Consider the following 230,686-nt stretch of genomic DNA (forward strand, 5'->3'; position numbering starts at 1 on the left):
GATCGCCATGGATGTCGCTGCTGCCGATCTTGCCGTTGAACTGTTCGTAGCGGAACTGCGCGCCGCCCGGCTCATGCAGCTTGGCGATCAAGTGGCCGTCGGTGGCATAAGGCGGGGTGTCCGGCAGGGTCACGCCGGTCAGCGGATACAGATTGCCGAGGCTGGCGCCCGCCAGTTTCAGGCGCAGGTCGAGGGCGCCGAGATTCAGCGGATCGGTCAGGGTGCCGGCGAGTTCGACGCTGGTATCGCCGATCTTCGCCTGGGCCTGCAACGGGAACGGTTTGCTCGCATCCTGCAGCGCCAGCAGACCGCCGATCTTGCCCTGGCCGGCGAGTTTCTGGCCGTGGTACTGGCCGGTGACTTTCAGGCCGAAGGCGTAATCCTGCGGTGCGCCGCCCTTGTCCTGTGCGGTTTTCGCGGCTTTGTCACCGACGATATCGCTGAACGGAATCGGCTTGCCCAGCGGATCGATCAGCAAGTCGAGGTTGGTCCTGAGGGTCTGGTCATCCAGGGTGACGTGGCCCTTGTCGAAACCGATGGCGCCGATGTCGACCACCCAGTTCGAGGGCTCGGCGTTCGGGTCCTTGGGATCGAACTTGAAGGTCCAGTTGGCGCGACCGTCGGCCAGGCGCTGCAATTGTGCGTTCGGCTCAGTCAGGTCGATCCGCGGGATCGTCACCCGTTGCGCCAGCAAGGCCAGCGGTGAAATGCGCAGCTCGACCCGTTTGAGGGTGACCATCTGCGGCTGTTTCGACCAGTCCGGATTGCCCAGCGTCAGGTCTTCGGCCACCACATGCGGCCACGGCACCCAGGCGCGCCAGCCGCCCTCGTCGATTTCGCGCCGCCAGACCACCGACAGGTTGCCGTTGATGGCGAACGGTCGGTGCAATTCTTCCGAGACTTTGGCATTGAGCGGCGGCTTGATCCGGTTCCAGTCGAAAAACACGATGACCAACACCAGCACCGCCAGAAGCAGCACAAGGGTGGCGAAGGTCCAGGCGAAGATTTTACGGGTGCGCGTCATGCACAAAGCTCCTGAAGACGACTGCATCCATTGGCACGACGCAGCTGAAACGGCAGGCCATGATGGCCCTCATGAAATCTGTGACTGACAAACAGCCCGCAGGTTTAATCCAAAGCCCCAGCGAGGGGAAAAAACGGTTGTCATTCTGACTGATCGGTCGAATTGGCGTTACCGCCCCCGCACATTTGCGGGGCGCAAGTGGGTGGAAAATACCCACCGCAGTGCAAAACCGCCCACCTGAAACGCCCGAGCTAGAGCCTCCCAAGCGAACAATCAATTCTGTTGATTATTACCATTGTGTTTATGAACTTTTATATCGACTTATCGAGAGTAGCATTAGCTTCGTACCCACTTTATCGCCCTCCCAAGGAGCAACCCATCATGAAACGCCAACTTCTGTTCAGTCTTACCCTCTCGATGCTGGCCAGCACCGCTTTCGCTCTGCCAGCTGCCGATCAAGCGACTCCGCAAGTCAAAACCAGCCACTCGGTGTTCAGCCAGACCGTTGCTGCTGATGGCTCCGACCGCACTCCACAAGGCCAGACCCTGGCTGAAAACGGTCGTAACCGTCTGGAAGAAAAAGGCCTGGTTCAAGATGGCTATGACAAAACCCCACAAGGTCAAACCGTAGCTGAAGGCGGCCGCGATCGTCTGGAAGAGAAAGGTCTGGTTCAAGACGGTTCGGATCGCACTCCACAAGGTCAAACCCTGGCATCTGACGGCGGCGACCGTACCCCACAAGGTCAGACTCTGGCTTCTGACGGCGGCGACCGCACTCCCCAAGGCCAGACCCTGGCATCGGACGGTGGTGACCGCACTCCACAAGGTCAAACTCTGGCCGAAGGTGGTGGTGACCGTGTGATCGAACGCAACAGCGCTTTGAGCTAAGCCCATGGCGGCCTGGAAAAAAAGCCCAATCCCCGGATTGGGCTTTTGACTTTTCAGCAGCCTGTATAAAGAAGTCGCGATTTCCCGCTTTCATCCCCCCTGCCGTTCGACGCCGACAAAGCCGATTTGCTAGAGTGCGGCGCTTGTCTTGCCTAAGAACACTCCCTTGCGATGCTGCCCCGCGCCGAACAGAAACAACAGACCCGCAACGCCCTGATGGACGCTGCCCGCCACCTGATGGAAAGCGGCCGAGGATTCGGCAGCCTGAGCCTGCGTGAAGTGACGAAAACCGCCGGCATCGTGCCCACCGGTTTCTACCGGCATTTCGCCGACATGGACGAACTCGGCCTGGTGCTGGTCAGTGAAGTCGGCCAGACCTTCCGCGAAACCATCCGCCTGGTACGCCACAACGAATTTGTCATGGGCGGCATCATCGATGCGTCGGTGCGAATCTTTCTCGATGTGGTCAGCGCCAACCGTTCGCAATTCCTGTTTTTGGCCCGCGAGCAGTACGGCGGATCGTTGCCGGTGCGTCAGGCCATCGGCCGCTTGCGTGAAGACATCAGCTCCGACCTGGCGGCGGACCTGGCCCTGATGCCCAAGCTTCAGCATCTGAATCGCGATGGCCTGAGCGTGATGGCCGACCTGATCGTCAAATCGGTGTTCGCCACCCTGCCGGACATCATCGACCCGCCGGCCGAAGCCCTGCCGGAGCATCTGACGCCCCAGGCGAAGATCACCCAGCAGTTGCGCTTTATCTTCATCGGGCTGAAGCACTGGCAAGGGCTCGGCAGTACCGAGTGAGAAAGCAAAAAATCGCAGCCTTGAGCTGCGATTTTTTTTGCGCCGCAAATTGGTGCATGTAAAAAACTTCATGCACCAAAACATCTCACAATCCTGCAACATCTTGAAACATCCACTACGCTCCGACAGGGTTTTCCTACATCTCGTCCGATTGGCAAGCCCCTTGCTCTAGCCTGAGCATTGTCCACTGCTGGAAGCTTTCCGATGCTGGTGATTCATCGCAGAATCGACCCTCAACCCGTCTGGGCCGCCGAGTTGCACCTGACCTTCGAAGCCAGGAGCAAAAGCCGCTTGCGCTGTTTCAGTGCCGAAGGCGAGGACGTCGGACTGTTTCTGGAGCGCGGTCAGCCGCCGCTGTATGACGGTGAGTGCCTGCAAGCCGAAGATGGCCGGATCGTCCGGGTCTGCGCCCGCCCCGAACAATTGCTGCACGTCACCTGCGCCAATGCTTTCGAACTGACCCGCGCCGCCTATCATCTGGGCAACCGCCATGTTGCGCTGCAAGTCGGTGACGGCTGGCTGCGGCTGCTTGACGATTACGTGCTCAAGGCGATGCTCGAACAGCTCGGCGCCGCCGTGGAATCGATCGAAGCCCCGTTCCAGCCGGAACACGGCGCCTACGGTGGCGGCCATCATCATTCGCGGCACGGCGACGAAGACTTCAACTACGCGCCGAAACTCCATCAGTTCGGCGTCCGTTTGTGAACCCGGCCTGGGCGCTGCTGCGCCTGGCCAGTCCGCAATTGCCGATTGGCGGCTACAGCTATTCCCAGGGCCTGGAAATGGCGGTGGATAACGGCCGCGTCGACAGCCCGGACAGCGCCCGCCGCTGGATCAGCGATCAATTGCTGCTCAACCTCGCGCGGTTCGAGGCGCCCATGTTGCTCGCCCATTGCCAGGCCGCGGCGGACGAACACTGGGATGAATTGCGCAAGCTCTGCGAAAGCCATCGCGCCAGCCGCGAAACCCGTGAGCTGCATCTGGAGAGCCGGCAGATGGGCTACTCGTTGCAGCAATTGCTCAACGGCTTGCCCGAGCTCGATCAGCCAGCGCGGGACTTTCTCGAACATTGCGCCGAGCCGCACCTGGCCCTGTGCTGGGCCTTGGCGGCTCGCGCCTGGCAGATCAGCCCGCAGGACGCCCTCGCCGCGTGGCTGTGGAGCTGGCTGGAAAACCAGCTCGCGGTGCTGATGAAAACCTTGCCGCTGGGCCAGCAAGCCGCCCAGCGCCTGACCAGCGAACTGCTGCCGCTGCTGCAACAGGCGCAGCAGGACGCCACCCGAATCAACCCCGAACACCTCGGCAGCGCCGCGTTCGGTCTGTCCCTGGCGTGCATGGCCCATGAGCGCCAGTACAGCCGCCTGTTCCGTTCCTAGGGCCTTTTATCTGGAGAATCACATGAACACACAACCCCTGCGCGTCGGCATCGGCGGCCCGGTCGGTTCCGGCAAGACCGCGTTGACCCTGGCCCTGTGCCTGGCCCTGCGCGAGCGCTACAACCTGGCTGTAGTCACGAACGACATCTATACCCGCGAAGACGCCGACTTTCTGGTGCGCAACGAAGCGCTGGCGCCGGAACGCATCATCGGCGTGGAAACCGGTGGCTGCCCGCACACCGCCATTCGTGAGGACGCCTCGATCAACCTCGAAGCGGTGGATCAACTGAACCGCCGCTTTCCCGGGCTGGACCTGATTCTGGTGGAGTCCGGCGGCGACAACCTGTCCGCGACCTTCAGCCCGGAACTGTCCGACCTGACCATCTACGTGATCGACGTGTCGGCCGGCGACAAACTGCCGCGCAAGGGCGGGCCCGGCATTTGCAAATCCGACCTGCTGGTGATCAACAAGATCGACCTTGCGCCGCTGGTCGGCGCCTCGCTGGAGATGATGAACAGCGACACCCAACGCATGCGCAACGGCAAGCCGTTCGTGTTCAGCAACCAGAAAACCGGTCAGGGCCTGGAAGACATCATCGCCTTCATCGAACGCCAGGGCCTGCTGACCGCAGCCTGATTCACTGATCAACAAGGAAGCTTATCCATGACACTCAAACGCATTCTCGGCGCTGTCGCGCTGCTGCTGACTCCGGCCCTGGCCTTCGCCCACCCTGGCCACGGCGACTCTGGCCTGGTGGCCGGCATCAGCCACCCGATCGGCGGTCTCGACCATTTGCTGGCAATGCTGGCCGTCGGCCTGTGGGCCGCGCAGCAGCAAGGCGCCGCACGCTGGGCGCTGCCATGCACCTTTGTCGGCACCATGCTGATCGGTGGCCTGCTCGGCTTTGAAGGGCTGGAATTGCCGGCGCTGGAAAGCGGGATTGCCGCCTCGGTGCTGGCGCTGGGTCTGGCGGTGGCGCTGGCGGTGCGCCCGCCACTGGTGATGGCGGTGGCGGCGACGGCGCTGTTTGCGCTGTTCCACGGCGTGGCTCACGGCCTCGAGTTGCCGGACATGTCGAGCCCTTGGGCGTATGCCGCAGGGTTCGTGGTCGCGACGGCTGCGCTGCATGCGGCGGGTTATGCGGTCGTGCGTTTTCTGCCTCAGGCGGCCGCGCCGCTGGTTCGACTGGCCGGAGCCGCTTCGGCGGTGACGGGCGCGTGGTTGCTGGCCGGCTGAACTGCACCTCTGATCGTTCCCGCGCATGGCGCGGGAACGATCGATCGCCACTCTCTGCTACCATGTCGCGCAATCGCCCCTGCCGTGACGACGTCCGCCCATGCCCCACGCTTCCCGCTCCACCTCCCTGCCTGAACTGACCGCCCTGTTCGGCGAAGTGCAACAGCACTTTCTGAACGTGATCGTGCCCCTCTGGCAAGGACCGGGCTGGAACGCCGACATGGCGTTGCCTTACGAGGCGCTGGACGGCGCACATCAGCCGCTGCCACCGCAGCGCTATCGGGCCATGGCCTGCGCACGGCAGCTGTACCTGTTTTCCAGCCTGATCGGGGTTGTGGATAACGCCGAAATCCGCGCGGCTGCACTGTTCCGTTCCCTGCAACGGCACTTCCACGATGCCGAGCACGGCGGCTGGTTCTACAGCATCGATCCGCAGGGCAAACCGCTGGATCAGCGCAAGGACCTCTACACCCACGCCTTTATCCTGTTTGCCTGCGCCCACTACTGGGAAAAATCCCGCGAGCCCTTGGTGGAATCGACGCTCAACGCCGCGCTGGAAGTGATCGGCCGGCGCTTCGCAACGGGTGACGGCCTCTACGAAGCCTGCCTTGATCGCGACTGGATCACGCTGGAAACCGGCCCGCTGCAAAACCCGCTGATGCACTTGGCCGAGGCCTTCCTGGCCACGCTGGCCGTGCGCGAAGATCCCCAGACCCAGCAGGCGCTGAGCGAGTTATGCACAGCCATGCACAAGCGCTTCATCGAACCGCAACAGGGCGTGCTGATGGAAAAACCGCTGGGTGCTGTGGATAACTGGTTTGAGCCGGGGCATCAGTTCGAATGGTATTTCCTGCTCGAATCCTCACCGCTGCTGCGCGGGTCGAAGCTGCACGCGGCACTGGATCGTGCGTTTGCCTTCACCGAACAACAGGGCGTCGAGGCCGACACCGGTGCGGTGCTGGCCATGCTTGATCCGCAAGGACACGGGAAGGATTCGACCCAGCGCATCTGGGCCCAGGCCGAGTACCTGCGCGCCCTGACCTTGCGTCCGGGCAGTGAAAGCGCGGTGCTGCGCCAGTTGCAGGCGCTGCAACAGCGCTTCCTGCACGCCGGCGGCTGGCACGAATGCCGTGACGATCAGGGCGAGGTCAGCCGCAAGGACATGCCGTCGACCACGCCGTATCACCTGGCGACCTGCTATCGCGGCATTGCCGTCTATCTGAGCTGACAGCTGTGGCGAGGGAGCAGGCTCCCTCGCCGCAAACATCAGGCAATCCACTTCCGGTCGCCAGTGAAGCTGATGGTCAGCCAGCGCGCCGCATCCGGTTTGCCCAGCTTCGCGGAAATCTCCTCACGTAGCACGTCCAGCTGACCGACGCTCTGCAGCCGGTAGTCTGCTGGCAACACCACATGAATCTCGATAAACCGCGCCCGCCCGTGCTTCTGCACGTAGGACACGTAGTCGTCGAAACCATGCTCGGCCTTGGCCGCGTCCATCACCTGACGCACCTGATCGTCCAGCGTGTCCGGCGCAATGCCGAGCACGTCCCGCAGCGCCGGGCCGAGGATCTTGAAGGCCGGCGGCAGCATGGTCAGGGCCAGCACGATCAGGATCAGCGGGTCGACAAATTTCGCCCACTCGCCGTAACCCTGGGACTGGAGCAACAGCGCCGCGAGGAAACTGATCAGCAGGCCCACCGACAGCATCGCGTCCACCAGCCAACTGATGTTGTCGAACTGGATCAGGCTCGACTTGAGCGTGCGATTGCGGTGGCGCACATAGAAGAAGTAGGCGAACTCGACAACGGTGAACACCGCCGCGTAGATGATCACCAGCCCCAGTTCGATCTCACGACCGCCATTGATGATGCCGAACACACCGTTGAGAAACGCGTAGATCGCGATCAGCAACAGGAAACTGCCCTCGATCAGCAGCACCATCGGCTCCAGGTGCCAGAAGCCGAACTGGAAGCGCTGGTTGCTTTGCTTGGCGATCAGCTTCGCGGTGATCAGCATCAGGACTTTGATGAAGGTGGCAATCAGCGAAAAAAAGCCATCGAACAGGATGGACTGGGAACCCGAAACAAAACCGGTGACGATCCCGGCGATCGACACGGCCAACATCAGGATGGTCGATTGTTTGAGCAGCGACTGCTCACCTCGGTTACTCACTTTGACTCCTCGAAAACCTTGAAAACCGCAGGGTGCGGTGGGGTTGCTGAGGAGTGAGTCTACCTTACTGCCAGAATTTGGCCGATTTGCCCTCTTCGCCAGCAGACTGGCGAAGGGGGCAAAATCGTATCAAGCCTTGTTACGCTCGATGGCAAAACCGGCCCAGGTCTGGCTCACCGGCATCAGCTCCAGGCTGTTGATGTTGATGTGCGCCGGCGCGTTCAGCACCCAGAAGATGGTCTCGGCGATGTCCTGCGGCTGGATCGGCTCGGCACCGGCGTAGGTGGCGTCGTAACGCGCCTGATCGCCGGCGAAACGCACCAGCGAGAACTCGCTCTCGCACAGGCCCGGCTCGATGTTGCTGACGCGCACACCGGTGCCCTGCAGGTCGCAGCGCAGGTTCAGCGAGAACTGTTTGACGAAGGCCTTGGTCGCGCCATAAACGTGGCTGCCCGGGTACGGATAGTTACCGGCGATGGAGCCGAGGTTGATGATGCCGGCGCCACGACCGTGGGCGATCAGCCGAGGCAGCAACAGGCGAGTGCTGTACATCAGGCCTTTGACGTTGGTGTCGACCATGGTGTCCCAGTCGTCGAGGTCGCACTTCGGCGCAGGGTCCACGCCCAGCGCCAGCCCGGCGTTGTTGATCAGGCCACGCAGTTTGGCGAACGATGGCGGCAGGTTGGCAATCGCCTCCTCCATCGCCTTGCGATCACGCACGTCCAGCACCAGGCCATGCACTTCGGTTTGCTTCGACAGTTCGGCGCACAGCGCGTTGAGGCGTTCTTCACGACGACCGGTCAGCACCAGTTTCCAGCCGGCCTCGGCAAAACGACGGGCACAGGCTTCACCAAAACCGGAGGTCGCGCCGGTGATAAACAGGGTGTTGGACATCGTGTTCTCCTTGCTTCGGCCGCCGGGGCAGCCATTGGAATAGAAAATCAGCGGGCAGCATGCCCGGCCCTGCTTTAACCGGCAACCACCGAATCCTGCTCATTAATTGATCAATGGCCGCTACGCCATATGCGCCGTGGCCTGGAGCCATGTGCACGCACGTTATCCACAAGCCCTTCCACAGTTTCCGGGGGCAAGTGGAAAAGCGCAAAGCCGCGCCACACAAGGCTTTGCGAGCGATTCAGAAAGTTTTTTGCTTGACCCTGAACAACCAGTTGTGCCGGGCAGGGCATTTTGCACGACCGGCCGGTCATGCCCATGATTGCGCGAGGCCAGCAATTACGGCCCTCAGCCGAGTCTTTCCAGAGTTTAATCACAGACTTATCCACAGGATTAACCACAACGATCTGCACCTTTTTGTACCCCTATAAAAAGGTTGACAAACAGGCCTTCCCCTCAGCAAAAACATACTGATCAAAAAACAATCACACCTCTGCAAGCCACGGTTTAAAAGGCTTTCAGCGAGCTACACCCACGTTATTCACAGCCAGCTCCACAGCAAACGGGGACAAGTCAAAACTGTGGAAAAACAGCCATTTGCAGCGTCTATATGTCGCGCTTTGGCAGGTTGGCGATTTTGTTTTCCACAATTTCCCGAACGTGTCTGTCTTCGGTGAACAGTCGGGCGCAAAAAAGCCCCGACACTCACGCATCGGGGCTTGTGGACAACTTCAAACGATCAGTGACCGCCGAGGTAAGCGTTACGCACCTCCTCGTTCACCAGCAGTTCCTGGCCGGTTCCCGTCAGGCGGATCTCGCCATTGACCATCACGTATGCCCGGTCGGACAGCTTCAACGCATGGTTGGCGTTCTGTTCGACGAGGAAAATGGTCATGCCGGTCTTCGCCAGTTCCCGCAGGGTGGCGAAGATCTGTTTGACCACGATCGGCGCCAGCCCCAGGCTCGGCTCATCCAGCAGCAACAGCTTGGGCCGGCTCATCAACGCCCGGGCGATGGCGAGCATCTGCTGCTCGCCGCCGGACATGGTCATGGCCCGCTGATTACGGCGCTCCTCGAGCCGCGGGAACAGCTCGAACATGCGCTGCATGTCTTCCTTGGCGAACTTGTCGCCGATCGGAATGGTGCCCATCAGCAGGTTTTCCTCGACGGTCATGTCGGGGAACACCCGCCGCCCTTCCGGCGATTGCGCGATGCCGTTGGAGGCGATGTAGTGCGATGACTTGTGGGTAATGTCCACGCCCTGATACAGGATCTGCCCGCCCGCCGCCCGAGGCTGGCCGAAGATCGACATCAGCAGCGTGGATTTGCCGGCACCGTTGGAGCCGATCAGGCTGACGGTTTCCCCTTCGTTGATCTGCAGCGAAACGCCTTTGAGGGCCTGGATCGGGCCGTAGAACACGTCCAGATCCTTGAGTTCGAGGATGGGTTGCGTCATACGACTTCCTCTTCATCGGCGCCCAGGTAAGCGGCGATCACTTTCGGATCGTTACGAATGGCATCCGGTCCGCCCTCGGCGATGACGATGCCGTGGTCCAGCACCACGATGTGATCGGAAATGCTCATTACCATGCCCATGTCGTGTTCGATCAGCACCACGGTCAGATCGTGCTCGTCGCGCAGCAGCCGGATCATCGCGCTCAGCGCTTCGGTTTCCTGAGGGTTGAGGCCGGCGGCCGGTTCGTCGAGGCAGATGATCTGCGGCCGCGTGCACATGGCCCGGGCGATCTCCAGACGCCGTTGCTGGCCGTAGGAAAGCTCACCGGCCAGACGGTTGGCGCAGTCCACCAGATCCACCACTTCCAGCCAGTAGAACGCGCAGTCCAGCGCATCACTTTCGGCCTTGCGATAGCCCTTGGTGTTGAGGATGCCGGCCAGCATGTTGCGGTTGACCCACATGTGCTGGGCCACCAGCAGGTTCTCCAGCACCGACATTTCCTTGAACAGGCGAATGTTCTGGAACGTCCGGGCCAGGCCCGCGCGGTTCACCAGGTGGGTGCCGCCGAACATCTTGTAATACAGACGGCTGGCAAAGTTTTTCGGCGAGACGAAGTCGGTCGGTTTGAACGACTCGCCCAGCAGCTGGATGACGTTGGTCTGCCGGCCGCGCACGTTGAGTTCGATCTTGCCGCCGGAGGCCTTGTAGAACCCGGTCAGGCAGTTGAACACCGTGGTCTTGCCGGCGCCGTTGGGGCCGATCAGGGCGAAGATCGAGTTGCGTTTGACCTTCAGGCTGACATCGCTCAAGGCCTTGATGCCACCGAAATGCATCATCAGTTTTTCAACAGAGAGTACGACTTCACTCATGGCGCAGTCCTCTCATAGTGAATGGCACCTTTGCGTGGAGTGACCCCGGTACGGCTGATGCGGATCAGCCCGCGAGGTCGCCAGATCATCATCAACACCATCAGGATCCCGAACAGCAGCACGCGGTATTCGGCGAAGCCGCGCAGCAGTTCCGGAGCAACCGTCAGCACGAACGCTGCAATCACCACACCGATGGTCGAGCCCATGCCACCGAGCACAACGATGGCGAGGATCAGCGCCGATTCGAAGAAGGTGAACGAGGTCGGGTTGACGAAACCTTGATAGGTGGCGAAGAACACACCCGCCAGACCTGCCGTCGACGCACCGATGGTGAACGCCGAGAGCTTGACCAGCACGTGGTTGAGGCCCATCGAGCGGCAGGCGATCTCGTCTTCACGCAGGGCTTCCCAGGCGCGGCCGACCGGCATCTTCACCAGGCGATGCTTGATGTACAGCACGGCCAGTACCACCAGGAACAGCACCGCATAGATGAAGTAGTACTTCACGTCCGGGTTGTAGGCGATGCCGAAGAACTCGTGGAACGGCACCCCGCCATCCTTCGCCCGCTTGCCGAACTCCAGACCGAAGAAGGTCGGCAGTGGCGCCGGCATACCGTTCGGGCCGCCGGTCAGGGACAGCCAGTTGTTGAGCACCAGACGAATGATTTCACCGAAGCCCAGGGTCACGATCGCCAGGTAGTCGCCGTGCAGACGCAGCACCGGGAAACCGAGGATGCAACCGGCAAGGCCAGCAGTGATCGCCGCCAGTGGCAGCACGGTCCAGAAGCCCAGGCCGAGGTACTGATACCCGAGCGCCAGACCATAGGCGCCGATGGCGTAGAACGCCACGTAACCCAGGTCGAGCAGGCCGGCCAGGCCTACCACGATGTTCAGTCCCAGCCCCAGCAGCACGTAGATCAAACCAAGGATGACCACGCCCAGCAGGTAGGAGTTGGAGAAGAACGGCAACGCCACGGCGATGGCGATCATCAGCGGGATGATCCAGCGCAGGCGCGATTTGTAGTCCGGGGCCAGCACATGTACGCCGGAACCGGTGCTCTCGAATCCGTCGAGAATGCGCAGGCCTTTCGGGGTTTGCAGGAACAGACTGAGGGCAAAGCGGCCGGCCATGACGATGGCAATGATCCATGCCACGCGGGTCGGTTCGAGGTTGAAGCTGTAGCCGTCGAGTACGACGCCGACGATCGGCCCGAACACAATCAGGGCGATCAGACCGGCGAGAATCGCCTCAACCAGGCTTTTTTTGACATCAATGGATTTTGTAGTGGTTGAAGACATCGCTTACACCTTCGACACAAGAGGACGGCCCAGCAGGCCCTGAGGCCGGAAGACCAGAACAAGTACGAGCAGCGAGAAGCTGAACACGTCTTTGTAGTCGGAGTTGACCAGGCCCGAGAACAGCGACTCGGAGATCCCGAGGATGATCCCGCCGAGCATGGCGCCAGGCAGCGAACCGATCCCGCCCAGTACTGCCGCGGTAAATGCCTTGATGCCGATGATGAAGCCGGCATAGAAGTCGAAGGTGCCGTAGTTCATGGTGATCAGCACGCCGGCCAACGCCGCCATGGCCGCACCGATGATGAACACGTAAGAAATCACCCGGTCGGTGTTGATGCCGAGGATCGAAGCCATCTTGCGGTCCTGCTGGGTCGCACGGCACATGCGCCCGAGCTTGGTGTACTTGATGACGTAGGTCAGCAGGCCCATGCCGACGAATGCGGCCACCAGGATGAAGACTTTGGTGTAGGTCAGTTGCACGAAGCCGGTACCGACTTCGACACGCCATGCACCGGTCAGCAGGGTGGGAACGCCCTGTTGTTTGGCGCCTTGGGCGATCTGTGCGTAGTTCTGCAGAATCAGAGAGATGCCGATGGCGCTGATCAACGGTGCCAGTCGGGTGGAGTTGCGCAGGGGTTTGTAAGCGACTCGCTCGATGACCCAGCCATACACCGCCGTGATCACGATGGTGAATACCAGGGTGCCGAGCATCAGCAGCGGGAAGGATTCAATACCGAAGTAAGCCAGCAGAGCCAGACTGATTGCCGCCAGGTAAGCAGAAATCATGTAAACCTCGCCGTGGGCGAAGTTGATCATGCCGATGATGCCGTAGACCATTGTGTAGCCGATGGCGATCAGGCCATAGACCGACCCGAGGGTCAGGCCGTTGACCAGTTGCTGCAGGAAAATACCATCCATAACGCAATCTCACGCAGTGAGAACCTGCACACCCTGAGGCGCGCGGTTCTTCTAGGAAAAATACAGATTTACGTCGGAGCAATGTCAGACAGGAAACCGCAGCCCCCTTGTGGGAGCTGGCTTGCCAGCGATAGCGGTAGAACATTCAACAAAGTTGTCGACTGTCAGGCCGTCATCGCGGGCAAGCCCGCTCCCACAGGGAATGTGGCTTCCGGTTGATCAGGTGCCGTTATTTCTGTTTTTCCAGCTGGTGATATTTGCCGTCCTTGTCCCACTGGTAGACCACGTAGTCGGAGACCTTCAGGTCGCCTTTGGAGTCCCAGGTCTTCTCGCCCATGACGGTCTTGACCGGGTTTTTCTTCAGCCAGGCAGCGGCCTCCTCGCCCTTGTTCGACTTGGCGCCGTTGAAGGCGGCGGCCAGGGCCTGAACCGATGCATAGGCGTACAGGGTGTAGCCTTCAGGCTCGGTGCCAGCCTTGCGGAATGCATCTACCACGGTCTTGCTGTCTGGCAGCAGGCGTGGGTCGGCACCGAAGGTCATCAGCACGCCGTCGACGAATTGCGGGCCACCGGCAGTGGTCACCAGTTCGTCGGTCACGATGCCGTCATCTGACATGAACTTGACGTCTTTCAGGCCTTGTTCACGCAGTTGGCGAACCAGCGGGCCGGCTTCCGGGTGCAAGCCACCGAAGTAGACGACATCGGCGCCGGCGCCACGGATCTTGGTGACGATGGTGCTGAAGTCTTTCTCGCCACGGGTCAGGCCTTCGTACAACACTGGCTTCACGCCGCGTTTTTCCAGCTGAGCCTTGGTCGCGTCGGCCAGGCCCTGACCGTAGGTGTCCTTGTCGTGCAGCACGACGACTTTCTTGCCCTTGAGCACGTCGACGATGTAGTCGCCGGCGACGATGCCTTGCTGGTCGTCACGGCCGCACATACGGAACATGGCGCTCAGGCCGCGCTCGGTCACTTGCGGGTTGGTGGAGCCCGGCGTGATGGCGATGATGCCGGCTTCGTCGTAGATCTCGGACGCAGGAATGGTCGAGGACGAGCAGAAGTGGCCGACCACACCGGCGACTTTCTGGTTGGTGAGATCCTTGGCGACCGTCACCGCCTGTTTCGGCTCGCAAGCGTCATCGCCCTTGACCAGGACGATCTTCTCCCCGTTGACGCCGCCCGCCGCGTTGACCGCGTCGGCCGCCGCTTGTGCCCCTTTCATGTATTGCTCGCCAAATGCCGCGTTGGCGCCCGTCATCGGACCCGCCACACCGATTTTCACATCAGCTTGTGCAAACGCAGAAACACCCAGCGCAGTAGCCACTGCGAGGGCCAGAAAGCCTTTCTTGTAAAACGTCTGGGACATGAGGTGGTGCTCCAAGGTTTTTTTTAGTTGGCACTGCGACTTCACTTGAATGCTCAGAGCAAGGGCCGTGCCATCGGTTTTTTATTCTTCAAAAAGTCGCTGCTTTCTTGTTATTTCGACTGTTTCGTTCCCATTTTCATTGGGCGTGCAACCGTCTAAACCGCGGAAGGTGAAACCATTTGTTTTTTCAGGCGCAACCCGCACGCGCCATCATTGCAACCGCGGCGCCAAACGACGTGCAACCAGCCTGTAACAGCCCGCGTCACCGAACTGCACACTGCTGGTGCGGGACTGCTACAACCCGCACCATTACAGGCTAGTCGCTACATCGAAAAGCGCCGCTTCCGGCAACATATTTCAACACTCAGATGACGATCCGCAGGCACTGGCCCGCGTGATACAGCGAGAACCCGGCCTCGTACAGACAACTGCGCAAACCCACCCCTGCCAGCGGCTGCATCGGTGCGAAGGGAATCGGCAATGCCTGAGGATTTCCGTTACACAGGTAATCGGCGAAGGCCTTGCCGACCACGGTGCCGGTAGTCACCCCACGGCCGTTGTAACCGGTGACGGCCACCAGTCCCGGCGCCGGTTCGAACAGGCGCATCAAATGATCAGGGGTGAACGCGATGCGCCCGGTCCAGGTGCATTCCCACTCCACGGGTTTCAGATTGGGGAAGTAATGCTGCTGCACCCGGTCGGCCCAGGCCTTGAGGAACCAGGTCGGTTTCTGATTGCCGTTGCCGAGGCTGCCCAGCAACAAACGCCCGTCCTTGTCGCGGCGGATGCTGCTCAGCACCTGGCGGGTATCCCACGAGCCCTGCCCGCCCGGGAGAATTTCCTGGGCAGCGTCTTCGGTGAGCGGCACCGAAGCGACCTGATAGTAGTAACCGGGGAAGAAATTGCGCTTGAGTTCGGTCCAGTCGCCTTCGGTGTAGGCGTTGGAGGCGATCACCACTTGTTCGGCCAGCACCGAACCCTGCTCGGTCTGCACCGACCATTTCTGCCCTTGCCGTTCAAGACGCGCGACCGGCGAGTGATCGAACATCTGCCCGCCAAGGCTGATGACAGCGTTGGCCAGGCCGGTAACGTAGGCCATCGGATTGAGCGTACCGGCGCGCCGGTCTAGCAACGCGGCGGCAATCTTCTGCGTGCCGGTCGCCTGTTCACAGGCCTTGCCGGTCAACAGTTCGACCGGTGCACCGCGGCGTTTCCACTGTTCTTCGCGACTGCGCAGATCAGCCTCACCCTTGGCGTTGTGCGCCATGTGCAGGGTGCCTTCGCGGCGCAACTGGCAATCGATGTTGTATTTATCCACAAGGCTGAACACCAGCGCCGGCGCCGCACCGAGCATGCGGTTGAGCTGACTGCCGACCGCCTCGCCGAATCCCGCCTCGATCTCGTCCGGTGGAATCCACATCCCGGCGTTGACCAGCCCGACGTTGCGCCCGGAGCCGCCATGCCCGGCGCGATGGGCTTCGAGCACGCAGACACTTTTGCCTTTCTCCAGCAGATGCAGCGCCGCCGACAGCCCGGTAAACCCGGCGCCGATCACGCAGACATCAACCTTGACCTCGCCCCTGAGCGCCGTGTTATCCGGGCGTTGCGGCGTAAGCTTTTCCCACAGACATTCTTCGCGTAACGGCATTGCCAGACTCCAACAGAAACCTGCCAAACACACCTAAGAGATCGTTCCCACGCTCTGCGTGGGAACGCAGTCAGGGACGCTCTGCGTCCCGAAAGCGAACGCGGAGCGTTCGGTGCAGCATTCCCACGCAGAGCGTGGGAACGATCAATAGCTTTGAGAAAACTGTCAGTCGAAGGTAATGCCCTGCGCCAGCGGCAATTCCAGCGAGTAGTTCACGGTATTGGTCTGCCGACGCATGTACGCGCGCCACGCATCCGAGCCCGACTCACGACCGCCGCCCGTTTCTTTCTCACCGCCGAACGCGCCGCCGATTTCCGCGCCGCTCGGGCCGATGTTGACGTTGGCGATGCCGCAGTCGCTGCCGACCGCCGACATGAATTTCTCGGCCTCGCGCACATCGGTGGTGAAGATGCACGACGACAACCCTTGCGGCACGGCATTGTTCAGGCGCAGCGCCTCTTCGAAATCGCTGTAACCGACCACGTACAGGATCGGTGCGAAAGTCTCGCTGCACACCACGTCGCTCTGCTCCGGCATTTCAACGATGGCCGGCGACACGTAATAGGCATTCGGGAATTGATCTTCGAGCTGGCGCTTGCCGCCGAACACCCGGCCGCCCTCGCTCAGCGCCTGCTCCAGCGCGTCCTGCATGTTTTCGAAGCTGTGCTTGTCGATCAGCGGGCCGATCAGGTTACCTTCCAGCGGGTGACCGATACGGACCTTGGAGTACGCGGCTTTGAGGCGGGTGACGATTTCTTCCTTCACCGACTCATGGGCAATCAGGCGACGCAAGGTAGTGCAACGCTGACCGGCGGTGCCGACGGCGCTGAACAGGATAGCGCGCACGGCCATGTCCAGATCGGCGCTCGGGCCGAGGATCATCGCGTTGTTGCCGCCCAGTTCGAGAATGCTGCGAGCGAAGCGTGCGGCAACTTTCGGCGCCACTTCGCGGCCCATGCGGGTGCTACCGGTGGCGCTGATCAGCGCGACACGCGGGTCATCCACCAGCGCTTCGCCGGCATCGCGGCCGCCGATGATCACCTGGCTCAGGTGCGCCGGGGCATCGCTGAAGTTCTTCAGTACGCGCTCGAACAGCGCCTGACAGGCCAGCGCGGTCAGCGGGGTTTTCTCCGACGGCTTCCATACCACCGGGTTTCCGCAGACCAGCGCCAGCGTGGTGTTCCATGCCCACACCGCGACCGGGAAGTTGAACGCACTGATCACGCCGACCACGCCCAGCGGGTGCCAGGTTTCACGCATGTGGTGGCCCGGACGCTCGGAGGCGATGGTCAAGCCGTACAACTGGCGGGACAGGCCGACGGCGAAATCGCAGATGTCGATCATCTCCTGCACTTCACCGAGGCCTTCCTGGGTGATCTTGCCCGCTTCCCAGGACACCAGCTCACCGAGTTCGGTCTTGTATTCACGCAGCACTTCGCCGAACTGACGCACCAGTTCGCCACGACGCGGGGCCGGCACCTTGCGCCAATGTTCGAACGCATGATCTGCGCGACTGATGTGCTGCTCGACTTCGGCCGGGCCTTCCCAGTTCACGGCGCCGATGCGGCTGCCGTCGATGGGCGAATGCACCGGCACTTTGCCGTTCTGGTACAGGGCCGGGTTCACACCTAGACGATCAAGCAATGCGGCAACCATGGGTCACTCCTCAAGCAAAAAACTGAATGTGTGCGGGCGCGTTTTCACGACCGGGCAGACCTTTAGTTGTAGCGTCAGGAAGGCTGTGCAACAAACGACCTTTACGCGAGATATCATTCCGTTTATTCATGCTGCGCAGAAAGACAAGAAAAGGATCGCCCATGCTGAACAAACGCCACTTGCCGTCGATCACCGCGTTGCAGTGCTTCGAGGCCGTGACCCGGCACCTGAGTTTCACCCGGGCCGCCGAGGAACTGAACCTGACCCAGAGCGCCGTCAGCAAGCAGGTGGCGCAGCTCGAAGAATTGTTACAGCACTTGTTGTTTCGCCGGGTGCGCCGCCGTTTGCAGATGACCCCGGCCGGCGATCTGTATCTGGTGGAAGTCAGAAAAATCCTGACCCAGGTCGAGATGTCGACCCATTACCTGCGTTCCTACGGCGGCGAAACCGAAGTCCTGCGGGTCTCCACGCCCTCGACCTTCGGCGCTCGCTGGCTGGTGCCGCGCCTCAAGGGCTGGCGTCTGCGTCATCCGTCGATCCATCTGGACCTGTGCAACGAGCAGGAGGCCGATGACTTGCTGCAAGGGCGCAGCGACCTGGCGTTCTATTTCGGCCAGGGTTCACGCCCCGGCACCGAATGCCTGAAGCTGTTCGGCGAAGAACTGGTACCGGTCTGCGCGCCGAGTAGCCTGCCGGACATTCCGTTGACTGATCCAACGCAACTCACCGATCTGGTCCTGCTGCAGAATGCTTCGCGCCCGCAAGCGTGGCACGACTGGTTCGACAGCCAGGGCTATCAGACCGAACACAGCTACCACGGCCCGCGCTTCGAAACCTTTTATATGTGCATCCGCGCCGCGCAGGTCGGTTGCGGCGTCGCCCTGCTGCCGAGGTTTCTGGTGGAAGAGGAGTTGGCCGACGGCAAACTGGTCATTCCCTGGCAGCATGCGATGCCCAGCACCGACGCCTATTACCTGGCCTATCCGGAACACGCGGCAGAAGTGCCCAAGGTGCGGGATTTCGTGAAGTGGATGCTGGAGCAGATCGATAGTACTAATGCCGACTGACCTGAGTGAAAACGCGTTGTATTGCGCCGGCTCGGCGAATCGTCACGCAATTACAAACAGGCCATCAACAAACTTGGTTTGAGTGAGTCGCGCGCGCAGGTCGTCATCGATAACCGGATCATCAACGTCATAAAGTCGCACCCGGCGATAAGCATCGATCCGATTGATTTCCTGCCCCAGATACTCCCAAACGACTCGCGAACAAGCCGGAGCCCGATGGTCAGCGGCGGACACACCCATTTTCAGACCGTTGAGCCGTGTGATGCAGCTTTTGAAGCTTGGTATGAGAATAGTTTGGCTGATCTCGTTCGAGGTCAGTGACTCGTAGTCGATAAGAAACAGGCGATCTCTGAGGTAGTAAGCGAACCCGATGTATCGATACCTTTCAAACTCACCTTCGGCACCCGCAATCTGTAAGCACTCGTTTCGCTCATAGACGATGTCTGATCCATCTTCACAGACGTGCACCAGCGAGCACAGAATCGAGCCAGGCTCCGTCATAGCGTGATAGTACTCATAGTAGTAACCAGTGTGCGCCTTGAGCTCCGGCGAGGAGTGTTGACGCAGGTGTCCAAGCATTCTCTGCGGTGCAGTTTGTTCTTCGACTGTGCCGGGTTTCCTAGACCTCATGCCGATCAGTGTGATGAATTGCTCTGTCGGAAGGGCTATTTCAAACGCCTCGACCCCAAAAAAATCGCAGATTCTTTTCAAGTTGAAAGCTGTAGGTACACTATTCCCACACAGATACTTATTGAATTGCCCGCGATTAATTCGAATCTTCCTACAGACTTCCGCGACAGATCTGTAGTGACTGCACAGAAGTCTTAAGTTAGCTGGAAGAAACTCCCACATAAATATCCTTGAAACAGTTTTAGAAGACGCAACCATAGCAGCAACTCGCATCACTTTTAAGCAACTTGCGAAATTGCGGCCTGCGAAATATGGCTGGATATTACGAGCCCTGAAAGGTTTCAGGACTTGACCAGCTAATAAAAAACGCCAGCACTTTCAATAGCAAGGAGCTTTGAATGCTAGACATCATCAACGACTTTCTTTCGGGAAAGGTTTTGATCCCTGTAGTCCTTGGACTGGGTAGCTATTTCACCATCCGATCAAGGTTTGTCCAGTTCAGATATTTCCTGCACATGTTTACCGTTTTACAGGGCAGTTGGCGCAGCGGCAGTCGCCATCTGAGTTCGCTTCAGGCATTGACCCTCAGCCTCGCCGGGCGGGTGGGCACGGGCAACATCGTCGGGGTAGGGATTGCAGTGAGCATGGGAGGACCCGGCGCCGTGTTCTGGATGTGGATGACAGCCTTGCTCGGCATGTCGAGTAGCTTCTTCGAATGCACACTGGGCCAACTCTACAAACGTAGCGATGGGAATGGCCTGTTTCGAGGCGGCCCCTCTTGGTACATCGAGCACGGTCTGGACAAACGCTGGCTCGGAACAATTGCAGCGCTTCTACTGCTAGTGACGTTTGGATTTGCAATCAATGGTCTCGAATCGCATGCAGTCTCACATTCGCTGAAAGACGCTTTCGGTCTGGCGCCCATGTGGTCAGGACTCACAATGTCCCTGCTGCTCGGGGCAGTTTTTATGGGTGGGATAAAACGAATAGCTGCCGTAGCCGACTTGTTGGTGCCGTTGAAGGTTCTCGCTTACGTCGGCGTGACGAGTTACGTGATCGTGCTGCAGTTCGATCAGGTTCCACCAATGCTGATGACTATCATCCAAAGCGCGTTCGGTCTGGATCAGGCCTTTGGTGGATTGGTCGGCAGCGCAATAGTCATGGGTGTGAGACGCGGTGTGTTTTCCAATGAAGCGGGGCTGGGCAGCGCTCCCAATGTTGCTGCCGTGGCGAAAACCGACCATCCCGTGGCACAGGGCGTGGTGCAGGCATTCAGCGTATTCATCGACACGTTCGTGATTTGTACGTGCACGGCATTACTCATTTTGCTTTCGGGTTTCTACGCGCCTGGATTTGAGGGCGACGGTGTTGCGTTGGCACAAAACTCGTTGGCAGCCGTGGTCGGTGAATGGGGGCGAATGTTCATCAGTGTGGTGCTGGCGCTGTTCGTCTTCACGGCGATGCTCTACAACTATTACCTCGGGGAAAACAGCCTTCGGTTCATGTTTGGCGAGCCTCGAAAAACGCTGTTCTTCTACCGATCGCTGGTATTGGTTTTGGTGTTATGGGGGGCGGTAGAGGATCTTTCGACCGTGCTTGCTTTCGCCGACATCACCATGACGTTGCTGGCGCTGGTCAACCTTGTAGCCATGGCACTGCTGTTTAAAGTTTGTCTTCGGATCTTGCGAGATTACGACGAGCAGCGTCGTATCGGAATCAAGACGCCCATTTTCGACTCCAGCAAGTTTCTTGATCTTGATCTCGACCCATTGGCCTGGCCGCCGCGACCAAGAAAACTACAAACAATAAATCGCAGTTCGTCATCGGTAACCAACGAAGTAACTACATGATCAGTTTAAACAATTAAGCCGAGTGCTGAGCCATTCGACCCCGCAATGGCTCAGCAAACCAATATATAAGAACCTCATCAAATCGACTTGAAGAAGAAAAAACTCTTCTACTCATTAAGCCAAAAACAATTATCAGGACGCCCCCGATGAATCGTTATTTCCCACTTAAAGCCAATGCGACCAACAGTCCAACTTACTTGATAGATACACACTCCGCACCCGGCCAGCTGTTCGAAGATGCCTGCTTCAGAATCCGCGCTGCTGTCAGCCTTCTGGAGACCCTGACATCCGTAACCATCAAGGACATCAATGACTCAGATCTGTACCGACTGATACTTCCCGTTTATGTATTACTTCAAGATGGCGTTGACACACTCGACCAGGTTTCCTTCAAGGGAGACTTCACTCATGGCTGAGAAAGCAACCTATGCAATGCTCAGGGCAGCAATGATCAAAGCGGTTGAAACCAACCTCATCCCTAGGCATTCGCGTCTCGCAGAGTACATAAAAAGTTGGGAACGACTTGAGCTGGTCATTCAAGCCTCCCTCGATGTGTATCCCGAACAAAAAGCGGCTGCAGGAAAAAAAAAGCAAAAGCCGTCAAAAACAAAAGCAGGCCACCGAACAAAAAATCGCTAGCAATCTTCATCCAGGATATGCGCCACTAGCGCCATTGATTGATACCGCGCCAACGCGCGGCCCGCCTGGAGACCCCGTTATGAGCGAGAGTGTGTTTGCCGATCGCATCGTGCAGAACCTGCTCGACACCGACTTCTACAAACTGACGATGATGCAGGCGGTGCTGCACAACTACCCCAACGTCGAAGTCGAATGGGAGTTCCGTTGCCGTAACAGTGAGGATCTGCGCCCTTATTTGGCGGAGATCCGCTTCCAGGTCGAGCGTCTGGCCGAGTTGAGCCTGAGCGCCGATCAGTTGAGTTTCCTGGAGCGCATCTCGTTCCTCAAGCCGGATTTCCTGCGGTTCCTCGGTCTGTTCCGTTTCAACCTGCGCTACCTGCACACCGGCATCGAGAACGGCGAGTTGTTCATCCGCCTGCGCGGGCCGTGGCTGCACGTGATTCTGTTTGAAGTGCCGCTGCTGGCGATCGTCAGCGAAGTGCGCAACCGCTATCGCTACCGTGAAACGCTGCTGGAACAGGCCCGCGAACAGCTGTATCGCAAGTTCGACTGGCTGACCGCCAATGCCTCGGCCGAAGAGTTGTCGCAGCTGCAGGTCGCCGATTTCGGCACGCGCCGGCGGTTTTCCTACCGTGTGCAGGAAGAAGTGGTGAACGTGCTCAAGCACGATTTCCCCGGGCGTTTCGTCGGCACCAGCAACGTGCACCTGTCCCGCGAGCTGGACATGAAACCGCTGGGCACCATGGCCCACGAATGGATCATGGCCCACCAGCAACTCGGCCCGCGACTGATCGACAGCCAGATCGCCGCCCTCGATTGCTGGGTTCGCGAGTATCGCGGCCTGCTGGGGATCGCCCTGACCGACTGCATCACCACCGACGCGTTCCTCGGCGACTTCGATCTGTTCTTTGCCAAGCTGTTCGACGGTTTGCGCCATGATTCCGGGGATCCGGTGCAGTGGGGCGAAAAATGCATCGCCCACTATCACAAGCTCGGCATCGACCCTATGAGCAAGACGTTGGTGTTCTCCGACAGCCTGACCCTGCCCAAGTCGCTGGAGATCTTCCGGGCCCTGCGCGGCCGGATCAACGTCAGCTTCGGCATCGGCACCAACCTGACCTGTGACATTCCGGATGTCGAACCGATGAGCATCGTGCTTAAAATGACCGCCTGCAACGGCCAACCGGTGGCGAAGATCTCCGACGAGCCGGGCAAGACCCACTGCAAAGACCCGAATTTCGTCGCCTACTTGCGACACGTTTTCCAGGTTCCTGCCGTTTCCAGCCTTTCCAGCAAGGAGTGAATTCATGCAAGCCGTACAGCGTGAGATTGCTGAACAGCTCAACGTTCAGCCGCCGTTCGCCGATCACCAGGCCCTCGAAGCGGAAGTCGCCCGCCGCATCACCTTCATCCAGGATTGCCTGACCAGTTCCGGACTCAAGACCCTGGTGCTGGGCATCAGCGGCGGCGTCGATTCGCTGACTGCCGGCCTTTTGGCCCAGCGCGCCATGCGAGAGCTGCGCGAGCGCACCGGTGACGAGGCCTACAAGTTCATCGCCGTGCGCCTGCCGTACGACGTGCAGTTCGATGAACACGATGCCCAGGCCTCGGTGGACTTCATCGCCCCGGACGAGCGCCACACCGTCAACATCGGCCCGGCGGTCAAATCCCTGGCCAGCGAAGTCGCAGCCTTCGAAGGCAAGCACGCGGTGTCGATGGATTTCGTGCTCGGCAACACCAAGGCGCGGATGCGCATGGTCGCCCAGTACACCATCGCCGGCGCGGCCCATGGCTTGGTGATCGGCACCGACCACGCGGCGGAAGCGGTGATGGGATTCTTCACCAAGTTCGGTGACGGCGCCTGCGACCTGGCCCCGCTCAGCGGTCTGGTGAAAAACCAGGTCCGGGCCATCGCCCGCAGCTTCGGCGCACCGGAATCGCTGGTGGAAAAAGTGCCGACCGCGGATCTGGAGGACCTGTCGCCGGGCAAACCGGACGAGGCGTCCCACGGTGTGACCTACGCCGAAATCGACGCTTTCCTGCATGGCGAGCCGGTGCGTCAGGAGGCGTTCGACATCATCGTCAACACCTACAAAAAGACTCATCACAAGCGGGTCATGCCGTTTGCGCCTTGATTCCGAGGCATAAAAAAAGCGTCCTTCCGGACGCTTTTTTTGACCTTGTGTTGCTTACTTCAGGGTCACGGTGCCTTTCATCATCGAGATGTGGCCCGGGAACGAGCAGAAGAAGCCGTACTTCTCATCAACCTTGAGCTTGGACACGTCGAAGGTCACCGAATCGGTTTCCTTGGCGCCGATGATCTTGGTGTGAGCGATGACGCGCTCGTCACCGTCCTTGAGGTAGTTCTTGTCGATGCCGGCGGCCAGGCCGTCGGTGGCGATCGGCTGCATGTCGGCTTCTTTGCTGATCACCAGGTTATGGCCCATGACGTTCTTCGGCAGGCTGCCGGAGTGGGTCAGCTCGACGGTGAAGGTCTTGCAGCTCTTGTCGATTTCGATGGCCTTGGTGTTGAAGGACATCTGGTCGGTGGAATCAACGGTGGTTTTGCACTCGGCAGCCATCAATTGGCTGCTGGCCAGCGCCAGCAGGGATACCGCAACAACTTTGGAAAACATGGTGAATCTCCAAGGCAGGGTTAACAAAACACGAATGGTTGGAAGACTGCCTGAAATCTTCGCAAGTTCCTATGACTTGAGTCAAAAATTGTATACAACTTTCAGGCTATGACACTCATCGAAACAATCTAACAGCCAGACGTATGGCCGGGTCGTATCTTCAGGGCTCAACACTCATCTGGAGCATCCGTCATGTCCTTCAACAGCCTGTTGTGCAGTCTGCTCGCTGCTTACGCCTGTGGCGCCAGCGGCACCTGTGAAACCCCGAAACGCGAAGTCTAGCCCTTGGATCAAGGCGTGCCAGCCATTACCCTGTGACCGATTGACCCAGGAGGAAGGCATGTCTCTCACATCCGTTTGTGTATTTTGCGGTGCCAACGCCGGCACCACCCCGGCGTACACCGAAGCCGCCATTGCCCTCGGCACAGCTATTGCCGAGCGTAAGCTGACGCTGGTCTACGGCGGTGGCGCCGTCGGCCTGATGGGGATTGTCGCCGACGCCGCGCTGGCGGCCGGTGGCGAAGTGATCGGCATCATCCCGCAGAGCCTGATGGACAAGGAAATCGGTCACAAGAGCCTGACGCGTCTGGAAGTGGTCGACGGCATGCACGCGCGCAAGGCGCGGATGGCCGAACTCAGCGATGCGTTCATTGCCCTGCCAGGTGGCCTTGGCACCCTGGAGGAGCTGTTCGAAGTCTGGACCTGGGGCCAGCTCGGCTATCACGGCAAGCCACTGGGCCTGCTCGAGGTGAACGGTTTCTACAGCAAACTCACTGCATTTCTCGATCACATCGTCGGCGAAGGCTTCGTTCGCGCGCCGCACCGTGACATGCTGCAAGTGAGTGAATCGCCGCAAACGCTGCTCGAAGCCCTCGACAACTGGAAGCCCACCGTCACCCCAAAATGGGTCGACCAGAAACCCGGTTAACCGCCGGGCACCGATACAGGGCAGAATACGCGCCGCTCAACCTCACCTTCGACCCCAGAGGATCGCCCATGGCCAAACCCAATTACTCCTTCGCCAAACGTCAACGTGACCTGGCCAAGGAACAGAAGAAAGAGGAAAAGCTTCAGCGCAAGAAACAGATGGCTGAAGAAGCGGCACTGAACCCTGACGGTGAAGTGGCGACTGAAGATGATGATGTTGAGACACCGAAAGACCCGGCGCCCGACGCCTGAGCCACATCGGGCTTGATGATCGAATCAGGCTCCATTGATCCGTGACGGGGCTGGCGGCTTCACCGCCGGCCCTTACAGACCCAGCGCTTTGGCAATCGACTCGCGATAGCCCCCCGGCAGGTTAACCGGCAGTTGTGCCGGGTCGAACAGGCCAATCTTCTTGTGCTCGTGACTGATGGTCGGCTTGAACTCGCCCAGCAGCTGGCAGCGATAGGTCGAGATAAAGACATGCTTGCCCGGGATGACTTCAAACAGGTAGGAGTCCACCGGCGTCCTCACTGCCACGTTCACGTCCAGCTCTTCTGCAATTTCCCGAGCCAGACATTCCTGCGCCGTTTCACCCAACTCAATCCGTCCCCCGGGTAATTCCCATTCGTCACGCTCGTTGAGCATCAGCACAACCTTACCTTCCGGGTTTTGCAGAACACCTTTGATTGAAACCGGAAACATTGGAAATCCCTCATCAGCCGTTACAACACAGAACCATTAAGGAGCGGGCCACATTTCTGAACTCCGTTATTCCAGTGGCATCACCGTGACCCGCACCTCCGGATCATGGCTCCCTCCCCCCAGAATCACCCCGCGCAACGGCGAGACATCGGAAAAATCCCGGCCCCAGGCCAGGGTGATGTGCTCCAGTGCCGGCTGCACATTGTTTGTCGGATCAAAATCCACCCAGCCCAGCACCGGGCAAAACACCGAGACCCAGGCATGGGATGCATCGGCGCCGATCAACCGTGGCTGCCCCGGTGGCGGCTGGGTCAGCAGGTAGCCGCTGACGTAACGCGCCGCCAATCCCCGTGATCGCACACAGGCGAGCATCAGGTGCGCGAAGTCCTGACAGACCCCGCGCCGCCGCTCCAGCACCTCCACCAGAGGAGTGGCGACTTGGGTCGCTTCGGCATCAAAGGTGAATTCGCTGAAGATCTTCTGCATCAAGGCCTGCACACCCAGCATCAACGGTCTGCCGGCCGGGAAACAGCTCTCCGAGAACTCGACGAAGCTGCGTTTGAGATGCACGTAGGGCGACTGAAATCGGTAGCGACAGGCTTCCAGCAACGAGGCGGACAGCGGCTGGCTGCTGTAGGTCAGCGCATTGCGGGTCAATTCCCAGGCTGGTGACTGCTGGAAATCCACCACGGGCCGCGCCAGCACTTCGACCGTCAGCCGTGCGTTGACCTGCAATTCATCGTGGGGCCGTTCGAAGGCCAGGCGGGTCAGCGGATTGCCGAAGACATCCTGCTCGTCACGGCGAGTGGTCGGCTCCGGGCTGATCAGCAATTGCTGCTCGGTGCAGCGCTGCCAGTCGCATTCGCGCGGCCACAGATGCGCCAGTTGCTGGGCCAGGGACACCGGGCTGTCGTAGCGATAGCAGGTGTCGTGAAAGATCTGGTAATGGGCGCTCATCAGACGGACACCGTACGCTGGCTGACATCATCGACATGGGCGAAATGGCGCAGGGCCAGACGGTCCGAGACCTGACTGCTGGCGTCGGCGATCTCCTGCAGCAGATCCGCCAGACCATCGAGGGCCGAGCGCACGCTGGACTCGCCAAACAGAGGATTCTCCAGACAGCTCAGGTCGAAACGCGCCAGACGCTCGACCAGCGGCGGCAATCCTGCCTCCCTCGGCACACCGAAGTCATCATTCAGCCGCTTGAGGGTGCGGGTCACCAGCTTCAACTGGAACAGCACCGCATGGGGGTTCTGCTCATCCAGCAGCAACAGGTCGAGCACCGGAATCAACTGCGCCACCGCCAGATAACGCGAGCGATAGGTGATGCTGCTGTTGCCCAGTTCCAGCAACCACTCAAGCCCGGCCTGATCGAACGCCCCGGCGCCACGCAAGAAACCCGCGAGACTGCCGCTGAGAAATTGCAGGCGCTCGATCCGCCGGCCGATCATCAGGAAGCGCCACCCTTCGTCACGGGTCATGTCGTCGAGGGCAAACCCGGACAGCGCCGCCAGCGACATCACCAGCCGGTTGAGAAAATCCAGCAACTCGCCGAAGTCCGGTTCGTCGGTGTCCAGTTCCGCAGCCTCACGTTGCAGCTCCACCAGCGCCTGCCAGTTTTCCCGGGACAACTTACCGCGCACTTGCGAAGCCGCCCACTGCAAGCGTTGCAGGTTGGAACGCAAACTGAACGACCAGTCCTCGCCGAGCAGTGCCGCAAGCAAACGCTCTGGCAGCTCACCTTCATCCGGCAGCAGCATCAGCCGCTCGCCCAGATCCACAGCGGCCTGCAAGGCTTGCGGGTCATCGCCGTCGACGTAGCGCGCGAGCATGATCCGCAGCAGCCGCGCGCTGTCGTCGCAACGCTCGCAGTAACGGCCGAACCAGAACAGGTTTTCCACCACCCGCGACGGCAGGTACGGATCGCGTCGCACCAGATCAGGCACGCCGATATTGCGCTGGGCTTTCCACTGTTCACCGCTTGGCGGCCGATCCCCCAGCACCCAGGTGTCCTTGCTCGCACCACCGCGCTGCATCGACACCACTTCGGCATCGGCTTCGGCCGCGACCCGGGTCAGGCCACCGGGCAGCACCCGATAACCATCGTGACTGGCCACCGCGTACATGCGCATGCCGATTGCCCGGGGCTGCAGTTGCCCGTCCTCGGGCTGCCAGATCGGCGCCTGGGACAACTGGGCGAGTTCTTGCGCAACATACGCATAAGGGCGTGCCTGCATGCGCGCAGCGAGACTTTCACGCTGTTTTTCGCTCAGATCCCGGCCAAAAACCGGAGCGAAGCTTTGCGACGGGAACGCCGGTTTGATCAACAGCTCCGGCAGTTTCTCCAGGGCCTGGGCCAACACTGGCGCTTCGCCGCACCACCACGTGGCAATGGACGGCAGAATCAGCTCTTCGCCGAACAGGTACTGATTGATCTTCGGCAGGAAACCGAGCAGCCCCGGCGACTCCAGCACGCCGCTGCCCAGCGCGTTGGCCACCAGCACCCGGCCCTGACGCACCGCCTCCAGCAATCCCGGAACGCCGAGCGCCGAATCCGTGCGCAATTCCAGCGGATCGCAGAAATCATCGTCGAGCCGACGCAGGATCGCGTGCACCCGGCGCAGGCCGCTGAGGGTTTTCAGGTAGACCGTGGCATCACGTACCGTCAGGTCACCGCCCTCCACCAGCGGATAACCGAGTTGGCGGGCCAGATAAAGATGTTCGAAATAGCTCTCGTTGAAGCGCCCCGGGGTCAGCAACACCACCAGCGGCGCGTCATCGTCGCAGGGTGCCTGACGGGCCAGGGTTTCCTGCAAGGTGCGGAAGAAGCCGGCCAGATGCTGCACTTTCAGATCCCGGTACAACTCGGGGAAGGCACGGGACACGATGGTGCGGTTTTCCAGCGCATAACCGGCGCCGGATGGCGCCTGGGTACGATCCGCCGTCACCCACCAGCGCCCGTCCGGCGTGCGCGCCAGATCCACGGCATACAGATGCAGAAAGGCACCGTCCGGCGGCGCAATGCCCTGACAGGGCCAGAGAAAGTTGTTGTGGCCGAACACCAGCTCCGCCGGCAGTAAGCCTTCGCGGATCAACCGCTGCGGGCCGTACAGATCTGCCAGCACCGCATTGAGCAGCCGCGCGCGCTGGGCGATTCCGGCGGACAGCTGTTGCCACTCGTCAGCGGCGATCACGTGGGGCAGCAGATCCAGTTCCCACGGACGGTCCGCTCCCTTTGGGTCGGCATAGACGTTGTAGGTAACGCCGTTTTCCTGAATCTGCCGAGTCAGCAACGCCTGACGCTGCACCAGTTGCGCCGGGGTGCTGCGCTGCAATTGGTCGACCAGCCGCCGCCAGTGCGGGCGCACCGCTCCGCTGTCGTCGAGCAGTTCGTGATAGGTGCCCGCCGTCAGCGGGTAGCGGTCAAGCAGGTCAGGCATGGAAAGCTCGGCAGCCGGCAAGGAACGGTCAGACTAACGCAGGCACATGACGCCCGGATATACGAAAAATCCGGGGGTCGTGTACGAATCAAAAACGTCGTAAATCGAGAGTCATCGGTAGCTCGTCGGAGATTGTCAGGTTAGGTATCGGAAGTTTCCCCGGCGTGTGTCCGATGCGGAAGAACCGCGCCATACGCCGGCTCTCTGCTTCGTTGGCGTTGACCGGCAGCGTTTCGTAATTGCGCCCGCCGGGATGCGCGACGTGGTACTGGCAACCGCCCAGCGAGCGCTGCATCCAGGTATCGAGCAAGTCGAACACCAGCGGCGCATGCACCGGGATCGTCGGTTGCAGGCAATTGGCCGGTTGCCAGGCGCGGAAACGCACGCCGGCGACAAACTCGCCAACCCGTCCGGTCGGTTGCAGCGGCACCGGGATGCCATTGCAGGTCAGCAGATAGCGCTGCGGCGGCAGCCCCGCAAGCTTGACCTGCAAACGCTCCAGCGATGAGTCAACGTAGCGCACCGTGCCGCCCGCCGCGCCCTCCTCGCCCAGCACGTGCCAGGGTTCAAGGGCCTGGCGCAATTCCAGCTCGATACCGTTGACGGCGTAATCGCCGACCTTGGGAAAACGGAACTCAAGGTGCGCCGCGAACCATTCAGCGCGCAGGGGGTAACCGGCATTGTTGAGTTCGACGATGACGTCGGCGAAGTCCTGCTCGATGAAGTGCGGCAACATGAAGCGGTCGTGCAGCTCCGTACCCCAGCGCGCCAGTTTCGGCGGCGCATAGGGCTCGCGCCAGAACCGCGCCACCAGCGCTCGCAACAACAGCTGCTGCGCCAGGCTCATGCGCGCATGGGGTGGCATCTCGAAACCACGCAACTCCAGCAACCCGAGGCGCCCGGTGGCGCCGTCCGGTGAATACAGCTTGTCGATGCAGAACTCGGCGCGGTGGGTGTTGCCGGTGACGTCGATCAGCAGATTGCGCAACAGGCGATCGACCAGCCACGGCGGGCATTCCTCTCCCGGCGCCGGCATTTGTGCGAAAGCGATTTCCAGTTCATACAGCGCGTCGTTGCGCGCTTCGTCGACCCGCGGCGCCTGAGAGGTCGGGCCGATGAACAGACCGGAAAACAGGTACGACAATGAAGGATGGTTGTGCCAGTAACTGATCAGGCTACGCAGCAGGTCCGGACGGCGCAGAAACGGTGAATCGCCCGGCGTCGCGCCGCCGAGCACGAAATGGTTACCGCCGCCGGTGCCGGTGTGCCGCCCGTCGACCATGAATTTCTCGGTGGACAGTCGGGTCTGGCGCGCTTCTTCGTACAGAAACTCGGTGCGTTCGACCAACTCGTCCCACGTCGCCGACGGCTGCACGTTGACCTCAATCACGCCGGGATCCGGGGTGATGCGGAAATTGCTCAGGCGCGGATCGCTCGGCGGCTCGTAGCCTTCGAGCAACACCGGACAATGCAGCTCTTCGGCGGTGGCTTCGATGGCCGCGACCAGTTCCAGATAATCCTCGACCCGCTCCAGCGGCGGCATGAACAGGTACAACCGGCCTTCCCGGGCCTCGGCGCACAAGGCGGTGCGGGTCAGCCAGTCGGCGGACTCATCGATCTTCGGTACACGCTCGTCTGCCGGAGCCGGCTCACGGTGGTCGTTGAGCTGCGAGGTTTCGGGCAGCTCGGGGAAATCCTGGTTCGGGTCGTTCGGATGAATGAACGGATACTCCGCTGCCTTCACCCAGGGCTGCGAGCCCAGCGGCAGGCGATAGCCCAGCGGTGAATCCCCCGGCACCAGCCGACAATGTTCATCGCGCAGATACCAGCGCCCGCTCTGCCATTGATCGCCCTTGGCGGTGCGCGCCAGCGGCAACACCTGGCCGATAACCTTGTCCAGCCCCTGACTGAACACCTTGCGCAGCCGCGCACGTTCCAGTGGCTCCTCCAGACGCGAGTCTTCGGCGCTGACGTTGCTCGGCAAGGCGCCCTCGCGCCAGAGGTAATAGAAGTTGTCTTCGTAGGCCGGGAACACGAAGCGTGTCGGCAGCTTCAAGCGTTCGGCGACACTCGCCAGAAAGCGCCCGGCCAGCTCACCCGTAGCGCCGTAATCCTGCTGCTCGTCGGCAATCAGCGCGCTGTTGTGCCAGATCGGTACACCGTCGCGGCGCCAGTAGCAATTCAATGACCAGCGCGGCAGTTGCTCGCCGGGATACCACTTGCCCTGACCGAAATGCACCAGCCCCTTGGGCGCGTAATGTTTGCGCATGCGCCGGAACAGTTCGGCGGAGAGCCGGCGCTTGTCCGGACCCAGCGCGGCGGTGTTCCACTCGGCGCCGTCGGGGTCGTCGATGGACACGAAGGTGGGTTCGCCGCCCATGGTCAGGCGCACATCGCCTTCCAGCAGGTCGGCATCGATCTGCCGGCCCAGCGCCTGGATCGCCAGCCATTGCTCATCGGTGTAGGGCTTGGTGACCCGCGGCGCTTCCCAGATCCGCTCCACGGACATTTCGTGGCTGAACTCGCATTCGCAAGGCTCCACCAGCCCACTGATCGGCGCCGCCGAGGACGGATCGGGACTGCAGGCCAGCGGGATATGCCCTTCACCGGCGAACAACCCCGACGTCGCATCGAGACCGATCCAGCCGGCGCCGGGCAGATACACCTCGCACCACGCGTGCAGGTCAGTAAAGTCCACTTCGGTGCCGGACGGGCCGTCGAGGCTTTTCACGTCGGCGGTCAGTTGAATCAGGTAACCGGAGACAAAACGCGCCGCCAGCCCGAGGTTGCGCAGCAGTTGCACCAGCAGCCACGCCGAATCCCGACAGGAGCCGGAGGCGTGTTCGAGGGTGTGTTCCGGGGTCTGCACACCCGGCTCCATGCGAATCAGGTAATTGATGTCTTCGCTCAGACGCTGGTTGAGCGCCACCAGGAAATCCACGGCCGGCAGCGGCGTGCGGTCGATGGCGTCCAGATAGGCCTTGAATTTCGGCGTCAGCGGCAGGGTTTCGAGGTACGGCGCCAGTTCCTTGCGTTCATCGGCGGCGTAGGCGAAGGGGATTTTCTCGGCGTAGGGTTCGAGGAAAAAGTCGAACGGGTTGAACACCGCCATCTCGGCCAGCAGATCGACCTCGATCCGCAGTTCGGCGGTTTTCTCGGGGAACACCAGCCGTGCGAGGTAGTTGCCCTGAGGGTCCTGCTGCCAGTTGATGAAGTGCTGCTCGGGCGAGACTTTCAGTGAATAAGACAGAATCCGCGTACGGCTGTGGGCAGCCGGACGCAGACGCACGATCTGCGGGCCGAGTTCGACAGCGCGGTCGTAGCGGTAATGCGTGACGTGATGCAATGCGACATGAATCGACACGGCGTGCCTCCTGCGAGCCCAAGCGTATTCGAAAGCGCGCAAGACTTATGCCATGCAGAGGCTTGGGCGCTTTCCCGGAATGCTTAGGGCAGTACAGCACCAAAATCGGGCGATGCGGTGAAATGGTTTGGCACAGTTGCACGCAAATGTTGCGAAGAGCCCCTTCCCCTGACCCTCTCCCGTGATCGTTCCCACGCTCCTGCGTGGGAATGCAGCCCGTGACGCTCTGCGTCACTGGACGCGGAGCGTCCCTAGAGGCATTCCCACGCAGACGGCTCGACGCCTCGACGTGGGAACGATCAGCAAAACGCCAACCCGAAGGTTGGCGTTCTGTTTTGGCTCAAGTGCGTTTCAGCGCGGTACGACCGGCTTGCGTGCCGGTTTCGGCCCTTTGCCTTTCGCGGCTTCCTTGCGCTCCTTGGCGGCCTGCTGGTTGCGGGCGAATGCCGCGGCCTTGGCCTGTTCACGCTTGTCCCACGGATTGCCGCCGTCGCTGGCGCGCGGTGGCAGGCCGGTGTGCTGGGTGAGGATCTTGGTGGTCTTCTCTTTCGCGACCTTGTGGCTGCCGGCCGGCGTCGAGTTCTTGCGACGGGCACTCTGGTAGCTGTCGGTGGCCGGCTGGTGCAGCGGGATCAACTGGTTCTTGCCCGGCCCGATCAGGTCGGCGCGACCCATGCGGGTCAGCGCTTCACGCAGCATCGGCCAGCCCTTCGGGTCGTGATAACGCAGGAACGCCTTGTGCAGACGGCGCTGCTCTTCGCTCTTGACGATGGTCACGCCGTCGCTCTTGTAGGTGACCTTGCGCAGCGGGTTCTTCCCCGAGTGGTACATCGCGGTGGCGGTGGCCATCGGCGACGGATAGAACGCCTGCACCTGGTCGGCACGGAAGCCGTTGCCCTTGAGCCACAGGGCCAGGTTCATCATGTCTTCGTCGGTGGTGCCCGGGTGCGCGGCGATGAAGTACGGGATCAGGTACTGCTCTTTCCCCGCCTCCTTGGTGTACTTCTCGAACATGCGCTTGAAGCGATCGTAGGTGCCGATCCCCGGTTTCATCATCTGGTTGAGCGGACCTTCCTCGGTGTGTTCCGGGGCGATCTTCAGGTAACCACCGACGTGGTGGGTCACCAGCTCCTTGACGTATTCCGGCGACTCGACCGCAAGGTCGTAACGCAGGCCGGAGGCGATCAGGATCTTCTTCACCCCCGGCAACGCACGGGCGCTGCGGTACAGCTGAATCAGCGACGAGTGGTCGGTGTTCAGGTTCGGGCAGATGCCCGGGAACACGCAGGACGGCTTGCGGCATGCGGATTCGATTTCCGGGCTCTTGCAGGCGATGCGGTACATGTTCGCGGTCGGGCCGCCGAGGTCGGAAATGACGCCGGTGAAGCCCGGCACCTTGTCGCGGATCTCTTCGATTTCGCGAATGATCGACTCTTCGGAACGGTTCTGGATGATCCGGCCTTCGTGCTCGGTGATCGAGCAGAAGGTGCAGCCGCCGAAGCAGCCACGCATGATGTTCACCGAGAAACGGATCATGTCGTAGGCAGGGATTTTTTCCTTGCCGTACGCAGGGTGCGGAACACGTGCGTAAGGCATGCCGAACACGTAGTCCATTTCTTCAGTGGTCATCGGAATCGGCGGCGGGTTGAACCAGACGTCGATCTCGCCATGCTTCTGCACCAGCGCACGGGCGTTGCCCGGGTTGGTTTCCAGGTGCAGCACGCGGTTGGCGTGGGCGTACAGGACCGGATCGTTACGCACCTTTTCCATCGACGGCAGGCGGATCACGGTCTTGTCGCGGGTCATTTTCGGGCTGGCCAGGATCTGCACGACCTTGGCTTCCTGCGGGTCTTCAACCGGTCCCTTTTCCTGCTCGATCGCGCAAGCCTGAGTGTCCTGGGTGTTGACGTACGGGTTGATGATCTTGTCGATCTTGCCCGGACGGTCGATGCGCGTGGAATCGACTTCGTACCAGCCCGCCGGCGTGTCGCGACGGATGAACGCGGTGCCGCGCACATCGGTGATGTCTTCGATCTTGTGCCCGTAGGACAGACGCTGGGCGACTTCGACAATCGCCCGCTCGGCGTTGCCGTACAGCAGGATGTCGGCGCTGGCGTCGATCAGGATCGAGTTGCGCACGCGATCCTGCCAGTAATCGTAGTGGGCGATGCGGCGCAGGGAGGCTTCAATGCCGCCCAGCACGATCGGCACGTGCTTGTAGGCTTCCTTGCAGCGCTGGCTGTAGACCAGGCTCGCGCGGTCCGGACGTTTGCCCGCCATGCCACCCGGGGTGTAGGCGTCGTCGGAACGGATTTTCTTGTCCGCGGTGTAGCGGTTGATCATCGAATCCATGTTGCCGGCCGCGACGCCAAAGAACAGGTTCGGCTCGCCGAGCTTCATGAAGTCGTCTTTGGACTGCCAGTTGGGCTGCGCGATGATCCCGACGCGGAAGCCTTGGGACTCCAGCAGCCGGCCGATGATCGCCATGCCGAACGACGGGTGATCGACGTAGGCATCCCCCGTAACAATGATGATGTCGCAGGAATCCCAGCCAAGCTGATCCATCTCCTCCCTGCTCATGGGCAGGAACGGCGCTGGCCCGAAACATTCGGCCCAATATTTTGGATAGTCAAATAACGGCTTGGCTGCTTGCATGTCGATAACCGGTGTTGGCTTTCATTGAATTTCGCGGGCGCGGAATATAGCACAAATTTTGACCAATTCCGACGACCGTGGTCGGTTTCTCCAATTGCCGTTTCCCGCTCCCGGTGCGCTCCCGATGTGTCGCACCTTTCGGGTTCGCAGCAAAACAAGGCAATGACGCCGACAACTGAATCAGTATTCAAGGATGAAAAGACATGCCCGTAAAACCGCCTCCAAGGGGGATTACTACCGCTGAAGTAAATGCTCCGCCCTCGCGCCCGGTCAAAGACCCTCTCTTCAGGAGTGACACTGCCTCGCGATTGCCCCCGATCAACCAACCTCCCGTTCCCGACCAGAAACCGGCCAGATTGCCGACCGTCGGTGACCTGGATGCAATAACACCGGCACCGCCGTTGACTGTCAGCGAAATCCCGAATTCGGCAATACCGGTGATTCCAGTGCCGCTTTCATTGGCGGACTATCGCATCCGTCCTGGCGGCTCGCTGCCGGATCCCGACGATCAGGGTCTCATCCAGCTGAAAGGTCGACTTTTCGTCAATACCGAGGATGGCCACGTCCTGCATGTGGGCCAGGACCCTGACAACGGGTTGTTCCGCGCCAAACTGCCCGGCGAATTGAAACCTTCCGGGCCGATCCTGCTGCAGGATCCATTCAGCCTGCGCTGGTTTTCGCCCGACGACGCCGACCTGATCGGTTACCCATTGCCACAAAAACGTCTGGAAGGCTTTCGCACCCCCCTGGATTTCGCCGGTGCATCGCCAGACAGCGACGGACTGCACGGTTTTGAAGGCAAGCGATACGCGGTCATTGAAGGGCATGCCTATCAGGTCATGCGCGACATCGACGCTTCCTCTCCCGCCAGGAAGGTCTGGCGCATCGTCAATTCGAAGGATCCGGTCGCCCACGACACCGAGAACGTTTATCGCCCAAGCCGTGCCGGTGAAACCCTGGGCATTGTTCGAGACGCCGATCACGGCTGGGTTTCGAGCCGCTCCGGCCTTCTGGGTGGAATGCCCCGGACCGCCACTGCCCGAGCCAACATTGCGCATTTGCTGCAGCGGTACGAGCCCATCAGGGAAGCCTTTGCTGCGCTGCAAGCCTCGGACGCGCGCTTCAATGAACTCTGGGACGTCGCCAAACATTTGCCGGAAGGCAGCGACCTCGAAAGAGCGGAGCTGATCGGACTTGAAGTCCACACCCTCAAACATATCCGCCTTCAGACCGAGTTCGTCCAGTCACTCATCGACAACAAGGACTGGCTGGTCATGATGAAAGCCGGCGGCGTCTACAAAACCGAGCTGCATGAGCAACAGCTGGCCAGGGTCGACTATTTAAACAAACTGCTCGCCATCATGGATCGCCGGGTTTATCCCTCGGTTGCACTGATGACGGTTGATTCGCTGAAAGGCAACCTCGCTCACATGAACAAAAAACTGCGGGTCCTCGATGACCGCCAGGCCGTGATGGATCAGGTACGCAAGGTGTCCCGCAGCGCCGCATCCGAAATCGAAGAGCTCAACCGGGGAATACCCGGCGTTGATCAGATCAACTGCGCCCGATACAACCTCTGCCTGCGCCTGCTCGCCGATGACCCGAACATCCCGCCGCCGTTCGGAATGCGCAGCTACATGGCCGTCAACCTGTTTGTAGAAGAGCTGCACAACGTTTCCGGACAGTCCCGGCCAGTTGTCCTGCAATTGGCACTCGATGAAATCAGACTGGAAAAAGGCCGTTTCGAAGATCTGTTGCCGGCTTTGCCCACCACGAAGACACCCTACCTGCACGAAGCGATGTCCATACTAGGAACATTCGAGTCAAGGATCGACGCCCAGTTGAACGATATCTACGCCAGGGTCGACAGCAACACCGAATGGCCCGCACCCGATCAGGACATCGACCTGGACTTCGTGCCGCAGCAGTCCGTTCCGACTGCCACCCCGAGCGCCCCGCGCAAGATCTTCCGGACCCGCCAGCATGGGACTTATCGGGTGCTGGTAGGGGTCAGGCAAGTCGATCCGGACGGTAGCGTCACCATTGACGTTCCAGACCCGTTCAAACCGGAAGATCCGCCTCAACGCTACGAGAAAAGACAGGGCGAATGGCACCCCATGCGCTCCACGCCCCCAGCGGCCCCCACGCCCCAACTGCTAGGTCAGGCGACTCATCTGCTGGACAGGGTCGATGAATTGCTGGACGAGGGGCTGGCGATGGAAAGCCGCAAGTCCAATCCGACCAGTATTCGGGAATCACTGGACGAAAGCGCCGACGAGCTTCACGGATTGGCCAGCCGTCTGGAGAGCATCGAGGGTATTGCCAGCGATGCGCAGGCCGCCAGCGTCATCGCTCGCCTGAAAGCAGCCGGTGATTCGCTCAGTACAGCGGGACGCGACATCATGGTCCGCATGTACAAGGAGAAGGCAGTACTGGACGTGTTGCGACTGAACTACCTGCTCGAACATTCGCAGCTCAATGTCATCAAGATCGTTGCCCGCAAGCAGCTGGGCAAGGGCAAGGACAAATCATTTCTCGACGTCTATTCGATCAATGACCGCTCCGCCAATACCCCGCTATGGGAGGCCCACTTCCATTACGACCGACAGGATCGCCCGGCGCTGGATTACACGGTCAGGGGAGCACACATGAAAACACTCGCCCAGGCCGGAGCGGGCAGCGCATTTCAGCAACGCCAGGAGCAGGCGGGCCTTGCCCACCAGCCCATCTGGCGCGAATACATCAGCCCGAAAGTTGCGCAAAAGCTGTTCGACTGCGCAAGCGAACCGGCCGCCGGGACACCGGTTCGGCAATAGCCGCCAATGCGCATCACTCCGACCAAGGGAGCTGATGCAACCATGATTCAAGGATGAATAACCATGCCAGTAAAACCGCCCTCCAGGGGCAACACTACCGTAGACGTACATACACCTCCTTCACGCCGAGCAAACGAGTCGCTTCCCGGAGCCGATCCGACTCGGTTCTCCTCGCCGGTGATCCACCATCGCGAACGCCTCGGCGGGTCGGGCAAAACGCAGGCGGATATTGATCTGGATGCCATCACCCCTGCGCCGCAAGTGAACATCAGCGAAATACCTTCCACAACGCAAAACATGCCAGCGACGCGGCCCTCTCTGGAGGAATACCGGATCGCGTCTGATGTCCAGTTGCCTCAGCCCGATGCCCAGGGATTCAGGTGGTTCAAGGGACGGCAGTTTGTCGACATGCTCGACGGCAGCATCTTTCTGGTCGGCCTGGACAGCGAAAGCGGCCTGTACCGCGCCAGGCTGAGCAGTGAGCGAGTCCCGTCCGGCCCGCTGCTTCTGCAAGACCCCGACAGCAGGCTCTGGTACCCGATGGTCGATCTGGAGTCGATGACCTTCAGTCTGAGCAGCCGTCGCCTGGAAGACTTCCGTACCTCTCTGGACTTTTCTAACCAGGTGCCTGACAGCGATGGATTGCATCGTTTCGAAGGCAAGCTCTACCTGGTCATCGACAATCAGGCTTATCAGGCCATGCATGATGTGGAGGCATCCTCGCCGAACCTTCAGGTGATGCGCATCGTCCGGCCCCAGGATGCGGTGGCCCGGGACGAGCACAACCGATATGTCGCCACGCGCCCGGGCAGGTCGGAAGCTGTTTTCTATGATGAGCGGATCGGCTGGAGCGGACTGGTCGTCGGCGGCGCAGGGGGGATGTTTCCGGGACGGGGAAACACCTCAGGCAATCCGTCCGGCGCTCAACTGAACGCCGCGCTCGGCCGGTTCCTGCAAACGCATCTGGGGCGTCTTCGCAAGCTTTACCCGGCCCTTGATGAGCCGGGGCTCAGAGCCGCCATGGATTCACTGGGAAAGGATGTCGAAGGTGGACTGAAACGACTGGAGGCCGAATTAGCGACTCTGAAAGAGGATCTGGTGGCCTGGATCCAGCAAACCGCCGAGGCTTCACAGGCCCACAAGCACTGGGCAGTTCGTGTAAACGATCACATCCTGCGTTGCTGGCGCCGAGAATCAGGCACGATTCTCTGGCTGCCGGAGGGCGGAGGAGGAGCACTTCCGCCCCTGAAGGTGAGTTTTGGGCATATCGAGGTTTTGAAAATCAAAGGCATAGCCTGGCCAGGCACCGGCGATGACTTTCTGACACATTTCCCACGACTTACCCGCCTGAGCATTGTCGAATCGGGGCTCACCGCAGTTCCTGACTCGATCCGCGCGATGCCCGAACTGACCATGCTCGATCTGCACTCCAACCGGATTGTGCTGGATCAAAAAGGTGCGCAAGCACTCGGCAGCATGGTCAGGCTCAAGCAACTTGATCTGTCGGGTAACCCCCTGGGCATGACACCTGACTTCAGCAACATGTCCGAGCTGAGAAATCTCAATCTCAGCCATACAGGAATCGATCAGTGGCCAGCGGGATTACGGACTCAAACCGAAATGGACCAGATCGACCTGCGCTCCAACCGATTGCGCGAGGTCCCGCCCGAGCTGCTCGACCCAAGCGGTGAACAAGGGCTCACCCAAGTCCGGATCAATGCCGTCACACTGCTGGACGGCAATCAGTTCTCCGAGGGCTACTGGCAGCATTTCGACCGCTTCTGGGAGCTCGCCTCGAATCGATATCCCATCAACGAGATCTACACCGTCAAAGATGCCTTCATTCTTCCCAGCCCGTTGGTAAAGCGACTTCAGAACATCCACCCCCATAAAAGCATCCACGAGGCCCGAGAATTCCTGAGCGGCCTGGGGCCGGATACGGAAGCCACAATTACACGGCTCGAACGAGAGTTTCAGACCCTGGAAAGTCAGTTGAATGCCTGGTCGTTTTCCGGTGGCGGTTCCCGGCAGCGCTACGTGCGGGCAAACCAGATGCAACTCGATCCCGACAGACTGGGCGATCGTTACAGGGCGAAAACACGAATACTCGCTTGCTGGAGACGTGAAACACCGCAAAAGTACGCCGCCGATGGAACGCCCATAGGCCTGGAACTGAAACTGAACGGTTTACGCCTGGACAGCGTACCGGATCTGAACGACGTTGATTTCAGTCATGTCGGTTCACTGAAACTGAGCGGCATGAACCTGAGCGTTTCCCCGGATGGTTTCCTGGCGAGGTTTCAGCATGTCCGCTGGCTGGACATGTCGAACAACCAGTTACGCGAGCTTCCTGCCGCGATCGGACAAATGCATGCCATGACGCGGCTGTCCCTGCAAAACAATCGGATCACGCTGACGCCGGAAACAGCTCGCATACTCTCCGAACGCGTAACGCTGCGAGCATTGATGCTCAACGATAATCCACTGGGCATCACTCCGGACTTCAGCGCAATCACGGATATGCGCTCGCTGAACCTGGGCAACACCAGCATTGATACCTGGCCGCCCGGGCTATCGGCACAACCGGCGCTGGAAGACATCCTGCTGTACGACAATCGGATCACGACAATTCCGGACGCAATCATCGACCCTCCCGATGCACTGCTGCTCCAGCAGCTTCGAGTAAACAGTGTGACCGACGTGAGTGGCAACCCGCTGTCAGAAGTCTCCCTGGAGCGCATCCAGCGTTTCCGCGACCGTGTCGCTGCTCAGAGACTGGTCTCGGGTGACTTGAGTCGCTTGCTCTCGATAACTCGCGCCCAGCCGTCGCTGAATACACAAGCATTCCTGGAAAACACTCTTCTCAGAAACGCACTTCCGTCAGCGCATTCACCTTCGGACGGGCTCTTGCGCTGGACTCAAGGCATGCCTGCACAGCAGGTTGCGCTGAAACGGGAACAGTGGCAAAGATTGATCAGCCAACAGGGGGCGCAAGCTTTCTTCACCGTGTTGCAACGCCTGAACGCCGGCCCGGTCGCACACCCGGATTTGCAGCGCAGGGTCTGGAACGTTCTGGATTCGATCAGTGAAAACAGCGCTGAATCGGATCAATTGCGTCGGGATCTTTTCGATCGTGCCGGCGAACCGGCCTGCTGCGATCGAGCGGCCTTCTCCTTTGGCAATCTCGAGGTTCTGACCATGGTCTACAGCGCCCGCAAACAAGCCGGGGATCACGCGCTGGGCCCGCAACTGGTGCATTTGTCGCGCCGTCTGCTCCGTTTGCAGGAAGTCGACAGACTCGCTGCGGAAGATATTCAGCGCAGCGAAGCAATCGTCAGGGATCCGCAGGTTTCCGAGGAGGAAAAACGACCGCACGTCCTGCGTTTGCAGGAAGAGGTCGAAATCAGACTGGCCTATCGATTCGGGCTCAAGGACTCCCTTGAACTTCCGGGCCAGCCAGAAAACGTCAGTTTCATCGGGATGGGTCGCGTTACCCGCGAAATGCTGAGCGGGGTTTATAAAGCCGTGATTGACCTGGATAACTCGCCTGCGGAACGCCAGGCTCTGCTTTCACGCGAATTCTGGAAAGACTACCTGACGAGCAAGTATCGACAGCAATTCGAAGAGCAGCGCGAGCCTTATCAGGCCCGACTCGCCGAGCTGCATGAAAGCCTCGAAGCCAAACAACTGACCATGGAGCAATACCAGGCGAAAAGCGATGATCTGCAAGGACAACTGGCAATAGATGAAGCGACATTGATGCAGACCCTGACCCGTCAGGAGCTGGACCAACCCGCTGCTCCCGATGATTCGCACGTTTCGGGTTCGCAGCCAAACAAGGCAATGACGCCGACGACTGAATCAAGTATTCAAGGATGAACACCCCATGCCAGTAAAACCGCCCTCCAAGGGCAACACTACCGTAGAAGTACATACACCTCCTTCACGCCGAGCAAACGAGTCGCTTCCCGGAGCCGATCCGACTCGGTTCTCCTCGCCGGTGATCCATCATCGCGAACGCCTCGGCGGGTCGGGCAGAACGCAGGCGGATATCGATCTGGATGCCATCGCACCCGCGCCGCAAGTGAACATCAGCGAAATACCTTACACAACGCAAAACATGCCAGCGACGCGGCCCTCTCTGGAGGAATACCGGATCGCGTCTGATGTCCAGTTGCCTCAGCCCGATGCCCAGGGATTCAGGTGGTTCAAAGGACGGCAGTTTGTCGACATGCTCGACGGCAGCATCTTTCTGGTCGGCCTGGACAGCGAGAGCGGCCTGTACCGCGCCAGGCTGAGCAGTGAGCGAGTCCCGTCCGGCCCGCTGCTTCTGCAAGACCCCGACAGCAGGCTCTGGTACCCGATGCTCGATCCGGAGTCGATGACCTTCAGTCTGAGCAGCCGTCGCCTGGAAGACTTCCGTACCTCTCTGGACTTCACTGACGCGGTGGCGGATGACAACGGGATATACGCGTTCGAAGGCAAGCGTTACGTCGTCATTGAAAATCAGGCCTATCAAGTCATGCAGGATATCGATGCATCCTCTCCTCAACAGAAGGTCTGGCGCATTGTCAAACCCACGGATCCCGTGGCAAACGACGATACAAATATCTACAACGCGAGTCGGCCCGGTGAAACCCTGGCGATTTCCCGCGGCGAGGCGAACGCCTGGTTTGCAGTATCCGTGGGTCTGAAGGGAGGAATGCACCGTCGTCGGGGAGTTCAGATACCCCAGGTCCAACATGTGGGATGGGAACCCTTCGAGGCGGCTCACGCAGCAATCAACCAGTCAACCGATGTCGCCAATGCTCTCTGGGTAAAGGCTTTTGCCCTCCCCGTTGGAAGTGCCGAACGTACCTTGAGCTTTGCCGAACTTGAATTGCTCCTGTTCAAGCACACCCGACTGCATGATGACTTTGCAAAAAGGTTCATCGACCACGAGGACTGGAAGCATCAAATCAAAGAAAGATTCACCACACAGAGCTTGCAGAAAATCCGGATGGACAGAGTGGTGGCCCTGAACAGCCTCCTGCAAATAATGGATTTGCGAATCAAGCCCAGCGTACAGGCCTACAACCTCGATAGTTACAGGAAACTCATTGGGCATTACAACAGGAAGCTCAAGCTGCTCGACATCCGTCAAACGGTGGTGGATCAGATCAAACAAGTTGCACCGAGGCGATCAGTTGAACTGGACGACATGAACCGCAGCGTTCACGGAGCCGACGAGGTCAATTGCAACAAGCTGATAGCCTACCTGTACCTGTTTGCGAACAACCCCGAAAACCCTGCCGGCACAGGTATGCAATCGGCGCGGGCTGCCCGCCTGTTCAGCGAAGACCTGGAAAATGTGCCCAGGCGAGAGCAACCGCCCGCGCTGCTGTTGGCCCTCGATCAGATCAAGGCAGAGAAGATCCGTTTTGAAGCGCAAGTGGCCTCCGAGACGCCTGAAAACACTGCTCACCTCAGAGAAATCATCGCGCTGACCGATTTGTTCGAGAAGAGAATCGAGAGCACGCTGACCGAGATCTTTGCCACCTTTGACCGCAATACCGAGCTTCCCCGTCTTGATCAGGAGATCGATTTCGATTTTGTTCCTGCACAACCGGTCCATGCAGAGGCCGCGCCTCCCCCTCCTCCAAGGAAAATATTTCGAACCCGCCAGCGCGGCACCTACAAGGTACTGGTGGGAGAACAGGAAATTGCCCCCGACGGCAACGTCACCCTCAAGGTGCCTGATCCTTTCCACCCGAACAATCTGCCTCAGCGATACGAAAAACGCGAAGGTGAATGGTTGCCCGTACGCCCGCCGATTGCCGCAACGACCAGGCTACAGCTGCTTGGCGAAGCGAACCGCTTGTTGGCCGAAGTCAAAACTCATCAGGACGAAGCAAGAGCCAAGGAAACCGGAAAAACCAACCCGACGGAAATCATCGAGTTTCTGGGTACCGAGGCGGACCGACTCAACGAGCAGGCACGTTTGCTTGAACACCACAGCAAGGGAACCGAGGACCGCGAGATCACGGGGCTGGTCGGTCGTCTGCGAAACGCTGGCAATTTATTGACCGCCGAAGGACAGAAGATCCTGATACGGATGTACAAAGATCGGGACGTGCTGGACATACTGCGCCTGAACTATCTGCTGGATCACGCGGAGCTCGGCGCGACCAGGACTGTTGATCGCCAGCCGGTAGGCAAAGGCCAGAACAAATCATTTCTGGACGTTTATTCCATCACTGATCGATCCGACGGTTCACCTTTGTGGGAAGCCCATTTTCACTACGACAGGAAGAACAGCGTCGCGCTGAACTTCACGGTCAAGGGTGCCCATCTCAAAAAGCTTGATCAGGCCAGACGGGGCGCATCGTCCCAGCGCCAGGATGAGCAGGCCGGCTTGCCGCACATCCCGATCTGGCGTGAATCGTTCGACGGCAAAACGGCACGAAAAATATTTGAACTGGCGAAATAGGACCGCCCTTCTCTGACAATTCAGCCGACCTGTAGCAACGATTGTCGGAAGCATCCGTTTCAACCGGCTGATGCAGTCGGTTGAAACGCTTAGTCCTTACTCGTCATCGTCGAAGTTATAGCTACCCGGGGCAAGGTTCTCGAAACGGGTGTATTTGCCGATGAACGCCAGGCGGATGAAGCCGATCGGGCCGTTCCGCTGCTTGCCGATGATGATCTCGGCGATGCCCTTGTGCTCGGTTTCCGGGTGATACACCTCGTCCCGGTACACGAACATGATCACGTCGGCGTCCTGCTCGATCGCTCCGGATTCCCGCAAGTCGGAGTTCACCGGGCGCTTGTTGGGACGTTGTTCCAGGGAACGGTTGAGCTGCGACAGGGCGACTACCGGGCAGTTGAATTCCTTGGCCAGGGCTTTCAAGGATCGGGAGATCTCGGAAATCTCGTTGGTCCGGTTGTCGCCGCTGGAACCCGGGATCTGCATCAGCTGCAGGTAGTCGATCATGATCAGGCCGATGTCGCCGTGCTCGCGCACCAGACGCCGGGTCCGGGCGCGCATCTCCGACGGGCTGATGCCGGCGGTGTCATCGATGAACAGCTTGCGGTCGTTGAGCAGGTTGACTGCCGAGGTCAGGCGCGGCCAGTCGTCATCTTCCAACTGGCCGGAACGCACCTTGGTCTGGTCGATACGGCCGAGGGACGACAGCATACGCATGATCAGCGATTCGCCTGGCATCTCGAGGGAGTACACCAGCACGACCTTGTCGCTGCGCAACACGGCGTTTTCCACCAGGTTCATCGCGAAAGTCGTCTTACCCATCGAAGGACGGCCGGCGACGATGATCAAGTCGGCCGGTTGCAGGCCGCTGGTCTTTTCGTCGAGGTCGGTGTAGCCGGTGGACAGGCCGGTGATCGAATCGGCGGTGTTGAACAGGGTATCGATGCGGTCGATGGCCTTGGTCAACAGGTCATTCACACCTACCGGGCCGCCGGTTTTCGGCCGGGCTTCGGCAATCGCGAAGATCTGCCGCTCGGCTTCGTCGAGGATTTCCTCGGCAGTGCGACCTTCGGGATTGAAGGCGCTGTCGGCAATTTCGGTGCTGATACCGATCAACTGACGCAACGTCGCACGTTGGCGGACGATCTGCGCATAAGCCTTGATGTTGGCGACGGACGGCGTGTTTTTCGCCAGTTCGCCAAGGTAACCGAGGCCGCCGACCTGCGAAGTCTGACCTTCCTTGTCCAGTTGCTCGGCAAGGGTCACGACATCGATCGGCAAGTTCTGATCGGCCAGTTTGGCGATCGCACGGAAAATCAGACGGTGGTCATGTCGGTAGAAATCGCCGTCGGAGACTTGATCGAGCACGCGTTCCCAGGCGTTGTTGTCCAGCATCAGACCACCGAGTACAGCCTGTTCGGCCTCGATGGAATGCGGCGGCACCTTCAGCGCGGCAGTTTGCAGATCGTATTGCTCGGGAGCGGAGATTTCGTTCATGGCCACTTTTTAATCAGGAAAAGCAGGAGTGCAGAAAGACAAAGGGCACGACCTGTAAACAGGATCGTGCCCGATGTTAACCGTCTGACGGACAAGCCGCCAGTCGATCAGGGTGTTGCTTAAGCTGCTACCACGACAACGCGCACGGTGGCTTCAACTTCGGCGTGCAGGTGCACGGCCACGTCGAATTCACCCACGTTGCGGATGGTGCCGTTCGGCAGACGAACTTCGCTTTTCGCAACTTCAACGCCGGAGGCGGTCAGTGCGTCAGCGATGTCGTGAGTACCGATCGAACCGAACAGCTTGCCTTCGTCGCCAGCGGTGGCAGTGATGGTCACTTCCAGCTCGGCCAGTTGGGCAGCACGGCTTTCAGCCGATGCTTTACGGTCTGCGGCGGCTTTTTCCAGCTCAGCGCGACGCTCTTCGAACGCAGCCAGGTTGGCAGCGGTCGCAGCGGTGGCTTTGCCGAAAGGCAGCAGGTAGTTACGGCCGTAACCGGCCTTAACGTTTACTTTGTCGCCCAGGTTGCCCAGGTTGGCGATTTTTTCCAGAAGGATCAGTTGCATGTGGAAATCCTCTTAACTTTTAACCTTCACCGTTCGCGTTATCGGTGTCTTTCGACACCCGACCGCGAAAATCAATCAGGCTGTCGACAATGGCCAGAACCACGAGCAACGGATAGATCAGCTGCATGAACAGCAACAGCGTCACGTACAACCCCACCAGCCAGAAACCGGCCAGTCGCCTTTGCGCCACCAGCCCGTGAATCAGGGCCAGCCCGGCGAACACCAGCGGCACACTGCACAACGGCGTCAACATGGCCATCTGTGCACCGAGATTCGGGCCCAGAAGCATCAACGCCAGCAGCAACATCGCCGGTCCCAGCGGGATCCGGATGGCGCGAAACTCGCGACCAAAACCACCCGGGTTGTACAACAACGCCTGCCAATAACGCCCGACAATCAGGCTCAGCACGCTGACGATCTGCAACAAGGCCGCAATCAGGCCGGTCAGGACCGGTGCGATCAGCGACGCGAAACGCGCCTGCTCGTCTACCGACAATTGTTGGTAGGCATCACCGAGAAGCGCGGGCATGACCTTTACCAAGGCCTGCGCCAGCATCTCGATCTGGGGCGCGAACGCCGCCCCGAGCACCACTGAAAACACCAGCCCCATGGCTACGCTGACCAGCAGCGTACGGACCCAGGACTCGCTTGCGCGCAACACCAGCGCAAGCCCCGAAGACCCCAGCAGCACCAGAAGTGCCCGTGGGTCATCGGCATACAACCACCAGATCAATGCCGGCAGCAGTCCCAGCGACACGACGCCCAGGGCGTCGGTCAATCCGCGCCGCAGAAGCACCAGGCTCCCGGCGGCAGCACCCAACCAATACAACAACGGCAATGTTGCACACCCGGCCACTACGAGAGTGGCCTGCATACGGCCGCGCATGATGAACTCAGCTAAGGCACGCATGCATTCAATCCTTTGCTACTTGTCGACTGCCCGGTCTCAGCGGCCGTGGCTGTCGGTGTAGGCCAGCAGGGCCAGGAAGCGGGCGCGCTTGATAGCGGTGGCCAGCTGACGCTGATAACGAGCTTTGGTACCGGTGATGCGGCTTGGAACGATTTTGCCGGTCTCGGATACGTAGGCTTTCAGAGTGTTGAGATCTTTGTAATCGATCTCCTTCACGTCTTCAGCGGTGAAGCGGCAGAATTTACGACGACGGAAGAAACGTGCCATTTGATAGGCTCCTTAAAAGGTCCGTGGATTACTCGTCAGCGTTATCGCTGTTGTCGCTGTCGCTATCGCTGTCATCGCCATCGGCGCTGCCATCGTGCTCAGGACGTTCGCGACGCTCACGGCGCTCACTGCGGTTTTCTTCAGCCTTGAGCATCTCGGACTGGCCGGTAACGGCTTCGTCGCGACGGATGACCAGGTTACGGATCACAGCATCGTTGTAGCGGAAGTTGTCTTCCAGCTCGGCCAGAGCCTTGCCAGTGCACTCAACGTTCAGCATCACGTAGTGAGCCTTGTGAACATTGTTGATTGCGTAGGCCAGTTGACGACGGCCCCAGTCTTCCAGACGGTGGATTTTGCCGCCGTCTTCTTCGATCAGCTTGGTGTAACGCTCAACCATGCCGCCGACTTGCTCGCTCTGGTCAGGGTGGACCAGAAAGATGATTTCGTAATGACGCATGAATGCTCCTTACGGGTTGTAGCCTGCCGCTCAAAAACGGTCAGACAAGGAGTGAATGACACTTATGGACTTGCTGGCGCGGGGCACATGCATGCCTGCCGCCACAGCAAGGGGCGCAATTGTAGAGAAGGGACTGAAGAGGTGCAAGGCAATTGGTGATTATTTGAACAGTCACACTTTCTGCCACACCAGAAAACACTGTGGGAGCGAGCCTGCTCGCGATGGCGGCTTAACATCCAACAATGATGCTGAATGTAACTCCGCTTCGCGAGCAGGCTCGCTCCCACATTTATGACGCCGTGAGGCTTAAGCCTTTTTAGCCGCCTTGGCCTTGGCACCGCGCTGACGCTGGGCTTCGAACAGACACACACCTGTCGCAACCGACACGTTGAGACTGCTGACGCTACCGGCCATCGGCAGGTGCACCAGATAATCGCAATGTTCACGAGTCAGACGACGCATGCCTTTGCCTTCGGCACCCATGATCAGGATGGTCGGACCAGTCAGATCCTGGTCATAGATGCTGACTTCGGCCTCACCCGCCGTGCCGACAATCCACAACCCGCGCTGCTGAAGCTTTTCCAGGGTGCGCGCAAGGTTGGTCACCGCCACCAGAGGAATCACCTCCGCCGCGCCGCAAGCCACTTTACGCACCACAGGGGTCAGGGTGGCCGACTTGTCTTTTGGCACGATGACCGCCAGCGCACCGGCGGCATCCGCCGAACGCAGGCAGGCGCCGAGGTTGTGCGGGTCGGTCACGCCGTCGAGCACCAGCAACAGCGGCGCGCCTTCGGTGCGATCGAGCAGCTCGTCCAGCATCGCCTCGCCCCAGACCTGGCTCGGACTGACGTCCGCCACCACGCCCTGGTGCACGCCTTCGACCCAGGCGTCCATTTCGCGGCGCTCGGCCTGACCGATCTGGACCCGGTTTTCGTTGGCCAGCTCGATCAGCGTCTGCACCCGCGGATCGTTGCGACTCTCGGCCAGCCAGATCTGCTTGACGCGTTTAGGGTGGTGACGCAGCAACGCTTCTACCGCGTGAACGCCGTAGATTTTTTCCAACTGACTCATGACTTCGCCTTCGGTTTACGCGCCCCGCCACTTTTGGCTGGAGCGGAACCCGCTTTCGGCGGGCCTTTACGGTGTTTGCTCGGTTTGGCTGGCTTGCCGCCGGAAGCCTTGTCAGGCACCGACCGTCCGGTCTTTCCCCCGGACGCCGCTTTACCACCGTTTTTGGCGTCGGCCAGCAAGGCCTTCTTCATTTCACGGCTTTTGCGCAGTTCGGCGTTTTTCGCCACGGCATCGCTCGGACGATAAGCCTCGACGGCTTTTTCCTTGGCCGGGCGACGGCTGGCGGATTTTGCCGGAGCCTTCTCTTCCACAACCTTCGCTGCAGGAGCGGTCGTCTCGGTGCCACGCTTTTTGCGGCCGATCGGCGCGCTGATGGTTTTTTCAGCCATCTCGAAGTCGATCTTGCGCTCGTCGAGATCGACGCGCATCACCCGCACCTCAACGGTATCGCCAAGACGGAAGCTGCGACCGGTGCGCTCGCCCGCCAGGCGGTGGTGCACAGGGTCGAAGTGGTAGTAGTCACCCGGCAACGCCGTAACATGCACCAGACCTTCGACGTAAATATCGGTCAGTTCGACGAACAGCCCGAAACCGGTCACGGCAGTGATCACGCCCGGGAACGATTCGCCCACGCGGTCTTTCATGAACTCGCACTTGAGCCAGTTCACCACGTCGCGGGTCGCTTCGTCGGCACGGCGCTCGCTCATCGAGCACTGCTCGCCGAGTTGCTCCAGCGCTGCTTCGTCGTACGGATAGATGCGCGCCTTCGGAATGGTCATCGCACCGGCACGGCGAACGTGCGGGGTGTCCTGTTTCGAATGGATCACGCTGCGGATCGCCCGGTGCGTGAGCAGGTCCGGGTAACGACGGATCGGCGAGGTGAAGTGGGTATAGGCTTCGTAATTCAGGCCGAAGTGGCCTTCGTTCTGGGCGCTGTACACCGCCTGGCTCAGGGAGCGCAGCATCACGGTCTGGATCAGGTGGAAATCCGGACGATCCTTGATGCTGGCCAACAGTGCCTGATAGTCCTTCGGCGACGGACCATCCTTGCCTTTGTGCAGGGACAGGCCGAGTTCGCCGAGGAACGCGCGCAGCTTTTCCAGACGCTCCGGTGGCGGGCCGTCGTGGACGCGGTACAGCGCAGGGATTTCGTGCTTTTTCAGGAACTCAGCGGTGGCCACGTTGGCCGCCAGCATGCATTCCTCGATCAGCTTGTGCGCGTCGTTACGGGTGGTCGGACGGATTTCGGCAATCTTGCGCTCGGAACCGAAGATGATCCGGGTTTCTTGCGTTTCGAAATCGATCGCGCCACGCACATGACGGGCAGCCAGCAATACCTTGTACAGCGCGTAGAGTTGCTTGAGGTGCGGCAGGACGTCGGTGTATTCACCGCGAAGCTTGCGCCCTTCGGTCGCCTTCGGCGTTTCCAGCATCGCACTGACCTTGTTATAGGTCAGACGGGCGTGGGAATGGATCACCGCTTCATAGAAGCAGTAGTCGGTCATTTCGCCGGACTTGGAGATGGTCATCTCGCAAACCATGGCCAGACGATCGACGTGCGGGTTCAGCGAGCACAGGCCGTTGGAGAGCTGCTCCGGGAGCATCGGCACCACGCGCTCGGGGAAGTACACCGAGTTGCCGCGCACCTGGGCTTCGTTATCCAGAGCCGAACCGATCTTCACATAGCTGGAAACGTCTGCAATCGCCACGTACAACTTCCAGCCGCCGGAGAACAGGCGCAGCTTGCCTGGCTTGGCTTCGCAGTAGACCGCGTCGTCAAAGTCGCGGGCATCTTCGCCGTCAATGGTGACGAACGGCAGATGACGCAGGTCGACGCGCTTCTCTTTGTCTTTTTCTTCGACTTCCGGCTTGAGTTTGCCGGCTTCCTTCAGAACGGCTTCAGGCCAGACGTGCGGAATGTCGTAGGTGCGCAGGGCGACATCGATTTCCATGCCCGGCGCCATGTAGTTGCCGACGACTTCGATCACGTCGCCTTGCGGCTGGAAGCGCGGAGTCGGCCAGTGGGTGATTTTCACCTCGACGAACTGACCGATCTGGGCGTTGGCGTTGCGGCCCGGCGTCACAAGGACTTCCTGCTGGATCTTCGGGTTGTCCGCGACGACGAAGCCGATACCGCCTTCTTCGAAGTAGCGGCCGACGATGCTTTCGTGGGCACGGGACACCACTTCGACGATCACGCCTTCGCGACGACCGCGACGGTCCAGGCCGGAAACACGCGCCAGGGCACGGTCGCCGTCGAACACCAGACGCATTTGCGCCGGGCTCATGAACAGGTCGTCGGAGCCGTCATCCGGCACCAGGAAGCCGAAGCCGTCGCGGTGACCACTGATGCGACCGAGGATCAGGTCGAGCTTGTCGACCGGTGCATACGTGCCGCGGCGGGTATAGATCAGTTGAGCATCGCGCTCCATGGCGCGCAGGCGGCGGCGCAGGGCTTCTATCTGGTCTTCTGTGGTCAGACCAAACTCTTCGACCAGTTGCTCGCGGGCAGCAGGCGAACCTCGATCAGCAAGGTGCTGAAGGATCAGTTCGCGGCTGGGAATAGGGTTTTCATATTTTTCCGCTTCACGAGCGGCCTCGGGATCGAGGGACTGCCAATCGGCCATTAGAGAGTTTTCACCTTGTCTATATGCGGGTTAGTTTGGCATAGGCGCCATCAAACGGGAAATTTCAGACTATAAAGGCCTTTCTAAAGCCCTCTATCGACGTTCGAAAGCCGTTTTGAACACCGCTGGTAAAAAAAATCATTTTTTTTGCCGGCAGGGGTTTACAGTTAAAAAGTCGCTCCGTATAGTGCGCGCCATCGACGACGTACACACGTTGACGAGATGCCCAGGTGGTGAAATTGGTAGACACGCCAGCTTCAGGTGCTGGTGACCTTACGGTCGTGGAAGTTCGAGTCTTCTCCTGGGCACCAATTTCGAGTTTGAGACTAGATCAGTTTCAAGACTCACACAAAAACCCGCGAAAGCGGGTTTTTCGCATTCTGCGCCCCGCATTTTTCTGAAAATGATTTATTAAAATCAAATCAGGGGTTTACAGATCAAAAGGCGCTCCGTATAGTGCGCCACATCAACAGCGGCGACGCTGAAGATGAAGCCCAGATGGTGAAATTGGTAGACACGCCAGCTTCAGGTGCTGGTGACCTTACGGTCGTGGAAGTTCGAGTCTTCTTCTGGGCACCAATTCAAATTCAAGATCACGATCTTGAATCTCACAAAAACCCGCGAAAGCGGGTTTTTGCGTTTCCGGGGTTTGGAAAACCTGAATCCCAACGCCTATCAGACCCACCCCCTCCCCGCAAGGCGCACTTGAGAAACAATATCGTTTATCATTGTTGCAAGTTTTTGCAATGCGACAGTGAGGAACCCTGCGAATGATGTTTCGAAATACCCTGCGCCGCGGCTTGACCTTCACCCTGCTCGGCCTGGCACTCGCCACTCCCCTCACCCAGGCTGCCGACACGGTTTCCCTGACGCTCTACAACGGTCAACACAAGGAAGTCGGCGACGCGATCGCCAAAGCCTTCGAAGCCAAGACCGGCATTCACGTCAATGTCCGCAAGGGTAGCAGCAACCAGCTCGCCAGCCAGATCATCGAAGAAGGCGACCGCTCACCTGCCGACGTCATCTACACCGAAGAATCCCCGCCGCTGAACAACCTCGGCGAGCAAGGCCTGCTGGCCAAGGCTGACGATGCGACCCTGGCCGTTCTGCCGAAAAAATACGTCGCCGGCAACGGCACCTGGATCGGCGTCACCGCCCGGGTTCGCGTGGTGGCCTTCAACCCGAAACTGATCGACGAAAAAGATCTGCCCAAATCGGTGCTGGATTTCGCCGATCCGCAGTGGCAAGGCAAGGTCGGCTTCGTCCCGACCAGCGGCGCGTTCCAGGAACAGGCCGTGGCCATCATCAAAAAGCACGGTCGCGAAGCCGCCGAAGAATGGCTGACCGGTCTGCGTGCCTTCGGCAAGACCTACAGCAACAACATGGTCGCCCTCAAGGCTGTGGAAAACGGCGAAGTCGCCACCGTGCTGGTGAACAACTATTACTGGTTCGCCCTGCAACGGGAAAAAGGCCAGCTTGATTCGAAACTGCATTACTTCACCGGCGGCGACGTTGGCGGCCTGATCACCGTTTCCAGCGCAGCCGTGCTGAAATCCAGCAAACACCCAAAAGAAGCCCAGCAATTTCTCGCCTACATGGCCAGCGAAGAAGGCCAGCGCGTGATCACCCAGACCACCGCCGAATACCCGCTGCACAAAGGCATGGAATCGGATCGCGGCCTCAAGCCGTTCAGCGAACTGGAAGCGCCGGACGTCACGCCGGCCGATCTGGGCAACGCCGAAGAAGCGCTGGAGCTGGAACGTGAAGTTGGCCTGAACTGATGACCGCATCGTTATCCGCCCCCGCTACACGCGGGGGCTACGTGCCAAGGCGCAAGCGGCCGTCGATCTGGCTGGTGCTGCCGGTGTTGTTGCTGGTGGTCATGAGCCTGTTGCCGCTGGCCTACGTCGGGCTCAAGGCCTGGCAGGCGGGCTGGACCGAAGCGCTGCACTTGCTGTGGCGCCCCTATGTGTTCGGCCTGCTGCGCAACACGCTGGCGCTGATGGTTGGCGTGACCGTGACCTGTGGCGTGATCGGTCTGTCGCTGGCGTGGCTGCTGGAGCGCAGCAACTTGCCGGGGCGACGGCTGTGGGGCGTGATTCTTTGCCTGCCGTTCGCGGTGCCGGCATTCGTCAGCAGCTTTACCTGGGTTTCGCTCAGCGCACAGTTCGAAGGACTCGGCGGGGCGATCCTGGTGATGAGCCTGTCGAAGTACCCGCTGATCTTCCTACCGGTAGCCGCCACGCTGCGCAATCTTGATCCTTCTCTTGAGGAGTCCGCTCGCACCCTGGGACAGAATCGCTGGGGCGTGTTTTTCCGCGTCACCCTGCCGCTGCTCTGGCCTTCGCTGCTGGCCGGCTCGTTGCTGATCGCATTGCACATGCTCGTGGAGTTCGGCGCACTGTCGATCATTGGCCTGCAAACCTTCACCACTGCGATCTATCAGCAATTCGAACTGGAATTCAGCAATGCCAACGCGGCGATGCTGTCGGCAGTGTTGCTGGCGCTGTGCCTGATGCTGTTGTGGCTGGAGTTGCGGGTGCGCGGCAAGGGACGACATGTACGTACCGGCCAGGGTGCGGCGCGTCGAGCTGAACAAGTGCGACTGGGCCCTTGGGCGATTGCCGGTCAGCTGTATTGCCTGATGCTGGCGATTGTCGGCAGCGGGATTCCGCTGGGCATGCTGGCCTACTGGCTCGCCGTGGGATCGTCAGCGGCATTCCCGGTTGCGGCGATCACTGAAGCCTTGCTGTCTTCATTGGCGCTATCGCTGGGTGGCGCTGGATTGTGTCTGGTGCTGGCAGTGCCGGTCGGATTGCTGGTGGTGCGCTACAAGGGCCAACTGGCGATCTGGGCCGAACGCCTGCCCTATCTGCTGCACGCCCTGCCGGGATTGGTAATCGCGTTGACGCTGGTGTATTTCGCCCTGCATTACGTGCCGGCGCTGTACCAGACTTCCGCGCTATTGCTGATTGCGTATGCACTGCTGTTTCTGCCGCTGGCTCAGGCGCCGATCCGCACGGCGTTGAACAAGGCTGCCCCGCAACTCGAAGAAGCCGCCCGCACCCTCGGCGCCTCTTCGTTCACGGCGTTCTGCCGGGTGACCCTGCCGATCATCTTCCCGGCACTGGGCGCAGCGTTTGCGCTGGTGTTTCTGGATGCCATGAAAGAACTGACGGCTACATTGCTGCTGAGTCCGACCGGGCTCAACACATTGGCGACTGAAGTCTGGGCGCATACCGCAAATGTCGAGTTCGCAGCGGCGGCGCCTTATGCGGCGTTGTTGATTGTGGTGTCGGGATTGCCCGTCTACCTGCTGACAACCCGGATGTATTTGAGCCGATAAAAAAATCGCAGCCGAAGCTGCGATTTTTTTGCCCGCAACATCAAGCTCGGAACTGCCCCAGACTGGCCTTGAGTTGCGCCGCCAGACCATCCAGCACCTTGCCGCTGGCCGTAGTCTCGACGACCGCCTGTGCGGCCTTCTCGGCCTGGGCATGAATCGTTTCGACGCGCCCCCGCACAGCCTGCGCGCCTTGCGCCTGATGCGCCGCTGCCTGAGTCGCCAGGCCAATCGCCGCATGCACCTGCTCGACCGACGCCTGCACCGATTGCTGCAACCGCGCACTGTCACGCAGCACCAGCAAACCTTCGCTGGCCTGACGCCCGGCCTGACCGATCGCCTCGACCGCTTCACGGGCGCCCTGCTGCAGGGCCACGATGTGCGCTTGAATGTCTCCGGTGGAGCTTTGGGTCTTGCTCGCCAACGCCCGGACTTCATCCGCCACCACCGCAAACCCGCGGCCGGTCTCGCCAGCACGGGCCGCCTCAATAGCGGCGTTGAGCGCCAGCAGGTTGGTCTGCTCGGCGATGCCGTGAATCACGGTCAGCACCACTTCGATCTGTTCGCTCTGCTGCGCCAGCCGCTCGATGACTTTCGCCCCGGTGTCGACCTGCCCCGCCAGCGCCTCGATCAGGCTGCCGACCTTGGCCGAGGTGCGAGTGTTCTCGTCAGTGGCCTGACGAATATCGACCACCTGCTTCAACGCCGCCTGCATCGCATGGCTTTCCGACTGAGCCTCATCGGCCATTTGCGACAGCGCCCGCAGACTTTCGGCCACTTCATCACGCTGCATCCCGGCCGCTGCGTCGGCCCCGGCGTTGCGCAGGGTCATGGCGCCGATTTCCACACCGGTGCGCTGAGCCACATCCCCGGCCTCGCGCACGATCGGCTGCAACTTGTCCACAAAGCGGTTGACCGCCGAAGCCATGTCGCCGATTTCGTCCTTGCTGTTGATCTGCACGCGCTTGGTCAGATCACCCTCGCCTGCGGCCAGGTCATCCATGGCGGCGTTGAGCATTTTCAGGCGATTGACGACCCGATGACCGAGCACCACCGCCAGCAGCAACAGCACCCCGGCACCGACCAGCGCCAGGCCCATACCGATACGCCAGCGCAGAGTTGCTGCTGCGTCCTGTACGGTACTGGTGGTGTTGGCCTTCATTTCGGCAGCCGTGGATTGCGCCGATTGCAGGCGCGCACGCATGGCGGTGGCGCTGTCGGCAGCGGCGCCTTTGAGGCTGTCGCCAACCAGTTGATCGCTGCTGGCAATCAACGCTGTGAAGCGCTGATCGAGCGCTGCCAGATCGGTTTCGACCGAAGCAGTCGAGACACCCATCAGCACCTTGCCGATTTCCACGCCATTGGGATTGATCGAAGCTTCAAGGTAGTAGACCGACGGATCGTTCTTCGCCGCATCCAGCACTTTATCCAGCGCCCGCTCGCCCTGACCCTTTTCCAAAAGGGCCTTGTTGATCGGGTTTTCGCGGTTGAGGTAGCGAGTCAGATGCTGGCCGGTGGCGTCGTCATACACCACGAACAGCACGTTGGGATTACGCTGGGCCCGGCGGGCGAATTCGGAAAGGGTCGGTACGTCGCTGTCCCACATGGCACGGGGCGCCACGGAGGCCAGCAACTGAGCCATGTCATTGGCCGAATCCTTCAGGTCTTTTTCCAACGTCGCACGCAGCTGCGACTGCTCCTCCTTCAGACGCGAGGAAAGACCGGCGGTAAGACGCTGACGGGTACTCGAGGAGAGGTTGTCGAGACTCGACGTGACTTCGCGCCCGGCCTGCTCCAGCTCTCCGGACAACTTCTGGCTATCGGCGCCCAGGCGAGTGCCGAGATCGGCTTCCAGCGCGGTCACGGTGCTCCGCGTCAGGGCGACGGCCACCAGCACTTGCACCAAAAGAGCGATACCAAGGGTAACGAACACGGGCCGCAACAGACGGCTTTGTAACAGTGAGAGAACGGCTGACACTTTGAATCCCTCTACGTCTGACGCCATTAATTTGATGGCACTCTTGTAGACAGAATCACAGCAAAGGTCATGCCGTCCAACAGGCATAAACGACAAAGGCCCCGATGAAGGGGCCTTTGTTTTTTACATCAACGACTTATCAAGCGAACGGATGACGCAGAACGATAGTTTCGTTTCGGTCCGGCCCCGTCGAAATAATGTCGATCGGCGCGCCGATCAACTCTTCAACGCGTTTGATGTAGGCACGAGCGTTAGCCGGCAGCTCCTCCAGGGTCTTGGCACCCACGGTCGACTCGCTCCAGCCTGGCACTTCTTCGTACACAGGCTGCAGGCCCACGTAGCTGTCAGCGTCAGTCGGAGCAACGGCGTTGCCTTGTGCATCCTTGTAGCCGGTGCAGATGTTGATGGTTTCCAGACCGTCGAGTACGTCCAGCTTGGTCAGGCAGATGCCCGAGATGCTGTTCACATCGATAGCGCGACGCAGGATAACGGCGTCAAACCAGCCGCAACGACGGGCACGGCCGGTGGTAGCGCCGAATTCGTGACCTTGCTTGGCCAGGTGCGCACCGACTTCGTCGAACAGCTCGGTCGGGAATGGGCCCGAACCTACGCGAGTGGTGTAAGCCTTGGTGATGCCCAGGATGTAGTCCAGGAACATCGGACCAACGCCCGAACCGGTCGCCACGCCACCCGCGGTGGTGTTGGAGCTGGTCACGTACGGGTAGGTGCCGTGGTCGATGTCGAGCAACGAACCCTGGGCGCCTTCGAACATGATGTCTTTGCCGGCGCGACGCAGGTCGTGCAGCTCGGCAGTCACGTCCAGCATCAGCGGCTTGAGCAGCTCGGCGTATTCCTTGCACTCGGCCAGAGTCTTTTCGTACTCGATGGCAGCCTCTTTGTAGTAACCGACCAGCATGAAGTTGTGGTAGTCCACCAGCTCACGCAGCTTGTCTTCAAAGCGCGGCATGTTGAGCAGGTCGCCGACACGCAGACCGCGACGTGCAACCTTGTCTTCGTAAGCCGGGCCGATGCCGCGACCGGTCGTACCGATCTTCAGCTCGCCGCGGGCCTTTTCACGGGCCTGGTCCAGCGCCACGTGGAAGGACAGGATCAGCGGGCAGGAAGGGCTGATGCGCAGGCGCTCGCGCACCGGTACGCCTTTCTCTTCCAGCTTGGTGATCTCGCGCAGCAGGGCGTCAGGTGCAACCACCACGCCGTTGCCGATCAGGCACTGCACGCCTTCGCGCAGCACGCCCGACGGGATCAGGTGCAAGACGGTTTTTTCACCGTCGATCACCAGAGTGTGACCGGCGTTGTGGCCACCCTGGTAGCGCACTACGGCGGCAGCATGTTCGGTCAGCAGATCAACGATCTTGCCTTTGCCCTCATCACCCCATTGGGTGCCCAGGACTACGACATTCTTACCCATAACACTTGTCCTCATTCGCGCAAACTTGGTGCCGGCGTCAGCCGGCAGGAAAACTCAAGAAGCCAGTGGCGATACTTGCCAAAGCCCGTTCTGCTGGATCAATTGCCGGTCGCAGTCCGCATCACGGGCGGCGGCCAAAGGTTGTCCAGGCAACGCCTGAACGACACGCTGACCCTCACTGCGCAACTGGCAAACCTGCTGCCAGAGTGCCGCATCCGTACTGTCAGGCATCCAGATACCGCCAGACGGTAGCTCGATCTCAGCACGCCCCAGGGTCACCAGGGTTTTCAAATCGGTGGAGAAGCCCGTAGCCGGACGGGCGCGACCGAAGTCGGCGCCGATGTCGTCGTAGCGACCGCCCTGGGCGATGGACTGGCCAACACCTGGCACGAACACCGCGAACACCACACCGGTGTGGTAGTGATAACCGCGAAGCTCGCCGAGGTCGAAGTACAGCGGCAGCTCCGGGAAGCGCACCGACAGACGCTCGGCGATCGCCAGCAAATCTTCCAGCGCCGCCAGTACCGGTGCCGGCGCATTGGCCAGACGCTCGCGGGCAGCGCTCAGCACCTCACGGCCGCCGCACAGGTCGACCAGCGCACGCAGCATGCCGGACAGATCGGCCGGCAGGCCTTCGGTCAGGGTAATGACCTCGTCGATGGCCTTGCGTTGCAACGCATCGAACAACTGCTGCTCGACTTCACCCGACAGGCCAGCCGCCTGGGCCAGACCGCGATAGATGCCGACATGCCCGAGGTCCATGTGCACGTCCGGCACATCGGCCAGTTGCAACATGGCCAGCATCAGGCTGATGACTTCGACGTCGCTGCTCGGGCTGGCATCGCCGTACAACTCGGCGCCCAGCTGGATCGGGCTGCGCGAGGACGACAAGGCACGCGGCTGTGCATGCAGCACGCTGCCGGCGTAGCACAGACGGCTCGGGCCTTCGCGCCGCAGGGTGTGCGCATCGATGCGCGCCACTTGCGGCGTGATGTCGGCACGGAAACCCATCTGCCGGCCCGATTGCGGGTCGATGACCTTGAAGGTACGCAGATCCAGGTCCTGGCCCGCGCCGGTCAGCAGGGATTCCAGGTACTCGATATGGGGAGTCACGACAAACTCGTAACCCCAGCTCTGGAACAGATCCAACACCTGACGACGCGCGACTTCAATGCGCGCCGCTTCCGGTGGCAGTACTTCTTCGATGCCATCTGGCAGCAGCCAGCGGTCTACCGTTGCCATTACGCCATTCCCCTTAGATCCGGGCGGCCAGCCCGAGGGCGAGCCTTGAGTGAAGCAGAAAATGACCGGTACGTTCAAAACGCACGCGCATGGACGACGCGGCGAAAGGCCTGTTACCGGCTTCGCCCATCACTTTCCTCGAAAAACTGTCGGGCCATTCAACCCGATCCTCTGCAACAAAAACAGCAATCAAACGTGCAGACGCAAAAAAGCCGGGAATTTCCCGGCTGCCGCATCATACACACGTTTTCCCAAAGGATCACCCCGCCCGAGGTTTTAGCCGCCGGGCGGAATGATTCAGGTCAACGTCGTATCAAGGCTTGGACTTTTCCAGGTAACGGAAGAAGTCGCTGCTTGGGTCGAGGACCAGGACGTCGGATTTGTTCGCGAAGCTTTCACGGTAGGCACGCAGGCTACGGTAGAAACCGTAGAATTCCTGATCCTGGCCGTAGGCCTTGGAGTAGATCGCAGCGGCCTGGGCATCACCGTCACCGCGAATCTCTTCGGATTCACGATAGGCTTCAGCCAGCAACACACGGCGTTGACGATCGGCGTCGGCACGGATGCCTTCGGCCAGCTCGTTACCCTTGGCGCGGTGCTCGCGAGCTTCACGCTCACGCTCGGTGCTCATACGTTCGAACACGCTGCGGTTCACTTCTTTCGGCAGATCGATGGCCTTGACCCGGACATCAACCACTTCGATACCCAGCTCCTTTTCCGCCATCTTGTTCAGCGATGCGGTGATGTCAGCCATGAGTGCATCGCGCTCACCCGAGACCACTTCGTGCAGGGTGCGCTTGCCGAACTGGTCACGCAGACCCGATTCCAGACGACGGGACAGACGCTCGTCGGCGATCTGCTTGAGGCCGGAGGTTGCGGTGTAGAAGCGCTCGGCATCTTTCACGCGCCACTTGGCGTAGGCATCGACCATCACGGCTTTCTTTTCCAGCGTCAGGAAACGCTGTGTCGGCGCATCCAGCGTCATCAGACGTGCGTCGAATTTACGCACCTGGTTAACGTAAGGAACCTTCACATGCAGACCTGGCTGAACATCAGCCTGAACCACGCGACCGAATTGCAGCAACACCGCGCGCTCGGTCTGAGCGACGATGTAGAAGCAGTTCCAGCCAACCAATACCACAACAACGCCAACGATCAGGGCGATCAGCGATTTATTGCTCATCAGCGGGTCTCCCTTGTGCGCGACTGCGGCACGTCAGTGACATGCGGCGTGACGTCCGTGTTGTTGCTGGCGGCAGCCGAACCGGTGACCGGTGCATTACTGCCCGAACTGTTCTGAATCATTTTGTCCAGCGGCAGGTAAAGCAGGTTGCTCTGGCCGTTTTTGTTGCCGGTCACGAGCACCTTGCTGGTGCTGCTGAAGACTTCCTGCATGGTGTCCAGGTACAGACGCTGGCGAGTGACCTCGGGCGCCTTGCGATACTCGGCAACCAGTTTGGTGAAACGATCTGCCTCACCCTTGGCGCGCGAGACCGTTTCGTCACGGTAACCGTTGGCATCTTCAAGGATACGCTGGGCCTGACCACGGGCTTCCGGCACCACGCCGTTGGCGTAGGTTTCAGCCTGGTTGCGCGAACGCTGCTCGTCTTCACGGGCGCGGATCACGTCATCGAAGGCTTCCTGCACTTCACGCGGTGCCGCTGCGCTCTGTACGTTGACCTGGGTGACGGTGATACCGGTGCGATAGGTATCGAGGAAACGTTGCAGACGCTCCTTGATCTCGCTGGCCATCAGCTCACGACCTTCGGTCAGCACCTGGTCCATTGCAGTGGAGCCCACCACATGGCGCAGCGCACTGTCGGTCGCATGTTGCAGGCTGATTTCCGGCTGGTCGACGTTCAGCACGAAGTCCTGCAGGTTGCTGATCTTGTACTGCACGGTCAGCGGCACTTCGACGATGTTCTCGTCTTCGGTCAGCATCTGGCCCTGCTTGGTGTAGGCACGCTCACGCGTGACGTTCTCCATGTACTTCTTGTCGATCGGCGGGAAGTAGATGTTCAGGCCGGGACCGACAGTCTCGTAGTACTTGCCGAAGCGCAGCACCACGGCCTGCTCCTGCTCGTCCACGACGTACACCGCGCTGTACAGCCAGACGGCCGCCAGCACGACCAGGCCGATGCCGAGCAGGCCGCCGAAGCCACCGCTCTTGCCCGAGCCACCACCGTCATCACCGCGTTTTTTTCCACCACCGAACAACCCGTTCAGGCTTTCCTGCAGCTTTCGGAAGGCCTCGTCGAGATCCGGCGGCCCCTTGCGGTCGCCGTTGTTGCGACGCTTGCCACCCCAAGGATCCTGATTGTTCGAGTTGCCACCCGGCTCATTCCAAGCCATAGCGCTCTCCATCTGATAAAGCAAAGACGCACCCACGGCGCGCCGACCAATGCTACAGAATGCCTGCCGTTGCGGCACAACCGCTTTGTCAGGCTTTTATTGCAAAGTGTGTTGCTCGATGAACTCCGTCGGCACAACGCCTTCACGACTGACCAGTCGATTGAGCTCCGAGCGTGGCAATCGAACGGCCAGCAAGCTGACACCTTCTTCGTCGTATTCTTCTTTCTGCACCGCGCCCAACTCGAAAAACTGTGCACGCAGACGCGCAAACCGCTGAGGCAAACGCAAGGTACCCACGAACAAATCGCTGCCGAGCAATTCGGCAATGGCTTGCTCAAGCAATTCCAGACCGGTGCCATCACGGGCTGACAACCAGACCCGCTGGGGCTTGCCGTTTTCATCGCGCTGGATTTGTGGCTCAACGCCTTCAAGCAAATCGAGTTTGTTATAGACCTCGAGGATCGGCAAGTCCTGGGCACCGATCTCGCCCAGTACCACCATCACCTGCTCGATCTGCAACATGCGATCCGGTTCGGCCGCATCGATCACGTGCAACAGCAGGTCGGAGTTGCTCGACTCTTCGAGCGTAGACCGAAATGCCTCGACCAGTTTGTGCGGCAAATGGCGAATGAAACCCACGGTGTCGGCCAGGACAATCGGCCCCAGGTCGTCCAGATCCAGACGGCGCAGGGTCGGGTCGAGCGTGGCGAACAGCTGGTCAGCAGCGTACACGTCGGACTTGGTCACGTTATTGAACAGCGTGGATTTACCGGCGTTGGTATATCCCACCAGAGACACGGTAGGGATATCCGCACGCGAGCGGCCGCGACGCGACTGTTCGCGCTGGCTGCGCACTTTTTCCAGTCGGCCCTTGATCTGGCGCAGGCGTACCCGCAGCAGTCGCCGGTCGGTTTCGAGCTGGGTTTCACCCGGGCCGCGCATGCCGATACCGCCACCCTGACGCTCAAGGTGAGTCCAACCGCGGACCAGCCGGGTGCTCATGTGGTCAAGCTGGGCCAGCTCTACCTGGAGCTTGCCCTCATGGGTACGGGCGCGTTGGGCGAAAATATCGAGAATCAGACCGGTACGGTCGATCACGCGACACTCGAAAACACGTTCGAGGTTACGTTCCTGACTGGGCGTGAGGACGTGATTGAAGATCACCAGATCGGCTTCTTCGGCGTGAACCAGGTCGCGCAGTTCCTCGACCTTGCCGCTGCCAATCAGGTATTTGGCGGTTGGCCGATGACGCGGCACGTTAAAAAACGCAACGGTCTCGGCGCCAGCCGAATTTGCCAGTTCCTGAAACTCCTGCGGATCTTCGCGCGCCTCAGGGTCCTGTCCATCCAAGTGAACGAGGATGACTCGTTCACCACCACCGTGGCGCTCAAAGAACAAAGGAGACTCCTATCAGGCGTTACCTGGCTCAGCGTCACCTGCTTCGGATTCGGTTGCGCTTGGCAGACGAATTGGACGAACCGGCACGACTGTAGAGATAGCGTGTTTGTAAACCATCTGGCTGACGGTGTTCTTCAGCAGGATAACGAACTGGTCGAACGACTCGATCGTGCCTTGCAGTTTGATCCCGTTCACCAGGTAGATGGAAACCCCCACTTTCTCTTTACGTAAAGTATTCAAGTAAGGGTCTTGTAGCGAATGCCCTTTTGACATGTGCCGCACTCCTTTAAGGATTCAATATAAAAAATAGGTAAACAGATGGCTTTTGCCGCCACACCCCCAAGGATAGACGGCAATTGCAAGGACTCAGCTCAATATGGAGATCGTCCCAAGGTATTTCAAGGCGCGTGGCAGATTGTCGCAATCCAGACTGTCGAGCCAGTGTAAATCTTTCCAGCTGCGCAGCCAGGTGAACTGGCGTTTGGCCAATTGGCGCGTGGCGATGATGCCCCGCTCCTGCATCTCGGCCGACGTCAGCTTGCCATCCAGGAAGTCCCAGACCTGGCGGTAGCCTACCGCACGTATAGACGGCAACCCGGCATGCAGGTCACTTCTATTACGCAGGGCTACGACCTCGTCGATGAATCCCTGTTCCAGCATACTTGTGAATCTTTGTTTAATGCGCTCGTGCAGTACCTGGCGATTAGTTGGTGCAATCGCCAGGTTCGCGACAGTATAGGGCAATTGTTGCAGTCCCGATGCGGCCGCTTCAGCACTTTGCGCAGATTGTTGCAGGCGCAGCGAAGTCATGCTCTGACCGCTGACCCGGTAAACTTCCAGCGCACGACTCAGTCGTTGTGGATCGTTCGGATGGATGCGTGCCGCCGACTCGGGATCGATGACCGCCAGTTGCTCGTGCAGGGCTTGCCAGCCAAGGCGTGCAGCCTCTTCTTCAATCTGCGCGCGAACCTCGGGATCGGCCGCCGGCATGTCCGCCAGACCTTCGATCAAAGCCTTGTAATAGAGCATCGTGCCGCCCACCAGCAGCGGAATTTTTCCACGTGCGGTGATCTCGGCCATGGCCTCCAGCGCATCACGACGGAAATCCGCTGCCGAATAGGCTTCGGCCGGATCGAGAATGTCGATCAGTCGATGAGGGAATTCGGCCAGCAGTTCTTTGGAAGGCTTGGCGGTGCCGATGTCCATGCCGCGATAGACCAGCGCCGAATCGACGCTGATCAGCTCGCACGGCAGCACCTTGGTCAGCTCGATGGCCAGGTCGGTCTTGCCCGCAGCGGTCGGGCCCATCAGGAAAATCGCTGGAGGAAGCTGGCTCATCAACGACCGCGCAGGAACAGTTTGTCCAGATCGTCCAGGCCCAGTTGGGTCCAGGTCGGTCGGCCATGGTTGCATTGACCGCTGCGTTCAGTGTTTTCCATGTCACGCAGCAGGCCGTTCATTTCCGGCAGGGCCAGGCGGCGGTTGGCGCGGATCGCGCCGTGGCAGGCCATGGTGCCGAGCAGTTCGTTCAAATGTGCCTGGATCCGGTCGCTGGTACCGTATTCCATCAAGTCCGACAGGACATCGCCCACCAGACGGTTGGCTTCAGCCTGCTTGAGCAGGGCCGGGATCTGCCGGATGGCCAGGGTTTCCGGGCCAAGGCGCTGCAATTCAAAACCGAGGCGCTGGAACCATGCCGCATGTTCTTCGGCGCAATCGGCCTCGCGCTGACTGACCGCCAGCGATTCCGGCACCAGCAGCGGCTGGCCGCTCAGGCCTTCGCTGGCCATGGCGATCTTCAGACGCTCGTACATGATCCGCTCGTGAGCGGCGTGCATGTCCACCAAAACCAGGCCCTGGGCGTTCTCGGACAGAATATAGATGCCCTTGAGCTGCGCAAGCGCGTAGCCCAGCGGCGGAATGTCTTCCTGACCGGCCGGCAGCGCGTTGGCATTCGCTTCAGGCAGCGGCGCAAAAAACTCGCGATACGCGGCCTGAGCCTCGGCGGCCGGCACGGCGGATTGCGGACGCGGCGTGTATTGATACTGATAAGCGCCGCCAGCGCTGGCACCCGACGAGGTATTGAACGCCGGTTGCGCCTGCGGCTGCTCCAGCAACGCGTTGGCCGCCAGACGCATTTCGCCCTGCGGCCCGAATTCACCAGCTTCAAGGCCGGTCGGCCGGACAATCGCGGTGGTGACCGAACCGGCAAGCTGATCTTCCGGCCGCACATCGCCGAGGGCACGGTGCAAGGTGCCATACAGGAAGTCATGCACCATGCGTCCGTCACGGAAGCGCACTTCGTGTTTGGTCGGGTGCACGTTGACGTCGACCGCTGCCGGATCGACCTCGAAAAACAGTGCGAACGTCGGATGCCGGCCATTGAACAGCACATCGCGATAAGCCTGACGCACCGCGTGGGCCACCAGTTTGTCGCGCACCGCACGGCCGTTGACGAAGAAATACTGCAAGTCCGCCTGACTGCGGTTGAAGGTCGGCAGACCGACCCAGCCCCACAAATGCAGGCCATTGCGTTCGATCTCGATCGGCAGCGCCTGCTCGAGGAAGCCCGAACCGCAGATCGCCGCCACACGCCGGGCGCGGGCCGCATCATCGTGGGCTTCGTGCAGGCTGAGGATGGTCTTGCCGTTGTGGCGCAAATGGAAAGCCACGTCGAAACGCGCCAGCGCCAGACGCTTGATCACTTCCTGCAGGTGATCGAATTCAGTTTTTTCGGTCTTGAGAAATTTGCGCCGTGCCGGGGTGTTGAAGAACAGGTCACGGACCTCCACCGAGGTGCCGACCGGATGCGCCGCCGGCTGCACGCGGGGCGCCATGTCGCGGCCTTCGGTCTCGACCTGCCAGGCCTGATCGGCGTCGCGGGTACGCGAGGTCAGGGTCAGACGCGCCACGGAGCTGATCGAAGCCAAAGCCTCACCCCGGAAACCCAGGCTCATCACCTGTTCGAGGTCTTCCAGGTTACGGATCTTGCTGGTGGCGTGACGGGCCAGGGCCAGCGGCAGGTCATCAGCGGAAATGCCGCTGCCGTCGTCACGCACTCGCAGCAGTTTGACGCCGCCCTGCTCGACATCGACGTCGATACGCTTGGCGCCGGAGTCGAGGCTGTTTTCCAGCAGCTCCTTGATCACCGAGGCCGGGCGTTCGACTACCTCACCGGCGGCGATCTGGTTCGCCAGCCGCGGGCTGAGCAGTTCAATGCGGGCAGCGTTCAGGACCTGGTTCATTCTTTGGACGCCAGTTCGGTGCCGGGAATGGTCAGGTGCTGACCGACTTTCAGATCATCGCTTTTCAGATTGTTGGCACTACGCAGTGTGGCCGGCGAAATCTGATACCGCACGGCAATCATCGCCACGGTCTCACCCGGACCTACCCGGTGATCACGCGGTCCCTGAGCGATCTTGCCCGAATCACGCAGCCAGGCGATGTAAGTGCCCGGTGGCGGATTCTGCTGGAAGAACTGGCGCACGCCGCTGCTGATCGAGCGCGCCAGCGCCTGCTGGTGGCTCGCTGCCGAGAGTTTGCTCGCTTCGTTGGCGTTGGAGATGAAGCCGGTTTCCACCAGGATCGACGGGATGTCCGGCGATTTCAGCACCATGAATCCGGCCTGTTCCACGCGCTGCTTGTGCAGCGGGGTGACCCGGCCAATGTTGGTCAGGACCTTCTGGCCGACGTTGAGGCTGGAGGTCAGCGAGGCGGTCATCGACAGGTCGAGCAGAACGCCGGCCAGCATCCGGTCCTTGTCGTCGAGGCTGACGTTGCCGGCACCGCCGATCAGGTCGGAACGGTTTTCGCTGTCGGCCAGCCAACGGGCGGTTTCCGAGGTGGCTCCACGATCAGACAGGGCAAACACCGACGCACCGAACGCGGCCGCAGACGGCGCAGCGTCGGCGTGGATCGAGACGAACAGGTCGGCGCCCTTCTTGCGGGCAATCTCGGTACGACCGCGCAACGGGATGAAGTAGTCGCCGGTACGGGTGAGTTCGGCGCGGAAGCCTTTCATGCCGTTGACCTGACGCTGCAGCTCACGGGCGATCTGCAACACCACGTCCTTCTCACGCTGGCCGCGCGAACCCGACGCTCCAGGGTCTTCGCCACCGTGACCGGCATCGATCACCACAATGATGTCGCGCTTGCCGGCCGGGGCCGGTGGCAGCTTGATCGCAGGTTCCGCCGGTGTGACAGGCACTGCAGGAACGGTCGCGACCGACGGCGCAGGTGCAGGCGGCGGTGCGGCGTCAGCCGGGTTGTCGAACAGGTCGACCACCAGACGGTTGCCATACTGGGCGTTCGGCGCCAGCGAGAAGCTTTTCGGAGTGACCGCTTTTTTCAGGTCGATGACCACCCGCAGGTCGGTCGGCGTACGCTGGGCCGAGCGCATGGCGGTGATCGGCGTGTTGGCGGTCTGCACATTCAGCGGCGCGCCGAGGGTGGCGCCGTTGATGTCGATCACCAGACGATCCGGCGCGGTCAGCGTGAAGACGCTGTGCTGCACCGGGCCTGTCAGGTCAAACACCAGTCGCGTGTTGTCCGGCGCCCGCCACAGGCGCACGCTGTTGACCTTCGTCTCGGCCACAGCGTTGACGGTTACTGCCATCAACATCAGTCCAGCGGCAGCCACCAACGCGCGAAAGCGCATACCTAACCCCATCATTCAATTGGTTTCCAATGCCAAAGCGGCACACCAGGCCTCGCCGCGCGAGCCCTGGGATAAAATGGTCAGCGAACGTCCGCTGTCTTGCGGGCTAATGGTAATGGTCAGGTCAGGCTTTGGCAAAAAGCCTGCACCTTTATCGGGCCATTCGATCAGGCACAGGGCGTCGTCTTCGAAATAGTCGCGGATGCCGAGAAACTCCAGTTCCTCCGGATCGACCAGACGATACAGGTCGAAGTGAAACGCGCGAACGTCACCGATCTCGTAGGGCTCGACCAGGGTGAAGGTCGGACTTTTCACCGCCCCCACGTGCCCCAGACCGCGAATGATGCCCCGCGACAGCGTGGTTTTGCCCATCCCGAGATTGCCTTCGAGAAAGATCAGGCCATGGCCCTGGGTGATACGGGCGATGCGTGCGCCAAAGTCGCTCATGGCCTGTTCATCGGCCAGGTACAGGGTTACTTCAGACACGGTGCATGCTCCTCCAACAACTGACGAATGGCTGGAATCAGATCACTGGCCGCCAGCCCACGGCCGAATTTACCTTGTTGCAGACCGGCGTTGGCGTGCAGCCAGACTGCCAGACTCGCGGCGTCAAAACCGTCCATGCCCTGGGCCAGCAGTGCGCCGATCAGGCCCGCCAGCACATCGCCGAGCCCGGCAGTGGCCATCGCCGGATGGCCTTGATGACACAGCGCCAGACGACCATCGGGATGAGCGATCAGACTGCCCGCGCCTTTGAGCACCACCACCGCTGTATATTTTTTGCTCAACGCCAGCGTGGCCGCCGGACGATCAGCCTGCACTTCGGCGGTACTGATCCCCAATAAACGCGCCGCTTCCCCCGGATGCGGCGTGATCACGCAATCCCTGGGCAAACTGACAAAATCCGAGGCCAGCAGGTTCAGCGCATCCGCGTCCCATACTTGAGGCAGCGCTGCATTGGCAGCGGCCGACAACAGCGCTCGCCCCCAACTGGCCTGCCCAAGCCCCGGCCCGACCACCAGCACGGACACCTTGTCCAGCAGCCCCATCAGTTGATTGGCCGAAGAAGTGCCCAGCGCCATGGCTTCCGGTACCCGGCTCAGCGCCGCCGGCACATGTTCCGGGCGAGTCGCGACCGAGACCATCCCGGCACCACTGCGCAACGCGCTTTCGGTGCTCAGCAGGATCGCCCCGCCAAAGCCGTGATCGCCGCCGATCAGCAGCACATGGCCGAAACGCCCCTTGTGGGCAGCCGGCGCACGGGCAGCCGGACGCGGCAGGTTAATCGCGTTGAGCCGTTGAGCGACGGCAGAAATGTCACTGAAATTTTCGGCCGTGACCTGCAGGTCGTTAAACAGCAGTTCGCCGACATGATCCACCGCCTCGCCCGTGAACAGCCCGAGTTTCAGCCCGATAAAAGTCACGGTGAGGTCGGCGTGCACCGCTTCACCCAGCGCATGGCCGGTGTCGGCGCATAATCCGGAAGGGATATCGACCGCCACCACTGGCAGCCCGCTGGCATTGATCGACGCAATCGCAGCGGCATAAGGCTCACGCACCTCGCCGCTCAGGCCGGTGCCCAGCAACGCGTCAACGACGATGCCGCGCAACTCACAGGACAGATCCCATGGGGCAATCGATACACCCTCGGCCACAGCTTCGGCGTGCGCCACAGCGGCATCGCCCTTCAAACGCTGCGGCTCACCGACAGCCAGCACCTGAACCTGCCAACCCGCCCGATGGGCCAGCGCCGCCACCAGATAACCATCGCCGGCGTTGTTGCCGTGTCCGGCCAGCACCATCATTTCATTCGCGGCCGGCCATTGGCGCACCAGCGCGCGCCACGTGGCATGGGCGGCACGCTGCATCAATTCGAAGCCCGGCGTGCCGGCGGCGATCAGCCGTGCATCGAGTTCGCGCACTTGCGCGGCACGGTACAGCACGTCGGGTAATTGATCTTTAGTGTGCGGCATGCGTCTTCGGGCTCCGATGTCTGGCAGAATTATACGCACCTCAGCTCCGGTTTCTCTCGCCTCATGTCCGCCATCACCACCGATCTTCCCGCCCTCGCCCAATCCATCAAGGACTGGGGCCGCGAGTTGGGCTTCCAGCAAGTCGGCATCAGCGGTCTGGACCTGGCCGAGCATGAGCAGCACCTGCAACGCTGGCTCGAGGCCGGCTACCACGGCGAAATGGAGTACATGGGCGCCCATGGCAGCAAACGCTCGCACCCTGAAGAACTGGTGCCGGGCACCCTGCGTTTGGTGTCGCTGCGCATGGACTACCTGCCGGGCGACACACAAATGGCGCAATTGCTGGGCAAACCGGAAAAAGCCTACATCTCGCGTTACGCCTTGGGCCGCGATTATCACAAGTTGATCCGTAAACGCGTTCAACAACTGGCGGACAGGATTCAGTCCGAAATCGGCCCGTTCGGTTTCCGAGCCTTCGTCGACAGCGCCCCGGTGCTGGAAAAAGCCATCGCCGAGCAGGCCGGGCTGGGCTGGATCGGCAAAAACACTCTGGTGCTCAATCGCAAGGCCGGCAGTTATTTCTTTCTCGCTGAACTGTTCGTCGATCTGCCGTTGCCGGTGGATGAACCGCATAGCACCGAACATTGCGGCCGATGCACCGCATGCCTCGACATCTGCCCGACCAACGCTTTCGTAGGCCCGTACGTGCTGGACGCGCGACGCTGCATTTCCTACCTGACCATCGAACTGAAGAACGCCATCCCCGAAGATCTGCGACCGCTGATCGGTAACCGTGTGTTCGGCTGCGACGATTGCCAGATCTGCTGCCCGTGGAACCGCTTCGCCCGCCCGTCCGGCGAAAGCGATTTCAAGCCACGGCACAATCTGGACAACGCAGAACTGGCCGAACTGTTTATGTGGGATGAAGACAAATTCCTCAGCAGCACCGAGGGTTCGCCGCTGCGTCGGGCCGGTTACGAGCGCTGGCTGCGCAATCTGGCGGTGGGGCTGGGTAATGCGCCATCGAGCATTCCAGTGCTGGAAGCGCTCAAGGCACGGCGCGAATACCCGTCAGAGCTGGTGCGAGAACATGTGGAATGGGCTTTGAAACAGCACGCCGACCGTCAAGGCGCGTCGTTATAGACGAACTTCGGCATTTCCCAATGGAAGCGAATCGCCAACAGCCGCAGTAGAAAGCCACCGAACAACGTGATCAGAATCGCCTGCTCGCTCGGCACGTTGAGGAACAGACAGAGCATGTAGCACCACGCTGCAGCGAACGAGACACTCGCATAAAGTTCGCGGCGGAAGATCAGCGGGATGTCGTTGCAGAAGATATCGCGCAGGATGCCGCCGAACACACCCGTGATCACACCGCTGACCGAAGCCACCAGCATGCCGTGGCCCATTTCCAGGGCGGTCATGCAGCCGATCAGGGTGAATGCCACCAGACCGACCGCGTCGAGCACCAGAAACAGCGAGCGCAGGTGACGCATCCAGCGTGCGGTAAACACGGTGATCATCGCCGCAATCGTGGTCAGTACCAGATATTCCGGATGTTTGACCCAGGTCAGCGGGTAGTGCCCGAGCAACACGTCGCGCACCGAACCGCCACCCAACGCGGTGACGCAGGCAATCAGCACCACGCCGAACCAGTCCATGCCGCGACGGCCCGCAGACAGGGCGCCGGTCATGGCTTCGGCAGTAATGGCGACGAGATAGAGCATCAGCAACATGGTGGCGATCCTGGCAGGAAGGCGCGCAGTCTACTCACTTCACCGAGGCACCAAAAGAGGGCACCCCGGCGTAGGTGCCGATCTCAGAACTTGATGAAATGCTTACGGTAATGCTGCAGCTCGGCAATGGATTCGCGGATGTCGTCCAGCGCCAGGTGAGTGCTGCCTTTCTTGAAGCTGTCACGCACGTCCGGCGCCCAGCGCGCGGCCAATTCCTTGAGCGTGGACACGTCGAGGTTGCGGTAGTGGAAGTAGCTTTCCAGCGACTTCATGTGGGTATAAAGGAAGCGACGATCCTGGCAGATGCTGTTGCCACAGATCGGCGACTTGCCCTTCGGCACCCACTTTTCCAGGAAGGCGATGGTTTCGGCTTCAGCCTCGGCCATGCTCACGCGGCTTTCACGCACGCGCTGGGTCAGGCCGGAGTTGCCGTGAGTGCGGGTGTTCCACTCATCCATGCGAGCGAGGACTTCGTCGCTGTGGTGGATGGCGATCACCGGGCCTTCGGCCAGGGTGTTCAGGTCACTGTCGGTAACGATGGTGGCCATTTCGATGATCACGTCGTTTTCCGGATCGAGACCGGTCATTTCCAGGTCGATCCAGATCAGATTCTGCGGGTTTTGCATATTTCGGCTCCTGAGCAATGCTGCGCAGTTTAGCCTAGGCAGCCTGCCGGGCGTGCTAAACTCGCGGCCGTTTTACCTAATCGCTGCATTCTTCAGACGGAACACCCATGGCCAAACGCCAACTCAATCGTCGTCAAAACTGGCGCATCGAAAAGATTCAGGGCGAGCGCGCCGCCCGCGCCGCCAAACGCGAGTCCTCGGCTGTCGAGGCGCTCGAAGGCGGCGACCTCGGCCCGGAACAGCACGGCCTGGTGATCGCCCACTTCGGTGTGCAGGTCGAGGTCGAGGCCGTTGACGGTGAGCTGGCCGGCCAGGTCTTCCGCTGCCACCTGCGGGCCAACCTGCCGGCGCTGGTGACGGGCGACCGGGTCGTATGGCGCGCCGGCAACCAGGGCATCGGCGTGATCGTCGCGCAACTGCCGCGCACCACCGAGCTGTGCCGTCCGGACAGCCGTGGCCAGCTCAAGCCGGTGGCCGCCAACGTCGACATGATCGTCATCGTCTTCGCCCCGCTGCCCGAACCCCATGCCAACCTGATCGACCGTTATCTGGTCGCCGCCGAACACGCCGGCATCCGCCCGCTACTGCTGCTGAACAAATTCGACCTGATCGACGAGCAGAACGCCCCGGCGCTGAATGCCCTGCTGGCGGTCTACCGCACGCTGGGTTATCCGGTGCTGGAAGTCTCGGCGCACCACGGCAACGGTATGGAGCAATTGCAAAAGCAGCTCGACGGACGCATCAGCGTGTTCGTCGGCCAGTCCGGTGTCGGCAAGTCGTCGCTGGTCAACAGTCTGCTGCCGGAAGTCGAAACCCGCGTCGGCCCGCTGTCCGAGCTGTCCGGCCAGGGCACGCACACCACAACCACCGCGCGCCTGTTCCACTTCCCCGGTGGCGGTGAGCTGATCGACTCCCCGGGCATCCGCGAATTCGGCCTCGGCCACGTCAGCCGCGCCGACGTCGAAGCCGGTTTCATCGAGTTCAACGACCTGCTCGGCACCTGCCGCTTCCGCGACTGCAAGCACGATCGCGAACCGGGATGCGCACTGCTCAAGGCGCTGGAAGACGGCCGCGTGCAGCAGCAGCGAATGAACAGCTACCGCTCGATCATCGCCAGCCTGCCGGAAAACGGTTACTAGACTTTCAAGTAACCAGACACAAAAAAGCCGCGATCATCTCGCGGCTTTTTTGTGGGTCACTGTTTCGGCGCGGGGGCCGGTGCAGGCGCCGGTGCTGGTGCCGCTGCGCCCGGCTCGGTCGGTTTCGGCAGCGGGTCGTCGAACAGGTTCAGCCGTTCGCGCAACTCGTGGGCCGGTACCGGTTGCTGATCCGCCGGCAAGGCGTTCGGGTCGACCGGGGTGGCCGGCGCGGCGCCGTTCTGGCCTTGATCTGCCGGTTTCGACGGGTCGGCACCTTGCGCACCTTCGATGGCTGCCTGGGCTTTCTTGGTCAGTACCACGATGTCGATGCGGCGGTTGACCGGGTTGAACGGGTTCTCCTTGTCGAACAGTGCCGACGAGGCGTAACCCACCACACGCGCCACTTGCGAGTCCGGATAACTGCCCGCCACCAGCGCACGCCGGGCGGCGTTGGCACGGTTGGCCGAAAGCTCCCAGTTGCCGAAGTCGCCATTGCCTACATAAGGCTTGGCATCGGTGTGGCCGCTGATACTGATCTTGTTCGGCACCGCTTTGATCGTGTCGGCCATGGCCAGCAGGATGTCTTCGAAGTACGGCTTCAGCCGTGCGGAACCTGAGTCGAACATCGGCCGGTTCTCGGCGTCCATGATCTGGATGCGCAAGCCGTTCGGCGTGATCTCGAAGAGGATCTGGTCCTTGAACTTCTGCAGTTGCGGGTTCTCGTCGACCTTGTTCTGCAGTTCTTGCAGCAGCAGTTCCAGGCGTTCCTTCTCGACCTGTTCGGCCATGCCTTCAACCTGTTCGGTGTCGACCGTGACCTTGTCCGGTTGCGGTTGCGACTTCACTTCAGGGTTGAGGGTGTTTTCCGGCGCCAGGGTCGGCGTACCGCCCAGGTCGATGATGTACGGCGTGCCGCTCTCGGAGAAACCGACCGGGTCCTTGAAGTAACCGGCGATGGCGATCTTCTGTTCCGGGGTCGCGGTGGACAGCAGCCACAACACCAGGAAGAACGCCATCATCGCCGTCGCGAAGTCGGCGAAGGCGATCTTCCACGCCCCGCCGTGATGCCCGCCGGCGATGCGCTTGACGCGCTTGATGATTATCGGCTGGTTATTTTCCATGACTTAGCGACCGCGAACGGCTTGTTCCAGCTCGGCAAAGCTTGGACGGTGAGCCGGGTACAGAACCTTGCGACCGAACTCGACAGCCAGCGATGGCGGCATGCCGGAAGCCGAAGCCACCAGCGAGGCCTTGATGGCTTCGTAAACGTTCAGCTCTTCCTTGGCATCGTGGGCCAGGGAGTGCGCCAGCGGGCCGAAGAAACCGTACGCCGCGAGAATACCGAAGAAGGTACCCACGAGTGCCGCACCTACGTGCAGACCGATGGATTTCTGATCGCCTTCACCCAGGGAGGCCATGGTCACCACGATACCCAGTACCGCCGCAACGATACCGAAACCCGGCATGGCGTCGGCAATGCCGTTCACCGCGTGGGACGGATGCTCGAGGTCTTCCTTCAGGCTGTACAGTTCCATGTCGAACAGGCCTTCCAGCTCGTGGGGAGCCATGTTGCCGGACGACATGATGCGCAGGTAGTCGCAGATGAACGCGGTCATGCGCTCGTCTTTCAGTACCGCCGGGTACTTGGCGAAGATCGGGCTCGCGGCGGCATCTTCGATGTCGCCCTCGATGGCCATCATGCCTTCGCGGCGGCTCTTGTTGAGGATCTCGTAGATCAGGCCCAGCACTTCCAGATAGAACGTGTGGCTGAAACGCGAACTGAACATGCTCAGGGATTTCTTGAGCACGTGCATCGTCATGTAGCCGGGGTTGGCCTGGAGGAATGCACCGAGTGCAGCACCACCGATGATCATCACCTCGAAGGGCTGGATCAGGGCGGCAATCTTGCCGTGGGAGAGCACGTATCCGCCGAGCACGCTCGCGAATACGACGATGATGCCGATAATTTTAGCCATAGGTAGAAAGGTACTTGTTTAAGTCGGGTTCAAGGTCATATTCGGAAGTTAAAAAATCTCTTCTTCTACTTATCGGCAAAACTGCGCCAGACTATAGCCAGTTCAGGCGAAAAGCCAATTTAGCCCATGCCGGGCGCGTCTACAGTCAGTGAAGATCTCGTCCAGACATGGCTAATGAAACGAACGTCCCACACGTGAAACCGACCACACTCGATGGTTGGGTGAAGCTGCTCGACAGCGTTCGCCTGCCGGTGCCGCAAGACGCCCATGACCGGGTCTGCCGGGCGATTCGCGATGACCGCAGCTCGTTGCGCGACATCGCCGACCTGATGCAGGACAGCCCGGCGCTGGCCCTGAGCATCATCCGCGAAGCCAACCGCCACACCCACGGCAACATGAGCGCGCCGGCGGAAAACCTCGAAGTGGCGATCAATCGCCTCGGCCTTGGCCGTACCGAAGAACTGCTGGCTCGCCTGCCCGCCGAACCTGCCGCGCAAATTCCCCAAGCCTTGCGCCAATTGCAGATGATCAGCCAGCACGCCACGCAACAGGCCAACGGTTTTTTCGCCAGTCGCCTGGCGCGACTGTGGCAGGACATTCATTGGGGCAGCCTGTTGTTTCTGTCGCCGCTGTGGCCATTGGCGCTGACCTTTCCCAAATTGCTTGAAGAGTGGGAAGTACGGGTTATCCACAAGGGCGAATCAGCGCGAGTCGTGGAAAAGCAGCTGTTCGGTGTGCGCCTGCTGAAAATCGGCGAAGCGCTGGTCGAAGCTTGGCGTCTGCCGGTCTGGGTGCAGCAAGGTTATCGGCTGCTGCTGACCGAGCAGCGCGAACTGGTCAAAGTCCTGCGCATTGCCCGCGACGTCGATCATCCGCTGCGCCAGCAAAATCGCCTCGACGACGACCCGACCCTGCGTCGCTGGCTCAATCAACCGGCCAATACCGTACTGCTGGCCAACGGTCTGGCACTCTCGGCGCAACAGGCCTGGGACAGTCCGCACAGTGAGCGCTGGCAGTACCTGACCAGCCTCTACCTGCAAATCTCGATGGACGAGGTACAACAACAGTTGCACCAGCAGGCCGCCGTCAGCGCTCGTCATCATTTCATGCCCGACCTCTGGCACCCGGCGGTTTCGCTGCTGTGGCCGTGGGGCACCCGTCGCCTGCCCGCCGGAATGCTGCCGGCTGCGGCGCCGTCCGCTGACGACCTGAGCCAGTGGCGCCGGCAATGCGCCGAGCTGCTGGCCGTGCCAAGCCGCTTCACCAACGCCATGAGCCTGACCGTCGCCGCCCGCGATGCGCTGGTCGCCAGTGGCATGCGCCGGGTGATGATCCTGATGGCCGACCGCAGCCACGCCAATCTGCGCGTCCATCAAACCTCGGGGTTGCCGAAGGAAGCCGCTGCGCTGAATTTCGTCGTCAGCCAGAGTTCGGTGCTGCAACGCTTGCTCACGCAGCAGGCGCAAGTGCGGATCACCCCGGACAACAACGCCCAGTTTTCCGCCCTGCTGCCGCCCTCGCTGCGCGCGCTGTTTCGTGGCGAACACCTGTTCCTGCGCTCGCTGGTGAACAACGGCCGGGTGATCATGATCGTGGTCGCCGACCAGGGTGGCGGGCCGTTCGCCGACATCACTGTGCAGGCTTTCGGCAAAACCGCGCAGTGCATCGAGAAAGCCCTGCACAGTTTTAGCCAGCGCGGCCAATGACAGCTACAATCCTTCCCCTTTGTGCTCTGGAGACCTCACATGTCTGATTTCTCTGGCCTGGCCCTGGTGATCGAGCCGAGCGACCTGCTGCCGCGCCTCGAATCCCGCGATCTGATTCTGGTGGATCTGACCAGTGCCGCCCGCTACGCCGAGGGACACATTCCCGGCGCACGTTTTGTTGATCCGAAACGCACCCAGCTGGGTCAGGCGCCGGCTCCGGGCCTGTTGCCGAGCAAAGAAAAACTCGAAGAACTGTTCGGTGAGCTGGGTCATCGCAAAGATGCGGTCTACGTGGTCTATGACGACGAAGGCGGCGGCTGGGCCGGGCGCTTCATCTGGCTGCTCGACGTGATCGGCCACGACAAGTATCACTACCTCGACGGCGGACTGCCGGCGTGGCTGGCGGAAGGTTCGCCGATGTCGATCCAGATTCCTCCGGCGGCGGGTGGCCCGGTTGCCCTGACCCTGCACGAGGAACCGACCGCCACCCGCGAATACCTGCAAAGCCGTCTCGGCGCCGCCGACCTGGCAATCTGGGACGCTCGCGGGCCGCTGGAGTATTCCGGCGAGAAGGTCCTGGCAGCCAAGGGCGGGCACATCCCCGGCGCGGTCAATTTCGAATGGACGGCGGGCATGGATCAGGCGCGCCAGTTGCGCATCCGCACCGACATGCCGCAGATCCTGGAAAGCCTCGGGATCACCAAAGACAAAGAAATCATTACCCACTGCCAGACCCATCACCGGTCCGGTTTCACTTATCTGGTGGCCAAGGCCCTCGGTTATCCGCGGGTCAAGGGCTACGCCGGTTCCTGGGGCGAATGGGGCAACCACCCCGACACCCCCGTCGAGCTTTAAGGATTTTTAAGGACAGTCATGAAAGAGCGTTTGTTTATCATCAGCCAGTACCTGCTGCCTCATCACCTGCTGTCGCGCCTGGCCGGCTGCGTCGCAGAGTGCCGCGTGCGCTGGTTCAAGAATGCCTTCACCACCTGGTTCGCCAAGCGTTATCAAGTGGACATGTCGCAGGCACTGGTTGAAGACGTCACCGCTTACGAGCACTTCAACGCCTTCTTCACCCGTGCCCTGAAAGACGGCGCACGTCCGCTGGACCAGACCCCGGGCGCGATCCTCAGCCCGGCCGACGGTGCGATCAGCCAGCTCGGCCCGATCGAACACGGCCGCATCTTCCAGGCCAAGGGCCACAGCTTCAGCGTGCTGGAACTGCTGGGCGGCGATGCGGCGAATGCGGCGCCGTTCATGGGCGGTGAATTCGCGACTGTTTACCTGTCGCCGAAGGACTACCACCGCGTGCACATGCCGCTGGCCGGCACCCTGCGCGAAATGGTCTACATTCCGGGCCGGATCTTCTCGGTCAACCAGACCACCGCGGAAAACGTTCCGGAACTGTTCGCCCGTAACGAGCGCGTAGCGTGCATCTTCGACACCGAGCGCGGGCCAATGGCCGTGGTGCTGGTGGGCGCGATGATCGTGGCATCGATCGAAACCGTGTGGGCCGGTCTGGTCACGCCGCCGAAGCGCGAACTGAAAACCTTCCGTTACGACGAAGCCGCCCGTGCGCCGATCCATCTGGAAAAAGGTGCGGAACTGGGGCGCTTCAAACTGGGTTCGACCGCGATCGTGCTGTTCGGGCCGGATCAGGTGAAGTGGGTTGAAGAACTGAAGGCCGGCTCGCCGGTACAGATGGGTCAGGCCTTGGCAATGTCGAACGCCTGAACCGGTTGATCCGCCCTTTCGCACGTCTGCGAAGGGGCGGATTCGACCTGGGTGGCGCCGTTACTCTATCTGCCCACGGAAGCCGATCGGCCCTTCGTTGGCGTAGGTATTGGTGCCACTGAGGTTTTTCCCGCCGTCACTCGACGTGACGCTCAACGCGATAACGTTCTGGTTATCCCGCCCGCCGATCACCCACTTGCCACCTGGATGCCAGGGGGCATCGTTGCCACCCCACTGATTCTCGACGTTGTACTGGTTCTGGCCAGTGCGCTGAGCCTTGAAGCCAATAGGGCCTTCACCGGCGTAGGTCATGGTGCCGGTAAAGGTTTTGCCACCGTCGCCGGACTTGATCTCGATCGCGACGACGTTCTGGTTGTCCCGCGCGCCCAGCACCCAGGTTCCACCCGGATGCCAAGGTGCCGAACTACCGCCCCATTGATTTGCCACTGCGTATTTAGACATGAACCTCATCTCCTTGAAGTTTCGGGAGACCTGCCCCGACGTTGACGGCAGGCCGTGCAACCGTGCGTTTCCGATCGCACGTCTGAGAGACTAGTAGCGCCTGCGGGAATGGCACCAGGCCAGTAGACCAACGGTAAAAAACCCTGACAAACACCTGCGAAACAGACCACAACTGCTAGAGTTTTGGGCATTGCCCTATTCGCCGCCGGAGCTTGTCACGGCATGAGTGAGCCACGATCCCGACCACCACTGAGCGCCCCGACGCCCACGCAGTTGCGCCTGTCCTTCTGTGAAGCCACCCCGCGCGACCTCAAACGCTGGATCGCCGACCTGCCCAAGGCCAACATCGGCGAAACCGCGCGCCTGCTGTATCAAGGCCTCAACGAACTCAATCAACTGCTGACCCCCAGCGACAACCGCTTGCATTTGCTTGAGCTGTTGCGGCCTGAGGTGTATTTCGTCTGCCAGCACCTGGAACGGCATTTTCTGCATCAGGCGATCATGCTCGATGAGCGCTCACGCAAGATCAGCAATCTGTGCCAGGCCCTGCAAAGTCAGCTGGCCATCGGTTACAAACACATCATTCTGCGGATCGCGCCCAAGTACTCCCGGGATCGCGCAGCCCTGGTGAGCGAAGCGTTGCAGCGGGCGGCCCACGCGCTGAAAGGGCAACTGGTTCGCGCCACGCAGTTGTACAGCCCGGCGCCGGAACAGCTGTGGTTCGAACTGCATCAATTGTTTCGCTGCGCCTGCGAGCTGCAACTTCAGCATCGCCGGGTACGCGACGACCTCGCCAGTCTGACCGGCGAGTTGAGTGTCGAACAGACCTACCTCGCGGCCCTGTTGCTGGGCAGTGCCCGCTGCAATCAGTTGCGACAGAATCAGATCGCGCGCCTGGCCCAAGTAATGGAACCGTGGAGCGCGTGGCTGAAACTGCAGCCCGCCAATCCGGGCGCGGGCTTGTTCGCGGTCTCGGCAGACATCGACGCCGGCCCGCGTTACCGCTCGCAGTTTCGCAGCGAGCAACAGGCAGGGTTGCTCGGTTTTGATCCGCAACCGCTGGTGAATGCCATCGAGGCGCACCTTCAGCATCAGGACACAACGACGCCGCTGCCCGTGCCGGCCGGCCTGACCCTCGACACCCTGCAACACCTGCACGCGGCCTGGGGCGAAACCGCCGAGCGCAGCTTTCAGCGCACCGTCGGCCAGGGCAACCTGACCGTGTGCGTCGGCATGAGCGCCCTGCACTTCTACCTCGGCGGCGAACGCACTTTCAGCGAATTGCTCAAGCACCCCGGCGCCCGTGCGGCGAATTTCAGCCGCGCGGTGGTTCAGGGGGAAAAGGACAGCTGGAGCCAGGCGTTCGATGCCGCGCCACAGGGTACGTCCGAGGAATTGCTGCCCTACGAGGAAATCCGCTACGAACCGCTGGCCGACGACGAAAGCGGCACCGACAGCCCGCCGCATTATCCGACCTATGCCTTGCCCGTCATCAACCACAGCCCCGGCGGTTATTGCCTGGCCTGGCCAAAAGAAGTACCTGCCGAATTGCAGGCCGGGGAAATGGTCGGGATTCAGGACAGCCTCAATCAGGGCTGGAGCATTGCCGTGGTGCGCTGGATCCGCCAGGTGCGCGGCGCCGGTACGCAAATGGGCATCGAACTGGTGGCGCCCCACGCTCAGCCCTGCGGCTTGCAGCTGGTGCGCACCCGGGATGATCACAGCCATTACCTGCGAGGGTTGTTATTGCCGGAAATCAGTGCGATCGACTTGCCGGCGACGTTACTGGCGCCACGGCTGCCGTTTCAGGAAGGCAATAAAGTGCTGATCAATACCCAGGGTGAAGAGCATCGCGCCGGGCTGGACCGGCGGGTGGCAAGCACTCACAGTTTCAATCAGTTTGCCTATCGCTCGCTGGAGGCCGCGCAGAATGGCGGGAGCGAGGAGGATTTCGACTCGTTGTGGAAATCCCTTTGAGTGGAATCGGATAATCCTGGGCGCCCCTTTCGCGAGCAAGCCCGCTCCCACATTTGAAATGCATTCCACTGTGGGAGCGGGCTTGCTCGTGAAGGGGCCAGCTCAGGCGACAGAGCTTTCAGAGCTGTCCGTCGCGATCGCGGAAGCCCAGCAGGTACAGCACGCCATCCAACCCCAGGGTCGAGATCGCCTGCTTCGCCGACTGCTTGACCAGCGGCTTGGCGCGGAACGCCACGCCCAGACCGGCAATCGCCAGCATCGGCAGGTCGTTGGCGCCGTCGCCCACGGCGATGGTCTGCTCCAGACGCAAACCTTCTTTTTCAGCCAGCTGCTTCAGCAGATCGGCCTTGCGCTGGGCATCGACGATCGGCTCGATTGCCACGCCGGTGCACTTGCCGTCGACCACTTCCAGTTCGTTGGCGAACACGTAGTCGATACCGAGTTTGGCCTGCAATTGCTTGGCGAAGTAGGTGAAGCCGCCCGACAGAATCGCGGTCTTGTAGCCCAGGCGCTTGAGTTCGGCAAACAGGGTTTCGGCGCCCTCGGTCAGGCGCAGCGAGGCGCCGATCGAATCGAGCACACTGACATCCAGGCCCTTGAGCAGTGCCAGACGCTCTTTGAAGCTGGCGCGAAAATCCAGCTCGCCGGCCATTGCCCGCTCGGTGATTTGCGAAACCTGGTCGCCGACGCCGGCGGCTTTGGCCAGTTCGTCGATGACTTCGGCTTCGATCAGGGTCGAGTCCATGTCGAACACCGCCAGACGACGGTTGCGACGGAACAGCGAATCTTCCTGGAAGGCGATGTCGACGTTCAGCTCCTGAGCCACGCTGAGGAACTCGGCGCGCAGGGCCTGCGGATCGGCCGCTTCGCCTCGTACGGAGAACTCGATGCAGCCCTTGCCCTTGTCAGCCGGGGTGTCCAGCGGCATGCGACCCGACAGACGGTCGATATGGTCGATGTTCAGGCCGTATTTGGCGGTGATCGAGCTCACAGCCTGCAACTGGCCGGCGGTGACCTTGCGGGTCAGCAGGGTAACGATGTGGCGCTTCTTGCCCTGATTGCCCACCCATTGCTGGTAATCCTCTTCGGACACCGGGGTGAAACGCACCTGCTGGTCGAGCTCATAACCCTTGAACAGGATGTCCTTGAGCACCGACTTGCCTTGCTCGGAGTCGGGAATTTCCACGAGGATGCCGAACGACAGCATGTCGTGGATCACCGCCTGACCGATGTCGAGGATATTCACACCACCCTGGGCCAGAACACCGGTAATGGCCGCCGTCAGACCCGGACGGTCGACTCCCGTGATGTTAATCAGGACGATTTCGCGCAACGCGCACCCCCGCAACTGGAAAAAAAACGCATTCTACCCACTTTCAGTGACCATCGGGCACCGCCAGCGCTTTGCCGGTCTAGGGCCTGTCGCTATACTGCGCGTCAACTTCACGGACAAAAGAGCCGAGCTCAGTGAACCGGCCCACGCCAGTTAAAACCGATAACTTCTTTCTGCTGATCTTCCGTGCACTGCGCCACCGCCGTGTACCGATTGCATTGCGCATTGCCAGCCATAACGTGATCCTGGTCGCCCTGGCCCTGGTGATCTATGCCTGCGTGATGGGCCTGCAGTTCAAGCAGGCCATGCACGAGCAGGCCGATGCGCTGGGCGAAAGCCTGACTACGCAGACCGCCACCTCTGCCACCGAACTGCTGGTGTCCAACGACATCCTCAGCCTCAACGTGCTGCTCAACAACCTGACCAAGAACAAACTGGTGGCCCACGCCGCCATCTACAGTGTGGACAACCGCATCCTCGCCGAGTCCGGTCAGCGGCCCAAGCACGGCCTGCTGGGCGAAGCCGAGGGCATGTACGAGAGCAAGATCACCTTCCAGGACGTGACCGCCGGACAACTGCGCATCAGCCTGGACATGGATCAGTTCCAGCAGCCGATGACCATCAGCCTGCAAAGCATGGGCATCCTGAGTGCAATCCTGCTGGCACTGTCCCTGGCCCTGAGCCTGCGTCTGGGCCGGCACATCTCCACGCCGCTGCTGCAATTGCGCGTGTGGCTGCGCCGGATCGACGAATACACGCCGGGTATCGAGCGTCAGGACGAGATCGGCGATCTTGCCCGCCAGTTGCACGCCAACTACGCCCCGGAGCCGGCCGAACCGGAGCCGGAACCGGAACCCGAGTTCGAGGACGACGAGCCGGAATTCGAAGTGCGCAACCTGCGTGATCCGAGTTTCGACGAAAGCCGCCCGATGGCTGCGCAGAAGCCTGCGCCACGCCATGTGGTCAGCACCGTTGAAGACGACGATGACGAAGACCCGTTCGCCGATCTGCGTGACGAATCGCTGAGCGATACCGCGCAACCGGCCGTGCGCCGACCGACCCCGAGCGTGCCGCAACACACGGCGGTGCTGGCGGTGCAATTGGGCTCGCAGGAACAACTGCGCCGCTTGCCGCGGGCACGACTGGAAGAGTTGCAGGATCGCTATCGCGACTGTCTGGAGCAGGCTGCTTCGTTGTACCAGGGCGAAATCGAAACCCTGAACGACGGCAGCACCCTGATGCTGTTCCACACTGAAGACAGCGGCGACGATTACCTGACCAACGCCATCTGCTGCGGCGAGCTGCTGCGGGCGCTGGGCCACCAGTTGCAGATCGAAGTCGCCGACAGCGGCATCACCCTGCAATTGCAGTTGGGCTTGACGCTGGGTGACGAACTGTTCGGCCTGAGCCAGATCGACCTGTTGCTGACCGATTCCGCCCAGGACGCCCTGGCCCTGTCGCAACACAGCCGCAACCTGCTGCTGGTGGAGCGCAAGATCGGTGACGACGCGCTGATTCGCCAGCGCGCACGAATCCGGCCGATTGCCAGCCCTGAGGGGGCTTGCTGCGTGGAGCGGTTGATGGAGCCTTATCCGTCGATGCTTGAGCGGCAACTGGCGCGGATGCATGAGCGCCGGGCCTGAGGCCTTGCCCTTGATGCGAAGAAGCCCGCAGATGAGTGATTGTCTGCGGGCTTTTTTGTGCGTGGCGTTTTCGTGATTGCGCCAGGCTTTGGAGCCCCCTCACCCTAGCCCTCTCCCAGAGGTAGAGGGGACTGATAGGAGAATATTGGGTATCTACACCGACCTGAACGTGCCGTGCCGAATCCACAATCGTAAGACCGCACTGCGCCAAATCCATAATCGCCAAGATCTTTCAGGTCGATGGATAACGCCAGACACCTCGGTCGGCCCCCTCTCCCTCCGGGAGAGGGCGGGGGTGAGGGGCCTTTGACTTTTCACAGCTCTAGACACAACAAAGCCCGCACAAGGCGGGCTCTGTTCTGACTCGTTCCAGCCTTAGAAGCGAAACACTTCCATATCCGTACGAATCGGCGAAGCCATCGGTATCTTCGGCTGTTTCTCGGCTTCCGCCGCCGGCGCTGCCGGTTTCGGTGCCGACTTGCGTGGCGCCTCGGCGACCGGTGGCTGATTGGCCAACGGTTTGAGCGCTACCGACAGTTGCTCGGCCAGACGCTGCAACAACACGCCCTGCGCCTGCACCTGCGCGGCGGTGGTACCGGCATGTTGCTCCTGCAGATGGACGATGCGGTTGTCACGCACCTGGCCACGGCGGTCGATCAGGCGCCATTGCGCGTCCAGAATCGCCGGTTGCTTGGCACCGGAATCCAGACGAGTGATGGTCAACAGCACCTGCACATCCGGGGTGAAGCCCAGGGTCGCTGGCGCCAGCACCACGCGCTGACTGTCCAGATGCCCGGCAACCTGACGCAACAGCAACTGATCGATGTCCGATGAAAGGCTACCGGCCCAGCGACCATCGGTCGAGGCCTGCAGGCTGCCGTCCGGCTGACGCTGCAACAGGGTTTCCCGTTGCAGGTAATCGGCAACGATCACAGGGCCCAGCAAAACTGCCATGCCCGCGCTTTGCGCAGGCTGGGCCGGACTTCCGCTGTCCAGCTGATACAGCGACACCGGCTGGTGAACGCTGCAACCCGCCAGACCAAGAACGCCGGCGAGCAGGAAAATAAGGGGGCGCAGAGAAGTCATCATCCCGTCCAGGTGGCCGCCACAAGGCTGACCACAGTGAAAATACTCAATAAATATGAATAACGCTCGGCCACGCCGGCGCTTGGAAAGGCCATATCATCCGTGAATATGCGTTCCGACTCCAGCGCCAAAGCGCCGATCTACGGGTTAAATCGTAGATCGGAGCGTCTAGGACGCCTAATTGAGGTTTTCGACGAGCAGCGCATCCACTCGCTGGAAGCCACGTGGCAGTTTGTTACCACGGCGACCACGCTCACCTTTGTAGTGCTCGAGGTCATCGGCCTTCAGCGACAAGGTGCGTTTTCCGGCCTGCAGCACCAAGGTGGCGCCTTCCGGAAGAACGGCGATGTCCGTGACATATTCTTCGCGACTGGCCACACGCTCACCGGAAATACCGATGATCTTGTTGCCTTTGCCCTTCCCTAATTGTGGCAGATCGCTGATCTTGAAGATCAGCAGGCGACCCTCGGTCGTCACCGAGGCCAGCCAGTTGTGTTCGCGATCGGCAACCGGACGCGGCGCGATCACCTTGGCGTTGTTCGGCAGGCTCAACAGGGCCTTGCCGGCCTTGTTCTTGGCCTGCAGGTCTTCACCTTTCACCACAAAACCGTAACCGGCGTCGGAGGCGATCACGTACAGCGAGTCCTCCTCAGGCATCAGCACACACTCGAACGTTGCGCCCGGCGGCGGCGTCAGACGGCCGGTCAACGGCTCACCCTGGCCCCGTGCCGATGGCAGGGTGTGGGTGGCCAGCGAGTAACTGCGGCCCGTGGAGTCGATGACCACGGCCGACTGGTTCGAACGCCCCGCCGCCGAAGTCTTGAAGCCGTCGCCGGCCTTGTACGACAGGCCGGTGGCGTCGATATCGTGGCCCTTCGCCGAACGGATCCAGCCTTTTTCCGACAGCACGACGGTGACTTTCTCGTTCGGCAGCAGATCGTGCTCGGTCAGCGCCTTGGCTTCGGCGCGCTCGACGATTGGCGACCGACGGTCATCGCCGTAGGTTTCGGCATCTTTCAACAGTTCGCTGCGCACAAGTTTCTTCAACTTGGCTTCGCTGCCCAGCAGGGCTTGCAGCTTGGCCTGTTCCTTGAGCAGTTCGTCCTGCTCGTCGCGCAGCTTCATCTCTTCCAGTCGCGCCAACTGACGCAGACGGGTGTCGAGGATGTAGTCGGCCTGGATTTCGCTGAGGGCAAAACGCTCGATCAGTTTGGCTTTCGGATGCTCCTCGGTACGGATGATGTGGATCACTTCATCCAGGTTGAGGTAGGCAATCAGCAAACCGTCCAACAGGTGCAGGCGACGCTCGACCTTGTCGAGGCGAAATTGCAAGCGGCGACGCACGGTCAGCACGCGGAATTCCAGCCACTCCACCAGCAACGCACGGAGGTTTTTCAGCTGCGGCTTGCCGTCCAGACCGATGATGTTGACGTTGACCCGGTAGGTCGACTCCAGCTCGGTGCTGGCGAACAGGTGCTGCATCAGCGCTTCGTGATCGACACGGCTGTTGACCGGGATGATCACGATGCGGCACGGGTTTTCGTGGTCGGATTCATCACGCAGGTCGGCGATCTGCGGGGCTTTCGATGGTTTGGCCTGCATCAGCGCGGCGATCTGTTCCAGCACCTTGGCCCCGGAGACCTGGTGCGGCAGCGCGGTGACGATGATGTCGCCGTCCTCGACGTGGTAAACGGCGCGCATGCGCACCGAGCCCTTGCCGGTTTCGTACATTTTCAGCAGGTCGGCGCGCGGGGTGATGATTTCCGCTTCGGTCGGGTAGTCCGGGCCCTGAATGTGTTCGCAGAGCTGTTCGACCGTGGCTTTCGGCTCATCGAGCAGGCGCACGCAGGCGGTGGCGACTTCGCGCAGGTTGTGCGGCGGCACGTCGGTGGCCATGCCCACGGCGATCCCGGTGGTGCCGTTGAGCAGGATGTTCGGCAAACGTGCCGGCAACACCAGCGGTTCCTGCAGGGTGCCGTCGAAGTTCGGGCCCCAGTCTGCGGTGCCCTGCCCCAGCTCGCTGAGCAGCACTTCGGAGTAACGCGACAGCCGCGCCTCGGTGTAACGCATGGCGGCGAAGGACTTCGGATCGTCCGGCGCACCCCAGTTGCCCTGGCCGTCCACCAGCGTGTAGCGATAGCTGAACGGCTGGGCCATCAGCACCATCGCTTCGTAGCACGCCGAGTCGCCGTGCGGGTGGAACTTGCCGAGCACGTCGCCGACGGTACGCGCCGACTTCTTGTGCTTGGAATCGGCGTCCAGCCCCAGCTCGCTCATGGCGTAGACGATACGCCGCTGTACCGGTTTCAGGCCGTCGCCGATATGCGGCAGGGCGCGGTCCATGATTACGTACATGGAGTAGTTGAGGTAGGCATTTTCGGTGAAGTCAGCCAGCGAGCGGCGTTCTACACCGTCCAGGCTGAGATCAAGGGAGTCGCTCATGCGGGCCTCATCGGTTCGTTGTCTGGCGCAGCAGCATGGTGCCACCGCGCTGGGTAAATTCAAGTTTGTTCAGGGCGCTCATGCCGAGCAGCACCTGATCGCCATGCAGGCCGGGCGCCACCAGTGCGCGGACATCCCGCAACACGATGTCGCCCAGTTGCAGGCGGTCGATACGGGTGCGATAGCCCTGGCTGAGGCCATTGGCCGTGCTCAGCGTCACACCGAAACCTTCTTCCAGCCTGAGGTCTTTCGCCACCTCGGCAGGGATTGCCACATCGGTCGCGCCGGTGTCGAGCATGAACTCCACCGGCCGACCGTTGATCAGGCCGCTGGCGACAAAATGTCCCTGGGCGTTGCCGATCAATTTCACTTCGATAAAGCCGTTGCCCTGCTGCGAAGCCACTTCCACATTGGGATTACGCTGGCGTTCTTCCCACTGGCTGAAAAACCGCGTGGCCAGAAACAGCGCCGCGCACCACGCCAGAATCATCAGCACCCGACCGGCGCGCTTGCCCGGCGGTTGCTGGCTCACGGCTTGGCGCTCCAGCCACCCTCAGGCGCGGCGAAACGCCAGATGATCGGGCGAACCTCGCCGTCGGCGCGAGGGCCGAAATTGTTGTCGACGCCGATCCAGGCGCCTTGAGCATCGACCACCAGCGCCTCTTCCAGGCCGAAGTTCTGTGAATAACGCCGATTGGCCTGCAACAGCTCGGCCGCATACGACCAGCAGAGCTCGACCCTGGCCGTCTGCGCATCGCGACGACAGATCTGGTACGCGTTGCGCTCAAGGGTAAACAGCTTGCCGTTGAACAGGGAGATATCGGAAAAATCCCGATTGACCGGACGGGCTTTCGGGAACTGCGGCGGTTGCATTTCCATGCCGCCTTCACTGAGCAGCACGCAGCGACCGTCACAATCCCACACCGTCTGCTGGCGTTTGATCAGCAACAAACCGCGACTTTGCCGCTCGGCAGCCAGCCACATCTGATCGCCCGCCGGGTTGATCGCCAGCCCTTCGAATAACGCGTTGAATTGCAGCAGCATGCCGCTGGCCCGCGCCTCGCGAACCATCATCGGCGAGATTTTCAGCCACGACGACGGCCCCTGCGGCGGCACTTGCAGCACGGCCGCGTGGGCCTCGCTGACGATGTAGCGGTTGCCTGCGCTGTCACAGCTGATGCCTTCGAAATCCAGATCCCCGCCCCGAATGAACGACGCCGCCCAGGTGCGCGAACTGATGCCCCACGGCAAGCCGCTGTCCGGCACTTTCGGCGGATCGATGCGTACGGCCGTAGCCTGCCAGACCCGGTCGCGGATATCGAGACGGTAGATCTGATCATCGTCGCGGTCCGAAACGGTCCACAGGTCATTGCCGCACAAGGCCAGCCCCGACAGGTTGCCGCCGCGCATGCCTTCGACCGGGTGTTCGGCGAGCACGCGCAATTCTTGCACAGGCTCTGCCGACACCGTCATCGAACCCAGCAGCAACGCACCCGCCAAGGCCCAGCCAAACCGCATCAGGCCAGAACCTCGGCGAGGTTGCCCTTGGATTCGAGCCAGGTCTTGCGGTCGCCGGCACGTTTCTTCGCCAGCAGCATGTCCATCATTTCCGAGGTCTGGGCGAAGTCGTCCCCGAGGGTCAACTGCACCAGGCGCCGGGTGTTCGGGTCCATGGTGGTTTCGCGCAGTTGCGGCGGGTTCATTTCACCCAGGCCTTTGAATCGGGTGACCTGCGGCTTGCCGCGCTTCTTCTCAGCCACCAGACGGTCGAGGATCCCGTCGCGCTCGGCTTCGTCGAGGGCGTAGTAGATTTCTTTACCCAGATCGATGCGGTACAGCGGCGGCATTGCCACGTAGACATGACCGGCATCCACCAGTGGGCGGAAATGCTGGACGAACAAGGCGCAGAGCAAGGTTGCGATGTGCAGACCGTCGGAGTCGGCGTCGGCGAGGATGCAGATCTTGCCGTAGCGCAGCTGGCTCATGTCCTCGGCGCCCGGATCGACACCGATGGCCACGGCGATGTTGTGCACTTCCTGGCTGGCCAGCACTTCGCTGCCGTCGACTTCCCAGGTGTTGAGGATCTTGCCGCGCAACGGCAGGATCGCCTGGAATTCCTTGTCTCGCGCCTGCTTGGCCGAACCGCCGGCGGAATCACCTTCCACCAGGAACAGCTCGGAACGCATCGGGTCCTGCCCGGCGCAATCGGCCAGTTTGCCCGGCAATGCCGGGCCCTGGGTGATGCGCTTGCGTTCGACTTTCTTGCTGGCTTTCAGGCGCCGGCCAGCGTTGCTGATCGCCAGTTCCGCCAGGGCCAGACCGGTTTCCGGGTTGGCGTTGAGCCACAGGCTGAACGCATCCTTGACCACGCCGGAGACAAACGCCGCCGCTTCACGGGACGACAGACGTTCCTTGGTCTGACCGGAGAATTGCGGTTCCTGCATCTTCATCGACAGAACGAAAGCGATGCGCTCCCAAACGTCTTCCGGTGCCAGCTTCACGCCGCGCGGCAGCAGGCTGCGGAATTCGCAGAACTCGCGCATCGCGTCGAGCAGACCCTGACGCAGACCGTTGACGTGGGTACCGCCCTGCTCCGTCGGGATCAGGTTGACGTAGCTTTCGGTGACCGAAGTGCCGCCTTCCGGCAGCCAAAGCAGGGCCCACTCGACCGCTTCCTTGGTGCCGGCCAGGTTGCCGCAGAACGGCGCATCCGGCAGACGCTCGAATTCGCTGACCGCATCCACCAGATAGGAGCGCAAGCCATCCTCGTAATGCCACTCGACCTTTTCGCCGGTGCCTTTGTCTTCGAAACTGATCAGCAGCCCTGGGCACAGAACGGCCTTGGCCTTGAGCACATGCTTGAGGCGGCTGATGGAGAATTTCGGCGAGTCGAAGTATTTCGGGTCCGGCGCGAAGTACACGCTGGTCCCGGTATTGCGCTTGCCGACGGTGCCGATCACTTGCAGATCGGTGGCCTTGAAGCCGTCGGCAAAGGTCATTTCATATTCGTTGCCGTCACGCTTGACCCGCACCCGCACCTGGGTCGACAAGGCGTTTACCACGGAAATACCCACCCCGTGCAGACCGCCGGAGAACTGGTAGTTCTTGTTGGAAAACTTGCCGCCCGCATGGAGCTTGGTGAGGATCAGTTCAACGCCCGAAACACCCTCTTCCGGGTGGATGTCAACCGGCATGCCACGGCCGTCGTCGCAGACTTCCAGCGAGTGGTCGGCGTGGAGGATGACCTGGATCGATTTGGCGTGGCCGGCCAGGGCTTCGTCGACACTGTTGTCGATGACTTCCTGGGCGAGGTGGTTCGGCCGACTGGTGTCGGTGTACATGCCGGGGCGCTTGCGCACCGGGTCGAGGCCCGAGAGGACTTCGATGGCGTCGGCGTTATAGGAGCTAGCGCTGGGAGTGGCCATAGGGTCTCGTCGTCAGTGATTCAATGAAAATGGGGCAAGACTTCACAGTGCGGTGAAATCGATTGCCTGATAGGTATCGGCGCCAATCCCGGCAAAGCCGAGCAATGCCGGCAATCGTGTAACAAATCCCTGGAAACTGTGGTCGCCGCCGGCCTGAATGCGCAAGGCACAGGCCCGGTAATACTGCTGGGCAAGGCGATAATCCAGCGTTTCATCCCCGGTCTGCAACCATACCTGATATCGCTGCGGATCCTGCGGCGCCGGCACTTCCAGCTCGGCCAGGGCCGTCACGTGGTCGTGGGTCAGCTCCCAGGTTTCGTCGGTGTACAGGTTTTTCTGGGTGCCCAGGTGTCCGTCGAACATCCGGTGCGGGCTGACGGCCGGGTTGACCAGCAGGGCTTTCAGGCCATGGCGCTCGGCCAGGTGAGTCGCATAGTAGCCGCCGAGCGAGCTTCCCACCAGCAATGGCCGGCCGAGTTCGGCGATTGCCTGTTCCAGCTGACCGATGGCTTCGCGTGGGTGGTGATGCAGCGCCGGCACACGCAGTTGGTCGCTCAAACCCAGCCGCTCCATCACCTCGACCAGCTGACAGGCCTTTTTCGAGGCCGGCGCGCTGTTGAAACCATGGATATAGAGAATCGAACCGGACATTTGAGCTCCCTGGGCGTCGGCTGAAGAAAGCGGAGTTTACAGGGAGTCAGGGGATGTTGGGCCAGCACCCGAGGAAATCAGCGCTGCATCCGTCAATCAGTAACCGTTGGAGCCGTAATCCACCTGAAAATCAAAACCGGTGACACGCTCCACGCCGGTCTCCAGCCGCCCATCCGGCAACAAGCGCAACCAGCGATACCCCGGTGCCTGCTCGCCGACCTTGAAATCTTCACTGCCTGGCTCGAACTGAATGCAGGTCGACGGCGAGGCAATCAGCCTTACGCCGTTGCGTTCGCGGTCGATTTCCTGATGGACATGTCCCCACAGTACGGCGCGGGCCTGCGGGAAACGGTCGAGCACGTCGAAAAACGCTTCCGGATTGCGCAAGCCGATCGGCTCCATCCAGGCGCAACCGATCGACACAGGATGATGGTGAAAGCACACCAGATGATGGCGATCCGGCGCTTCACTCAGGGAGCGGGCGAGCAATTGCAGTTGGTCATCCTGCAAATACCCCGGCACCGATCCGGGCACCGCCGAATCGAGCAGGGTCACACGCCAGTTGCCGACATCCACCACAGACTCCAGCAATGCACTCTTCACCGTCGCCTGCGCCATGATTTGCGGTTCGTCGTGGTTGCCGGGGATCCAGCGGGCGGGGGCATCGAGCTGTGCCGTCATTTGGCGAAACAGCTGATAGGACTCCAGCGTACCGTCCTGGGACAGGTCGCCGCTGGCCACGATCAGGTCGATCCGCGGTTGCTGCTCGAGCACCAGCTCGATGACTTTTTGCAGACTCTCACGGGTGTTCATGCCCAGCAGCGTTCCTTCCGCCTCGGCGAACAGATGGCTGTCAGAGAGTTGCACCAGCAACGCCGTGTCGGCGGTGGTCAAAGTCGATACGCTCGGCAAGGCGTTCTCCCCCGGGATCGCGGGACTGGATAGGTGCGGCAATTATGCGGGGGGACACCACAAAGAGAAACCGGCGAACCGGACGCAGTTCACAACTTGCGCTGGTTATCGGACTGCCGCGTATTCGTGTCCGCACGCCAGACAATGACTCAGCCATTCACCCAGGAACAGATTGAGCTGGGCTTTTTCGTCCGGCTGGTGCATGGCCGCATTCGGGTAAGGATAGACGCCGCGAAAGCGTCGCGCATGCTCGGCACTGATCACCTCGGCCATACGCGCGTCGTGATAGACCTGCACCTCCAGTTGCGGCACCGGCAGCCATGGCAGGCTGTGTTCCTGACGCACCTGCAGAGTCGTGGTGTACGGACAGGCCTGCAGCACTTCCAGAGTCAGCACGCCGAGCATCTGGTCGCCCTGGGTTACCGCGATGCGCCGCGCTTCGGGGTCGCTGCGCATGTCCGGCAAGAGTCGCATCAGGCGCGCGTAGTTCGCCTCGCAGGCGGCTTGCAGCCCTGCGAGGTCGACGCGGTAGCGATCGCGCAACTTGTTTACGACCATAGCCCCCTCACTTCGGCGCGATTGAGCGCCAGCCACTGCAAGGCGATGATGCTCGCCGCATTGGCAATCCGTCCGTCACGTACGGCCTGCAAGGCATCTTCAAAGGCCCAGACCGTGACGCGAATATCTTCGGCTTCTTCCTCCAGCCCATGCAGGCCGCCTGCGCCTTCGGTGCTGCAACGCCCCAGATACAGATGCACAAATTCGTTGCTGCCGCCCGGCGATGGAAAGTATTTGGTCATCGGCCACAGGGCTTTGATGTCCAGCCCAGCTTCCTCCTGCGCCTCGCGGTGAGCAACTTCTTCCGGCTGTTCGTCCTTGTCGATCAGACCGGCGACCAGTTCCACCAGCCACGGGTTGTCCGCCTTGCCCAGAGCCCCGACGCGAAACTGCTCGATCAGCACCACTTCATCGCGCTGCGGATCGTAGGGCAGCATGCACACCGCATCGTGGCGCACGAACACTTCACGATTGATTTCGCGGCTCATGCCACCGGCGAACAGTTCGTGGCGCAAGTGCAGACGGTCGAGCTTGTAGAAGCCCTTGTAGCACTGCTCGCGTCGCACGATATCGACGGCGGTCGGAATGGCTTTGGCAAAATCGGTCATGAGCATCCTCTTTACTGCAAATCCAATACGAGGCGCCTTACCTGCGACCTCGACTTCGCGCCATCCTAACGCGCCGGTGACGTTTGATGCAGCCCCTTTGCTGTCAGCGGGATGGACGGTGGAGGCGAAACCCACTCTAATTAGCTTAGTGGCGAACTGACCGCTTCGTTGAGAGTCGAAGCGGTAACTTTTTGCCTTCCCCTGCTTCAGAAAGGACGCCCATGTCGCTTTTCAAAATTGCCTCCGTGGCCGCCATCGCCCTGACCCTGGGCGCCTGCGCCAGCCTGTTCCAGCCCAACCTGCGCACGCCGCTGGAAACCACCCGCGACGCCTCGGAAACGCTGAAACCCGGTTGTTCCAACCAGGACTGTCCGTTGGTAAACATCGATACGTTGCGCTTCCCGGCAGAACCGGCGCTGGACGGCATCATCGAAAAACGCCTGCTGCAAATGACCCGCACCGCACCGAACGCCCCGGTGGCGCCGACGCTGGCAGCGTATCGCGAGCAGTTCCTGGCCAACGCCGGCCCGCGCAACAGCAGCTATTTGCAGGCGAAAGTACGCGAGCAGCATGACGGTCTGGTGATCATCGAAACCTCGAGCTATTTGGACACCGGCGGTGCCCACGGTACGCCGGGACGCGGTTTCATCAACTATTCGCGTCAGCAACACAAGGTGCTGACCTTGGCGGACATGCTGCTGCCGGGTCAGGAAGAGGCATTTTGGAAAGCGGCGCAAGTGGCGCACAACAGCTGGCTGATCAGCACCAAGCTCGATCAGGAACCGGAATTCGTGAAGAGCTGGCCGTTCGTCAAAACCCCGAACGTGGCGCTGACCTACGGCGGCGTGATCCTCAAGTACGACGTGACCACCATCGCGCCTTATGCGCTGGGCCACGTCGAACTGAAGATCCCTTACCCGCGCCTGAACGGCATTCTCAAGCCCGAGCTGTTTCCCGGCCGTAACTGAAAGCCCGGCCGAGCACCAGTTGCAGCAGCCCTGCCAGCACCAGCGCCGGCAGGGTCGCGCCGACATCCGGATACAGATTGGCCAACAAGTGATAGGTGCTGATGCCACCCAGCCAGGCCAATAGCGCCGGCCAGCGCAACGCGGCCGATGCCACCTGAGCACTGCGCTTGCGCAGGATGAAGTGATCCACCAGCACCACGCCGAACAGCGGTGCGAACACCGAGCCGATCAGCAACAGGAAGTTCTGGTACTGCGCCAACGGCGCGAGCAAGGCGATCAGGGTGCAGATCACCCCGATGGCCAGCGCCAGATGCTCGACTTTCAGACGCAACAGAATCCCACTGGAAACCGCTGCCGAGTGAATGTCGGCGAAAGCGTTCTCCGACTCGTCCAGCAGAATCAGCAACAGCGGAATCCCCAGACCGGCGCCGGCCAGTGCCAGCAGCAGCGCGTTGACTTCACCGCTCGGCGCGAATGCCAGCGTGTAGGCCACGCCGAGGCTCATCAGCCAGAAGTTGCCGATGAAGAAACCGATCGCCGTACCACCGAACACGTTCTTCGCCTTCTTGCCGAAACGCGAGTAGTCGGCAATCAGCGGCAGCCACGACAGCGGCATCGCGATGGCGATGTCGAAGCCCACGGCGAGCGGCATCGAGCCATCCCCGGCCTGTGCCCACAAGGCGGCGAGGTCAGCCTTGGCGAACAGGTTCCAGGTCAGCCAGATGCACGCGGCCAGAATCAGCCAGATGCCCCACTTGCGCAGAATCTTGCGCACGAACGTCAACGGCCCGCTGACCGCGAGCAATGTCGCCAATGCGCCGAAGCACAGCGTCCACAGCATCGGACTGGCCCAAAGCGAACCTTCGCTGAACGCACGGGTGCCGAGCAGGCTGGCCGCATCGCGCATGACGATGATTTCGAACGAACCCCAACCGATCAGTTGCAGCAGGTTGAGCAGCGCCGGCAGGCTCGCGCCTTTGCTGCCGAGGCTGAGTTTCAGCGCAGCCATCGACGACAGGCCGGTGTCGCTGCCGATCACGCCGACGGCAGCCAGCAACAGGACGCCGACCAGGGTGCCGAGGAAAATCGCCAGCAGCGATCCCGACAGGCCCAGCCCCGGCGCCAGCAACGCGCCGGTCTGCAACACCATCAGGCCGATGCCGAGGGAAAACCACAGGGAAAACAGATCGCGACCGCCGAACACACGCTGGTTGGCGGGCACGGCGAGGTCGGGGGAATAAGTACCGGGTTGAATGCTCAAGGACGTTTCTCACAGAGAAGCAGAAAAAAAGCTGCAAGCTGCAAGCTACAAGTCAGAAGCGATATGCGGACTGCTTCTCCTCTTGTAGCTTGTAGCTTGCCGCTCGTGGCTAGACTTTCTTGTACAGCTGACTGCCTTCCTTCTTGAACCGCTCGGCCTGTTCCGCCAGGCCCCGGGCGACGTCCACGTCGACCGCGTCGATCCGCTGGTTGGCCGCGTATTCGCGGACTTCCTGAGTGATCTTCATCGAGCAGAATTTCGGCCCGCACATCGAACAGAAATGCGCGACCTTCGCCGAATCCTTCGGCAGGGTTTCATCGTGATACGAACGGGCGGTGTCCGGGTCCAGACCGAGGTTGAACTGGTCTTCCCAGCGGAATTCGAAACGCGCCTTGCTCAAGGCGTTGTCGCGGATCTGCGCGCCCGGGTGCCCCTTGGCCAAATCCGCCGCATGGGCCGCGATCTTGTAGGTGATGATCCCGGTCTTCACGTCATCCTTGTTTGGCAGGCCCAAGTGTTCCTTCGGCGTCACGTAGCAGAGCATCGCGCAACCGAACCAGCCGATCATCGCCGCACCGATACCGGAGGTGATGTGGTCGTAGCCCGGCGCAATGTCGGTGGTCAGCGGGCCGAGGGTGTAGAACGGCGCCTCGTCGCAGCACTCCAGCTGCTTGTCCATGTTCTCCTTGATCAACTGCATCGGCACGTGGCCGGGGCCTTCGATCATGCATTGCACGTCGTGCTTCCAGGCGATCTTGGTCAGCTCGCCGAGGGTTTCCAGTTCGCCGAATTGCGCTTCGTCGTTGGCGTCGGCAATCGAGCCCGGACGCAGACCGTCGCCCAGCGAGAAGCTGACGTCGTAGGCCTTCATGATTTCGCAGATTTCGTCGAAGTGGGTGTAGAGGAAGTTCTCTTTGTGGTGCGCCAGGCACCACTTGGCCATGATCGAACCGCCACGGGACACAATGCCGGTCACACGTTTGGCGGTCAGCGGCACGTAGCGCAGCAACACGCCGGCGTGGATGGTGAAGTAGTCGACGCCCTGCTCCGCCTGCTCGATCAGCGTGTCGCGGAACAGCTCCCAGGTCAGGTCTTCGGCGACGCCATTCACTTTTTCCAGCGCCTGATAAATCGGCACGGTGCCGATCGGAACCGGCGAGTTACGGATGATCCACTCGCGGGTTTCGTGGATGTGCTTGCCGGTGGACAAGTCCATCACCGTGTCCGAACCCCAGCGAATGCCCCAGGTCAGTTTCGCCACTTCTTCTTCGATGGACGAACCCAGCGCGCTGTTGCCGATGTTGCCGTTGATCTTCACCAGGAAGTTGCGGCCAATGATCATCGGCTCGAGTTCGACGTGGTTGATGTTGGCCGGAATGATTGCGCGACCACGGGCAATTTCTTCGCGCACGAACTCAGGGGTGATTTCTTTCGGAATGCTCGCACCGAAGCTGTGGCCGGCGTGCTGCTGTTTCAACAGGCCGGCAGCGCGGGCTTCTTGCAGCTTCATGTTTTCGCGGATGGCGACGTATTCCATCTCGGCGGTGATGATGCCTTTGCGCGCGTAGTGCATCTGGCTGACGTTGGCCCCGGCCTTGGCGCGGCGCGGGTTGTTGACGTGGGCGAAACGCAGTTTGGTCAGCTCAGGATCGGCCAGACGCTCCTGACCGAAATTCGAGCTCAGGCCTGGCAGGCGCTCGGTGTCGCCACGGTCGTCGATCCACGCCGAACGCACGTCGCCCAGACCTTTGCGCACGTCGATCACCACGTTCGGATCGGTGTACGGGCCGGAGGTGTCGTAGACGGTGACCGGCGCGTTGATTTCGCCGCCGAAGTCGGTCGGGGTCACATCGAGGGTGATTTCGCGCATCGGCACGCGGATGTCCGGGCGGGAGCCCTGAACGTAGACTTTTTGCGAACGGGTGAACGGTTGAACCGACTGCTCGTCGACCTTGGCCGAGTCACTCAGGTTGATCGCATTTTTAGATTTTGTAGTCATCACGGGCTCTCCAGACAGCATCCAGGCAGTGGATTGTCGGAGCAGAACCTGAAAGGCACGGACGCACCAGGACTGGTGCTGTGCATCGTCGTCGAGCGTTCGATTGTCGAACAATATCCCGGACGAAGCACAAGAGGACTCGCCGGGTGACGAGAAATCTTGTTCCCTACGCAGGCGCTAACCTGATCAGGTTCAACGGGATCCGAAATTATTCGATCTCAGCCTCATAGCAAGGCACCCCGACAAGAACCCGGCCAGTCTAGACACAACCGGCAAAGAACGCCAACACCGTGGCAAACACCATGATGAATGGCGCAATTGGCAGATTGTTGCCTGCCGCCGGCGCTACTACACTCGCTACGCCATGCTGCGCCTTGACGCTGCATGGGCCGCGCCTTACCTTTGGCGCCCGGATTATTTCCATAATATTCATGCTAGGGATCGCCTCATGCTGCGCAAACTCTCACTGGCTGTCGCCGTGTCTTGTGCGTCCACCGCAACGGCCTGGGCAGCAGAAGCGCCTTTATCGACCAGGACCGATCTGGTCAGCGTTTATCAGGAAGCCGTCGACAACAACGCCGACCTGGCCGCCGCCCGCGCCCAGTACGGTGCGCAGAAAGAAGTGGTGCCCCAGGCCCGCGCCGGGCTGCTGCCGAACCTGTCGGGCGGCGCTGAAGTCGCCAATGTGCGCACCTCGATCGACCAGCCCTCGGCCATCGCCAATCGCAGCGCGCACTCCTATCAGGCGACGCTGGCGCAACCGCTGTTCCGCGCCGATCGCTGGTTCCAGTACCAGGCCGCCAAGGACGTCAATGAGCAGGCCGCGCTGCAACTCTCGGCCACCGAGCAGAACCTGATCCTGCAAACCGCCGAAAGCTACTTCAACGTGCTGCGCAGCCAGGACAACCTGGCCTCGACCAAGGCCGAGGAAGCCGCGTTCAAGCGCCAGCTCGACCAGTCCAACGAGCGCTTCGATGTGGGTCTGTCGGACAAGACCGACGTGCTGCAATCGCAAGCCAGCTACGACACCGCGCGGGCCAACCGGATCGTCGCCCAGCGTCAGGTCGATGATGCGTTCCAAGCGCTGATCACCCTGACCAACCGCCAGTACAACTCGATCCAGGGCATCGTCCACACGTTGCCGATCCTGCCGCCGGCGCCGAACGACGCCAAGGCCTGGGTCGATACCGCCGCGAAACAGAACCTCAATCTGCTGGCCAGCAACTACGCGGTCAGTTCCGCCGAACAGACCCTGAAACAGCACAAGGCCGGCCACCTACCGACCCTCGACGCGGTGGCCAAATACGAAAAAGGCGACAACGACGCCCTCGGCTTCTCCAACCCGAACGCGTTTGGTACGCCATACAGTGGCAATGTCGAGCAGAGCACCGTGGGCCTGCAACTGAACATTCCGATCTACAGTGGCGGATTGACCAGCTCCCAGGTGCGCGAGTCCTACTCACGGCTGGACCAGACCGAACAGCAGCGTGAAGGCCTGCGCCGGCAAGTGGTGGAGAACACCCGCAACCTGCACCGCGCGGTGAACACCGACGTCGAGCAGGTGCAGGCGCGCCGCCAGTCGATCATTTCCAACCAGAGCGCGGTGGAAGCCACGGAAATCGGTTACCAGGTGGGGACGCGCAACATCGTCGATGTGCTCGACGCCCAGCGTCAGCTCTACACCTCGGTGCGCAACTACAACAACACTCGCTACGACTACATCCTCGACAACCTGCGCCTGAAGCAGGCGGCGGGGACGTTGAACCCGGGTGATTTGCAGGATCTGACGCGTTATCTGAAAGCCGACTACAACCCGGACAAGGATTTCCTGCCGCCGGATCTGGCCAAGGCTGCGGAAGCCCAGCTCAAGGCCCGGCCTTAAACAAAAAACGCAGCCCCGAGGCTGCGTTTTTTTATGCGCGGTCGATCAACCTTCCCAGGCCATCGAGCAAGCGCTGCAACGCGCCCTGATTGCGGCGCATCACGCTCAGCCCGGCATCGGCCATGCGCTGTGCGTCGCGCGGCAGTTCGAACAGACGCTGCACTTCTATCGCCAGACCTTCGGCATCATCCACCTCGGCCAACGCCCCGGCGCTGCGCAGTTGCGCGGCGATGTCGAGGAAGTTGAACAGGTGAGGGCCGCTGATCACCGGTTTCGCCAGCGCTGCCGGCTCCAGCAGATTGTGCCCGCCGTTGGCTACCAGACTGCCGCCGACGAACGCGCTGTCGGCCAGGGCATAGAGAAACAGCAATTCGCCCATGGTGTCGCCGAGCAGCACCGAAGTCTGCGCATCGACGCTCGCGCCGGTCGAACGACGCACCGTGGCAAAGCCTTCACGCTGGCACAATTCGAACACCGAATTGAAACGCTCGGGGTGACGCGGCACCAGAATCAGCAGTGCATCGGGATGGTTGGCCAGCAAACGGCGATGGGCATTCAGCACCACTTCGTCTTCGCCTTCATGGGTGCTGGTGGCGATCCATACCGGCCGTTCCAGCGCCTGCCATTGGCCGCGCAGTTCAGCGGCGCGTTGCAGCAGTTGCGGGTCGACGGTCAGGTCGAACTTGATCGAGCCGGTGACTTCAACTGTCTCCGCACGCGCACCGAGATCACGGAAGCGCTGGGCTTCGGCCTCGGTCTGCACGGCGAACAGGCTCATCTCGGCGAGCATCGGCGCGGTCAGTTTGTTGAACCGGCCATAGCCTTTGGCCGAACGCTCGGACAGGCGTCCGTTGGCCAGCGCCACCGGAATCCCGCGTTTGGCGCATTGATGAATGTGGTTCGGCCACAGTTCGGTTTCCATGATCACCGCCAGTTTCGGCTGCACGCGATCCAGAAAACGCGCCGCCGCGCAGGGCAAGTCGTAAGGCAGGTAGCAATGCTGGATGCGCGGCTCGTTGGCGAACATTGCGTGAATGCGTTCCGACCCGGTCGGCGTCATGCAGGTCACGGTGATCGGCAGCTGTGGATAACGTTGCAGCAGTGCGCGGATCATCGGCGCGGCGGCGATGCTTTCGCCCACCGAGACGGCGTGAACCCAGATACCTCCGGGCTGCAAGGTCGGCAGGCCATAGGAGAAACGTTCGCCAATCCGCTTGGCATACGCCGGCGCCTTGCGCGAACGCAGCCACAGCCGAATCGCCACCAATGGCAGCCCCAGGTAAAACAGCGCGGTGTAGAGAGTTCTATTCATGGCGGCGGAGTTTATCGGCTTTTGCCGCCGATCGCCCGCAGGTGTATGGCAAATCGCTCCGCCAGCCAGCGCGCCGCCGGTCCAAGCGGTTCATCACGGCGCCAGACCAGTTCCACCACCAGCGCCGGCGGCGTCCATTCGCTGTCCAGTTCCACCATCAGGCCCTGATACGCCGAGTACTGCACCACGTGGCGCGGCAGCCAGGCCCAGCCGAGGTCACGCACCAGCCATTCGGCCATCACGTAGAAACTGTCAGCGCGCCATACCTGCGGACTGGCCGGTTCGTTGCCGGGATAAATGCTGGTCTGGGTCGACATCAACAACTGCCGATGCTGCGCCAGTTGCTGGCAGGTGACGTAAGCCTGCGCTGCCAAGGGATGGTTGACGCCGCAGACCGTGACCATTTCCACACTGCCCAGCACCCGGCGCTCCAGCGCTTCAGGGATTTCATCGTGATAGAACAGCAGCCCGAGATCGGCCCGGCGCTCCACCAGTTTGCGTGAAACCTCACCTTGGGCGGCGCTGGTCAGTTGGACTTCCAGACTGGGAAACTGCTCGGCCAGGGCGGCGAAGCTTTCCACCAGCGCCTGATAGGGCATCGCCTCATCCTGGGCCACCCGCAGCTGCGCTTCCTGCCCGCGCATCATGGCCACGGCCCGGCCGTTCAGGCGCTCGCACTGGCGTAACACTTCACGCGCCTCCTCCAGCAACGCCTCCCCCGCTTCGGTAAGACTCGGCTGACGGCCGCTGCTACGCTCGAACAGACTGACACCGAGGTCGTCCTCGAGCATGGCAATCGCGCTGCTGATCGCCGACTGCGCCTTGCGCTGCTGACGCGCCACGGCGGAAAACGAGCGCTGCTCGGCAACGCCGACAAACACCCGCAACTGCTCCAGATTCCATTGCATGCTCATCAGGCCAACCCATCTCTTAAACAGATAGGTAATGACTTTACCCCATCTGGGGAGTCACTAGAATGCCGCCTCAGAAAGCAATGCTACACACGAGGATTTGAACATGAACGCTTACGTCTACCTGGCCATCGCCATCTGTGCCGAAGTGATCGCGACCGTTTCGATGAAAGCCGTCAAAGGCTTCAGCACGCCTTTGCCGCTGCTGCTGGTCATCGTCGGTTATGGCATCGCGTTCTGGATGCTGACCCTGGTGGTACGCAGCGTGCCGGTGGGTGTGGCCTACGCGGTGTGGGCCGGCATGGGCATCGTGATGGTCAGTGTCGCGGCGCTGTTCATCTACGGGCAGAAGCTAGATATCCCGGCGATGCTCGGAATGGCGCTGATCGTGCTCGGCGTGGTGGTGATTCAACTGTTCTCGAAAACCGCCGGCCATTAACAGCAGCGACAGGCTTCAAGCCACAAGCTGCAAGCCAAGCCAAGCCAAGCCAAGCCGATTTTTCCCCTTCGGGTTGCAGCTTGCAGCTTGAAGCTTGAAACTTGCGGCTTATTTGAGCCTTGAGGTCGTTGCATGCCATCTCCAATTTCCACCGACGTGCTGATTGTCGGCGCGGGTGTCGCCGGTCTCTGGCTGAACGCGCGCCTGCGTCGCCAGGGTTTCTCGACCGTGCTGGTGGAAAGTGCCAGCCTCGGCGGCGGGCAGAGTGTGAAGTCCCAGGGCATCATCCACGGCGGCGCCAAGTACGCGCTGCACGGTGCGCTGACCGGTGCCTCGGAAGCCATCGCCGACATGCCGCGCCGCTGGCGTGAAGCCCTGGCCGGCAACGGCGAACTGGACCTGACCGGCGTGCGCCTGTTGTCCGAAGCCCATTACCTTTGGTCGCCGGGCACCCTGGCCGGCAATCTGACCAGTTTCTTCGCCAGCAAAGCGGTGCGTGGCCGGGTCGATCAGGTCAAGGGCGATCAACTGCCGCCGGCCCTGCAAGACAAACGCTTCAAGGGCAAGGTCTACCGTCTCGCCGAACTGGTGATCGACGTGCCAAGCCTGATTCAGCGTCTGGCGGATTTGTCGGGCGACGGTCTGCTCGCCGGCCACGGCATCGAGCCGTTACTGGAAAGCGGTGTGCTGGTCGGTCTGAAAGTCGATGGCCGCGAGATTCGTGCCCAGCGCATCGTCCTCAGCGCCGGTGCCGGTACCGCCGACCTGCTGACTGCTTTGGGCCTGACTCATCCGGCCATGCAACGCCGGCCGCTGCACATGATCATCGCCAAGGGCCCGGGCCTGAAGCCGCTGTACGCGCACTGCCTCGGTGGCGGCACCAAACCGCGCATCACCGTGACCACCCACCCGGCCGCTGACGGTCAGTGGGTCTGGTATCTGGGCGGCGACATTGCCGAATCCGAAGGCGTGGCCCGTGAGCCGGCCGAACAGATCGCCACCGCCCAGAAAGAACTTGGCCAGTTGTTGCCATGGATCGACCTGAGCACCGTGCAATGGGCGACCCTGCGCGTCGATCGCGCCGAACCGCTGCAAACCGGTCTTACCCGCCCGGACAACGCGTTCCTCGCCGAAGAAGGTCGCCTGCTGGTCGGCTGGCCAACCAAGCTCGCATTGGCCCCGGACTTCGCTGACCGGGTGATTGCCTCCCTGGAACGCGACGGCATCCAGCCAAGCCACGTAGCTCCGTTGCCCGAGCTGCCAAAACCACCGATGGGCGTTCCCGTCTGGGAGCAACTGCTGCCATGAGCCTGCCGACCCTGCACGATCTGCATCGCCCGCTGGGCAGCACAGGCCTGCTGGTTTCGCCGCTGGGCCTGGGCACCGTCAAACTTGGCCGCGACCAGGGCGTGAAATATCCCAACGGCTTCCAGATCCCCGACGACGACGCCGCGCGTATGTTGCTCAAGCAGGCGCGCCAGCTGGGTATCAACCTGATCGATACTGCGCCAGCCTATGGCCGCAGCGAAGAACGCCTCGGCCCGCTGCTGCGCGGCGAGCGTCAGGACTGGGTGATCGTCAGCAAGGTCGGCGAAGAATTTGTCGACGGCCAATCGACCCACGATTTCAGCGCCGCTCACACGCGGATGTCGGTGGAGCGCAGCCTGCAACGTCTTGAAACCGATTTTATCGACCTGGTGCTGGTGCACTCCGACGGCAACGATCTGGCGATTCTCAACGACAGCGAAGTCTACGCAACCCTCGCGGCACTGAAGGCCGAGGGCAAGATTCGCGGCTTCGGCTTCTCCGGCAAAACCGTCGACGGTGGCCTCAAAGCACTGGAGCAAGGCGACTGCGCGATGGTCACCTACAATCTGAACGAACAAAACGAGAAGGCGGTCATTGACTATGCTGCTGCCCACGGCAAAGCCATTCTGGTGAAGAAGGCCCTGGCCAGCGGTCACGTGTGCCTGAGTCCCGGTGTGGATCCGGTGCGCGCCAGCTTCGAATTGCTGTTCGCCCAGCCCGGCGTGGCCAGTGCCATTGTCGGGACGATCAATCCGCTGCACCTCGCCCATAACGTTGCGACCGTTGCCCAGGTCCTTCGTGGTCACTGACGCCGCCTCGCGGCCTTAAGCAGGAGCCGACATGCCGCGTACGCTCATCAGAAAGAACCCGAGCAACTTCAAGACGCTGCCGCTGTTCGTCGAAGCCACGCCGGAAGGCCTGACCTACCAGAGCGTGGGCATGCCGTTGAATTTCGCCCAGACCCTGCAGCGGCGCAAGCCGGTCAGCGTGGCCGATGCCGAGCGCTTTGCGCTGGAGCTGGCCAACCTCGGCGTCTCGGTGCGCCTGACCCTGCACTGGCAGAATCGCGATTATTGGGTGCTGGTGCGCCAGCGGCGGCAGGATCGCGGTGATGTGGTGCTCAAACTGATCTCCGGCTACGTACCGGCGCATGAACTGAATATCCCGCTGCACACGGCCATCCAGGAGATTGCCGAAGAATGCCTGCTGGAAACACCGGAAGGCTGGCTCGGCGGGCGTTTCAACGACACCTGGCTGCCGGCGCCGTACTCATCGGCGCTGCATTATCGCGAGGCCCTGCCCTTTCGCCTGACGCCGCTGTCCGGCTCGGCGCGGCCGGTGCGCTGCGCCAATCTGCAACTGCTCGAACGGCCGAGGGCTTACGTGCACTTGCCGACCGCGTCCCTGCAATTGATCTACGACTTGCGACTGGACGTGCCCAAGGAAGCCAAGAACCTCAGCCTGTTCCATGTCGATGAACGGCTGGAAGGCGATCAACTGGTCGCCCGGCTCGACCGCAAGCGCCCCGATCTGTACTTGATGCCGTTGCAGGACGGCGAACCGCTGCCTGAGTTGTATACGCTGAAGAAAGGTCAGTTGTACCCGGCGGGCACTCGCGGTCTTTATCTGGCGGAAAGTTTCGCCCGGCAGGACGGCTGGCTGGTGCGCGATGAGCGGATTCGCTGGAAAGACTGGCTGCGCCAGCAGGGTTTGACGCCGCCACCCAAGGACACGGGGCTGGCGCGCTTGCGCGGCAAGGCCAGGCAATTGCTGAAGAAGATCGTGCCGCGCAAGAAAGTGAATTCCTGAACGGCAAAAGACCGCGCCTGCGAGTAACTCCGGAGAGTCCTCGCAGGCGCGGTCTTTATGTTTGCATCACTCGGACTTGCGGATTTTTTCCACAATCGCCGTGGTCGAGCTGTTTTCCACCAGCCCCAGCACTTTAACGGTGCCGCCATAGGCTTTGACGATATCGGCGCCGACCACTTGATCGATGCCGTAATCGCCACCCTTCACCAGCACGTCCGGCTTGACCTCGCGCAGCAGGTTTTCCGGGGTGCCTTCAGCGAAGCTGATGACCCAGTCCACCGCGCCGAGACCGGCGAGAACCGCCATGCGCCGGTCAACACTGTTGATCGGCCGGCCCGGCCCTTTCAGGCGGCTGACCGAAGCATCGTCGTTGATCGCGACGATCAGCCGATCGCCCTGCGCTCGCGCCTGCTCGAGGTAGGTCACGTGGCCGGCATGCAGGATGTCGAAGCAGCCATTGGTGAACACGATCCGCTCGTTGTGCGCCCGGGCATCGGCAACTGCCAGCAGCAGTTGCTCCAGACCCAGCACGCCACGCTCGGAACCTTCTTCACGCTGAATGGCGCGACGCAGTTCCGGGGCGCTGATCGCCGCCGTACCCAGCTTGCCGACCACGATGCCCGCTGCCAGGTTGGCCAGCGCTACCGCGTGCGGCAGTTCTTCGCCAGCGGCAATCGCGGCTGCCAAGGTAGAAATCACCGTATCGCCGGCACCGGTCACGTCGAACACTTCACGGGCCCGCGCAGGCAGATGCAGGGCCGGATGATCCGGACGCAGCAGGGTCATGCCGTGTTCGCCACGGGTGACCAGCAGCGCGCCGAGATCCAGGTCATGCATCAGCGTCGCGCCCTTGGCCACCAGCTCGTGCTCATCGGCGCAACCGCCGACGATGGCTTCGAATTCGCTGAGGTTCGGGGTGATCAGGCTCGCGCCACGGTAGATCGAGAAATCCTTGCCCTTCGGGTCGGCCAGCACCGGAATGCCTTTGGCACGAGCGGCCCGGATCAGCGCCTGATGGTTTTTCAGGGCACCTTTGCCGTAGTCGGACAGCACCAGCACCTTGATGCCTTCGAGCAGATCATCGACCTGCGCGCCGAGGGCCAGGGCGTCGGTGGCGAACGGTTCTTCGAAGTCGATACGCAGCAATTGCTGGTGCCGGCTCATGACCCGCAGCTTGACGATGGTCGGCTGGTGCGCGATGCGTTGAAACAAGGCTCGCACGCCCGCACCCTTGAGGCTGTTGCTCAGGCTGTCGGCGGCTTCGTCGTCACCGGTCACACCGACCAGCGACGCCGGCGCACCCAGCGCGGCAATGTTCAAGGCAACGTTGGCGGCACCGCCCGGACGGTCTTCGATTTGCTCGACTTTAACGACAGGAACCGGCGCCTCAGGGGAAATCCGTGAGGTACCACCATGCCAGTAACGGTCGAGCATGACATCGCCGACCACCAAGACAGGGGCTTGATCGAATCGCGGCATGGACAACTTCATGGAGCAACCCACATACAAAATGAACAGGGGCGCGATATTAACACAGGGTTGGCGAAGGCTTGTGCGGTGGCTGCAACAGGATTAAACAGCTGGCTTTTTTGCTCATTTTTTAAGCAGAAAAGTTGCCAACCGCTCGCAGGCTTCGCTCAACTCGAGGGCTTGCGTGTCGATCCGGCACTCCGCCGCCAACGGCGCCTCGTAAGGGCTGTCGATACCAGTGAAATGCTGGATACGGCCCTGACGTACGGCCTGATACAAGCCTTTAGGATCACGACGCTCACACTCTTTGAGCGAAGTGCTCACATGCACTTCGATGAAGTCGCCCTCGGCAAACAGTTGCCGCGCAGCGTCTCGCTCGGCTCGAAAAGGCGAAATCGCCGCGACGATGACGATCAGCCCCGCATCAACCATCAGCCGGGCGACTTCCGCCATGCGCCGGATGTTTTCCCGGCGGCCGGCATCGTCCATGCCCAGATCACGACACAATCCGTTGCGTACGTTGTCGCCATCGAGCAGAAATGTGTGCAGCCCGAACTGATGCAAGTGCAGGTCCAGCGAATTGGCCAGGGTCGACTTGCCGGCGCCGGACAGTCCGGTCAGCCACAGGCAACGCGGCCGCTGCCCCTTGAGCGCGGCTCGCGCCTGGCGAGACAGCGCAAGGCTATAGGGGCTGATGACAGGCAGTGTCGCCAGACTGCGCAGAGCCTCATTCATAACCGAGCAACTCGTAGTCACGCTGATAGGCCCGACGCACCAGCCGACGGGTTCGCGCCGAGCAGAACTCCCGCGCCTTCAGCGGTTGGCGCTGCCGGGAGCTGTTGACGTGCGGCAACTGACACACCATCCCCAAGCGCTCGCAGACCTGTTTGAAATCCTGCTCAAGATGCTCCTGGTAACCGATGAAGTCCAGGGCCAGATGCCCCAGTGAATCGGTGAGAAAGTCGGTTTGCGCAGCAAAGTGCAGTTGCCGCGAGATCGTCTCCGGGTGCAGCCAGCGTGCGACAAAGTCATCAAAATCCCGATACTGGCGAACCATCTGCTGAGCGGCGTGATCGCGCCCGCTCAAGGTGTTGCCATGCAAAAAGGCGTAAGCCGAATAGGCGCGCTCCAGCGGGTCGCGCACAAAGGCGAACTTGTAGGCGGCGGCATATTGCTCGGGAAATTGCTCTTCGTACCAGTACAACGGCAAGTGTCCCGGACGCCAGCCGTCGAACATCGCCGCACACAAGCTGCTGCCGGCGCATTTGGGCACGTGGATAAACAGACAGTCGCGCTGCTCGAAGGCAGCGGGAAACGCCAGACTGGCCGACATCGACTTGTTCACCACTTGCCGGTCGACCACCGACAGGCGCCCCAGCAGAAAGGCCCGCTGCGGCTTGGGCAGCAATTTCCACAGATAACGTTGCAGCATGCCAGCACCCGCGCGAAGAGGATGGCCCCTTCGATTGAAGTCAGAGTTCGTTCAGGAACCTTAACAAGCGCGACGGCCGGTTTTATGCCGGTTTGGTCAAGAAGGGTAAAGGACTGGATACAAATGAATGTGGGAGCGAGCCTGCTCGCGATGACGCATGCACCTTCAACATTGATGTTGACTGTTGCACCGCTGTCGCGAGCAGGCCCGCTCTCACAGGGTTTTCCGGGGGATCAGGCGATGTCTTCGGCCGGGGCGTCGAGACCCATGGCATTGAGACGGGCGTAGTAGCCGTTCTGTGCCAGCAGGTCGTCGTGGGTGCCGCGCTCGACGATCCGGCCCTGATCCATGACCAGAATCAGGTCGGCTTTCTCGATGGTCGACAGACGGTGAGCGATCACCAGCGTGGTACGGCCCTTCATCACTTGATCCAGGGCAGCTTGAATGTGTCGCTCGGATTCGGTGTCGAGGGCCGAGGTGGCCTCGTCGAGAATCAGCAGCGGCGCGTTCTTGAGCAAGGCCCGGGCAATCGCCAGACGCTGGCGCTGGCCGCCGGAAAGCAGCACGCCGTTCTCGCCGACCTGAGTGTCCAGGCCTTCGGGCAGTTGCGAAATGAAGTCCATCGCGTAGGCATCACGCGCTGCTTTTTCGATGTCTTCGCGCGGTGCCCCTGCCAGATCGCCATAGGCGATATTGTTGGCCACGGTGTCGCTGAACAGCGTGACGTGCTGGGTGACCTGGGCAATGTGGCGACGCAGATTGAGCAGCTTGTATTGCTCGACTTCCACACCGTCGATCAGGATCTCGCCCTTGTCGTGGTGATAGAAGCGCGGGATCAGGTTGGCCAGGGTCGACTTGCCGCTGCCCGAACGCCCCACCAGCGCCACCATCTGCCCCGGCTCGACCGAGAAACTGATGTCATCGAGCACCTGACGCTCGGTGCCCGGATAGGTGAAGCTCAGGTTGCGTACATCGAGGCGACCGCTGACCGAGTCGCGCTCGACCGTGCCGGTATCGACTTCCGGCTCGACGTCCAGTTGCTCGAAAATGCTTTCGGCCCCGGCCACGCCTTTCTGGATGGTCGAACTGACTTCGGACAACTGACGGATCGGTTTGGGCAGCAGGCCCGCGAGCGTGATGTAGGCGACCATGTCACCGGCCGAGGCGTCGCCGCGAAGGTACAGCACGAGGAACATCAGGATCGCCATAGCGCTGTAGATCACCAGTTGCAGCAGCGGCGTGTAGATAGCCCCGGTGCGGGTCATGCGCAGCTGCTTGTCGGTATTGCCCTGGCTGGCATCGAGGAAGCGCTTTTCCTCGTAGGCTTCGCCGCCAAAGCTGCGTACCACGCGATAGCCCTGGATGGTTTCCGACGCCACGTGGGTCACGTCGCCCATGGCCAGCTGGATTTTCTTGCTCTGCTTGCGGAATTTCTTGCTGGCGGTGCGCACCATCACGGCGATCAGCGGCAGGATCGCAACCATCACCAGCGTCAGCTTCCAGTTCATGAACAGCAGGGAGGCGAACAGGAAGATCACCGTCATGCCTTCACGGATTACGACCTTGATCGCATCTGTTGCCGCCCCCGTGACCATTGTCACGTTGAAGGTGATGCGCGAAATCAGGTGACCGGAGTTATGCTTGTCGAAATAACGGTTGGGCAGGACCAGCAGGTTGTTGAAGAGCTGTACCCGCAGGTCATGCACCAGGCCCAGGGAAACCTTGGCCAGGAAATAGTTGCCCAGATAGGATCCCAGCCCCTGCCAGGCGGCGATCAGGATGATCAGCAGCGGTACGGCCTGCAGCAGTTGCAGGTCGCGCAGGTAAGGCACGGTGGGAAACAGCACTGCCTCGGGATTGGACAGGCCGTCGACAAAGTACTTGAGGATGTAGCCAAGCATCGGCTGGGTCGAGGCAAAAATCAGAAAACCGACGATGCTGATCAGGAACAGACTGATGTACGGCCGGACATAGCCGAGCAGGCGGAAGTAGATTTTCAAGCTCGAAGGGCTTGCGGCGGGACTGGAGTCGGTCATATCACGCGAAAGTCGATAAAAAGGACGCTGACTTTAGCACAGCTTCTTCAGGGTTCTGGCAATCGGCCAAAGGCTGTTATTGTTATGCGTCTTTTTCAGCGTCAAATAGCCATCATCGAAATGGCCGATCAACTTCAGGATTGAATCTCTCAGCATGCAACTTCGCGGCTTCAGCAGTACGTCCAATCGAATTTTCGATTTCATCAGCCTGTGGATACTTCCCGTCGGCTACTTCCTGCTCTTGTGCGCGCTGTTTTTCCTGCCGGGTCGCAGTATTCATCACAAGCTGTTTTACGGTTTGTTCAGCATTCCGACGCTGATTGCACTGTGCCTGCGCCCCAGGGAACTCAAGGAAATGCTGCGTGAGCCAGTATTCATTGCGTTGCTGCTGTTTGCCGCCTGGGCACTGCTGAGCCTTTGCTGGGGGCCGCAGGGGGAGCCGATAGGCGGCATGTTCAAACCCCCGCTGCATACCCTGATGCTGTTCGCCGGGTGTTTCCTGCTGGTTCGTTACCGCAGCGACATTCTTTCGCCATTACTGTTCGGCGCCGCGCTGGTGGCCCTGGTCGCAACGATCATTTTCCTGATTCCATTCGTGCTCCACTCTGCACCCGGCGAGCGCCTGATCGGCGGCGGCGCGTTTGACAACCCGTTGCTCAGCTCCCATCTGTTCGGATTTTTCTGCGCCTACTGGCTCAGCCTGAGCATGACCTGCAAGAATCGCCGGCTGTACTGGCTCAGCATCCCCGCGATGCTGATCATGTTCATGGCCGTGATCGGGACCGGCTCGCGCACCCCGCTGGTGGCGCTGACCATGGCGGCATTGTGGCTGAGCCTGATTTGCTGGAACCGACGCTCACTGGTGCTGCTGGGGACATTGGCGGTCGCTGGTGCAGCCGTGTCGGTGCTGTTCTCGAAGATGATCATCGAACGCGGTGACTCCTACCGTTTCGAAATCTGGCAGCAAGCCCTGGAAAAAATCGCCGAACACCCATGGATCGGCCACGGCTACAACGCAGCACTGGCGATTGACCCGGGTGTCGGTTACAACTTTCAGGAACCGCACAGTTTTGCGCTGGGCGTGCTTTATTACGTCGGCATCCTCGGCATGCTGCCCTGGCTGTTTTTTCAGGCCTGGGGGTTGCTGAGCAGTTGGCGCCAGCGCGTGCAGCCGCTGCTGATCATTGCCTCGACCTGGCTGGTGTTCGGTATCGGCGCCGGACTGACCGAGGGTGGCGGGATCATCTCGAGACCCAAGGAGCACTGGTTCCTGCTGTGGATTCCGCTGGCATTGATTGCAGCCCTGAGCATCAATCAGCGTGCCCGACGCCTTTTGACGATGCCGGTCCGGAAGCTTTCGGCATCCGCGCTGCAACAGCTGAGTACTGACGCTCAGGTGATTGAAGAGGACGGCCTGGGGCCGAAGGTGCTGCGCCTGTCCGATGGCAGCTTTCTCAAGCTGTTTCGCCGCCGCCGCTGGTATACCTCGGGCAGTTTCAATCCGTATTCCGAGCGGTTTGCCGTCAACAGCGAGCAATTGCGCCGGATGGGCATTCCCACGCCCCAGGTGCTGAACCTGTATCGCCTCGACGACGGCAGCAGTGCCGTACATTACACGCCGCTGCCAGGCCATACCCTGCGCCAGGTCTTGCAGGGAATCACCGCGCCGGCCGTGCGACAGGCGCTGGTGGAGCGTTTTGGCAAATTCATGGCCGGCCTGCATGAGCAGGGTGTGTATTTCCGCTCGCTGCATCTGGGCAATGTGCTGGTGCTGGAGGATGGCGAGTTCGGGCTGATCGATCTGGCCGACCTGCGGATCTACCCTTCACCCCTCAGCCTGTCACTGCGCCAGCGTAATCTGCGCCACATGCAACGCTACACCGTCGACAAACGCTGGCTGTTCGAGGATCACCTCGAAGCGCTGCTCCAGGGGTACGCCGTAACGGCGTCGAAATCCGCCGTAGACAATCTGCACAGGCAAGTGCTGGCCGGCAACACGCCGGCTCGGGTTCATTGATGATTCAGACCAGTCCGTTCATTGCGCCGGCCGCCTATCTGCTGGCCACCGTCACCGCCGCGTTGCTGCTGCGGGCCGTGCCGAAAATCGCACGCCATCTGCAGCATTCGGGTGAAAGCCGCTATGCCAGCATCGATGGCCTGCGCGGCTATCTGGCATTCGGTGTATTCGTGCATCACTCGATCATTACCTGGATCTTTCTGCGCACGGGCGTGTTCGAATTTCCGCCGAGCAATTTCTACTCGATGCTGGGCCAGGGCAGCGTGGCCCTGTTCTTCATGATTACCGGTTTTCTGTTCTGGAGTCGTCTGTTGGCCCAGGGCCGTCAGCACGACTGGCTGGCCTTCGGTATTTCGCGAGTGTTCCGGTTGTATCCGCTGTATCTGCCATTGATGCTGGCGGTGTTCGTCACCGTGTTCTACCTGCAGGACTGGCAACTGAAGGAGCCGGTGTCACAGCTGTTCAAACAGGGCCTGCTGTGGCTGACGTTCGATCGCCCCGACGTCAACCAGTATCCGCAAACCGGCATGCTGATCTCCAACGTCACCTGGACGCTGGCCTATGAAGTGTTTTTCTATCTGGCGCTGCCACTGGCGGCCCTGGTATTCGTCTATCGCGGCAACTGGCTGCAAGTAGTGCTGTGCCTGATCGGGATTTACGCGCTGTACCAGTTGGTCGGCTGGGAGCATTCGCTCAAGAAGCATTTCCTGGCCAGTTTTCTCGGCGGAATTGCCGCCGCCTATTGGGTCCGGCGCCCGCAGCTGGTGGCCTGGAGCCGCACGACGCTGGCCAGCGTAATTGCCCTGGTGGCGCTGGCATTGGCGTTCACCGTGTTCAACCGGGCGTTCAAAACCGCTCCGCTGTTTCTGCTGTCGCTGTTTTTTGTGATCGTGGCTTCGGGCAACACCCTGTTCGGCGCCTTGAAACCGCGCAGCATCCGCTGGCTGGGGGAGATCAGCTACAGCACTTACCTGCTCCATGGTTTCGTGCTCTGGCTGATGGTTCAGCGCCTGCCGCTGGCGCTGGACCTCGATGCCCGTGAGACCTGGGTTTACCTGCCGTTGATGGCTGCCTGCACGTGCCTGTTGATTCTGATCAGCAGCGCGACATTCCTTTACATCGAGCAACCCGGCATGAATGCGGGCAGGAACGTGGTGCAATGGATTCGCCAGCGTCAGAAAGGCAGCAAGAAACTGTCGGAAAAAGTCGCTCGCTGACCGCGAGCGACAACGACCTCAGTCCTTTTCCAGCGGCGAGAACAGCAACCGGCCCAAACCGCGCCAGGTCTTCTTGTTCCAGGCCTTGAAAGGAATCTGCGCCAGCAGCTCCCGCGCCAGTTTGCGATCGCGGTTGGCGGTTTTCAGGAACATCGAGTTGAGCGACTTGTAGCGCACTTCGTCGTACAGCGGATGATCGCTGAACAGCGCATAGGTGCGCAGAATGTTTTCGATCATGAAACGGTGGTTCTTGTAGGAATTGGTGGCGTGCTTGCGATAGCGCGCCATCACCACCTCCAGGCCATCGATGAAGTACCCGGCGCGGGTCACTTTCAGCTCGATGTACAGATCTTCAAGACGAATCGTCGGGTCGAACCCGCCCACCTTGTCCAGCGCCTCACGCCGGATCATCAGGGTCGGCGCCGGCGGATACGGCTTGCGCTCCAGGAACATGTCATCAAAATCCAGGCGCCGGAACGGCACGTCCCGGCGCTGACGCTTTTCCGGATAGAGATTGCCGTCGGCGTCCATCAGCTCGATGTTGCCGGCGCAGATGCCCACTTCCGGCTTGCCGTCCATATAGGCGACCTGGGTGGCGATCCGGTCCGGGTACATGATGTCGTCGGAGCCGAACGGTACGATCAGGCTGCCTTTGGCCCGCGCGATGGCGCCGTTGAGCGTATTGGTCAGGCCCTGGTTCTGCTGCACACGAAAATCGAAGCCGTGCTTTTCCTGCAGGGCCTTGATGCGCTCGACGCTGTCGTCCTTGGAACCGTCGTCGACCACCAGCAGCTCGATGTTCCGGTAGGTCTGATTGATGACACTGAGGATGCTTTCCTCGATGTACGGCCCGTGGTTGTAGGACGCGATGATGACGGTGACGAGGGGCTGGGCACCGCTCAGGGCACTTGTATCGCTCATGGCTGTTCCTTGCGGGCCTGCTCCAGGCCGGAGTCGATCAGGTTCAGGTATTCCTGGCGGAAGACCTCGATGTCGTGCTGTTCCTGCAAATAGCGGTAGGCCTGCTCGCCCTTGGCCTTGAGCTCGACATCCGACAGCGCGAGGTAGGTGTCCAGTGCCGCCACCAGGCTCGGCACGTCCTTGGGCGTGATCGACAGGCCACCGGCACCTTCGATCAGCGGCAGCATGGCCGGCACGTTCGAGGCGATCACCGGCAGGTGCCCGCTCATGCCTTCCAGCAAGGCCAGACCGAGGCCTTCGGCCAGCGACGGCATGGTCCAGATATCGAACGCGCGCACGTATTGCAGGGCGTTTTCCTTGAAGCCCAGCAGGTGCGCCCGGCCGCTCAGTCCCAACTGTTCGATCTCGGCGGCCAGAGGCGCCTGCAGGCGTCCGGCACCGATGATGGCCAGCTGGGTGTTCGGGTATTTGTCCTTGAGTTGGGCGAAGGCCTGCAACAGGTAAGTGTGGCCCTTGACCGACACCAGCCGCCCCAGCGCACCGATCAGGCGCACCTTCGGATCGATCCCCAGCAATTCGCGCGCACGTTCGCGGCTGTGCTGCAAACCCTCGGCCTGCTCGATGTCGATGGCATTGGTGATCGCGTAGGTGTTCTGATCAGTGAAACCGCAATCGCAGTCCAGCAGGTACTGTTTGACCGCCGGCGAAACGCCGACGAAACGCCAGTGGCGGTCGATCAGGCGCTGAGTCTGGCGACGACGGTAGAAGCGGTCGTACTCGCCGAAGCCGTGGGAAATACCGATGCACAACGGCACCTTCAACCAGCGGTTGAGCGTCAGCATCATGTTCACCGGTTTGAAGCGGTTGCAGATCACCACGTCGAACTTTTCCCGGCGGCAGAACTTGTACAGCTGCCACATCGCCCGCAGGCGCATGCCTTTGAGGGACTTGTCGGAAAACTCGAAATACACCGAACGGTCGGCACGGCTGACCGCCTCGCCCGGTCCGGGTTTACCGCGCAGGAAGGCGGCGGTCACTTCGTAACGATCGGTCGGCAGCGCCTTGACGATTTGCTCGGCAAGGTCGGCGAAATCATGGGATTTGACGTTGTAATCGGGCTGCAGCTGCAGCACCTTTGCGCGTTGACTCATACCTCTCCCCGGTGCGATCCCGTCGCGCCTGTTTCGCTCTGCTTCAGTACCCAGAACAACTCCTGGCGTCTGACCGCTTTGCGGAAAAATTCGTTCTCGCCGTAGACCGATGGACGCCGACCAGCCAGCAGTCGCTGAAACAGCCGGCGCAGGCGACGCTTGAACGGCGCCGGTGGCTGCAGGTCATGCATCATGCCCAGCGCCATGGCCTTGTCCCGCTGCAGTTCGATCGACAGCGGCAGGCACAGCGGCTGCATCGCGAGGGTCGCATCGAACGTCGGCGGCAGGGCAATGCCCTGCCCGCTGTCGCCCATCGGCCAACGGTCGTTGTCGTGCAAGTGGTTGGCGTAACCGAGCAGCGTCGGTTGGTAATCGAGACCGCGCAAGGCTTCCAGCACCGCCTCTTGGGCGCAGATATGGTCGGGATGCGGATCGAGCGTTGGGTGCGGCAGCACGATCACATCCGGGCGCGCACGCAACAGCACATCACGCAGGTCGGCCAGCAGATTGTTCCAGGTCGGCGCGCCGTCGGCATCGCCGGGCAAGGCAAACGGATTCAGCTGACGGAACAGGCGTGTGTCGCTCAGATCGGCTTCCCGCGAGCCAACGGGTTGATTCGGCGCAGCCTGCATCGCCGCCAATTGCAGGCAAAAATACCCGAGTTGCACGCAATGCTCCTGCGGCACCCCGGCCCAGCGCGGTACGGCAAGACTGTCCCAGGCACGCAAGCGGCCCTTGAGCCGCGCCGCGTCGACCTTGTTCAGTCCCATCTGTTGATAGTGTTCGGCTTCGATCTCGCCGGCGGTCAGGGTCACGATCCAGGCTTCTTTGGCCTGGCTGTACAGTCCGTAGGCGGCCAGTTCGGCATCGTCGGCGTGAGGGGCGATGACCATCACCCGCTGCTGACGGTAGTCCGGTTGCTCCAGCGCCCACAGCACCGGCTCGCCGGAGACCCGGCAAAAGCGCCCGCGCAGACGCAACTGGCCTTGCGACAGCGCCTGCGCCTGTCCACTGAGGTTCAGATAACGCAGACCGTTGACGCCGCGCTCGAACGTCTGCACATCGGGATTTGTGCCACCGGCCAGCTCGACCCGAGGGTCGAAGAAGCGTCCCAGGAAGCTGCTTTTGACCTTCACGGCGAGGATCAGCGTGGCGTCGTCCACCAGCATCACGCCCTCGTCGAGGCGCAATTGCTCACCGTTCAAATGCACTTTTGGCTGCGGAGTGAACGGCGGAAAGCTGTATTGGTAATCGTCTTTCGGCGAATAGAACAGGTGATCGGCGAACCACGCTTCGTGAGCGATCCAGCCAATCACCGCCAGCACCAGCGGCAACCACCAGGCCACCAGCACGCCGAGGATGATCAACACGATCAGTGCGATCAGCAGGCCGATGCGTTTATTGCGCCGGTGACGTTTGAGCAGTTGCTGTTTGCGGCTCATGGGCTGACTCATACGGTGAAGACCGGCACAGGATTGCACCAGCGATCCTTGTATTCACGGTCGGCGCGACCGAAGGAAAAGCGCAGCGGCTTGTTCAGTGCCCGCGCCTGCTCCCAGGCACTTTGCGTATTGAGAAAACTCAGGACGCTGCCGGGGCTGAATTCACGGGTTTCGGGGTCGACGCCGCCGTTGATGTACTCGACGCTGATCCACTCCGGGGCTTCGACGCGGTACACCAGTTGGATGGCGATCGGTGCGTCGTTGAGGAAGATCACCGAGCCGATCAACAGCTCGCGCAACAGTTCGATGACTTCGGCCATGCGTGCCGCGCCAGTGGCCGGGAAACCCCAGCGACGCTGGAACAGGTCGCAGTAGATCGCCGCCAACTCCGCACTGGAGAAGTCGCTGACCGGCCGCACCACGCCGCCCGCCTCTTCCAGCAGGCGCAGTTCACGGCGCTGGTTGTAGCGAAACTTCTTCGACAGTTCTTCGGGGGTACGGGCCATGGCCAGTTGTTCGGTCTGCAACTTGAGGCCGCTGAAGCGGTTTTCGTTGAGCGCCGACAGGTAGCGCCCACGATGGCGCAGCGGGGCCTGAGCATCGGCGGCGGCCGGCAGGATCAGCTCGGCGTTGCCCAGGTCGAACAGGCCTTTCTTGCCGTTGCGCTTGAGCACGTCCTTGGACAAGGCCAAGTCGCGGCCCCAGGTCGGGATCGCGGCTTTGATTTCGCCCTGCTGCTCCCAGGCCAGATAGCGCACCGGGATGCCGGCCAGATCCGCCAGACGCTCGACGACCATGGGATGAGTCGCGACGCTGCCGCCAAATCGCTGCCAGGCCTGTGCATAAGTTGAGGCGTCAACGGGCGACCAGCCACGTTCGCGCCAGCCTTGAAATCGGTTGAGCATCAGCCCCTCGGTGCCAGATCGGTAACTTGCGGCAAATGCCAGAAGGTGTCGCGTACGGCGCGGTCGGAGAAACGCTCGCGCAGGCGGTCGAACATCATCTCGGCGCACTGACGACGCTGCTGCTCGTCCATACCGGCCAGATGTTTCAGGCCCTGGGCCAGATGCTCGGCGTCACCCAGCGGAAACAGGATCCCGACGCCTTCGACCACTTCCTTCGCCCCGCCGCACGCCGTGGCCAGCAACGGCACGCCGGCGGCCATGGCCTCCAGCAGCACCATGCCGAACGGTTCGTGGTCGGAACTCAAGGCAAACACATCGAATGCCCGGAAATAATTACGCGCGTCCGGCACCTGGCCGAGAAACAGCACCCGATCTCCAACGCCCAGTTCACGGGCCTGCGCCTTGAGTTCATCCTCAAGACGCCCCTTGCCGAGAATCACCAGTTGGCTGTTGGCCGGCAGACCGGGCAGCGCCGCGGCAAAACCGCGCAGCAGCGTGGCCTGATCCTTGTCCGGGTGCAGACGACCGACGTTGCCGACAATGAACGCATCCGCTGACAGACCGAGGGTCTCGCGGGCTTCACGGGCCGACACCTGACTCATCTGCAACGCCGAGACATCGATGCGGTTGTAGAGGGTCTGGATGCGCGCCGCCGGCCATTTCGGCAGGCAACGGCGCATGTCGTCGCGCACTGCATCGGACACGCCGAGCAGGCTCAAACGCTTGCGGAAAATCTGCGCAAAGAGTTTGCGCGAGCCGCGTTTGTAATCGCCAAACGCGTGATGCACGCCAATCACCGGCAGCGAAGTGCCGAGCAAGGCGATGTAGATCGGCTTGAAGCGATGGGCGATGCAGAAACTGAAATTGCGTGAAGCGGCGATCTTGCGCAGATCGCCGATGGCGCCCAGCTTCAGGCCACGAATGGCCTTGGAGCTGTATTCCATGAACAACACTTCATCGGAGGCGCAGGCTGCGGCCACCTCGCTATCGGCAGCCCCGGTCAAAAAGACCGTGGTGACCCGATAACCGGTGCCCGCGAACAGGCTGGCGTACTGCCGCGCGCAGTCGAGGAACGGCCCGTCATAGCCGTGACAGAACTGCAGCACATGGCGTTCAGCCGAGCGTGTCATAAGCGTTTGCGCCTTCTTTGACCACCAGGATGTCTTCCATGATCAGGTACTGCAGATCCGAGCCGAAGAACATGTTCAGGGCATCGGTCGGCGAGCAGATCATCGGTTCACCGCGGCGGTTGAGCGAGGTGTTCAGGGACACGCCGTTGCCGGTCAGCACTTCCAGCGCCTTCATCATGTCGTAGTAGCGCGGGTTGTATTCGCGCTTGAGCACCTGGGCCCGGGACGTACCGTCTTCGTGGACGACTTCCGGCACGCGGGTCTTCCACTCTTCCGCCACTTCGAAGGTGAAGGTCATGAACGGTGCCGGGTGATCGATCTTGATCATCTGCGGCGCAACGGTGTCAAGCATCGACGGGCAGAAAGGCCTCCAGCGCTCGCGGAACTTGATCTGGTGGTTGATGCGGTCAGCCACGCCAGCCACGCTCGGGCAGCCGATGATCGAACGACCGCCCAGTGCACGCGGACCGAACTCCATGCGGCCCTGGAACCAGGCCACCGGGTTGCCATCGACCATGATTTTGGCGATCTGCTCCGGCATGTTGTCGAGCTTGCGCCAGGTCGGCTTGTTCTCGTGACGGGCGCACGCGGCGATCACGTCTTCGTTGCTGTACGACGGGCCGAGGTAGACGTGTTCCATCTTCTCGACCGGCACGCCACGGGCGTTGGACACGTAAGCTGCTGCGCCGACTGCGGTGCCGGCATCGCCGGAGGCAGGCTGTACGAACAGTTCCTTGACGTCATCACGGGCGATGATTTTCTGGTTGAGCTTGACGTTCAACGCACAGCCACCGGCATAGGCCAGTTTGCCGGTTTCCTTGAGCACGTCGCCCAGGTAGTAGTCGATCATCTGCAGCGCGATTTTTTCGAACAGCGCCTGAATGCTGGCGGCGTAATGGATGTACGGCTCGTCGGCAATATCGCCTTCGCGCTTCGGACCCAGCCACTCGATCAGCTTCGGCGAGAAGTAGTAACCCTTGCCCTTCTCTTTATAGCGACGCAGGCCGATCACGTTGGCGTAGTCGGTGTTGATCACCAGCTCGCCGTTCTCGAACGAAGCCAGGCGCGAGAAATCATATTTGCTGGCGTCACCGTACGGCGCCATGCCCATGACCTTGAACTCGCCGTCGAGCATGTCGAAACCGAGGAACTCGGTGATCGCACCGTACAGGCCGCCGAGGGAGTCCGGATCGAAGAATTCCTTGATCTTGTGGATCTTGCCGTTCTCGCCATAACCGAAGAAGGTCGTGGCGTACTCGCCCTTGCCGTCGATGCCGAGGATCGCGGTTTTCTCTTTGAAACCCGAGCAGTGGTAGGCGCTGGAAGCGTGGGCCAGGTGGTGTTCAACCGGCTCGATCTTGATTTTCTTCGGATCGAAGCCCAGTTGCTCCAGACACCAGACGATCTTGTTGCGATAGCGCTTGTAGCGACGGTTGCCCATCAGGATCGCGTCGAGTGCACGGTCCGGGGCGTACCAGTAACGCTTGGCGTACTGCCAGCGGGCCTTGCCGAAAATGCTGATCGGAGCGAACGGAATCGCGACCACGTCTACGTCGGACGGTTTGATGCCTGCCTGCTCCAGGCAGAACTTCGCCGATTCGTAGGGCATGCGGTTCTTTGCATGTTTATCGCGCACGAAGCGCTCTTCCTCAGCCGCCGCGACCAGCTTGCCGTCGATGTACAAGGCTGCTGAAGGATCATGGCTAAGGGCGCCGGACAGGCCAAGAATCGTCAATGCCACAGGGGTCTAGCCTCTTTAGTCTGCATTCAGGCGCGATGCGCCTTGAAAAATGATGTGCCCTCGCACCGGGCGAGAGACAGCTAAAGGGCGGGATTATAGCGTAAACGTGGCGGGAATGACCCTGCGCGAATTGCCCCATGTCGTTCAACCCACAGAACCCTTGTCCATGGGACTATCCACGGCTTGGTCGCCAATAAACACTGATATTCCCGTCCACCGCCTGGCGATAGATCGTGTACGGCAGGAAAGCCGTATCGAACACACCGGACAGGGTCAGGTCGAGCAGGACGACCGGTACCAGAATGCCGGTAGGATCGGGCGGCGCGTGCAGCAGGCAGAAATCATGGGCAAGCCCGCTGTAGATGCGCGGAATCGACTGACAGTAGGTCTTCTGTTTGCGCAGGCCGCGCGTGGCGCCGTCGTCGTCCTGCAACACCGTGACGGCGGTGCCGCAGCCGGACAGTGCCAGGGATAATGCGCCGATCGTGATAGCGTTTTTGATGGTCAAGATTTGCCCTCCGGGAACGTCGGGGCAAACTAGCATCGGGGTTTTGCGAGGGGCAGTTCATGGCTTCCGGAAAGGCCGTAGGACAAATCACAAGGATTTGTCGCCACATGCCTTACCCGAATTCAACTGCAGAAACGTCTTACGCGCTGGCGAAAATAATCACGCAGCGCCCGCTACATCCCTGGGCAAGCGCTGATCAATTACCTGATACAGCGCACTGCTCTCAGGCCAGTTGCGCATGAACCGCGCACGATCCCGGGCATAGGCCGGAGCGAAGCTGCTCACCGAGCCGTGCTGGCACATCGAGTCCAGATCGATCAGCGCCCAGCGGTCTTCCTGCCAGAACAGGTTATGACCCTTGAAGTCGCCATGGCTGATGCGTTCGGCGATCAACCGTGCAAACAGCTGATCCAGCGCCTGCAACTCGGCTTCCGGCGCCGCACCGCTTTCAACATACGGCGCAAAACGCTCGATGATGTCCGGTCCGGCCAGGTACTCGGTGATCAGATAAGCCTTGCTGCGCAGCCAGAGAAAGCGGGTTTCCAGCACTGCCAGCGGTTTTGGTGTGGCAATGCCGAGAAACGCCAGGCGATTGCCTTCGCGCCAGGAATGCCAGGCGCGGCTTGGACGCCAGAAGCGCTTGAGCCAATGGGCAAAATTCTTGATGTTGTAACGCTTGATCACCAGAGGACGCCCGGCAACCTCGACCTTGCCGACACTGGCCGCGCCGCCGGTCTTGTACAGATGGCCCTGATCGAGCAAGGCATCGGCCTGCTCCAGCACCGGCAGCATCGCGGCCTCTTCCTCGCGGCGAATTGCCCGCAAACCAAAAGCGCCGCGCTTGACGCTGAACAGCGTGCATTCACGACCGACCTTGATCAGGAAGTCCTTCAAGCGCCAGGCGCGCACCTTGTCGATCTGCTTTTGCAAGGCCTCCAGCGGCAGCGCGTGTTCACTGTTGCTCAGCAGGTAAAACACCAGCAATTCTTCGGTGAACGGCTCGAGCGACTTGGGCAACTGGGCGAAAAACACCCCGAGGTTTTCCAGCACTTTCTGCCGGGACAATGGCTGGCCGGCACTTTCTGCACAGATGCCGGCGCCATCGATCAGGTACAGCTGACCACCGTGGCGCAACAGGTTGTCCAGGTGCAGGTCTTCCTGCCACAAACCTTTGCCGTGTAACTGACCAATGGCACCAAGCGCTTCGGCCAGCACCGCCGATTGTTCGTCGGCCAGCACCGGCAAGGATTCGACCTTGTTCCAGGCATCGCCCAGGCTTTCGGCACCTTCGAGGAACTCGAACAGCAGCCAGCCACCCTCGCCCTCCATCAATCCATCAGCCAGCAGCAACGGCGTGGTCATGCCCTGAGCAGCGAGCAGTTTCACCCCTTCCAGCTCACGCTGAAAATGCCGCGCAGCCTTGTTGCCGACCAGTAACTTGGCCAGCACCGGACGCCCGCGCCACACACCGGCACCGACGTAACGCTGCCCCGGCAACACCCGCAACAGACTGAGCAACTGCAAATCGGCAACGCCCGCCGCATCGGCCAGCGAAACCGTGAGCGGCAGACTCGGCGTGCGCCCGGCATTTTTCAGGTCGGACAGCTGCATCAGCGGGCCTCCTTGCGACTGCGCCGCGCGGTCAGCCGCGTGACCCAGGCATCCACCAGCGAACTGCCCGTCGGCTGATCGAGATACGCCGCCAGCAACTCACGCAATTGCGCGTCACTCCACTCCGGCGCTCGGCGCAGCAGTGGTTCCAAGTCCTTGACCCGGTCACGCAGACCGAACAGCAACGGCCGGGTCTTTTCCAGGTCGATCAACTGCGCCTGATAGCCGTCGCCCTCGGCGCGCAGGAAAATGTGCTTTGGATAGAAGCAGCCGTGCACCTGACGCATGCTGTGGAGATGGCGCGCCAACAGGCCGCAAGACTTGAGAATCGCCGATTGCTGCGCGGCATCGAGGTCCGACCAGCGCTGCAACAGCGAATCGAGATCGTCCCAGCCATCCAGCGCCCGGGTCAGCAGGATCGCACGGACTTCGCCGTTGACCTTGCGCTCACCGAAGAACGCCGCCTGCAACGCCGGGATGCCGAGCTTGTTGTAACGACTGATGTTGCGAAATTCCCGGGCGAACGTCGGCTCGCCGAAGGGCGCGTGCAGGGTGCGGGTCAGGTAATTGCACTGGCGCTTGAGGTAATAGCCATGCCCCTCCAGCTCCAGACGAAACACGCTGCTCCAGCCGCCGCCATCGGTGTTGGGCTCATCCACGGCGTCGAGCTGCTTGGACCACAGCGCATCGAACGTGCCGAGACCGTGGCGTTCCAGCAGCGCACGGTCTTCAGCGGCCAGAAAATCAGTCATTCGCGTCCCTCGAAAAATCTCACCACGTGGCGAATCCGTTGCTTGTCGGCGGCATTCAGCCGGTCACGCTGGCGGTATTGCAGGTAGAAGCGCAGGCGCTGGGTGTTCGACAGGTGATACTTGGCCACCTTGTCGAGACAGGCCAGATCCTTGGTGATCCGGTACTTGAGCCAGAAACCGCGCCAGAAATCGCCGTTCGGGCAGTCGATCAGATACAACTGCGCCTGATCGTCGATCAGCAGGTTGCGCCACTTCAGATCGTTATGGGTAAAGCGGTGGTCGTGCATGACACGCGTATAACCGGCCAGTTGCCGGCTGACGCCGTCGACCCAGGCACGATCCCTGAGCTTGGGATCGTTGCGCTCGGCCAGCGCCGACAGGTCTTCGGTGCGCGGCAGTTCACGGGTGATCATCGCCCCGCGATCGTAAGCCATGCCGTTGCGCTCCAGACCCCACGCCACCACTTCGGCGGTGGGAATGCCCCACTTGGCGAAGCGCTTGAGGTTCTGCCATTCCATCTTCACCCGGGGCTTGCCCAGATAACGCCGCAGGCCCTTGCCGGCACCGCTGTAGCGCTTGACGTAATAGTTGACGCCGTTGAGCTGCACGCGAATGACTTCGGACAAGGGATCGCGGGTCAGGCGCTCGCCCTGCAGGGCAAATACCGCTTCGAGGCTACCGAAATACTGCGCAAGTTCACTGTACTCAGGCTCCAGATTCCAACCCGCCATCAGAGCGCATCCCCGTAACGTTGCTTGCGTGCGTAGAGCTTGTTGGCCTTGCCTTCGAGCCAGCTCAGCAACGGCGCTTCTTCGGCCAGGATCTGGCGCAGCGGTTGCTGGAAATAGCCTTTGAGGAAGCGCAGCTTGTCGCGGCGGGTCAGGCCGATGTCCAGTGCGGAAAAGTACAGTGCCGCCAGGTCCTTGTTGCGCCAGCGCTGGGTGATCGCCGGGCGGGTCTGGGCACGGTGCAGGTCGATCACCGAGAGTTTGAAGTCTTCCGGGGTGATCGGTTTGTCGGTGTGCAGCAGAAAGTGGCAGATGTAGCAATCGCGGTGGTTGACCCCGGCGCGGTGCATCATGCCGGTCATGCGCGCGACCTCGGCGATCAGCGCCCGCTTGAGTTTCGGCTCCGGCGGTTGCTTGACCCAGTCGATGCTGAAGTCTTCAAGACTGATGGTCGGCGCCAGCTCTTCGGTGACGATGAACGAATGCTGATCCGCCGGGTTGCTGCCCTTCTCGCCGTACGCGACGGCGGTCATGGTCGGCACGCCGACTTCCTGCAAGCGCTGGATGGCTCTCCATTCCTGGCCCGCGCCGAGTACCGGCAGCTTGGCGGTCAGCAGGTTTTTGAAGATCTCTCCCCAGCCGATACCGCGGTGAATCTTGACGAAAAAGCCATTGCCGTCGACTTCCGTTCGCAACGTCCGGCGGGCTTCCAGCTCGCGGTACACCTCGCCCTGCAAGCCCTCGACCTCGGCGAACGGGTCGCGTCCGGCCCACAGGCTCTTGAACGGTTCAGCCAGCATCAACTTCATTTAAGCGTGCTCCGCCAGAATCACATCGGCCGCGTGCTGCGGCATGCTGTAGAGGTCGGCCGTCTCGGCGAAGGCCAGACCGTTGCGGCTCCAGGCCGCCCGTGCAGCGTCGTCGTTCAACATGTCAGTCAGGTATTGCGTCAGTTGCGCCTGATCGAACGGCTCGTCCAGCACTCGCCCGGCGTCGGCCTCGGCGATGTAATGGGCATAACCGCAGACCGCGCTGACCAGCACCGGCAACCCGGCGACCAGCGCTTCAAGCAGCACCGTGCCGGTGTTTTCGTTGTACGCCGGGTGGATCAACAGGTCGGCGCCGAGCAGGAAACGCGGGATATCGCTGCGCCCCTTGAGGAACGTCACGTTGTCGCCCAGGCCCAGCGTCGCACTCTGCATCTGGAACAATTTGGGGTCATCCTGGCCGATTACAAACAGCCGGGTGCGTTTCTTCAGCTCGGCGGGCAATGCGGCCAGTGCTTTCAGGCTGCGATCGACGCCCTTGGTCTTGAATCCGGAGCCGATCTGCACCAGCAGCAGTTCGTCGTCCTTCAGATTGAATTCGGCGCGGAAACCGGCGCGAATCTGGTCGGCATCCGCAGGGCGTCGACGATCCTGGGCAATGCCCGGCGGCAGCAGGTGGAAGCGTTCCAGCGGTGTGTCGTAATGCTTGATGAACAGCGGCTGCTGCACTTCGGAAATCATCAGCACTTCGGTCTTCGCGTCTTTGGCAAACACTGCACGCTCGTATTCGGCGAAGTGGCGGTAGCGGCCCCAGCGGCGATACAGCGAATGGCGCAGGTTCTGCGCCTTGTCTTCGAAGCAGCCGTCGGCGGCGTAGTAGACGTCCAGCCCCGGCATCTTGTTGAAGCCGATCAGGCGATCCACCGGGCGCTTGGCCAGGTCCGCTTCCATCCACGCGCTGAGCTTTTCGTTGCGGCGGTGATTGAAGAACGCCTTGACCGGCGCCACCAGCACTTCGAAACCGGGCGGCACGTCGCCTTCCCAGATCAGGGTGTAGACGCGGATCTGGTGCCCGCGCTTCTGGCATTCGAGGGCGATGCGCATGAAATCGCGCTGCAAACCGCCGAACGGGAAATATTTGTACAGGACAAAAGCCAATTGCATCAGCGCAGCTCCTCAGCCATCAACAACGTGCTCAGTCGGCTGGCAACACGCTCGGGATTCAGACGCGTGAAGCACAGGGGCCACTCGCGTTTCAGGTCAAACTGACGGGCATCCTGCGCGGTCGGTTGATACGTACATTTCTTTTGCAGGCACGGCGCGCACGGGAAATCGCTGCCGAGGTGAATCTGCAGCTTGCCGTAGGCGCCGGTCAGGCCCGGATTGGTCGGGCCGAACAGGGAAATCGTCGGCACATCCAAAGCGGCGGCAAGGTGACCGAGGCCGGTGTCCACCGCGACGCAGGCCTGGGCGCCGGCCAATACCTTGCCGACCCCGGCCAGGTTCAGCTTCGGCAACACTTCGGCGTGTTTGAAACCGGCGGCGATGCGCTCGGCCCGGGCCTTCTCCAGCGGATTGCCCCACGGCAGTTTGATCCCGACGCCGAGGTAGCCGACCCGTTCGGTCAGCTCGCGCCAGTAGGCTTCCGGCCAGTGCTTGGTGTCCCAGGTGGTGCCATGCAGGAACACCACGTAGGCATTCTTGCGTGGCAACTCGACCAGACGCTCGACGTTGAGGCCGTAATCGCCCAGGCCTTTGGGCAAGTCGTAACCCAAAGCAATCGCAAACAACTGGCGCACGCGCTCGACGGCGTGCTGCCCACGGGCCACCGCCAGTTTGCGGTCATAAAAGCGCGCGGCGATCGGTTCGCGGGCCGAGCCCTTGTCGAGACCGGCCACCGGGGCTTTGACATAGCGGGTCAGCCAGGCGCTTTTCAGCAGGCCCTGAGCGTCGATCACCAGGTCATATTTGTTAGCCCGAACGGACTGCTTGAAGCGCTTCCATTCGCCGCTGGTGATGGTTTTCCAGAGATTCTTACGCCAGCGGCGGATCGCCACCGGAATCACTTTGCCTACAGCCGGGTGCCAGGTCGGAATCTCGGCGAAGCCTTCTTCCACCACCCAGTCGAACTTGATCCCGGGAATCGCCCGGGCGGCGTCGCTCAGCGCCGGCAACGCGTGAATCACGTCGCCCAGCGATGAAGTCTTGATCAGCAATACCCGCAAGTTAATGGACCTCGACCACAGAGCCCTGCAAACGCTGCAAGGCATCGTTGACCGCGTCCGGCATCAGCTGGCGCAGGCAGTTGTAATGGCCGAAACGGCAGGTGCGATCGAAGCAAGGGCTGCAATCGAGACCCAGGCGGACGATTTCCACATGCTCGGCCAGCGGCGGGGTGAAACCCGGCGAGGTCGAACCGTAGACCGCCACCAACGGGCGATTGAGCGCAGCGGCCACGTGCATCAGACCGGAATCGTTCGAGACCACCGAGTCGGCGCAGGACATCAGGTCGATGGCCTCGGCCAGCGAAGTGCCGCCACTGAGATTCACGGACTCTTCGCGCAGGCCCGGAATCAGCCGCGCGCGAATGTCTTCGCCCACCGCGTGATCGTTCTTCGAACCGAACAGCCAGACCTGCCAGCCTTCACGGATGCGCGCCTCGGCGACCTTGGCGTAATGCTCGGACGGCCAGCGTTTGGCTTCACCGAATTCGGCGCCGGGGCACAGCACCAGCACCGGGCGGTCGAGGGTCAGGCCGAACTTGGCCAATGCGGCCTCGCGGGTCACCGGATCGATCTGCAGGCTCGGGCGCGGATAAGGTTTTGGCAGCTCGGCGTTCGGCTCGTAAGCCAGCGCCATGAAACGCTCGATCATCAGCGGATAACGTTCTTTATCCAGCGTGCGCACGTCATTGAGCAGGCCGTAGCGGAATTCGCCGCGCCAGCCGGTGCGTTTCGGGATGCCGGCGAAGAACGGCACCAGCGCCGACTTCAACGAGTTCGGCAGCAGGATCGCCTGGTCGTACTGGCCGGCCAGGGATTTGCCGATCCGCCGACGGGTCGCCAGCTCCAGCGCGCCGTGGCCGAGCGGGAAGCTCAAGGCCTTGCGCACTTCGGGCATGCGTTCGAGGATCGGCCGGCTCCACTCCGGGGCCAGCACGTCGATTTCGCACTGCGGGTGGCGCTGCTTGAGACACTGAAACAGTGTCTGCGCCATCACCATGTCACCGACCCAACTGGGCCCAACGATCAGAATATTCATGTGGTTTCCATAAACGAACCGGGGAGGCTTCACGCCTCCCCGTCTCGAGAATCAGCTTAGCCCCAGCTCACGCCAGATCCGCATCACCTGCCGCCGTTCGTCCGCGAACTGATCGCCCGGTATCACCCCGGCGTCCTTCTGCAAGGCCTGCCGGTGGGCGGCGGAACGATAGGCCTTGTAGGCCTCGCGCAACAGGCTGGCGTCTTCGGCCGGCATCAGCCCTTCGTGCTCCAGCTCTTCCAGAATGCGGATATTGTCCGTCCAGCGCAGCAACGGCGGGTGGGTCTGCGACCACGCCAGGGCCGCGTATTGCACCATAAATTCAATATCGACGATACCTCCGGCGTCCTGCTTGAGGTCGAACGGCGCCGTGGCCTCGAAGGCATTCGCCCCGGTGCCGGCGGCGGTGCTCTTGCTCCCGAGGTTGTCGCGCATCTTGGCGCGCATCTCGCTCACTTCCTGTTGCAGTTTCGCCAGATCCCGAGCCTTGCCCAGCACCTGGGCCCGCACGCTCTCGAACGCCTGGCCGACATCCTGGCTGCCCACCAGCACCCGCGCCCGCACCAGGGCCTGATGTTCCCAGGTCCAGGCTTCATTTTCCTGATAGCGCGCAAACGCGCCGAGCGAACTGACCAGCAGCCCGGACGCCCCGGACGGACGCAGGCGCATGTCCACTTCGTACAGCTGGCCGGAGTTGGTCTGCGCCGTCAGCAAGTGAATGATCCGCTGGCCGAGCCGGGTGAAAAACTGCGTGCCATCGATGGGTTTCGGGCCATCGGTTTCGGCCTGCTGATCGCCATCGTGGATGAACACCAGATCCAGATCCGAACCATGCCCCAACTCGATCCCGCCGACTTTCCCATAACCGACAATGATGAAGCCGGGATCGCACAGCGTGCCATCGGTGCGCAGCGGCGTGCCGTATTTGGCCACGGTCTGGCGCCAGGCCAGGGCCAGCACTTGCTCAAGAATTGCTTCGGCCAGCCAGGTCAGGTAATCGCTGACTTTCATCAATGGCAGGCTGCCGGCGATTTCCGAGGCAGCGACCCGCAAGCGGTGCGCCAGTTTGAAATGGCGCAGGGCTTCCATCTGTTGTTCGAGGTCGTCCTCCGGGATCCGCGTCAGGCGCTCGCGCAATTCGGCAGCCAGTTCCGGTGCCAGCGGCGGCTTGAACAGCCGGCCTTCGTTGAGCAGTTCATCGAGCAGCAGCGGGAAACGGGTGATCTGCTCGGCGATCCACGGGCTGGCGGCGCACAGCGTCAGCAAACGCCGCAGCGCGCCGGGGTTTTCCGTCAGCAACACCAGATAAGCCGAACGCCGGGCCACCGCCTCGACCAGCGGCAGCACCCGCTCCAGCACCAGATCGGGATTTTCGTGCTCCACCGCCTGAGCCAGCAGGCGCGGAATAAAGGCATCGAGACGTTCGCGCCCCAGACGCTGCATCGCTCGCAACTGCGGGCTGGCACGCAGGCTCGCCAATGCCTTCAAGGCCTTGGTCGCGTCGGCGAAACCGCCCTCCTCCAACTGGCGACAGGCCGCCTCTTCGTCCTGCGCCTCTTCCCACAGCGGCAGCCATTCTCCGCCGACCACCACTTCACTCTCGGCGCCCTCGTCCTCATCGGGATCGGCGATCACTTGCGCGAAGTGCCAGGCCACCCGGCCGCGCCAGAACATCAGCTTCTCGTGGAACGCTTCCCAGTCGGCGAAACCGAGCATGAACGCGATTCGCGCCTGATCCTGAGCGCTGTCCGGGAGCATCTGGGTCTGGCGGTCGGCAATCGCCTGGATCGCGTGTTCGGTGTAACGCAGGAATTCGTAGCCTTCGCGCAGCTCGCTGATGACCGCTGGCGGCAGATAGCCCTGCCCTTCGAGCGTGCTCAACACCTTTAATAGAGGGCGCTGTTGCAGACTCAGGTCGCGACCACCGTGAATCAATTGAAAAGCCTGGGCGATGAACTCGACTTCACGGATACCGCCAGAGCCCAGCTTGATGTTGTCGGCCATGCCCTTGCGCCGCACTTCCTGCTGGATCAGCTGCTTCATGGTGCGCAGCGCTTCGATCGCCGAGAAGTCCAGATAGCGCCGGTACACGAACGGCCGCAGCATTTCCTGCAACTGCTCGCCCGCCACCTGATCGCCAGCCACCACCCGCGACTTGATCATCGCGTAGCGTTCCCAGTCGCGGCCCTGATCCTGGTAATACTGCTCCAGCGCATTGAAGCTCAGCACCAGCGCGCCGGACGAGCCGTACGGGCGCAGACGCATGTCGACACGGAACACGAAACCGTCGACGGTGATCGGGTCGAGGGCCTTGATCAGGCGCTGGCCGAGACGAATGAAGAATTCCTGGTTGTCCAGCGGGCGCTTCACGCCGACGGTTTCGCCGCCCTCGGGGTAGGCGAAGATCAGGTCGATGTCCGACGACAGGTTCAGCTCGACCGCGCCGAGCTTGCCCATGCCGAGGATGACCATTTGCTGTGGTTCGCCGCTGCGCCGGCCGGTCGGCGTGCCGAACTGCTCGCAATGGCGGCGGTACAACCATTGATAGGCCTGATCGATGCTGGCGTCGGCCATGTCCGAGAGATCGCGGCAAGTCTGCACCAGATCGGCCTGACGGTTGAGGTCGCGCCAGATGATCCGCACCTGATGCCGGGCGCGCTGACGGCGCAGGACGCGGCCCAATTCGTCTTCGGTCTGCGCGGTGGCGACCGCATCCGCCATCTGCCCGCACAACTCACCGGGAGCGAATGCCCGGTCGAGTTCGCCGGACTGCACCAGCGACAACAACATCAAAGGGTCACGAACGCTCTGTTCAATGACGAAATCGCTGGCGGCGCTGACGCGGGCGAACTGCGCCCAGCGTTCCGGCGTCCAGGACGAGAAGCCGTGATCGTCTTCCAGTTGTGCGACGGCCGCACGGAACGACTGCTCCGATCGGCTGACCAACGGCAGGAGAATGGCGGGCAGTTCGGCAAGCGCGGGCAGGGTCATGGTCTATCCTTGATCGGCGTGTAAATGGCCGCTTGTAGTGATGAATGAAAAACCGCTACGCGAAGGACTGTCGAACAAAAGTGAGAAATAGCTGAAATTTCTTTTTCTTTGGCAGCCAGCATCAAACTTTCACCTTTTTCGGATGGCTAAAGACCAACCTTAACGATTATTCTCACAACGCAGCTGGAGGCCACAAGCCTTTCATCTGTAGTTTTACTACTCGTCTATACATTCGAGAGGCTGAAATGCCGGATGATTTGTAGTAAAACTACACGCCGCCGGAACAACCTGTCGGCAATCCAAGAATTTTAAATCGTCTGCCCACAAGGCCAGTCGCAAACTCAGGCAACCGATTCTGGAAGCCTTTCCGCCCTGGAGCAAGCCATGCAAGACCTCGATCCCGTCGAAACCCAGGAATGGCTGGACGCCCTGGAATCGGTTCTCGACAAAGAAGGCGAAGACCGTGCTCACTATCTGATGACCCGTATGGGTGAACTGGCAACCCGCAGCGGTTCGCAGCTCCCTTACGCCATCACCACGCCTTACCGCAACACGATCCCCGTTACCCACGAAGCACGCATGCCTGGCGACCTGTTCATGGAACGCCGCATTCGCTCGCTGGTACGCTGGAACGCGATGGCCATGGTAATGCGTACGAACCTGAAAGATTCTGACCTGGGTGGTCACATCTCCAGCTTCGCTTCCAGTGCGACCCTGTACGACATCGGCTTCAACTACTTCTTCCAGGCCCCGACCGACGAACACGGCGGCGACCTGATCTACTTCCAGGGCCACACCTCGCCAGGCGTCTACGCCCGCGCATTCATGGAAGGCCGCATCACCGAAGACCAGATGAACAACTTCCGCCAGGAAGTCGACGGTCAGGGCCTGTCGTCCTACCCGCACCCTTGGCTGATGCCTGACTTCTGGCAGTTCCCGACCGTATCCATGGGTCTGGGCCCGATCCAGGCGATCTACCAGGCACGCTTCATGAAGTACCTGGAACACCGCGGCTTCATCCAGCCGGGCAAACAGAAAGTCTGGTGCTTCCTGGGCGACGGCGAGTGCGACGAGCCGGAATCCCTGGGCGCGATCTCCCTGGCCGGCCGCGAGAAGCTGGACAACCTGATCTTCGTCATCAACTGCAACCTGCAACGCCTCGACGGCCCGGTTCGCGGCAACGGCAAGATCATCCAGGAACTCGAAGGCGTGTTCCGCGGTGCTCAGTGGAACGTGACCAAAGTCATCTGGGGCCGTTTCTGGGACCCACTGCTGGCCAAAGACGTCAACGGCATCCTGCAACGTCGCATGGACGAAGTCATCGACGGCGAGTACCAGAACTACAAAGCCAAAGACGGCGCGTTCGTGCGTGAACACTTCTTCAACACGCCAGAACTCAAGGCGATGGTTGCTGATCTGTCCGACGACGAGATCTGGAAACTCAACCGTGGCGGCCACGACCCGTACAAGGTCTACGCGGCGTACCACGAAGCGGTCAACCACAAAGAACAACCGACCGTCATCCTGGCCAAGACCATCAAGGGTTACGGTACCGGTGCGGGCGAAGCGAAGAACACCGCGCACAACACCAAGAAAGTCGACGTCGACAGCCTGAAGCTGTTCCGCGACCGCTTCGACATCCCGGTGAAAGACGAAGAGCTGGAAAACCTGCCGTTCTTCAAGCCGGAGCCAAACAGCGCCGAAGCCCGTTACCTGGCCGAGCGTCGTGCCGCACTGGGCGGTTTCGTGCCTCAGCGTCGCGCCCAGAGCTTCAGCGTACCGACTCCGGATCTGGACACCCTCAAGGCAATCCTCGATGGTTCCGGCGACCGTGAAATTTCCACCACCATGGCGTTCGTGCGAATCCTCGCGCAACTGGTCAAGGACAAGGAAATCGGCCCGCGCATCGTTCCGATCATCCCGGACGAAGCCCGTACCTTCGGTATGGAAGGCATGTTCCGTCAGTTGGGCATCTACTCGTCCGTCGGCCAGCTCTACGAGCCAGTCGATAAAGACCAGGTGATGTTCTACAAGGAAGACCAGAAAGGTCAGATCCTTGAAGAAGGCATCAACGAAGCAGGCGCCATGAGCTCCTTCATCGCCGCCGGTACTTCGTACTCCAGCCACAACCAGCCAATGCTGCCGTTCTACATCTTCTACTCGATGTTCGGCTTCCAGCGTATCGGCGACCTGGCATGGGCCGCTGGCGACAGCCGTACCCGTGGCTTCCTGATCGGCGGCACCGCCGGCCGTACCACCCTGAACGGTGAAGGCCTGCAGCACGAAGACGGTCACAGCCACCTGCTGGCTGCCACCATCCCGAACTGCCGCACCTACGATCCGACCTACGGCTACGAGCTGGCGGTGATCATTCAGGACGGCATGAAGAAGATGACCGAAGAGCAACAGGACATCTTCTATTACATCACCGTGATGAACGAGTCCTACCAGCAGCCAGCCATGCCGGCCGGTGCCGAAGAAGGCATCAAGAAAGGCATGTACCTGCTCGAAGAAGACACCCGCGATGCGGCGCACCACGTACAGCTGATGGGCTCCGGCACCATCCTGCGTGAAGTCCGTGAAGCGGCGAAGATCCTGCGTGAAGAGTTCAACATCGGCGCCGATGTGTGGAGCGTCACCAGCTTCAACGAACTGCGTCGCGACGGCCTGGCCGTAGAGCGCAGCAACCGTCTGAAACCTGGCCAGAAGCCTAAGCGCAGCTACGTCGAAGAATGCCTGAGCGGCCGTAAGGGTCCGGTCATCGCATCGACCGACTACATGAAGCTGTTCGCCGAGCAGATCCGTCAGTGGGTACCGTCCAAGGAATTCAAAGTCCTGGGCACCGACGGTTTCGGCCGCAGCGACAGCCGCAAGAAACTGCGTCATTTCTTCGAAGTCGACCGTCATTTCGTGGTGTTGGCAGCCCTGGAAGCACTGGCTGACCGTGGTGATATCGAACCTAAAGTCGTGGCCGAGGCCATTACCAAGTTCGGCATCGACCCGGAAAAACGCAACCCACTGGACTGCTGAGGAGAAACTCTGTGAGCGAACTCATTCGCGTACCTGACATCGGCAGCGGTGAAGGTGAAGTAATCGAACTGTTTGTGAAGGTCGGCGACCGTATCGAAGCCGACCAGAGCATCCTGACTCTGGAATCGGACAAGGCCAGCATGGAAGTGCCGGCCCCGAAAGCCGGCGTCATCAAGAGCCTGAAAGTGAAGCTGGGCGATCGCCTGAAAGAAGGCGACGAACTGCTGGAGCTGGAAGTCGAGGGCGCCGCGCAAGCGGCCCCTGCTCCGGCTGCTGCGCCTGCCGCCAAGGCCGAAGCTGCGCCTGCACCGGCTGCGCCAGCCGCAGCTCCGGCTGCCGCTTCGGTTCAGCAAGTGCACGTGCCGGACATCGGTTCGTCGGGCAAGGCCCAGATCATCGAGATCCAGGTCAAGGTCGGCGACACCGTCGAGGCTGATCAGTCGCTGATCACCCTGGAATCCGACAAGGCGAGCATGGAAATCCCGTCGCCTGCCGCTGGCGTGGTCAAGGCCATCAGCGTCAAGTTGAACGACGAAGTCGGCACCGGCGACCTGATCCTGGACCTGGAAGTGGCGGGTGCTGCCGCCCCTGCTGCGGCCGCTCCGGCTCAGGCTGCTGCTCCGGCCGCTGCTGCTCCAGCACCTGCCGCCGCGCCAGCTGCACCGGTTGCCGACAGCGTTCAGGACATCCACGTTCCGGACATCGGTTCGGCCGGCAAGGCCAAGATCATCGAAGTGCTGGTCAAGGCTGGCGACAGCGTTGAAGCCGACCAGTCGCTGATCACTCTGGAATCCGACAAGGCGAGCATGGAAATCCCGTCGCCTGCCGCTGGCGTGGTGGAAAGCGTTTCCATCAAGCTGGACGACGAAGTCGGCACCGGCGATCTGATCCTCAAGCTGAAAGTCAAAGGCGCCGCCCCGGCTGCTGCCCCGGCTCCAGCTGCCGCTGCTGCTCCGAGTGCTCCGGCGCCAGCCGCTGCTCCGGCTGCCGCTGCACCTGCTGCCGCTCCGGTTGCTGCTCCAGCCAAGCCTGGTGCGAAAGTTCACGCCGGCCCTGCCGTGCGTCAACTGGCTCGCGAGTTCGGCGTCGAGCTGAGCGCTGTCGGCGCCAGCGGTCCGCACGGTCGCATCCTGAAAGAAGACGTGCAGACGTACGTCAAAGCCATGATGCAGAAGGCCAAGGAAGCACCGGCCGCTGCCGCTGGCGCAACCGGTGGCGCGGGCATTCCGCCGATTCCGGTCGTCGACTTCAGCCGTTTCGGCGAAATCGAAGAAGTGCCGATGACCCGCCTGATGCAGGTCGGCGCCGCCAACCTGCACCGCAGCTGGCTGAACGTGCCGCACGTGACGCAATTCGACTCGGCGGATATCACCGAGCTGGAAGCGTTCCGCACCGCACAGAAAGCTGTCGCAGAGAAGGCCGGCGTCAAGCTGACCATCCTGCCGCTGCTGCTCAAGTCCTGCGCACACCTGCTCAAGGAACTGCCGGACTTCAACAGCTCGCTGGCACCAAGCGGCAAGGCTATCATCCGCAAGAAATACGTGAACATCGGCTTCGCCGTCGACACCCCGGATGGCCTGCTGGTACCGGTCATCAAGAACGTCGACCAGAAGAGCCTGCTGCAACTGGCCGCCGAGGCTGCTTCCCTGGCTGAAAAAGCCCGGACCAAGAAGCTCTCGTCGGACGAGATGCAAGGCGCCTGCTTCACCATTTCCAGCCTCGGTCACATTGGCGGCACCGGCTTCACGCCGATCGTCAACGCGCCGGAAGTGGCGATCCTCGGTGTTTCCAAGGCAACCATCCAGCCAGTCTGGGACGGCAAAGCCTTCCAGCCGAAACTGATGCTGCCACTGTCGCTGTCTTACGATCACCGTGTGATCAACGGCGCCGCTGCTGCACGCTTCACCAAGCGTCTGAGCGACCTGCTGGCGGACATCCGCACCATTCTGCTGTAAAGCGTTCGGCCCTCCGGCAACGGAGGGCCGACTGCGTTCCACGTTTTCGAGCGCCACACGCTCGTACCTCAACCCCGTCAGTTTGGCGGGGCTTTTTTTTGCCTGAAATAACTGTCGCCCGAACTTTTCCCACAACTTGCGCTGATATAGGCCACGACTCGAGTCCACTTTATGTTGATATTTTTTAGCACCAGGCAACTAACCTTGGCGCACTGAAGTTACACCAACAAACCGGGAAACTTTATTAATTACCAACACTTATTCGAATGGATTCGAACATGCTTAAACCTACTGTCGGCCCGATCATTGGCCACACATCAACTAATCAGGCGCGGATATTTATTCGTGGCGGACTGCAACATAATGCGTCCGTATTTGCCGGCATTCGTTACCGGCCACTGGATTCGAAACAATGGCAACCCGCCCAGTTTGTCAAACTTGATTCAACCCGCGACATGACGGAAGTATTCGTAATCGATCATCTGAAGGCAGACACCGAATACGAATACCAGACCGGCTGGTTCAGCCCGATGAGTCCCGTCCACACCATCCACAGCGTGGCGGAGTTGCCGCTGCAATGGCCACGGGAGATTTACCGCCTGCGCACCCGCAGCAGCCAGCCTTTGCAGCCGCGCGCTTACATCCTCGGCTCCTGCCGTTACCTGCGCATGACCGCCGGCGTCCCGGTGCTCCCGCATCTGGGCGACCGGATCTTCGCGTCCATCAGCCAGTTGATCGAGGGTGCACAACCGGCAATCAGCGCAATCATGATGTGTGGCGATCAGATCTACGCCGACGACTTGAACCTGTTCGCCCCGGATCGCGACTATGACGAGTTCATTGCAAAGTATCGCGCGGCGTTTTCCCTGCCTAATATTCGACGACTGATGTCGGAGACTTCGACTTACATGATTCTTGATGATCATGAAATAGAAGATAACTGGCCGATGAACGCCAACGAGTCCGATGAAACTCTCTATCGCAATGCAATGGCGACTTACGATATTTATCAAGCGAGTCACAGTCCGATCTGTTCAACAACAACCAGCGGAACAATTGATCGCACGACACTGAAGCACTATTGGTATCAATTCACCGATGGCGATATTGAATGGTTTGTGACGGACAGTCGAACTCGCCGCAACTTGTCGAATGACAACCGGCGCATCCTCGATGAAGAACAGGAACAGGCGCTGTGCAAGTGGTTGATCAATAGCCCGGCGCGGGTCAAGTTCGTGGTCACCAGCGTCATGTTCTACCCCGACCGCAAAATGAACGGCGATGATGCCTGGGCGGGCTTCCCCGAACAGCGTCTGCGCCTGCTGGAAACCATCCGCCAGCATCGGATCAGGAACGTCGTGTTCATTTCCGGTGATGTGCATGGCTCGCTGACTGCACGCCTGACACACAGCGAAGACCCAGAGTTTGAAGTGCACACGGTCGTTTCCTCACCGCTGAGCAACAGCAAACTGCTGCCCTACGCCACCGCCGCGACCTTCACGCTCGACCAGGCGCTGGCGCAAACCGAGTCAGGCGAATACCGGCACGAACTGACCAGCGAGGTCGTCAGCCAGGACAACTTCGCGCACATGGTGGTTGAAGCCGGGCGAATCCAGGTCAACTATCACGATCGGGATGGCAGGCACCTGCAATCCATCGATATTCCGTTGCGATAAATCCAGCGGTACGAACGTTCCGGATGCCGGAAGGCTCTGGAACGGCCATTTTCACGCTTGGTAGCATTAGTTTCCGGCGGGTGCTGGAGAAATGTTCACTGCAGCCGACATATTCTTATAGCACTTGGCCTTCATGTCTCTTGTCAGTCAGTGCCGCAATGATGCAACCTTGCCGCAGGCAACAGTAAAGAGGGCGCGAGCCCGGCGCGTTCAGCAAATTTCCAAGCGAGTTCCCTTCATGAAGAGCCAACCCGATGCCGCCAGCCGTATGGTGGCCGAGGTAGTGACGCAGTTGCCTGTGCCCTCGCGGCTCGGCATGCTGCGTTTCGAGCGCTTGAATGAAGCCAGTTGGGCCATGTTGTTTCTCGATCCCAACTGTGAACGCCAGTTCGGCCAGCCCGCCGTCGAACTCTGCGCTCTGGTCGGCTCGCCCTATGCCAGCCTGATGGAACCCGAAGCGCGTTATCAACTGCACGACGCGATCCAGCAACAACTCGGCCACAGCCCGCATTATCTGGTGCGCTACACCCTGCACACCGCCGCCGGTGCGCTGAGCATTCTCGAACTCGGTGAAGCCTACAGACAGCACAACCGCCACTTGCTGCGCGGTTACCTGCTGGCGGTCGACAACGTGTTCGACGAAGCACCGACGCTGCCGTCAGTCGACCTGGAAACCCAGAATTCACGCCTGCAAATCGCCCTTGAGCTCAATCAGCGTGCCCAGCAGGAACAACTGCAGCATCTGGAGCGGGTGCGCGCCCAGCAGGACCTGATCCTGTTGCTGGCCCGCCAGCGCTACAGCAGCCAGAACTCCCTGCAGGAAGCTGCCGAGCTGATCACCCGCTGCGCCTGCGATATCTACGAAATCGACTGTGCCAGCCTGTGGAACCTCGAAGGCCAGAAGCTGGTGCCGATTTCGGCCTACCACCGCGCCACCCAGGAATACATCCTGCCGGAGGTGATCGACGTCAGCGGCTTCCCCGATTACATGGAAGCCCTGCACGGCAGCCGCGCCATAGACGCGCACAACGCGATGCGCGACCCGCGTACCCGGGAAATGGCCGAAGCCCTGCGCCCGCGCGACGTCAACGCCATGCTCGACGCCAGCATCCGCGTCGACGGCCAGGTGGTCGGCGTGTTGTGCCTGGAGCAGACCGGCGTCACCCGCGCCTGGCAGTCCGACGAAATCGCCTTTGCCGGTGAACTCGCCGACCAGTTCGCCCAGGTCATCAACAACCACAACCGCCGTACCGCCACCAGCGCCCTGCACCTGTTCCAGCGCGCGGTCGAGCAGAGTGCCAACGCCTTCTTGCTGGTCAACTGCGACGGCGTGGTCGAGTACGTCAACCCGAGCTTCACCGCGATCACCCAGTACACCACCGAGGAAGTCCACGGCCAGCGCCTGTCGGAGTTGCCAGCCCTGGAAAACTTAAGCGAGCTGCTGTTCGACGCGCCGTCGGCGCTGGCCAAGAGCAACAGCTGGCAAGGCGAATTCAAGAGCCGCCGCAAGAACCTCGAACCCTACTGGGGCCAACTGTCGATCTCCAAGGTCTACGGCGACAACCGTGAGCTGACGCATTACATCGGCATCTACGAAGACATCACCCAGACCAAGCTGGCGCAGCAGCGCATCGAGCGCCTGGCGTATACCGACAACCTGACCAACCTCGGTAACCGGCCTGCATTTATCCGCAATCTGGATGAACGCTTCGCCCGGGATAGCGATACCCCGATCAGCCTGCTGCTGGTGGACATCGACAACTTCAAGCGGATCAACGATAGCCTCGGCCACCAGACCGGCGACAAACTGTTGATCAGCCTGGCCCGGCGCCTGCGCAACAGCCTGAGCCCGAGCGGCAGTCTGGCGCGGTTCGCCAGTAACGAATTCGCGGTATTGCTCGACGACACTGACCTTGCCACCGGGCAGCAGATCGCCAACCAATTGCTGGCGACGCTGGATAAACCGATGTTCGTCGACAACCAGTTGATCAGCGTCACCGGCTCCGTGGGCCTGGCCTGCGCGCCACTGCACGGCCGCGACCCGCAGACCCTGATGCGCAACGCCGGCCTCGCTCTGCACAAGGCCAAGGCCAACGGCAAACATCAGGTGCAGGTGTTCACCGAAGCGCTGAACGCCGAGGCCAGCTATAAGCTGTTCGTCGAGAACAACCTGCGCCGCGCCCTGACCCAAAACGAGCTGGACGTGTTCTACCAGCCCAAGCTGTGCCTGCGCAGCGGTCGTCTGCTGGGCATGGAAGCGCTGCTGCGCTGGAATCACCCGGAGCGCGGCATGATCCGCCCGGACCAGTTCATCAGCGTCGCCGAAGAAACCGGTCTGATCATTCCGATCGGCAAGTGGATCGCCCGCCAGGCCTGCCGCATGGGCAAAGCGCTGACCGCTGCGGGCATGGGCAATCTGCAGGTGGCGATCAACCTGTCGCCCAAACAGTTCTCCGACCCGGATCTGGTGGCCTCGATCGCCAACATCCTCAAGGAAGAAGCGCTGCCGGCCAATCTGCTGGAGCTGGAACTGACCGAAGGCCTGCTGCTGGAAGCGACCGAAGACACGCACTTGCAGCTCGACCAGCTCAAGCGTCTGGGCCTGACCCTGGCCATGGACGACTTCGGCACCGGTTACTCGTCGCTCAGCTACCTGAAAAAATTCCCGATCGACATCATCAAGATCGATCGCAGCTTCATCCATGAAATCCCGGACAACCAGGACGACATGGAAATCACCTCCGCCGTGATCGCCATGGCCCACAACCTGAAACTCAAGGTCGTGGCCGAAGGCATCGAGACCGCCGAGCAGCTGGCGTTCCTGCGCCGGCACCGCTGCGACGTCGGCCAGGGCTACCTGTTCGACCGGCCAATTCCGGGCGGCGAGCTGATCCAGGCGCTCAAGCGCTACCCGCGCGGTCCGCTCTCTCTGTAACCCACAGGACACTATCCGCACATTTTGCCTGGTGATTAACCGGGCATCATTGGGCACACTGTGGGTCAGCTTATAGACATCCCATCCTGACTGAGAGGAACGATCATGGTTCTGCGCTCGGAAATTCTGGTGAACAAAAACGTGCTACCGACTAAAGAACAAGCTCTGCCTGGCCGCGAAACCCCAATGGCCCTGCCTGAAAAACACTTTGTTTTCACCGAAACGCCGTTGCTTGGCCCGTTCTTTCAGGACGTCGACTTCGCGATCTTCGGCCTGGGCTGCTTCTGGGGTGCCGAGCGCCGCTTCTGGCAGCGCGAAGGCGTGGTCAGCACCGTGGTCGGTTACGCCGGCGGTTACACGCCAAACCCGACCTACGAAGAAGTCTGCTCGGGCCTGACCGGCCATGCTGAAGTGGTGCTGGTGGTGTTCGACAAGGCCAAGGTCAGCTACGAAGAGCTGCTGGCGATGTTCTGGGAACTGCACAACCCGACGCAGGGCATGCGCCAGGGCAATGACATCGGCACCCAGTACCGTTCGGTGATCTACGCGACCCATCCGGAGCAACTGGAGGCGGCGTTGAAGAGCAAGGCTGTTTATCAGGCGGAATTGTCGAAGGCGGGTCTGGGTGAAATCAGCACCGAGATTGAACAGGCGCCGACCGTTTACTTCGCCGAGGCCTATCACCAGCAGTATCTGGCGAAAAATCCGGAAGGCTACTGCGGGATTGGCGGCACGGGCGTTTGCATGCCACCGAGTCTGGCGGGTAACTGACCACCTCGACTGATCGCGGCCACTGATCGTTCCCACGCTCCGCGTGGGAATGCAGCCCGGGACGCTCCGCGTCCCAATAGCGGACGCAGAGCGTCCATTGAGGCATTCCCACGCGGACGGTTCGACGCCTCGACGTGGGAACGATCATTGACGGTTGATCAGCTTTCGGCGATCAACCAGTCCATCTGCCACCCACCCTGGGTCTGCCCAAGTTTCCTGGACAGCCACGGCAGCAGCTCACGCAATTCTTCCTCCAGCCCCCACGGCGGATTGGCAATCGCCAGCCCGGAGCCGTTCAGGCTGTTCGGCGTATCCAGCGGATGCACCAGCAGCTCGACCCGCAACAACTTCGGCGCACCGGTGCCGGCCAGATCCTGATAGAAACGACGCAATGCGCGCTGATCCTTCACCGGATACCAGATCGCCGCGACGGTCTGGCGCATCCGGCCGATGGCCTCTTTCATCGACGCCGCACAACGCTGCATTTCATCGAGCTGTTCGAACGGCGGATCAATCAGCATCACCGCGCGTTTCTCCTGCACCGGCAACATCGCCCGGGCGACATGCCAGCCCTCGCCCAGATGCACTTTGACCCGACGATCACCGGCCATGTTGTCCTTGAGCAGGACGCCGTCTTCGGGGTGCTTCTCGTTGAGCATCACCCGATCCTGGGAACGAGTCAGACGCCGCGCCAGCTCCGGCGAACCCGGGTAATAACGCAACTGGCCATCCGGGTTCATCTCGTGCAGCACTTTCATGTAGTCGGCAGTCAGCGCCGGCAGATCCGGCTGATCCCACAACCGCGCGATGCCTTCCAGGTACTCGCCGGTACGGTTGGCCTGATCGCCCTGCAGGTCATACAGACCGATGCCGGCATGGCTGTCGAGATAGGCAAACGGCTGCTCCTTGCGTGACATCAGGGCGATGAGGCGGGTCAAGGTCAGGTGTTTGAACACATCGGCGTGATTGCCGGCATGGAAGGCGTGACGATAATTCATGGCTGCTCCTGCGAGGGCCGTGAAGTTTACCTTTTACCGGGCGGCAAGTCAGGGGCTCGCAGCTGAGTGGCGTGCCGCTGCACTAATGATCGTTCCCACGCTCTGCGTGGGAATGCAGCCCGTGACGCTCCGCGTCCATGGGGTATCAGCCCCAATTGCGGTGGACGCCTGGAACGCGGTGCATCCCTGGAGGCATTCCCACGTAGACGGTTTGACGCCTCGACGTGGGAACGATCGAGTCAGGACGGTATGGCGTGTAGGCGTTTGCCAATCACATCCAAGACATCACAGCCGTCACGCAGCGGAATTACGCAGAGTTGGGCGAAGTCGCTGAGGATGACCGAGTCGCACTCGACCGAGCCGCGCATGCACATGTTTTCCAGGACCTGAATCACGGCGCGGATGCGGTAGTTGGCGGCGTCCATCAGGATGTCGAGCGGGGCGTGGGTGTCGATGAACAGGGTGGGCATGTCGTTGCAGTTGCTGGTCAGCGCCATGAGGCGGTTGTCGGGGTGGGGGATGAAGGGTTCGTAGGGTGGATCTGGATGAAGCGTGCTCATTGTTTAATCCTCTGGTAGTGAAAGAGGCGCACACCGTTTCCCTCCTACAGGATTGGGTGGCAGCCATGCGCGGGGTAGGAGGACTGAGACCAGAGCACTCAGCCACGCCGAAGCGTGCCCGCGCATAACCGCCGCAAAAGATCTTACGGTCGAGCGAAGACTGCCGCAAATCGGGCAACGACGCTTATGCACTGCTCTGAAATCAGGGCTCCTACGCCCTGTCTCCACACTTGCGGAGACAACCAAAGACTATCCCCGCACCACCTCGCCCACCAGTTCACGCAAACCGCCGCAACTCGCAGGAAACGTCCGAAGCCTTTGCCCGGAAATTTCACTCTGACTCGTCCCGCAAGTAGTCCAGCAATGCCGAAGCCGACGATTCGTCCGACGCTGAAACCGCAAAAAACCTGACAACCTTGCAGCGCAAGACATCGGCGGGAAGCGCCTCGAACAACGCCGGTTGTTCCTCGCTCAACCACTGCAAGGCATTGTTGATTCGGGCATCACTACCGAATTGCGCCAGCAGCTTTTCCGGCACCGACCACCAGGGAAACTCCCGACCCGAGACCCGCGCCCTGCCCCCGATCTCGACGGCCTGACCGTTGATCAAGCCTCGCGTGAGAACCGGCAGCAATTGCCCGGCATCCACCTCGGACGACTCAAGGATCGGCAACAAAAACCGCCCATCCCAAAAGCGGAAGAACACCGCTTTCCCGTCCGGCATCAGCACCTGGGTCAAACTGCGAAAGTGCTCGACCACCGCCTCAAGCCCCGCCGAAGAAACCGCCAGCCAACCCCAGTCGCGAGACTCCGTGGTCGCCACCCAATCCAGAAACTCACTGCCCGCGTCGACGATTCCCACGTAGGGCATCACCGCATCCCACTCGGTATAGATCGTATCCGCCCAAACAGGGCTAGGTGCCGACGCAAACTTCGAGCGTTGCCAAACTTTGAACGGCTCGGCGATGCTCGCATTGCAGAAGATGGCGAAGAGTTGTTCAGCACTGTCAAGGGGGTGGGTTTGAAGCCAATTTCTAACAGAATCGTCTCTCATAAACCTATAACTGCCAGTCATTCAATTTCATTCAATCCACCCCATAAAGTTCGTAACCAATAAAAAAACAACCATCACTACGAAACTTCCAAATGCCGATAAATACACAAAGCGAATCAAACGCAACAAACCCTTCGGAAAATTCAGTAAGTCACTCCCATCCAAAGCCCCCCCCTTGATTGCCCGGGATGGCAGGAGCAGGTACGAGCCTATGCACGCCAACATGAAATAAGCACCCAAAACCCCACCACTCAGAGGCTTACGCACTGACACGCCTTGCGAATTACTGAGAAAACGAAAAATCGCCTCCTTTCTGAATAGAGCCAGATAGACCTGACCGACAACAGATATGAAAGCAAGACCAAAGAACACTCCGCCAAAAGTCAAAACGAACCAGATTTCATCAGCCTTCGTCATGTGCCGACTCCCTCATAAATGACCTCACCAACCTTTTCACCCAAAATCTCGCCACCCACTCCCCCTCCAAAAGTTCCAGCCCCGACCAGAACCAATGAGCAAAGCACCCCACCTGTTCCTGCAGTACCCAGGCCAATGCCAACGCATACAAGAGAGCCCGCGATACCACCACCGAGGCTTCCCCCAAATGCACCGGCAAATTTCGCCGTCTCGGTGAACTTCACTTTCCTGCAAGCTTCCTCCGTACCTAGCCGGCAAGTCTCCCTGACCTTTAACCCCGAAGCCGTCGCCCCCAGACCAACCCCAACCCAACCACCTAACTTGATCACCTTGCTGGCCTTACTTACGCCTTGAATATGCGTTGCGTATCCGGGAATCTCACCCGCAATACCAGCCTTGCTCCAATGGTGAACGAGACTCCGGCTGGAAATACCCAACGTTTTTTTCAGGTTTGGATGATCGGGCAAACCAGCCGTTTTACGCACTAGCGGGCTAAGACTGCCATCCAGCTGCGCCATCAACTTTTTGCGCTTGGAAAAGAAATCAGCGCCCTGAAGCTTTCCGTGTTTATCAAAGGTTTGCTTATGCAGTATCTCCAGCTCTGCCAGCGTCTTGCCAAGATTGTCCAGATGATTACTGAACATCGCCGAGCCGATCCCCACGGCCGTCGAACCCTGAGATAAAAACGACTGAATCTCACCGTGATGTCGAACCATAAACTCAGCCTCCGCATCACTCATTGGCGTCAGCGCCGCATCAACCTTCTGCGCCGCCTCCATCAACAACGCTTCTTCGCGCGTGCACTGCGTATTACGTGGATCACTCAGGACAATAAGTTGACCGGGTTTTGCGTATTGCGTGAGTTGTGGATTAAGACTGCGGAATTTATCCAGCACGGCAGGATCCGGCTGCGGGAACAACGTTGATTCAAGCGCTGCCCGAGACATTCCCTGTTCAACAATATGAAAGCCCGGCTCAACGCCGGAAGGCGTCGGCCGGGCCGAGGGCTTTGGGGAGTCGGTCAAGCTACTCGGGGGCAGAGTCGGAGTTGGGCACACACCGTCCTTGCAGCGCTCGCATTCTTCGCAGAACGGCGCGTCACCTTTAAGGCTCATGATTTGCGCGGCAGTCAGAATCGCAGCCGGGGCCGCCACCAGCTTCTCCGGTAACCCCGGCACTGTCGGCGCAGCGCTCATCGCCGCCATCGGCGCACCACCCACAACAATCGGCACGCTGCTGAAGATCCCGCCGGGGCCGATGTTGATCCACTGCCCGCCCGCCTGAATCGTCGCGCTCGCCCCGCCGTCGATCACCACTTGCTGACCGGCGCTGACGTGGAATTGAGCACTGGCGTTGATCGCCTGATTGCTCACGCGGATGTGCCGATCGCCGGTCACCGTTAGGTGATCGTCCTGCTTCACCTCGGTCTGGCGCTGGCCGTGGGTGATGCGCTGCTCATCGGCTTTCAGCTCATGTTTCGCCAGACCGGTCACGACAACGCTGCGCTGGTTATCCACCTGAACCTGTTGATCATTCAACACATGCTGCGTCCAGTTTCGCTGGGCGCGCAGGTAGATTTCCTCGGCGCCCTTGCGATCTTCGATACGCAATTCGTTGTAGCCCCCACCACCGGGACTACTCTGGCTGCGGAAAATACTGCGGGTCTTGTCGGCCGGCAGATCCAGCGGCACCGGCGTCGCTGCGTTCGGCAGGCAACCCATGACCAGCGGTTTGTCGGCGTCGGAATCGATGAACCCCACCAGCACTTCCATGCCGACCCGCGGAATCAGCACGCTGCCATAACGATCATGGGCCCAGCCGCTGGCGACCCGCAGCCAGCAGCTGGAATGCTCATTGAGCTCACCGTCGCGATCCCAGGCCAGTTGCACCTTGACCCGGCCATACTCGTCGCAATGGATTTCACTGTCTTTCGGGCCGGTGACCACGGCCGGTTGATAGCCGAGCATCCGTGGTTTTTCCGGGCCCATCGGCGGGCGGAAGAACACGTCCCACGGCGTGGCGAGAAAGGTATTACGGTAGCCCTGGAAGTCATCACCGTCGCTGGTGACCGATTCCTCCAGCACTTGCGGCTGTCGGCCATGGTGTTCGATAGCGGTCAGCAGCCAGAGGTCATTCAAGTCCTGGCGCGGATGCTCGGTCAATTGCAGGAAATGTCCACTGACCAAGGCAGATTGATCGCTGCGCCCCTCGGCCTGACGGTAGTCGGCGACATGCCGCTCAAGGGTGCGCTGGGTCAGTTGCTTGCCGGTTTCGCGCTCGGTGAACTGGCCGGGAAAGTGGTAATCCTCCAGCACCGGGCGCTGCTCGCTTTCGGCGCGACTTTGCAGCGCCAGCCGGGGTTTGGTGAAGTCGTAATCACGCCGGGTGACCACACTGGTGCGGGTTTCCACTCGAACGGTGAAGCGCTTGATCGCCGGCGCCGCCGCAGCCATGCCACTGCCCGGCAGGTACAGCGTCGGCTCGGCCAGACGGGGGAATACCGTTTGATCGTCGCCGAATACGAGTAGATGCCCATCGGGACTGTGCTGAAAATGGAAATGAATGCCGACTTCGGCACACAGCCGCTGGATGAACGCCAGATCGCTCTCGGCGTACTGCACGCAATATTCACGCGCCGGGTAATCACTGCCGAGGCGAAATTCAAAGGCATCGCGCAGGATCGCGTGATCCTTGAGGATCTGCGTCACGATCTGCGGCACGCTCTGATGCTGGAAAATTCGCTGATTGATCCGGTGACCCAAATAGGCCAGACGCGGAACAAGACTGACGTGATAGCGGGTCAGACGCTTGCCGGAATCCCCCTGCCCAACCCGATAGATCTGACCGTGGATACCGGAACCGTCTTCATCAAAACTCAGAAAAGCCTGACAGTGCAGCAGGCTTTCCAGATCCAGGTCCGGCCGCTCACTGACCAGCTCCAGGTCAAAGCGGAAGGGTTGGCTGATGGCTTCCTTGCCCGTGAACTCAAGGACTTTGAGGTCAAACTGGGCGCCTTCGACGGTCAACGTGAAACGCGGTTGATTGGCAGGCGCGAACATCCGATGTCTCTCTGCAGATTGAGGGCGGGCGATTCTGCATGAGGGGCAAGGGATGCAGGTTGGGTGACTGAAAAATCAGATTTTCCCTACTTGAAACTTCGATCTCCCCTTCAAGAATCGGCGCATTCGACTACAGACTTTTCCTTCGGAAAAATCGCAGGCAATAAAAAACGGCCCGCTTCCTGGCAGGAAGCGGGCCGTTTTCTTGTGAGCCTCAGCTCATTCCCATCACTTGTTCAGATGGAAATCCTTCTCGGCCGCTTCAAAGCGCTGAACCATGCCGGCGCTCGGCTGGCCCATCAGGCTGACCAGGTAGATCGCCAGACTGGCGAAGATGAAGCCCGGGATGATTTCGTACAGACCCAGCAGCTCGAAATGCTTCCACACGATCACGGTGATTGCGCCGACCAGGATGCCGGCCAGAGCGCCGTCACGGGTCATCTTCTTCCAGATCACCGAGATCAGCACCACAGGACCGAACGCTGCACCGAAACCAGCCCAGGCGTAGGACACCAGACCCAGCACACGGTTATCCGGGTTGGCGGCCATCGCGATGGCGATCAGTGCAACCAGCAACACCATGGCACGACCGACCCAGACCAGCTCAACCTGGGAAGCGTTTTTGCGCAGGAAAGCCTTGTAGAAGTCTTCGGTCAGGGCGCTCGAGCACACCAGCAACTGGCAGCTCAGGGTGCTCATCACGGCAGCCAGAATGGCCGACAGCAGTACACCGGCGATCCACGGGTTGAACAGCAGCTTCGCCAGTTCGATGAACACACGCTCGTGGTTCTCGGTCACTGGACCCGCGACTTCCGGGTGCGCCGAGAAGTAGGCGATACCGAAGAAGCCCACGGCCACGGTGCCGCCCAGGCACAGGATCATCCAGGTCATGGAGATGCGACGGGCGTTGGCGATCGATTTCACCGAATCAGCGGCCATGAAGCGCGCAAGGATGTGCGGCTGGCCGAAGTAGCCCAGACCCCAACCCATCAGCGAGATGATGCCGATGAAAGTGGTGCCTTTGAGCATGTCGAAGTTGCTCGGGTCCTGTGCTTCGATGGCCAGGAACGTGGTGTCGACGCCGCCGGTAGCCAGCAGCACGATGATCGGCGTCAGCAGCAGGGCGAAGATCATCAGGGTGGCTTGTACGGTATCGGTCCAGCTCACCGCGAGGAAACCGCCGACGAAGGTGTAGGCAATCGTCGCCGCAGCACCGGCCCACAACGCGGTCTCGTAGGACATACCGAAGGTGCTTTCGAACAGGCGGGCACCGGCCACGATGCCGGAAGCGCAATAAATGGTGAAGAACACCAGAATCACCACCGCCGAAATGACGCGCAGCAGACCGCTTTTGTCTTCGAAACGGCTGGAGAAGTAGTCCGGCAGGGTCAGCGCATCGCCGTTGTGCTCGGTTTGAACACGCAGACGGCCGGCGACGAACAGCCAGTTCAGGTAGGCACCGACGATCAGGCCGATGGCGATCCAGCTTTCGGACAGGCCGGACATGTAGATGGCGCCCGGCAGGCCCATCAGCAACCAGCCGCTCATGTCGGAAGCGCCGGCGGACAATGCCGTTACCACGCTGCCCAGGCTGCGGCCACCCAGAATGTAGTCAGAAAGGTTGTTGGTGGAGCGATAGGCCATGAAGCCGATCAGCACCATTGCTGCGATGTAGATCACGAACGTGATCAGGGTTGGATTGCTTGCGCTCATTACGTACGTGCCCTGGCTTTGTTTTTATGTAGCGGCGGCGGTTGCACCGTTTGCAGACTGATGCCTGACAGACGATTCGCACGGCCGCGCATTTATGACCAATGTTTCCCCAGGAAAGCCATTGGCCGGTGCGTCGGGTTTCCCCGGTTGCACCTTGGGCGCGAATCCTATGCAACAAAGCAAAACAGGTGCAACCAGTTTCTTGAGAATTAGTTGCACCCAGTCGGATTTATCCTACGGAAGTGGCTTTTTGCTCCCTTTTAACGCAGTGACAACGCTTTTCTATAAGCAAAAGCACCAAGCAAGAGCAGCACTTTCGTACCAGAAATTATTTCCTGACGAGCTGCAGAATATTCCGACAAAAAAGGGTTGCACCCGGTTGCACCTGTTTCGGCTCGCGGCTAATCTTGCCGCCAGCTGTTGTCGCGCAACTGCGGCACCTATGAGGATAAAAATATGGCTACCACCACCCTTGGGGTCAAACTTGACGACCCGACCCGCGAGCGCCTGAAGGCCGCCGCAACCTCGATTGATCGCACACCGCACTGGCTGATCAAGCAGGCAATTTTCAATTACCTGGAAAAACTCGAGGGTGGTGCAACCCTGACCGAGCTGAACGGTTTGTCCGCCAAGGACACCGACGACGCAGGTGAAGTCCACACCGATCACGCGCACCAATGCTTCCTCGAATTTGCTGAAAGCATCCTGCCGCAATCGGTGCTGCGCGCCTCGATCACCGCCGCTTACCGTCGCCCCGAGCCGGAAGTGGTGCCGATGCTGATCGAGCAGGCGCGCCTGCCGGCGCCGATGGCCGAAGCTACCAACAAACTCGCCGCAACCATCGCGGAAAAACTGCGTAACCAGAAGAGTGCCGGCGGTCGTGCAGGCATTGTTCAGGGCCTGTTGCAGGAATTTTCCCTGTCGTCCCAGGAAGGCGTGGCGCTGATGTGCCTGGCCGAAGCACTGCTGCGGATCCCGGACAAAGGCACTCGCGATGCGCTGATCCGCGACAAGATCAGCACCGGCAACTGGCAGCCGCACTTGGGCAACAGCCCGTCGTTGTTCGTCAACGCCGCAACCTGGGGCCTGCTGCTGACAGGCAAACTGGTCTCCACCCACAACGAAGCCGGCCTGACTTCTTCCCTGAGCCGCATCATCGGCAAGAGCGGCGAGCCGATGATCCGCAAGGGCGTCGACATGGCCATGCGCCTGATGGGCGAGCAGTTCGTCACCGGCGAAACCATCGCCGAGGCCCTGGCCAATGCGAGCAAGTTCGAAGCCAAGGGCTTCCGTTATTCCTACGACATGCTTGGTGAAGCGGCGCTGACCGAACACGACGCCCAGAAGTACCTGGCCTCGTACGAACAAGCCATTCACTCGATCGGCAAAGCGTCCCACGGCCGTGGGATTTATGAAGGCCCGGGCATTTCGATCAAACTGTCGGCCCTGCACCCGCGTTATAGCCGTGCCCAGTACGAGCGCGTGATGGACGAGCTGTACCCGCGCCTGCTGTCGCTGACCCTGCTGGCCAAGCAATACGACATCGGCCTGAACATCGACGCCGAAGAAGCTGACCGCCTGGAGCTGTCGCTGGATCTGCTCGAGCGCCTGTGCTTCGAGCCGCAACTGACCGGCTGGAACGGCATCGGTTTCGTGATCCAGGCCTACCAGAAGCGTTGCCCGTACGTGATCGACTACGTGATCGACCTGGCTCGCCGCAGCCGTCATCGCCTGATGATCCGTCTGGTGAAAGGCGCGTACTGGGACAGCGAAATCAAGCGTGCCCAGGTCGAAGGCCTGGAAGGCTATCCGGTCTACACCCGCAAGGTGTACACCGACGTTTCCTACATCGCCTGCGCCCGCAAACTGCTGTCGGTGCCGGAAGTCATCTACCCGCAGTTCGCCACGCACAACGCCCACACCCTGTCGGCGATTTATCACATTGCCGGTCAGAACTATTACCCGGGCCAGTACGAATTCCAATGCCTGCACGGCATGGGCGAACCGTTGTACGAGCAGGTTGTAGGCAAAGTTTCCGAAGGCAAGCTGAACCGTCCGTGCCGTGTGTACGCTCCGGTCGGCACCCACGAAACCCTGCTGGCGTACCTCGTACGTCGTCTGCTGGAAAACGGCGCCAACACCTCGTTCGTCAACCGCATCGCCGACCAGTCGATTTCGATTCAGGAACTGGTCGCCGATCCAGTTGCGCAGATCGAGCAGATGGCAACCGTGGAAGGTGGTTTCGGCCTGCCGCACCCGCGCATTCCGCTGCCGCGTGACCTGTATGGTTCCGAGCGCGCCAACTCCGCCGGCATCGACATGGCCAACGAACATCGTCTGGCCTCACTGTCCTGCGCCCTGCTGGCGACTGCGCACAACAACTGGAAAGCCGCGCCGATGCTCGGTTGCGCCTCCAGCAACGAAGCGCCGGCACCGGTGCTGAACCCGTCCGATCTGCGTGACGTGGTCGGCCACGTGCAGGAAGCCACGGTCGAAGACGTCGACAACGCCATTCAATGCGCCCTCAACGCCGCGCCGATCTGGCAGGCCACCCCGCCCGCCGAACGTGCCGCGATTCTGGAACGTGCCGCTGACTTGATGGAAGGCGAGATCCAGCCGCTGATGGGCCTGCTGGCCCGCGAAGCCGGCAAGACCTTCGCCAACGCCATCGCCGAAGTCCGCGAAGCGGTCGACTTCCTGCGTTATTACGCGGTGCAGGCACGCAACGATTTCAGCAACGACGCCCACCGCCCACTGGGCCCGGTGGTGTGCATCAGCCCGTGGAACTTCCCGCTGGCGATCTTCAGCGGTCAGGTTGCCGCCGCACTGGCCGCCGGTAACCCGGTGCTGGCCAAACCGGCCGAGCAGACTCCGCTGGTCGCCGCACAAGCCGTGCGCCTGCTGCTCGAAGCCGGGATTCCGGAAGGCGTGCTGCAACTGCTGCCGGGTCGCGGTGAAACCGTCGGCGCCGGTCTGGTGGGCGATGAGCGCGTCAAAGGCGTGATGTTCACCGGCTCCACCGAAGTCGCCCGCCTGCTGCAACGCAACATCGCCGGCCGCCTCGACAACCAGGGCCGTCCAATTCCGCTGATCGCCGAAACTGGCGGCCAGAACGCGATGATCGTCGACTCTTCGGCACTGACCGAACAGGTGGTGATCGACGTGGTGTCGTCGGCCTTCGACAGCGCCGGTCAGCGTTGCTCGGCCCTGCGCGTCCTGTGCCTGCAGGAAGATTCCGCTGATCGCGTCATCGAAATGCTCAAGGGTGCGATGGCTGAAAGCCGTCTCGGCAACCCGGAGCGCCTGTCCGTGGACATCGGTCCGGTGATCGACGCCGAAGCCAAGGCCGGTATCGAGAAGCACATCCAGGGCATGCGCGACAAAGGTCGCAACGTGTACCAGGTGGCCATCGCCGACACGGAGGAAGTCAAACGCGGCACCTTCGTCATGCCGACCCTGATCGAGCTGGAAAGCTTCGACGAGCTGCAACGCGAGATCTTCGGCCCGGTGCTGCACGTGGTGCGCTACAAGCGTAAAGAGATCGACCAGTTGATCGCCCAGATCAACGCCTCCGGTTACGGCCTGACCCTCGGCGTGCACACCCGCATCGACGAGACCATCGCCAAGGTGATCGACAACGTCAACGCCGGTAACGTCTACGTCAACCGCAACATCGTCGGTGCCGTGGTCGGCGTCCAACCGTTCGGTGGCGAAGGCCTGTCGGGTACTGGCCCGAAAGCCGGTGGCCCGCTGTACCTGTACCGTCTGTTGTCGACGCGTCCTACGGATGCCATCGAACAGTCCTTCGCTCGCGGTGACGCTGCCGTGGCGCCGGACGTTCGTCTGCGCGATGCGATGAGCAAACCGCTGACCGCCCTGAAAGCCTGGGCCGACAGCAATAAGTTCGCCGACCTGAGCACCCTGTGCGTGCAGTACGCGGCGCAGTCGCAAAGCGGTATCACCCGCGTACTGGCCGGCCCGACCGGCGAGAAGAACAGCTACGCGATCCTGCCGCGCGAGCACGTGCTGTGCCTGGCGGACATCGAAGGTGATCTGCTGACCCAACTCGCGGCGGTACTGGCGGTGGGCGGTTCGGCGGTCTGGCCGGAATCCGACACCAGCAAGGCATTGTTCGCACGCCTGCCGAAGGAAATTCAGGCGCGGATCAAACTGGTTTCCGACTGGAACAAGGACGACGTGGTGTTCGATGCGGTTCTGCATCACGGCCACTCCGACCAGTTGCGCGCAGTCTGCCAGCAGATCGCCAAGCGTGCCGGAGCCATCGTTGGGGTTCAGGGTCTGTCCCAGGGCGAGACCAACATTGCGCTGGAGCGTCTGGTGATCGAGCGCGCGTTGAGCGTCAACACCGCGGCAGCAGGCGGTAACGCCAGCCTGATGACCATCGGCTGACTCTCGCGAGATCGTTCCCACGCTCCGCGTGGGAATGCAGCCCGGGACGCTCCGCGTCCCATCGGTGTCAGACTTGAAGTTGGCAGCGCGGCTGGAACGCGGAGCGTCCCTTGAGGCATTCCCACGCAGAGCGTGGGAACGATCAGCACAGGAACATAGAAATGGGCGCCCTCACCGGCGCCCATTTTTTTGGCCTCTCCATCACCGTTATCAATCTTCCTGTTCAGGCTTTATTCGCACGCCTAGACTCGGCCCATTCCAAAAAAAGGTAGGCCGCCATGTCCGAGACGCTGCTCAGTTCCCGCAATCTGGCTTTCGAGCTGTACGAAGTCCTCGATGCCGAGGGCCTGACCCGGCGCGAGCGGTTTGCCGAGCACAACCGCGAAACCTTCGATGCCGCCATCGGTACAGCGCGCAACATTGCCGAGAAGTACTTCGCGCCGCATAACCGCAAGGGCGACGAGAACGAACCGCGCTACGAGAACGGTCAGGCGATTCTGATTCCCGAGGTGAAACCGGCGGTGGATGCCTTCCTCGAGGCTGGATTCCTCAACGCGGCGCGCAGTTTCGACGCTGGCGGCATGCAACTTCCTACACTGTTGTCCCAGGCCTGCTTCGCCCACTTCCAGTCGGCCAACGCGGCGTCGACTTCCTATCCGTTCCTGACCATGGGCGCGGCCAACCTGATCGAAAGCTTCGGCACCGAAGAGCAGAAACAGCGCTTCCTGCAACCGATGATCGACGGCCGCTTCTTCGGCACCATGGCCCTGACCGAGCCCCACGCCGGCTCGTCGCTGTCGGATATTCGTACCCGCGCCGAGCCTGCGTCCGACGGCACTTATCGCCTCAAGGGCAACAAGATCTTCATTTCCGGCGGCGATCACCCGCTCTCGGAAAACATCGTGCACATGGTGCTGGCCAAGCTGCCGGACGCGCCGGCCGGGGTGAAGGGGATTTCGCTGTTTATCGTGCCCAAGTTTCTGGTCAACGATGACGGCAGTCTGGGCAAACGTAATGACGTGTTGCTGGCCGGGCTGTTCCACAAGATGGGCTGGCGCGGCACCACGTCAACGGCGCTGAACTTCGGCGATAACGGCGAGTGCGTCGGCTATCTGGTGGGCAAGCCGCATCACGGTTTGAGCTACATGTTCCAGATGATGAACGAGGCGCGGATTGGCGTCGGCATGGGCGCGGTGATGCTTGGTTATGCCGGTTATCTGTACTCGCTGGAATACGCTCGCGAACGGCCACAAGGCCGTGTGCCTGACAGCAAGGATCCGACGACGGCGCCGGTGGCGATCATTCAGCACGCCGATGTCAGACGCATGCTGCTGACGCAGAAATCCTACGTCGAAGGTGCGTTCGATCTAGGCCTGTATGCGGCGCGATTGTTCGATGACACCACCACGCTGGAAACCGAGACCGAGCGCAAACAGGCCCATGAACTGCTGGATTTGCTGACCCCGATCGTCAAATCCTGGCCATCGGAGTTCTGCCTCAAGGCCAACGAACTGGCGATCCAGATTCTCGGCGGCCACGGTTACACCCGCGAGTACCCGGTGGAGCAGTACTACCGCGACAACCGCCTGAACCCGATCCACGAAGGCACCCACGGCATTCAGTCGCTGGACTTGCTGGGACGCAAACTGGCGCAGAACGGCGGCGCCGGACTCAAGCAACTGATCCGCCTGATCGCCGACACCGCCGAGCGCGCGGTGGCGTACGAATCGTTGACCGCACTGCGTGAGCCACTGGAGAAACTGGTGGCGCGCCTACAGACGGTGACCATCGGCCTGCTGACCGATCTGGCACAGGGCAAGGTCAACAGCAGTCTGGCGAATTCGGCGCTGTACCTGAAGGTGTTCGGGCATGCAGTGATTGGCTGGCGCTGGCTGGAGCAGGCGATTCGCGCCGAGGAAGGGTTGGCCAAAGGGAATGCGGCGGATGCCGACTTCTATAAGGGCAAGTTGCAGGCGGCGCGTTATTTCCTGACGTGGGAAGTGCCGGGGTGCCAGCATGAACTGGCGTTGCTGGAGGCGCGGGATGATACGTGTCTGGCAATGCAGGATGCGTGGTTCTGACCTCTTAATGATCGTTCCCACGCTCTGCGTGGGAATGCAGCCCGGGACGCTCCGCGTCCCTTTGAGATCGTGACGCAGAGCGTCACAGGAGGCATTCCCACGCGGAGCATGGGAACGATCGGTGCCTCGACAGGGAACGATCAGTCAGCTCAACTTGAACCCACCCATCTGCCGCGCCAGATCATCCGCCAGCCGCTGCAACATCTGACAATCCTCACGACAGGCGCGGACCTCCCCCGCCGTCGCCCGGGCCAGATCGGAAATGCCCTGCACGTTGCGGTTGATCTCCTCGGTCACCGCCGACTGTTCCTCAGTCGCCGTCGCCACCTGATGGTTCATGTCGCTGATGCGCTCGACCTGCCCGGTAATCGCAGTCAAAGACGCCCCGGTACGCTGGCTCGATTCGACTCCGGTGCCCGTCGCGGCCTGCCCGGTGCGCATCGACGACACCGCATTCTCCGCCCCCTGCTTGAGGCTGCCGATCATCTGCTGAATCTCGTCGGTAGACGCCTGAGTCCGGCGCGCCAATGTCCGCACCTCGTCGGCCACCACTGCAAAACCACGCCCCATATCGCCAGCTCGAGCAGCCTCGATGGCAGCGTTCAACGCCAGCAGGTTGGTCTGCTCGGACACCCCGCGAATCACCGCCAGCACCTGATCGATCGACGCCACCTGATGCGCCAACTCACCCACCGCGCCGGCCGCGACGCCAATTTCATCGGACATGCTTTCGATATGGCGAATCGAGCCGCCGACCACCTCTCGCGCCTGCATCGCTTCGTCGCGGGCGGTTTGCGAGGCGAGCGCGGCGTTGCCGGCGTTCTGGGCGATCTCCTGCACGGTCAGGCCCATTTCGTGGACGGCAGTGGCGACCATGTCGGTCATTTCCTGCTGGCGACCGGAGCGTTCGGCGGTGTTATCCACAACCCTGGCCACCTGGCCGACCGCGACACGCAGGCGTTCACTGGTGGTCAGCACTTCGCCGATCATCCCGCGCTGGCTGTCGAGGAAACGGTTGAAGCCCCGCGCAAGGTCGCCCAGTTCATCGGCGCGGCTGGAATCTAACCGATGGGTCAAATCTCCACCACCGCTACCGATTGCTACCAGCGCCGCTGTTACCTGACGAATCGGTCGCACCAATCCCTGAGCCAGCCAGATCACCAGCGCCAGGCAAACCAGCGCCACCGCCAGACCGATGCCGCTGCTCATCCACATCGCCCGGCGGGCTTCGGCGTAGATCTGCGACTGTGGCACTTCGGCCACCAGGGTCCAGCCGAGGTCGCGCAAAGGCAGGCTGAAGGCGAGGAAATCTTCGCCGTCGCGCTGGAAGCTGCTGTTGCTCGCCGCTTTATGGCCCATGACTGCTTGTGCTGCCGAGGTGCCGATCTGCTCGCTCAAGGTGCGCTTGCCGCTGAACTGCGCCTCGGGATGGACCTGGATCAAGCCGTCGGAACGCACGAGATAGACCTTGCCTCGCTCCCCGAAGCTGAAGTTGTGGATCAGCTCCGACAGCTCTTTCATGCTCAACCCGAGTCCCGCGACGCCGACCACTTTGCCGGCCTGCTCCACCTTCAAATCGATGAACAGCGCCAGCTCTCCGGTGGCCCCGTCGTTGTCGATGTTCAGGGTTCGCGGCTGATTGCTGTCGAGGAAAGAGTAAAACCACGCATCGGCCGGCTTGGATCGACTGAGGGTGCGATCCAGGCCTTTTTCGGTGATGTAGTGATTGGATTCAGTACCGATGATCAGCGCAGTGAACGCCTTGTGTTCGGCGCGGATGCCTTCCAGATACTGCGCAAAGCCTGCCGTTTTGCCGGAGTCTTCACCGTTGGCCAGCCAGTCGCGGACCATGGTGTTACTGGCGATGTCTTTAGCAGCGGTGAGGGGTTGAACGAGGATTCGTTCGATGTCGTTGCGCGTCGCTTCGATGCTCGACGGCAGCGCCTGTTCGACCAGATAGCTCTGGGCGAGGCGGTTGACCACCAGGGTATAAATGCCAACCACGATCAGAATGCTGACCAGCAGGGCGGTGCCCATACCGAGGATCAGCTGCCATTGAATACTGCGACGCCAGAACTGCATGGAGCACCCCCAAAGAATAAGAGGCTGAAACACTGCAACAGCCGTGCCGATTGTATACAGCGCAATCGACAATCTTATTCTTTGGTTGTGCGCAACCCATCAACCCTGATTGATGGTCTTGGCGATGGTCTCGACCGTGGCGCTGACTTGCTCTTGGTAACGCTCGAGTTCCTGCTGGTGCTGCTTCTTCATTTCAATCTGCTGCGAGCACAGATTCATCGCCGCCAGCACCAGCAGGCGGTCGCCGATCAGGGTCGGGTATTTCTTCTTGGTGTCGGCCAGTGCGGCCTTGAGCATCAACGCAGCGTCCAGCAGGGTCTGTTCTTCCCCGGCCGGTGCCTTGATCGAATAGTCCTCCCCCATGATGGAGATGACTTTTACCCCTGCTGTGCCATGGTTCATGCGCTGACAGGACCTGCGTTGACGCGATCAACCAGGGCCTGGATGCGCGCGGCGGTAGCGCCGTGCTTTTCTTCCTGTTCCATCAGGCTCAGTTGCAGGCTTTCGTTTTCATCCTTGGCCTGGGCCAGTTCCGTGGACAGGGTCTGGTTGGTTTCCGACAGGGTCTGGTTCTGTTGCACCAGGTCGCTGACGAGCTGTTCCAATTGGCTGAGGGATGCTTCCAACATTTTGATCTTCCAGGGCTTTTTCAAAGGGCGCGTACGATAAAGAAAAGTCATCGTTGACGCCAGGGTTAAACCGGCGCAAGGCCTTGATTTTCCTGGCGGCCGACCGTTCTTGCGAGTGTTAGAGACTGTGATCTGCCGATCTGGTTCCTGCACTTCGTCGCCCGACGCCCCGTGCGACAAATACGCACACCGCCTCAAGACTTTAGTCGTATGACCGATAAGTCACCCAACAGCAGTCTCAGCCCGCACGGATGCGGCCCTTCCCTGGTATCCGCCTCCATGTCCCTTCGCAATATGAACATCGCCCCCCGGGCGTTCACCGGTTTCGCCCTGATCGGCGGCCTGATGCTGATTCTCGGCGTGTTCGCCCTGAATCAGATGAGCAAGATCCGCGCAGCAGGCGAAGACATCGCCACCGCCAGCGTGCCTTCGATCAAGGCCCTCGACGAATTCACCCAGTTGACCCTGCGCCTGCGCGTGCTGTCGTATCGGTTGCTGATCAACCGAGAGCCAGACGTCCAGCAAAAAACCATCGAACTGTTCGATTTGCGCAACCGGCAGATCGCCGACGCGCAACGCGCCTACGAGCCGCTGATCGATGGCCCGCAAGAACGCGCGGCTTACGATCAGTACGTGCAGTTGCTGGCGCAGTACCGTCAACTCGAAGACCGGATGAAGACTCTGTCGCGCAACAATCAGGTCGACGAATTGCGGCAGATGCTCAACACCGATTTGCTCGCCAACTCCGAAGCGGTGAATACCGCCCTCGCACGTTTGCTGGAGATCAACACCCAACAGATCGCCGAGACCAATCAGGGCGCCACTGATCAGTATTCGATGTCGTTCAATCTGGTGGTGACCCTGCTGGTGATCGCCACCGGCCTGACCTTGCTGTTCGCCTGGCTTTTGACCAGCAGCATCACCAAGCCGATCGCCAAAGCGCTGGATGCAGCGGAAACCATCGCCGAAGGCAACCTGACCCAGCCAATCCACGTTGACGGCACCGACGAAGCCGGACGCCTGCTGGCGGCCATGGCCAAGATGCAGTCGAAGCTGCGCGACACCCTACAGCGGATTTCCGGCTCGGCCACCCAACTGGCCTCCGCCGCCGAAGAGCTGAACAGCGTCACCGACGAAAGCGCCCGTGGGCTGACCCAGCAGAACAACGAAATCGAACAGGCTGCCACCGCGGTCAACGAGATGACCAGCGCCGTGGAAGAAGTCGCGCGCAACGCGGTCAGCACCTCGGAAGCCTCGAAGAACGCCACCACCTCCGCCGGAGACGGCCGCGACCTGGTGCAGGAAACCGTCAGCGCCATCGAACGCATGAGCGCCGACGTGCAGAGCACTGCGACCCTGATCGGCGATCTGGCCAACGAATCCCGCGACATCGGCAAGGTGCTGGACGTGATCCGTGGCCTGGCTGACCAGACCAACCTGCTCGCGCTCAACGCCGCCATCGAAGCCGCCCGTGCCGGTGAAGCCGGTCGTGGTTTTGCCGTGGTGGCTGACGAAGTCCGTGCACTGGCGCACCGCACTCAGCAATCGACCAGCGAAATCGAGCGCATGATCGGCAGCATCCAGAGCGGCACCGAACACGCCGTGGATTCGATGCGCAACAGCACCGAGCGTGCAGAGTCGACCCTGAACATCGCCCGTGGCGCCGGTCTGTCGCTGGACACCATCAACACGGCCATCGTTGAAATCAACGAGCGCAACCTGGTGATCGCCAGCGCCGCTGAAGAGCAGGCGCAAGTGGCGCGGGAAGTGGATCGCAATCTGGTGAACATCCGCGATCTGTCGGTGCAATCGGCGACCGGCGCGAATCAGACCAGTGCGGCGAGTAATGAGCTGTCGCGATTGGCGCTGGATCTGAACAATATGGTTGGGCGGTTTAGCCTCTGAGATAGAAGCCCCCTTTTGATCATTCTCACATCGAGAGGTTGATCGTTCCCACGCTCCGCGTGGGAATGCAGCCCGGGACGCTCCGCGTCCCAAAAGCGGACGCAGAGCGTCCATTGAGGCATTCCCACGCGGAGCGTGGGAACGATCGCCTCCTCTGGTGCAAAAGCTTTTTGACAGCATCACATTTCAACAGGTTAGAATCGCTGGCACGCAGACTGCATGGTCAGTTTGTGCCCGTCTTTCCGCTTCTGGAGTACTGCCTTTGAATGCGACGACCATCAACAGCCTGTTCTTGATCGGCGCGTTGCTGGTAGGCGCAAGTATTCTTGTCAGCTCCCTGTCTTCCCGTCTCGGCATCCCGATTCTGGTGATCATCCTCGCGGTCGGCATGACTGCCGGGGTCGATGGCGGCGGCATCATTTTCGATAACTACCCGACGGCCTATCTGGTCGGCAACCTCGCGCTGGCGGTGATCCTGCTCGACGGCGGCTTGCGAACCCGGGTGTCCAGTTTCCGCGTGGCCCTGTGGCCGGCCTTGTCGCTGGCGACGGTCGGAGTTCTTATCACCACCGGCCTCACCGGCATGGCCGCCGCCTGGCTGTTCGACCTCAATCTGATTCAAGGCCTGCTGATCGGCGCCATCGTCGGTTCCACGGACGCCGCGGCGGTGTTCTCGCTGCTCGGTGGCAAGGGCCTGAACGAACGGGTGACCGCCAGCCTGGAAATCGAATCCGGCAGCAACGACCCGATGGCGGTGTTCCTCACCGTGACCCTGATCGACATGCTCGCCAGCGGCCAGACCGGCCTGCACTGGAGCCTGTTGACCCACCTGATCCGCGAGTTCGGCATTGGCGGTGTGATCGGTCTGGGCGGTGGCTGGCTGATGCTGCAACTGGTCAACCGGATCAATCTCGCCGCCGGCCTGTATCCGATTCTGGTGATCGCCGGCGGTCTGGTGGTGTTCGCCCTGACCAACGCCCTGCACGGCAGCGGCTTCCTCGCCGTGTACCTGTGCGGTCTGGTGATCGGCAACCGGCCGGTGCGCAGTCGTCACGGCATCCTGCACATGCTCGACGGCATGGCGTGGCTGGCGCAGATCGGCATGTTCCTGGTGCTGGGGCTGCTGGTCACGCCGCATGATCTGCTGCCGATCGCCCTGCCGGCGCTGGGTCTGGCGCTGTGGATGATTTTGTTCGCTCGGCCACTGTCGGTGCTGGTCGGCCTGCTGCCATTCAAGGCCTTCCACGGCCGCGAGAAAGCCTTCATTTCCTGGGTCGGCCTGCGTGGCGCGGTACCGATCATTCTGGCGGTGTTCCCGCTGATGGCCGGGCTGCCGAATGCGCAGCTGTACTTCAACCTCGCCTTCTTTATCGTGTTGGTGTCGCTGCTGGTGCAGGGCACGAGCCTGCCGTGGGTGGCCAAGCTGCTCAAGGTGACGGTGCCGCCGGAGCCGGCGCCGATCTCCCGCGCGGCCCTCGAAGTCCACGTCACCAGCGAGTGGGAGCTGTTCGTCTACAAGCTCGGCGCGGAAAAATGGTGCATCGGTTCGCCCCTGCGCGAACTGAAAATGCCCGAAGGCACCCGTATCGCCGCGCTGTTTCGCGGCCAGCAACTGCTCCATCCGTCGGGTAGTACGGTGCTGGAAGTCGATGATTTGCTGTGTGTTATCGGCCATGAACACAACCTTCCGGCCCTCGGAAAACTGTTCAGCCAGGCGCCGCAACGCGGCCTCGATCTGCGCTTCTTCGGCGACTTCGTACTCGAAGGAGACGCCCAGCTCAAAGCGGTTGCCGCCCTGTACGGCCTGCCCGCCGAAGGCATCGATCCGGACATGACCCTGGGCCACTTCATTGCCCAGAAAGTCGGCGGTGCGCCAATCGTTGGCGACCAGGTGGAATGGAACAACACCCACTGGACGGTTGCGGTCATGGACGGGAACAAGATCGCCAAAGTGGGCGTCAGATTCCCCGAAGGAAGTCGCCCGGGCCCCGGACTCTTCCTCTAAACTGCGTCCACTCTCACTTGCTTGACCGGTCTCTATGCCTACCCTGCGCTCCTTTTTCCTCGCGGCCCTGCTGGGCCTGAGTCTTTCCGTCGGCCCGCTGCAAGCCGCCGAACCGCCGTCCAGCGACGCCGTGCAGGCCAGCCTGGACAAGCTCACCGACAGCAAACTGCCCGAGGCCGACAAGAAGGCCCTGCAGACGGTCCTGCAAAACACGCTGAACCAGCTCAACAACCGGCGTGACTACGAGCAGAAGCTGATCGACCTCAAGCAGCAGTTGGCCACTGCGCCGAAGCAGACCATCGAGAATTCGCGCGAACTGACCCGCCTCAAGGCCAGCGCCGTGGTGCCGGTGGCGCAGCGCTTCCCCAAGGAAAACATCCAGCAGCTGGAGCAGATGCTCACCGAGCGCTCGACCCAGCAAAGCGATCTGCAAAAAGCCCTGGCCGACGCCAACAGCCTGATCATCACCGCCCAGACGCGTCCCGAGCGCGCCCAGGCCGAGATTTCCAGCAGCCAGACGCGCATCCAGCAGATCAACAACATCCTCAAGACCGGCAAGGACGCCGGCAAGACCGTCAGCGCTGAGCAGCGCGACCTGCTCAACGCCGAACTGGCGGCGCTCAATGCGCTGATCCCGCTGCGCCGTCAGGAACTGGCCGGCAACAACCAGTTGCAGGATCTGGGCAACAGTCAGCATGACCTGCTTTCGGAAAAATCCGACCGTCTGGACCGCGAGATCCAGGAACTGCAAACCCTGATCAACCAGAAGCGCTTGACCCTGTCGCAGGAAACCGTGACGCAGCAGTCGATCGAGGCCCAAAAGTCCGGCAGCAGCGCCCTGCTCGCCACGGAAAGCGCGGCCAACCTCAAGCTCTCCGACTACCTGCTCAAAAGCACCGACCGTCTCAACGAACTGACCCAGCAGAACCTGCAGACCAAGCAGCAACTGGACAGCGTGACCCAGAGCGACTCGGCCCTCGACGAGCAGATCAACGTGCTCAAGGGCAGCCTGCTGCTGTCGAAGATTCTCTATAAGCAGAAGCAAGCGCTGCCGCGCCTCAAGGTCGACCGCGATCTGGCGGACCAGATCGCCGACATTCGCCTGTACCAGTTCGAAATCAACCAACAGCGCGAACAGCTGAGCAATCCGGCGACTTACGTCGACAACCTGCTGTCCACCCAGCCGCCGGAGCAAGTCACGCCACAACTTCGCAAGAGTCTGCTGGAGCTGGCCAACACTCGCGTTGATCTGCTGGAACGACTGAGTCGCGAACTGAGCGCGATGCTCAACGAGTCGATCACCCTGCAACTGAACCAGAAGCAACTGCTGAGCACCGCGCAAAGCCTGCGCGCGACCCTCGACGAGCAGATGTTCTGGATTCCGAGCAACAAGCCGCTGGACACCGAATGGATGCGCGGCGTGCCGGAGCGCCTGAAGCGTCAGATCGACACCTTGCCGCTGGCCTCAAGCCTCAGCGAACTGACCGACGGCCTGACCCAGCGACCGCTGTTGTTCCTGCCGCTGGCGCTGCTGATCGGCGCGCTGCTGTGGCGGCGCAAGCAACTCTATTCGCGCCTGAACAAGGTTCACCAGGACATCGGCCACTTCAAGCGTGACAGCCAGTGGCACACGCCGCAGGCGATCCTGATCAATATTCTGCTGGCGATGCCGGTGGCGCTGGGCCTGGCCCTGTGCGGGCTGGCGTTGCAGATCGACGCCCGCGGGCAGAACGCGAACATGGGCGCGGCGCTGCTGCAAATGGCCCAGGCGTGGCTGGTGTTCTACACCGCCTATCGGATCCTCGCGCCGGGTGGCGTGGCCGAATTGCACTTCCGCTGGGAGAAGCCGCAGGTCGAATTCCTGCAAGGCTGGGTGCGTCGCCTCGGACTGGTGGTCATGGCGTTGGTGGCGGTGGTGGCGGTTGCCGAACTGCAACCGGCGGCACTGGCCGACGATGTGCTGGGCATGCCGGTGGTGCTGACCTGCTATGCGCTGATGGCGTGGCTGCTCAGCCGCTTGCTGATCAGCAGCCCGACCCACGAAAACGCCTCGCTGTTCCGCAAGGCCGTGGGCGTGATGTTCACCCTGCTGCCCATCGCGCTGTTCGTCGCCGTGTGCTTCGGCTACTACTACACCGCGCTGAAGCTCAGCGACCGCCTGATCAACACGTTGTACCTGCTGATGTTCTGGCTGGTGATCGAAGCCACCTTCGTCCGTGGCCTTGCGGTCGCGGCACGTCGTCTGGCTTACCAGCGCGCCCTGGCCAAACGTCAGGCAGCCAAGGAAGCCGGCGACGGCGAAGCGGTGATCGAAGAACCGACCCTGGACATCGAAAAGGTCAACGAACAGTCCCTGCGCCTGATCCGCCTCGCACTGCTCGGCGGTTTCATCGCCGCGCTGTACTGGGTCTGGGCCGACCTGATCACCGTATTCTCGTACCTCGACAACATCACCCTCTACGAATACACCAGCGGCACCGGCGCCAACATGAGCATGGTGCCGATCAGCATCGGCGACATGCTCGGCGCGCTGATCATCATCGGCATCACCTTTGCCCTCGCCCGCAACTTGCCGGGCCTGCTTGAAGTGTTCGTGCTGTCGAAACTCAATCTGGCCCAGGGCAGTGCCTACGCGACGACCACGCTGCTGTCGTACGTGATCGCCGGGGTCGGTTTCGTCTCGACCCTGTCGACCCTCGGCGTCAGCTGGGACAAGTTGCAATGGCTGGTGGCCGCGCTGTCGGTGGGCCTCGGTTTCGGCATGCAGGAGATCTTCGCGAACTTCATCTCAGGCATCATGATTCTGTTCGAACGCCCGGTGCGGATCGGCGACACCATCACCATCGGCAACCTCTCGGGTACGGTGAGCAAGATCCGCATCCGCGCCACGACCATCACCGACTTCGACCGCAAGGACATCATTGTCCCGAACAAGACGTTCATCACCGGGCAACTGATCAACTGGTCGCTGACCGACACCATCACCCGGGTGACCCTGAAACTGGGCGTCGATTACGGTTCGGATCTGGATCTGGTCAAGGAACTGCTGCTCAAGGCCGCCCGTGAAAACCCGCGCGTGCTCAAGGAACCCGAGCCGCACGTGTACTTCCTCAACTTCGGCGAAAGCACCCTGGACCACGAACTGCGCATGCATGTGCGTGATCTCGGCGACCGCAACCCGGTACTCGACGAGGTCAACCGCTTCATCAACCGCGAGTTCAAGAAGCAGCACATCAACATCTCGTTCCGCCAGATGGAGGTTTACCTGAAGAACCTACACGGCCAGGAATACAAGATGGTGCCGATCGAGCCGGAAACCAAAACCATCGTGCCGGTCAGCGACGACCAGAAACCGTTGCAGGAACCGCCGCCGGCCAAACTCGACTAACCCGGCTAATCCCAGCAGAATGCTCGGACATTCTGCTGGAGCCGGCCCTTGAAAGCCCTCGACGAACTGACCTTCGACAACCGCTTCGCCCGCCTGGGCGATGCGTTCTCGGCCCATGTGCTGCCCGAACCGATCGACAATCCTCGGCTGGTGGTGGCCAGCCCTGCGGCCCTGGCGCTGCTGGATCTCGACCCGGCGGTGGCCGACACACAGGAATTTGCCGAACTGTTCGGCGGCCACAAGCTGTGGGCCGATGCCGAGCCACGGGCGATGGTCTATTCCGGACATCAGTTCGGCGGCTACACCCCGCAACTGGGCGATGGGCGCGGACTGTTGCTGGGCGAGGTCTACAACGCAGCCGGCGAGCACTGGGACTTGCATCTGAAGGGCGCCGGGCAGACACCGTTCTCGCGCATGGGCGACGGTCGCGCGGTGCTGCGTTCGTCGATCCGCGAGTTTCTCGCCTCCGAAGCGCTGCATGCGCTGAACATTCCTTCGTCACGCGCCGCCTGCGTGATCGGCTCCGACACTCCAGTCTGGCGTGAGAAACAGGAGCGCGCCGCGATGGTGCTGCGCCTGGCGCCGAGCCACATCCGTTTCGGCCACTTCGAATACTTCTATTACACCAAGCGCCCCGAACAGCAGAAGCAACTCGGCGAACACGTGTTGGCGATGCACTACCCCGAGTGTCTGGAACAGCCGGAACCTTATCTGGCGATGTTCCGCGAAATCGTCGAGCGCAACGCCGAACTGATCGCCAAGTGGCAGGCCTACGGTTTCTGCCACGGGGTGATGAACACCGACAACATGTCGATACTCGGCATCACCTTCGACTTCGGCCCGTTCGCCTTCCTCGACGATTTCGACGCGAACTTCATCTGCAACCACTCCGACGATCAGGGCCGCTACTCCTTCAGCAATCAGGTGCCGGTCGGCCAATGGAACCTCAGCGCCCTGGCCCAGGCCCTGACGCCGTTCATCAGCGTTGAAGCCCTGCGCGAAACCCTCGGCCTGTACCTGCCACTGTTCCAGGCCCATTACCTCGACCTGATGCGCCGCCGCTTCGGCTTCACCACCGCCGAGGACGACGACCAGCAACTGTTGGAACAACTGCTGCAACTGATGCAGAACAGCGGCGTCGATTACACGCTGTTCTTCCGCCGCCTGGGCGAAGAGTCAGCCGAACAGGCCGTCGCCCGCCTGCGCGATGACTTCGTCGATATCAAGGGTTTCGATGCCTGGGGCGAGCGCTATGTCGCCCGCGTCGCACGCGATGGCGCGGCCGATCAGGAACAGCGCCGTGCGCGAATGCATGCGGTGAATCCGCTGTACATCCTGCGCAATTACCTGGCGCAGAAGGCAATCGATGCTGCCGAGCAGGGTGACTATTCAGAAGTGCGCAGATTGCATGCGGTGTTGAGCAATCCATTCGAGGAACAGTCTGGAATGGAGAGTTACGCGCAACGGCCGCCGGAGTGGGGCAAGCATTTGGAGATCAGTTGTTCCTCATGAAGCGCACGGTCTCCTGTCTTGGAGCCGTGCACCCTCCCGTCAGGCAACCTGCTAGATGACAGCGCCGCCTGAAAAAGCCGCGCGACATGCTCAGAGTGCAAATGCCACGACTCTGAACACACTGGTTTCCTTTCAGATAAACACGTCCACAGGTAGCTTGAAGTGCTCGGCCAGCCAGCGGACCTGCCGCAGATTCAACTGGCGCTTTCCACTGAGGATTTCCGAAACAACAGACTGAGTGCCCACACCCGGCAAATCGCTCTGGGTCAAACCATGCTCACGCATCAAATACCCCAGTACTTCAAAACCGGGCGGTTTAGGCGTCGGGTGATGCACGCGATCCCATTCTTCAATCCAGTCACCGATGATATCCACCAGACTCATTAAAGGATGAGACTCATCATCGCCCGTCATTTCGAGCAGCTCGTCAAGGGCTTGAACGAGCCTGTCGTAGTCGTCTTCGCTTTTCGGCTTGCGCAGCAAAGGCGAAACGAACTCCCAGTGCTCAGCGGCTTTTTTGATCAGAACACTCATGCCTTAGCCTCCTTCCATTTACCGCGGTCATATTCGCGATGATCCAACACATGTCTGATGTACAACTTTTGAGGTCGATATCTGACATAGGCGATCAACCTGAGCTTGTTACCGCCAATATCGAAAACATGAAAGTCACCCACTTTGTCGACAGCTGGAAACAAGGCCTTCAGCGCCGCAAAATCTGGCGATTTGCTTCCTTTCGCCACTTCAAACCAGTGGTCCAGTGCTGTAGCTGCGCTGGGCCATTTGGCCTTCGCTTCTCGTATTCGTTTTCCAGTGATGACATGCATGCAACATCCTTATCGCATTCTGCTATGGGGAGTTAATCACAGATCAAAATTATCGCAAGTTGCGATATCACCGAGCAGACCAACGGGTCTCGACCGGTCCATCTCAGCCTAGGCTCACAGCCAAACACTGCACGATTGAAAATATGAGCAAACGTCTCCAACTAGGAGATATCAGCTTTCCACTGGATCCCGATCATGACCGACCCACTCCTCATCCCCTGCCCCTCCTGCAACGGCCTCAACCGCATCCCCGCCGAGCGCCTCAACGACCACCCGAAGTGCGGGCGCTGCAAGTCCGAGGTGCTGTTGGACAAGCCGTTCGAACTCAAGCAAGGCGATTACGCCAGTCAGATCAAGGGCGATCTGCCGTTGCTGGTGGACGTTTGGGCGGACTGGTGCGGGCCGTGCAAGTCGTTTGCGCCGGTGTTCGAGCAGGCGGCTGCGCAGTTGGCGGGCAAGTGCCGGCTGGCCAAGCTGGACAGCGAGGCCAATCAGCAGTTGTCGGCGCAGTTGGGGATTCGTTCGATTCCGAGCCTGATTCTGTTCCGCAACGGCCGGGAAGTCGCCCGTCAGAGTGGGGCCTTCCCGTTGCCGCAGTTGATGGCCTGGCTGCGCAGCCAGGGCATCTGACAAGGTTTCAGGCGTCTTCGAGCAGGTTATGCAGTTCGACGAACTGCTGCGTCAGCTTGTGCCGTGGGTCGAGGTGGATCAGCGGCGTGTTGGCCTGATGCGATTCGCGCATGCGCACTGAACTGGCGAGGTAGACCGGCAGTACCGGCAGGCCCTCGGCGATCAGTTCGTCGAGGATTTGCTGCGGCAGGCTGGCCCGGGCCTGGAACTGGTTGACCACAATGCCTTCGACTTCCAGGCCTTCGTTGTGGTCTTCCTTCAACTCGTCGATCTCGGCGATCAGACCGTAGAGGGCCTGACGCGAGAAGCTGTCGCAGTCAAAGGGAATCAGTACCCGATCGGCGGCAATCAGTGCCGAGACCGCATAGAAATTCAGCGCCGGCGGCGTATCCAGATAGATCCGGTCGTAATCCTCCGACAACTCGTCGAGCAGCTTTCGCAGCTTGTTGATCTTGTGTTTGGCCTCGAGCTTGGGCTGCAGGTCGGCCAGTTCGGCGGTGGCGGTGATGATGTGCAGGTTGTCGAACGGCGTTTCGTAGATATCCGCCTGATTCTTTTTCGAGAACGGCCCGGAAGACAGGGTCTGCTTGAAGAAGTCGGCAATGCCCATCGGAATGTCATCTCCCGTGAGCCCGGTCAGATACTGAGTGGAATTGGCCTGGGCATCGAGGTCGACCAACAGCGTGCGATAACCCTCGCTGGCGCTCACTGCCGCCAGATTGCAGGCAATGCTGGATTTGCCCACGCCACCTTTCTGATTGAACACCACGCGCCGCATGACAAAACCTCCGTGTATCAAAGAATGACCGAGTGTAGTGGTGCCCGGTGCCGGTTCGCTACCTCGATGGACGCGGACTACAAAGTCAGGCGCAAATCTCCCAATGAATACGGCGCAAAGACACTCTTTGATTGCGGATTCGCCTGACAGACAGACACCCGACAATCTGGATAATGGCCAAGTGACAGCTCTTGCCGCGTACCATTCGGTTCATTTCGTCGTTCAAAACGTAACCAGCATTTGCTACACACTCGTCGCACCGGGATAATGCGCGCCACCCGGCGCCACGCGCCATGCCATTTCAGGCTAAATCAGCTCAGCGGCGACGTTGGCGAAACCGCGTCAACTCAGCCCGCAGGGGCGGGATAAATGTCCGTGATCAACTTCAACATCGCCCAATGGCGCGCCTGGGCTCCCGGGCTCGACAGTGTGGAAGCCTGGCAAGCCTGGAGCCGACAGCCGGTCGTGCTCGAAGGCAGTGATGCCGCACCCGATGTTTCGTTTCTGCCGGCCATGCAGCGCCGTCGTCTCAGCCGTCTGGCGCGGATGGCGTTCAGTGTCGGCTGGCCGCTGGCCGACGGTCGGGAAAATCTGCCGCTGGTGTTCGTCTCCCGGCACGGCGAAACCCCGCGCACCTTTGAAATTCTCAGTGATCTGGCCAACGAACAGCCGCTGTCGCCGACCCAGTTCAGCCTGTCGGTGCACAACGCAATCATCGGCCTGTGGTCGATCATGCGCGGCGAAACCAGCGAAATGACCGCACTCGCCGCGGCCGGCGACGGCCTCGAACACGGCATGCTCGAAGCGGCGACGTTGTTGAACGAAGGGGCCCCCGCCGTGCTGCTGGTGATCACCGAGGAACAACCGCCCGAAGCCTATTCGACGTGGATCGACGACGTACCGTTTCCCTACGCGGTCGGGCTGTTGCTCACCCCCGGTACCGACTGGCGGCTGACCCTGAACAGCGCCCCGCAAGCACGGTCAAAACCGCAGTGGCCCCACGCACTGAATCTGCTGCGAACCCTGCTCGGTCAGCAACCCCATTGCCAACATGCCTGGAAGACTCGTCTATGGACCTGGCAACGCAACCCGTGATCGGAAAAAACCGCGACGCCTATTACTGGCGTCTGCTGGCCACTGCCACCAGCTTCGCCCTGTTCGGGCTCGGTGGTCTGTGCCTGCGCCTGCTGGTATTTCCATTGCTCGGTTGCCTGCCGGGCGACGCCATTGCGCATCGCGAGCGCGCACGCCAGACCGTCAGTCGGCTGTTCTGGTTTTTCGTCCGGTTCATGGCCCGTACCGGCGTGCTGACCTACGACATCCAGGGCGCCGAACGGCTCGGCCGCCCGGGGCAGATGATCATCGCCAACCACCCTTCACTGATCGACGTAGTGTTCCTGATCGGTCTGGTGCGCGGGGCCAACTGCGTGGTGAAGAAAAGCCTGTGGGAAAACCCCTTCACCCGCGGCCCGCTGCGCAGCACCGAATACATCAGCAACGACGGCAGCATGGACATGCTCGACGCCGCCGCCGGCGCGTTGCAGAGCGGGCAGACCCTGATCATTTTTCCCGAAGGCACCCGCACCCAGCCGGGTCAGGCGCCGGCCTTTCATCGGGGCGCGGCGGCCATCGCGCTGCGCGGTGCGAAAATCCTCACCCCGGTGGTAATCAAGGTCAATCCGACCACCCTGACCAAGGCCGAGCCCTGGTATCGCATTCCCAGTCGCCGCGTGCACTTCAGTTTTCACGTCGGGGCCGATATAGACCCACAGACTTTCGCCGCGCAGGGGCCCCCGCCCCAGGCTTCGCGCAAGCTCAACGACTATTTGCACCAATTCTTTATCAAGGAGCTCGCCGAAGATGAGCGATCTAAACCGTGACATAAAAGAGCTGATCATCGACGCCTTGGGCCTCGAAGACATCAGCCCAGAGGACATCGGCGACGACCAGACGCTGTTCGGCGAAGGCTTGGGCCTGGACTCCGTCGACGCCCTGGAGCTCGGCCTGGCGATCCAGAAAAAGTACGGCATCAAGATCGACGCCGACGCCAAGGACACCCGTAACCATTTCTCCAACGTGGCGAGCCTTGCGGCGTTCGTCACGGCAAAACAGGCAGCTTGAGACCGGACCATGCAAACTCGTGACGACATTTTCAACACCCTGCGCGATGCCCTGGTCGAGCTGTTCGAACTGGACCCGGCTCGCGTGAGCCTGGAATCCAACCTGTATCAGGATCTGGAAATCGACAGCATCGACGCCGTCGACCTGATCGATCACATCAAGCGCCAGACCGGCAAGAAAATCGCCGCCGAAGAATTCAAGTCGGTGCGCACCGTCAGCGACGTGGTCGAGGCGGTCTACCGTCTGGTTCAACCGGCCGCATGAGCCGACTGATCGGCCTCGGCCTGCTGCTGGCAGGCCTGCTGTATCCCTTTGCGGTGTATTTCGGCATGGAGCATTTCGCGCCATGGCAGTTCGGCCTGCTGCTGGGCGGCCTGTGGCTGGCGCGCGCGCTGACCGGCGAACGCAAGCCCGGCAGCCTGTGGATGGCCTTTGTGGCGATCGTGTTCTGCCTGCTGCTGGCGGTGTTCGACAGCCCTTTGCTGTTGCGCTGGTACCCGGTGCTGATCAGCGGCTTCATGCTGGTGCTGTTCAGCCTGAGCCTGAAATACGGCCCGCCGATGGTCGAGCGTCTGGCGCGCCTGCGTGAACCGCAACTGCCGCCCAAGGCGATTCGTTACACCCGCCAGGTCACCGTGGCCTGGAGCGTGTTTTTCTTTTGCAACGGTTTGTGCGCCGCCCTGCTGACACTGTGGGCGCCGCTGAACTGGTGGATGTTGTACACCGGCCTGATCTCCTACGGATTGATCGGCCTGATGTTTGCCATTGAATGGCTGATACGACAACGGGTAAGAGGTCGCCCATGAACTGGATAAAACTTGAGCAGCTGTTGCTCAAGGCCCTGCCGGCGCGCGCGGTAACGAGCGCACCGGCACTCGATCACGCACAACTGCGCGAACAGGCCCTGAGCTTGGCCGCCGGTCTGCAAGCGCGTGGCGTACAACGTCTGGCGGTGCATCTGGAAGATGCCGCCGACCTGGCCGTCGCCCTGCTCGGCGCCTGGCGTGCCGGCATCAGCGTGTTGCTGCCTTCGGACCTGCAAGCGCAGACCCGTCAGCGCTGGTCGAACGACGTCGATCTGTGGCTGACCGATCAGACCGGTGACGCCCGCCTGAGCGATCTGCTGCAACCGGCACTGCCTGCTGCCGAACTGGACCTCGACCAGTGCCGCCTGAGCCTGTGCACTTCCGGCTCCAGCGGCGAGCCCAAGCGCATCGACAAATCCCTGCGGCAACTGGCCAACGAAGTCGAAGCCCTCGAACAGCTGTGGGGCGCGGATCTCGGCGAGGCCTGCATTCTTGGCAGCGTCGCCACCCAGCACATTTACGGTTTGCTGTTTCGCGTGCTGTGGCCGCTGTGCGCCGGGCGTCCGTTCCTGCGCAAGCAACTGGCTTTCCCGGAAGACCTGCAACGCGCCAGCCGCGAGCACCCGGCCTTCGCCTGGGTCGCCAGCCCGGCGCTGCTCAAACGCATGGGCGACAACCTCGACTGGCTGGCACTCAGCGCCGTGCGCCGGGTGTTTTCGTCCGGCGGCGCACTGCCGGCAGACGCCGCACAAAGCCTGCATCAGCGCCTGGGACAGTGGCCGACGGAAATCCTCGGCAGCTCGGAAACCGGCGGCATCGCCTGGCGTCAGGGTGAATCGTTGTGGCAGCCGTTTGCCGGTGTCGAGTTGAGCCAGGACAACGACGGCGCCCTGCTGATCGCTTCGCCTTATCTGCCCGCCGGGCATGTCGAACACACCGCCGATGCGGCACGCATTCAGGCCGATGGCCGCTTTGAATTGCTCGGGCGGCTCGACCGGATCGTCAAACTCGAAGAAAAACGTATTTCCCTGCCGATGCTTGAACAGGCGCTGGTGGCCCACGACTGGGTCGCCGAAGCGCGTCTGGGCGTGGTGCAGGAAAATCGCGCGTCCCTCGGCGCTCTGCTGGTGCTCAGCGAATCGGGCCTGTTTGCCCTGCGCGAACACGGTCGGCGCAGCCTGACCGAAACCCTGCGCCGTCATCTCGGCGACCACTGCGAAGCCCTGGCCCTGCCCCGCCGCTGGCGCCTGCTGCGCCAATTGCCGCTGACCTCGCAGGGCAAGTTGCCTCAGGCCGACGTCGAAGCCTTGCTGCTGGCACCACGGCCGAAAGCGCCGGAGATTCTGGAACAGGCCGAAACCGAGGGCGAATGGAACCTGCAATTGAGCGTTCCGCCGGACCTGGCCTACTTCAGCGGCCACTTCCCCAAGGCCCCGGTGCTACCCGGCGTGGTGCAGGTCGAATGGGCGCTGAACCTGGGTCGGCAACTGCTGAAGCTGCCCGGCGCGTTCGCCGGCATGGAAGTGCTGAAGTTCCAGCAACTGGTGCGCCCCGGCGATGAAGTCCAGTTGCATCTGCGCTTCGATCCGGAACGCGGCAAGTTGTATTTCGCCTACCGCAACGAAACCGCCACCTGCTCCAGCGGGCGGATTCTGCTGGGGGCTGGCGATGCATAACCCTTGCGCCGTGATCCCGGTCTACAACCACGAAACCGCTATCGGCACGGTGGTCGACGCCCTGCTCACCGAGGATCTGCCGTGCATTCTGGTGGACGATGCCAGCAGCAAATCCTGCGCGGCGGTGCTGGACGCGCTGGCCGAGCGCGAGCGGGTTTATCTGGTGCGCCTCACTGCCAATCAGGGCAAGGGCGGCGCGGTGATGACCGGTCTGCGTGAAGCGGCGCGGCTGGGTTTCAGCCATGCCTTGCAGGTCGATGCCGACGGTCAGCACGACTTGCAGGATGTCGCGCGGTTCATCGAAGAATCCCGCGCCCACCCCGAGTCACTGGTCTGTGGTTATCCGCTGTACGACGCCAGCGTGCCCAAGGGCCGTTTGTATGCGCGTTATCTGACCCACGTGATGGTGTGGATCAACACCCTGTCGCTGCAGATCCGCGACTCGATGTGCGGCTTCCGGGTGTATCCGCTGGAACCGACGCTGGGCGTGATCGACTCGGCGCGGATCGGCAAGCGCATGGATTTCGACTCGGACATTCTGGTGCGCCTGGCCTGGCGCAATCAGCCGATGCGCTGGTTGCAGACCAGCGTGCATTACCCGCTGGACGGCGTGTCGCACTTTCGCCTGTTCCACGACAACGTGCTGATCTCGAGCATGCACACGCGCCTGTTCTTCGGCATGTTGCTGCGCTTGCCCGTGATCCTCTGGCGACGGTGGCGCGCATGACCGTCGAGACCGACAAGAAGCACTGGGCCGACCGCGAAGAGCGCGGCAGTTTCCTGCTGATGAAATTCACCGCGTTCGCCGCCAAGGTCCTTGGCCGACGCCTGCTGAGCCCGTTGCTGTACGGCATCGTCCTGTACTTTTTCCTGTTCGGCCGCACCGCCCGGCGCAGTGCCTGGCAGTATCAGCAGCGCCTCGCCGACTGGAGCGGTCGCCACGAATTGCGTCCGACCCGCTGGCGGGTATTCCGCCAGTTCATGGCATTCGCCGATTCGCTGCTCGACAAGCTCGACGTGTGGAACGGCAAGCTGAAGATCGAGCAGATCGAAATCATCGACCCGGCGCTGTTGCGCAATCAGTTGCGCGGCAGTCGCGGGCAAATGCTGGTGGGCGCGCATCTGGGCAACCTCGAAGTGTGCCGGGCGCTGGCGGAGCTGGGCGAAAAGGTCACCATGAACGTGCTGGTGCACACCAAGCACGCCGAGCAATTCAATCGCCTGCTGGGCGAGGCCGGGGCGACCAACCTGCGACTGATTCAGGTCAGCGAGCTGGACCCGGTGATCATGCTGCAACTGCACGAACGGCTGGAGCGCGGCGAGTGGCTGGCGATTGCCGGCGACCGCGTGCCACTGCATGGCGGGCGCAGCGTGACCGTGGACTTTCTCGGCCACCCGGCGCCGTTCCCGCAAGGGCCGTGGCTGCTGGCCGGCCTGCTGAAATGCCCAGTCAACCTGCTGATGTGCTTGAAACAGCCGGACGGCCACTATCGCCTGACCCTCGAGCCGTTCGCCGACGCCGTGGTGTGGTCACGCCGCGAGCGCGAACAGGTCATTCATCAGTGGGCGACCCGCTATGCGCAACGCCTGAGTCACTATTGCCTCGAAGCACCGAGCCAATGGTTCAACTTTTACCCATTCTGGAAAACCGATGACAACGCCAACTCCTGAGCCGGTCACCTTCGGCGAACGCCCTTTGCGCATCGAAGACGTGCTGGCCCTGGCCAACCGTCAGGCGCCCGTGCAGTTGCAGAGCGACGCGCCTTATCGCGAACGCATCGCCAAGGGCGCGCGGTTCCTCGATTCGCTGCTGGACAAGGAAGGCGTGATCTACGGAGTGACCACCGGTTACGGCGACTCCTGCGTGGTTGCGGTGCCGTTGCATCACGTCGAGGCGCTGCCGCGTCATCTCTACACGTTCCACGGTTGCGGGCTGGGCAAACTGCTCGACGCCCAGGCCACCCGCGCGGTGCTGGCGGCGCGTCTGCAGTCGCTGTGCCACGGTGTGTCCGGGGTGCGCATCGAGTTGCTGGAACGCCTGCATGCCTTCCTTGAACACGACATTTTGCCGTTGATTCCCGAAGAGGGTTCGGTGGGTGCCAGCGGCGATCTGACACCGCTGTCTTACGTCGCCGCAACCCTGTCCGGCGAGCGTGAAGTGATGTTCCGTGGCGAACGCCGCCAGGCTGCCGATGTGCATCGCGAACTGGGCTGGACACCATTGGTGCTGCGTCCGAAAGAAGCGCTGGCGCTGATGAACGGCACCGCCGTGATGACCGGTCTGGCGTGCCTGGCTTACGCCCGCGCCGATTACCTGCTGCAACTGGCCACCCGCATCACCGCGCTGAACGTGGTGGCGCTGCAAGGCAATCCGGAACACTTCGACGAGCGCCTGTTCGCCGCCAAGCCGCATCCGGGTCAGATGCAGGTGGCCGCATGGCTGCGCAAGGATCTGGCAATCGACGCGCCGACCGCGCCGCTGCACCGCTTGCAGGATCGCTACTCACTGCGCTGCGCACCGCATGTGCTGGGCGTGCTGGCCGACAGCCTGAACTGGCTGCGCTCGTTCATCGAGACCGAACTCAACAGCGCCAACGACAACCCGATCATCGACGCCGAAGCCGAGCGCGTGCTGCACGGCGGACACTTCTACGGCGGGCATATCGCGTTCGCCATGGACAGCCTGAAAAACCTTGTGGCCAACGTCGCCGACCTGCTCGACCGCCAACTCGCGCTGCTGGTGGACGAGCGTTACAACCACGGTTTGCCGAGCAACCTGTCGGGCGCCAGCGCCGACCGCGCGATGCTCAACCACGGCTTCAAGGCTGTGCAGATCGGCGCCAGTGCCTGGACTGCCGAAGCGCTGAAAAACACCATGCCGGCCAGTGTGTTCTCGCGCTCCACCGAGTGCCACAACCAGGACAAGGTGAGCATGGGTACCATCGCCGCCCGCGACGCCATTCGTGTGCTGGAGCTGACCGAACAGGTCGCCGCCGCTACGTTGCTGGCCGCCAATCAAGGCGTGTGGCTGCGTGGTCGTGATGAAGACGCGCGTCCGCTGCCGCCATCACTGGCCGCCATGCACGAACAACTGGCCCGGGACTTCCCGCCGGTGATCGAAGACCGTGCCCTGGAAGGTGAATTGCGCCTGTGCCTGCAACGCATCGCCGAGCAACACTGGAGGCTGCATGCGTAGTGCCGGAGTGCTTCACGCCGATACGGAAATCCTCGTGCCGTTCTTTGACGTCGACACCATGCACGTCGTCTGGCACGGCCATTACGTGAAATACCTGGAAGTGGCGCGCTGTGCACTGCTCGACAAGATCGGCCACAACTACAACCAGATGGTCGACTCGGGCTATGCCTGGCCGGTGATCGACCTGCAACTGCGCTACGTGCGCGGCGCGGTATTCGGTCAGCGGCTGAACGTGCGCGCCAGTCTGGTGGAGTGGGAAAACCGCCTGAAGATCCACTATCTGATCACCGACGCCCAGACAGGCGAACGCCTGACCCGCGCCAGCTCGGTGCAGGTCGCCGTCGAGATGAGCAGCCGCGAGATGCAACTGGCCTCGCCGAAAGTCTTCACCGATGCCGTGGAAAGGATGCTGCGATGAATGTGTGGTTGAAATCCCTTGGGGCCCTGGCGCTGCTGACGCTGTCGTCGCTGGCCAACGCCTTCGACCTGCAACAGTTGAGCGAGCAACTGGCGAAACCGGACGTGATCCACGGCCAGTTCATCCAGGAAAAGCACCTGCGCGCCCTGCCCCAGCCGCTGATCAGCAAGGGCAGTTTTGTCCTTGCCAAAAACCACGGCCTGCTGTGGCTGCTGAAAACCCCGCTGCAACAGGATTACCGGATCAGCGCCAAGGGCATCGCCCGGCGTGATGCCACCGGCTGGCAACTGCTGCCGAACAAGAGCGCCGGGGCCGAGCAGAACCGCTTGTTCCTGGCGGTGCTGCAAGGCGACAGCAGCGGTCTGCAACGGGATTTCGAACTGGCCCTGAGCGGCGATGCGCAGCAATGGCAACTGACCCTTACCCCGCGCTCGGTGCTGCTCAAGCAGGTCTTCAACCAGATCAACATCAGCGGCGGCACCTTGGTGAACACCATCGAACTGCTGGAAACCCAGGGCGACAGCACCGTACTGCGCATGCAGGACAGCACTGCCGGCCAACCTCTGAGCGACGCGGAGCAACATGACTTTGCCGAGTGAACGCAGGCTGCCCTGGCTGTTCCTGATCCTGCTGCTGGCGGTTGTCGCACTGGGCGCCTGGCAGTGGCGCGACGGTGCGCCGCTGTCGGCCAACCTGATGGAACTGGTGCCCGGCACCCACCCGGACGCCCTCGAACTGCGCGCCGAACAACGCATGCAGGAACCGCTCAACCGCGACATGCTGGTGCTGGTCGGCCACGCCGATCGCCAGCAAGCCGTCGCCATGGCCCAGACCCTGGGCGAGCAATGGCAGGCCAGCGGGCTGTTCGAAAAGGTCCAGTGGAACCTGCAGGCCGATCTGCCGGCCCTGCGCACGCAACTGCTGCAAGGACGGCTGGCGATGCTCTCGGCGGATGACCGACAACTGCTGATCGAACATCCCGACGCCTTTATCCAGCAACGGGTACAGGCGCTGTTCGACCCTTTCACCGGGTTCAGTCTGGTGCCGAGCCAGGACGACTGGCTGGGCCTGACCGGACGCATCCAGAACAGCCAGCCGCAACATGGCGCGGTGCAACTGGACATCGGCAGCGGCGCCTTGATCGCCGACGCCGATGGCAAGAGCTGGGTGCTGCTGCGCGCACGCACCACCGGCAGTGCCTTCGACATGAATCAGCCGCTGCAAGTCGCCGCCCTGCTGCAACACAGCCGTGAGCAAGCGGCTCGCGCCGACGTGCAATTGCTGGCCGCCAGCGGTCTGCTGTACGCCGCCAACGGTCAGCAGCAGGCGACCCGGGAAATGACCTGGGTCGGCGGCGGCGCCACCATCGGCATCCTCTTGCTGTTGCTGCTCGCCTTCCGCCGCTGGCGGGTGCTGCTGGCGTTCATTCCGGTGCTGGTCGGCATGCTGTTCGGCGCAGTGGCCTGTGTCGCGCTGTTCGGGCACATGCATGTGATGACCCTGGTGCTCGGCTCCAGCCTGATCGGCGTGGCAGTGGATTACCCGCTGCACTACCTGTCCAAGAGCTGGAGCCTCAAGCCCTGGCACAGCTGGCCGGCGTTGCGCCTGACCCTGTCCGGCCTGACATTGAGCCTGATCACCAGCGCCATCGGTTACCTGGCACTGGCCTGGACACCTTTCCCGGCCCTGACCCAGATCGCCGTGTTCTCCGCCGCCGGTTTGCTCGGCGCCTACCTGTCGGCGGTGTGCCTGTTGCCGGCGCTGCTGAAAAACGTCGAACTGCGCCCGGCGCAATGGCCGCTGCAACTGGCCGAGCGCTTGGTGCGGTTGCGGGAAAACCTGCTCGACCACGTCAGAACGCCGGTATTGCTAGCCCTGCTGATCGCCTTCTGCGTCGGCGGTCTGCTGCAACTGGAGAGCAGGAACGACATCCGCCAGTGGGTCGGTGCGCCGCAACGCCTGACCGATGAGGCGCAGACCATCGCGCGGATTACCGGCTATCAGCCGACCAGCCAGTTCTTCCTGGTGCGCGCCGCCGATCAGCAGCAATTGCTGGAACGGCAAGCGGCCCTGAGCGAGCGGCTGGATCAACTGGTCAACCTCGACAAGTTGCAGGGTTATCTGGCGCTCAATCAACTGGTCAGCCCGCCGGCTCAACAGCAACAGGTGCGGGAAGCGCTGAGCAAGTTGCCGCAATTCTGGCAGCCGCTGCTGGAAGTCGGCGTACCGCTGGCGGCGCTGCAAACCGAACTGCAACAGTTGCAGGCGCTGCCCGCCGAAGACATCGATGCGGCGCTGGCCGGGCCGCTCGGCGAGCCCTACCGTACGCTGTGGCTCGGGCCGACCGAGGACGGCGTGGCAGCGATGGTCAGCCTGCAAGGCCTGAACAATCCGTCGCTGTTGCGGGTGCAGGCGCTGGATCTGCCCGGCGTGATGCTGGTGGACCGGCTCGGCGATCTGAACAAGGTGTTCGCCCAGACCCAGATCAGCGCTGCTGAGCTGAAACTCGCGTCCTGCGTATTGATCGTGCTGGTGCTGATGCTGCCGTTCGGTCTCGGCGGCGCGCTGCGGATCGTCGCCCTGCCGCTGCTCGCTGCGCTGTGCAGCCTCGCCAGCCTGGGCTGGCTCGGTCAGCCGCTGACCCTGTTCAGCCTGTTCGGCCTGTTGCTGGTGACGGCGATCAGCGTCGACTACGCGATCCTCATGCGCGAGCAGGTCGGCGGCGCAGCCGTCAGCCTGCTCGGCACCTTGCTCGCGGCCGCCACCACCTGGCTGTCGTTCGGCCTGCTGGCGGTGTCGAGCACCCCGGCGGTGAGCAACTTCGGTCTGTCGGTGAGCCTCGGTCTGGCGTTCAGCTTCATGCTCGCGCCGTGGGCCGGGCGTCAGGCCCATGCGGTTGCCGTCACGGAGCCTGCAGCATGATGGTGATGATTTTCTGGCTGATGGCCCTGGCACTGTTCTTCGTCGCCACCCGGGTCGGCCGGCATTTCGGGCTGATCCCGATCGTCAGTCAATTGCTGCTGGCCAGCTTCGGCCTGCCGCTGCTGATGTACTTCTGGATCGAACCCGGCTGGCAACTCAACGGCGCCGAACTGATCGCGCCGGGCTGGCTGAAAAACCTCTACAGCCTGAGCTTCGCCCTGTTGCTGGGGCACATCCTCAGTGACGTGATCGACCTGCGCCTGGACCGTCAGAGCGTGAAGATCGCCCTGCCGAGTTTCGCCGTGCCGTTCGCCTGCGGTCTGGCGACGGCGTACTGGCTGTTGCCGACGCAGCCGTGGATCAACTCGCTGGCGATCGGTCTGGTGTTCGCCATCACTGCGATCCCGGTGTTGTATCTGTACCTGCGTCACATCGACTACCCGCCCGCCGCCACTCGGCGTCTGGTGCAGACCGCGATCCTGATCGACCTGACCTGCTGGACCCTGTTCGGCCTCGCTCAGGGCAGCCTGCACCTGAGCAGTCTGTTGCTGCCGCTGGGGATGGCCTGCGTACCCGTGCTGCTGCGGGTGTTCGGCATCCGCCGTCCATTGACCTACAGCCTCGGCTTCTTTGCGCTGTTGGTGCTGGCCGAACACTACAAACTCAACGCACTGATTTTCGGCATCGGTTATCTGCTGTGCATGGCCGCGCTCAAGGTGCCATTGGTGTTGCCGCTGCCGGCGCACTGGATGAACCGCTTGCAGACGTGGGTCGCAATTCCGCTGATCCTGACTTTCGGCATCGTCCAGATCGACGTGCACAGCGCCCTTGCCAGCCTCGGTACCGTGCAATGGGCGGCGCTGCTGCTGTTGCCGGTCGCCAGCAAAATCCTGGGCAACTGGCTCGGCCTCGGCTGGGCCGGCGCGTCATTCGCAGGCGCCAGCCGCTGGCGCGAAAGCGTGCTGCTGAATATTCGCGGCTTGAGCGAAATCGTTTTTCTCAACCTGCTGTTGCAACAACAACTCATCAGCCCGGCGCTGTACTTTGCGCTGATGCTGATGGGGCTGATCGCGACGCTGTTGCCGGCCTTCATCGGCCTGCACCGGGCGTCACTGAACCCTATTGCCGTACCCAGGAGCTCACGTGCCAATCGTTGAAATGGAATCCCGTCAGGTCGTGATCATCGGCGCCGGCCCCTCCGGCGCCATCGCCGCCGCATTGCTCAACCGCAAGGGGCACGACGTGCTGGTGATCGAGCGTCAGCATTTCCCGAGGTTCTCCATCGGTGAAAGCCTGCTCTGCCATTGCCTGGATTTCGTCGAAGAGGCCGGCATGCTCGAGGCGGTGAATGCCGCCGGTTTCCAACGCAAGAACGGTGCGGCGTTCGCCTGGGGCGAGCGCTACAGCGCCTTCGATTTTGGCGACACCTTCACCGCCGGCAAGCCCACGACGCTGCAGGTGCAACGCGCCGACTTCGACAAGTTGCTGGCCGATCAGGCGGCATTGCAGGGCGCGGAAATCCGCTATGGCGACGCGATTGTCAGCGTCGATTTCGAACGTCCGCGACCGCAGTTGAATGTGCGCCGCGAAGACGCCAGCGAGTACCGCGTCGAAGCCGATTTTGTCCTCGATGCCAGCGGCTACGGCCGCGTGCTGTCACGCCTGCTCGACTTGGAAGCACCATCGAACTTCCCGGTTCGCCAGGCCGTGTTCACTCACGTCGAGGACCACATCGATCACCCCGGTTTCGATCGGGAAAAAATCCTCATCACCACCCACCCGCAGCACCGCGATATCTGGTTCTGGTCGATCCCGTTCAGCAACGGTCGCTGCTCCGTCGGCGTGGTGGCTGCCGCTGAACATTTCGCAGGTCGCGATGCCGACCTCGACGCCTGCCTGCGCGGTTTCATCGCCGAAACCCCGAGCCTGGCCAAGGTGCTGAACAACGCCGTGTGGGACACCCCGGCGCGCACTCTCGGCGGCTATGCGGCCAACGTCAAAACCCTGCACGGCCCGGGCTTTGCGCTGCTGGGTAACGCGGCGGAATTTCTCGACCCGGTTTTCTCTTCGGGCGTGACCATCGCCATGCGTTCGGCGAGCATGGCCGCCGCTGTGCTGCATCGACAGTTGCAGGGCGAAACGGTGGACTGGCAACGGGAATTCGCCGAGCCGCTGAAACGCGGGGTCGACACGTTCCGCTGCTACGTCGAAGGCTGGTACGCCGGCACCTTTCAGGACGTGATTTTCCACGAGCAAGGCTCCCCGGAAATCCGCCGCATGATCTGCTCGATCCTCGCCGGTTACGCCTGGGACGAACGCAACCCGTTCGTCAGTGAAGCGCGCCGTCGTTTGAAGACGATCTCCGAACTCTGTGCAAGGGACGACACATGAATTACCTGAGCGACAACTACGTCGAGGAAACCCGCTTCGGCTTCTGGTTCCTGCGCAGCCACACCTGGCAACACCATGTGCTGCGCGTGGCAATCAACGATCTGCGCGGACTGTTCAGCGAATCGTTGCCGGCCAATCCGGTGCTGCTGGATGCCGGCTGTGGTCAGGGCAAGTCGTTCGGTCACCTGCGCCAGACCTTCGCGCCACAGCGCCTGATCGGCGTCGATGCCGACCCGCACAGCCTGGAATTGAGTGCCGCCGAGGCGGCGCGTCAGGGCTTCGACGTCGAGCTGATCGGCAGCGACTGCGCGACCCTCAATGTGCCGGACGCCAGCGTCGATCTGCTGTTCTGTCACCAGACCTTCCATCATCTGGTGGAGCAGGAAAAAGCCCTCGCCGAGTTCTATCGGGTGCTCAAACCCGGTGGTTATCTGCTGTTCGCCGAGTCCACCGAGGCTTACATTGATACGTGGGTGATTCGCTGGCTGTTCCGGCATCCGATGCACGTGCAAAAGAGCGCGGCGCAGTACCTGGAGATGATTCGCCAGCAGGGTTTCGAGTTCGGCGAACAGAACGTTTCGTACCCGTATCTGTGGTGGAGCCGGTCGAAGGATTTCGGTCTGCTCGAACGTTTTGGATTGCACAAACCAAAACCATTCGGCCAGCGGGAAGAAACCCTGGTCAACGTGGTGGCCCGCAAACCCTTGAACGAGGCTGTCTGATGTTGCGTGTTCTGCTGCTCGCCTGCGTCTTGCTGCTCGGTGCCTGCGCCAGTCAGGCGCCGCTGCCGGCCGGCAACCCGAACCTGCCGCTGCCGATGCAACTGCATATCGAGCGGCACCTGGCCGGGCAACAGCAAGACTGGTTGCTGGTGATCCAGCGCGAAGGGCCCGGCATCCGCTGGTCGATGATGGATCCGCTGGGCATTCCCCAGGCCCGTCAGCAGTTGATCGACGGACACTGGCAGGCCGACGGCCTGCTGCCGCCCAACCCGGAAGCCCGGGAGCTGTTCGCCGCGCTGCTGTTCGCCCTGACCCCGGCGGGCGAGCTGTCGCGCAACTACCCCGACGCGCAGCAACAGGGCGGCCAACGTTCCCTGCCGGCGCGCTGGGACATCCGTTACACCCAACCCTTGAGCTTCGAATTGAACCTGCCACAAGGCCCGCACTATCGCGTAACGCCACTCGGTGAACCGACGTCATGACCGCCTACCTCAATGCCCTCGGCGTGATCTGCGCCCTGGGGCGCGACAAGCCAGCCGTGGCACGCAACCTGTTTGCCGGCGACTGCTCGGGCATGCGCCGCGAGTCCGGCTGGGTGCCGGAGCGCGAGCTGCCGGTGGCCGCCGTGCACGGCGATCTGGCGCCGATTCCCGATGCATTGGCCGACCAGCGCAGCCGCAACAACCAACTGCTGCTGGAAGCCGCGTTGCAGATTCGCGACGACATCGAGCACTCCATCCAGACTTACGGCCGCGAGCGCATCGGCGTGGTGCTCGGCACCAGCACTTCGGGCATCGACGAAGCCAGCCGAGGCCTTGCGCACTACATTCGCGACCAACAGTTCCCGGCCGATTACGACTACCGGCAACAGGAACTCGGCGCCCCGGCGAATTTCCTCGCCGACTGGCTGCAACTGAGCGGCCCGACCTATGTGATTTCCACTGCCTGCACCTCCAGCGCACGCGCGCTGATGAGCGCCCGACGCCTGCTCGATCTGGGCCTGTGCGACGCGGTGCTGTGCGGCGGTGTCGACAGCCTGTGCAAACTGACCCTCAACGGTTTCAGTGCGCTGGAAGCGGTGTCGGACGAGCGCTGCAATCCGTTTTCCGCCAACCGCAACGGCATCAACATCGGCGAAGCGGCGGTGCTGTTCGTGATGAGCAAACAGCGCGGTGCTGGGCCGGGCATCGCCCTGCTCGGCGCCGGCGCCAGCTCCGACGCGCACCACATTTCCGCACCGGAACCGACCGGCCGTGGCGCCCTGCAATCGATGCAGAAGGCGCTCGACCAAGCCCATCTGCAAGCCGGCGACATCAGTTACCTGAACCTGCACGGCACCGCGACCCAGCACAACGACGCGATGGAAAGTCTGGCCGTCGCCGCGCTGTTTCCCGAAGGCGTACCGTGTTCCTCGACCAAACCGATGACCGGCCACACCCTCGGCGCCGCCGGCGCACTGGAAGCGGCGTTCTGCTGGTTGAGCCTGAGTGCCGACAACCCCGACCACGCCTTGCCGCCGCACGTCTGGGATGGCCAGCCAGATCCCGACCTGCCAGCGCTGAAGTGGGTGACCGCAAGCGAACGCCTGGCGTCCATTGCTCCCCGCTACCTGATGAGCAACTCGTTTGCCTTCGGTGGCAATAACGTCAGCCTGATTATCGGAGATGCCCCATGAGCCACTGGCCGCTCGCCGAACTGCTGCCCCACGCTGGCGACATGATCCTGATCGACCGGATCCTGAGCTTTGACGACGAACAGATCCACACCACCCTCACCGTCCGCCCCGGCGGCCTGTTCAGCCTGCCCGACGGCAGCCTGCCGGCGTGGGTCGGCATCGAGCTGATGGCGCAAAGCGTCGCCGCGTTCGCCGGCTGCCATGCGCGGCAGAAAGGCAACCCGGTGGAGCTGGGCTTTCTGCTCGGCACACGCAAGTTCGAATGCAATGTGGCGGCCTTTCCGGTTGGCAGCGAACTGACCATCCATGGCCTGCGCTCGCTGGAAGACGACAACGGCATGGGCGTATTCGAATGCCATATCAACGCGCCCGGCATCGAGGCCAGCGCCCGGCTGAACGTGTTCCGCCCGCCCCATGCGGCGGACTATCTGGAACAAACCCGCGACGAAACCAACAAGGAGTCGAACGATGACTGAATCAATACTGGTCACCGGCTCCAGCCGTGGCATCGGCCGCGCCATCGCCCTGCGTCTGGCTCAGGCCGGGCATGACATCGTCGTGCATTGCCGCAGTGGTCTGAGCGACGCGCAGGCGGTGCAGGCTGAAATCCAGGCCCTGGGCCGCCAAGCGCGCATCCTGCAATTCGACGTGGCTGACCGCGAAACCTGTAAAGCCATCCTCGAAGCCGATGTCGAAGCCCACGGCGCCTACTACGGCGTGGTGCTCAATGCCGGCCTGACCCGCGACGGCGCCTTTCCGGCTCTGAGCGACGACGACTGGGACGTGGTGCTGCGTACCAACCTCGACGGTTTCTACAACGTCCTGCACCCGGTGATGATGCCGATGATCCGCCGCCGCGCCGCGGGTCGCATCGTGTGCATTACCTCGGTGTCGGGGCTGATCGGCAACCGTGGCCAAGTCAATTACAGCGCCTCGAAAGCGGGTGTGATCGGCGCCGCGAAAGCCTTGGCGATCGAACTGGCCAAGCGCAAGATCACGGTGAATTGCGTCGCGCCGGGCTTGATCGACACGGCGATGCTCGATGAAAACGTGCCGGTGGAAGAACTGCTGAAAATGATCCCCGCACAACGCATGGGCACGCCTGAAGAGGTGGCCGGTGCGGTGAATTTCCTGATGTCGGCGGAAGCGTCGTACATCACCCGCCAGGTGCTGGCGGTCAACGGAGGCTTGTGTTGATGAAGCGCGTCGTCGTCACCGGCATGGCCGGCATTACCTCGCTGGGCAGCGACTGGGACACCATCGCCGGCAATTTTGCCGCCAACCGCAGCGGCATCCGCCGGATGGACGAGTGGGATCGCTTCAGCGAACTCAACACCCGTCTGGCCGGGCCCATCGACGATTTCCAGGTGCCGGCGCACTGGACCCGCAAACAGCTGCGCAGCATGGGCCGTGTTTCGCGGCTGGCCGTCGGCGCGGCGGAAAAAGCGCTGGCCGACGCCGGCCTGCTCGGCGACGAGTCGATCAAGGACGGGCGCATGGGCGTGGCCTGTGGTTCGTCCACCGGCAGCACCGACGAGATCAAGGCGTTCGGCAACATGCTGCTCAACTCGGTGGCCGAAGGCCTCAACGCCAACTCCTACGTGCGGATGATGCCGCACACCACGGCGGCGAACATCAGCATCTTCTTCGGCCTCACCGGCCGCTTGATCCCGACCTCCAGCGCCTGCACCAGCGGCAGCCAGGGCATCGGTTACGCCTACGAGGCGATCAAGTTCGGACGCCTGCCGCTGATGCTCGCCGGCGGCGCCGAAGAGCTGTGCCCGACCGAAGCCATGGTGTTCGACGCGCTGTACGCCACCAGCCTGAAAAATGATGCACCGCACACCTCGCCACGCCCGTACGACAAGGGCCGCGACGGTCTGGTGATCGGCGAGGGCGGCGGCATGCTGGTGCTCGAAGAGCTGGAACACGCCCTGGCTCGCGGTGCGCACATTCACGCCGAGATCGTCGGTTTCGGCAGCAACGCCGACGGCCAGCACACCACCCGCCCCGAACAAGTCACCATGCGCCGGGCGATGGAACTGGCGCTGGAAGACGCAGGCCTTGCGCCGGACGTCATCGGCTACGTCAACGGCCACGGCACCGCCACCGAGCAGGGCGATGTCGCCGAAACCCTGGCCACCAGCAGCTTGTTCGGTGAACGCATGCCGATCAGTTCGCAAAAGAGCTTCCTGGGCCACACCCTCGGCGCCTGCGGGGCGCTGGAGTCGTGGTTCAGCATCGAGATGCTCAACCGCGACCTGTATGTGCACACGCTCAACCTCGACGAGGTCGATCCGCACTGCGGCAAGCTCGACTACCTGCGCGGCGAGTTCCGCCAGATGAGCCACGAATACGTGATGAACAACAACTTCGCTTTCGGCGGGGTCAACACCTCGCTGATTTTCCGTCGCTGGTCACAACCGAATTAATCCAGGTCAAGGAGACCTCCATGCACTTCAAGAAACTCGCTGCCACCCTGCTCATCTGCGCCATGCCGGCCGTCAGCCAGGCCCGTGACACGGCGGTCTACCTGCCGTTCGACAAGGCCGTCGCCGAAGCGACCCGCACCGGCAAGATCGACGGCAGCGTGAAGTTCTATCTGGCGGGCAACGCCCCGGCTGGCAAAGTCACCGTTGTCAGCCCCGGCGCCGTGACCAACAAAAAGACCAACGCCTTCAACAAGACCGACCAGGAAGCCTGCGAGTGGGTCGTGCAATCGGCGATCATCAGCCTGCACCAGGCCGCAAAAAACGCCGGCGCCAACGCCGTGACCAACATCGTCAGCTTCTACAAGAGCAACGAGCGCAAGGATGCGAAAACCTACGAATGCCACGCAGGCGCCATCATGGCGGGCGTAGCGTTGAAGGGCGATCTGGCGACGGTTCAGTAACGGCCGGAAACGACATAAGGGCGCCTTTCGGCGCCCTTTTCAATTCAGATCATGTGCTGGCATGCAACTTCAGCCCCAGCGCTTTCATGACTTTGAGGATCGTTCCAAACTCGGGATTTACCTCGCCTGACAGTGCGCGATAAAGACTTTCCCTTGATAGCCCCGCATCCCGTGCGACCTGGGTCATGCCACGCGCCCGAGCGATAGTGCCAAGTGCCTTGGCAATAAAAGCCGGGTCATCCCCCGCCTCTTCCATGCAGGCATCCAGATAGTTGGCCATGTCCTCTTCTGTCTTGAGGTACTCGGCTGAGTCCCAACGAGTGAATTGTTCGGTCATGGGTTTTGCTCCTGCCAGGATTCCGCGATGAGCCTGGCTTGCTTGATGTCTCGAGATTGACTGCTCTTGTCTCCACCACAAAGGAGGATGACCAGCTGACGACCTTGCTGCATGAAATAGACCCGATATCCCGGGCCATAGTCAATTCGGGCTTCGCTGATCCCTTCGCCAATGGCTTTGACATCACCGAAGTTTCCCTCAGCCATACGATCAATTCGCACCTGAATACGCATCCTGGCGCGACTATCAGCCAGCTTCACAAGCCAGCTCGAGAATGTGGAGCTTCGAAGTATCTCAGTCATGGTTGCAAGTGTAGCCGTTGAGCTACACGCACTCTACATGGACTTCTCTCTGTCCGATATACGGCGTCTACACTCGTCATACCCATGATTTGCTGCGCGTTACGTCAAGGAGACGACCATGCAAGCGAAAGCCCTGATCGCTGCCGCCCTTTTCAGCCTGCTCCCCAGCGCCAGCCACGCCACCAATCTGATGTACATGCCGTTCGAAACCGTTGTGTCGGATGCGATGCGCGCCGGGCGGCTGGATGGCAGTGTGAAGTTTTATCTGGTCGGCAACGGGCCTCAGGGCACTCAGCGGTTGTTGCGGCGCGGGGTGGTCAGCGATCTGAAGACCAACGGCTTCAACAAGAGCGATCACGACTCCTGCGAGTGGGTGTTGCAGTCGAATCTGATTGCGCTGCAGGCCGAGGCCAAGCGTGTCGGGGCGAATGCGGTGACCAACATTGTCAGCTACTACGACCAGCATGTGCGCAAGGATCTGAACACTTACGAATGTCGGGCCGGCATCTTTGTCACACGAGTGGCGTTGAAGGGTGATCTGGTGCGGCTGCCCTGATCAACCGGCTTCGACCTTGCGCGTGAGCAGTTCGACAAATGCCTTGGCCATCGGTGATTTCTGATCCTTGCGCTGCACCAGCCACACCGCCGTCACGGCCTCGGGATCGAGCAGCGGTCGATAGACCACGCCGTCGATGCGCATCCGCTGATACGACGCCGGCATCACTGACACGCCCAGACCCGCTGCCACCAGACCGATGATGGTCATGGCTTCGCCGGCTTCCTGGGCGAAGTGCGGGCTGAAACCCGCGTCTCGGGCCAGGCTTATCAACTGCGAATACAGCCCACTGCCGTAGCTGCGCGGGAAGAACACGAACGGCTCAAGTGCCAGCGCCGAGAGGAACAGTCCCTCTTCAGAGCCCTGCGCCAGCGGATGTTTGGAGCTGAGCACAGCCACCAAAGGCTCGCGCATCAGTTCGACCACGCTGAGCGAATCCGGCAACCCCAGCGGTCGCATGATGCCGACTTCGATCGATTCGTCCACCAACGCGTCGGCCACCATGGTGCTGCTCATCTCGCGCAGGTTCAGGTGCACGGCCGGAAAGCGCTGGCGAAAAGAGAAGATCGCCTGGGGAATGGTCGAGTTGAAAGGCGCCGACGAGGTGAAGCCGATCTTCAGTTCACCCAACTCGCCGAGTTGCGCGCGGCGGGCCACGTCCGCCGCTTTATCGACCTGAGCCAGCACCAGCCGCGCTTCCTCCAGAAACAGTCGCCCGGCCTCGCTGAGCTCGACCCGACGATTGGTACGCTCGAAAAGCCGCGCGCCGACTTCCTGTTCCAGCGCCTGGATCTGCTGGCTCAGCGGTGGCTGGGAGATGCCCAGCACCTGTGCGGCCCGGCCGAAGTGCAGTTCTTCGGCGACGGCGATGAAGTAGCGCAGATGACGCAATTCCATGGACACCCCATTAGGTCGTGAAAGCTATCAAACAGGTCGAACAATATATTGGATAGAAACATTAGCCAGCTATATGATTTTTTCATTGCCTGCCTGCCCGCGCCCTCCGAGGTCTGATGTGAAAACCGCCGTCGCTCCACTGGCCCATGAAGTTCCGCCCGCTGCGGCGGACGATGTGCTGACCGAACTGCAAGAGATCTACATCGAGAAAGGCACGCCCGCGTTCATGCGCACGGTACTCGCGCTGTTCAGCGGCGGCTTCGCCACCTTCGCCCTGCTGTATTGCGTGCAGCCGATGATGCCGCTGCTGTCCCACGAATATTCGATCAACGCCGCGCAGAGCAGCCTGATCCTGTCAGTGGCCACCGGCATGCTGGCGTTCGGTCTGCTGATCACTGGCCCGATTTCAGATCGGGTCGGGCGTAAACCGGTGATGGTCGCCGCGCTGTTTGCCGCGGCGCTGTGCACCATCGCCAGTTCGATGATGCCGAGCTGGCACGGCGTATTGATCATGCGCGCGCTGATCGGATTGTCATTGAGCGGTCTGGCAGCGGTGGCAATGACTTATCTCAGCGAGGAAATCCATCCGCAGCACATCGGCCTGGCGATGGGTCTGTACATCGGCGGCAACGCGATTGGCGGCATGAGCGGGCGGTTGATCACCGGTGTGCTGATCGACTTCGTCAGCTGGCACACGGCGATGATGGTGATTGGCGGCCTGGCGCTGATCGCAGCGGCGGTGTTCTGGAAAATCCTGCCGGAGTCGCGCAACTTCCGCTCCCGCTCGCTGCACCCGCGCAGCCTGCTCGACGGCTTCACCATGCACTTTCGCGATGCCGGCCTGCCATTGCTGTTCCTTGAGGCGTTTGTGCTGATGGGCGCGTTCGTCACCCTGTTCAACTACATCGGTTACCGCCTGCTGGCCGAACCGTACCACATGGATCAGGTGTTTGTGGGGCTGCTATCGGTGGTGTATCTGTCGGGCATCTACAGCTCGGCGAAAATCGGTTCGCTGGCCGACAAACTGGGCCGTCGCAAAGTGCTGTGGGCGACCATCGCCCTGATGTTCGCCGGCCTCGCCCTGACGATGTTCACACCGCTGCCGCTGGTGATCATCGGCATGCTGATCTTCACCTTCGGCTTCTTCGCCGCCCACTCGGTGGCCAGCAGCTGGATCGGCCGCCGGGCGCTCAAGGCCAAGGGCCAGGCGTCGTCGTTGTACCTGTTCAGCTATTACGCCGGCTCGAGCATCGCCGGGACGGCAGGCGGTGTGTTCTGGCACCTGGCGGGGTGGAACGGGATTGGCCTGTTTATCGGCGCGCTGTTGCTGGTGGCGCTGTTGGTGGCGTTGAAGCTGGCGAAGTTGCCGCCGCTGGGTGGCGTCAAAGCCTGATTCGCGCCCACAAAAAACGCCCGGCATAAGCCGGGCGTTTTTGTTTTCTACCCTTAGAGCTGAGCGCCGATTACTCGTGATACTGCGCCGACAACTCGTGCACCGCACGCAGGAACGCGCCAGCGTGCTCCGGATCGACTTCCGGCGTGATGCCATGGCCGAGGTTGAACACGTGGCCGCTGCCCTTGCCGTAGCTGGCGAGGATGCGCCCGACTTCGGTGCGGATCGCTTCCGGCTTGGCGTAGAGCACGGTCGGGTCCATGTTGCCTTGCAGCGCGACCTTGTCACCCACGCGGGCGCGGGCGTTGCCGATGTCGCAGGTCCAGTCCAGGCCCAATGCGTCGGCGCCAGCGTCGGCGATGCTTTCCAGCCACAGGCCGCCGTTCTTGGTGAACAGGATCACCGGCACTTTGCGACCGTCGTGCTCGCGGATCAGGCCGCTGACGATTTTCTTCATGTAGGCCAGGGAGAACTCTTGGTACGCCGCCGCGGACAGGTTGCCGCCCCAGGTATCGAAGATCTGCACCGCTTGCGCACCGGCCTGGATCTGGCCGTTGAGGTACGAAGTCACCGACTGCGCCAGCTTGTCCAGCAGCAGGTGCATGGCTTGCGGGTTGTCGTAGAGCATCGCCTTGGTCTTGCGGAAGTCTTTCGACGAGCCGCCTTCGACCATGTACGTGGCGAGGGTCCACGGGCTGCCGGAGAAACCGATCAGCGGCACGCGGCCGTTCAGTTCGCGGCGGATGGTGCTGACCGCGTCCATCACGTAGCCGAGGTCTTTGTGCGGATCCGGGATCGGCAGGGCTTCGATGTCGGCCAGGGTGCTGACGACTTTCTTGAAGCGCGGACCTTCACCGGTCTCGAAGTACAGGCCCTGGCCCATGGCATCGGGAATGGTGAGGATGTCGGAGAACAGGATCGCCGCGTCCAGTTGCGGATAGCGGTCCAGCGGTTGCAGCGTGACTTCGCAGGCGAATTCCGGATTCATGCACAGGCTCATGAAATCACCGGCCTGGGCGCGACTGGCGCGGTATTCCGGCAGGTAGCGGCCGGCCTGGCGCATCATCCACACAGGGGTGACGTCTACGGGTTGCTTGAGCAGGGCGCGGAGGAAACGGTCGTTCTTCAGGGCAGTCATGTCGGCATCCGGAAAAAAAGTGCGGGCATTTTCTCAGAGCGCGACGCAAAAGGCACGGATGCAGGTCAGCCTTTTGTCTATCGGGTCAATTTGTCGCGTATTTTTCACAGAAGATCGTTCCCACGCTCCGCGTGGTAACGCCGCCAGTGACGCTCCGCGTCACGCCTTTTGGGACGCAAAGCGTCCCGGGAGGCATTCCCACGCAGACGGTTCGACGCCTCGACGTGGGAACGATCAGAGGAAGGTTTAGACGCCCAGGTAATCCAGGATCCCTTCAGCCGCATTGCGGCCTTCGAAGATCGCCGTCACCACCAGGTCGGAACCGCGCACCATGTCGCCACCGGCGAAGATTTTCGGGTTGCTGGTCTGGTGCTTGTACTGACCCTGCTCGGGTGCAACGACGCGGCCCTGGCTGTCGGTCTGGATTTCGAACTGCTCGAACCACGGCGCCGGGCTTGGACGGAAACCGAACGCGATGACCACGGCGTCGGCCGGGATGATCTCTTCGGAGCCCGGGATCGGCTCGGGGCTGCGACGGCCACGGGCGTCCGGCTCGCCGAGACGGGTCTCGACCACTTTCACGCCTTCGACCTTGTCCTCGCCAACGATAGCGATCGGCTGACGGTTGTAGAGGAATTTCACGCCTTCTTCCTTGGCGTTCTTCACCTCTTTGCGCGAGCCGGGCATGTTTGCTTCGTCACGACGATAGGCGCAGGTCACCGATTTGGCGCCCTGGCGGATCGACGTGCGGTTGCAGTCCATCGCCGTGTCGCCGCCGCCCAGCACCACGACCTTCTTGCCTTTCATGTCGACGAAATCTTCCGGCGACTTTTCAAAGCCCAGGTTGCGGTTGACGTTGGCGATCAGGAAATCCAGTGCGTCATAAACGCCCGGCAGGTCCTCACCGGCAAAACCGCCCTTCATGTAGGTGTAGGTGCCCATGCCCATGAACACGGCATCGTATTCGGCGAGCAGCTGCTCCATGGTCACGTCCTTGCCGACCTCGGTGTTGAGGCGGAATTCGATGCCCATGCCGGTGAAGACTTCGCGGCGATTGCTCAGCACGGTCTTCTCAAGCTTGAACTCGGGGATGCCGAAGGTCAGCAGACCGCCGATTTCCGGGTTCTTGTCGAACACCACCGGGGTCACGCCGCCGCGCACCAGCACGTCGGCGCAACCCAGACCCGCCGGGCCTGCGCCGATGATCGCTACACGCTTGCCGGTCGGTTTGACCTTGGACATGTCCGGGCGCCAGCCCATGGCGAACGCGGTGTCGGTGATGTACTTCTCGACCGAACCGATGGTCACCGCGCCGAAGCCGTCGTTAAGGGTGCAGGCACCCTCACACAGACGATCCTGCGGGCACACCCGGCCGCAGACTTCCGGCAGGGTGTTGGTCTGGTGCGACAGCTCGGCGGCCTGGAGGATGTTGCCCTCGGCCACCAGCTTCAGCCAGTTCGGAATGAAGTTGTGCACCGGGCACTTCCATTCGCAGTACGGGTTGCCGCAACCCAGGCAGCGGTGGGCCTGGTCGGCCGACTGCTGGGGTTTGAACGGTTCGTAGATTTCCACGAACTCTTTCTTGCGTTGACGCAACAGTTTCTTCTTCGGATCCTTGCGCCCGACATCGATGAACTGGAAGTCGTTATTCAGACGTTCAGCCATTGTTAAAACCTCATCAAACTCTTCAGGCGCATATCACTGCGGGTTGGCACGGGTGCTGGAAAGCAACGACTTCAGGTTGGCAGCCTTCGGCTTGACCAGCCAGAAACGGCGCAAGTAGTCATCGAGGTTCTCGGCGAGTTCACGACCCCACTCGCTGTCGGTTTCCGCGACATACTCGTTCAGCACGTTCTGCAGGTGGCTGCGATAGGCTTCCATCGCCTCGCCGCTGATCCGCTGGATTTCCACCAGTTCGTGGTTGACCCGGTCAACGAAGGTGTTGTCCTGGTCGAGCACGTAGGCGAAACCGCCGGTCATGCCAGAGCCGAAGTTGTAACCGGTCTTGCCCAGAACGCAGACAAAACCACCGGTCATGTACTCACAGCAGTGATCGCCAGTGCCTTCCACGACCGTGTGGGCACCGGAGTTGCGCACGGCGAAACGCTCGCCTGCGGTGCCGGCGGCGAACAGCTTGCCACCCGTGGCGCCGTACAGGCAGGTGTTGCCGATGATGGCGCTTTCCTGAGTCTTATAAACGCTGCCCTTCGGCGGCACGATGACCAGTTTGCCGCCGGTCATGCCTTTGCCGACGTAGTCGTTGGCATCGCCTTCCAGGTACATGTTCAGACCACCGGCGTTCCACACGCCGAAGCTCTGGCCCGCCGTGCCCTTGAAGCGGAAGGTGATCGGCGCGTTGGCCATACCCTGGTTGCCGTGCTTGCGCGCGATTTCGCCGGAGATCCGCGCGCCGATCGAACGGTCGCAGTTGCAGATGTCCAGATCGAACTCGGCGCCACTGAGGTCGTTGATCGCCGACGTCGCCATCTCGACCATTTTCTCGGCCAGCAGGCCCTGGTCGAAGGGCGGGTTGCGCTCGACGCCGCAGAACTGAGGCTTGTCCGCCGGAATGTGATCGCTGCCCAGCAGCGGGGTCAGATCCAGGTGATGCTGCTTGGCGGTCTGGCCTTCGAGGATTTCCAGCAGATCGGTGCGGCCGATCAGCTCTTCGAGGGAATGCACGCCCAGCTTGGCCAGCCACTCACGGGTTTCTTCGGCGACGTAGGTGAAGAAATTCACCACCATGTCGACGGTGCCGATGTAGTGATCCTTGCGCAGCTTCTCGTTCTGGGTCGCGACGCCGGTGGCGCAGTTGTTCAGGTGGCAGATACGCAGGTATTTGCAGCCCAGCGCGATCATTGGCGCAGTACCGAAGCCGAAGCTTTCGGCACCGAGGATGGCTGCCTTGATCACGTCGAGGCCGGTCTTCAGGCCGCCGTCGGTCTGTACCCGAACCTTGCCGCGCAGGTCGTTGCCGCGCAGGGTCTGGTGGGTTTCGGCCAGGCCGAGTTCCCACGGAGCGCCAGCGTATTTGATCGAGGTCAGCGGCGAAGCACCGGTGCCACCGTCGTAGCCGGAGATGGTGATCAAGTCCGCATAGGCCTTGGCCACACCGGCAGCGATGGTGCCGACGCCTGCTTCAGCCACGAGTTTCACCGAAACCAGCGCCTTCGGGTTGACCTGTTTCAGGTCAAAGATCAACTGCGACAAGTCTTCAATCGAATAGATGTCGTGGTGCGGTGGTGGCGAAATCAGGGTCACGCCCGGCACTGCGTAACGCAGCTTGGCGATCAGCCCGTTCACTTTGCCGCCCGGCAGTTGCCCGCCCTCGCCCGGCTTGGCGCCCTGGGCGACCTTGATCTGCAGCACTTCGGCGTTGACCAGGTATTCCGGGGTCACCCCGAAACGGCCGGTCGCGACCTGCTTGATTTTCGAGCTCTTGATGGTGCCGTAGCGCGCCGGGTCTTCGCCGCCTTCGCCGGAGTTGGAACGCGCACCGAGGCGGTTCATGGCTTCGGCCAGGGCTTCGTGAGCTTCCGGCGACAGGGCGCCCAGCGAGATACCGGCGGAGTCGAAGCGCTTGAGCACCGACTCCAGCGGCTCGACTTCACTGATGTCCAGCGGGGTGTCGAGGGTCTTGACCTTGAACAGGTCGCGGATCATCGACACCGGACGGTTGTCCACCAGCGAGGTGTATTCCTTGAATTTGGCGTAGTCGCCCTGCTGCACGGCGGCTTGCAGGGTGTTGACCACGTCCGGGTTGTACGCGTGATATTCGCCACCGTGGACGAACTTCAGCAGACCGCCCTGCTGGATCGGCTTGCGCGGACTCCAGGCTTCGGTGGCCAGTGCTTTCTGTTCGGCTTCGATGTCGACGAAACGCGCACCCTTGATTCGGCTCGGCACGCCACGGAAGCTCAGCTCGCAGACTTCCTCGGAAAGACCGATCGCTTCGAACAACTGAGCACCGCGATACGACGCGATGGTCGAGATGCCCATCTTCGACAGGATCTTCAACAGACCTTTGGTGATGCCTTTGCGGTAGTTCTTGAACACCTCGTAGAGGTCGCCCAGGACTTCACCGGTACGGATCAGGTCGCCCAGCACTTCGTAGGCCAGGAACGGATAGACCGCCGAGGCGCCAAAGCCGATCAGCACCGCGAAGTGGTGCGGATCCCGTGCGGTGGCGGTTTCAACCAGGATGTTGGAGTCGCAGCGCAGGCCTTTTTCGGTCAGGCGGTGGTGCACCGCGCCGGTGGCCAGCGAAGCGTGGATCGGCAGTTTGCCCGGAGCGATATGACGGTCGCTCAGAACGATCTGGGTACGACCGGCACGCACGGCTTCTTCAGCCTGATCCGCGACGTTACGGATCGCCGCTTCGAGGCCGACGCTTTCGTCGTAGTTGAGGTCGATGATCTGCCGCTCGAAGCCCGGACGGTCGAGGTTCATCAGCGAACGCCACTTGGCCGGGGAAATGACCGGCGAGCTGAGGATCACGCGCGAAGCGTGTTCCGGCGATTCCTGGAAGATGTTGCGCTCGGCACCGAGGCAGATTTCCAGCGACATCACGATCGCTTCACGCAGCGGGTCGATCGGCGGGTTGGTCACCTGTGCGAACTGCTGACGGAAATAGTCGTACGGCGTGCGCACGCGCTGGGACAGCACGGCCATCGGCGTGTCGTCGCCCATCGAGCCGACGGCTTCGTAGCCTTGCTCGCCAAGCGGACGCAGTACCTGATCGCGCTCTTCGAACGTGACCTGATACATCTTCATGTATTGCTTGAGCTGATCGACGTCGTAGAAAGCCGAACCGTGATCGTTGTCTTCCATGGTCGCCTGGATGCGCAGGGCGTTCTTGCGCAGCCATTGCTTGTACGGATGACGGGATTTCAGACGATTGTCGATCGCGTCGGTGTCGAGGATCTGCCCGGTTTCGGTGTCCACGGCGAAGATCTGGCCCGGGCCGACACGGCCCTTGGCGAGCACGTCTTCAGGCTGGTAGTTCCAGACGCCGATTTCCGAAGCCAGGGTGATGAAACCGTTCTTGGTGGTGACCCAGCGCGCCGGGCGCAGACCGTTACGGTCGAGCAGGCACACCGCGTAGCGACCGTCGGTCATGACCACGCCGGCCGGACCGTCCCACGGCTCCATGTGCATCGAGTTGTACTCGTAGAACGCACGCAGATCCGGGTCCATGGTTTCAACGTTCTGCCACGCTGGCGGAATGATCATCCGCACGCCACGGAACAGGTCGATGCCGCCGGTGACCATCAGTTCGAGCATGTTGTCCATGCTCGAGGAGTCGGAACCGACGCGGTTGACCAGTGGGCCGAGTTCTTCCAGATCCATCAGATCGTTGGTGAACTTGGTGCGACGGGCCTGAGCCCAGTTGCGGTTGCCGGTGATGGTGTTGATCTCGCCGTTGTGGGCGAGGAAGCGGAATGGCTGAGCCAGCGGCCATTTCGGCAGGGTGTTGGTGGAGAAGCGCTGGTGGAACACGCAGATCGCGGTTTGCAGGCGCTGGTCACCCAGGTCCGGATAGAACGCGGCCAGGTCGGCCGGCATCATCAGGCCTTTATAGATGATGGTCTTGTGGGAAAAGCTGCAGATGTAGTGGTCGGTGTCGGCGGCATTGGCCACGGACGAGCGACGACGGGCGCTGAACAGCTTGACCGCCATGTCCTGATCGCTCAGGCCTTCGCCGCCGATGTACACCTGCTCGATCTGCGGCAGGCGCTCAAGGGCCAGGCGGCCGAGGACGCTGGTGTCGATCGGTACTTTGCGCCAGCCGATCAGTTGCAGGCCTTCGGCCAGGATCTCGCGGTTCATGTTCTCGCGAGCGGCTTCGGCCTTGGCCGGATCCTGATTGAAGAAGACCATGCCCACGGCGTATTGCTTGGGCAGCTCGACGCTGAAGGTTTCCTGGGCAATGGCACGCAGGAAGGCGTCGGGTTTTTGAATCAGCAGACCGCAACCGTCACCGGTCTTGCCGTCGGCATTAATCCCACCGCGGTGGGTCATGCAGGTCAGGGCCTCGATGGCCGTTTGCAAAAGGGTATGACTGGGTTCGCCCTGCATATGGGCTATCAGGCCGAAACCGCAGTTATCCTTGAATTCATCTGGTTGGTACAGACCTGCTTTCATAGACACTTTCTCACCAGGCTGCCTCTTAACGAGGCAAATTTCTTTTCAATTCAACCACTTGCTTTCCGCGCCGAACGTACGCCGGCTTTGCGGGGGCAAAAGGGTGGTCATTGTACACAGCGACACAGAGGCTCACAAATTTGACGACGAAATGTCGCAAATTCATGTCGCATTTGTGAAAGGTTTAAAGCGATCTGCTGTGCTAGTCAAAACTTTTTTAATTTTGACCGCAACGACTCAAAGACTACTGTGACGCAGACACCACAAGGCACGCGACCTGAAAGGAAGCGCGCACTTGTAGAAATTTTGAGGTGCTTGGAGAGGCGGCCTGGGTAAGGCCGCCGAATCTTCAGCGAGTTGTTGCCAGTTCCTGTTGGACGCTGGCGACAGTGCGAGGCCAAGGTTTACCAGCCTGAACCTTCGCTGGCAAGGCCTTGATGGCAGAAACGGCTGCATCACGATTGGCGAAGTTGCCGTAGGTGATCACGTAGAGAGGCTTGCCGTTGAGGACTTTCTTGAAATAACGGTACTCGCCGCCCTGCTCCTTGACGAAGTTTTGCGCGGTCGCTTCGGAGCTGGTGCCGAGGATCTGTACCACGTAGTTGCTGGTCGGCTGACCGGCGTACCAGCTGCCACCGGCGGCCTTGGCGACGGTGACCGGCTTCTCGGCAGGTTTGGCGGCGGCAACAGGCTTGGCAGGTGCCGGAGCCGGTTTGGCCACTGGAGCGGCCGGAGCAGGCTTGGCGGTAGCGACCTGGGTCGGTGCCGGGGTCGGTTTGGCCGCCGGGGCCGGAACCGGAACCGGGGTCGGCGCAGGGCCGGCCTGAACGCCCGCGGGTGGCGCGGTAGTCGTCACGGTCGGTGGCGTGTTGCTGGATCCTTCGACCGGCACACCGTCGTCGCCCTCGGTGATACCACCCGCCGCTTCAGCCAGCGGACCACGCATCACCGGCTGCGAGTTGCCGACCAGCGGCAGCGGCATCGGCTGGGTATTGCCGTTGAATTCGACGGACGGCGCGCCACCCGCCTGCGGTGTGCCCTGGCCCAATGGCAGTTGCGCCTGCTCGTTGGCCGGCGCACCGGTGGTCGGTGCCTTGTTGCGACCCGGCATCAGCCAGGCGGCAGCGACCGCGACCACAACGACGGCGGAAATCGCCAATACGTGTTTCTTCGGCATGTTGAACCCCATACTTGGACGCTTGACCGCAGAGCGGCTGGCAATCATGACTTCGATCAGAGCATCGCGAGCGACCTGGTTGATGTTGCCGGGCCAACCCTCGGAGCTTTCGTGAATATCAGAGATCTGATCCGCGGTGAAAAGTTCGACACCCCGGCCGGCGCCTTCGAGCCGCTGGTCGAGATACTCGCGGGTTTCTTCTTCGGTGTACGGCTGCAATTCGATGACGTGGAAGCGCTCTTCCTCAAGGTGCAAAGCCTCGAGCTGGGCGATCAGTGACGACTCGCCGAACAGGAACACGTGCGGGCGACCTTCCGGCGCGCCGGCGCCCAGCGCCATCAGGGCTTCAAGGGCGGACTCGTCGAGCTGCTCGGCATCATCCACCAGCAGATAGACTTCCTGACCGGTCAGCGCGAGCTGCACGACCTGATCGAGGATCGCCCCGACCTCGGCCTGCGCCACGTCCAGCGCCTGGGCGATCTGGCGCAGCACACCGGCGGCATCGCCGGCGCCACGGGCGGAAACGACGACGCTCTGCACCGATTGCTTGTTGGTGCTGGCAACCAGCGCTTGGCGCAGCAGGGTCTTGCCGCTGCCCTGCGGGCCGGTGACCACCAGCAGCAACTGGCTGTAACGCGCCAGGTGATGCAGCTGACCCAGCACCGGCTTGCGCTGGGCCGGGAAGAACTTGAAGCCCGGCACCCGCGGCGCGAAAGGGTCGTGACTTAACTGGAAATGGCCGAGGAACGCCTCGTCGGCATGCAAACTAGTCATCGGAATCTTATTAACCTTTAAGCTGAGCCAGAGCGCGGTAATCCGCTCCCAGCGTGGCCTGTAGAACCTCTTTCGGATAATCGTCGGTCACCACCGCTTCGCCCATCCGGCGCAGCAGCACCAGGCGCAAGCGACCGTCGATCACTTTTTTGTCAATTGCCATGTGTTCAAGGAAATCGGCTTCGGTCATCTCTTCCGGCGGGATCACCGGCAGACCGGCCCGCTGGAACAGGCGAATGCCGCGATCACGCTCCTGCTCGCTGATCCAGCCCAGACGCGCGGACATTTCCAGCGCCATCACGGTGCCAGCAGCGACCGCTTCGCCATGCAACCAGACACCATAGCCCATGTGGGTTTCGATGGCGTGGCCAAAGGTGTGGCCGAGGTTGAGTGTGGCCCGTACACCGGTTTCCTTCTCATCGGCGCCGACCACTGCAGCCTTGGCGGCGCAAGAGCGCTCGATGGCATAGGTCAGGGCCGTTTGATCCAGTGCACGCAGGGCGTCGACATTGTCTTCGAGCCAGGTCAGGAACGGCTCGTCGCAGATCAGGCCGTACTTGATGACTTCCGCCAGCCCTGCCGACAGCTCGCGCGCCGGCAAGGTTTTCAGGGACGCGGTATCGATCAGCACCACGTTCGGCTGATAGAACGCGCCAACCATGTTCTTGCCCAGCGGATGGTTGATCCCGGTCTTGCCGCCCACCGACGAATCGACCTGGGACAGCAGCGTGGTAGGAATCTGGATGAAATCGACGCCGCGCTGGTAGCAGGCGGCCGCGAAACCGGCCATGTCGCCGATCACGCCACCACCGAGGGCGATCACCGTGGTGCGGCGGTCATGACGGGCGGTCAGCAGGCCGTCGAAGATCAGTTGCAGGGTTTCCCAGTTCTTGAAGGCTTCGCCGTCGGGCAACACCACGGAAACCACTGAAAACTGCGCCAGGCTCCGGGTCAGACGCTCGAGATAGAGCGGCGCAACGGTCTCGTTGGAGATGATTGCCACTTGCCGCCCATGGATATGCGGGGCCAACAGATCTGGCTGGTCCAGCAGTCCCTCGCCAATGTGAATCGGGTAGCTGCGCTCGCCTAGGTCGACCTTGAGTGTCTGCATGTGTCCCCACAGTGAAGATGGAAGCAGGCGTCCTGCCCTGAATTATTGGTTGTCTGCGGCCTGTAGCGGGTATGACGCCGCTCGCACGCCATCCGCCACAACCTCGGCGGGCTGTGACAGGACGCCGAGGATAGCGCATTTCGAGCAATGCTTTAACGGGGCGGAAGCTGCGCCAGGCGGTCGAGAATATCGAGCACGACCATGCGCGGTGGCCGCTCGTCGGTTTCCACCACCAAGTCGGCGATTTCCCGATAAAGCGGATCACGGATCGCCAGCAGATCGCGCAAGGTTTTCTCCGGATTGGCAGTGCGCAACAACGGCCGGTTGCGGTCGCGAGAGGTGCGGCCGACTTGCTGTTCGACGGAGGCGTGCAGATACACCACCCGCCCGCCCTCGTGCAGGGCCTTGCGGTTGGCATCGCGCATCACCGCGCCGCCGCCGGTCGCCAGCACTACGCCGTCGAATGCGCAAAGCTCGGCGATCATCGCCTGCTCACGGTCACGAAAGCCGGGCTCGCCTTCCTTGTCGAAGATCCACGGAATATTGGCGCCCGTACGCAGTTCAATTTCCTTGTCGGAATCCTTGAACGGCAGGCGCAGCTCTTTGGCCAGTAATCGGCCGATGGTGCTTTTTCCAGCCCCCATCGGTCCTACAAGAATCAAATTTCGCACAGAATCAACGACTCACAGCAATCGCCTGGTTATTCATGATACGCGGAGTGAGAAATACCAGCAGCTCGGATTTTTTCTCCGAAACCACATCACGCCGGAAAAGGCGGCCAAGATACGGCACATCGCCAAGAAATGGCACCTTATCTACAACCTTGCTCTGAGTATTTGAGAAAACGCCCCCGATCACGATGGTTTCGCCGTCGTTCACCAGCACCTTGGCATTGACCTCGTTCTTCTTGATCGGCGGTACATCCTGCACTTTGTTCAGGTAGTCCGGTTCGTCCTTGGTGACCTTCACCTCCATGATGATGCGGTTGTCCGGGGTGATCTGCGGCGTCACTTCCAGCGACAGCGATGCCTCCTTGAAGGACACCGACGTAGCGCCGCTGGAGCTGGCTTCCTGGTACGGAATCTCGGTGCCCTTGAGGATCTTCGCGGTCTCCTTGTCGGAGGTGACCACCTTGGGCTGCGAGACGATTTCGCCGTTGCCGGTCTTCTCCATCGCGGTCAGTTCAAGGTCGAGCAAGACGTTGTCAGTGATGAACGCGATGCCGATCCCGGACGTGTTGTTGACCGTGCCCATGTCGACGAACGGCGAGTTGGTGCTGGTGCTGCCCGGCGTTCCAATGGTGGTCGACGAACCGTTGCTGACCCCGGAAGTGTTCCAGTTGCCCTTGTTCTGAATCGAACCGCCCCAGCGCACGCCCAAGCTCTTGTCGTAATCGACGTTGGCCTCGACGATCCGTGCCTCGATCATCACCTGACGCACCGGAATATCCAGCTGCGCCACAATCCGCCGCAGCTCGTCGAGGCGATCCTGGGTCTGGTAGGCAATGATGTTGTTGGTGCGCTCATCGACGGTGATAGAACCCCGCTCGTCGACCTTCGCCTCGGCGCTGGTGACAGACTGGAACAGCTTGGCGATGTCGGCGGCCTTGGCGTAGTTCACCTGCAATAGCTCACGACGCAGCGGCGCCAGTTCGGCGATCTGTTTCTGCGATTCCAGTTCCTGCCGCTCGCGCGCAGCAATTTCATCCGCCGGCGCCACCAGCAACACGTTGCCGACCTTGCGCTTGTCCAGGCCTTTGGTCTTGAGCACCAGATCCAGCGCCTGATCCCACGGCACGTTCTGCAGGCGCAAGGTAATGCCGCCCTGCACGGTATCGCTGGCCACCAGATTGAGGTTGGTGAAGTCGGCGATCAGTTGCAGCACCGAACGCACATCGATGTCCTGAAAGTTGAGCGAGAGCTTTTCGCCGTTATAGCTGTTGCGGTCGGCGTTGCGTTTTTGCAGGTCATCGACGGTCAACGGCCGGATGCTGACGGTCAGCTTGTTGTCGGTCTGGTAGGTGGAATAGTCGAAAGTACCGCTGGGTTCGACGGTGATCGTCGCTCGATCACCGCTGACCCCGGCATTGACGAACTGCACCGGGGTGGCGAAGTCCTTGACGTCGAGGCGCACCCGCAGCGGTTCTGGCAATTGGGTACGGGCGAAATTGAGGATGATCTTGCCGTCGTGCTCCTGGATGTCCGGGGCGATAGCCGGGTCGGACAAGTCGATGACCACGTTGCCCTCGCCCGCCGTACCACGCTGGAAATCCACGCCGCGAATGGCTCTGGCGGTCGGCGTAAACGTGCGGACCGGCGCTGCCGCAGGTGCTGCGCGCGGTGCACGAGCGGCCGTACGTGGGGCAGCGGCTTTACTGCCTTGCCCGACCACCACGAACACCGTATTGCCCTCGACCCGGGTGTCGTACGGTGCCAGTTGCGTCAGGCTGATGATCAGCCGTGTACGATTATTGGCCTCGACCACCGTGGCCGTGCGGGCATTGCCACTGCCCAGGTCACGGGTCTTGCTTGCCAACTGACTGGCGACACCCGGCAGATCGAGTGCGATCCGTGCCGGCGAGTCGGTGGTGTAGCCCTTGGGCTGCGGGGGCGGGCCGTCGAACGACAGCTTCAGCTCGACCCGGTCGCCCGGCAGTGCCGCGACGTCCAGCGCCTTCAGATTGGCTGCCTGTACCATCGGCGAAAGCAGCGCTATCCATAGCGAAAAACCGAGGGTGGAGAAAATCCTGTTCATTGTTCGACTTCCACTTATGAATGCTCTTTCAAAGGAATGGTGCGCGGCCGCTCAAGCCAGGCGCCCTGGCCATCGGGAACGATTTCCACCACTTCGACCTGTGAAGCGCTGATGGCGACGATGCGCCCGTCGTTGCGCCCCAGATAGTCGCCGACCTTGAGCCGATGGACGCCGCCCGCGCCTCGCAGCAGGGCGAAGGAACCGGAGGCGTTGGCAATCGTGCCGACCATTTCAAACTGCTCGATGTTGAAACCTTCGAGGTATTGCTTGACCCGGTTGGGATCGGGTTTCACGTCGCGCGAGCCATGTTTCTGCCCGGCCAGATCGACCCGCAGCTGGCGCGAAAACGGACTGCGCAGGTTGGCGGCGCTGTAGGTGAACGTCGGGTAGGAGCGGAAGGTCGGAGTCGGCTCGATCTTGCCCGGCGGACGCAGGCGCACTTCATTCATGTAGGCGTCGAGGTCGCTGAAGTCATCGCCGCCACAGCCACCGAGCACCAATAACAATGCCGACAGGGCGATAAAACGGATCGGGCTCATTTCTGCAGCCCCTTGTCGTTATAGCGGTAGGTCTTGGCGAGGATGCTCATGCGCAGCTTCGGCCCGCCTTCAGGATTGGCTGGCGCCAGCTCGAAATCGTGCAGGGTGACGATCCGTGGCAGCCCGGCCACGCCACTGACGAAGGTCGCGAGGTCGTGATAGGCCCCGGTCACGGTGATCTGGATGGGCAGCTCGATGTAGAACTGCTGGGTAACCTCAGGCAGCAGTTTGATCTCTTCGAACTCAAGGCCACTGCCCAGTCCGGTGCGGGTGATGTCTTCCAGCAACCCCGGCACTTCGGTATCACTGGGCAATTGCCGCAACAACACACCGAACGAGTTTTCCATCTCTTTCATCTGCTGGGTGTACAGCTCCAGATTGGCCGCCATGCGCGCCTTGCTCGCGAACTGCTCCTTGAGGGTGATTTCCTCCTCACGTTTGAGTTCGAGCTGGTTCTCCAGGTCACTGATGAAAAAGTTATAGCCAAGCGCCAGGACCAGCACCATCAACAGCCCGCCGGCCAGGGTTTTGACTACAGGCGGCCAGGAGCCAATGTTGCTGGTGTCCAGGTCGTTGAAATCGACATTGCGCAGGCTGTCCAGCCACTCGGACGGCTTCATTGGTCGTCCTCCTCGAGCCGGGGTCGAGTCTGGCGAACGGTCAGTTGGAAGACGTTGGCCTGATCCACCTGGCCAGCGGTGGTGGCTTTCACTTCATTGAGGTTGGGCGCATCGAACCAGTCGGAGGCGTCGAGATTGCGCATCAGGTCGGACACTCGATTGTTCGATTCCGCCGCGCCGCTGATCGACAGGGTCTTGCCGACCATTTTCACGTCGGTGAAATACACCCCGTCAGGCAAGGTGCGCGCCAGCTGATCGAAGATCCGCCCGCTGATCTGCCGGTTGCCCTGCAAGTCCTGGATGATGCGCATGCGCTCCACCAGTTGCTGGCGATGGGCCTTGAGGTCGCTGATCTGCTTGATCCTCTCGTCGACCACGGAGATCTGCTTGCCGATGTAGTCATTGCGCGCCACCTGCCGGGCAATGGCGCCGCTGATGATCTGATCAGCGATGAGCACCGCCCCCACCGAACCGACCACCACACCGATCAAGACCAGCAGGAAGCGTTTGCGCCGCTCCTCGCGTCGCTCCTCGCGCCAGGGTAAAAGGTTGATCCGCGCCATCAGTCGAAACTCCTGAGCGCGAGCCCGCAGGCAATCATCAGGGCCGGCGCATCGCTCGCCAAAGCCCCGGCGTTGACTTTGCTGCTCAAGGCCATGTCGGAAAACGGGTTGGCGACCTGGGTCGGGGTGTTCAAACGTTCTTCGATCAGCCGGTCGAGCCCGGGCACCGATGCCGTGCCGCCGGCCAGCAGAATGTGGTCGACGGCGTTGTACTGGCCGGAGGCAAAAAAGAACTGCAAGGAGCGTGACACCTGCTGCACCAGCGCCTCGCGAAACGGTTGCAATACCTCGCTGACGTAGTCGTCCGGCAAGCCCCCCTGCTTCTTGGCGAGCCCCGCCTGTTCAAGGGTCAGGCCATAACGGCGCTGGATTTCCTCGGTCAACTGCCGACCGCCGAACAGCTGTTCACGGGTGTAGATGATCCGGCCATTGTGCAGGACGCTTAGCGTGGTCATGGTGGCGCCGATGTCGACCACGGCCACCGTCAGCCGATCCTGGGACGCAGCCAGTTGCGTGGCCAGCAGGCCGAACGAGCGCTCCAGCGCATACGCCTCTACATCTACCACCCGCGCGGTCAGCCCGGCGAGAGCGAGCGCCGCTTCGCGGACTTCGACGTTTTCCTTGCGACAGGCGGCCAGCAGTACGTTGACCCGCTCGGGGTTGCGCGGCGAAACGCCTTGGACTTCGAAGTCGATGGCGACCTCGTCCAGCGGGTAGGGAATGTATTGATCGGCCTCGATCTTGAGCTGGTTTTCCAGTTCATCGTCGGACAGCCCGGCGTCCATCTCGATGACCTTGGTGATCACCGCCGAGCCGGCCACCGCCACCGCCACGGTTTTCAACCCGGTACGCGCCTTGACCAGCACCCGGGACAGGGCCTGGCCGACGCCCTCGAGTTCAGCGATGTTCTTTTCGACCACGGCACTCGCCGGCAACGGCTCTACCGCATACGCCTCGACCCGGTAGCGTTCACCCTGACGGCTCAGCTCCAGCAGCTTCACCGACGTGGAGCTGATGTCGATCCCCAGTAACGTATTGGCCTTTTTATTGAAGAGTCCTAGCACTACCAATTCCCTATGACTTTCCGTGAGTTACGGACTCTGTAATGCGCATTGCGTTCCCTCGCCCCGTCTTGACAGAAGCGCAAATGACGCCCCCTGCGGAAAAGTGCTTATAATGCCCAGCGATTTTTTCCGCCTTTTACTGCCGGCGCGGGTCGTTCTGTGTGTTACCCGGAACCCTGTCGCCCAATTCATTCTTTGCCGTGGATGTCCAAAAGCCTTGATTCGTCTGCTGAAATTTTTCGGTTGGTCCATCGTCGCCGTTTTCTGCGGACTGCTTTTAGGTCTCAGCGGCGCGTTTCTTTACCTTAGTCCGGGTTTGCCATCTGTGGAGGCGCTGAGAAGCATTCAGTTGCAGATTCCCCTGCGGGTGTACAGCAGCGACAACAAGTTGATCGCAGAATTTGGCGAAATGCGCCGCACACCGATCCGTTTCGCCGACATTCCCCCCAATTTCATCAATGCGTTACTAAGTGCTGAAGACGACAACTTCGCCAATCACTATGGCGTCGATCCGAGCAGCCTGATGCGTGCCGCGACCCAACTGGTCAAGAGCGGGCACATCCAGTCCGGCGGCAGCACCATCACCATGCAGGTGGCGAAGAACTTCTTCCTGACCAGCGAACGCAGCTTCTCGCGCAAGACCACTGAAATCCTTCTGGCGCTGCAGATCGAACGCCAGCTGACCAAGGACGAGATCCTTGAGCTGTACGTGAACAAGATCTATCTGGGCAACCGCGCCTACGGCATCGAGGCGGCGGCGCAGGTGTATTACGGCAAGTCGATCCGCGAAGTCAGCCTGGCGCAGATGGCGATGATCGCCGGCCTGCCGAAAGCCCCGTCGCGCTTCAACCCGCTGGCCAACCCGGCGCGCAGCAAGGAGCGTCGCGACTGGATCCTCGGCCGCATGTACAAGCTCGGCAAGATCACCGAAGCCGACTACACCGCCGCGATCAACGAACCGCTGAACGCCAGTTATCACGTGCCGACCCCGGAAGTGAACGCGCCGTACATCGCCGAGATGGCTCGCGCGGAAATGGTCGGCCGCTACGGCAGCGACGCCTATACCGAAGGTTTCCGCGTCACCACCACGGTGCCGAGCAACCTCCAGGAGATGGCCAACACCGCGCTGCACGAAGGCCTGATGACCTACGATCAGCGTCACGGCTACCGTGGCCCCGAGTCGCGCCTGCCGGGCAAGACCCGCGAAGCCTGGGCCACTGAACTGACCAAGCAGCGCACCATCAGCAGCCTCGAGCCGGCCATCGTCACCCAGGTCGACAAGAACGGCCTGCAAGTGCTGACCCGCACCGGCGAAGAGCACGTGGCGTGGGACACCATGAAATGGGCGCGACCGTTCCTCAATACCAACAGCATGGGTGCCGCGCCGCGCCAGCCGTCGGATGTGGCACAGATCGGCGATCTGATTCGCGTGCAGCGCCAGCCGAACAATTCGCTGAAGTTCAGCCAAATTCCACAGGCGCAGGGCGCACTGGTGTCGCTGGATCCACAGAACGGCGCGATCCGTTCGCTGGTCGGCGGCTTCGCCTTCGAGCAGAGCAACTACAACCGTGCGATGCAGGCCAAGCGTCAGCCGGGTTCGAGCTTCAAGCCGTTCGTCTACAGCGCCGCACTGGATAACGGCTACACCGCCGCCAGCCTGGTCAACGACGCGCCGATCGTGTTCGTCGACGAGTACCTGGACAAGGTCTGGCGTCCGAAGAACGACACCAACACCTTCCTCGGCCCGATCCGTCTGCGTGAGGCGCTGTACAAGTCGCGCAACCTGGTTTCGATCCGCCTGCTGCAGGCGATGGGCGTGGGCAAGACCATCGATTACATCACCCGCTTCGGCTTCAACAAGCAGGACCTGCCGCCAAACCTGTCCCTGGCGCTGGGCACCGCGACCCTGACGCCGATGGAAATTGCCACCGGCTGGAGCACCTTCGCCAACGGCGGCTACAAGATCACCCCGTACATCATCGACAAGATCGAAAGCCGCAACGGCGATACGCTGTTCGTCGCCAACCCGCCGACCGTACCGCAGGGCGGCGCGGCCACCGATGGCATCGCGGCCCCCGCTACCGAATCGTTTACCGTCAATGCAGCGCCGGTTCCGGGTGAAGCGCCGGGCAACGCCGCCGTGCCGCAAGCACCGGCAGTTGCCGAGCGCATCGTCGATGGCCGTACTACTTACATCCTCAACAGCATGTTGCAGGACGTGATCAAGCTCGGCACCGGTCGTCGTGCACTGGCCCTGGGCCGCAGCGACATCGCCGGCAAGACCGGTACCACCAACGAATCCAAGGATGCGTGGTTCTCCGGTTACAACGCCGACTACGTGACCACCGTGTGGACCGGTTTCGACCAGCCGGAAAGCCTCGGTCGCCGTGAGTTCGGCGGTACCGTGGCACTGCCGATCTGGATGAACTACATGGCCGCCGCGCTCAAGGACAAGCCACCGCATGTCCAGCCGGAGCCGGAAGGCATTCTCAGCCTGCGGGTGGATCCGGTCAGCGGTCGCGCGGCATCGCCGAGCACACCGGGCGCGTACTTCGAGCTGTTCAAGGCCGAAGACACGCCACCGTCGGTCAACGAGATCGGCAATGGCACCGTACCGGGCAGCCCGCTGCCGGCGGATGAACAGGCGCCGATCGATTTGTTCTGATCCGCAACTGCCAAAAAGCCCCGCCTTCGTGAGAAGTGCGGGGCTTTTTGTTTTCTGTCGTACTGAGAATGGCGTTTCACATCAAAGGCCGCCCTCACCCTAGCCCTCTCCCAGGGGGAGAGGGTTAGGGTGAGGGCCGCCCTTGAAGCCGGAACGCATTTTCACGACCAAAAAAAAACCCCGCTTAAAAAGCGGGGCTCTTCATGAAGCGCTACAACGACTTAGCCGTTGAACACGTCATCCACGCTTTTCAGCGGGTAGTTCTTCGGATACGGCAGGGTCGCCACACCGGTCTCGATCGCAGCCTTGGCCACGGCGTCGGAGATCACGGTGATCAGGCGCTTGTCCATTGGCTTCGGAATGATGTACTCACGACCGAATTCCAGGGAGATACCGCCGTAGGCGTCGCACACTTCCTGAGGCACCGGCAGCTTGGCCAGTTCGCGCAGGGCGTTGGCGGCAGCGATCTTCATTTCTTCGTTGATGCGCTTGGCGCGAACGTCCAGGGCACCACGGAAGATGAACGGGAAGCCCAGTACGTTGTTGACCTGGTTCGGGTAGTCCGAACGGCCGGTGGCCATGATCACGTCGTTACGGGTGGCGTGAGCCAGTTCCGGGGAGATTTCCGGATCCGGGTTGGAGCAGGCGAAAACGATCGGGTTGGCCGCCATGCGCTTGAGTTGCTCGGCGCTCAGGAGGTTCGGGCCCGACAGGCCGACGAATACGTCAGCGCCTTCGATGGCGTCGTCCAGGGTGCGCTTCTCGGTAGGGTGAGCGAACACAGCCTTGTACTGGTTCAGGTCGTCACGGCCAGCGTGGATCACGCCAGTACGGTCAACCATGAAGATGTTCTCGACCTTGGCGCCCATGCTCACCAGCAATTTCATGCAGGAGATGGCGGCTGCGCCAGCGCCCAGGCAGACGATCTTGGCGTCGGCCAGGGTTTTGCCAGCGATTTCCAGGGCGTTGATCATGCCCGCAGCGGTCACGATCGCGGTGCCGTGCTGGTCATCGTGGAATACCGGAATGTCGCACTGCTCGATCAGAGCGCGTTCGATCTCAAAGCACTCAGGCGCCTTGATGTCTTCCAGGTTGATGCCACCGAAGGTGATGGAAATGCGTTTTACGGTGTCGATGAAGGCTTGCGGGCTTTCGGAGTCGACTTCGATGTCGAAAACGTCGATGCCGGCGAAGCGCTTGAACAGCACGCCTTTACCTTCCATCACTGGCTTGGAAGCCAGTGGGCCGAGGTTACCCAAGCCCAGAATCGCGGTGCCATCGGAAATGACTGCAACCAGGTTGCCCTTGCCGGTGTACTTGTAGGCCAGTTCAGGATCGCGGGCGATCTCGCGCACTGGTTCAGCTACGCCGGGGCTGTAGGCCAGCGACAGGTCGCGGGCGGTAGCAGTGGCCTTGGTGAGCTCGACACTCAGCTTTCCTGGACGAGGATTGGCATGATATTCGAGAGCGGCAGTTTTCAGATCAGACATTTTGGCATTCCGCTTTTTACTGTTGGACAGACTGGTCAGCGAGGATACGCGCCTCGCAAAGTCCCCACAAGACTGCCCGGTCACCCCTGTCAAGCGCCCTGCCCTAAGACTTTGGGCCAAGAGCCACGGCGCACAAGGGCTAGACTGTTCACAATCGACAGAAAAAATGTCTACAATTTTTTCTTCAGCGGGACGGCTGGAGCATCGAAGGATCGGTCAACGGCAACAGCCAGCGCGCCTGACCTGATTTCAGTCCACCGCGCCGAGAACGGTCGACCACCCAGCCACGGGCCTCGATCTGCTTGCCCTTCAACGCCTGCAGAGCGGCGCTATCGAAGCGTTCCAGCAGATTGGGTGCAACGCGCAGTACAAGCTTGTCCTGCAACTCGATCCAGATTCCACCGCGATTGCGCTGAACCTTGCTCACACGACCGCTGACCAGCGCGAAACCCGAGCGCTCGATCTGCTCCGCTTTCAGTACAGGTGAACGCTTCCACAGGCCAAGCCCGGCCTGTCGCGCGCTGTGTTCGGCGGCTTGCTGGCAATCGACAAGATCGACATTCGGTGCCACTGCGACCTGGAATCCAAGGCCATCGGCGAGCATTTGCGCTTCGAGACTGGCGCCGCTGACGCTGTAGAGATGGGCGAGCGTACGCCCGTAATGGTCTTTTTCTTGCGCACCAAGGCGCAAACCGACCCGACCGCCACTGTCGGCCACCAAGGCTTCCAGGCGTTTGCGCGCCGCCACGGCAAACGGTTCGTCGCTGCGCCCCTGCTTGCCCAGCTCGGGCGTGTTGAGGCCGATCAGGCGTACGCTGCGGCCGTCACTCAGGCGCACCGTGTCGCCATCGACAACTCGCTGAACCACCACGCTCGACAGCCCCGAGGGCATCGGGCAGAACGCCTGGGCGCCGGACAGCCAAATCGCGGACACAAAAAAGGCGCCCGCAAGGGACGCCTTTTTCATCAGTCTGGAGAAGCCGATATGACTTTCCAAAATGATCAGCCTCAGGCTTTTTTGCCGACGCCGAAAGTAGCGAAACGGTCTGCGAACTTCTGCACACGGCCGCCGGTGTCCAGAGTCTTCTGCTTACCGGTGTAGAACGGGTGGCATTCGTTGCAAACGTCGATCGCCAGGGCTTTGCCGAAGGTCGAACGAGTTTCGAACTTGTTACCGCAGGAGCAGGTAACAGCGATTTCTGGGTAATTCGGGTGAATTTCGGCTTTCATGGTGTCTTCCTCAGGCTAGCGTGCCGCCACCCAACACTATTGTTGAATACCGCACGTAATTAGGCCGCGGATTCTACCAGACAATGTCAATCGCGCAAGCTGTCACTGAGACCGACCGTCTGCTAGGCTCCCGGCCCAAACACCATCCCCGCTGCTTGTTGGCTTCTTAATAGAGATCCCGCGTGCCCGACGCCATTCTGCGCCTCGCCCTGCCTTCGCCCCTGCGCCGCCTGTTCGACTATCGAGCCCCGGCCGGCGTGCTGCGTTCGCAGTTGCAACCGGGCATGCGCCTGCGGGTGCCGTTCGGTCGGCGGGAGATGATCGGGATTCTGGTAGAAGTCACTGACACCAGCGAAGTGCCGGCGGAGAAGCTCAAACCGGCGCTGGCCCTGCTCGACGCCACGGCGCCGCTGCCGCCGGCATTGTTCAAGCTGTGCCTGTGGACCGCCCAGTATTACCAGCACAGCCTCGGCGACACCCTGAGCTGGGCACTGCCGGTGCTGCTGCGTCAGGGCGAACTTGCCGAAGCCCGCCAGGAACGCTTCTGGTCCGCCGCCCCCGGCGCCAGCCTCGATGACCCGCGCATCGCCCGCGCCCCGCGCCAGCGTGAAGCCCTCGCGACTTTGGCCCAGCACCCTCACGGCGTCGCCCATCAGTTGCTGAGCAAACTGATGCTGAGCAAGGACAGCCTCGACCTGTTGCTGGCCAAGGATCTGGTGCAGGTCGAAGTGCGCCGCCACGCCCCCGGCGCGCGCCATGAACACTGGCTGGCCCAGCCCGAACTGCCGCTCAACAGCGAACAGCGCGCCGCGTATGAGGCAATTCGCGCCGGGTTCGACAGTTATCACGCGTTCCTGCTGGCCGGGGTCACCGGCAGCGGCAAGACCGAAGTCTATTTGCAACTGATCCGCGAAACCCTCGAGGCCGGGAAACAGGCGCTGGTGCTGATCCCGGAGATCAACCTCGGCCCGCAGACCCTCGCGCGGTTCGAACAACGCTTCAACGCCCGCATCGCCCTACTGCACTCGGCAGTCAACGACCGCGATCGCCTCGACGCCTGGCTCGCCGCCCGTGACGGCGAGGCCGACATTATTATCGGCACCCGTTCGGCGCTGTTCACCCCGATGAAAAATCCGGGGCTGATCATCATCGACGAAGAACACGATGGCTCCTATAAACAGCAGGAAGGTCTGCGCTACCACGCACGGGACCTGGCGCTGGTGCGGGCGCGACAGGAAAACATCCCGATCGTGCTCGGCTCCGCGACGCCATCCCTGGAAAGCCTGCACAACGCCTACACCGGCCGTTACGGACTCCTACGCCTGAACGAACGGGCCGGAGGCGCCAAGCAGCCACGTTTCCTGCGCCTGGATGTGAAAAGTCGTCCCCTGGACAGCGGCATTTCCGGGCCGATGCAGCAAGCCATCGGCCAGACCCTCGCCGCCGGCCAGCAGGTATTGGTGTTCCTCAACCGCCGGGGTTTTGCCCCGACGCTGCTGTGCCACGATTGTGGCTGGATGTCCGAATGCCAGCGCTGCGATGCGCGAATGACCGTGCACCAGCGCTACGGCGAGCTGCGCTGCCACCACTGCGGTTACGTGGAACGTGTGCCGCGCCAGTGCCCGAAGTGCAACAAGGTCGATCTGCGCCCGGTGGGCGCCGGCACCGAGCGGGCTGAGGAACGGCTGGCAATTCTGTTCCCGGACTATCCGGTGTTGCGCGTCGACCGTGACAGCACGTCCCGCAAGGATGCGATGAACCAGTTGTTCGCCACGATCCAGAAAGGCCAGCCGTGCATTCTGGTCGGCACCCAGATGTTGGCCAAGGGGCACCACTTCCCCCGGGTGACGCTGGTGTCGATCCTCGATGCCGACGGTGGGCTGTTCTCCGGCGATTTCCGCGCCAGCGAGCGCATGGCGCAGCTGATCGTGCAGGTTGCCGGCCGTGCCGGGCGGGCGGAAGAACCGGGCAAGGTGATCATCCAGACCCACCTCGCCGACCATCCTTTATTGGTGCAACTGACCGAGCAGGGTTACTTCGCCTTCGCCGAACAGGCGCTGAGCGAACGCCGCGCCGCCGGCCTGCCGCCGTTCGCCCATCTCGCCCTGCTGCGCGCCGAAGCCCACAAGCCGGGGCAGGCCGAAGGTTTTCTCGATGAGGCATGCAGCGAGGCCGAGCGCTTGCTGGCCGAACAGAACCTGAGCGGCATCGAATTGCTGGGGCCGGTGCCGGCACCGATGGAACGTCGGGCCGGACGCTTCCGCGCGCAGCTGCTGTTGCAGGCCACGGCCCGGGCGCCGCTGCACCGATTGCTGGCGAGCTGGCTGCTGGTGCTGGAGCAGATGCCAAGCGGCCGGGCAGTGCGCTGGTCGCTGGATGTCGATCCTGTCGATTTGTATTGATCTGAAGATCGCCTTCGCGAGCAGGCTCGCTCCCACAAGGACTGCGCTTTACCTGTGGGAGCGAGCCTGCTCGCGAAAGCAGTCTATTTGTCACCACACATCCACATCCTGCCTGCTAAGGTTGGCAAGCCCGTCTTCGCAACGGATAATGCCCAGTTTTTCCACCCGCGCATCGATGCGCCGCCGCGCTTGCGGTCGAAAGAGAAGACCATGAAAGACACCATTCGCCAGCTGATCCAACAAGCCCTCACCCAACTCGTCAACGAAGGTGTGTTGCCTGAAGGCCTGACGCCGGCGATCCAGGTGGAAAACGCCCGGGACAAGACCCACGGCGACTTTGCCAGCAACATCGCCATGATGCTGGCCAAGCCTGCGGGCATGAAGCCGCGCGACCTGGCGGAAAAAATCATTGCCGCCCTGCCGGCTGACGAAAACGTCACCAAGGCCGAAATCGCCGGCCCCGGCTTCATCAACTTCTTCCAGAACACTCAAGCACTGGCCTCGCGCCTCGACGCGGCTCTGGCCGACGATCACATTGGCGTGCGCAAGGCCGGCCCGGCGCAACGCACCGTGGTCGATCTGTCGGCGCCGAACCTGGCCAAAGAGATGCATGTCGGCCACCTGCGTTCGACCATCATCGGCGACGGCGTGGCCCGCGTGCTCGAATTCCTCGGCGACACCGTCATACGTCAGAACCACGTCGGCGACTGGGGCACCCAGTTCGGCATGCTGATGGCGTACCTGCAGGAAAACCCGATCACCAGCGACGAGCTGTCGGACCTGGAAAACTTCTACCGCGCCGCCAAGCAACGCTTCGACGAATCCCCGGAATTCGCCGACCGCGCCCGTGGCCTGGTGGTCAAGTTGCAGGCCGGCGACGCTGAATGCCTGGCGCTGTGGACCAGGTTCAAGGACATCTCGCTGTCGCACTGCCAGAAGATCTACGAACTGCTCAATGTCAAACTGACCATGGCCGACGTGATGGGCGAAAGCGCCTACAACGACGACCTGATCAACGTGGTCAACGACCTGAAAGCCGCCGGTATGCTGGTCGAAAGCAACGGCGCCCAGTGCGTGTTCCTCGACGAATTCAAGAACGCCGAAGGTGAGCCGCTGCCGGTGATCATCGTCAAGGCTGACGGAGGCTACCTGTACGCCACCACCGACCTGGCGGCCGTGCGCTACCGCAGCGGCAAACTGAAGGCCGACCGTGCGCTGTACTTCGTCGACCAGCGTCAGGCCCTGCACTTCCAGCAAGTGTTCGCCGTGGCGCGCAAGGCCGGTTTCGTGACCCATCCGATGGAAATGGAGCACATGGGGTTCGGCACCATGAACGGCGCCGACGGCCGTCCGTTCAAGACCCGTGACGGCGGCACCGTGAAGCTGATCGATCTTCTGACCGAAGCGCAGGAACGTGCCTACGCATTGGTAAAAGAGAAAAACCCGACACTGGCCGACGACGAACTGCGCAGCATCGCCAAGGTTGTGGGCATCGGCGCGGTGAAATACGCCGACCTTTCGAAGCACCGCACCAGCGACTACAGCTTCAACTTCGACCAGATGCTCAACCTCGAAGGCAACACCGCCCCGTACCTGCTGTACGCCTACACTCGCGTGGCCGGGGTGTTCCGCAAGCTTGACAAGGATTACAGCGAAGTCGATGGCCAGATCGTCCTCGAAGCGCCGCAGGAACACGATCTGGCAGCCAAACTGGCGCAGTTCGGTGAAGTGCTGAACAACGTTGCGGAAAAGGGCACGCCACACACCCTGTGCACCTACCTGTACGAGGTCGCCGGCCTGTTCTCCAGCTTCTACGAGAACTGCCCGATCCTCACCGCCGACACTCCGGCACAAATGCAAAGCCGCCTGCGCCTTGCCGCGCTGACCGGCCGTACCCTCAAGCAAGGCCTGGAACTGCTCGGCCTGGAAACCCTGGAGCGCATGTAAGTTGGCTGCCAAGAAAAAACCTGCACCCAAGCGTGGCGCCAGCCGTTACCAGGCTCCAGCGAAGCAGCCGATTCCGGGCTGGCTGTGGATGGCCATCGGCCTGACGGTCGGCGCGTTCATCGTGTTCCTGATGAAGCTGGAGCCGGGCAAGGGCAGCGACACGGTCAAGCGCGAGAAGGTCGAGCAACAGCAACAACAGAAAGCCAGCAAGATCGCCGAGGCCAACAAGACCCCGCCGAGCCCGACGCAACCGGTGAAGCCGAAGTACGACTTCTACACCCTGCTGCCGGAATCGGAAGTGATCGTGCCGCCGGACGCGGTGCCGGAGAAAACCCTGCCGACGCCACAAGTGCCGGCAATTCCGACCACGCCGGTGACCCCGGCTGAAGCGGCGAAGATCGACACCGCACGGGCGCAGGCTGCACTGGCCGGGATCACCCCGCCGCCAGCGCCGCCGGTGACCAAGGCTGCACCGGTGACCAAGTTCTTCCTCCAGGCCGGCTCGTTCCGCAAAGAGACGGATGCCGACAAGGTGCGCGCGCAGATCATTCTGCTCGGCCAGGCGGTCGCGGTTGAGTCCGGGACGGTCAAGGATGAAACCTGGTATCGCGTACTGGTAGGCCCGTTCAGCAACCGCGAACAGCTGACCACCGCCCAGAAACAACTGGCGGGCGCCGGCTTCAGCAACCTGTTGTTACAACAACGTCAGAGCCGCTGATCCTCCTCACCGATCGTTCCCACGCTCTGCGTGGGAATGCCTCAATGGACGCTCCGCGTCCCTGCGGCAAGGGACGCGGAGCGTCCCGGGCTGCATTCCCACGCAGAGCGTGGGAACGATCATGTCGTTCTGCGTGGGAACGACCCCGCGCAAACCACCGCTCGTCCCCTCTCCCGCCCCGCAGTTGAAATCCTCTCCACCACCCCCATATGAATGGGCATAAGGCATTTTCGCCCCGCAGTGTGGAGACTCTTCCCTTGACCACCATCGTTTCAGTCCGCCGCCACGGCAAAGTCGTCATGGGCGGCGACGGCCAGGTTTCTCTCGGCAACACCGTGATGAAAGGCAACGCGAAGAAAGTTCGTCGCCTGTACCACGGCGAAGTCATCGCCGGTTTCGCCGGTGCCACCGCCGACGCCTTCACCCTGTTCGAACGCTTCGAAGGCCAGCTTGAAAAACACCAGGGCCACCTGATCCGCGCCGCCGTCGAACTCGCCAAAGAATGGCGCACCGACCGCTCCCTGAGCCGCCTCGAAGCGATGCTCGCGGTCGCCAACAAGGACGCATCCTTGATCATCACCGGCAACGGTGACGTGGTCGAACCCGAAGACGGCCTGATCGCCATGGGTTCCGGTGGTGCCTATGCGCAAGCCGCCGCCAGCGCCCTGCTGAAGAAGACCGATCTGTCGGCCCGCGAAATCGTCGAGACCGCTCTCGGCATCGCCGGCGACATCTGTGTATTCACCAACCACACCCAGACCATTGAGGAGCAGGATCTCGCTGAATAAGCCTGACGCGGCCCCAGTGCCACGGCTTGTTTCTGCTTGAGGACCGTCAATTATTATGTCCATGACTCCCCGCGAAATCGTCCACGAACTCAACCGCCACATCATCGGCCAGGACGATGCCAAGCGCGCTGTCGCGATTGCCCTGCGCAACCGCTGGCGCCGCATGCAGCTGCCTGAAGAGCTGCGCGTTGAAGTGACCCCGAAGAACATTCTGATGATCGGCCCGACCGGCGTCGGTAAAACCGAGATCGCCCGTCGCCTGGCCAAACTGGCCAACGCGCCGTTCATCAAGGTCGAAGCGACCAAGTTCACCGAAGTCGGCTACGTCGGCCGTGACGTCGAATCGATCATCCGTGATCTGGCCGATGCTGCGATCAAGATGCTGCGCGAGCAGGAAATGACCCGCGTTCGCCACCGTGCCGAAGACGCCGCCGAGGACCGTATCCTCGACGCCCTGCTGCCACCGGCACGCATGGGCTTCAGCAACGAAGAAGCGCCGACCCAGGATTCCAACACCCGCCAGCTGTTCCGCAAACGCCTGCGCGAAGGTCAGCTGGACGACAAGGAAATCGAGATCGAAGTCGCCGAAATGGCCGGCATCGAAATCGCCACGCCTCCGGGCATGGAAGAAATGACCAACCAGTTGCAGAACCTGTTCGCCAACATGGGCAAGGGCAAGAAGAAGGCCCGCAAGCTCAAGGTCAAGGAAGCGCTGAAACTGGTACGCGATGAAGAAGCCGGTCGCCTGGTCAACGAAGAAGAGTTGAAGGCCAAGGCCCTGGAAGCCGTCGAGCAGCACGGCATCGTGTTCATCGACGAAATCGACAAGGTCGCCAAGCGCGGCAATGTCGGCGGCGCTGATGTGTCCCGCGAAGGCGTGCAACGTGACCTGCTGCCGCTGATCGAAGGCTGCACCGTCAACACCAAGCTGGGCATGGTCAAGACAGACCACATCCTGTTCATCGCCTCCGGTGCGTTCCACCTGAGCAAGCCGAGCGATCTGGTGCCGGAGCTGCAAGGTCGTCTGCCGATCCGCGTCGAACTCAAGGCCCTGAGCCCGCAGGACTTCGAACGCATCCTCAGCGAACCGCACGCCTCGCTCACCGAGCAATACTGCGCGCTGCTGAAAACCGAAGGCCTGAACATCCAGTTCCAGCCGGAAGGCATCAAGCGTCTGGCGGAGATCGCCTGGCAGGTCAACGAGAAGACCGAGAACATCGGTGCCCGTCGCCTGCACACGCTGCTCGAGCGTCTGCTGGAAGAGGTGTCGTTCAGTGCCGGCGACCTGGCCAGCGCTCACGACGACAAGGCGATCGAGATCGACGCCGATTACGTCAACAGCCACCTGGGCGAATTGGCGCAGAACGAAGACCTGTCCCGTTATATTCTGTAGAGCTGCCAGCTCCGAGCTACAAGCGGCAAGCTGAGTTAAGCTTGCCGCTTGTAGCTTGCAGCTAAAGGCTTTTTTCTATGCTTCCCACCGACATCAAACTGCACAAAGCCTCGAAAACCCTGTCGCTCAAATACGCGTCCGGCGAGGAATACACCCTGCCCGCCGAATTCCTGCGCGCGCACTCCCCCTCCGCCGAGGTCCAGGGCCACGGCAAACCGATCCTGCAATTCGGCAAGCTGCACGTCGGCCTGACCAAAGTAGAACCGGCCGGTCAGTACGCACTGAAACTGACCTTCGACGACGGTCACGACAGCGGCCTGTTCACCTGGGATTACCTGTACGAGCTAGGGCGACGTCATGACGCACTCTGGGCCGATTATCTGGCCGAACTCAAAGCCGCCGGCAAAACCCGCGACCCGGACCAGTCCGTCGTCAAGCTGATGCTCTAGTCCGCGCCTCGGACTGTTTAGAGGGCATTTTCTAGATTCATCTGTTTGAATGCTCCGCTAAAGCGGCCCGGGATCGGCTGCTTGCGAAAAAAATCAATCTCGGGTAACCAATGGAACTGGCAAGTTCCCTGCAGTGCTCTACGACTGTAAAGCAGCTATGCAGAATCAACGGTCACCCGAGCAGTAGTACCTGGCATTGGCTGTGGAACTGCACAGCAGAAAACCGGGTACTCGTCTCAGGACAATGGAGCGTCGTAGATGAGTAACAAGAATAACGATGATTTGAAGTACCAGGCCTCGGAGAACACCCTGGGGCTGAATCCTGTCGTTGGGCTACGCGGAAAGGATCTGCTGGCCTCTGCTCGAATGGTGCTGACCCAGGCCATCAAACAACCTATCCATAGTGTCAAACACGTCACCCAGTTCGGCCTTGAACTGAAGAACGTGCTGTTCGGCAAATCAGATCTGCAACCGGCGGGCGATGACCGTCGCTTCGTCGATCCGGCGTGGAGTCAGAACCCGCTGTACAAACGTTATCTGCAAACCTATCTGGCGTGGCGCAAGGAACTCCACGCCTGGATCGACGACAGCAGCCTCTCGCCCAAGGACATCGCGCGCGGCCACTTCGTGATCAACCTGATGACCGAGGCCATGGCGCCGACCAACACCGCGGCCAACCCGGCGGCGGTCAAACGTTTCTTCGAGACCGGCGGCAAGAGCCTGCTCGATGGCCTCTCGCATCTGGCCAAGGATCTGGTGCACAACGGCGGCATGCCGAGCCAGGTCAACATGGGTGCGTTCGAGGTCGGCAAGAGCCTGGGTGTGACCGAAGGTGCGGTGGTGTTTCGCAACGACGTGCTGGAGCTGATCCAGTACAAGCCGATCACCGAACAAGTGCACGAGCGCCCGCTGCTGGTGGTGCCGCCGCAGATCAACAAGTTTTACGTATTCGATTTGAGCCCGGACAAGAGCCTGGCGCGCTTCTGCCTGCGCAACAATGTGCAGACCTTCATCGTCAGCTGGCGCAACCCGACCAAGGAACAGCGCGAGTGGGGCCTTTCCACCTACATCGAGGCCCTGAAGGAAGCGGTCGACGTGGTCACCGCGATCACCGGCAGCAAGGACGTCAACATGCTCGGCGCCTGCTCCGGCGGCATCACCTGCACCGCCCTGCTCGGCCACTACGCGGCGATCGGCGAGAACAAGGTAAACGCCCTGACCCTGCTGGTCAGCGTGCTCGATACAACGCTGGACAGCGACGTCGCGCTGTTCGTCGACGAGCAGACCCTGGAGACCGCCAAGCGCCATTCGTACCAGGCCGGCGTGCTCGAAGGCAAAGACATGGCCAAGGTCTTCGCCTGGATGCGCCCCAACGACCTGATCTGGAACTATTGGGTCAACAATTACCTGCTCGGCAACGAACCGCCGGTGTTCGACATCCTGTTCTGGAACAACGATACGACTCGACTGCCGGCCGCGTTCCACGGCGACCTGATCGAGATGTTCAAAAACAACCCACTGATCCGCCCCAATGCACTGGAAGTGTGCGGCACGCCGATCGACCTCAAGCAGGTGACCGCCGACATTTTCTCGCTGGCGGGCACCAACGACCACATCACGCCGTGGAAGTCCTGCTACAAGTCGGCGCAGCTGTTTGGTGGCAAGGTCGAATTCGTGCTGTCCAGCAGCGGGCATATCCAGAGCATTCTGAACCCGCCGGGCAACCCGAAATCGCGCTACATGACCAGCGACGAAATGACCGCCAATGCCGATGACTGGCAGGAAAACTCGACCAAGCACGCCGACTCCTGGTGGCTGTACTGGCAGGCGTGGCAGGCGGCCCGTTCGGGCGAATTGAAGAAAGCACCAACGAAACTGGGCAACAAGACGTATCCGGCAGGCGAAGCTTCACCGGGCACTTACGTTCACGAGCGGTAACCGACACACCTCACTCCCTTTCGGGAGTGAGGTGAACACTGAGATTGCGACCCACAGGGCCTTGAAGCATGCCGCACCCGTTCATCTTTCGAACCGTCGAGCTGGATGGCCAGACCATCCGCACGGCGGTCCGCCCCGGCAAGCCTCACTTGACGCCCTTGCTGATATTCAACGGCATCGGCGCCAACCTGGAGCTGGTGTTTCCTTTTGTCGCGGCGCTGGATCCGGACCTGGAAGTGATCGCCTTCGACGTGCCCGGTGTCGGTGGCTCTTCGACGCCGAGCCGGCCGTATCGCTTTCCCGGGCTGGCGAAACTCACCGCGCGGATGCTCGATTACCTCGACTACGGACAGGTCAACGTGATCGGCGTGTCCTGGGGTGGCGCGCTGGCGCAGCAGTTCGCCTACGACTATCCCGAGCGCTGCAAGAAGCTGGTGCTGGCAGCGACCGCTGCCGGTGCAGTGATGGTGCCGGGCAAGCCGAAGGTGCTGTGGATGATGGCCAGCCCACGGCGCTACATCCAGCCGTCCCATGTGATCCGTATCGCCCCGATGATCTACGGCGGCTCGTTCCGCCGCGACCCGACACTCGCCGCCAGCCATGCGGCCAAGGTGCGTTCGGCGGGCAAGCTCGGTTACTACTGGCAACTGTTCGCGGGCCTCGGCTGGACCAGCATTCACTGGCTGCACAAGATCCACCAGCCGACGCTGGTGCTGGCCGGTGATGACGATCCGCTGATCCCGCTGATCAACATGCGCATGCTCGCCTGGCGAATCCCCAACGCGCAGCTGCACATCATTGACGACGGGCATCTGTTCCTGATTACCCGGGCCGAGGCGGTGGCGCCGATCATCATGAAATTCCTCCAGGAGGAACGTCAGCGTGCGGTGATGCATCCGCACCCGACACCGCTGGGCGGATAACCGTCCCGGCACGGACTTCTGGACAGCGTTTTGCAACGCGTCTGGACAGGTGCGTGGCAGGAGGCCACGCAGGCAACAACCCGCAACAGCGTCTATGGTGTTCTGGTTCGGTGTGTTTGTTTTTGGCCTGAAGACGAAGGAGTGTTGAGTCATGCGTGACAAACCAGCGACGGGCGTCGTGCCCAGCCCCGCCGTGTTCATCAATGCACAGAGTGCCATGACCGGTCTGCGCGGCCGGGACCTGATCTCGACCTTGCGCAACGTCGCGGCCCACGGGCTGCGCAATCCGATCCACAGTGCAAAACACGCCTTGAAGCTGGGAGGCGCGCTCGGACGCGTGCTGCTCGGCGAAACCCTGCACCCGACCAATCCGCAGGACAGCCGCTTCGCCGATCCGGCGTGGAGCCTGAACCCGTTCTACCGGCGCAGCCTGCAGGCTTATCTGGCCTGGCAGAAACAGGTCAAGAGCTGGATCGACGAGAGCAGCATGAGCGACGACGACCGCGCCCGCGCGCACTTCGCCTTCACCCTGCTCAACGACGCCGTGGCGCCCTCCAACACCCTGCTCAATCCGCTGGCGGTGAAGGAGCTGTTCAACTCCGGCGGCCACAGTCTGGTGCGCGGTCTCAGCCATCTGTTCGATGATCTGCTGCACAACGACGGCCTGCCACGCCAGGTGACCAAACAGGCTTTCGAAGTCGGCAAGACCGTCGCCACCACCACAGGATCAGTGGTGTTTCGCAACGAAATGCTCGAGCTGATCCAGTACCGGCCGATGAGCGAAAAACAGTATTCGAAACCGCTGCTGGTGGTGCCGCCGCAAATCAACAAGTACTACATTTTCGACCTCAGCCCGAGCAACAGCTTCGTCCAGTTCGCCCTGAAGAACGGTTTACAGACCTTCATGATCAGCTGGCGCAACCCGGATGTGCGGCATCGCGAATGGGGCCTGTCGACCTATGTCGAAGCCGTGGAAGAAGCGATGAACATTTGCCGGGCGATCACCGGCGCCCGCGAGGTCAACCTGATGGGCGCCTGCGCCGGCGGGCTGACCATCGCGGCGCTGCAAGGGCATCTGCAGGCCAAGCGGCAGTTGCGACGAGTCTCCAGCGCCACCTATCTGGTGAGCCTGCTCGACAGTGAAATGAACACCCCGGCCACCCTGTTCGCCGATGAGCAAACGCTCGAAGCGGCCAAGCGGCGCTCCTATCAGAAAGGCGTGCTGGAGGGTCGCGACATGGCCAAGGTGTTCGCCTGGATGCGCCCCAACGATCTGATCTGGAGTTACTTCGTCAACAACTACCTGCTGGGCAAGGAGCCGCCGGCGTTCGATATCCTCTACTGGAACAACGACAGCACCCGCCTGCCCGCCGCGCTTCACGGCGACATTCTGGACTTCTTCAAGCACAACCCGTTGACCCATCCCGGTGGGCTGGAAGTGTGCGGCACGCCGATCGACCTGCAGAAGGTCACGGTCGACAGCTTCAGCGTGGCCGGCATGAACGACCACATCACGCCGTGGGACGCGGTGTATCGCTCGACGCTGTTGCTGGGCGGCGAGCGGCGCTTCGTGCTGTCCAACAGCGGCCACGTGCAGAGCATCCTCAACCCGCCAGGCAACCCGAAAGCCCATTACGTCGAGAACGGAAAGCTCAGCGGCGATCCGCGTGCCTGGTACTACGACGCCAAGAAAGTCGACGGCAGCTGGTGGCCGCAATGGCTGGAGTGGGTGCAGCAGCGCTCCGGCACCCTGCACGAAACCCAGATGACCCTCGGCAACGCCAATTACCCACCGATGGAAGCTGCACCGGGCACCTATGTGCGTGTGCGCTGACTGACTCAAGCCCTTTAAGAAGACTGGATGAAAACAAGCGAACGGATCCTCGAATGTGCCCTGCAGTTGTTCAACGAAAAGGGCGAGCCGAACGTCTCCACCATGGAGGTTGCCAATGAAATGGGGATCAGCCCCGGCAACCTCTACTACCACTTCCACGGCAAGGAGCCGCTGATTCTCGGACTGTTCGAGCGCTTCCAGAACGACCTCGCCCCGCTGCTCGACCCGCCCGCCGATGTCGAACTGGCGCCGGAGGATTACTGGCTGTTCCTGCACCTGATCGTCGAACGGCTGGCGCAGTACCGCTTCCTGTTCCAGGACCTGTCGAACCTGGCCGGCCGCCTGCCGAAACTGGCCAAGGGCATTCGCCAGTTCCTCAACGTGCTCAAGCGTACGCTGGCGTCGTTGCTGGCGCGGTTGAAGGCGTCGGGGCAGTTGGTCAGCGACACCCAGGCGCTGGGGCAACTGGTGGAGCAGATCACCATGACGCTGCTGTTCTCGCTGGACTATCAGCGGATTCTTGATCGCGAAGGGGAAGTGCGGCTGGTGGTGTACCAGATCATGATGCTGGTGGCGCCGCATCTGTTGCCGCCGGTGAAGGTGGCGACGGAGAGGATGGCTTTGCAGTACCTCGAAGATCACGAGTAATCCGACGGCTTTTACCCAAACAAAAACGCCCGACCTTCACAGGCCGGGCGTTTTCTTGAGCCCTGAAAAATCAGGACTGACTGGTTGGCGTCGACGGCGTCGATGCAGCAGTCGGAGCAGGCGCCGGGGTTGGGGCCGAGGCGGAGTTCGACGTGCTTGCCAGTGCTTGCGGTGTGGTCACCGGTTTTGGAGCAGCAGCTTTCGGCGCAGCGGCTTTCGGCGCGGCCGGTTTTTTCACTGCCGGTTTTTTCGCCGCAGCCGGTTTGGCGGCAGGCTTGGCAGCGGGTTTGGCGGCAGCGGTTTTCGCTGCTGGCTTGGCCGCCGGTTTGGCAGCTGGTTTTGCTGCCGTTTTTGCAGCTGGCTTGGCGGCGGCCTTGGCGGCAACCGGTTTGGCCGCGGCTTTCGCTGCAGGCTTGGCGGCAGCGGTTTTGGCTGCTGGTTTGGCGGCGGCTTTAGCCAGTGGCTTGGCAGCGGTTTTGGCCGCAGGCTTGGCTGCTGCGGTTTTGGCCGCGACAGGCTGGGCTTTCAGGCCGGTGAGTTTTTCGATCTGCCTGGTCAGGGTATCGACCTTCTTGTGCAGATCCTTCACCTCGTTGCGGCTCGGTACGCCCAGGCGCGAAATCGCGCTGTTCAGGCGCTTGTCGAAAGCCCCTTCCAGCTGATCCCAGGTGCCCAGTGCGCGATCTTTCACGCCGCTGATGCGCGATTTTGCCGAGCTTGCAGAATCCTTGGCAGCATCGACTTTCTTGCCGACTGCAGCCTTGGTGAGCTTCTCCGCTTTCTCGCCGTCTTTGACCAATGTATCGAAGAGCTTGCTGCCGTCAGTGTCGATCTTCGAGTACACGCCTAAACCAGCCAGCCAGATCTTGCGGGAATAGTCTTCGACTTTTCCGATCCACGAGCTGCCTTCTTTATCGGTGTTCTTTTTACCAGCCATCCCGTTCTCCTTAAGATTTACGCGCGACGCGTTCGAGCAATGCCGTCAGCTCATCGAGCTTAGCAGAGAGTGCCTCAACGTCATGTTTAGACGGAATGCCGATACGATTCAAGGCACTGGCGACACGCGTGTCGAACGCCTTCTCGACCTTGTCGAGCTGAACTTCGACCCGGCCTTTGAAAGAGCTGACTTCGCTCTTGGCTTCATCGATCTCGGCGTTGGCCGCTTCGAGTTTTTCGGTGACGGCTTTTTTGCCTTTCTTTTCAACAGTTTGACCAGCCTTGATCAACTCCTGAAAGTACTCGCTGCCCTCCTGACCGACCTTGGTATAGGCACCCAGGCCTGCCAGCCAGATCTTGCGGGCATAGGATTTGACGTCGCTCAGAGCGGAAGTCGAAGCGTCGATTTTTTTCTTCAAAATGACTTTGGCCATGGTGCACCTCACGCGCAGAAGGTTTGAGGAACTGCCCTGACGAGTGTCGGGCTCAGGCACAAAGTAGGGAGAAAAATTAGAAACGGCACCCTAACAACTGACATAAAAGGCAGGTGCTCAGGAAAAAAACGGGGAGCCCGAAGCTCCCCCGTTTTGTCCTGATCAGACCAGCGCTTTATCCAGCGCCTTTTCGATCTCGGCTTTGATCATGCCGCTCATGGCCGACATCATCAGGCCCAGTTCCACGTCGACCCGGATCGAATCCTCGGCCACATGCACGGCGCCCTTCACGCCCGAACGCTTGAGGTTCAGGACATCGCCCGACCACTGCGGCTCCAGGCCATATTGATCGGAGAGTTTCTGCGCCAGTTTGTCGGCTTTCTCGCGGGCCGCTTCCTTGCCCAGGCTGTGGGCACGCTCAACACTGATATGGGCCATTGAATGACTCCTGCTTTTTGAATGGGGCTATGAATGCCTGCAACGAATCTTGACCGCCACTGCGGCAAATCGTCCCGAAGGTTGCCCATCTTACCTTTAGCCATTCCAAGACAAAGCATGGCTTGGGGATTAGAATGTCGCGCATTCTCTTTTGGTGACAGCGATATGACTGATCAGCGCAAAGGCAGCGATGCCGAACCCACCACTCACTTCGGCTTCAAAAACGTTCCGGAAAGCCAGAAAGCGGAAAAAGTCGCTGAGGTGTTCCACTCCGTGGCCGCCAAGTACGACCTGATGAACGACCTTCTGTCGGGCGGCATGCACCGTCTGTGGAAGCGTTTCGCGATCGAACTGTCGGGCGTACGCGCCGGCAATCGCGTGCTGGACATCGCCGGTGGCACGGGCGACCTGACCAAGAAATTCTCGCACCTGGTCGGCCCGACCGGTCAGGTGGTTCTCGCGGACATCAACGAATCCATGCTCAAGGTCGGTCGTGACCGCCTGCTGGATGTCGGTGTTTCGGGCAACGTCGAGTTCGTCCAGGCCGACGCGGAAAAGCTGCCGTTCCCGGACAACCATTTCGACTGCGTGACCATCGCCTTCGGCCTGCGCAACGTGACGCACAAGGAAGACGCCCTGCGTTCGATGCTGCGCGTACTCAAGCCGGGCGGCCGCCTGCTGGTGCTGGAATTCTCCAAGCCGACCAACGCGCTGATGTCCAAGGCCTACGACGCCTACTCGTTCGCCTTCATGCCGCTGATGGGCAAGCTGATCACTAACGACTCGGAAAGCTATCGCTACCTGGCTGAATCGATCCGCATGCACCCGAATCAGGAAACTTTGAAGTCGATGATGGTCGACGCCGGTTTCGACCGCGTGACCTATCACAACATGACCGCAGGCATCGTCGCCCTGCACCGCGGCATCAAACCCTGATGCTGCTGACCGGGCTGCTCGCCAGCGTCGAACTCGGCCTGAACCGCGTGCTGCGTCTCGACAGCACGGCGCTGCCGCGACTGGCGCATCTGACCGGCAAAGTGATTGCCGTGGATTGCCGCAGCCCGGCGCTGCAACTGTTTATCCTGCCGAGCGACGAAGGCCTGATGCTGGCGTCCCGTTGGGAAACCGGCGTCGACTGCACCCTGCGCGCCCCGGCCTCGAGTCTGGTGAAACTGGCCCTGAGCAAGGACAAGACGGCGGTGCTGCACGCGCCGGAAGTCGAACTCGACGGCGACAGCGGCGTGCTGCTGGAGCTGGCGGGCGTGCTGCAGGATCTGGAGCTGGACTGGGAGTACGAACTC

General features: G+C 61.4%; 189 protein-coding genes, 2 tRNA genes, 2 pseudogenes and 1 riboswitch (2 of these 194 only partly in view). Of the genes and pseudogenes, 86 read left to right on the forward strand and 107 right to left on the reverse strand.

Annotated elements, in window-relative coordinates:
- A protein-coding gene (locus tag CAF80_RS17150; RefSeq protein ID WP_085667733.1) for an AsmA family protein crosses the window boundary here: on the reverse strand, positions 1-1,024 show its 5' end (the start). It extends 1,052 nt beyond the left edge of the window; only the first 1,024 of its 2,076 coding nucleotides appear in the window; it begins with the start codon at positions 1,022-1,024; its stop codon lies off the left edge, out of view.
- Between the two features lie 381 nt (positions 1,025-1,405).
- Here CAF80_RS17150 and CAF80_RS17155 point away from each other — a divergent pair, with 381 nt between their 5' ends.
- The 7 genes from CAF80_RS17155 to CAF80_RS17185 all read left to right on the forward strand — a co-directional run bounded on the left by CAF80_RS17155 (position 1,406) and on the right by CAF80_RS17185 (position 6,557).
- The gene (locus tag CAF80_RS17155; RefSeq protein WP_039766719.1) at positions 1,406-1,912 is read left to right on the forward strand and encodes a hypothetical protein; all 507 of its coding nucleotides are present in this window, start codon (positions 1,406-1,408) and stop codon (positions 1,910-1,912) included.
- Between the two features lie 171 nt (positions 1,913-2,083).
- Positions 2,084-2,716, forward strand: a complete 633-nt coding sequence (locus tag CAF80_RS17160) for a TetR family transcriptional regulator (RefSeq protein WP_039766718.1) — start codon at positions 2,084-2,086, stop codon at positions 2,714-2,716.
- A 204-nt stretch (positions 2,717-2,920) separates the two neighbouring features.
- Entirely contained in the window at positions 2,921-3,421 is a 501-nt protein-coding gene (gene ureE, locus CAF80_RS17165) for an urease accessory protein UreE (RefSeq protein ID WP_007950631.1), read from the forward strand.
- Positions 3,418-4,092, forward strand: a complete 675-nt coding sequence (locus tag CAF80_RS17170; protein ID WP_039766717.1) for an urease accessory protein UreF — start codon at positions 3,418-3,420, stop codon at positions 4,090-4,092. The genes ureE and CAF80_RS17170 overlap by 4 nt, the downstream gene beginning before the upstream one ends.
- A 22-nt stretch (positions 4,093-4,114) precedes the next feature.
- Entirely contained in the window at positions 4,115-4,729 is a 615-nt protein-coding gene (ureG, locus tag CAF80_RS17175) for an urease accessory protein UreG (protein WP_007950645.1), read from the forward strand.
- Between the two features lie 27 nt (positions 4,730-4,756).
- Positions 4,757-5,329, forward strand: a complete 573-nt coding sequence (locus CAF80_RS17180) for a HupE/UreJ family protein (RefSeq protein WP_074689651.1) — start codon at positions 4,757-4,759, stop codon at positions 5,327-5,329.
- 100 nt (positions 5,330-5,429) lie between these two features.
- Complete coding sequence (locus CAF80_RS17185; RefSeq protein WP_074689650.1) at positions 5,430-6,557, forward strand: AGE family epimerase/isomerase; 1,128 nt, start codon at positions 5,430-5,432, stop codon at positions 6,555-6,557.
- Positions 6,558-6,595: 38 nt separating this feature from the next.
- On the opposite strand, the gene CAF80_RS17190 is transcribed toward CAF80_RS17185, so the two are convergent.
- The 9 genes from CAF80_RS17190 to CAF80_RS17235 form a co-directional block, all read right to left on the reverse strand.
- Positions 6,596-7,501 (reverse strand): cation diffusion facilitator family transporter, encoded by a 906-nt coding sequence (locus CAF80_RS17190; RefSeq protein ID WP_085667732.1) that lies wholly within the window; start codon positions 7,499-7,501, stop codon positions 6,596-6,598.
- Between the two features lie 129 nt (positions 7,502-7,630).
- Positions 7,631-8,395 carry an SDR family oxidoreductase gene (locus tag CAF80_RS17195; RefSeq protein WP_011332209.1) on the reverse strand — a complete coding sequence of 255 codons (765 nt, stop codon included), beginning with the start codon at positions 8,393-8,395 and terminating at the stop codon, positions 7,631-7,633.
- 739 nt (positions 8,396-9,134) lie between these two features.
- On the reverse strand, positions 9,135-9,851 hold the full coding sequence (locus tag CAF80_RS17205) for an ABC transporter ATP-binding protein (protein WP_074689649.1): 717 nt from the start codon (positions 9,849-9,851) through the stop codon (positions 9,135-9,137).
- Positions 9,848-10,720, reverse strand: a complete 873-nt coding sequence (locus CAF80_RS17210) for an ATP-binding cassette domain-containing protein (RefSeq protein WP_064593137.1) — start codon at positions 10,718-10,720, stop codon at positions 9,848-9,850. The genes CAF80_RS17205 and CAF80_RS17210 overlap by 4 nt, the downstream gene beginning before the upstream one ends.
- The gene (livM, locus tag CAF80_RS17215; RefSeq protein ID WP_039766706.1) at positions 10,717-12,018 is read right to left on the reverse strand and encodes a high-affinity branched-chain amino acid ABC transporter permease LivM; all 1,302 of its coding nucleotides are present in this window, start codon (positions 12,016-12,018) and stop codon (positions 10,717-10,719) included. The genes CAF80_RS17210 and livM overlap by 4 nt, the downstream gene beginning before the upstream one ends.
- Before the next feature lie 3 nt (positions 12,019-12,021).
- Positions 12,022-12,936, reverse strand: coding sequence for a branched-chain amino acid ABC transporter permease (locus CAF80_RS17220; RefSeq protein ID WP_039766704.1), 915 nt, complete (start codon positions 12,934-12,936; stop codon positions 12,022-12,024).
- A 229-nt stretch (positions 12,937-13,165) separates the two neighbouring features.
- Positions 13,166-14,299 (reverse strand): ABC transporter substrate-binding protein, encoded by a 1,134-nt coding sequence (locus CAF80_RS17225; protein ID WP_011332206.1) that lies wholly within the window; start codon positions 14,297-14,299, stop codon positions 13,166-13,168.
- A 364-nt stretch (positions 14,300-14,663) separates the two neighbouring features.
- Complete coding sequence (locus CAF80_RS17230) at positions 14,664-15,947, reverse strand: FAD-binding oxidoreductase (protein ID WP_039766701.1); 1,284 nt, start codon at positions 15,945-15,947, stop codon at positions 14,664-14,666.
- A gap of 165 nt (positions 15,948-16,112) precedes the next feature.
- Complete coding sequence (locus CAF80_RS17235; RefSeq protein WP_064379117.1) at positions 16,113-17,603, reverse strand: aldehyde dehydrogenase family protein; 1,491 nt, start codon at positions 17,601-17,603, stop codon at positions 16,113-16,115.
- A gap of 161 nt (positions 17,604-17,764) precedes the next feature.
- On the opposite strand from CAF80_RS17235, the gene CAF80_RS17240 reads away from it, so the two are divergent.
- Positions 17,765-18,670, forward strand: coding sequence for a LysR family transcriptional regulator (locus CAF80_RS17240; RefSeq protein ID WP_074689648.1), 906 nt, complete (start codon positions 17,765-17,767; stop codon positions 18,668-18,670).
- A 42-nt stretch (positions 18,671-18,712) separates the two neighbouring features.
- Here CAF80_RS17240 and CAF80_RS17245 read toward each other — a convergent pair whose 3' ends face one another.
- Positions 18,713-19,522: a helix-turn-helix transcriptional regulator gene (locus CAF80_RS17245; protein WP_074689647.1), complete on the reverse strand. Its 810-nt coding sequence runs from the start codon at positions 19,520-19,522 to the stop codon at positions 18,713-18,715.
- A gap of 176 nt (positions 19,523-19,698) precedes the next feature.
- Here CAF80_RS17245 and CAF80_RS17250 point away from each other — a divergent pair, with 176 nt between their 5' ends.
- The 5 genes from CAF80_RS17250 (at position 19,699) to nadE (ending at position 23,924) form a co-directional block, all read left to right on the forward strand.
- A complete protein-coding gene (locus CAF80_RS17250; protein ID WP_074689646.1) occupies positions 19,699-21,150 on the forward strand; it encodes a sodium:alanine symporter family protein in 1,452 nt (483 codons plus the stop codon).
- 146 nt (positions 21,151-21,296) lie between these two features.
- Positions 21,297-21,566 carry a hypothetical protein gene (locus CAF80_RS17255; protein WP_074689645.1) on the forward strand — a complete coding sequence of 90 codons (270 nt, stop codon included), beginning with the start codon at positions 21,297-21,299 and terminating at the stop codon, positions 21,564-21,566.
- A complete protein-coding gene (locus CAF80_RS17260) occupies positions 21,559-21,789 on the forward strand; it encodes a hypothetical protein (protein ID WP_085667731.1) in 231 nt (76 codons plus the stop codon). Before CAF80_RS17255 ends, CAF80_RS17260 begins: the two co-directional genes overlap by 8 nt.
- 79 nt (positions 21,790-21,868) lie before the next feature.
- Positions 21,869-23,092, forward strand: coding sequence for a nicotinate phosphoribosyltransferase (pncB, locus tag CAF80_RS17265; RefSeq protein ID WP_085667730.1), 1,224 nt, complete (start codon positions 21,869-21,871; stop codon positions 23,090-23,092).
- A gap of 4 nt (positions 23,093-23,096) precedes the next feature.
- On the forward strand, positions 23,097-23,924 hold the full coding sequence (gene nadE / locus CAF80_RS17270) for an ammonia-dependent NAD(+) synthetase (protein ID WP_074689643.1): 828 nt from the start codon (positions 23,097-23,099) through the stop codon (positions 23,922-23,924).
- A 54-nt stretch (positions 23,925-23,978) separates the two neighbouring features.
- On the opposite strand, the gene azu is transcribed toward nadE, so the two are convergent.
- The gene (gene azu / locus CAF80_RS17275) at positions 23,979-24,425 is read right to left on the reverse strand and encodes an azurin (RefSeq protein WP_074689642.1); all 447 of its coding nucleotides are present in this window, start codon (positions 24,423-24,425) and stop codon (positions 23,979-23,981) included.
- Between the two features lie 340 nt (positions 24,426-24,765).
- On the opposite strand from azu, the gene CAF80_RS17280 reads away from it, so the two are divergent.
- The gene (locus tag CAF80_RS17280; RefSeq protein ID WP_039766689.1) at positions 24,766-25,353 is read left to right on the forward strand and encodes a TIGR00730 family Rossman fold protein; all 588 of its coding nucleotides are present in this window, start codon (positions 24,766-24,768) and stop codon (positions 25,351-25,353) included.
- 68 nt (positions 25,354-25,421) lie between these two features.
- Positions 25,422-25,604, forward strand: a complete 183-nt coding sequence (locus CAF80_RS17285) for a hypothetical protein (protein WP_064593122.1) — start codon at positions 25,422-25,424, stop codon at positions 25,602-25,604.
- 72 nt (positions 25,605-25,676) lie between these two features.
- Here the strand turns inward: CAF80_RS17285 and CAF80_RS17290 are convergent, their stop codons facing one another.
- The 5 genes from CAF80_RS17290 to CAF80_RS17310 all read right to left on the reverse strand — a co-directional run bounded on the left by CAF80_RS17290 (position 25,677) and on the right by CAF80_RS17310 (position 35,516).
- Positions 25,677-26,054 carry an NUDIX domain-containing protein gene (locus tag CAF80_RS17290; protein ID WP_085667729.1) on the reverse strand — a complete coding sequence of 126 codons (378 nt, stop codon included), beginning with the start codon at positions 26,052-26,054 and terminating at the stop codon, positions 25,677-25,679.
- Positions 26,055-26,120: 66 nt separating this feature from the next.
- Positions 26,121-27,011 carry a transglutaminase family protein gene (locus CAF80_RS17295; RefSeq protein ID WP_074689641.1) on the reverse strand — a complete coding sequence of 297 codons (891 nt, stop codon included), beginning with the start codon at positions 27,009-27,011 and terminating at the stop codon, positions 26,121-26,123.
- The gene (locus tag CAF80_RS17300; protein ID WP_074689640.1) at positions 27,011-29,497 is read right to left on the reverse strand and encodes a circularly permuted type 2 ATP-grasp protein; all 2,487 of its coding nucleotides are present in this window, start codon (positions 29,495-29,497) and stop codon (positions 27,011-27,013) included. The genes CAF80_RS17295 and CAF80_RS17300 overlap by 1 nt, the downstream gene beginning before the upstream one ends.
- 88 nt (positions 29,498-29,585) lie before the next feature.
- Entirely contained in the window at positions 29,586-32,861 is a 3,276-nt protein-coding gene (locus tag CAF80_RS17305) for a DUF2126 domain-containing protein (protein ID WP_085667728.1), read from the reverse strand.
- A 351-nt stretch (positions 32,862-33,212) separates the two neighbouring features.
- A complete protein-coding gene (locus tag CAF80_RS17310; protein ID WP_039766786.1) occupies positions 33,213-35,516 on the reverse strand; it encodes a YgiQ family radical SAM protein in 2,304 nt (767 codons plus the stop codon).
- Between the two features lie 401 nt (positions 35,517-35,917).
- On the opposite strand from CAF80_RS17310, the gene CAF80_RS17315 reads away from it, so the two are divergent.
- The 3 genes from CAF80_RS17315 to CAF80_RS17325 all read left to right on the forward strand — a co-directional run bounded on the left by CAF80_RS17315 (position 35,918) and on the right by CAF80_RS17325 (position 44,801).
- Positions 35,918-38,332, forward strand: coding sequence for a hypothetical protein (locus tag CAF80_RS17315; protein WP_085695707.1), 2,415 nt, complete (start codon positions 35,918-35,920; stop codon positions 38,330-38,332).
- A gap of 63 nt (positions 38,333-38,395) precedes the next feature.
- Complete coding sequence (locus CAF80_RS17320; RefSeq protein ID WP_085667726.1) at positions 38,396-42,211, forward strand: NEL-type E3 ubiquitin ligase domain-containing protein; 3,816 nt, start codon at positions 38,396-38,398, stop codon at positions 42,209-42,211.
- 7 nt (positions 42,212-42,218) lie between these two features.
- Positions 42,219-44,801, forward strand: coding sequence for a hypothetical protein (locus CAF80_RS17325; protein WP_256578167.1), 2,583 nt, complete (start codon positions 42,219-42,221; stop codon positions 44,799-44,801).
- A gap of 96 nt (positions 44,802-44,897) precedes the next feature.
- Here CAF80_RS17325 and dnaB read toward each other — a convergent pair whose 3' ends face one another.
- The 7 genes from dnaB to rnr form a co-directional block, all read right to left on the reverse strand.
- Complete coding sequence (gene dnaB / locus CAF80_RS17330; protein ID WP_011332193.1) at positions 44,898-46,295, reverse strand: replicative DNA helicase; 1,398 nt, start codon at positions 46,293-46,295, stop codon at positions 44,898-44,900.
- 119 nt (positions 46,296-46,414) lie between these two features.
- Positions 46,415-46,861 carry a 50S ribosomal protein L9 gene (rplI, locus tag CAF80_RS17335; protein ID WP_003186385.1) on the reverse strand — a complete coding sequence of 149 codons (447 nt, stop codon included), beginning with the start codon at positions 46,859-46,861 and terminating at the stop codon, positions 46,415-46,417.
- A gap of 19 nt (positions 46,862-46,880) precedes the next feature.
- Complete coding sequence (locus CAF80_RS17340) at positions 46,881-47,771, reverse strand: hypothetical protein (RefSeq protein ID WP_039766674.1); 891 nt, start codon at positions 47,769-47,771, stop codon at positions 46,881-46,883.
- 36 nt (positions 47,772-47,807) lie between these two features.
- Positions 47,808-48,038 carry a 30S ribosomal protein S18 gene (rpsR, locus tag CAF80_RS17345; protein ID WP_002551829.1) on the reverse strand — a complete coding sequence of 77 codons (231 nt, stop codon included), beginning with the start codon at positions 48,036-48,038 and terminating at the stop codon, positions 47,808-47,810.
- Between the two features lie 28 nt (positions 48,039-48,066).
- Entirely contained in the window at positions 48,067-48,495 is a 429-nt protein-coding gene (gene rpsF / locus CAF80_RS17350; protein WP_007950702.1) for a 30S ribosomal protein S6, read from the reverse strand.
- A gap of 306 nt (positions 48,496-48,801) precedes the next feature.
- On the reverse strand, positions 48,802-49,566 hold the full coding sequence (gene rlmB, locus CAF80_RS17355; RefSeq protein WP_039766671.1) for a 23S rRNA (guanosine(2251)-2'-O)-methyltransferase RlmB: 765 nt from the start codon (positions 49,564-49,566) through the stop codon (positions 48,802-48,804).
- The gene (gene rnr, locus CAF80_RS17360) at positions 49,563-52,193 is read right to left on the reverse strand and encodes a ribonuclease R (protein ID WP_074689637.1); all 2,631 of its coding nucleotides are present in this window, start codon (positions 52,191-52,193) and stop codon (positions 49,563-49,565) included. The genes rlmB and rnr overlap by 4 nt, the downstream gene beginning before the upstream one ends.
- A gap of 224 nt (positions 52,194-52,417) precedes the next feature.
- On the opposite strand from rnr, the gene CAF80_RS17365 reads away from it, so the two are divergent.
- From CAF80_RS17365 to CAF80_RS17380, 4 genes are all read left to right on the forward strand, one after another.
- A tRNA-Leu gene (locus CAF80_RS17365) sits at positions 52,418-52,504 on the forward strand.
- Positions 52,505-52,685: 181 nt separating this feature from the next.
- Positions 52,686-52,772, forward strand: a tRNA-Leu gene (locus tag CAF80_RS17370).
- Positions 52,773-52,963: 191 nt separating this feature from the next.
- Positions 52,964-53,974, forward strand: coding sequence for an extracellular solute-binding protein (locus CAF80_RS17375; protein WP_085648072.1), 1,011 nt, complete (start codon positions 52,964-52,966; stop codon positions 53,972-53,974).
- Positions 53,974-55,539, forward strand: a complete 1,566-nt coding sequence (locus CAF80_RS17380) for an iron ABC transporter permease (RefSeq protein ID WP_064593105.1) — start codon at positions 53,974-53,976, stop codon at positions 55,537-55,539. The genes CAF80_RS17375 and CAF80_RS17380 overlap by 1 nt, the downstream gene beginning before the upstream one ends.
- Positions 55,540-55,579: 40 nt before the next feature.
- Here the strand turns inward: CAF80_RS17380 and CAF80_RS17385 are convergent, their stop codons facing one another.
- The 12 genes from CAF80_RS17385 to CAF80_RS17440 form a co-directional block, all read right to left on the reverse strand.
- On the reverse strand, positions 55,580-57,514 hold the full coding sequence (locus CAF80_RS17385) for a methyl-accepting chemotaxis protein (RefSeq protein ID WP_085667725.1): 1,935 nt from the start codon (positions 57,512-57,514) through the stop codon (positions 55,580-55,582).
- A gap of 139 nt (positions 57,515-57,653) precedes the next feature.
- The gene (locus CAF80_RS17390) at positions 57,654-58,943 is read right to left on the reverse strand and encodes an adenylosuccinate synthase (protein ID WP_039766659.1); all 1,290 of its coding nucleotides are present in this window, start codon (positions 58,941-58,943) and stop codon (positions 57,654-57,656) included.
- 54 nt (positions 58,944-58,997) lie between these two features.
- Positions 58,998-60,185 (reverse strand): ATP phosphoribosyltransferase regulatory subunit, encoded by a 1,188-nt coding sequence (locus tag CAF80_RS17395; protein ID WP_011332186.1) that lies wholly within the window; start codon positions 60,183-60,185, stop codon positions 58,998-59,000.
- Positions 60,186-60,498: 313 nt separating this feature from the next.
- Positions 60,499-61,368, reverse strand: a complete 870-nt coding sequence (gene hflC, locus CAF80_RS17400; protein ID WP_007950723.1) for a protease modulator HflC — start codon at positions 61,366-61,368, stop codon at positions 60,499-60,501.
- The gene (hflK, locus tag CAF80_RS17405) at positions 61,368-62,537 is read right to left on the reverse strand and encodes an FtsH protease activity modulator HflK (RefSeq protein WP_039766653.1); all 1,170 of its coding nucleotides are present in this window, start codon (positions 62,535-62,537) and stop codon (positions 61,368-61,370) included. Before hflK ends, hflC begins: the two co-directional genes overlap by 1 nt.
- 96 nt (positions 62,538-62,633) lie before the next feature.
- Positions 62,634-63,935, reverse strand: a complete 1,302-nt coding sequence (gene hflX / locus CAF80_RS17410; protein ID WP_074689634.1) for a ribosome rescue GTPase HflX — start codon at positions 63,933-63,935, stop codon at positions 62,634-62,636.
- A 12-nt stretch (positions 63,936-63,947) separates the two neighbouring features.
- Positions 63,948-64,208, reverse strand: a complete 261-nt coding sequence (gene hfq, locus CAF80_RS17415) for an RNA chaperone Hfq (protein WP_007902656.1) — start codon at positions 64,206-64,208, stop codon at positions 63,948-63,950.
- 93 nt (positions 64,209-64,301) lie between these two features.
- Entirely contained in the window at positions 64,302-65,273 is a 972-nt protein-coding gene (gene miaA, locus CAF80_RS17420; RefSeq protein WP_085667724.1) for a tRNA (adenosine(37)-N6)-dimethylallyltransferase MiaA, read from the reverse strand.
- Entirely contained in the window at positions 65,273-67,180 is a 1,908-nt protein-coding gene (gene mutL, locus CAF80_RS17425) for a DNA mismatch repair endonuclease MutL (RefSeq protein WP_085667723.1), read from the reverse strand. The genes miaA and mutL overlap by 1 nt, the downstream gene beginning before the upstream one ends.
- Positions 67,177-68,556 carry an N-acetylmuramoyl-L-alanine amidase gene (locus tag CAF80_RS17430; RefSeq protein WP_371916417.1) on the reverse strand — a complete coding sequence of 460 codons (1,380 nt, stop codon included), beginning with the start codon at positions 68,554-68,556 and terminating at the stop codon, positions 67,177-67,179. The genes mutL and CAF80_RS17430 overlap by 4 nt, the downstream gene beginning before the upstream one ends.
- Positions 68,557-68,607: 51 nt before the next feature.
- Positions 68,608-69,078, reverse strand: a complete 471-nt coding sequence (gene tsaE / locus CAF80_RS17435; protein WP_007950729.1) for a tRNA (adenosine(37)-N6)-threonylcarbamoyltransferase complex ATPase subunit type 1 TsaE — start codon at positions 69,076-69,078, stop codon at positions 68,608-68,610.
- Positions 69,066-70,565 (reverse strand): NAD(P)H-hydrate dehydratase, encoded by a 1,500-nt coding sequence (locus tag CAF80_RS17440; protein ID WP_085667721.1) that lies wholly within the window; start codon positions 70,563-70,565, stop codon positions 69,066-69,068. The genes tsaE and CAF80_RS17440 overlap by 13 nt, the downstream gene beginning before the upstream one ends.
- Positions 70,566-70,628: 63 nt before the next feature.
- Between CAF80_RS17440 and queG the strand changes: the two genes are divergently transcribed.
- Positions 70,629-71,708, forward strand: coding sequence for a tRNA epoxyqueuosine(34) reductase QueG (gene queG / locus CAF80_RS17445; RefSeq protein WP_085667720.1), 1,080 nt, complete (start codon positions 70,629-70,631; stop codon positions 71,706-71,708).
- On the opposite strand, the gene CAF80_RS17450 is transcribed toward queG, so the two are convergent.
- Both CAF80_RS17450 and orn read right to left on the reverse strand, forming a co-directional pair.
- Positions 71,690-72,301 carry a trimeric intracellular cation channel family protein gene (locus CAF80_RS17450; RefSeq protein ID WP_039766632.1) on the reverse strand — a complete coding sequence of 204 codons (612 nt, stop codon included), beginning with the start codon at positions 72,299-72,301 and terminating at the stop codon, positions 71,690-71,692. The genes queG and CAF80_RS17450 overlap by 19 nt on opposite strands.
- A gap of 83 nt (positions 72,302-72,384) precedes the next feature.
- On the reverse strand, positions 72,385-72,927 hold the full coding sequence (gene orn, locus CAF80_RS17455; RefSeq protein WP_065258764.1) for an oligoribonuclease: 543 nt from the start codon (positions 72,925-72,927) through the stop codon (positions 72,385-72,387).
- Positions 72,928-73,034: 107 nt separating this feature from the next.
- Between orn and rsgA the strand changes: the two genes are divergently transcribed.
- Positions 73,035-74,066, forward strand: coding sequence for a small ribosomal subunit biogenesis GTPase RsgA (gene rsgA / locus CAF80_RS17460; protein WP_039766628.1), 1,032 nt, complete (start codon positions 73,035-73,037; stop codon positions 74,064-74,066).
- Positions 74,067-74,122: 56 nt separating this feature from the next.
- On the opposite strand, the gene motB is transcribed toward rsgA, so the two are convergent.
- A complete protein-coding gene (gene motB / locus CAF80_RS17465) occupies positions 74,123-75,187 on the reverse strand; it encodes a flagellar motor protein MotB (protein WP_039766626.1) in 1,065 nt (354 codons plus the stop codon).
- 3 nt (positions 75,188-75,190) lie between these two features.
- Positions 75,191-76,042 carry a flagellar motor stator protein MotA gene (gene motA, locus CAF80_RS17470; protein ID WP_007952169.1) on the reverse strand — a complete coding sequence of 284 codons (852 nt, stop codon included), beginning with the start codon at positions 76,040-76,042 and terminating at the stop codon, positions 75,191-75,193.
- A 167-nt stretch (positions 76,043-76,209) separates the two neighbouring features.
- On the opposite strand from motA, the gene CAF80_RS17475 reads away from it, so the two are divergent.
- Genes CAF80_RS17475 through asd form a run of 3 tightly spaced genes read left to right on the forward strand, consistent with a single transcriptional unit; the run spans position 76,210 to position 79,482 of the window.
- A complete protein-coding gene (locus tag CAF80_RS17475; RefSeq protein WP_085667719.1) occupies positions 76,210-77,748 on the forward strand; it encodes an HDOD domain-containing protein in 1,539 nt (512 codons plus the stop codon).
- 39 nt (positions 77,749-77,787) lie between these two features.
- Positions 77,788-78,603 carry a rhodanese-like domain-containing protein gene (locus CAF80_RS17480; protein ID WP_039766622.1) on the forward strand — a complete coding sequence of 272 codons (816 nt, stop codon included), beginning with the start codon at positions 77,788-77,790 and terminating at the stop codon, positions 78,601-78,603.
- 18 nt (positions 78,604-78,621) lie between these two features.
- Entirely contained in the window at positions 78,622-79,482 is an 861-nt protein-coding gene (asd, locus tag CAF80_RS17485) for an archaetidylserine decarboxylase (RefSeq protein ID WP_074689626.1), read from the forward strand.
- A gap of 60 nt (positions 79,483-79,542) precedes the next feature.
- On the opposite strand, the gene CAF80_RS17490 is transcribed toward asd, so the two are convergent.
- Positions 79,543-79,944: a hypothetical protein gene (locus tag CAF80_RS17490; RefSeq protein WP_039766619.1), complete on the reverse strand. Its 402-nt coding sequence runs from the start codon at positions 79,942-79,944 to the stop codon at positions 79,543-79,545.
- A 222-nt stretch (positions 79,945-80,166) separates the two neighbouring features.
- Here CAF80_RS17490 and CAF80_RS17495 point away from each other — a divergent pair, with 222 nt between their 5' ends.
- Entirely contained in the window at positions 80,167-81,921 is a 1,755-nt protein-coding gene (locus tag CAF80_RS17495; protein ID WP_085667718.1) for a molecular chaperone, read from the forward strand.
- 118 nt (positions 81,922-82,039) lie between these two features.
- Here CAF80_RS17495 and serB read toward each other — a convergent pair whose 3' ends face one another.
- Complete coding sequence (serB, locus tag CAF80_RS17500) at positions 82,040-83,254, reverse strand: phosphoserine phosphatase SerB (protein ID WP_039766615.1); 1,215 nt, start codon at positions 83,252-83,254, stop codon at positions 82,040-82,042.
- Between the two features lie 134 nt (positions 83,255-83,388).
- Here serB and CAF80_RS17505 point away from each other — a divergent pair, with 134 nt between their 5' ends.
- Entirely contained in the window at positions 83,389-84,897 is a 1,509-nt protein-coding gene (locus tag CAF80_RS17505) for an AhpA/YtjB family protein (protein WP_074689624.1), read from the forward strand.
- 375 nt (positions 84,898-85,272) lie between these two features.
- Here CAF80_RS17505 and CAF80_RS17510 read toward each other — a convergent pair whose 3' ends face one another.
- The 9 genes from CAF80_RS17510 to CAF80_RS17550 form a co-directional block, all read right to left on the reverse strand.
- On the reverse strand, positions 85,273-85,983 hold the full coding sequence (locus tag CAF80_RS17510; protein ID WP_039766610.1) for a membrane integrity-associated transporter subunit PqiC: 711 nt from the start codon (positions 85,981-85,983) through the stop codon (positions 85,273-85,275).
- A 177-nt stretch (positions 85,984-86,160) separates the two neighbouring features.
- On the reverse strand, positions 86,161-88,425 hold the full coding sequence (gene parC, locus CAF80_RS17515; RefSeq protein ID WP_039766608.1) for a DNA topoisomerase IV subunit A: 2,265 nt from the start codon (positions 88,423-88,425) through the stop codon (positions 86,161-86,163).
- 7 nt (positions 88,426-88,432) lie between these two features.
- Positions 88,433-88,957, reverse strand: a complete 525-nt coding sequence (locus CAF80_RS17520; protein ID WP_039766607.1) for a TIGR02281 family clan AA aspartic protease — start codon at positions 88,955-88,957, stop codon at positions 88,433-88,435.
- Positions 88,954-89,943, reverse strand: coding sequence for an esterase-like activity of phytase family protein (locus CAF80_RS17525; RefSeq protein WP_039766604.1), 990 nt, complete (start codon positions 89,941-89,943; stop codon positions 88,954-88,956). The genes CAF80_RS17520 and CAF80_RS17525 overlap by 4 nt, the downstream gene beginning before the upstream one ends.
- Positions 89,943-91,850, reverse strand: a complete 1,908-nt coding sequence (gene parE, locus CAF80_RS17530) for a DNA topoisomerase IV subunit B (RefSeq protein ID WP_039766602.1) — start codon at positions 91,848-91,850, stop codon at positions 89,943-89,945. Before parE ends, CAF80_RS17525 begins: the two co-directional genes overlap by 1 nt.
- 42 nt (positions 91,851-91,892) lie before the next feature.
- Positions 91,893-92,501, reverse strand: a complete 609-nt coding sequence (locus CAF80_RS17535; protein ID WP_039766600.1) for a YqiA/YcfP family alpha/beta fold hydrolase — start codon at positions 92,499-92,501, stop codon at positions 91,893-91,895.
- 96 nt (positions 92,502-92,597) lie between these two features.
- Positions 92,598-93,413 carry a 3',5'-cyclic-AMP phosphodiesterase gene (cpdA, locus tag CAF80_RS17540; protein WP_074689623.1) on the reverse strand — a complete coding sequence of 272 codons (816 nt, stop codon included), beginning with the start codon at positions 93,411-93,413 and terminating at the stop codon, positions 92,598-92,600.
- 105 nt (positions 93,414-93,518) lie between these two features.
- Complete coding sequence (locus tag CAF80_RS17545; RefSeq protein WP_039766596.1) at positions 93,519-93,971, reverse strand: DUF1249 domain-containing protein; 453 nt, start codon at positions 93,969-93,971, stop codon at positions 93,519-93,521.
- A complete protein-coding gene (locus CAF80_RS17550; protein ID WP_007952223.1) occupies positions 93,962-94,579 on the reverse strand; it encodes an NUDIX domain-containing protein in 618 nt (205 codons plus the stop codon). The genes CAF80_RS17545 and CAF80_RS17550 overlap by 10 nt, the downstream gene beginning before the upstream one ends.
- A 221-nt stretch (positions 94,580-94,800) precedes the next feature.
- On the opposite strand from CAF80_RS17550, the gene CAF80_RS17555 reads away from it, so the two are divergent.
- Positions 94,801-95,547 (forward strand): RsiV family protein, encoded by a 747-nt coding sequence (locus CAF80_RS17555; RefSeq protein WP_074689622.1) that lies wholly within the window; start codon positions 94,801-94,803, stop codon positions 95,545-95,547.
- Here CAF80_RS17555 and cytX read toward each other — a convergent pair.
- On the reverse strand, positions 95,516-96,808 hold the full coding sequence (cytX, locus tag CAF80_RS17560) for a putative hydroxymethylpyrimidine transporter CytX (protein ID WP_074689621.1): 1,293 nt from the start codon (positions 96,806-96,808) through the stop codon (positions 95,516-95,518). The two genes, CAF80_RS17555 and cytX, sit on opposite strands and share 32 nt — an antisense overlap.
- Positions 96,809-96,917: 109 nt before the next feature.
- On the reverse strand, positions 96,918-98,807 hold the full coding sequence (gene thiC, locus CAF80_RS17565) for a phosphomethylpyrimidine synthase ThiC (RefSeq protein WP_074689620.1): 1,890 nt from the start codon (positions 98,805-98,807) through the stop codon (positions 96,918-96,920).
- Between the two features lie 146 nt (positions 98,808-98,953).
- Positions 98,954-99,059: riboswitch (TPP riboswitch) on the reverse strand.
- A gap of 196 nt (positions 99,060-99,255) precedes the next feature.
- On the opposite strand from thiC, the gene CAF80_RS17570 reads away from it, so the two are divergent.
- Positions 99,256-100,689 carry a TolC family outer membrane protein gene (locus CAF80_RS17570; protein ID WP_085667717.1) on the forward strand — a complete coding sequence of 478 codons (1,434 nt, stop codon included), beginning with the start codon at positions 99,256-99,258 and terminating at the stop codon, positions 100,687-100,689.
- 31 nt (positions 100,690-100,720) lie between these two features.
- On the opposite strand, the gene waaA is transcribed toward CAF80_RS17570, so the two are convergent.
- Positions 100,721-102,001 (reverse strand): lipid IV(A) 3-deoxy-D-manno-octulosonic acid transferase, encoded by a 1,281-nt coding sequence (waaA, locus tag CAF80_RS17575; RefSeq protein WP_085667716.1) that lies wholly within the window; start codon positions 101,999-102,001, stop codon positions 100,721-100,723.
- An 11-nt stretch (positions 102,002-102,012) separates the two neighbouring features.
- A complete protein-coding gene (locus CAF80_RS17580) occupies positions 102,013-102,915 on the reverse strand; it encodes a LysR family transcriptional regulator (RefSeq protein ID WP_039766582.1) in 903 nt (300 codons plus the stop codon).
- A gap of 103 nt (positions 102,916-103,018) precedes the next feature.
- On the opposite strand from CAF80_RS17580, the gene CAF80_RS17585 reads away from it, so the two are divergent.
- The 4 genes from CAF80_RS17585 to CAF80_RS17600 all read left to right on the forward strand — a co-directional run bounded on the left by CAF80_RS17585 (position 103,019) and on the right by CAF80_RS17600 (position 106,468).
- Positions 103,019-103,351, forward strand: coding sequence for a multidrug efflux SMR transporter (locus tag CAF80_RS17585; protein ID WP_085654394.1), 333 nt, complete (start codon positions 103,019-103,021; stop codon positions 103,349-103,351).
- Between the two features lie 132 nt (positions 103,352-103,483).
- Positions 103,484-104,659 (forward strand): FAD-binding oxidoreductase, encoded by a 1,176-nt coding sequence (locus tag CAF80_RS17590; RefSeq protein ID WP_085667715.1) that lies wholly within the window; start codon positions 103,484-103,486, stop codon positions 104,657-104,659.
- Positions 104,656-105,468 carry an aldo/keto reductase gene (locus CAF80_RS17595; protein WP_074689617.1) on the forward strand — a complete coding sequence of 271 codons (813 nt, stop codon included), beginning with the start codon at positions 104,656-104,658 and terminating at the stop codon, positions 105,466-105,468. The genes CAF80_RS17590 and CAF80_RS17595 overlap by 4 nt, the downstream gene beginning before the upstream one ends.
- Before the next feature lie 31 nt (positions 105,469-105,499).
- A complete protein-coding gene (locus tag CAF80_RS17600; protein WP_074689616.1) occupies positions 105,500-106,468 on the forward strand; it encodes a metal ABC transporter ATPase in 969 nt (322 codons plus the stop codon).
- Between the two features lie 66 nt (positions 106,469-106,534).
- On the opposite strand, the gene hldE is transcribed toward CAF80_RS17600, so the two are convergent.
- From hldE to msbA, 4 genes are all read right to left on the reverse strand, one after another.
- On the reverse strand, positions 106,535-107,959 hold the full coding sequence (gene hldE, locus CAF80_RS17605; protein WP_039766576.1) for a bifunctional D-glycero-beta-D-manno-heptose-7-phosphate kinase/D-glycero-beta-D-manno-heptose 1-phosphate adenylyltransferase HldE: 1,425 nt from the start codon (positions 107,957-107,959) through the stop codon (positions 106,535-106,537).
- Between the two features lie 102 nt (positions 107,960-108,061).
- Positions 108,062-108,673, reverse strand: coding sequence for an adenylyl-sulfate kinase (gene cysC, locus CAF80_RS17610; protein ID WP_039766574.1), 612 nt, complete (start codon positions 108,671-108,673; stop codon positions 108,062-108,064).
- Positions 108,666-109,370, reverse strand: coding sequence for a sulfotransferase family 2 domain-containing protein (locus CAF80_RS17615; protein ID WP_039766573.1), 705 nt, complete (start codon positions 109,368-109,370; stop codon positions 108,666-108,668). Before CAF80_RS17615 ends, cysC begins: the two co-directional genes overlap by 8 nt.
- Positions 109,371-109,603: 233 nt before the next feature.
- Entirely contained in the window at positions 109,604-111,406 is a 1,803-nt protein-coding gene (msbA, locus tag CAF80_RS17620; RefSeq protein ID WP_039766570.1) for a lipid A export permease/ATP-binding protein MsbA, read from the reverse strand.
- A gap of 154 nt (positions 111,407-111,560) precedes the next feature.
- Between msbA and CAF80_RS17625 the strand changes: the two genes are divergently transcribed.
- Positions 111,561-113,423, forward strand: coding sequence for a bifunctional O-antigen ligase/aminoglycoside phosphotransferase family protein (locus CAF80_RS17625; RefSeq protein ID WP_085667714.1), 1,863 nt, complete (start codon positions 111,561-111,563; stop codon positions 113,421-113,423).
- Complete coding sequence (locus tag CAF80_RS17630; protein ID WP_085667713.1) at positions 113,423-114,640, forward strand: acyltransferase; 1,218 nt, start codon at positions 113,423-113,425, stop codon at positions 114,638-114,640. Before CAF80_RS17625 ends, CAF80_RS17630 begins: the two co-directional genes overlap by 1 nt.
- 18 nt (positions 114,641-114,658) lie before the next feature.
- Here CAF80_RS17630 and CAF80_RS17635 read toward each other — a convergent pair whose 3' ends face one another.
- The 16 genes from CAF80_RS17635 to CAF80_RS29095 form a co-directional block, all read right to left on the reverse strand.
- Positions 114,659-115,543: a glycosyltransferase gene (locus CAF80_RS17635; RefSeq protein WP_085667784.1), complete on the reverse strand. Its 885-nt coding sequence runs from the start codon at positions 115,541-115,543 to the stop codon at positions 114,659-114,661.
- 14 nt (positions 115,544-115,557) lie between these two features.
- A complete protein-coding gene (locus CAF80_RS17640) occupies positions 115,558-116,712 on the reverse strand; it encodes a glycosyltransferase family 4 protein (RefSeq protein ID WP_085667712.1) in 1,155 nt (384 codons plus the stop codon).
- Positions 116,709-118,154 carry a PIG-L deacetylase family protein gene (locus CAF80_RS17645; protein WP_039766562.1) on the reverse strand — a complete coding sequence of 482 codons (1,446 nt, stop codon included), beginning with the start codon at positions 118,152-118,154 and terminating at the stop codon, positions 116,709-116,711. The genes CAF80_RS17640 and CAF80_RS17645 overlap by 4 nt, the downstream gene beginning before the upstream one ends.
- Before the next feature lie 8 nt (positions 118,155-118,162).
- Positions 118,163-119,059 carry an antimicrobial resistance protein Mig-14 gene (locus tag CAF80_RS17650; protein ID WP_085667711.1) on the reverse strand — a complete coding sequence of 299 codons (897 nt, stop codon included), beginning with the start codon at positions 119,057-119,059 and terminating at the stop codon, positions 118,163-118,165.
- The gene (locus CAF80_RS17655; RefSeq protein ID WP_085667710.1) at positions 119,059-120,189 is read right to left on the reverse strand and encodes a glycosyltransferase; all 1,131 of its coding nucleotides are present in this window, start codon (positions 120,187-120,189) and stop codon (positions 119,059-119,061) included. The genes CAF80_RS17650 and CAF80_RS17655 overlap by 1 nt, the downstream gene beginning before the upstream one ends.
- Positions 120,173-121,930, reverse strand: coding sequence for a carbamoyltransferase (locus CAF80_RS17660; protein ID WP_007952261.1), 1,758 nt, complete (start codon positions 121,928-121,930; stop codon positions 120,173-120,175). The genes CAF80_RS17655 and CAF80_RS17660 overlap by 17 nt, the downstream gene beginning before the upstream one ends.
- A gap of 172 nt (positions 121,931-122,102) precedes the next feature.
- On the reverse strand, positions 122,103-122,438 hold the full coding sequence (locus CAF80_RS17665; protein WP_039766553.1) for a YceK/YidQ family lipoprotein: 336 nt from the start codon (positions 122,436-122,438) through the stop codon (positions 122,103-122,105).
- A gap of 159 nt (positions 122,439-122,597) precedes the next feature.
- Positions 122,598-124,049, reverse strand: coding sequence for a lipopolysaccharide kinase InaA family protein (locus CAF80_RS17670; RefSeq protein WP_039766551.1), 1,452 nt, complete (start codon positions 124,047-124,049; stop codon positions 122,598-122,600).
- Complete coding sequence (locus tag CAF80_RS17675; RefSeq protein WP_039766548.1) at positions 124,049-124,801, reverse strand: lipopolysaccharide kinase InaA family protein; 753 nt, start codon at positions 124,799-124,801, stop codon at positions 124,049-124,051. Before CAF80_RS17675 ends, CAF80_RS17670 begins: the two co-directional genes overlap by 1 nt.
- Complete coding sequence (locus CAF80_RS17680; protein WP_039766546.1) at positions 124,798-125,532, reverse strand: lipopolysaccharide kinase InaA family protein; 735 nt, start codon at positions 125,530-125,532, stop codon at positions 124,798-124,800. The genes CAF80_RS17675 and CAF80_RS17680 overlap by 4 nt, the downstream gene beginning before the upstream one ends.
- Positions 125,532-126,338, reverse strand: coding sequence for a lipopolysaccharide core heptose(I) kinase RfaP (gene rfaP / locus CAF80_RS17685; RefSeq protein WP_074689607.1), 807 nt, complete (start codon positions 126,336-126,338; stop codon positions 125,532-125,534). Before rfaP ends, CAF80_RS17680 begins: the two co-directional genes overlap by 1 nt.
- Complete coding sequence (locus CAF80_RS17690) at positions 126,339-127,460, reverse strand: glycosyltransferase family 4 protein (RefSeq protein ID WP_074689606.1); 1,122 nt, start codon at positions 127,458-127,460, stop codon at positions 126,339-126,341.
- Entirely contained in the window at positions 127,460-128,521 is a 1,062-nt protein-coding gene (gene waaC, locus CAF80_RS17695; RefSeq protein WP_039766539.1) for a lipopolysaccharide heptosyltransferase I, read from the reverse strand. Before waaC ends, CAF80_RS17690 begins: the two co-directional genes overlap by 1 nt.
- 1 nt (position 128,522) lies before the next feature.
- A complete protein-coding gene (gene waaF / locus CAF80_RS17700; RefSeq protein WP_039766536.1) occupies positions 128,523-129,557 on the reverse strand; it encodes a lipopolysaccharide heptosyltransferase II in 1,035 nt (344 codons plus the stop codon).
- 51 nt (positions 129,558-129,608) lie between these two features.
- A complete protein-coding gene (glnE, locus tag CAF80_RS17705) occupies positions 129,609-132,548 on the reverse strand; it encodes a bifunctional [glutamate--ammonia ligase]-adenylyl-L-tyrosine phosphorylase/[glutamate--ammonia-ligase] adenylyltransferase (protein ID WP_085667709.1) in 2,940 nt (979 codons plus the stop codon).
- On the reverse strand, positions 132,545-132,670 hold the full coding sequence (locus tag CAF80_RS29095) for a hypothetical protein (RefSeq protein WP_256574488.1): 126 nt from the start codon (positions 132,668-132,670) through the stop codon (positions 132,545-132,547). Before CAF80_RS29095 ends, glnE begins: the two co-directional genes overlap by 4 nt.
- A gap of 262 nt (positions 132,671-132,932) precedes the next feature.
- Between CAF80_RS29095 and aceE the strand changes: the two genes are divergently transcribed.
- From aceE to msrA, 5 genes are all read left to right on the forward strand, one after another.
- Positions 132,933-135,578, forward strand: a complete 2,646-nt coding sequence (gene aceE / locus CAF80_RS17710) for a pyruvate dehydrogenase (acetyl-transferring), homodimeric type (RefSeq protein WP_085667708.1) — start codon at positions 132,933-132,935, stop codon at positions 135,576-135,578.
- Between the two features lie 11 nt (positions 135,579-135,589).
- Positions 135,590-137,533, forward strand: a complete 1,944-nt coding sequence (gene aceF, locus CAF80_RS17715; protein WP_085667707.1) for a dihydrolipoyllysine-residue acetyltransferase — start codon at positions 135,590-135,592, stop codon at positions 137,531-137,533.
- A 278-nt stretch (positions 137,534-137,811) separates the two neighbouring features.
- On the forward strand, positions 137,812-139,209 hold the full coding sequence (locus CAF80_RS17720) for an alkaline phosphatase D family protein (protein ID WP_085667706.1): 1,398 nt from the start codon (positions 137,812-137,814) through the stop codon (positions 139,207-139,209).
- 238 nt (positions 139,210-139,447) lie between these two features.
- Complete coding sequence (locus tag CAF80_RS17725; RefSeq protein ID WP_085667705.1) at positions 139,448-142,144, forward strand: bifunctional diguanylate cyclase/phosphodiesterase; 2,697 nt, start codon at positions 139,448-139,450, stop codon at positions 142,142-142,144.
- 105 nt (positions 142,145-142,249) lie between these two features.
- Positions 142,250-142,915, forward strand: coding sequence for a peptide-methionine (S)-S-oxide reductase MsrA (msrA, locus tag CAF80_RS17730; protein WP_074689601.1), 666 nt, complete (start codon positions 142,250-142,252; stop codon positions 142,913-142,915).
- A gap of 158 nt (positions 142,916-143,073) precedes the next feature.
- Here the strand turns inward: msrA and CAF80_RS17735 are convergent, their stop codons facing one another.
- The 6 genes and pseudogenes from CAF80_RS17735 to putP all read right to left on the reverse strand — a co-directional run bounded on the left by CAF80_RS17735 (position 143,074) and on the right by putP (position 150,716).
- Positions 143,074-143,913 carry a 23S rRNA (adenine(2030)-N(6))-methyltransferase RlmJ gene (locus CAF80_RS17735; protein WP_074689600.1) on the reverse strand — a complete coding sequence of 280 codons (840 nt, stop codon included), beginning with the start codon at positions 143,911-143,913 and terminating at the stop codon, positions 143,074-143,076.
- A 239-nt stretch (positions 143,914-144,152) separates the two neighbouring features.
- Positions 144,153-144,473 (reverse strand): hypothetical protein, encoded by a 321-nt coding sequence (locus CAF80_RS17740; RefSeq protein ID WP_074689599.1) that lies wholly within the window; start codon positions 144,471-144,473, stop codon positions 144,153-144,155.
- A gap of 331 nt (positions 144,474-144,804) precedes the next feature.
- The gene (locus tag CAF80_RS17745; protein WP_371855304.1) at positions 144,805-145,548 is read right to left on the reverse strand and encodes a DUF4123 domain-containing protein; all 744 of its coding nucleotides are present in this window, start codon (positions 145,546-145,548) and stop codon (positions 144,805-144,807) included.
- Positions 145,549-145,554: 6 nt separating this feature from the next.
- Entirely contained in the window at positions 145,555-145,944 is a 390-nt protein-coding gene (locus CAF80_RS17750) for a hypothetical protein (RefSeq protein WP_074689598.1), read from the reverse strand.
- Between the two features lie 1,052 nt (positions 145,945-146,996).
- Positions 146,997-149,003 (reverse strand): annotated as a pseudogene (locus CAF80_RS17755) (type VI secretion system tip protein VgrG); the annotation flags it as partial.
- 228 nt (positions 149,004-149,231) lie between these two features.
- Entirely contained in the window at positions 149,232-150,716 is a 1,485-nt protein-coding gene (gene putP / locus CAF80_RS17760) for a sodium/proline symporter PutP (protein WP_085667704.1), read from the reverse strand.
- Between the two features lie 456 nt (positions 150,717-151,172).
- Between putP and putA the strand changes: the two genes are divergently transcribed.
- The gene (gene putA, locus CAF80_RS17765) at positions 151,173-155,126 is read left to right on the forward strand and encodes a trifunctional transcriptional regulator/proline dehydrogenase/L-glutamate gamma-semialdehyde dehydrogenase (protein ID WP_039766511.1); all 3,954 of its coding nucleotides are present in this window, start codon (positions 151,173-151,175) and stop codon (positions 155,124-155,126) included.
- A gap of 278 nt (positions 155,127-155,404) precedes the next feature.
- On the forward strand, positions 155,405-157,207 hold the full coding sequence (locus CAF80_RS17770; protein ID WP_074689596.1) for an acyl-CoA dehydrogenase: 1,803 nt from the start codon (positions 155,405-155,407) through the stop codon (positions 157,205-157,207).
- A gap of 144 nt (positions 157,208-157,351) precedes the next feature.
- Here the strand turns inward: CAF80_RS17770 and CAF80_RS17775 are convergent, their stop codons facing one another.
- From CAF80_RS17775 to CAF80_RS17785, 3 genes are all read right to left on the reverse strand, one after another.
- A complete protein-coding gene (locus tag CAF80_RS17775; RefSeq protein ID WP_085667703.1) occupies positions 157,352-159,289 on the reverse strand; it encodes a methyl-accepting chemotaxis protein in 1,938 nt (645 codons plus the stop codon).
- Positions 159,290-159,388: 99 nt separating this feature from the next.
- Positions 159,389-159,691 carry a cell division protein ZapA gene (locus CAF80_RS17780; RefSeq protein ID WP_039766503.1) on the reverse strand — a complete coding sequence of 101 codons (303 nt, stop codon included), beginning with the start codon at positions 159,689-159,691 and terminating at the stop codon, positions 159,389-159,391.
- The gene (locus CAF80_RS17785; RefSeq protein ID WP_007952320.1) at positions 159,688-159,918 is read right to left on the reverse strand and encodes a hypothetical protein; all 231 of its coding nucleotides are present in this window, start codon (positions 159,916-159,918) and stop codon (positions 159,688-159,690) included. The genes CAF80_RS17780 and CAF80_RS17785 overlap by 4 nt, the downstream gene beginning before the upstream one ends.
- A gap of 294 nt (positions 159,919-160,212) precedes the next feature.
- Here CAF80_RS17785 and CAF80_RS29245 point away from each other — a divergent pair.
- From CAF80_RS29245 to selO, 5 genes and pseudogenes are all read left to right on the forward strand, one after another.
- Positions 160,213-160,968 (forward strand): annotated as a pseudogene (locus tag CAF80_RS29245) (MCP four helix bundle domain-containing protein); the annotation flags it as partial.
- Positions 160,960-161,823, forward strand: coding sequence for a methyl-accepting chemotaxis protein (locus tag CAF80_RS29250; RefSeq protein ID WP_371857704.1), 864 nt, complete (start codon positions 160,960-160,962; stop codon positions 161,821-161,823). The pseudogene CAF80_RS29245 and the gene CAF80_RS29250, both read left to right, overlap by 9 nt.
- 262 nt (positions 161,824-162,085) lie before the next feature.
- On the forward strand, positions 162,086-163,828 hold the full coding sequence (locus CAF80_RS17800; protein WP_085667701.1) for a potassium/proton antiporter: 1,743 nt from the start codon (positions 162,086-162,088) through the stop codon (positions 163,826-163,828).
- Between the two features lie 34 nt (positions 163,829-163,862).
- A complete protein-coding gene (gene mscK, locus CAF80_RS17805; protein WP_039766495.1) occupies positions 163,863-167,216 on the forward strand; it encodes a mechanosensitive channel MscK in 3,354 nt (1,117 codons plus the stop codon).
- A gap of 48 nt (positions 167,217-167,264) precedes the next feature.
- Positions 167,265-168,728: a protein adenylyltransferase SelO gene (gene selO / locus CAF80_RS17810; protein ID WP_074689593.1), complete on the forward strand. Its 1,464-nt coding sequence runs from the start codon at positions 167,265-167,267 to the stop codon at positions 168,726-168,728.
- 132 nt (positions 168,729-168,860) lie between these two features.
- On the opposite strand, the gene CAF80_RS17815 is transcribed toward selO, so the two are convergent.
- Together CAF80_RS17815 and CAF80_RS17820 are read right to left on the reverse strand one after the other, a co-directional pair.
- Positions 168,861-169,262 (reverse strand): type II toxin-antitoxin system HigA family antitoxin, encoded by a 402-nt coding sequence (locus tag CAF80_RS17815; protein WP_039766491.1) that lies wholly within the window; start codon positions 169,260-169,262, stop codon positions 168,861-168,863.
- The gene (locus CAF80_RS17820) at positions 169,259-169,555 is read right to left on the reverse strand and encodes a type II toxin-antitoxin system HigB family toxin (RefSeq protein WP_074689592.1); all 297 of its coding nucleotides are present in this window, start codon (positions 169,553-169,555) and stop codon (positions 169,259-169,261) included. Before CAF80_RS17820 ends, CAF80_RS17815 begins: the two co-directional genes overlap by 4 nt.
- A 195-nt stretch (positions 169,556-169,750) precedes the next feature.
- On the opposite strand from CAF80_RS17820, the gene trxC reads away from it, so the two are divergent.
- Positions 169,751-170,185, forward strand: a complete 435-nt coding sequence (gene trxC, locus CAF80_RS17825) for a thioredoxin TrxC (RefSeq protein ID WP_039766488.1) — start codon at positions 169,751-169,753, stop codon at positions 170,183-170,185.
- 7 nt (positions 170,186-170,192) lie between these two features.
- On the opposite strand, the gene CAF80_RS17830 is transcribed toward trxC, so the two are convergent.
- A complete protein-coding gene (locus CAF80_RS17830; protein ID WP_007952339.1) occupies positions 170,193-170,963 on the reverse strand; it encodes a ParA family protein in 771 nt (256 codons plus the stop codon).
- 369 nt (positions 170,964-171,332) lie between these two features.
- Between CAF80_RS17830 and CAF80_RS17835 the strand changes: the two genes are divergently transcribed.
- Genes CAF80_RS17835 through CAF80_RS17935 form a run of 21 tightly spaced genes read left to right on the forward strand, consistent with a single transcriptional unit; the run spans position 171,333 to position 189,783 of the window.
- The gene (locus tag CAF80_RS17835) at positions 171,333-172,058 is read left to right on the forward strand and encodes a beta-ketoacyl synthase chain length factor (protein ID WP_039766485.1); all 726 of its coding nucleotides are present in this window, start codon (positions 171,333-171,335) and stop codon (positions 172,056-172,058) included.
- Complete coding sequence (locus CAF80_RS17840; RefSeq protein ID WP_064592950.1) at positions 172,034-172,843, forward strand: 1-acyl-sn-glycerol-3-phosphate acyltransferase; 810 nt, start codon at positions 172,034-172,036, stop codon at positions 172,841-172,843. The genes CAF80_RS17835 and CAF80_RS17840 overlap by 25 nt, the downstream gene beginning before the upstream one ends.
- Positions 172,824-173,084, forward strand: a complete 261-nt coding sequence (locus CAF80_RS17845; RefSeq protein WP_074689591.1) for a phosphopantetheine-binding protein — start codon at positions 172,824-172,826, stop codon at positions 173,082-173,084. The genes CAF80_RS17840 and CAF80_RS17845 overlap by 20 nt, the downstream gene beginning before the upstream one ends.
- 9 nt (positions 173,085-173,093) lie before the next feature.
- On the forward strand, positions 173,094-173,348 hold the full coding sequence (locus tag CAF80_RS17850) for an acyl carrier protein (RefSeq protein WP_007947135.1): 255 nt from the start codon (positions 173,094-173,096) through the stop codon (positions 173,346-173,348).
- Positions 173,345-173,890 carry a membrane protein gene (locus CAF80_RS17855; RefSeq protein WP_011332105.1) on the forward strand — a complete coding sequence of 182 codons (546 nt, stop codon included), beginning with the start codon at positions 173,345-173,347 and terminating at the stop codon, positions 173,888-173,890. Before CAF80_RS17850 ends, CAF80_RS17855 begins: the two co-directional genes overlap by 4 nt.
- Positions 173,887-175,566, forward strand: coding sequence for an acyl-CoA synthetase family protein (locus CAF80_RS17860; RefSeq protein WP_085667699.1), 1,680 nt, complete (start codon positions 173,887-173,889; stop codon positions 175,564-175,566). Before CAF80_RS17855 ends, CAF80_RS17860 begins: the two co-directional genes overlap by 4 nt.
- Entirely contained in the window at positions 175,559-176,293 is a 735-nt protein-coding gene (locus tag CAF80_RS17865) for a glycosyltransferase family 2 protein (RefSeq protein WP_085667698.1), read from the forward strand. Before CAF80_RS17860 ends, CAF80_RS17865 begins: the two co-directional genes overlap by 8 nt.
- Positions 176,290-177,237, forward strand: coding sequence for a glycosyl transferase (locus tag CAF80_RS17870; RefSeq protein WP_085667697.1), 948 nt, complete (start codon positions 176,290-176,292; stop codon positions 177,235-177,237). Before CAF80_RS17865 ends, CAF80_RS17870 begins: the two co-directional genes overlap by 4 nt.
- Positions 177,218-178,762, forward strand: coding sequence for a histidine ammonia-lyase (gene hutH, locus CAF80_RS17875; protein WP_074689588.1), 1,545 nt, complete (start codon positions 177,218-177,220; stop codon positions 178,760-178,762). Before CAF80_RS17870 ends, hutH begins: the two co-directional genes overlap by 20 nt.
- On the forward strand, positions 178,755-179,180 hold the full coding sequence (locus tag CAF80_RS17880; RefSeq protein WP_074689587.1) for a thioesterase family protein: 426 nt from the start codon (positions 178,755-178,757) through the stop codon (positions 179,178-179,180). Before hutH ends, CAF80_RS17880 begins: the two co-directional genes overlap by 8 nt.
- A complete protein-coding gene (locus CAF80_RS17885) occupies positions 179,177-179,779 on the forward strand; it encodes an outer membrane lipoprotein carrier protein LolA (RefSeq protein ID WP_074689586.1) in 603 nt (200 codons plus the stop codon). Before CAF80_RS17880 ends, CAF80_RS17885 begins: the two co-directional genes overlap by 4 nt.
- On the forward strand, positions 179,763-182,102 hold the full coding sequence (locus tag CAF80_RS17890; RefSeq protein ID WP_074689585.1) for an MMPL family transporter: 2,340 nt from the start codon (positions 179,763-179,765) through the stop codon (positions 182,100-182,102). Before CAF80_RS17885 ends, CAF80_RS17890 begins: the two co-directional genes overlap by 17 nt.
- Positions 182,099-183,259 carry a sodium:proton antiporter gene (locus tag CAF80_RS17895; RefSeq protein ID WP_085667696.1) on the forward strand — a complete coding sequence of 387 codons (1,161 nt, stop codon included), beginning with the start codon at positions 182,099-182,101 and terminating at the stop codon, positions 183,257-183,259. Before CAF80_RS17890 ends, CAF80_RS17895 begins: the two co-directional genes overlap by 4 nt.
- The gene (locus CAF80_RS17900; RefSeq protein ID WP_085667695.1) at positions 183,246-184,493 is read left to right on the forward strand and encodes an NAD(P)/FAD-dependent oxidoreductase; all 1,248 of its coding nucleotides are present in this window, start codon (positions 183,246-183,248) and stop codon (positions 184,491-184,493) included. The genes CAF80_RS17895 and CAF80_RS17900 overlap by 14 nt, the downstream gene beginning before the upstream one ends.
- Positions 184,490-185,215: a class I SAM-dependent methyltransferase gene (locus CAF80_RS17905; protein ID WP_085667694.1), complete on the forward strand. Its 726-nt coding sequence runs from the start codon at positions 184,490-184,492 to the stop codon at positions 185,213-185,215. Before CAF80_RS17900 ends, CAF80_RS17905 begins: the two co-directional genes overlap by 4 nt.
- Positions 185,215-185,697 (forward strand): hypothetical protein, encoded by a 483-nt coding sequence (locus CAF80_RS17910; RefSeq protein ID WP_074689581.1) that lies wholly within the window; start codon positions 185,215-185,217, stop codon positions 185,695-185,697. Before CAF80_RS17905 ends, CAF80_RS17910 begins: the two co-directional genes overlap by 1 nt.
- The gene (locus tag CAF80_RS17915; protein WP_085667693.1) at positions 185,694-186,890 is read left to right on the forward strand and encodes a beta-ketoacyl-[acyl-carrier-protein] synthase family protein; all 1,197 of its coding nucleotides are present in this window, start codon (positions 185,694-185,696) and stop codon (positions 186,888-186,890) included. The genes CAF80_RS17910 and CAF80_RS17915 overlap by 4 nt, the downstream gene beginning before the upstream one ends.
- Entirely contained in the window at positions 186,887-187,366 is a 480-nt protein-coding gene (locus CAF80_RS17920) for a hotdog family protein (protein ID WP_039766461.1), read from the forward strand. Before CAF80_RS17915 ends, CAF80_RS17920 begins: the two co-directional genes overlap by 4 nt.
- Positions 187,359-188,087: a 3-oxoacyl-ACP reductase FabG gene (gene fabG, locus CAF80_RS17925; RefSeq protein WP_085648023.1), complete on the forward strand. Its 729-nt coding sequence runs from the start codon at positions 187,359-187,361 to the stop codon at positions 188,085-188,087. The genes CAF80_RS17920 and fabG overlap by 8 nt, the downstream gene beginning before the upstream one ends.
- The gene (locus CAF80_RS17930; RefSeq protein WP_039766459.1) at positions 188,087-189,322 is read left to right on the forward strand and encodes a beta-ketoacyl-ACP synthase; all 1,236 of its coding nucleotides are present in this window, start codon (positions 188,087-188,089) and stop codon (positions 189,320-189,322) included. The genes fabG and CAF80_RS17930 overlap by 1 nt, the downstream gene beginning before the upstream one ends.
- A 20-nt stretch (positions 189,323-189,342) precedes the next feature.
- A complete protein-coding gene (locus tag CAF80_RS17935) occupies positions 189,343-189,783 on the forward strand; it encodes a hypothetical protein (RefSeq protein ID WP_011332090.1) in 441 nt (146 codons plus the stop codon).
- 49 nt (positions 189,784-189,832) lie between these two features.
- Here the strand turns inward: CAF80_RS17935 and CAF80_RS17940 are convergent, their stop codons facing one another.
- Together CAF80_RS17940 and CAF80_RS17945 are read right to left on the reverse strand one after the other, a co-directional pair.
- A complete protein-coding gene (locus CAF80_RS17940) occupies positions 189,833-190,120 on the reverse strand; it encodes an addiction module antidote protein (RefSeq protein ID WP_011332089.1) in 288 nt (95 codons plus the stop codon).
- The gene (locus tag CAF80_RS17945) at positions 190,117-190,422 is read right to left on the reverse strand and encodes a type II toxin-antitoxin system RelE/ParE family toxin (protein WP_039766452.1); all 306 of its coding nucleotides are present in this window, start codon (positions 190,420-190,422) and stop codon (positions 190,117-190,119) included. The genes CAF80_RS17940 and CAF80_RS17945 overlap by 4 nt, the downstream gene beginning before the upstream one ends.
- A 118-nt stretch (positions 190,423-190,540) precedes the next feature.
- On the opposite strand from CAF80_RS17945, the gene CAF80_RS17950 reads away from it, so the two are divergent.
- Positions 190,541-190,978, forward strand: coding sequence for an excinuclease (locus tag CAF80_RS17950; RefSeq protein ID WP_074689573.1), 438 nt, complete (start codon positions 190,541-190,543; stop codon positions 190,976-190,978).
- On the opposite strand, the gene CAF80_RS17955 is transcribed toward CAF80_RS17950, so the two are convergent.
- A complete protein-coding gene (locus tag CAF80_RS17955) occupies positions 190,979-191,875 on the reverse strand; it encodes a LysR family transcriptional regulator (protein ID WP_039766450.1) in 897 nt (298 codons plus the stop codon).
- Between the two features lie 118 nt (positions 191,876-191,993).
- Here CAF80_RS17955 and CAF80_RS17960 point away from each other — a divergent pair, with 118 nt between their 5' ends.
- Positions 191,994-193,268: an MFS transporter gene (locus tag CAF80_RS17960; RefSeq protein ID WP_039766449.1), complete on the forward strand. Its 1,275-nt coding sequence runs from the start codon at positions 191,994-191,996 to the stop codon at positions 193,266-193,268.
- Between the two features lie 70 nt (positions 193,269-193,338).
- Here the strand turns inward: CAF80_RS17960 and hemE are convergent, their stop codons facing one another.
- From hemE to CAF80_RS18020, 11 genes are all read right to left on the reverse strand, one after another.
- Positions 193,339-194,406 carry a uroporphyrinogen decarboxylase gene (gene hemE / locus CAF80_RS17965; RefSeq protein ID WP_007952372.1) on the reverse strand — a complete coding sequence of 356 codons (1,068 nt, stop codon included), beginning with the start codon at positions 194,404-194,406 and terminating at the stop codon, positions 193,339-193,341.
- A 246-nt stretch (positions 194,407-194,652) separates the two neighbouring features.
- The gene (locus CAF80_RS17970; protein ID WP_007909438.1) at positions 194,653-196,071 is read right to left on the reverse strand and encodes an FAD-dependent oxidoreductase; all 1,419 of its coding nucleotides are present in this window, start codon (positions 196,069-196,071) and stop codon (positions 194,653-194,655) included.
- Between the two features lie 33 nt (positions 196,072-196,104).
- A complete protein-coding gene (gene gltB, locus CAF80_RS17975; RefSeq protein ID WP_085667692.1) occupies positions 196,105-200,550 on the reverse strand; it encodes a glutamate synthase large subunit in 4,446 nt (1,481 codons plus the stop codon).
- Between the two features lie 349 nt (positions 200,551-200,899).
- Positions 200,900-202,501, reverse strand: a complete 1,602-nt coding sequence (locus CAF80_RS17985; RefSeq protein WP_085611133.1) for an AAA family ATPase — start codon at positions 202,499-202,501, stop codon at positions 200,900-200,902.
- Between the two features lie 10 nt (positions 202,502-202,511).
- Complete coding sequence (gene aroB, locus CAF80_RS17990; protein WP_039766431.1) at positions 202,512-203,612, reverse strand: 3-dehydroquinate synthase; 1,101 nt, start codon at positions 203,610-203,612, stop codon at positions 202,512-202,514.
- A 152-nt stretch (positions 203,613-203,764) separates the two neighbouring features.
- Positions 203,765-204,283 (reverse strand): shikimate kinase AroK, encoded by a 519-nt coding sequence (gene aroK / locus CAF80_RS17995; protein ID WP_011332081.1) that lies wholly within the window; start codon positions 204,281-204,283, stop codon positions 203,765-203,767.
- 4 nt (positions 204,284-204,287) lie between these two features.
- Positions 204,288-206,366, reverse strand: coding sequence for a type IV pilus secretin PilQ (pilQ, locus tag CAF80_RS18000; RefSeq protein ID WP_039766429.1), 2,079 nt, complete (start codon positions 206,364-206,366; stop codon positions 204,288-204,290).
- A 14-nt stretch (positions 206,367-206,380) separates the two neighbouring features.
- Positions 206,381-206,905: a pilus assembly protein PilP gene (locus CAF80_RS18005; RefSeq protein ID WP_039766425.1), complete on the reverse strand. Its 525-nt coding sequence runs from the start codon at positions 206,903-206,905 to the stop codon at positions 206,381-206,383.
- Positions 206,902-207,525: a type 4a pilus biogenesis protein PilO gene (pilO, locus tag CAF80_RS18010; RefSeq protein ID WP_064382837.1), complete on the reverse strand. Its 624-nt coding sequence runs from the start codon at positions 207,523-207,525 to the stop codon at positions 206,902-206,904. Before pilO ends, CAF80_RS18005 begins: the two co-directional genes overlap by 4 nt.
- The gene (locus CAF80_RS18015; protein ID WP_074689559.1) at positions 207,522-208,088 is read right to left on the reverse strand and encodes a PilN domain-containing protein; all 567 of its coding nucleotides are present in this window, start codon (positions 208,086-208,088) and stop codon (positions 207,522-207,524) included. Before CAF80_RS18015 ends, pilO begins: the two co-directional genes overlap by 4 nt.
- Positions 208,088-209,152: a pilus assembly protein PilM gene (locus CAF80_RS18020; RefSeq protein WP_007952389.1), complete on the reverse strand. Its 1,065-nt coding sequence runs from the start codon at positions 209,150-209,152 to the stop codon at positions 208,088-208,090. The genes CAF80_RS18015 and CAF80_RS18020 overlap by 1 nt, the downstream gene beginning before the upstream one ends.
- 220 nt (positions 209,153-209,372) lie before the next feature.
- Between CAF80_RS18020 and CAF80_RS18025 the strand changes: the two genes are divergently transcribed.
- On the forward strand, positions 209,373-211,817 hold the full coding sequence (locus tag CAF80_RS18025) for a penicillin-binding protein 1A (protein ID WP_371855321.1): 2,445 nt from the start codon (positions 209,373-209,375) through the stop codon (positions 211,815-211,817).
- A 221-nt stretch (positions 211,818-212,038) separates the two neighbouring features.
- Here the strand turns inward: CAF80_RS18025 and CAF80_RS18030 are convergent, their stop codons facing one another.
- From CAF80_RS18030 to rpmE, 3 genes are all read right to left on the reverse strand, one after another.
- Positions 212,039-213,307: a malic enzyme-like NAD(P)-binding protein gene (locus CAF80_RS18030; protein ID WP_007952395.1), complete on the reverse strand. Its 1,269-nt coding sequence runs from the start codon at positions 213,305-213,307 to the stop codon at positions 212,039-212,041.
- 184 nt (positions 213,308-213,491) lie between these two features.
- Complete coding sequence (locus CAF80_RS18035; protein ID WP_085667783.1) at positions 213,492-214,292, reverse strand: thermonuclease family protein; 801 nt, start codon at positions 214,290-214,292, stop codon at positions 213,492-213,494.
- Between the two features lie 23 nt (positions 214,293-214,315).
- Positions 214,316-214,537: a 50S ribosomal protein L31 gene (gene rpmE / locus CAF80_RS18040; protein ID WP_039772434.1), complete on the reverse strand. Its 222-nt coding sequence runs from the start codon at positions 214,535-214,537 to the stop codon at positions 214,316-214,318.
- Positions 214,538-214,719: 182 nt separating this feature from the next.
- Here rpmE and CAF80_RS18045 point away from each other — a divergent pair, with 182 nt between their 5' ends.
- The 10 genes from CAF80_RS18045 (at position 214,720) to CAF80_RS18095 (ending at position 227,577) form a co-directional block, all read left to right on the forward strand.
- Entirely contained in the window at positions 214,720-216,939 is a 2,220-nt protein-coding gene (locus CAF80_RS18045; RefSeq protein ID WP_085667691.1) for a primosomal protein N', read from the forward strand.
- 210 nt (positions 216,940-217,149) lie between these two features.
- Positions 217,150-218,886, forward strand: coding sequence for an arginine--tRNA ligase (gene argS, locus CAF80_RS18050; RefSeq protein WP_039772437.1), 1,737 nt, complete (start codon positions 217,150-217,152; stop codon positions 218,884-218,886).
- A 1-nt stretch (position 218,887) separates the two neighbouring features.
- Positions 218,888-219,604 carry an SPOR domain-containing protein gene (locus CAF80_RS18055; RefSeq protein ID WP_039772438.1) on the forward strand — a complete coding sequence of 239 codons (717 nt, stop codon included), beginning with the start codon at positions 218,888-218,890 and terminating at the stop codon, positions 219,602-219,604.
- A gap of 257 nt (positions 219,605-219,861) precedes the next feature.
- Positions 219,862-220,392 carry an ATP-dependent protease subunit HslV gene (gene hslV / locus CAF80_RS18065; protein WP_039772440.1) on the forward strand — a complete coding sequence of 177 codons (531 nt, stop codon included), beginning with the start codon at positions 219,862-219,864 and terminating at the stop codon, positions 220,390-220,392.
- A gap of 55 nt (positions 220,393-220,447) precedes the next feature.
- Positions 220,448-221,785: an ATP-dependent protease ATPase subunit HslU gene (hslU, locus tag CAF80_RS18070; protein ID WP_085667690.1), complete on the forward strand. Its 1,338-nt coding sequence runs from the start codon at positions 220,448-220,450 to the stop codon at positions 221,783-221,785.
- Between the two features lie 77 nt (positions 221,786-221,862).
- On the forward strand, positions 221,863-222,234 hold the full coding sequence (locus tag CAF80_RS18075) for a gamma-butyrobetaine hydroxylase-like domain-containing protein (protein WP_085667689.1): 372 nt from the start codon (positions 221,863-221,865) through the stop codon (positions 222,232-222,234).
- A gap of 258 nt (positions 222,235-222,492) precedes the next feature.
- On the forward strand, positions 222,493-224,172 hold the full coding sequence (phaC, locus tag CAF80_RS18080) for a class II poly(R)-hydroxyalkanoic acid synthase (RefSeq protein ID WP_085667688.1): 1,680 nt from the start codon (positions 222,493-222,495) through the stop codon (positions 224,170-224,172).
- Between the two features lie 68 nt (positions 224,173-224,240).
- Positions 224,241-225,095: a poly(3-hydroxyalkanoate) depolymerase gene (phaZ, locus tag CAF80_RS18085; RefSeq protein WP_007952412.1), complete on the forward strand. Its 855-nt coding sequence runs from the start codon at positions 224,241-224,243 to the stop codon at positions 225,093-225,095.
- 151 nt (positions 225,096-225,246) lie between these two features.
- Positions 225,247-226,929, forward strand: a complete 1,683-nt coding sequence (gene phaC / locus CAF80_RS18090; RefSeq protein ID WP_085667687.1) for a class II poly(R)-hydroxyalkanoic acid synthase — start codon at positions 225,247-225,249, stop codon at positions 226,927-226,929.
- A gap of 27 nt (positions 226,930-226,956) precedes the next feature.
- Entirely contained in the window at positions 226,957-227,577 is a 621-nt protein-coding gene (locus CAF80_RS18095) for a TetR/AcrR family transcriptional regulator (protein ID WP_007952414.1), read from the forward strand.
- 70 nt (positions 227,578-227,647) lie between these two features.
- Here CAF80_RS18095 and CAF80_RS18100 read toward each other — a convergent pair whose 3' ends face one another.
- The 3 genes from CAF80_RS18100 to CAF80_RS18110 form a co-directional block, all read right to left on the reverse strand.
- Positions 227,648-228,514 carry a phasin family protein gene (locus tag CAF80_RS18100; RefSeq protein ID WP_074689550.1) on the reverse strand — a complete coding sequence of 289 codons (867 nt, stop codon included), beginning with the start codon at positions 228,512-228,514 and terminating at the stop codon, positions 227,648-227,650.
- Positions 228,515-228,524: 10 nt separating this feature from the next.
- Positions 228,525-228,947, reverse strand: a complete 423-nt coding sequence (locus CAF80_RS18105) for a phasin family protein (protein ID WP_007952416.1) — start codon at positions 228,945-228,947, stop codon at positions 228,525-228,527.
- A gap of 162 nt (positions 228,948-229,109) precedes the next feature.
- Entirely contained in the window at positions 229,110-229,385 is a 276-nt protein-coding gene (locus CAF80_RS18110; protein WP_007952417.1) for a polyhydroxyalkanoic acid system family protein, read from the reverse strand.
- Positions 229,386-229,550: 165 nt separating this feature from the next.
- On the opposite strand from CAF80_RS18110, the gene ubiE reads away from it, so the two are divergent.
- Entirely contained in the window at positions 229,551-230,321 is a 771-nt protein-coding gene (ubiE, locus tag CAF80_RS18115) for a bifunctional demethylmenaquinone methyltransferase/2-methoxy-6-polyprenyl-1,4-benzoquinol methylase UbiE (protein WP_007952418.1), read from the forward strand.
- Positions 230,321-230,686, forward strand: partial view of an SCP2 domain-containing protein gene (locus CAF80_RS18120; protein WP_039772453.1) — the 5' portion only. The gene runs 258 nt beyond the window's last position; 366 of the gene's 624 nt are visible here — the first part of the coding sequence; its start codon is at positions 230,321-230,323; its stop codon lies off the right edge, out of view. The genes ubiE and CAF80_RS18120 overlap by 1 nt, the downstream gene beginning before the upstream one ends.

Origin of the sequence: Pseudomonas sp. B34(2017) (genome assembly GCF_002112915.1) — a bacterium.
Classification (GTDB): domain Bacteria; phylum Pseudomonadota; class Gammaproteobacteria; order Pseudomonadales; family Pseudomonadaceae; genus Aquipseudomonas; species Aquipseudomonas pharyngis.

What these genes read in the sequence shown, in the direction of transcription:
- CAF80_RS17155 (WP_039766719.1), top strand. Translation starts at nt 1,406, where the DNA reads ATGAAACGCCAACTTCTGTTCAGTCTTACCCTCTCGATGCTGGCCAGC.
- CAF80_RS17160 (WP_039766718.1), top strand. Translation starts at nt 2,084, where the DNA reads ATGCTGCCCCGCGCCGAACAGAAACAACAGACCCGCAACGCCCTGATG.
- ureE (WP_007950631.1), top strand. Translation starts at nt 2,921, where the DNA reads ATGCTGGTGATTCATCGCAGAATCGACCCTCAACCCGTCTGGGCCGCC.
- ureG (WP_007950645.1), top strand. Translation starts at nt 4,115, where the DNA reads ATGAACACACAACCCCTGCGCGTCGGCATCGGCGGCCCGGTCGGTTCC.
- CAF80_RS17180 (WP_074689651.1), top strand. Translation starts at nt 4,757, where the DNA reads ATGACACTCAAACGCATTCTCGGCGCTGTCGCGCTGCTGCTGACTCCG.
- CAF80_RS17185 (WP_074689650.1), top strand. Translation starts at nt 5,430, where the DNA reads ATGCCCCACGCTTCCCGCTCCACCTCCCTGCCTGAACTGACCGCCCTG.
- CAF80_RS17195 (WP_011332209.1), bottom strand. Translation starts at nt 8,395, where the DNA reads ATGTCCAACACCCTGTTTATCACCGGCGCGACCTCCGGTTTTGGTGAA.
- CAF80_RS17205 (WP_074689649.1), bottom strand. Translation starts at nt 9,851, where the DNA reads ATGACGCAACCCATCCTCGAACTCAAGGATCTGGACGTGTTCTACGGC.
- CAF80_RS17210 (WP_064593137.1), bottom strand. Translation starts at nt 10,720, where the DNA reads ATGAGTGAAGTCGTACTCTCTGTTGAAAAACTGATGATGCATTTCGGT.
- livM (WP_039766706.1), bottom strand. Translation starts at nt 12,018, where the DNA reads ATGTCTTCAACCACTACAAAATCCATTGATGTCAAAAAAAGCCTGGTT.
- CAF80_RS17220 (WP_039766704.1), bottom strand. Translation starts at nt 12,936, where the DNA reads ATGGATGGTATTTTCCTGCAGCAACTGGTCAACGGCCTGACCCTCGGG.
- CAF80_RS17225 (WP_011332206.1), bottom strand. Translation starts at nt 14,299, where the DNA reads ATGTCCCAGACGTTTTACAAGAAAGGCTTTCTGGCCCTCGCAGTGGCT.
- CAF80_RS17230 (WP_039766701.1), bottom strand. Translation starts at nt 15,947, where the DNA reads ATGCCGTTACGCGAAGAATGTCTGTGGGAAAAGCTTACGCCGCAACGC.
- CAF80_RS17235 (WP_064379117.1), bottom strand. Translation starts at nt 17,603, where the DNA reads ATGGTTGCCGCATTGCTTGATCGTCTAGGTGTGAACCCGGCCCTGTAC.
- CAF80_RS17240 (WP_074689648.1), top strand. Translation starts at nt 17,765, where the DNA reads ATGCTGAACAAACGCCACTTGCCGTCGATCACCGCGTTGCAGTGCTTC.
- CAF80_RS17245 (WP_074689647.1), bottom strand. Translation starts at nt 19,522, where the DNA reads ATGTGGGAGTTTCTTCCAGCTAACTTAAGACTTCTGTGCAGTCACTAC.
- CAF80_RS17250 (WP_074689646.1), top strand. Translation starts at nt 19,699, where the DNA reads ATGCTAGACATCATCAACGACTTTCTTTCGGGAAAGGTTTTGATCCCT.
- CAF80_RS17255 (WP_074689645.1), top strand. Translation starts at nt 21,297, where the DNA reads ATGAATCGTTATTTCCCACTTAAAGCCAATGCGACCAACAGTCCAACT.
- CAF80_RS17260 (WP_085667731.1), top strand. Translation starts at nt 21,559, where the DNA reads ATGGCTGAGAAAGCAACCTATGCAATGCTCAGGGCAGCAATGATCAAA.
- pncB (WP_085667730.1), top strand. Translation starts at nt 21,869, where the DNA reads ATGAGCGAGAGTGTGTTTGCCGATCGCATCGTGCAGAACCTGCTCGAC.
- nadE (WP_074689643.1), top strand. Translation starts at nt 23,097, where the DNA reads ATGCAAGCCGTACAGCGTGAGATTGCTGAACAGCTCAACGTTCAGCCG.
- azu (WP_074689642.1), bottom strand. Translation starts at nt 24,425, where the DNA reads ATGTTTTCCAAAGTTGTTGCGGTATCCCTGCTGGCGCTGGCCAGCAGC.
- CAF80_RS17280 (WP_039766689.1), top strand. Translation starts at nt 24,766, where the DNA reads ATGTCTCTCACATCCGTTTGTGTATTTTGCGGTGCCAACGCCGGCACC.
- CAF80_RS17285 (WP_064593122.1), top strand. Translation starts at nt 25,422, where the DNA reads ATGGCCAAACCCAATTACTCCTTCGCCAAACGTCAACGTGACCTGGCC.
- CAF80_RS17290 (WP_085667729.1), bottom strand. Translation starts at nt 26,054, where the DNA reads ATGTTTCCGGTTTCAATCAAAGGTGTTCTGCAAAACCCGGAAGGTAAG.
- CAF80_RS17295 (WP_074689641.1), bottom strand. Translation starts at nt 27,011, where the DNA reads ATGAGCGCCCATTACCAGATCTTTCACGACACCTGCTATCGCTACGAC.
- CAF80_RS17300 (WP_074689640.1), bottom strand. Translation starts at nt 29,497, where the DNA reads ATGCCTGACCTGCTTGACCGCTACCCGCTGACGGCGGGCACCTATCAC.
- CAF80_RS17310 (WP_039766786.1), bottom strand. Translation starts at nt 35,516, where the DNA reads ATGCAAGCAGCCAAGCCGTTATTTGACTATCCAAAATATTGGGCCGAA.
- CAF80_RS17320 (WP_085667726.1), top strand. Translation starts at nt 38,396, where the DNA reads ATGCCAGTAAAACCGCCCTCCAGGGGCAACACTACCGTAGACGTACAT.
- CAF80_RS17325 (WP_256578167.1), top strand. Translation starts at nt 42,219, where the DNA reads ATGCCAGTAAAACCGCCCTCCAAGGGCAACACTACCGTAGAAGTACAT.
- dnaB (WP_011332193.1), bottom strand. Translation starts at nt 46,295, where the DNA reads ATGAACGAAATCTCCGCTCCCGAGCAATACGATCTGCAAACTGCCGCG.
- rplI (WP_003186385.1), bottom strand. Translation starts at nt 46,861, where the DNA reads ATGCAACTGATCCTTCTGGAAAAAATCGCCAACCTGGGCAACCTGGGC.
- CAF80_RS17340 (WP_039766674.1), bottom strand. Translation starts at nt 47,771, where the DNA reads ATGCGTGCCTTAGCTGAGTTCATCATGCGCGGCCGTATGCAGGCCACT.
- rpsR (WP_002551829.1), bottom strand. Translation starts at nt 48,038, where the DNA reads ATGGCACGTTTCTTCCGTCGTCGTAAATTCTGCCGCTTCACCGCTGAA.
- rpsF (WP_007950702.1), bottom strand. Translation starts at nt 48,495, where the DNA reads ATGCGTCATTACGAAATCATCTTTCTGGTCCACCCTGACCAGAGCGAG.
- rlmB (WP_039766671.1), bottom strand. Translation starts at nt 49,566, where the DNA reads ATGAGTCAGTTGGAAAAAATCTACGGCGTTCACGCGGTAGAAGCGTTG.
- rnr (WP_074689637.1), bottom strand. Translation starts at nt 52,193, where the DNA reads ATGGCCGATTGGCAGTCCCTCGATCCCGAGGCCGCTCGTGAAGCGGAA.
- CAF80_RS17375 (WP_085648072.1), top strand. Translation starts at nt 52,964, where the DNA reads ATGATGTTTCGAAATACCCTGCGCCGCGGCTTGACCTTCACCCTGCTC.
- CAF80_RS17380 (WP_064593105.1), top strand. Translation starts at nt 53,974, where the DNA reads ATGACCGCATCGTTATCCGCCCCCGCTACACGCGGGGGCTACGTGCCA.
- CAF80_RS17390 (WP_039766659.1), bottom strand. Translation starts at nt 58,943, where the DNA reads ATGGGTAAGAATGTCGTAGTCCTGGGCACCCAATGGGGTGATGAGGGC.
- CAF80_RS17395 (WP_011332186.1), bottom strand. Translation starts at nt 60,185, where the DNA reads ATGGCAACGGTAGACCGCTGGCTGCTGCCAGATGGCATCGAAGAAGTA.
- hflC (WP_007950723.1), bottom strand. Translation starts at nt 61,368, where the DNA reads ATGAGCAATAAATCGCTGATCGCCCTGATCGTTGGCGTTGTTGTGGTA.
- hflK (WP_039766653.1), bottom strand. Translation starts at nt 62,537, where the DNA reads ATGGCTTGGAATGAGCCGGGTGGCAACTCGAACAATCAGGATCCTTGG.
- hfq (WP_007902656.1), bottom strand. Translation starts at nt 64,208, where the DNA reads ATGTCAAAAGGGCATTCGCTACAAGACCCTTACTTGAATACTTTACGT.
- miaA (WP_085667724.1), bottom strand. Translation starts at nt 65,273, where the DNA reads ATGAGCCAGCTTCCTCCAGCGATTTTCCTGATGGGCCCGACCGCTGCG.
- mutL (WP_085667723.1), bottom strand. Translation starts at nt 67,180, where the DNA reads ATGAACCAGGTCCTGAACGCTGCCCGCATTGAACTGCTCAGCCCGCGG.
- CAF80_RS17430 (WP_371916417.1), bottom strand. Translation starts at nt 68,556, where the DNA reads ATGTTGATGGCAGTAACCGTCAACGCTGTGGCCGAGACGAAGGTCAAC.
- CAF80_RS17440 (WP_085667721.1), bottom strand. Translation starts at nt 70,565, where the DNA reads ATGCCGCACACTAAAGATCAATTACCCGACGTGCTGTACCGTGCCGCG.
- queG (WP_085667720.1), top strand. Translation starts at nt 70,629, where the DNA reads ATGTCCGCCATCACCACCGATCTTCCCGCCCTCGCCCAATCCATCAAG.
- CAF80_RS17450 (WP_039766632.1), bottom strand. Translation starts at nt 72,301, where the DNA reads ATGTTGCTGATGCTCTATCTCGTCGCCATTACTGCCGAAGCCATGACC.
- orn (WP_065258764.1), bottom strand. Translation starts at nt 72,927, where the DNA reads ATGCAAAACCCGCAGAATCTGATCTGGATCGACCTGGAAATGACCGGT.
- rsgA (WP_039766628.1), top strand. Translation starts at nt 73,035, where the DNA reads ATGGCCAAACGCCAACTCAATCGTCGTCAAAACTGGCGCATCGAAAAG.
- motB (WP_039766626.1), bottom strand. Translation starts at nt 75,187, where the DNA reads ATGGAAAATAACCAGCCGATAATCATCAAGCGCGTCAAGCGCATCGCC.
- motA (WP_007952169.1), bottom strand. Translation starts at nt 76,042, where the DNA reads ATGGCTAAAATTATCGGCATCATCGTCGTATTCGCGAGCGTGCTCGGC.
- CAF80_RS17475 (WP_085667719.1), top strand. Translation starts at nt 76,210, where the DNA reads ATGGCTAATGAAACGAACGTCCCACACGTGAAACCGACCACACTCGAT.
- CAF80_RS17480 (WP_039766622.1), top strand. Translation starts at nt 77,788, where the DNA reads ATGTCTGATTTCTCTGGCCTGGCCCTGGTGATCGAGCCGAGCGACCTG.
- asd (WP_074689626.1), top strand. Translation starts at nt 78,622, where the DNA reads ATGAAAGAGCGTTTGTTTATCATCAGCCAGTACCTGCTGCCTCATCAC.
- CAF80_RS17490 (WP_039766619.1), bottom strand. Translation starts at nt 79,944, where the DNA reads ATGTCTAAATACGCAGTGGCAAATCAATGGGGCGGTAGTTCGGCACCT.
- CAF80_RS17495 (WP_085667718.1), top strand. Translation starts at nt 80,167, where the DNA reads ATGAGTGAGCCACGATCCCGACCACCACTGAGCGCCCCGACGCCCACG.
- CAF80_RS17510 (WP_039766610.1), bottom strand. Translation starts at nt 85,983, where the DNA reads ATGACTTCTCTGCGCCCCCTTATTTTCCTGCTCGCCGGCGTTCTTGGT.
- parC (WP_039766608.1), bottom strand. Translation starts at nt 88,425, where the DNA reads ATGAGCGACTCCCTTGATCTCAGCCTGGACGGTGTAGAACGCCGCTCG.
- CAF80_RS17525 (WP_039766604.1), bottom strand. Translation starts at nt 89,943, where the DNA reads ATGCGGTTTGGCTGGGCCTTGGCGGGTGCGTTGCTGCTGGGTTCGATG.
- parE (WP_039766602.1), bottom strand. Translation starts at nt 91,850, where the DNA reads ATGGCCACTCCCAGCGCTAGCTCCTATAACGCCGACGCCATCGAAGTC.
- CAF80_RS17535 (WP_039766600.1), bottom strand. Translation starts at nt 92,501, where the DNA reads ATGTCCGGTTCGATTCTCTATATCCATGGTTTCAACAGCGCGCCGGCC.
- CAF80_RS17545 (WP_039766596.1), bottom strand. Translation starts at nt 93,971, where the DNA reads ATGGTCGTAAACAAGTTGCGCGATCGCTACCGCGTCGACCTCGCAGGG.
- CAF80_RS17550 (WP_007952223.1), bottom strand. Translation starts at nt 94,579, where the DNA reads ATGACCGATTTTGCCAAAGCCATTCCGACCGCCGTCGATATCGTGCGA.
- CAF80_RS17555 (WP_074689622.1), top strand. Translation starts at nt 94,801, where the DNA reads ATGTCGCTTTTCAAAATTGCCTCCGTGGCCGCCATCGCCCTGACCCTG.
- thiC (WP_074689620.1), bottom strand. Translation starts at nt 98,807, where the DNA reads ATGACTACAAAATCTAAAAATGCGATCAACCTGAGTGACTCGGCCAAG.
- CAF80_RS17570 (WP_085667717.1), top strand. Translation starts at nt 99,256, where the DNA reads ATGCTGCGCAAACTCTCACTGGCTGTCGCCGTGTCTTGTGCGTCCACC.
- waaA (WP_085667716.1), bottom strand. Translation starts at nt 102,001, where the DNA reads ATGAATAGAACTCTCTACACCGCGCTGTTTTACCTGGGGCTGCCATTG.
- CAF80_RS17580 (WP_039766582.1), bottom strand. Translation starts at nt 102,915, where the DNA reads ATGAGCATGCAATGGAATCTGGAGCAGTTGCGGGTGTTTGTCGGCGTT.
- CAF80_RS17585 (WP_085654394.1), top strand. Translation starts at nt 103,019, where the DNA reads ATGAACGCTTACGTCTACCTGGCCATCGCCATCTGTGCCGAAGTGATC.
- CAF80_RS17590 (WP_085667715.1), top strand. Translation starts at nt 103,484, where the DNA reads ATGCCATCTCCAATTTCCACCGACGTGCTGATTGTCGGCGCGGGTGTC.
- CAF80_RS17595 (WP_074689617.1), top strand. Translation starts at nt 104,656, where the DNA reads ATGAGCCTGCCGACCCTGCACGATCTGCATCGCCCGCTGGGCAGCACA.
- CAF80_RS17600 (WP_074689616.1), top strand. Translation starts at nt 105,500, where the DNA reads ATGCCGCGTACGCTCATCAGAAAGAACCCGAGCAACTTCAAGACGCTG.
- hldE (WP_039766576.1), bottom strand. Translation starts at nt 107,959, where the DNA reads ATGAAGTTGTCCATGCCGCGATTCGATCAAGCCCCTGTCTTGGTGGTC.
- cysC (WP_039766574.1), bottom strand. Translation starts at nt 108,673, where the DNA reads ATGAATGAGGCTCTGCGCAGTCTGGCGACACTGCCTGTCATCAGCCCC.
- CAF80_RS17615 (WP_039766573.1), bottom strand. Translation starts at nt 109,370, where the DNA reads ATGCTGCAACGTTATCTGTGGAAATTGCTGCCCAAGCCGCAGCGGGCC.
- msbA (WP_039766570.1), bottom strand. Translation starts at nt 111,406, where the DNA reads ATGACCGACTCCAGTCCCGCCGCAAGCCCTTCGAGCTTGAAAATCTAC.
- CAF80_RS17625 (WP_085667714.1), top strand. Translation starts at nt 111,561, where the DNA reads ATGCAACTTCGCGGCTTCAGCAGTACGTCCAATCGAATTTTCGATTTC.
- CAF80_RS17630 (WP_085667713.1), top strand. Translation starts at nt 113,423, where the DNA reads ATGATTCAGACCAGTCCGTTCATTGCGCCGGCCGCCTATCTGCTGGCC.
- CAF80_RS17640 (WP_085667712.1), bottom strand. Translation starts at nt 116,712, where the DNA reads ATGAGTCAACGCGCAAAGGTGCTGCAGCTGCAGCCCGATTACAACGTC.
- CAF80_RS17645 (WP_039766562.1), bottom strand. Translation starts at nt 118,154, where the DNA reads ATGAGCCGCAAACAGCAACTGCTCAAACGTCACCGGCGCAATAAACGC.
- CAF80_RS17650 (WP_085667711.1), bottom strand. Translation starts at nt 119,059, where the DNA reads ATGCTCAACCGATTTCAAGGCTGGCGCGAACGTGGCTGGTCGCCCGTT.
- CAF80_RS17655 (WP_085667710.1), bottom strand. Translation starts at nt 120,189, where the DNA reads ATGACACGCTCGGCTGAACGCCATGTGCTGCAGTTCTGTCACGGCTAT.
- CAF80_RS17670 (WP_039766551.1), bottom strand. Translation starts at nt 124,049, where the DNA reads ATGCAGCTGTCCGACCTGAAAAATGCCGGGCGCACGCCGAGTCTGCCG.
- CAF80_RS17675 (WP_039766548.1), bottom strand. Translation starts at nt 124,801, where the DNA reads ATGACTGATTTTCTGGCCGCTGAAGACCGTGCGCTGCTGGAACGCCAC.
- CAF80_RS17680 (WP_039766546.1), bottom strand. Translation starts at nt 125,532, where the DNA reads ATGGCGGGTTGGAATCTGGAGCCTGAGTACAGTGAACTTGCGCAGTAT.
- rfaP (WP_074689607.1), bottom strand. Translation starts at nt 126,338, where the DNA reads ATGAAGTTGATGCTGGCTGAACCGTTCAAGAGCCTGTGGGCCGGACGC.
- CAF80_RS17690 (WP_074689606.1), bottom strand. Translation starts at nt 127,460, where the DNA reads ATGCAATTGGCTTTTGTCCTGTACAAATATTTCCCGTTCGGCGGTTTG.
- waaF (WP_039766536.1), bottom strand. Translation starts at nt 129,557, where the DNA reads ATGAATATTCTGATCGTTGGGCCCAGTTGGGTCGGTGACATGGTGATG.
- glnE (WP_085667709.1), bottom strand. Translation starts at nt 132,548, where the DNA reads ATGACCCTGCCCGCGCTTGCCGAACTGCCCGCCATTCTCCTGCCGTTG.
- CAF80_RS29095 (WP_256574488.1), bottom strand. Translation starts at nt 132,670, where the DNA reads ATGCTGGCTGCCAAAGAAAAAGAAATTTCAGCTATTTCTCACTTTTGT.
- aceE (WP_085667708.1), top strand. Translation starts at nt 132,933, where the DNA reads ATGCAAGACCTCGATCCCGTCGAAACCCAGGAATGGCTGGACGCCCTG.
- CAF80_RS17720 (WP_085667706.1), top strand. Translation starts at nt 137,812, where the DNA reads ATGCTTAAACCTACTGTCGGCCCGATCATTGGCCACACATCAACTAAT.
- CAF80_RS17725 (WP_085667705.1), top strand. Translation starts at nt 139,448, where the DNA reads ATGAAGAGCCAACCCGATGCCGCCAGCCGTATGGTGGCCGAGGTAGTG.
- msrA (WP_074689601.1), top strand. Translation starts at nt 142,250, where the DNA reads ATGGTTCTGCGCTCGGAAATTCTGGTGAACAAAAACGTGCTACCGACT.
- CAF80_RS17735 (WP_074689600.1), bottom strand. Translation starts at nt 143,913, where the DNA reads ATGAATTATCGTCACGCCTTCCATGCCGGCAATCACGCCGATGTGTTC.
- CAF80_RS17740 (WP_074689599.1), bottom strand. Translation starts at nt 144,473, where the DNA reads ATGAGCACGCTTCATCCAGATCCACCCTACGAACCCTTCATCCCCCAC.
- CAF80_RS17745 (WP_371855304.1), bottom strand. Translation starts at nt 145,548, where the DNA reads ATGACTGGCAGTTATAGGTTTATGAGAGACGATTCTGTTAGAAATTGG.
- CAF80_RS17750 (WP_074689598.1), bottom strand. Translation starts at nt 145,944, where the DNA reads ATGACGAAGGCTGATGAAATCTGGTTCGTTTTGACTTTTGGCGGAGTG.
- putP (WP_085667704.1), bottom strand. Translation starts at nt 150,716, where the DNA reads ATGAGCGCAAGCAATCCAACCCTGATCACGTTCGTGATCTACATCGCA.
- putA (WP_039766511.1), top strand. Translation starts at nt 151,173, where the DNA reads ATGGCTACCACCACCCTTGGGGTCAAACTTGACGACCCGACCCGCGAG.
- CAF80_RS17770 (WP_074689596.1), top strand. Translation starts at nt 155,405, where the DNA reads ATGTCCGAGACGCTGCTCAGTTCCCGCAATCTGGCTTTCGAGCTGTAC.
- CAF80_RS17775 (WP_085667703.1), bottom strand. Translation starts at nt 159,289, where the DNA reads ATGCAGTTCTGGCGTCGCAGTATTCAATGGCAGCTGATCCTCGGTATG.
- CAF80_RS17780 (WP_039766503.1), bottom strand. Translation starts at nt 159,691, where the DNA reads ATGAACCATGGCACAGCAGGGGTAAAAGTCATCTCCATCATGGGGGAG.
- CAF80_RS17785 (WP_007952320.1), bottom strand. Translation starts at nt 159,918, where the DNA reads ATGTTGGAAGCATCCCTCAGCCAATTGGAACAGCTCGTCAGCGACCTG.
- CAF80_RS29250 (WP_371857704.1), top strand. Translation starts at nt 160,960, where the DNA reads ATGCAGTCGAAGCTGCGCGACACCCTACAGCGGATTTCCGGCTCGGCC.
- mscK (WP_039766495.1), top strand. Translation starts at nt 163,863, where the DNA reads ATGCCTACCCTGCGCTCCTTTTTCCTCGCGGCCCTGCTGGGCCTGAGT.
- CAF80_RS17815 (WP_039766491.1), bottom strand. Translation starts at nt 169,262, where the DNA reads ATGAGTGTTCTGATCAAAAAAGCCGCTGAGCACTGGGAGTTCGTTTCG.
- CAF80_RS17820 (WP_074689592.1), bottom strand. Translation starts at nt 169,555, where the DNA reads ATGCATGTCATCACTGGAAAACGAATACGAGAAGCGAAGGCCAAATGG.
- trxC (WP_039766488.1), top strand. Translation starts at nt 169,751, where the DNA reads ATGACCGACCCACTCCTCATCCCCTGCCCCTCCTGCAACGGCCTCAAC.
- CAF80_RS17830 (WP_007952339.1), bottom strand. Translation starts at nt 170,963, where the DNA reads ATGCGGCGCGTGGTGTTCAATCAGAAAGGTGGCGTGGGCAAATCCAGC.
- CAF80_RS17835 (WP_039766485.1), top strand. Translation starts at nt 171,333, where the DNA reads ATGTCCGTGATCAACTTCAACATCGCCCAATGGCGCGCCTGGGCTCCC.
- CAF80_RS17840 (WP_064592950.1), top strand. Translation starts at nt 172,034, where the DNA reads ATGGACCTGGCAACGCAACCCGTGATCGGAAAAAACCGCGACGCCTAT.
- CAF80_RS17845 (WP_074689591.1), top strand. Translation starts at nt 172,824, where the DNA reads ATGAGCGATCTAAACCGTGACATAAAAGAGCTGATCATCGACGCCTTG.
- CAF80_RS17850 (WP_007947135.1), top strand. Translation starts at nt 173,094, where the DNA reads ATGCAAACTCGTGACGACATTTTCAACACCCTGCGCGATGCCCTGGTC.
- CAF80_RS17855 (WP_011332105.1), top strand. Translation starts at nt 173,345, where the DNA reads ATGAGCCGACTGATCGGCCTCGGCCTGCTGCTGGCAGGCCTGCTGTAT.
- CAF80_RS17860 (WP_085667699.1), top strand. Translation starts at nt 173,887, where the DNA reads ATGAACTGGATAAAACTTGAGCAGCTGTTGCTCAAGGCCCTGCCGGCG.
- CAF80_RS17865 (WP_085667698.1), top strand. Translation starts at nt 175,559, where the DNA reads ATGCATAACCCTTGCGCCGTGATCCCGGTCTACAACCACGAAACCGCT.
- CAF80_RS17870 (WP_085667697.1), top strand. Translation starts at nt 176,290, where the DNA reads ATGACCGTCGAGACCGACAAGAAGCACTGGGCCGACCGCGAAGAGCGC.
- hutH (WP_074689588.1), top strand. Translation starts at nt 177,218, where the DNA reads ATGACAACGCCAACTCCTGAGCCGGTCACCTTCGGCGAACGCCCTTTG.
- CAF80_RS17880 (WP_074689587.1), top strand. Translation starts at nt 178,755, where the DNA reads ATGCGTAGTGCCGGAGTGCTTCACGCCGATACGGAAATCCTCGTGCCG.
- CAF80_RS17885 (WP_074689586.1), top strand. Translation starts at nt 179,177, where the DNA reads ATGAATGTGTGGTTGAAATCCCTTGGGGCCCTGGCGCTGCTGACGCTG.
- CAF80_RS17890 (WP_074689585.1), top strand. Translation starts at nt 179,763, where the DNA reads ATGACTTTGCCGAGTGAACGCAGGCTGCCCTGGCTGTTCCTGATCCTG.
- CAF80_RS17895 (WP_085667696.1), top strand. Translation starts at nt 182,099, where the DNA reads ATGATGGTGATGATTTTCTGGCTGATGGCCCTGGCACTGTTCTTCGTC.
- CAF80_RS17905 (WP_085667694.1), top strand. Translation starts at nt 184,490, where the DNA reads ATGAATTACCTGAGCGACAACTACGTCGAGGAAACCCGCTTCGGCTTC.
- CAF80_RS17910 (WP_074689581.1), top strand. Translation starts at nt 185,215, where the DNA reads ATGTTGCGTGTTCTGCTGCTCGCCTGCGTCTTGCTGCTCGGTGCCTGC.
- CAF80_RS17915 (WP_085667693.1), top strand. Translation starts at nt 185,694, where the DNA reads ATGACCGCCTACCTCAATGCCCTCGGCGTGATCTGCGCCCTGGGGCGC.
- CAF80_RS17920 (WP_039766461.1), top strand. Translation starts at nt 186,887, where the DNA reads ATGAGCCACTGGCCGCTCGCCGAACTGCTGCCCCACGCTGGCGACATG.
- fabG (WP_085648023.1), top strand. Translation starts at nt 187,359, where the DNA reads ATGACTGAATCAATACTGGTCACCGGCTCCAGCCGTGGCATCGGCCGC.
- CAF80_RS17930 (WP_039766459.1), top strand. Translation starts at nt 188,087, where the DNA reads ATGAAGCGCGTCGTCGTCACCGGCATGGCCGGCATTACCTCGCTGGGC.
- CAF80_RS17935 (WP_011332090.1), top strand. Translation starts at nt 189,343, where the DNA reads ATGCACTTCAAGAAACTCGCTGCCACCCTGCTCATCTGCGCCATGCCG.
- CAF80_RS17940 (WP_011332089.1), bottom strand. Translation starts at nt 190,120, where the DNA reads ATGACCGAACAATTCACTCGTTGGGACTCAGCCGAGTACCTCAAGACA.
- CAF80_RS17945 (WP_039766452.1), bottom strand. Translation starts at nt 190,422, where the DNA reads ATGACTGAGATACTTCGAAGCTCCACATTCTCGAGCTGGCTTGTGAAG.
- CAF80_RS17950 (WP_074689573.1), top strand. Translation starts at nt 190,541, where the DNA reads ATGCAAGCGAAAGCCCTGATCGCTGCCGCCCTTTTCAGCCTGCTCCCC.
- CAF80_RS17955 (WP_039766450.1), bottom strand. Translation starts at nt 191,875, where the DNA reads ATGGAATTGCGTCATCTGCGCTACTTCATCGCCGTCGCCGAAGAACTG.
- hemE (WP_007952372.1), bottom strand. Translation starts at nt 194,406, where the DNA reads ATGACTGCCCTGAAGAACGACCGTTTCCTCCGCGCCCTGCTCAAGCAA.
- CAF80_RS17970 (WP_007909438.1), bottom strand. Translation starts at nt 196,071, where the DNA reads ATGGCTGAACGTCTGAATAACGACTTCCAGTTCATCGATGTCGGGCGC.
- gltB (WP_085667692.1), bottom strand. Translation starts at nt 200,550, where the DNA reads ATGAAAGCAGGTCTGTACCAACCAGATGAATTCAAGGATAACTGCGGT.
- CAF80_RS17985 (WP_085611133.1), bottom strand. Translation starts at nt 202,501, where the DNA reads ATGACTAGTTTGCATGCCGACGAGGCGTTCCTCGGCCATTTCCAGTTA.
- aroB (WP_039766431.1), bottom strand. Translation starts at nt 203,612, where the DNA reads ATGCAGACACTCAAGGTCGACCTAGGCGAGCGCAGCTACCCGATTCAC.
- pilQ (WP_039766429.1), bottom strand. Translation starts at nt 206,366, where the DNA reads ATGAACAGGATTTTCTCCACCCTCGGTTTTTCGCTATGGATAGCGCTG.
- CAF80_RS18005 (WP_039766425.1), bottom strand. Translation starts at nt 206,905, where the DNA reads ATGAGCCCGATCCGTTTTATCGCCCTGTCGGCATTGTTATTGGTGCTC.
- pilO (WP_064382837.1), bottom strand. Translation starts at nt 207,525, where the DNA reads ATGAAGCCGTCCGAGTGGCTGGACAGCCTGCGCAATGTCGATTTCAAC.
- CAF80_RS18015 (WP_074689559.1), bottom strand. Translation starts at nt 208,088, where the DNA reads ATGGCGCGGATCAACCTTTTACCCTGGCGCGAGGAGCGACGCGAGGAG.
- CAF80_RS18030 (WP_007952395.1), bottom strand. Translation starts at nt 213,307, where the DNA reads ATGTCTGATCTGAAAACTGCCGCTCTCGAATATCATGCCAATCCTCGT.
- rpmE (WP_039772434.1), bottom strand. Translation starts at nt 214,537, where the DNA reads ATGAAAGCCGAAATTCACCCGAATTACCCAGAAATCGCTGTTACCTGC.
- argS (WP_039772437.1), top strand. Translation starts at nt 217,150, where the DNA reads ATGAAAGACACCATTCGCCAGCTGATCCAACAAGCCCTCACCCAACTC.
- hslU (WP_085667690.1), top strand. Translation starts at nt 220,448, where the DNA reads ATGTCCATGACTCCCCGCGAAATCGTCCACGAACTCAACCGCCACATC.
- CAF80_RS18075 (WP_085667689.1), top strand. Translation starts at nt 221,863, where the DNA reads ATGCTTCCCACCGACATCAAACTGCACAAAGCCTCGAAAACCCTGTCG.
- phaC (WP_085667688.1), top strand. Translation starts at nt 222,493, where the DNA reads ATGAGTAACAAGAATAACGATGATTTGAAGTACCAGGCCTCGGAGAAC.
- phaZ (WP_007952412.1), top strand. Translation starts at nt 224,241, where the DNA reads ATGCCGCACCCGTTCATCTTTCGAACCGTCGAGCTGGATGGCCAGACC.
- phaC (WP_085667687.1), top strand. Translation starts at nt 225,247, where the DNA reads ATGCGTGACAAACCAGCGACGGGCGTCGTGCCCAGCCCCGCCGTGTTC.
- CAF80_RS18095 (WP_007952414.1), top strand. Translation starts at nt 226,957, where the DNA reads ATGAAAACAAGCGAACGGATCCTCGAATGTGCCCTGCAGTTGTTCAAC.
- CAF80_RS18100 (WP_074689550.1), bottom strand. Translation starts at nt 228,514, where the DNA reads ATGGCTGGTAAAAAGAACACCGATAAAGAAGGCAGCTCGTGGATCGGA.
- CAF80_RS18105 (WP_007952416.1), bottom strand. Translation starts at nt 228,947, where the DNA reads ATGGCCAAAGTCATTTTGAAGAAAAAAATCGACGCTTCGACTTCCGCT.
- CAF80_RS18110 (WP_007952417.1), bottom strand. Translation starts at nt 229,385, where the DNA reads ATGGCCCATATCAGTGTTGAGCGTGCCCACAGCCTGGGCAAGGAAGCG.
- ubiE (WP_007952418.1), top strand. Translation starts at nt 229,551, where the DNA reads ATGACTGATCAGCGCAAAGGCAGCGATGCCGAACCCACCACTCACTTC.